Annotated in this window: 179 protein-coding genes, 1 other RNA gene, 2 pseudogenes and 3 riboswitches (1 of these 185 only partly in view); of the genes and pseudogenes, 136 read left to right on the top strand and 46 right to left on the bottom strand. The window is 31.3% G+C overall.

Annotated elements, in window-relative coordinates:
* The 19 genes and pseudogenes from KA926_RS10825 to KA926_RS10915 all read left to right on the top strand — a co-directional run.
* Positions 1-530: the 3' portion of a superoxide dismutase gene (locus KA926_RS10825; protein ID WP_019469356.1), read on the top strand. The gene continues 70 nt to the left of window position 1, outside the view; only the last 530 of its 600 coding nucleotides appear in the window; its start codon lies off the left edge, out of view; its stop codon occupies positions 528-530.
* Positions 531-650: 120 nt separating this feature from the next.
* Positions 651-2,702 (top strand): peptidoglycan D,D-transpeptidase FtsI family protein, encoded by a 2,052-nt coding sequence (locus KA926_RS10830; RefSeq protein WP_210144331.1) that lies wholly within the window; start codon positions 651-653, stop codon positions 2,700-2,702.
* A 130-nt stretch (positions 2,703-2,832) separates the two neighbouring features.
* Complete coding sequence (gene rpmG / locus KA926_RS10835) at positions 2,833-2,982, top strand: 50S ribosomal protein L33 (protein ID WP_019469354.1); 150 nt, start codon at positions 2,833-2,835, stop codon at positions 2,980-2,982.
* Between the two features lie 134 nt (positions 2,983-3,116).
* Complete coding sequence (locus tag KA926_RS10840; RefSeq protein WP_210144332.1) at positions 3,117-3,659, top strand: 5-formyltetrahydrofolate cyclo-ligase; 543 nt, start codon at positions 3,117-3,119, stop codon at positions 3,657-3,659.
* Positions 3,660-3,670: 11 nt separating this feature from the next.
* Complete coding sequence (locus KA926_RS10845; protein WP_107385045.1) at positions 3,671-5,122, top strand: rhomboid family intramembrane serine protease; 1,452 nt, start codon at positions 3,671-3,673, stop codon at positions 5,120-5,122.
* The gene (locus KA926_RS10850; RefSeq protein ID WP_107385046.1) at positions 5,106-5,312 is read left to right on the top strand and encodes a YqgQ family protein; all 207 of its coding nucleotides are present in this window, start codon (positions 5,106-5,108) and stop codon (positions 5,310-5,312) included. Before KA926_RS10845 ends, KA926_RS10850 begins: the two co-directional genes overlap by 17 nt.
* Positions 5,313-5,621: 309 nt before the next feature.
* Complete coding sequence (locus tag KA926_RS10855; protein ID WP_019469350.1) at positions 5,622-6,608, top strand: glucokinase; 987 nt, start codon at positions 5,622-5,624, stop codon at positions 6,606-6,608.
* Entirely contained in the window at positions 6,608-6,931 is a 324-nt protein-coding gene (locus tag KA926_RS10860) for an MTH1187 family thiamine-binding protein (RefSeq protein WP_019469349.1), read from the top strand. The genes KA926_RS10855 and KA926_RS10860 overlap by 1 nt, the downstream gene beginning before the upstream one ends.
* A gap of 2 nt (positions 6,932-6,933) precedes the next feature.
* Positions 6,934-7,557, top strand: a complete 624-nt coding sequence (locus tag KA926_RS10865) for an MBL fold metallo-hydrolase (protein ID WP_107385049.1) — start codon at positions 6,934-6,936, stop codon at positions 7,555-7,557.
* Positions 7,558-7,616: 59 nt separating this feature from the next.
* On the top strand, positions 7,617-8,591 hold the full coding sequence (comGA, locus tag KA926_RS10870) for a competence type IV pilus ATPase ComGA (RefSeq protein ID WP_181187591.1): 975 nt from the start codon (positions 7,617-7,619) through the stop codon (positions 8,589-8,591).
* Positions 8,563-9,630: a competence type IV pilus assembly protein ComGB gene (comGB, locus tag KA926_RS10875; RefSeq protein WP_348634179.1), complete on the top strand. Its 1,068-nt coding sequence runs from the start codon at positions 8,563-8,565 to the stop codon at positions 9,628-9,630. Before comGA ends, comGB begins: the two co-directional genes overlap by 29 nt.
* A gap of 19 nt (positions 9,631-9,649) precedes the next feature.
* Positions 9,650-9,967 (top strand): competence type IV pilus major pilin ComGC, encoded by a 318-nt coding sequence (gene comGC / locus KA926_RS10880; protein ID WP_210144333.1) that lies wholly within the window; start codon positions 9,650-9,652, stop codon positions 9,965-9,967.
* The gene (gene comGD, locus KA926_RS10885) at positions 9,957-10,397 is read left to right on the top strand and encodes a competence type IV pilus minor pilin ComGD (protein ID WP_210144334.1); all 441 of its coding nucleotides are present in this window, start codon (positions 9,957-9,959) and stop codon (positions 10,395-10,397) included. Before comGC ends, comGD begins: the two co-directional genes overlap by 11 nt.
* 251 nt (positions 10,398-10,648) lie before the next feature.
* Complete coding sequence (locus tag KA926_RS10890; protein ID WP_210144335.1) at positions 10,649-11,092, top strand: ComGF family competence protein; 444 nt, start codon at positions 10,649-10,651, stop codon at positions 11,090-11,092.
* 164 nt (positions 11,093-11,256) lie between these two features.
* Positions 11,257-11,781 (top strand): shikimate kinase, encoded by a 525-nt coding sequence (locus KA926_RS10895; RefSeq protein ID WP_107385157.1) that lies wholly within the window; start codon positions 11,257-11,259, stop codon positions 11,779-11,781.
* Positions 11,768-11,865, top strand: a riboswitch (glycine riboswitch). (Overlaps the previous gene by 14 nt.)
* Positions 11,866-11,938: 73 nt before the next feature.
* The gene (gcvT, locus tag KA926_RS10900; protein WP_210144336.1) at positions 11,939-13,030 is read left to right on the top strand and encodes a glycine cleavage system aminomethyltransferase GcvT; all 1,092 of its coding nucleotides are present in this window, start codon (positions 11,939-11,941) and stop codon (positions 13,028-13,030) included.
* Between the two features lie 17 nt (positions 13,031-13,047).
* The gene (gcvPA, locus tag KA926_RS10905; protein ID WP_210144337.1) at positions 13,048-14,400 is read left to right on the top strand and encodes an aminomethyl-transferring glycine dehydrogenase subunit GcvPA; all 1,353 of its coding nucleotides are present in this window, start codon (positions 13,048-13,050) and stop codon (positions 14,398-14,400) included.
* Positions 14,387-15,862 carry an aminomethyl-transferring glycine dehydrogenase subunit GcvPB gene (gcvPB, locus tag KA926_RS10910; RefSeq protein WP_210144338.1) on the top strand — a complete coding sequence of 492 codons (1,476 nt, stop codon included), beginning with the start codon at positions 14,387-14,389 and terminating at the stop codon, positions 15,860-15,862. The genes gcvPA and gcvPB overlap by 14 nt, the downstream gene beginning before the upstream one ends.
* A gap of 248 nt (positions 15,863-16,110) precedes the next feature.
* A pseudogene (locus KA926_RS10915) lies at positions 16,111-16,732 on the top strand (transposase); the annotation flags it as partial.
* 23 nt (positions 16,733-16,755) lie between these two features.
* On the opposite strand, the gene KA926_RS10920 reads toward KA926_RS10915, so the two are convergent.
* Positions 16,756-17,142, bottom strand: coding sequence for a rhodanese-like domain-containing protein (locus KA926_RS10920; protein WP_107385153.1), 387 nt, complete (start codon positions 17,140-17,142; stop codon positions 16,756-16,758).
* A gap of 173 nt (positions 17,143-17,315) precedes the next feature.
* Between KA926_RS10920 and KA926_RS10925 the strand changes: the two genes are divergently transcribed.
* Positions 17,316-18,146 (top strand): lipoate--protein ligase family protein, encoded by an 831-nt coding sequence (locus KA926_RS10925; protein WP_210144339.1) that lies wholly within the window; start codon positions 17,316-17,318, stop codon positions 18,144-18,146.
* A 102-nt stretch (positions 18,147-18,248) separates the two neighbouring features.
* On the opposite strand, the gene KA926_RS10930 is transcribed toward KA926_RS10925, so the two are convergent.
* Positions 18,249-18,467 carry an SA1362 family protein gene (locus KA926_RS10930; protein WP_107385151.1) on the bottom strand — a complete coding sequence of 73 codons (219 nt, stop codon included), beginning with the start codon at positions 18,465-18,467 and terminating at the stop codon, positions 18,249-18,251.
* 27 nt (positions 18,468-18,494) lie between these two features.
* Positions 18,495-19,076, bottom strand: a complete 582-nt coding sequence (locus tag KA926_RS10935; RefSeq protein ID WP_210144340.1) for a hypothetical protein — start codon at positions 19,074-19,076, stop codon at positions 18,495-18,497.
* Positions 19,077-19,179: 103 nt separating this feature from the next.
* Here KA926_RS10935 and KA926_RS10940 point away from each other — a divergent pair, with 103 nt between their 5' ends.
* From KA926_RS10940 to KA926_RS11025, 18 genes are all read left to right on the top strand, one after another.
* Positions 19,180-20,238, top strand: coding sequence for a M24 family metallopeptidase (locus tag KA926_RS10940; RefSeq protein WP_210144341.1), 1,059 nt, complete (start codon positions 19,180-19,182; stop codon positions 20,236-20,238).
* 27 nt (positions 20,239-20,265) lie between these two features.
* Positions 20,266-20,823 (top strand): elongation factor P, encoded by a 558-nt coding sequence (gene efp, locus KA926_RS10945; RefSeq protein ID WP_019468387.1) that lies wholly within the window; start codon positions 20,266-20,268, stop codon positions 20,821-20,823.
* Positions 20,824-21,075: 252 nt separating this feature from the next.
* A complete protein-coding gene (gene accB, locus KA926_RS10950; RefSeq protein WP_210144342.1) occupies positions 21,076-21,549 on the top strand; it encodes an acetyl-CoA carboxylase biotin carboxyl carrier protein in 474 nt (157 codons plus the stop codon).
* Positions 21,549-22,898, top strand: a complete 1,350-nt coding sequence (accC, locus tag KA926_RS10955; RefSeq protein ID WP_210144343.1) for an acetyl-CoA carboxylase biotin carboxylase subunit — start codon at positions 21,549-21,551, stop codon at positions 22,896-22,898. The genes accB and accC overlap by 1 nt, the downstream gene beginning before the upstream one ends.
* 21 nt (positions 22,899-22,919) lie before the next feature.
* Entirely contained in the window at positions 22,920-23,282 is a 363-nt protein-coding gene (locus KA926_RS10960) for an Asp23/Gls24 family envelope stress response protein (RefSeq protein ID WP_071560408.1), read from the top strand.
* Positions 23,283-23,395: 113 nt separating this feature from the next.
* Positions 23,396-23,782 carry a transcription antitermination factor NusB gene (gene nusB / locus KA926_RS10965; protein WP_019468383.1) on the top strand — a complete coding sequence of 129 codons (387 nt, stop codon included), beginning with the start codon at positions 23,396-23,398 and terminating at the stop codon, positions 23,780-23,782.
* 14 nt (positions 23,783-23,796) lie between these two features.
* Entirely contained in the window at positions 23,797-25,137 is a 1,341-nt protein-coding gene (gene xseA / locus KA926_RS10970) for an exodeoxyribonuclease VII large subunit (protein WP_210144344.1), read from the top strand.
* Positions 25,127-25,372, top strand: coding sequence for an exodeoxyribonuclease VII small subunit (locus KA926_RS10975; protein WP_107385149.1), 246 nt, complete (start codon positions 25,127-25,129; stop codon positions 25,370-25,372). The genes xseA and KA926_RS10975 overlap by 11 nt, the downstream gene beginning before the upstream one ends.
* Positions 25,359-26,246, top strand: a complete 888-nt coding sequence (locus KA926_RS10980) for a polyprenyl synthetase family protein (RefSeq protein ID WP_210144345.1) — start codon at positions 25,359-25,361, stop codon at positions 26,244-26,246. Before KA926_RS10975 ends, KA926_RS10980 begins: the two co-directional genes overlap by 14 nt.
* Positions 26,247-26,555: 309 nt before the next feature.
* Complete coding sequence (gene ahrC, locus KA926_RS10985) at positions 26,556-27,008, top strand: transcriptional regulator AhrC/ArgR (protein ID WP_019468379.1); 453 nt, start codon at positions 26,556-26,558, stop codon at positions 27,006-27,008.
* Positions 27,009-27,028: 20 nt separating this feature from the next.
* Positions 27,029-28,705, top strand: coding sequence for a DNA repair protein RecN (recN, locus tag KA926_RS10990; protein ID WP_210144346.1), 1,677 nt, complete (start codon positions 27,029-27,031; stop codon positions 28,703-28,705).
* Positions 28,706-28,781: 76 nt separating this feature from the next.
* Positions 28,782-29,690: a phosphate acyltransferase gene (locus KA926_RS10995; RefSeq protein ID WP_107385017.1), complete on the top strand. Its 909-nt coding sequence runs from the start codon at positions 28,782-28,784 to the stop codon at positions 29,688-29,690.
* A 458-nt stretch (positions 29,691-30,148) separates the two neighbouring features.
* Positions 30,149-31,570, top strand: coding sequence for a dihydrolipoyl dehydrogenase (gene lpdA, locus KA926_RS11000; RefSeq protein WP_210144347.1), 1,422 nt, complete (start codon positions 30,149-30,151; stop codon positions 31,568-31,570).
* A 16-nt stretch (positions 31,571-31,586) separates the two neighbouring features.
* Positions 31,587-32,585: a thiamine pyrophosphate-dependent dehydrogenase E1 component subunit alpha gene (locus KA926_RS11005; RefSeq protein ID WP_210144348.1), complete on the top strand. Its 999-nt coding sequence runs from the start codon at positions 31,587-31,589 to the stop codon at positions 32,583-32,585.
* Positions 32,578-33,561, top strand: a complete 984-nt coding sequence (locus tag KA926_RS11010) for an alpha-ketoacid dehydrogenase subunit beta (protein ID WP_210144349.1) — start codon at positions 32,578-32,580, stop codon at positions 33,559-33,561. The genes KA926_RS11005 and KA926_RS11010 overlap by 8 nt, the downstream gene beginning before the upstream one ends.
* A gap of 12 nt (positions 33,562-33,573) precedes the next feature.
* Positions 33,574-34,854, top strand: a complete 1,281-nt coding sequence (locus tag KA926_RS11015; protein WP_210144350.1) for a dihydrolipoamide acetyltransferase family protein — start codon at positions 33,574-33,576, stop codon at positions 34,852-34,854.
* Positions 34,855-35,069: 215 nt separating this feature from the next.
* Positions 35,070-35,507 carry a bacilliredoxin BrxB gene (gene brxB / locus KA926_RS11020; RefSeq protein WP_210144351.1) on the top strand — a complete coding sequence of 146 codons (438 nt, stop codon included), beginning with the start codon at positions 35,070-35,072 and terminating at the stop codon, positions 35,505-35,507.
* Between the two features lie 12 nt (positions 35,508-35,519).
* The gene (locus KA926_RS11025) at positions 35,520-36,515 is read left to right on the top strand and encodes an aromatic acid exporter family protein (protein ID WP_210144352.1); all 996 of its coding nucleotides are present in this window, start codon (positions 35,520-35,522) and stop codon (positions 36,513-36,515) included.
* A gap of 502 nt (positions 36,516-37,017) precedes the next feature.
* On the opposite strand, the pseudogene KA926_RS11030 reads toward KA926_RS11025, so the two are convergent.
* A pseudogene (locus KA926_RS11030) lies at positions 37,018-37,107 on the bottom strand (hypothetical protein); the annotation flags it as partial.
* Between the two features lie 210 nt (positions 37,108-37,317).
* Here KA926_RS11030 and KA926_RS11035 point away from each other — a divergent pair.
* The 3 genes from KA926_RS11035 (at position 37,318) to KA926_RS11045 (ending at position 42,303) form a co-directional block, all read left to right on the top strand.
* Complete coding sequence (locus tag KA926_RS11035; RefSeq protein ID WP_210144353.1) at positions 37,318-38,457, top strand: M20/M25/M40 family metallo-hydrolase; 1,140 nt, start codon at positions 37,318-37,320, stop codon at positions 38,455-38,457.
* 68 nt (positions 38,458-38,525) lie between these two features.
* A complete protein-coding gene (gene gndA / locus KA926_RS11040; RefSeq protein ID WP_107385326.1) occupies positions 38,526-39,935 on the top strand; it encodes an NADP-dependent phosphogluconate dehydrogenase in 1,410 nt (469 codons plus the stop codon).
* A gap of 718 nt (positions 39,936-40,653) precedes the next feature.
* The gene (locus KA926_RS11045; RefSeq protein WP_210144354.1) at positions 40,654-42,303 is read left to right on the top strand and encodes a glycoside hydrolase family 13 protein; all 1,650 of its coding nucleotides are present in this window, start codon (positions 40,654-40,656) and stop codon (positions 42,301-42,303) included.
* 118 nt (positions 42,304-42,421) lie between these two features.
* Here the strand turns inward: KA926_RS11045 and KA926_RS11050 are convergent, their stop codons facing one another.
* Positions 42,422-43,291, bottom strand: coding sequence for an AraC family transcriptional regulator (locus KA926_RS11050; RefSeq protein WP_210144355.1), 870 nt, complete (start codon positions 43,289-43,291; stop codon positions 42,422-42,424).
* A 281-nt stretch (positions 43,292-43,572) separates the two neighbouring features.
* Positions 43,573-45,057, bottom strand: a complete 1,485-nt coding sequence (gene zwf, locus KA926_RS11055; protein ID WP_107504956.1) for a glucose-6-phosphate dehydrogenase — start codon at positions 45,055-45,057, stop codon at positions 43,573-43,575.
* A gap of 148 nt (positions 45,058-45,205) precedes the next feature.
* Between zwf and rnz the strand changes: the two genes are divergently transcribed.
* Positions 45,206-46,126, top strand: coding sequence for a ribonuclease Z (gene rnz, locus KA926_RS11060; RefSeq protein ID WP_210144356.1), 921 nt, complete (start codon positions 45,206-45,208; stop codon positions 46,124-46,126).
* 94 nt (positions 46,127-46,220) lie between these two features.
* On the opposite strand, the gene proC is transcribed toward rnz, so the two are convergent.
* Positions 46,221-47,036, bottom strand: coding sequence for a pyrroline-5-carboxylate reductase (gene proC / locus KA926_RS11065; RefSeq protein ID WP_107385121.1), 816 nt, complete (start codon positions 47,034-47,036; stop codon positions 46,221-46,223).
* 145 nt (positions 47,037-47,181) lie between these two features.
* On the opposite strand from proC, the gene KA926_RS11070 reads away from it, so the two are divergent.
* A complete protein-coding gene (locus KA926_RS11070) occupies positions 47,182-47,940 on the top strand; it encodes an SDR family NAD(P)-dependent oxidoreductase (RefSeq protein ID WP_210144357.1) in 759 nt (252 codons plus the stop codon).
* Positions 47,941-48,144: 204 nt separating this feature from the next.
* Here KA926_RS11070 and KA926_RS11075 read toward each other — a convergent pair whose 3' ends face one another.
* Complete coding sequence (locus tag KA926_RS11075; protein ID WP_210144358.1) at positions 48,145-49,059, bottom strand: aldo/keto reductase; 915 nt, start codon at positions 49,057-49,059, stop codon at positions 48,145-48,147.
* A gap of 183 nt (positions 49,060-49,242) precedes the next feature.
* Between KA926_RS11075 and KA926_RS11080 the strand changes: the two genes are divergently transcribed.
* The 3 genes from KA926_RS11080 to xerD all read left to right on the top strand — a co-directional run bounded on the left by KA926_RS11080 (position 49,243) and on the right by xerD (position 51,260).
* Positions 49,243-49,785, top strand: a complete 543-nt coding sequence (locus KA926_RS11080; protein ID WP_107517937.1) for an NUDIX hydrolase — start codon at positions 49,243-49,245, stop codon at positions 49,783-49,785.
* Positions 49,786-49,889: 104 nt separating this feature from the next.
* On the top strand, positions 49,890-50,336 hold the full coding sequence (gene fur / locus KA926_RS11085) for a ferric iron uptake transcriptional regulator (RefSeq protein ID WP_210144359.1): 447 nt from the start codon (positions 49,890-49,892) through the stop codon (positions 50,334-50,336).
* 36 nt (positions 50,337-50,372) lie between these two features.
* Entirely contained in the window at positions 50,373-51,260 is an 888-nt protein-coding gene (gene xerD, locus KA926_RS11090; RefSeq protein WP_210144360.1) for a site-specific tyrosine recombinase XerD, read from the top strand.
* 90 nt (positions 51,261-51,350) lie between these two features.
* Here xerD and KA926_RS11095 read toward each other — a convergent pair whose 3' ends face one another.
* A complete protein-coding gene (locus KA926_RS11095; RefSeq protein ID WP_210144361.1) occupies positions 51,351-51,857 on the bottom strand; it encodes a DUF309 domain-containing protein in 507 nt (168 codons plus the stop codon).
* A 91-nt stretch (positions 51,858-51,948) separates the two neighbouring features.
* Between KA926_RS11095 and KA926_RS11100 the strand changes: the two genes are divergently transcribed.
* From KA926_RS11100 to KA926_RS11125, 6 genes are all read left to right on the top strand, one after another.
* Positions 51,949-52,683, top strand: a complete 735-nt coding sequence (locus tag KA926_RS11100; RefSeq protein ID WP_107385275.1) for a segregation and condensation protein A — start codon at positions 51,949-51,951, stop codon at positions 52,681-52,683.
* Positions 52,667-53,215: an SMC-Scp complex subunit ScpB gene (gene scpB / locus KA926_RS11105; protein WP_210144362.1), complete on the top strand. Its 549-nt coding sequence runs from the start codon at positions 52,667-52,669 to the stop codon at positions 53,213-53,215. Before KA926_RS11100 ends, scpB begins: the two co-directional genes overlap by 17 nt.
* Positions 53,208-53,945: a pseudouridine synthase gene (locus KA926_RS11110; protein WP_107385273.1), complete on the top strand. Its 738-nt coding sequence runs from the start codon at positions 53,208-53,210 to the stop codon at positions 53,943-53,945. Before scpB ends, KA926_RS11110 begins: the two co-directional genes overlap by 8 nt.
* 136 nt (positions 53,946-54,081) lie before the next feature.
* A complete protein-coding gene (locus KA926_RS11115; protein WP_107385272.1) occupies positions 54,082-54,807 on the top strand; it encodes a response regulator transcription factor in 726 nt (241 codons plus the stop codon).
* Entirely contained in the window at positions 54,791-56,563 is a 1,773-nt protein-coding gene (locus KA926_RS11120; protein ID WP_210144363.1) for an ATP-binding protein, read from the top strand. The genes KA926_RS11115 and KA926_RS11120 overlap by 17 nt, the downstream gene beginning before the upstream one ends.
* Positions 56,564-56,779: 216 nt before the next feature.
* A riboswitch (FMN riboswitch) is annotated at positions 56,780-56,916 on the top strand.
* Between the two features lie 64 nt (positions 56,917-56,980).
* A complete protein-coding gene (locus KA926_RS11125) occupies positions 56,981-57,526 on the top strand; it encodes an ECF transporter S component (RefSeq protein ID WP_210144364.1) in 546 nt (181 codons plus the stop codon).
* A 749-nt stretch (positions 57,527-58,275) separates the two neighbouring features.
* Here the strand turns inward: KA926_RS11125 and KA926_RS11130 are convergent.
* Positions 58,276-58,524, bottom strand: a complete 249-nt coding sequence (locus tag KA926_RS11130) for a ferredoxin (RefSeq protein WP_019468351.1) — start codon at positions 58,522-58,524, stop codon at positions 58,276-58,278.
* A 109-nt stretch (positions 58,525-58,633) separates the two neighbouring features.
* Between KA926_RS11130 and KA926_RS11135 the strand changes: the two genes are divergently transcribed.
* The 3 genes from KA926_RS11135 to KA926_RS11145 all read left to right on the top strand — a co-directional run bounded on the left by KA926_RS11135 (position 58,634) and on the right by KA926_RS11145 (position 62,594).
* Positions 58,634-59,599 carry a helix-turn-helix domain-containing protein gene (locus tag KA926_RS11135; RefSeq protein WP_210144365.1) on the top strand — a complete coding sequence of 322 codons (966 nt, stop codon included), beginning with the start codon at positions 58,634-58,636 and terminating at the stop codon, positions 59,597-59,599.
* Entirely contained in the window at positions 59,586-60,965 is a 1,380-nt protein-coding gene (locus KA926_RS11140; RefSeq protein WP_210144366.1) for a RecQ family ATP-dependent DNA helicase, read from the top strand. Before KA926_RS11135 ends, KA926_RS11140 begins: the two co-directional genes overlap by 14 nt.
* A 147-nt stretch (positions 60,966-61,112) precedes the next feature.
* Positions 61,113-62,594: a LysM peptidoglycan-binding domain-containing protein gene (locus tag KA926_RS11145; protein ID WP_210144367.1), complete on the top strand. Its 1,482-nt coding sequence runs from the start codon at positions 61,113-61,115 to the stop codon at positions 62,592-62,594.
* Positions 62,595-63,030: 436 nt separating this feature from the next.
* Here KA926_RS11145 and KA926_RS13995 read toward each other — a convergent pair whose 3' ends face one another.
* A complete protein-coding gene (locus tag KA926_RS13995) occupies positions 63,031-63,282 on the bottom strand; it encodes a transposase (protein ID WP_245335861.1) in 252 nt (83 codons plus the stop codon).
* Between the two features lie 308 nt (positions 63,283-63,590).
* Here KA926_RS13995 and ypdA point away from each other — a divergent pair, with 308 nt between their 5' ends.
* A complete protein-coding gene (gene ypdA / locus KA926_RS11155) occupies positions 63,591-64,577 on the top strand; it encodes a bacillithiol disulfide reductase YpdA (protein ID WP_210144368.1) in 987 nt (328 codons plus the stop codon).
* A 93-nt stretch (positions 64,578-64,670) separates the two neighbouring features.
* On the opposite strand, the gene KA926_RS11160 is transcribed toward ypdA, so the two are convergent.
* On the bottom strand, positions 64,671-65,645 hold the full coding sequence (locus KA926_RS11160; protein WP_107386676.1) for an asparaginase: 975 nt from the start codon (positions 65,643-65,645) through the stop codon (positions 64,671-64,673).
* A 78-nt stretch (positions 65,646-65,723) separates the two neighbouring features.
* Here KA926_RS11160 and cmk point away from each other — a divergent pair, with 78 nt between their 5' ends.
* The 25 genes from cmk to KA926_RS11285 all read left to right on the top strand — a co-directional run bounded on the left by cmk (position 65,724) and on the right by KA926_RS11285 (position 90,946).
* Positions 65,724-66,380, top strand: a complete 657-nt coding sequence (cmk, locus tag KA926_RS11165; protein ID WP_210144369.1) for a (d)CMP kinase — start codon at positions 65,724-65,726, stop codon at positions 66,378-66,380.
* A gap of 297 nt (positions 66,381-66,677) precedes the next feature.
* Complete coding sequence (gene rpsA, locus KA926_RS11170) at positions 66,678-67,856, top strand: 30S ribosomal protein S1 (protein WP_210144370.1); 1,179 nt, start codon at positions 66,678-66,680, stop codon at positions 67,854-67,856.
* 195 nt (positions 67,857-68,051) lie between these two features.
* Entirely contained in the window at positions 68,052-69,362 is a 1,311-nt protein-coding gene (gene der, locus KA926_RS11175; RefSeq protein ID WP_019468912.1) for a ribosome biogenesis GTPase Der, read from the top strand.
* Positions 69,363-69,378: 16 nt separating this feature from the next.
* Complete coding sequence (locus KA926_RS11180) at positions 69,379-70,377, top strand: NAD(P)H-dependent glycerol-3-phosphate dehydrogenase (protein ID WP_107384498.1); 999 nt, start codon at positions 69,379-69,381, stop codon at positions 70,375-70,377.
* Positions 70,378-70,546: 169 nt separating this feature from the next.
* The gene (locus KA926_RS11185; RefSeq protein ID WP_019468914.1) at positions 70,547-70,819 is read left to right on the top strand and encodes an HU family DNA-binding protein; all 273 of its coding nucleotides are present in this window, start codon (positions 70,547-70,549) and stop codon (positions 70,817-70,819) included.
* A gap of 296 nt (positions 70,820-71,115) precedes the next feature.
* A complete protein-coding gene (locus KA926_RS11190; RefSeq protein ID WP_107384497.1) occupies positions 71,116-71,673 on the top strand; it encodes a heptaprenyl pyrophosphate synthase subunit A in 558 nt (185 codons plus the stop codon).
* Between the two features lie 17 nt (positions 71,674-71,690).
* On the top strand, positions 71,691-72,392 hold the full coding sequence (locus KA926_RS11195) for a demethylmenaquinone methyltransferase (RefSeq protein WP_107384503.1): 702 nt from the start codon (positions 71,691-71,693) through the stop codon (positions 72,390-72,392).
* A gap of 25 nt (positions 72,393-72,417) precedes the next feature.
* On the top strand, positions 72,418-73,371 hold the full coding sequence (locus KA926_RS11200) for a polyprenyl synthetase family protein (protein WP_210144371.1): 954 nt from the start codon (positions 72,418-72,420) through the stop codon (positions 73,369-73,371).
* A gap of 124 nt (positions 73,372-73,495) precedes the next feature.
* The gene (gene ndk, locus KA926_RS11205; RefSeq protein WP_019468918.1) at positions 73,496-73,945 is read left to right on the top strand and encodes a nucleoside-diphosphate kinase; all 450 of its coding nucleotides are present in this window, start codon (positions 73,496-73,498) and stop codon (positions 73,943-73,945) included.
* 385 nt (positions 73,946-74,330) lie between these two features.
* Positions 74,331-75,497 (top strand): chorismate synthase, encoded by a 1,167-nt coding sequence (aroC, locus tag KA926_RS11210; protein ID WP_210144372.1) that lies wholly within the window; start codon positions 74,331-74,333, stop codon positions 75,495-75,497.
* A 37-nt stretch (positions 75,498-75,534) separates the two neighbouring features.
* Positions 75,535-76,602, top strand: coding sequence for a 3-dehydroquinate synthase (gene aroB / locus KA926_RS11215; RefSeq protein WP_210144373.1), 1,068 nt, complete (start codon positions 75,535-75,537; stop codon positions 76,600-76,602).
* A 9-nt stretch (positions 76,603-76,611) separates the two neighbouring features.
* Positions 76,612-77,910: a 3-phosphoshikimate 1-carboxyvinyltransferase gene (aroA, locus tag KA926_RS11220; protein ID WP_210144374.1), complete on the top strand. Its 1,299-nt coding sequence runs from the start codon at positions 76,612-76,614 to the stop codon at positions 77,908-77,910.
* 3 nt (positions 77,911-77,913) lie between these two features.
* Positions 77,914-79,161, top strand: a complete 1,248-nt coding sequence (locus KA926_RS11225) for a tetratricopeptide repeat protein (protein WP_210144375.1) — start codon at positions 77,914-77,916, stop codon at positions 79,159-79,161.
* A 21-nt stretch (positions 79,162-79,182) separates the two neighbouring features.
* Positions 79,183-79,743: a YpiB family protein gene (locus KA926_RS11230; protein ID WP_210144376.1), complete on the top strand. Its 561-nt coding sequence runs from the start codon at positions 79,183-79,185 to the stop codon at positions 79,741-79,743.
* A gap of 4 nt (positions 79,744-79,747) precedes the next feature.
* Positions 79,748-80,350 (top strand): DUF1405 domain-containing protein, encoded by a 603-nt coding sequence (locus KA926_RS11235; RefSeq protein WP_210144377.1) that lies wholly within the window; start codon positions 79,748-79,750, stop codon positions 80,348-80,350.
* 37 nt (positions 80,351-80,387) lie between these two features.
* Complete coding sequence (locus tag KA926_RS11240) at positions 80,388-81,083, top strand: zinc metallopeptidase (RefSeq protein WP_210144378.1); 696 nt, start codon at positions 80,388-80,390, stop codon at positions 81,081-81,083.
* 330 nt (positions 81,084-81,413) lie between these two features.
* Complete coding sequence (locus KA926_RS11245; RefSeq protein WP_210144379.1) at positions 81,414-81,731, top strand: nucleotide pyrophosphohydrolase; 318 nt, start codon at positions 81,414-81,416, stop codon at positions 81,729-81,731.
* Positions 81,732-81,763: 32 nt separating this feature from the next.
* A complete protein-coding gene (gene bshA, locus KA926_RS11250) occupies positions 81,764-82,912 on the top strand; it encodes an N-acetyl-alpha-D-glucosaminyl L-malate synthase BshA (protein ID WP_210144380.1) in 1,149 nt (382 codons plus the stop codon).
* Positions 82,905-84,113, top strand: coding sequence for a CCA tRNA nucleotidyltransferase (locus KA926_RS11255; RefSeq protein ID WP_210144381.1), 1,209 nt, complete (start codon positions 82,905-82,907; stop codon positions 84,111-84,113). The genes bshA and KA926_RS11255 overlap by 8 nt, the downstream gene beginning before the upstream one ends.
* Entirely contained in the window at positions 84,097-85,068 is a 972-nt protein-coding gene (locus KA926_RS11260; RefSeq protein ID WP_210144382.1) for a biotin--[acetyl-CoA-carboxylase] ligase, read from the top strand. Before KA926_RS11255 ends, KA926_RS11260 begins: the two co-directional genes overlap by 17 nt.
* A gap of 24 nt (positions 85,069-85,092) precedes the next feature.
* Positions 85,093-87,792 carry a helicase C-terminal domain-containing protein gene (locus KA926_RS11265; protein ID WP_210144383.1) on the top strand — a complete coding sequence of 900 codons (2,700 nt, stop codon included), beginning with the start codon at positions 85,093-85,095 and terminating at the stop codon, positions 87,790-87,792.
* Positions 87,793-87,886: 94 nt separating this feature from the next.
* A complete protein-coding gene (asnS, locus tag KA926_RS11270) occupies positions 87,887-89,179 on the top strand; it encodes an asparagine--tRNA ligase (protein WP_210144384.1) in 1,293 nt (430 codons plus the stop codon).
* A gap of 87 nt (positions 89,180-89,266) precedes the next feature.
* Positions 89,267-89,959 (top strand): DnaD domain-containing protein, encoded by a 693-nt coding sequence (locus KA926_RS11275; RefSeq protein ID WP_419109704.1) that lies wholly within the window; start codon positions 89,267-89,269, stop codon positions 89,957-89,959.
* Positions 89,949-90,608: an endonuclease III gene (nth, locus tag KA926_RS11280; protein ID WP_107385079.1), complete on the top strand. Its 660-nt coding sequence runs from the start codon at positions 89,949-89,951 to the stop codon at positions 90,606-90,608. The genes KA926_RS11275 and nth overlap by 11 nt, the downstream gene beginning before the upstream one ends.
* Before the next feature lie 5 nt (positions 90,609-90,613).
* On the top strand, positions 90,614-90,946 hold the full coding sequence (locus tag KA926_RS11285; RefSeq protein WP_107385083.1) for a YpoC family protein: 333 nt from the start codon (positions 90,614-90,616) through the stop codon (positions 90,944-90,946).
* 539 nt (positions 90,947-91,485) lie between these two features.
* Here the strand turns inward: KA926_RS11285 and KA926_RS11290 are convergent.
* Together KA926_RS11290 and recU are read right to left on the bottom strand one after the other, a co-directional pair.
* Positions 91,486-93,684: a transglycosylase domain-containing protein gene (locus tag KA926_RS11290; protein ID WP_210144386.1), complete on the bottom strand. Its 2,199-nt coding sequence runs from the start codon at positions 93,682-93,684 to the stop codon at positions 91,486-91,488.
* Positions 93,681-94,307: a Holliday junction resolvase RecU gene (recU, locus tag KA926_RS11295; protein WP_210144387.1), complete on the bottom strand. Its 627-nt coding sequence runs from the start codon at positions 94,305-94,307 to the stop codon at positions 93,681-93,683. The genes KA926_RS11290 and recU overlap by 4 nt, the downstream gene beginning before the upstream one ends.
* Positions 94,308-94,557: 250 nt before the next feature.
* On the opposite strand from recU, the gene KA926_RS11300 reads away from it, so the two are divergent.
* From KA926_RS11300 to KA926_RS11340, 9 genes are all read left to right on the top strand, one after another.
* Positions 94,558-94,896 carry a DUF1798 family protein gene (locus KA926_RS11300; protein ID WP_210144388.1) on the top strand — a complete coding sequence of 113 codons (339 nt, stop codon included), beginning with the start codon at positions 94,558-94,560 and terminating at the stop codon, positions 94,894-94,896.
* Complete coding sequence (locus KA926_RS11305) at positions 94,893-95,459, top strand: SLOG family protein (RefSeq protein ID WP_210144389.1); 567 nt, start codon at positions 94,893-94,895, stop codon at positions 95,457-95,459. The genes KA926_RS11300 and KA926_RS11305 overlap by 4 nt, the downstream gene beginning before the upstream one ends.
* Positions 95,460-95,470: 11 nt before the next feature.
* Positions 95,471-95,821: a cell division regulator GpsB gene (gene gpsB / locus KA926_RS11310; RefSeq protein ID WP_019468939.1), complete on the top strand. Its 351-nt coding sequence runs from the start codon at positions 95,471-95,473 to the stop codon at positions 95,819-95,821.
* Positions 95,822-95,959: 138 nt separating this feature from the next.
* Positions 95,960-96,335, top strand: an RNA gene (gene rnpB / locus KA926_RS11315) — RNase P RNA component class B.
* 163 nt (positions 96,336-96,498) lie between these two features.
* Positions 96,499-97,632, top strand: coding sequence for a THUMP domain-containing class I SAM-dependent RNA methyltransferase (locus KA926_RS11320; protein ID WP_210144390.1), 1,134 nt, complete (start codon positions 96,499-96,501; stop codon positions 97,630-97,632).
* A 33-nt stretch (positions 97,633-97,665) separates the two neighbouring features.
* On the top strand, positions 97,666-98,580 hold the full coding sequence (rarD, locus tag KA926_RS11325; protein WP_210144391.1) for an EamA family transporter RarD: 915 nt from the start codon (positions 97,666-97,668) through the stop codon (positions 98,578-98,580).
* 235 nt (positions 98,581-98,815) lie between these two features.
* On the top strand, positions 98,816-99,451 hold the full coding sequence (locus tag KA926_RS11330) for an SDR family oxidoreductase (protein ID WP_210144392.1): 636 nt from the start codon (positions 98,816-98,818) through the stop codon (positions 99,449-99,451).
* A gap of 226 nt (positions 99,452-99,677) precedes the next feature.
* A complete protein-coding gene (locus KA926_RS11335) occupies positions 99,678-103,124 on the top strand; it encodes a dynamin family protein (RefSeq protein WP_210144393.1) in 3,447 nt (1,148 codons plus the stop codon).
* A gap of 15 nt (positions 103,125-103,139) precedes the next feature.
* Positions 103,140-104,021: a 5'-3' exonuclease gene (locus KA926_RS11340; RefSeq protein ID WP_210144394.1), complete on the top strand. Its 882-nt coding sequence runs from the start codon at positions 103,140-103,142 to the stop codon at positions 104,019-104,021.
* Between the two features lie 676 nt (positions 104,022-104,697).
* Here KA926_RS11340 and KA926_RS11345 read toward each other — a convergent pair.
* Complete coding sequence (locus KA926_RS11345) at positions 104,698-105,108, bottom strand: ribonuclease HI family protein (protein WP_210144395.1); 411 nt, start codon at positions 105,106-105,108, stop codon at positions 104,698-104,700.
* Positions 105,109-105,278: 170 nt separating this feature from the next.
* Here KA926_RS11345 and KA926_RS11350 point away from each other — a divergent pair, with 170 nt between their 5' ends.
* Positions 105,279-105,824, top strand: a complete 546-nt coding sequence (locus KA926_RS11350; protein WP_245335870.1) for an RBBP9/YdeN family alpha/beta hydrolase — start codon at positions 105,279-105,281, stop codon at positions 105,822-105,824.
* Positions 105,825-105,924: 100 nt separating this feature from the next.
* On the opposite strand, the gene KA926_RS11355 is transcribed toward KA926_RS11350, so the two are convergent.
* Complete coding sequence (locus tag KA926_RS11355) at positions 105,925-106,629, bottom strand: queuosine precursor transporter (protein WP_107523727.1); 705 nt, start codon at positions 106,627-106,629, stop codon at positions 105,925-105,927.
* Positions 106,630-106,881: 252 nt separating this feature from the next.
* On the opposite strand from KA926_RS11355, the gene KA926_RS11360 reads away from it, so the two are divergent.
* The 20 genes from KA926_RS11360 to KA926_RS11455 all read left to right on the top strand — a co-directional run bounded on the left by KA926_RS11360 (position 106,882) and on the right by KA926_RS11455 (position 125,316).
* On the top strand, positions 106,882-107,076 hold the full coding sequence (locus KA926_RS11360; protein ID WP_210144397.1) for a zinc-finger domain-containing protein: 195 nt from the start codon (positions 106,882-106,884) through the stop codon (positions 107,074-107,076).
* A gap of 16 nt (positions 107,077-107,092) precedes the next feature.
* A complete protein-coding gene (locus KA926_RS11365) occupies positions 107,093-107,350 on the top strand; it encodes a NifU N-terminal domain-containing protein (RefSeq protein WP_019468950.1) in 258 nt (85 codons plus the stop codon).
* Positions 107,351-107,369: 19 nt separating this feature from the next.
* Positions 107,370-108,488, top strand: coding sequence for a conserved virulence factor C family protein (locus KA926_RS11370; protein WP_210144398.1), 1,119 nt, complete (start codon positions 107,370-107,372; stop codon positions 108,486-108,488).
* Between the two features lie 35 nt (positions 108,489-108,523).
* On the top strand, positions 108,524-108,961 hold the full coding sequence (brxA, locus tag KA926_RS11375) for a bacilliredoxin BrxA (protein ID WP_107505137.1): 438 nt from the start codon (positions 108,524-108,526) through the stop codon (positions 108,959-108,961).
* Between the two features lie 383 nt (positions 108,962-109,344).
* Positions 109,345-110,301: a thymidylate synthase gene (locus tag KA926_RS11380; protein ID WP_210144399.1), complete on the top strand. Its 957-nt coding sequence runs from the start codon at positions 109,345-109,347 to the stop codon at positions 110,299-110,301.
* 95 nt (positions 110,302-110,396) lie between these two features.
* Positions 110,397-110,882, top strand: a complete 486-nt coding sequence (locus KA926_RS11385; protein ID WP_210144400.1) for a dihydrofolate reductase — start codon at positions 110,397-110,399, stop codon at positions 110,880-110,882.
* 11 nt (positions 110,883-110,893) lie between these two features.
* Positions 110,894-111,730 (top strand): DegV family protein, encoded by an 837-nt coding sequence (locus KA926_RS11390; protein ID WP_210144401.1) that lies wholly within the window; start codon positions 110,894-110,896, stop codon positions 111,728-111,730.
* Positions 111,731-111,859: 129 nt separating this feature from the next.
* Complete coding sequence (msrA, locus tag KA926_RS11395) at positions 111,860-112,387, top strand: peptide-methionine (S)-S-oxide reductase MsrA (RefSeq protein ID WP_107385363.1); 528 nt, start codon at positions 111,860-111,862, stop codon at positions 112,385-112,387.
* Complete coding sequence (gene msrB / locus KA926_RS11400) at positions 112,380-112,808, top strand: peptide-methionine (R)-S-oxide reductase MsrB (protein ID WP_107523667.1); 429 nt, start codon at positions 112,380-112,382, stop codon at positions 112,806-112,808. The genes msrA and msrB overlap by 8 nt, the downstream gene beginning before the upstream one ends.
* A gap of 14 nt (positions 112,809-112,822) precedes the next feature.
* Positions 112,823-113,326, top strand: coding sequence for a PTS sugar transporter subunit IIA (locus tag KA926_RS11405; protein WP_071560120.1), 504 nt, complete (start codon positions 112,823-112,825; stop codon positions 113,324-113,326).
* Positions 113,326-113,547 carry a YozE family protein gene (locus KA926_RS11410; RefSeq protein WP_019468959.1) on the top strand — a complete coding sequence of 74 codons (222 nt, stop codon included), beginning with the start codon at positions 113,326-113,328 and terminating at the stop codon, positions 113,545-113,547. The genes KA926_RS11405 and KA926_RS11410 overlap by 1 nt, the downstream gene beginning before the upstream one ends.
* 158 nt (positions 113,548-113,705) lie before the next feature.
* Complete coding sequence (locus tag KA926_RS11415) at positions 113,706-115,187, top strand: S41 family peptidase (RefSeq protein WP_210144402.1); 1,482 nt, start codon at positions 113,706-113,708, stop codon at positions 115,185-115,187.
* A gap of 15 nt (positions 115,188-115,202) precedes the next feature.
* Positions 115,203-115,712, top strand: coding sequence for a GNAT family N-acetyltransferase (locus tag KA926_RS11420; RefSeq protein WP_210144403.1), 510 nt, complete (start codon positions 115,203-115,205; stop codon positions 115,710-115,712).
* A 10-nt stretch (positions 115,713-115,722) separates the two neighbouring features.
* Positions 115,723-116,796 (top strand): undecaprenyldiphospho-muramoylpentapeptide beta-N-acetylglucosaminyltransferase, encoded by a 1,074-nt coding sequence (locus tag KA926_RS11425; protein ID WP_210144404.1) that lies wholly within the window; start codon positions 115,723-115,725, stop codon positions 116,794-116,796.
* An 18-nt stretch (positions 116,797-116,814) separates the two neighbouring features.
* Positions 116,815-117,429 (top strand): phosphatase PAP2 family protein, encoded by a 615-nt coding sequence (locus tag KA926_RS11430; RefSeq protein ID WP_019468963.1) that lies wholly within the window; start codon positions 116,815-116,817, stop codon positions 117,427-117,429.
* A gap of 477 nt (positions 117,430-117,906) precedes the next feature.
* Positions 117,907-118,569 (top strand): response regulator transcription factor, encoded by a 663-nt coding sequence (locus tag KA926_RS11435; protein WP_107385350.1) that lies wholly within the window; start codon positions 117,907-117,909, stop codon positions 118,567-118,569.
* Positions 118,566-119,921 (top strand): HAMP domain-containing sensor histidine kinase, encoded by a 1,356-nt coding sequence (locus tag KA926_RS11440; protein WP_210144405.1) that lies wholly within the window; start codon positions 118,566-118,568, stop codon positions 119,919-119,921. Before KA926_RS11435 ends, KA926_RS11440 begins: the two co-directional genes overlap by 4 nt.
* A 184-nt stretch (positions 119,922-120,105) precedes the next feature.
* On the top strand, positions 120,106-122,910 hold the full coding sequence (locus tag KA926_RS11445; protein ID WP_210144406.1) for a 2-oxoglutarate dehydrogenase E1 component: 2,805 nt from the start codon (positions 120,106-120,108) through the stop codon (positions 122,908-122,910).
* Between the two features lie 13 nt (positions 122,911-122,923).
* Positions 122,924-124,207 carry a dihydrolipoyllysine-residue succinyltransferase gene (gene sucB, locus KA926_RS11450; RefSeq protein ID WP_210144407.1) on the top strand — a complete coding sequence of 428 codons (1,284 nt, stop codon included), beginning with the start codon at positions 122,924-122,926 and terminating at the stop codon, positions 124,205-124,207.
* Between the two features lie 590 nt (positions 124,208-124,797).
* The gene (locus KA926_RS11455) at positions 124,798-125,316 is read left to right on the top strand and encodes a hypothetical protein (RefSeq protein WP_245335862.1); all 519 of its coding nucleotides are present in this window, start codon (positions 124,798-124,800) and stop codon (positions 125,314-125,316) included.
* Between the two features lie 977 nt (positions 125,317-126,293).
* Here KA926_RS11455 and KA926_RS11460 read toward each other — a convergent pair.
* Complete coding sequence (locus tag KA926_RS11460) at positions 126,294-126,842, bottom strand: helix-turn-helix domain-containing protein (RefSeq protein ID WP_210144408.1); 549 nt, start codon at positions 126,840-126,842, stop codon at positions 126,294-126,296.
* A 112-nt stretch (positions 126,843-126,954) separates the two neighbouring features.
* Here KA926_RS11460 and KA926_RS11465 point away from each other — a divergent pair, with 112 nt between their 5' ends.
* Positions 126,955-127,542 carry a LysE family translocator gene (locus KA926_RS11465; protein ID WP_210144410.1) on the top strand — a complete coding sequence of 196 codons (588 nt, stop codon included), beginning with the start codon at positions 126,955-126,957 and terminating at the stop codon, positions 127,540-127,542.
* Between the two features lie 18 nt (positions 127,543-127,560).
* On the opposite strand, the gene KA926_RS11470 is transcribed toward KA926_RS11465, so the two are convergent.
* Complete coding sequence (locus tag KA926_RS11470; RefSeq protein ID WP_210144412.1) at positions 127,561-128,439, bottom strand: AraC family transcriptional regulator; 879 nt, start codon at positions 128,437-128,439, stop codon at positions 127,561-127,563.
* 124 nt (positions 128,440-128,563) lie between these two features.
* Here KA926_RS11470 and KA926_RS11475 point away from each other — a divergent pair, with 124 nt between their 5' ends.
* From KA926_RS11475 to KA926_RS11495, 5 genes are all read left to right on the top strand, one after another.
* The gene (locus tag KA926_RS11475; protein WP_210144414.1) at positions 128,564-129,430 is read left to right on the top strand and encodes a sugar phosphate isomerase/epimerase family protein; all 867 of its coding nucleotides are present in this window, start codon (positions 128,564-128,566) and stop codon (positions 129,428-129,430) included.
* Between the two features lie 82 nt (positions 129,431-129,512).
* Complete coding sequence (locus tag KA926_RS11480) at positions 129,513-130,406, top strand: sugar phosphate isomerase/epimerase family protein (protein WP_210144416.1); 894 nt, start codon at positions 129,513-129,515, stop codon at positions 130,404-130,406.
* On the top strand, positions 130,403-131,548 hold the full coding sequence (locus KA926_RS11485) for a Gfo/Idh/MocA family protein (RefSeq protein ID WP_210144418.1): 1,146 nt from the start codon (positions 130,403-130,405) through the stop codon (positions 131,546-131,548). The genes KA926_RS11480 and KA926_RS11485 overlap by 4 nt, the downstream gene beginning before the upstream one ends.
* A gap of 26 nt (positions 131,549-131,574) precedes the next feature.
* Complete coding sequence (locus tag KA926_RS11490; protein WP_210144420.1) at positions 131,575-132,582, top strand: Gfo/Idh/MocA family protein; 1,008 nt, start codon at positions 131,575-131,577, stop codon at positions 132,580-132,582.
* A 193-nt stretch (positions 132,583-132,775) separates the two neighbouring features.
* Positions 132,776-133,336 (top strand): dihydrofolate reductase family protein, encoded by a 561-nt coding sequence (locus KA926_RS11495; RefSeq protein ID WP_210144422.1) that lies wholly within the window; start codon positions 132,776-132,778, stop codon positions 133,334-133,336.
* A gap of 136 nt (positions 133,337-133,472) precedes the next feature.
* On the opposite strand, the gene KA926_RS11500 is transcribed toward KA926_RS11495, so the two are convergent.
* Complete coding sequence (locus tag KA926_RS11500; protein WP_019468795.1) at positions 133,473-133,673, bottom strand: hypothetical protein; 201 nt, start codon at positions 133,671-133,673, stop codon at positions 133,473-133,475.
* Between the two features lie 213 nt (positions 133,674-133,886).
* Between KA926_RS11500 and KA926_RS11505 the strand changes: the two genes are divergently transcribed.
* From KA926_RS11505 to brnQ3, 5 genes are all read left to right on the top strand, one after another.
* On the top strand, positions 133,887-134,696 hold the full coding sequence (locus KA926_RS11505; protein ID WP_210144424.1) for a VOC family protein: 810 nt from the start codon (positions 133,887-133,889) through the stop codon (positions 134,694-134,696).
* Positions 134,697-134,720: 24 nt separating this feature from the next.
* Positions 134,721-134,924: a DUF6501 family protein gene (locus tag KA926_RS11510; RefSeq protein ID WP_107383923.1), complete on the top strand. Its 204-nt coding sequence runs from the start codon at positions 134,721-134,723 to the stop codon at positions 134,922-134,924.
* Between the two features lie 159 nt (positions 134,925-135,083).
* Positions 135,084-135,875 carry an ATP-binding protein gene (locus KA926_RS11515; protein WP_210144426.1) on the top strand — a complete coding sequence of 264 codons (792 nt, stop codon included), beginning with the start codon at positions 135,084-135,086 and terminating at the stop codon, positions 135,873-135,875.
* A 12-nt stretch (positions 135,876-135,887) separates the two neighbouring features.
* Positions 135,888-137,777 (top strand): vWA domain-containing protein, encoded by a 1,890-nt coding sequence (locus KA926_RS11520; protein ID WP_210144428.1) that lies wholly within the window; start codon positions 135,888-135,890, stop codon positions 137,775-137,777.
* 121 nt (positions 137,778-137,898) lie between these two features.
* Positions 137,899-139,242 carry a branched-chain amino acid-like transporter carrier protein BrnQ3 gene (brnQ3, locus tag KA926_RS11525; protein ID WP_107383926.1) on the top strand — a complete coding sequence of 448 codons (1,344 nt, stop codon included), beginning with the start codon at positions 137,899-137,901 and terminating at the stop codon, positions 139,240-139,242.
* 276 nt (positions 139,243-139,518) lie between these two features.
* Here brnQ3 and KA926_RS11530 read toward each other — a convergent pair whose 3' ends face one another.
* Genes KA926_RS11530 through KA926_RS11540 form a run of 3 tightly spaced genes read right to left on the bottom strand, consistent with a single transcriptional unit; the run spans position 139,519 to position 141,584 of the window.
* The gene (locus KA926_RS11530; protein WP_210144430.1) at positions 139,519-140,652 is read right to left on the bottom strand and encodes a toxic anion resistance protein; all 1,134 of its coding nucleotides are present in this window, start codon (positions 140,650-140,652) and stop codon (positions 139,519-139,521) included.
* 28 nt (positions 140,653-140,680) lie between these two features.
* Positions 140,681-141,301 (bottom strand): 5-bromo-4-chloroindolyl phosphate hydrolysis family protein, encoded by a 621-nt coding sequence (locus KA926_RS11535; RefSeq protein WP_107383928.1) that lies wholly within the window; start codon positions 141,299-141,301, stop codon positions 140,681-140,683.
* Between the two features lie 13 nt (positions 141,302-141,314).
* The gene (locus tag KA926_RS11540; RefSeq protein WP_210144432.1) at positions 141,315-141,584 is read right to left on the bottom strand and encodes an acylphosphatase; all 270 of its coding nucleotides are present in this window, start codon (positions 141,582-141,584) and stop codon (positions 141,315-141,317) included.
* A gap of 332 nt (positions 141,585-141,916) precedes the next feature.
* Between KA926_RS11540 and msaA the strand changes: the two genes are divergently transcribed.
* Together msaA and cspA are read left to right on the top strand one after the other, a co-directional pair.
* Complete coding sequence (gene msaA / locus KA926_RS11545; protein WP_064208967.1) at positions 141,917-142,222, top strand: regulatory protein MsaA; 306 nt, start codon at positions 141,917-141,919, stop codon at positions 142,220-142,222.
* 184 nt (positions 142,223-142,406) lie between these two features.
* The gene (cspA, locus tag KA926_RS11550; protein ID WP_001831260.1) at positions 142,407-142,607 is read left to right on the top strand and encodes a cold shock protein CspA; all 201 of its coding nucleotides are present in this window, start codon (positions 142,407-142,409) and stop codon (positions 142,605-142,607) included.
* A 166-nt stretch (positions 142,608-142,773) separates the two neighbouring features.
* Here the strand turns inward: cspA and lysA are convergent, their stop codons facing one another.
* The 10 genes from lysA to KA926_RS11600 form a co-directional block, all read right to left on the bottom strand.
* On the bottom strand, positions 142,774-144,039 hold the full coding sequence (gene lysA, locus KA926_RS11555) for a diaminopimelate decarboxylase (RefSeq protein WP_210144434.1): 1,266 nt from the start codon (positions 144,037-144,039) through the stop codon (positions 142,774-142,776).
* Between the two features lie 3 nt (positions 144,040-144,042).
* Positions 144,043-145,116: an alanine racemase gene (locus KA926_RS11560; RefSeq protein ID WP_210144436.1), complete on the bottom strand. Its 1,074-nt coding sequence runs from the start codon at positions 145,114-145,116 to the stop codon at positions 144,043-144,045.
* On the bottom strand, positions 145,113-146,270 hold the full coding sequence (locus KA926_RS11565; protein WP_107383932.1) for an amidohydrolase: 1,158 nt from the start codon (positions 146,268-146,270) through the stop codon (positions 145,113-145,115). The genes KA926_RS11560 and KA926_RS11565 overlap by 4 nt, the downstream gene beginning before the upstream one ends.
* 201 nt (positions 146,271-146,471) lie before the next feature.
* The gene (gene dapD, locus KA926_RS11570) at positions 146,472-147,191 is read right to left on the bottom strand and encodes a 2,3,4,5-tetrahydropyridine-2,6-dicarboxylate N-acetyltransferase (protein WP_210144438.1); all 720 of its coding nucleotides are present in this window, start codon (positions 147,189-147,191) and stop codon (positions 146,472-146,474) included.
* 22 nt (positions 147,192-147,213) lie between these two features.
* Positions 147,214-147,936 carry a 4-hydroxy-tetrahydrodipicolinate reductase gene (dapB, locus tag KA926_RS11575; RefSeq protein ID WP_210144440.1) on the bottom strand — a complete coding sequence of 241 codons (723 nt, stop codon included), beginning with the start codon at positions 147,934-147,936 and terminating at the stop codon, positions 147,214-147,216.
* Positions 147,933-148,820 (bottom strand): 4-hydroxy-tetrahydrodipicolinate synthase, encoded by an 888-nt coding sequence (dapA, locus tag KA926_RS11580; protein WP_210144442.1) that lies wholly within the window; start codon positions 148,818-148,820, stop codon positions 147,933-147,935. The genes dapB and dapA overlap by 4 nt, the downstream gene beginning before the upstream one ends.
* A gap of 1 nt (position 148,821) precedes the next feature.
* Positions 148,822-149,811: an aspartate-semialdehyde dehydrogenase gene (locus tag KA926_RS11585; protein ID WP_210144444.1), complete on the bottom strand. Its 990-nt coding sequence runs from the start codon at positions 149,809-149,811 to the stop codon at positions 148,822-148,824.
* A gap of 60 nt (positions 149,812-149,871) precedes the next feature.
* On the bottom strand, positions 149,872-151,080 hold the full coding sequence (locus KA926_RS11590; protein WP_210144446.1) for an aspartate kinase: 1,209 nt from the start codon (positions 151,078-151,080) through the stop codon (positions 149,872-149,874).
* Between the two features lie 82 nt (positions 151,081-151,162).
* A riboswitch (Lysine riboswitch) is annotated at positions 151,163-151,341 on the bottom strand.
* A gap of 175 nt (positions 151,342-151,516) precedes the next feature.
* A complete protein-coding gene (locus KA926_RS11595; protein ID WP_210144448.1) occupies positions 151,517-152,347 on the bottom strand; it encodes an aldo/keto reductase in 831 nt (276 codons plus the stop codon).
* Between the two features lie 259 nt (positions 152,348-152,606).
* Positions 152,607-154,211 (bottom strand): ABC-F family ATP-binding cassette domain-containing protein, encoded by a 1,605-nt coding sequence (locus tag KA926_RS11600; protein WP_210144450.1) that lies wholly within the window; start codon positions 154,209-154,211, stop codon positions 152,607-152,609.
* A 143-nt stretch (positions 154,212-154,354) separates the two neighbouring features.
* Here KA926_RS11600 and KA926_RS11605 point away from each other — a divergent pair, with 143 nt between their 5' ends.
* The 6 genes from KA926_RS11605 to phoU all read left to right on the top strand — a co-directional run bounded on the left by KA926_RS11605 (position 154,355) and on the right by phoU (position 160,207).
* Positions 154,355-155,254 carry a CvfB family protein gene (locus tag KA926_RS11605; RefSeq protein WP_107383939.1) on the top strand — a complete coding sequence of 300 codons (900 nt, stop codon included), beginning with the start codon at positions 154,355-154,357 and terminating at the stop codon, positions 155,252-155,254.
* Between the two features lie 327 nt (positions 155,255-155,581).
* Positions 155,582-156,541 carry a PstS family phosphate ABC transporter substrate-binding protein gene (locus KA926_RS11610; protein WP_210144452.1) on the top strand — a complete coding sequence of 320 codons (960 nt, stop codon included), beginning with the start codon at positions 155,582-155,584 and terminating at the stop codon, positions 156,539-156,541.
* 200 nt (positions 156,542-156,741) lie between these two features.
* Positions 156,742-157,671, top strand: coding sequence for a phosphate ABC transporter permease subunit PstC (pstC, locus tag KA926_RS11615; RefSeq protein WP_210144454.1), 930 nt, complete (start codon positions 156,742-156,744; stop codon positions 157,669-157,671).
* A 1-nt stretch (position 157,672) separates the two neighbouring features.
* On the top strand, positions 157,673-158,584 hold the full coding sequence (gene pstA, locus KA926_RS11620) for a phosphate ABC transporter permease PstA (protein ID WP_210144456.1): 912 nt from the start codon (positions 157,673-157,675) through the stop codon (positions 158,582-158,584).
* A 93-nt stretch (positions 158,585-158,677) separates the two neighbouring features.
* Positions 158,678-159,559: a phosphate ABC transporter ATP-binding protein PstB gene (pstB, locus tag KA926_RS11625; RefSeq protein WP_210144459.1), complete on the top strand. Its 882-nt coding sequence runs from the start codon at positions 158,678-158,680 to the stop codon at positions 159,557-159,559.
* A gap of 3 nt (positions 159,560-159,562) precedes the next feature.
* On the top strand, positions 159,563-160,207 hold the full coding sequence (gene phoU, locus KA926_RS11630; protein ID WP_019468770.1) for a phosphate signaling complex protein PhoU: 645 nt from the start codon (positions 159,563-159,565) through the stop codon (positions 160,205-160,207).
* 105 nt (positions 160,208-160,312) lie between these two features.
* Here the strand turns inward: phoU and pepF are convergent, their stop codons facing one another.
* Positions 160,313-162,133, bottom strand: a complete 1,821-nt coding sequence (gene pepF, locus KA926_RS11635) for an oligoendopeptidase F (protein ID WP_210144461.1) — start codon at positions 162,131-162,133, stop codon at positions 160,313-160,315.
* A gap of 258 nt (positions 162,134-162,391) precedes the next feature.
* Between pepF and KA926_RS11640 the strand changes: the two genes are divergently transcribed.
* Positions 162,392-162,742, top strand: a complete 351-nt coding sequence (locus KA926_RS11640) for a hypothetical protein (protein WP_210144463.1) — start codon at positions 162,392-162,394, stop codon at positions 162,740-162,742.
* 191 nt (positions 162,743-162,933) lie between these two features.
* Positions 162,934-163,689 (top strand): MerR family transcriptional regulator, encoded by a 756-nt coding sequence (locus tag KA926_RS11645; protein ID WP_210144465.1) that lies wholly within the window; start codon positions 162,934-162,936, stop codon positions 163,687-163,689.
* Between the two features lie 991 nt (positions 163,690-164,680).
* Here the strand turns inward: KA926_RS11645 and KA926_RS11650 are convergent.
* Positions 164,681-165,877: a class I SAM-dependent methyltransferase gene (locus tag KA926_RS11650; RefSeq protein WP_348634180.1), complete on the bottom strand. Its 1,197-nt coding sequence runs from the start codon at positions 165,875-165,877 to the stop codon at positions 164,681-164,683.
* 192 nt (positions 165,878-166,069) lie between these two features.
* Here KA926_RS11650 and KA926_RS11655 point away from each other — a divergent pair, with 192 nt between their 5' ends.
* Positions 166,070-166,591: a DUF308 domain-containing protein gene (locus tag KA926_RS11655; protein ID WP_210144467.1), complete on the top strand. Its 522-nt coding sequence runs from the start codon at positions 166,070-166,072 to the stop codon at positions 166,589-166,591.
* 327 nt (positions 166,592-166,918) lie between these two features.
* On the opposite strand, the gene KA926_RS11660 is transcribed toward KA926_RS11655, so the two are convergent.
* The 10 genes from KA926_RS11660 to KA926_RS11705 form a co-directional block, all read right to left on the bottom strand.
* Positions 166,919-168,178, bottom strand: coding sequence for an aminoacyltransferase (locus tag KA926_RS11660; RefSeq protein ID WP_107385324.1), 1,260 nt, complete (start codon positions 168,176-168,178; stop codon positions 166,919-166,921).
* 35 nt (positions 168,179-168,213) lie between these two features.
* The gene (locus KA926_RS11665; RefSeq protein ID WP_210144469.1) at positions 168,214-169,473 is read right to left on the bottom strand and encodes an aminoacyltransferase; all 1,260 of its coding nucleotides are present in this window, start codon (positions 169,471-169,473) and stop codon (positions 168,214-168,216) included.
* A 290-nt stretch (positions 169,474-169,763) separates the two neighbouring features.
* Positions 169,764-170,423, bottom strand: a complete 660-nt coding sequence (locus KA926_RS11670) for a type 1 glutamine amidotransferase domain-containing protein (protein WP_210144471.1) — start codon at positions 170,421-170,423, stop codon at positions 169,764-169,766.
* 120 nt (positions 170,424-170,543) lie between these two features.
* Positions 170,544-171,287 (bottom strand): tryptophan synthase subunit alpha, encoded by a 744-nt coding sequence (gene trpA, locus KA926_RS11675; protein WP_210144473.1) that lies wholly within the window; start codon positions 171,285-171,287, stop codon positions 170,544-170,546.
* Positions 171,280-172,494: a tryptophan synthase subunit beta gene (gene trpB, locus KA926_RS11680; RefSeq protein WP_210144475.1), complete on the bottom strand. Its 1,215-nt coding sequence runs from the start codon at positions 172,492-172,494 to the stop codon at positions 171,280-171,282. The genes trpA and trpB overlap by 8 nt, the downstream gene beginning before the upstream one ends.
* Before the next feature lie 2 nt (positions 172,495-172,496).
* The gene (locus tag KA926_RS11685; RefSeq protein WP_210144477.1) at positions 172,497-173,126 is read right to left on the bottom strand and encodes a phosphoribosylanthranilate isomerase; all 630 of its coding nucleotides are present in this window, start codon (positions 173,124-173,126) and stop codon (positions 172,497-172,499) included.
* On the bottom strand, positions 173,123-173,905 hold the full coding sequence (trpC, locus tag KA926_RS11690; protein WP_210144479.1) for an indole-3-glycerol phosphate synthase TrpC: 783 nt from the start codon (positions 173,903-173,905) through the stop codon (positions 173,123-173,125). The genes KA926_RS11685 and trpC overlap by 4 nt, the downstream gene beginning before the upstream one ends.
* Positions 173,889-174,905 carry an anthranilate phosphoribosyltransferase gene (gene trpD, locus KA926_RS11695; RefSeq protein ID WP_210144481.1) on the bottom strand — a complete coding sequence of 339 codons (1,017 nt, stop codon included), beginning with the start codon at positions 174,903-174,905 and terminating at the stop codon, positions 173,889-173,891. Before trpD ends, trpC begins: the two co-directional genes overlap by 17 nt.
* Positions 174,874-175,470, bottom strand: a complete 597-nt coding sequence (locus KA926_RS11700; protein WP_210144483.1) for an anthranilate synthase component II — start codon at positions 175,468-175,470, stop codon at positions 174,874-174,876. The genes trpD and KA926_RS11700 overlap by 32 nt, the downstream gene beginning before the upstream one ends.
* Positions 175,467-176,876 carry an anthranilate synthase component I gene (locus tag KA926_RS11705; RefSeq protein WP_210144485.1) on the bottom strand — a complete coding sequence of 470 codons (1,410 nt, stop codon included), beginning with the start codon at positions 176,874-176,876 and terminating at the stop codon, positions 175,467-175,469. The genes KA926_RS11700 and KA926_RS11705 overlap by 4 nt, the downstream gene beginning before the upstream one ends.
* A gap of 718 nt (positions 176,877-177,594) precedes the next feature.
* On the opposite strand from KA926_RS11705, the gene KA926_RS11710 reads away from it, so the two are divergent.
* Entirely contained in the window at positions 177,595-178,686 is a 1,092-nt protein-coding gene (locus KA926_RS11710; protein WP_210144487.1) for a prephenate dehydrogenase, read from the top strand.
* A gap of 287 nt (positions 178,687-178,973) precedes the next feature.
* Here the strand turns inward: KA926_RS11710 and panD are convergent, their stop codons facing one another.
* Positions 178,974-179,357 carry an aspartate 1-decarboxylase gene (gene panD, locus KA926_RS11715; protein ID WP_107384584.1) on the bottom strand — a complete coding sequence of 128 codons (384 nt, stop codon included), beginning with the start codon at positions 179,355-179,357 and terminating at the stop codon, positions 178,974-178,976.
* Between the two features lie 124 nt (positions 179,358-179,481).
* Here panD and KA926_RS11720 point away from each other — a divergent pair, with 124 nt between their 5' ends.
* Complete coding sequence (locus KA926_RS11720; RefSeq protein ID WP_210144489.1) at positions 179,482-180,354, top strand: oxidoreductase; 873 nt, start codon at positions 179,482-179,484, stop codon at positions 180,352-180,354.
* Positions 180,355-180,642: 288 nt separating this feature from the next.
* Here the strand turns inward: KA926_RS11720 and KA926_RS11725 are convergent, their stop codons facing one another.
* Complete coding sequence (locus tag KA926_RS11725) at positions 180,643-181,914, bottom strand: Y-family DNA polymerase (RefSeq protein WP_210144491.1); 1,272 nt, start codon at positions 181,912-181,914, stop codon at positions 180,643-180,645.
* A gap of 147 nt (positions 181,915-182,061) precedes the next feature.
* Here KA926_RS11725 and KA926_RS11730 point away from each other — a divergent pair, with 147 nt between their 5' ends.
* The gene (locus KA926_RS11730) at positions 182,062-182,250 is read left to right on the top strand and encodes a 2-hydroxymuconate tautomerase (protein ID WP_107384581.1); all 189 of its coding nucleotides are present in this window, start codon (positions 182,062-182,064) and stop codon (positions 182,248-182,250) included.
* Positions 182,251-182,735 lie beyond the last annotated feature (485 nt).

The following is a 182,735-nucleotide window of genomic DNA, read 5'->3' on the forward strand; positions in this document are numbered from 1 at the left end:
TGGAAATCCATCACGACAAACATCATAACACTTATGTTACTAAATTAAATGCAGCAATTGAAGGTACTGATTTAGAGTCTAAATCAATTGAAGAAATTATTGCAAATTTAGACAGTGTACCAGAAGATATTCAAACAGCTGTTAGAAATAATGGTGGTGGACACTTAAACCATTCATTATTCTGGGAATTATTAACTCCAAACTCTGAAGAAAAAGGAACTGTAGTTGATAAAATTAAAGAACAATGGGGTTCTTTAGATGCATTTAAAGAAGAATTTGCAGATAAAGCTGCAGCTCGTTTTGGTTCAGGATGGGCTTGGCTAGTTGTGAATAATGGTAATTTAGAAATTGTTACAACTCCAAACCAAGATAACCCACTAACAGAAGGTAAAACACCAATCCTAGGCTTAGACGTTTGGGAACATGCTTATTATCTTAAATACCAAAACAAACGCCCAGAATATATTAGTGCTTTCTGGAACGTTGTAAATTGGGAAAAAGTTGATGAATTATATAACGCTGCTAAATAATTAAGCTTCTATTTTTGACGGCCTTACACAGGTCGTCATTTTTTTATTTAAAATAATAGAAATCTGTGTCAATTTCATATATCATTTAAAGTGATCACTTTTGAATAGAGGTATGTTGTTTTGCTAAAAAGATTAAAGGAAAAATCAAACGATGAGAAAATAAGAAATACGATGAACAAAAGAATAAGCTTTGTGTTTGGTCTAATTGTATTTATTTTTGCGGTTATTGTTTTACGATTAGGTTATTTGCAAATTGCGCAGGGCTCTCATTATAAGCAATTAATTAAAAACAGTGAAAATTTAACTGTTAATGAAGCTGTTCCAAGAGGGAGAATTCTCGATAGAAATGGTAAAGTCCTAGTAGATAATGCATCTAAAAAAGCCATTACTTTTTCTCGTGGAAGAAAAACGTCGCAACCAGAGGTTTTAAAAATAGCTAATGATTTATCAAAACTTATAAAAATGGATACTGATAAAATTACAGATCGAGATAAACAAGATTTTTGGATTTTAAAGCACCCTAATAAAGCTGATGAATTAATGAAAAAAGAACAATCATTATTAGATGATGGAAGTATTACTCAAGAACAATATGATGAAACATTACATAAAAAAATTGGAAAGAAACAATTTGATTCATTTTCTGATAAAGATTTACAAGTTTTAGCAATATTTAGAGAAATGATGTCTGGTTCTGCATTAGATCCTCAAATGATTAAAAATGAAGATGTTACAGATGAAGAATATGCTGCAGTGTCACAAAAACTTTCTGATTTACCAGGCGTTAATACCACGATGGATTGGGATCGAAAGTATCCATATGATGATACATTACGCGGTATTTTCGGTGATGTCTCTACTACACAAGAAGGTATTCCAAAAGAATTAACAGAACAATATTTATCAAAAGGATATTCAAGAAATGATCGTGTAGGAAAATCTTATTTAGAATATCAATACGATAATATTCTTAAAGGTAAAAAGAAAGAAATGAAATACACAACAGATAAATCAGGAGAAGTCATTGATTCACAAGTAATTCATGAAGGATCACGTGGAGACGATCTTGTTTTAAGTATTGATATAGACTTACAAAAGAAAACAGAAGCGTATTTGGAAAAACAAATAAGCAAATTACGTAGTGAAGGTGCTAAAGATATGGACAATGCTTTAGTGGTTGTCCAAAATCCTAATAATGGTGATATTTTAGCGATGGCTGGTAAACAAATTGATAAAAACGGTGATTTAACCGATTATGATATCGGAACGTTCACGTCACAATACGCTGTTGGATCGTCTGTTAAAGGTGGAACATTATTAGCAGGTTACCAAAATGATGCTATTAATGTTGGTGAGAAAATGGTTGATGAACCATTAAAATTTGCAGGTGGTCTCTCTAAACGTTCATACTTCAACCAAGATGGTAAAGTAACGATTGATGATAAAGAAGCTTTAATGCATTCATCAAACGTATACATGTTTAAAACAGCATTAAAAATTGCTGGTTCACCATACTCACCAAATATGACATTGCCTACTGATATTTCAGAAGCAGGTCAAAAATTACGAAAAGGGTTAAATCAAGTTGGTTTAGGTGTTAAAACAGGTATCGATTTACCAAATGAAACTGGCGGTCAGATAGAACCATTAACAGATAATCCAGGAAACTATTTAGATTTAGCAATTGGACAATATGATACTTATTCGCCATTGCAGTTATCACAATATGCATCTACAATTGCAAACGATGGTTATAGAATTCAACCACATATTGGCTTAGAAATTAGAAAAGCAACAAATAAAGATTCCTTAGGCCCAGTTAAACAGAAAGTAAAAGGCGACGTATTAAATAAAGTTAATAATACATCAGACCAAGTTAACCAAGTACAAGAAGGTTTTAAAATGGCATTTAATGAAAAAGAAGGTACAGGCTATCAAAGTTTCAATGATACGGTTGTTCCTTCAGCGGGTAAAACTGGTACAGCAGAAGTATTCCAAGATGGTGAACCAAAAGTAAATTCAACTTATGTTGGTTATGCACCAATAGATAATCCGAAATTAGCATTTTCAATTGTATATACTAATCAACCTGTTCCAGAACCTTGGCTTAATGGTGGTGACTTAGGTCGCGATATAATTAACTATTATTTTAAGGAAAAAGATAAAAAGTAAACCAAAAACAACCTATTTTTAAATTTAAAACCTATGGGTATGGTCTATATTGAAAAATAATACTTTTCAATTTTATAACTAAATGGTATGATAAATAAGTCGTATTTTGAAAAGGTAAGGAGGAATTAGCATGCGCGTAAACGTAACACTAGCTTGCACAGAATGTGGAGAAAGAAACTACATTACAACAAAAAATAAACGTACTAATCCTGAACGTATCGAAATGAAAAAACACTGTGCTCGTGATAACAAACATACTTTGCACCGTGAAACAAAATAATAAAAATTTTAACCAGATTTTAAAATATGAATCTGGTTATTTTTTTTCAAAAATATATTGGAATAGCAGTATGATGACATAATATATTTTTATCGTTATAATAAAAGAGGATATAAAATGGGAAGGTGTCATATATGAGTAAACGTTCATTAAGAAAAGAAATAATAAAAATAATGAAGCAATTTTCCGAACAAGATCAAAAATTATCTGCTGACCAATACTTAACACAACAATTATTGAGTTTATCTGAATATAAATCGGCAAAACGTATTGGCATTGTGCTCTCAATGGCACATGAAGTCGATACTTATCCAATCATTTCAAAAATGCTAAATGATGATAAAAATGTATATGTACCAGAAACTGATTATAAAACTAAAACAATGTCATTTAAAGGTTTAGATGATTTATCGAATCTTGCACCTGACGATAAAGGAATTATTTATGTTACAAGTAATACTGAAATAACTAATGATTTAGACTTGTTAATAGTACCAGGTGTAGTATTCAATAACAAAGGCTATAGAATCGGTTATGGTGGGGGCTATTTTGATAAATTTTTATCACAGTATCAACAGCCAACGATAAGTTTAATTTATGACTTCCAAATGAATGATTTTGAAATAGAAGCACATGATCAACCCGTGCAAAAATTAATTATAGCGACTACGAATTAATGGAGGAAAAAATGATAACTGAAAAGCACTTTTGGAAGTCAATTTATACTTGGGTAAAATATTTAAACTATCAAGTAGTACATCGTAATCAAGATGATTCTGAAATTTGGCTTGCAAATAAAAGAAAGCAATCTGTTGCAATATTTAAATTTGGTGCTAATTCTACACAAGAAGTTAGATTTGATAAAAGTAGAGTTCAAGACCATGAAGAAGATATTATTACATTTTTAGGTTTCAAACCCAAAAATTATAATTTATATATTTACACTGATAAAACATTTACAAATGAAAATTTAGACGAGCTAAAATCAGTTAAATTCAAAGTAAAAATTATTCGACAAGTTGAACATATGGATAAAATAATGCCCAATTTTTTAGTGAAATTTATGTTTAATCGCAGTACGAAGCATACAAAAGGCTATTATAAGCAAAGAGCATTAAATAATAATCCTATTGAAAAACATATGCTTAAATTTGCACCAGTTACATATTCATTAATTGTAATTAATATTATTATCTGGCTTTCGATGGTGCTATTTTTAAATCATTTTTCTGATTTAAAACTTTTAGATATTGGAGGTCTTGTACATTTTAACGTCGTTCATGGAGAATGGTACAGACTCATATCATCTATATTTTTACATTATAATTTTGAACATATATTAATGAATATGTTAAGTTTATTTATTTTTGGAAAAATAGTGGAAGCTATTGTTGGGCATTGGCGATTTTTAATTATTTATTTTGTTTCTGGCTTATTTGGTAATTTTGCTTCGTTATCTTTTAATACAGATACGGTTTCCGTTGGTGCAAGCGGTGCTATTTTTGGTTTAATTGGAGCCATTTTTGCTTTTATGCATATTGGTAAACAATTTAATCAAAAGTTAATTGGCCAATTATTAATTGTCCTAGTCATCTTAATTGGTGCTTCATTACTAATGCAAAATGTAAATATAATAGCACATGTGGGTGGTTTTATTGGTGGTTTACTAATAACGCTTATAGGATATTATTTTAAAATTAACCAAAATAAATTCTGGATTTTTCTAATTTTAATGATTGTTTTATTTATTGCAGCTCAAATTCGAATCTTTACGATTCAAGAGGATAATATTTATAATACAATCATTGAAAAGGAAATGAAGCATGGTAATTATAAAAGTGCTGAAGATATGGTGCAACACACGGTAAATAAAAGTTATGCCGATGATGAAACATACTACCTAAAAGGATTAATTAATGCGACAACGGATTCAAAATCAGAGGGCATGGCAACATGGGAAAGAGGTTTAAGAAATTTTCCAGATTCTGCATTATTAAATTACCAACTAGCGGTTGCAAATAGATCTATCGATAACAAAGATAAAGCAAAAAAACATATTAAAGCCGCTTTAAAAATAGATCCAACTAATCATGATTATATTAATTTAAATAAAGAATTGAGCGATGACGGTGATTCATGAGATTAATACATTTTATGATGTGCAACAACTTTTAAAAAAATTTGGTTTTATCATTTACTTCAAGGATAAGGAAGATATTTATGAAATGATGGAACAAGAGCTACATTCATTGTATGAATATAGTTTAATTACCAAAGATGATTATATTAAATCTAAATTAATTATTAATCAACGGAAAAATGAACGCTAATGCCTTGAATCATTATATGAGTAAGTAGTTTTTATAATATGGATACATACCATATTGGCAGTTTAAACAGTTAACAATCAATAGCCACATTTTTTGTTATTGATTATATAATATATCTTTATATTCGTTATCATTGCATTTGTGAAATGAAAAATATTAATATAGATATATATGTTTTATACAGAGAAAAAATATATTTTAAGGAAAAAGACAACTATTTTAACATGCAAAACGTTAAAATCGACTGTTGATGAAATCAAGATTTAGATTAGTATTCCTTAAAAAATAAGAGAAGGATGAATAAAATACATGAAAAAAATTATCTTAGCAGCAGATATTGGTGGTACAACTTGTAAGCTAGGTATATTCGACCAACAATTAGAACAAATTGAGAAATGGTCTATAAAGACTGATACGTCAGATGTTACAGGTTATGCACTTTTGAAAAATGTTTATGAATCTTTCGTTGAACATGTCGATAATTCTGACTTTGTTTTTTCAGATGTGTTAGGTGTTGGTATTGGTGTACCAGGACCAGTGAATTTTGAAACAGGTGAGGTTAATGGTGCAGTTAACTTATATTGGAAAGAAACTGTTAATGTCAGAGAAATTTTCAAACAATTTGTAGAATGTCCTGTTTATGTTGATAATGATGCTAATGTTGCAGCATTAGGTGAAAAGCACAAAGGCGCAGGACATGGTGCAGACGATGTAGTTGCAATCACATTAGGCACTGGTCTAGGCGGCGGTATTATTTCTAACGGAGAAATTGTGCACGGTCATAATGGCTCTGGTGCTGAAATTGGCCATTTTAGAGTTGACCATGATCAACGCTTTAAATGTAATTGTGGTAAATCAGGTTGTATTGAAACCGTTGCTTCCGCGACAGGTGTTGTTAATTTAGTGAATTTTTATTACCCTAAATTAACGTTTAAATCTTCGATACTTCAATTAATTAAAGATAATCAAGTTACCGCAAAAGCAGTATTTGATGCAGCGAAAGCTGGAGATCAATTCTGTATCTTTATTACGGAGCGTGTAGCTAATTATATTGCTTATTTGTGCAGTATTATCAGCGTGACAAGTAACCCTAAATATATTGTTTTAGGTGGAGGAATGTCTACAGCTGGTTTGATTTTAATTGAAAATATAAAAACAGAATATCATAATCTAACTTTTACACCAGCACAACAAGGAACAGAAATTGTTCAAGCTAAATTAGGTAATGATGCGGGCATTACTGGTGCTGCTGGTTTAATTTATACTTATATAATTGAAAAGGAAGGTGTGAAATAATGGCTATAGTAGATGTAGTAGTTATACCTGTGGGTACAGAAGGACCAAGTGTTAGCAAGTATATTGCTGAGATACAAACGAAATTAAAAGAATTTAAAGCACAAGGTAAAATTGACTATCAATTAACACCAATGAATACCTTAATTGAAGGAGATTTGAAAGATTTATTTGAAGTCGTTCAAGCCATTCATGAATTACCTTTTGATAAAGGTATTGATAGAGTTTGTACGAATATCAGAATTGACGATAGAAGAGATAAATCTCGAAAAATGAATGATAAACTAAAATCAGTTCAAAATCATTTAGATAATGGAGGTCGCTAACAATGCAAATTTCTAGTTTAGCATTGGGCTTAGTTAAGACGAATACTTATTTTATTGAAAATGATAAGCATGTCATTATAGTTGATCCAGCGGCTGATTATGAATTAATTATAAAAAAATTAAACCAAATTAATAAACCTGTCATTGCAGTATTGTTAACACACGCTCATTTCGACCATATTGGTGCTTTAGATCAAATTGTTGATAAATATAAGGTGCCCGTTTATATGCATTACAGTGAGTTTGATTTTTTAACTAATACTGATAAAAATGGTTCACAGAAATTTAAGCAATATGGATTAACACCTGTAACAAGTCGCGTATCACCACAAAAGATTGATGAAGGTTCTATGGAAATTGAAGGCTTTAAATTCAAAGTACTTCATACGCCTGGACATTCGCCTGGTAGTTTATCTTTTATATTTGACGATTTTGCTGTAGTTGGTGATACTTTATTTAAACAAGGTATAGGAAGAACTGATTTATATAAAGGTGATTATGAAACATTAGTTGACTCGATATTAGATAAATTATTCAAGTTAGATGATGATTTACCTTTATTCCCAGGACATGGGCCATATACAACGATAGAAGATGAACAACTTAATCCATATTTGCATGGTTAATTTAATTTTAGAAAGTAATATTAACACCTCCTACGTGTATTAATGTAGGAGGTGTTTTTTTGAAGTTACTCTTTAAAAATATTATTGATAAAGCTATTAATGAAAATGTATCAGATGTACACTTTATTCCTGACCAAAACAAAGTACACATTAAATTTAGGAAAAAAGAATATTTAAGCACTATAGAAACAGTAGAAGTTCATATTTATAGGAAATTGCTCACATATATGAAATATCAAGCTGGCTTAGACGTCTCAACACATAGCACTGCGCAAAGTGGAAGATATGCTTACAAACTCAAACAATTATACTATTTAAGAGTTTCTACTTTACCTTTATCTCTAGGATTTGAAAGTTGTGTAGTGAGAATTATACCTCAATACTTTCAAAATTCTGCAAAAGCACTTAGTATTAATCAATTATTTAAACTAGTTCATAAAAAACAAGGGTTAATACTGTTTAGTGGTCCGACGGGATCAGGAAAAAGTACATTAATGTATCAGCTCATAGTACACGCAAAGGAGCATTTAAATGTTAACATCATTACCGTAGAAGATCCTGTAGAGCGTTTAGTTGAGGGAATTACACAAGTGTCTATCAACGAAAAAGCAGGTATTAATTACGCTAATTCTTTTAAGGCTATTTTGAGGTGTGATCCTGATATAATACTCATTGGTGAAATCAGGGATGCAATGATTGCTAAACAAGTAATTCATGCAAGTTTAAGTGGACATTTAGTACTTTCAACGATACATTCAAATAATTGTAAAGGAGCATTGAGTAGATTATTAGAAATGGGCATTACTATTCAAGAACTGCGACAGACGGTATTAAGTATTATTAATCAGAGATTAGTAATCACATCAAAGAATGAACGTTCTCTTATTTATGAACAATTAAACCGTGAAGATATAGCCTTTTATTTTGAAAATCAACTTACACTCCCGAACACATTCAAAAATTTATCTTACAAGTTGCAAGAAATGGCAAAAGAAGGAGAAATTTGTGAAGAAACACTTAATAGATATCTTTAATACACCTCGCTTTATGCTTATCAGCGAAAAGAATCAAATTGACTTACTTCAAAGATTACATGATTTACTTCAACATGGTTTCACATTATCGGAATCATTTAAATTTTTATTACAACATATAAAAATTAAATCACCCAAATTAATTTCTTTGATTAATACACGTCTAGATCAAGGTGCACAATGTTATGAAATATTATTACTTCTAAAATATCCTAAAATTATTATCATGTTAATATATTTTTCTGAGTTATTTAGTGAACTCACATCAACACTACCACATGCAAAAGACTATTTGATTCGAAATAACAAAGCAAAGCAACAACTAATAAGAACGCTGCAATATCCCTTACTATTAATTACAATTTTTATAGGAATGTTAATAATTTTAAATCATACTATTATACCTGAATTTCAAGCACTTTATAATAGCTTTGATGTTGAAATATCAAAAACACAATTAATCTTATCCTCTATATTAATATATCTACCTAAAACACTACTTTTTATTACATTAAACTGCTTAATTTTTTCTTATTTATTTTATAAAATCACAAAAAAATTACCGATTAACTTGAAGTACAGAATTATGTTAAAGATCCCCATTTTACGAAATTTTTTTAAATTTTATAAAACTTACAGACTTTCTACAGAATTTGCATTGTTTTACAAGAACGGCGTGACCTTACAATCAATCGTTGATATATATTCTAAGCAAAAAAACGACACATATTTAATTTATCTTGCTAGAAAATTAGCAACAGGTACTCAAAGTGGTCATAAGTTAAGTGAGATTTTAAAAAAGATTTCTTGTTTTGAAGAAGGATTGATTAATTTTATTGAGGAGGGTGAAAAGACAGGGAAACTAGATATAGAATTAAAATTATATAGCGAAATCATATTTACAAAAATTGAAAGGTATTTACAACTATTAATTAAATTTATACAACCAACTATATTTATCATGCTAGGGATACTAATCATTTCCTTATATTTAGTGATAATGTTACCTATGTTCGATCTAATGCAAACGATTAAATAATAACATTCGGAGGTTTTTAATGAACAAAATAAAACGAACTTTTAATAAGCGTGCATTTACTTTAATTGAAATGCTCCTTGTATTATTAATTATAAGCTTATTATTGATTTTGATTATACCCAATATTGCAAAACAATCTTCACATATTCAAAGCACTGGTTGTGAAGCACAGATAAAAATGATTGAAAGTCAAGTTGAAGCATTTACTCTAAAACATAATAAAAAACCACAGTCTATAGATGAACTGATTGCGGATGGCTATATCAAAGAAAACCAAAAAAATTGTAAATCAGGATCAACCATTACAATTAACAACGGTGAAGTAATTGCAAACTAGCAAAGCATTTACATATATTGAAATGCTATTGGTTATGGGTATCATAAGTATCTTATTATTTATTCAAGTAAACCATATATCTATAAATGATAATAAAATTAATAAAAACAATAACTTTATGAATACATTAATCATTCAACTAAATTATTTGAAATCTAAAGCGATTAAAGATGATAAATCCATAACACTCATATTTAACGACTATTCAAATAAAATCATAGTTAGAGAACAGTCAACTGAAAATAAAGATATAAACTTTCCACAAAATACTTATATACATCCTAAAAGTAATATAAATTATTTAACATTCAACAATAAAGGTAATACAAATAAATTTGGGAGTATTTTTTTATCAGTAGATAATGAACTTTATAAATTAATATTTCATATTGAAAAGGGAAGATTAAGATATGAGAAACAAAAACATTAACGGTAGTATACTTATGGATGCATATATCGCTTTTGTTTGTATGCTTATAATGTGCAGTGTTTTTTTGCCTATGATTTTACAATTAAATCATACTTTCAGCGATAAAATTGACAGATTAAGTATGAAAAGAATTACATTATTAGCGTTAAAACATAATGATCGTAAAAGTTTACTAAAAGGCATTAATATTGAAGGATACAAAGTTAAATTAACCAATTCAAATTTATGTATAAGAATAAAGGACCAAGTTAATGAAAAATGTTTTTACAAATAAATATTCAAGTTTTACTTACATTGAAGTATTATTTGCACTATTTATCACTTTATTAATATTTACAATGTTACCTTTATTATATAAATCAATCACCCCTATAAAACATCAGTCTAATTTTGAATCATCCATTGATATAGAATTTTTTTCTAGAGACTTAACCGAAGCACTATTGCAAAGAAATTCAAAGGCACTAGAAATTGATAAAAACGGACGAATATTAAAATTCGACACAAGAGAAAATATTATAAGATATGAGTTCAAAAACAATAAGATTATTAAAACAATAAATAATACAGGAAACATCACATTATTAAACAATGTAACAAATGCACAATTCATATTATTAAAAAATAAACACATAAAATTAAAATTGAAAATGCATTATGCAGGAGGTACTTTTGAAAAAGCAATTCAATTCTAACATAAACGGGTACATATACCCTTTTGTGATGGTTATTTATATGCTATATTTATCAATAATAGCAATATATTCTTCTCAATTTAATATTCAGCTAAAAACGCTTGATAATATTGAGTCTTATTATGATAAACAAATTAAATTACAATTACAAAAGGAAGATATTTTTGAAAAATAAAATTAAAACACCGCTTATTTTAATAGGTTTTATGGGTACAGGTAAAACAACATTAGGGAAATATATTGCACAACACAATCAATTAACTTTTGTAGATTTAGATGAATTTATAGTACAACAAGAAGAGAAAACAATACCAGAAATTTTTGAACAATTAGGTGAAAAAGGTTTTCGTAACTTGGAGTTTAAATACTTAAAAAAATGTGTTAACCAATTTGATGTCATTGCTACAGGTGGGGGCATCATCGAAGGCAATGACGCTTTTAACTTATTAATAGAGCAAAAACATGTTGTATGGTTAGATTGTGATATAGAAATTCTATACGATAGAATTAAAAATGATAGCAACAGACCCAATGCAAATAATAAACCGCTTTTTAAACTAAAAAGCTTGTATTCAACTAGAGTTTCAAGATATAATGAAATCGCATTCATCAAAGTGAATAGTAATAAGTCGCTTCCAGTTACATATAAAAAAATATTGGAATCGATGAAAGCGAATGACCAGTATTAGAGAGAATGGTTAATAATTGATTTTAACCATCGCCGAAGGTGCAAGTTTAACGAAACTCTCAGGCAAAAGGATAATACTGAGACGCATTCCTGGATTTTTTGACAGGGTAGGCTTAGTCTACTCTGTCTTTTTTAATACAATAATAGGGGGTTTAGCAATGGTAAATGAATTAAAACACACGCCACTTTATCAAAACTTCGTGGATCTTGGTGCGAAAATTGTTGAATTTGGTGGTTGGGCTATGCCAGTTCAATTTTCAAGTATTAAAGATGAACACAATGCTGTAAGAACAAATATGGGCTTATTTGACGTAAGTCACATGGGAGAAATTTTAATCAAAGGTTCTGAAGCAGATCAATTAGTACAATACTTACTTTCAAATGATACTGATAATTTAGACACAAAGAAGGCACAATATACAGCATTGTGTAATGAGCAAGGCGGTATTATCGATGATTTAATCACCTATAAACTTAGTGAAAAAGAATATTTACTAGTCGTAAATGCTGGAAATACTGATAAAGACTTTGATTGGATGAAAAAACAAGCAGAAAATTTTGATGCTGAAGTTTTAAATGTTTCAACAGAATATGGGCAATTAGCTATACAAGGCCCAAAAGCACGTGATTTTGTTCAAGAACATGTGAATCAAGATGTATCAGAGATGACTCCATTTGAATTTCTACAAGATGTTGAATTCTTTGGTAAAAATGTAATATTATCACAATCTGGTTATACAGGTGAAGATGGCTTTGAAATTTATTGTAAATCAGATGATACGTCATATCTATGGGAATCAATATTAGAATATGATGTAGAACCATGTGGTCTTGGTGCTAGGGATACATTAAGATTAGAAGCTGGTTTACCACTTCATGGACAAGATTTAAGTGAATCAATCACACCATATGAAGGTGGAATTGCATTTGCTGCTAAACCATTAATCGACGCTGATTTTATAGGTAAGAGCGTGTTAAAAGATCAAAAAGAAAATGGTTCTAAGAGAAGAACAGTTGGAATTGAAATGATTGATAAAGGAATTCCAAGAACTGGTTATACTGTTTATGATATCGATGGAAATGAGATTGGTGAAGTTACTTCAGGTACACAATCTCCATTAAGTGGTAAGTCTATTGGTTTAGCTATAATTGATAGAGATGCTTTTGAAATGGGCAAGGAAGTTATAGTACAAATAAGAAAAAGACAAGCAAAAGCAAAAATTGTTAAGAAAAATCAAATTAATAAATAATTTAAAGGGGTGTTATTGTGAGTCATCGTTATATTCCATTAACAGATCAAGATAAAAATGAAATGCTTGAGACAATTGGCGCTGAATCGATCAGTGAATTATTTGGAGATGTTCCCAAAGACATTTTATTAAACAGAGAATTAGCTATTCCTGATGCTGAATCTGAAACCACATTAACTAAAAGACTTAATAAAATTGCTAGTAAAAATATCACTAAAGAAACACATACTACATTTTTAGGTGCAGGTGTTTATGATCACTATGCTCCTGCAGTTGTAGATGCAATGATCTCACGTTCTGAATTCTATACTGCTTATACACCTTATCAACCTGAAATTTCACAAGGTGAGTTACAAGCTATCTTCGAATTTCAAACATTAATCTGTGAATTAACAGATATGGATATTGCCAACTCATCAATGTACGATGGTATGACAAGTTTCGCAGAAGCTTGTATTCTAGCATTTAATCAAACGCGTAAAAATAAAATTGTCGTTTCAAAAGGTATGCATTATCAAGCACTACAAGTGTTACACACATATGTAAAAACACGCGAAGAATTTGAAGTTGTTGAAGTTGATTTAGATGGTACAATTACAGATTTAGAAAAACTTGAAAATGCAATTGATGATGATACTGCTGCAGTTGCAGTTCAATACCCAAATTTTTATGGTTCAATAGAGGATTTAGAAAAAATCCAATCATTTATCGAAGATAAAAAAGCATTATTCATTGTTTATACAAATCCAATCGCACTAGGCTTATTGACGCCTCCAGGTAGTTTTGGTGCAGATATTGTAGTGGGAGATACGCAACCATTTGGTATTCCAACCCAGTTTGGTGGTCCTCATTGTGGTTTCTTTGCTACTACTAAGAAACTCATGAGAAAAACGCCTGGTAGACTAGTCGGACAAACTGAAGACCAAGATGGAAACCGTGGTTTTGTGTTAACACTTCAAGCACGTGAACAACATATTAGACGTGATAAAGCAACATCAAATATATGTTCAAATCAAGCATTAAACGCATTGGCTTCATCAATTTGTATGTCTGCTTTAGGAAAACAAGGTATCTATGATATTGCGATTCAAAATTTTGAAAATGCAAACTATGCTAAAGAACAATTTAAACAACAAGGATTTGAAATTAGTAATGGTACATCCTTTAATGAATTTGTTGTTAAATTTGATAAACCTGTTAAAGATGTAAACGATGCTTTAATTCAAGAAGACATCATAGGCGGATTGGATTTAAGTGAAATCGTAGAAAACTTCGACAATCATATGTTAATTGCAGTAACAGAATTACGAACGAAAGATGAAATTGATACATTTGTTAAGAAAGCAGGTGAAATAAATGGTAGTAAGTAAATCTAGTCCATTAATTTTTGAACGTTCTAAAGAAGGTCGCTATGCATATTCTTTACCCCAAAAAGAAATTGATAATGGGGCAGTTAATAAGCTATTAGATGACAAATTTATCAGAAAAAATAAAGCTGAATTTCCTGAAGTAGCTGAACTAGATTTAGTGCGTCATTATACTGAGTTATCAAATAAAAACTTTGGTGTGGATTCAGGATTTTATCCGCTAGGGTCATGTACCATGAAATATAATCCAAAGGTAAATGAGAAAATAGCCAGAATACCTGGATTTGCTGAATCACATCCACTACAAGATGAATCGCAGGTACAAGGTTCATTAGAAATTATTCATAGCTTACAAGAAGAACTTAAAGAAATAACTGGTATGGACGAAGTTACATTACAACCAGCTGCTGGTGCTCATGGAGAATGGACAGCACTTATGATTTTCAAAGCTTTTCATGAAAAAAATGGAGAAGGACATCGTAACGAAGTCATCGTACCTGACTCTGCACATGGTACAAACCCAGCTTCAGCAGCATTCGCTGGATTTAAAGCTGTTACAGTGAAATCTAATGAACGTGGAGAAGTTGATATAGAAGATTTAAAACGACTCGTCAATGAAAACACTGCTGCAATTATGCTTACAAATCCAAATACATTAGGTATTTTCGAACAAAACATCATGGATATTCGAAACATTGTACATGAAGCTGGTGGGTTATTGTACTATGATGGTGCTAATTTAAATGCAATTATGGACAAAGTTAGACCTGGAGATATGGGTTTTGATGCTGTTCATTTAAATTTACACAAAACATTTACTGGGCCACATGGTGGTGGTGGACCTGGTTCAGGGCCAGTTGGTGTTAAAAAAGAACTTGCAAGTTTCTTACCAAAACCAATGGTCGTTAAAGAAAATGATGTGTATAAATATGATAATGATATCGAACATTCAATCGGTCGTGTTAAACCATTTTATGGTAACTTCGGTATTTATTTACGCGCTTACACATACATTAGAACAATGGGTAATAAAGGACTTGAAGAAGTTTCAGAGGCAGCAGTATTAAATGCAAACTATATTAAAGCAAGATTGAAAGAACATTTTGAAATCCCATACGAGCAATATTGTAAACATGAATTTGTATTAAGTGGTTCAAAACAAAAAGAATATGGTGTAAGAACATTAGATATGGCTAAACGTTTACTTGACTTTGGCGTTCACCCACCTACTATCTATTTTCCATTAAATGTAGATGAGGGTATGATGATTGAACCAACTGAAACAGAATCTAAAGAAACATTAGATTATTTCTGTGACACAATGATTGAAATAGCGAAAGAAGCAAAAGAAAACCCTGACAAAGTTTTAGAAGCACCTCATACAACGATTATTGATCGTTTAGATGAAACAAAAGCTGCTCGTCAACCAGTATTAAAATTTGAGGATTTAAGATCAGAAAAATAATTTTAATAGAACAAGGCAGATAACTTTTGACTTTAATAAACGAAAAAGAGTATGAGACAGTAAACTTAATCAAAAATAGAGGAGACTGGGACATAAATCCCCATCCTCAAAATAAGAGGGGCAAATCCTTAACAATGGATTTGCCCCTCTTTATATTTAAAATCTTTCGATTTTGACCGTGCATGCTTGCCTGGGTTATGGCTCGAGCCTGTAGTCTCTCACTCATACTCTTCCCCCGGCGTCAGCACGTTACAAAATCAGCACAATTTGTTTTATCATATGACGAGTTTCAAAATCCAACAGATACTTGAACGTTAATTCCATTTTTAACTATGATAAAAGGTACCTTATTGGCCATACGATAAAATCAATGATTAATTCTTTTGTCCAAATCATAAGTTCTTAGAATTCAAAAGGTATGCGTATCGCATTGATCGTTATGATTTTAAATGCGACTTCAAATTATACGAATGTAATGATTGTTTAAAATGTCCACTTAAAAATTTATGTATGAAAAACAATTTAAAAACTAATAAGAAGATAATGAAGCATTTTAATTGGGAGTATTTTAAATCTCAAATTAATCAGCAGCTTTCAGAATCAGAGACTAAAAAAATCTACAGTAAAAAGATTGATGTAGAACCAGTTTTTGGATTCATGAAGGCTATTTTGATTTTCACTCAAATGTCAGTTTGAGGGATAGACAAAGTCAAAAAAGAATTAGAATTTGTCCTAATGGCATTAAATGTAAGGAAAACGGTAACTCAACGAGATACACTATTTGATAAAAAAGAAAACGACAATTTCTACATTATTTCAATAGAAATTATCGTTTTCTGTTTAGTCAGAGACATTTATGTCCGAACTTAATCTTTAAATGTTTATTTAACCATTTACTTCTTTGATTTGATTTTACCAGTCCATTTTTTATATCCGCCTTTAAGCATGAATATATCTTTATATCCGTTCTTTTTTAATATTCTAGCGGCACGATAACTGGCAATACCATTCGCATCACAAAGATAGATTGGCTGATCCGTTCTCAATCCCTGATATCTTTGTTTAAACATTGTGATTGGAATGTTACGAGCACCATTAATATGACCATAATCATAGTCTACTTTTTCTCTCACATCAATCACTTGAGCTTTTCGCAAACCATTATGGAATTCATTTTGGTTTAATTCTGTTACCGCTTTTTTGTTCAAATATCTATTGAACAACATATAAGCGACGATTATTATTAAAATTGCTAAAGCTATAAACCAAAAATTACTCATCTTGCATCCTCCCTAATTAACCGATATTATATATTATAAGACTGTTAGCACAAATTATCAAAATATTTTTATCATGATAATTACATAATACTGACATTTTTGTACAATTATTGAAAACGATAACACACATTAGATGTTATCACAATTTAATTTTAATGAATGGAGTTTTGATTGTGACTGAAACATGGCATTTTATCAACACGGGGAGTAATGATCCATTTTACAATATGGCAATGGATGAAGCGTTATTAAATTTTGTTTCTAGAGGTGAGATTGACCCAGTAATAAGATTTTACACATGGGATCCAGCTACACTTTCAGTTGGCTACTTTCAAAGATTAACTAAAGAAATTGATATAGACAAGGTTGCAGATAAAGGTTACGGCCTTGTTAGAAGACAAACAGGTGGCAGAGGGGTCTTACATGACAAAGAATTAACTTATAGTGTTATTGTACCAGAATCGCATCCGAATATGCCCAAAACGGTTACAGAAGCTTATAGGGTCATTTCTGAGGGTTTACTTGAAGGATTCAAAACATTAGGTTTTAATGCCTCTTTTGCTATTCCACGATCCAAAGAAGAAAGATCTAAATTAAAACAACCAAGAAGTGCAGTTTGTTTCGATGCCTCGAGCTGGTATGAATTAGTTGTAGAAGGACGTAAAATTGCAGGAAGTGCTCAAATGAGACAAAAAGGTGTTATCCTGCAACATGGTTCATTGTTACAAGATATAGATATCGATGATTTGTTTGATATGTTTATATTTAAAAATGACCGTTTGAAAGAAAAAATGAAACAAGCTTTTGTTGATAAAGCAGTAGCAATTAATGATATATCTGACCGTTACATCACTATAGATGAAATGGAAAGCGCATTCGAAAGTGGATTCAAAAAAGGATTAAATATTAATTTAAAACCTTTAGAATTAACCACTCAACAAAATGAAGAAGTTGAAGCATTAATTGAAAAGTACCAATCATCAGAATGGACTTATCGAAAATAATTTTATTCTATATAAACAAGCATTTACCCACACAATTAATTTCAAATATTGTAAGGTAAATGCTTTGATTTTTCGATAATGTTAAACTTTAAAAGTTTAACATTATTTTTTTTTATTTCTTTTTCTATACTTTCTTTGGGCACGCTTATATTTTCTTTGATCTTCTGTTAAAAAGAAAAAATAGTAAATTAAATAAATAATACCTGCAAAAATAGCTAAACTGATGGCCATTTTTACAAAACTAAATATAAATGCATCTAAGTTAAGTATTAAACCAACTAATGCAATTGCAATTACGATATAGAATATTGCTTGTTTCAAAATAAACACTCCTATTTATATGTCACGTTACTCATTACTTATACTTACTTTTGATAAAGTAGTTTGACCTTTATTAAGTTTCTTCTTATCTTTTTCGTTATAACCCTCTCTTATATCACTCATAGCTGAATCTAATGATTTGTTTAATTTAGTAATACTTTTATGTTTCTTTTTATCTTCATCATTCATTTTATCTTTATTAATTTTATTTTTATATGTAGAAAAAGCAGCATCAATTTTATTAGTAATATCTGTTAATTTGTTTTGAGTTTTTTCACTTTGTTTATTTTTTGAAACCTCATCTTCAATATTATTATAATCATCAATTGCTTTTGCGACATCTTGATAATATTCAGAAGACGCCTTAATATGATTCAGCTTATTTTTATTACTTTTTGCATTCTTAATATTGTTTTTATCTTTTTCTAATGCAGTAATATTTGTTTTTTCTTTTTTTATTTCTAATTTTAAATCTTGAATATTACTTTTTAATTTATGATTTTCATCACGTAGTTTTGTTGTTTTCTCTTCTAATGGCCCTAAATTTTGGCTCCCACACCCAGCGAGTATACACGAAGCGCTTAAAATAGCGAATAATTTTTTCTTCATAACTCTCTCCTAATTCAAAAACTATAAATTTGTACATTAATTATGCTATCATTTTAATGTATATATTGGAAATGTACAAATTTATTGAATAGGGTGATTACTGTTGAATAGAATAGATAAATTAAAAGCTGCTCTAAAAACAAAACATTTAGAAGCAATTATCGTTTTATCTGATTATAATAGACGTTACTTATCTGGATTCACTGGAACCAGTGGCGCACTAATTATTACAAATGAAGAAAAACTATTACTTACTGATTTCAGATACATAGAACAAGCGACTACTCAGGCTGCTGATTTTAAAGTAATTAAGCAACAGGGGCAATTGATAGAATCTATTAAATCAACACTTGAAGAATTAAATGTGCAAAATGTTGGTTTTGAAGGTAATTTAGTGAGCTATGATACTTATTTACAGTTAAGTAAATCTTATATTAGTTTAATAAGTATTTCTGGATTAATTGAAAAAATCAGAGAAGTCAAAGATGAACAAGAAATAGCAAATATTCAAAAGGCTGCTCAAATTGTTGATGATGCTTATGAGTATATTTTAACAGTTGCTAAAGCAGGAATGACAGAACTTGAGCTGAAAGCAAAATTAGAAAGTAAAATGCTCGAATTAGGTTCAGAAGGTCCATCTTTTAATACAATTGTTGCCTCTGGAGTCAGAGGGGCGCTCCCACATGGCGTAGCAAGTGATAAAGTAATTAACCAAGGAGAATTAATCACCTTAGATTATGGTGCTTATTACAATGGATATGCCTCAGATATTACTCGTACTTTTGCTATAGGCGAACCGGATGCTCAGTTAAAAGAAATATATCAAATTGTATTACAAGCAAATTTAAAAGGAATTGAAGCAGCTAAAAAAGGGATGACCGGAAAAGAACTTGATGCAGTTGCAAGAGATTATATCACTGAAAAAGGATATGGTGAAGCGTTTGGTCATTCACTGGGCCATGGTATTGGATTAGATGTACACGAAGGTCCAAATTTATCTAAAAAATCTGAATCTCCATTAGAGTTAAATAATTGTGTTACAATTGAACCCGGTATATATTTAGATGGAATTGGTGGCGTGCGTATTGAAGATGATATATTAATTGCAGAAAATGGTTGCGAACGCTTTACTAAATCGTCTAAAGACCTTATTATTTTATAGAAGACCTTATATTAAGGAGGAAACTGAATGATTTCGGTTAATGATTTTAAAACAGGTTTAACAATTTCTGTAGATAATGGAATTTGGAAAGTTTTAGATTTCCAACACGTAAAACCAGGAAAAGGTGCTGCATTTGTACGTTCTAAATTACGTAATTTAAGAACAGGTGCTATTCAAGAGAAAACATTTAGAGGCGGAGAAAAAGTTGAAACTGCTATGATCGAAAATCGCCGTATGCAATATTTATACGCTGATGGTGATACACATGTTTTCATGGATAATCAAACATTTGATCAAATTGAATTATCTGCTGATTATTTAGAACATGAATTAAATTTCTTAAAAGCAAATATGGAAGTTCAAATTCAAAGTTATGAAAATGAAACTTTAGGTGTTGAATTACCTAAAAACGTTGAACTTACAGTCACAGAAACAGAACCAGGTATTAAAGGTGATACTGCTACCGGTGCTACAAAGTCTGCGACAGTTGAAACAGGTTATACATTAAATGTGCCACTATTTGTTAATGAAGGAGATACTTTAGTAATTAACACTAGCGATGGTAGTTACGTATCAAGAGCTTAATTCATCAACTTCACACATAATAAGACTACAGTATCTTGCAAATTACTTAAAAGCCTTTCCAATTATTTAAATGGAAGGGCTTTTGTTATTTAAGAATAAACTGAAAATAACCTTGACACAAATAATCGTTAACCATTGATTAAATATAGTAATTAAAGAGTTATAATAGAAAATATGTATATGCTTGAATTGAACATTTCACTAAAGTAAAATAAACTAGGTAATGAAAACAATCTGAAGGAGTCAGTATTTATGAATTTTAAAGAAATTAAAGAATTAATTGAAATTCTTGATCAATCCAGCTTGACTGAAATTAATATAGAAGATAAAGGGAATATAGTTAATTTAAAAAAAGAAAAAGAAACTGAGATTATTACGCCTCAAGTTTCACAACAACCGATGCAACAAATTGCACCACAACAATCGGCTGTATCAAATCAACTCGATGCTCAAAGTTCTGAAGAGACAAGTGCTTCTCAGGAAAATGATAACTTAAAAACAATAAATGCGCCGATGGTTGGCACGTTTTATAAATCACCTTCACCGGAAGAAAGCCCATATGTTCAAGTAGGAGATTCTGTTTCAAACGAATCTACTGTATGTATTTTGGAAGCTATGAAATTATTTAATGAAATACAAGCAGAAGTCACAGGGGAAATTACTGAAATACTAGTAGAAGACGGTCAAATGGTAGAGTATGGCCAACCGTTATTTAAGGTGAAATAATGAGTAAAATTTTAATAGCAAATAGAGGGGAAATTGCTGTAAGAATTATACGTGCATGTCACGATTTAGGATTACAAACTGTAGCAATATATTCTGAGGGAGACAAAGATGCATTACATACTCAAATTGCTGATGAAGCATATTGTGTCGGTCCCACTCAATCTAAAGATTCTTACCTAAATATCCCTAATATTTTATCCATTGCGACTTCTACAGGATGTGATGGTGTTCACCCAGGATATGGTTTTTTAGCAGAAAATGGCGATTTTGCTGAACTTTGTGAAGCTTGTCAACTTAAATTTATTGGTCCAAGTTATGAATCAATTCAAAAAATGGGTATTAAAGACGTAGCTAAAGAAGAAATGAAGCGTGCTGAAGTACCTGTAGTTCCTGGCAGTGAAGGATTAGTTAAAGACATTAAAGAAGCTAAGAAAATTGCAAAAGATATAGGTTATCCTGTTATTATCAAAGCTACTGCAGGCGGTGGTGGTAAAGGTATACGTGTCGCACGTGATGAAAAAGAATTGGAAACTGGCTTCAAAATGACGCAACAAGAAGCAGAAACTGCTTTTGGTAATAGTGGTTTGTATCTTGAAAAATTTATAGAAAACTTTAGACATATTGAAATACAAGTGATGGGAGATAGTTATGGTAACGTCATCCATTTAGGAGAGCGAGATTGTACAATACAAAGACGTATGCAAAAACTTGTGGAAGAAGCACCATCTCCAATCTTAACTGATGCTAAAAGACAAGAAATGGGTAATGCAGCAGTAAGAGCAGCAAAAGCTGTAAATTATGAAAATGCTGGTACCATTGAATTCATTTATGATTTAAACACTAATGAATTTTATTTCATGGAAATGAATACACGTATTCAGGTAGAGCATCCCGTTACAGAAATGGTAACTGGTATTGATTTAGTAAAACTGCAACTTAAAGTTGCAATGGGTGAAAAATTACCATTCACACAAAAAGACATTGAAATCAAGGGACACGCAATCGAATTCAGGATTAACGCCGAAAATCCGTATAAAAACTTTATGCCTTCACCAGGAAAGATTACACAATATCTAGCACCAGGTGGTTTTGGAGTAAGAATCGAATCCGCATGTTATACTAATTATACAATCCCTCCATATTATGATTCTATGGTAGCAAAATTAATTGTTCATGAACCATCAAGAGATGAAGCAATTATGACTGGATTGAGAGCGTTAGGTGAATATTTAGTATTAGGAATCGACACTACAATTCCGTTCCATATTCGACTTTTAAATAATGATATATTTAGAAGTGGTAAATTTAATACTAACTTCTTAGAAACATATAATATAATGGATGAATAATCTAAATAGGAGGTTTGTGAAATGGTCAAAGTAGCAGAATCATCACATTCCAATTTAGGAAAAATAGAAATAGCACCTGAGGTTTTGACTGTTATAGCTAGTATAGCAACCTCAGAAATAAAAGGCTTAGAAGGACACTTTAAAGAAATTAAAGACTTAAGTGTTGAAAAAGTTACAAAAAAACAATTAGCACGTGGCATTAAAGTAGATACAAAAGATGATGGTATTCATATAGATGTTTATTGTTCATTTTCATACGGCATTAATATCTCAGAAACTGCAAGAAAAATACAAAATGCCATTTATAACTCATTATCTACGATGACAACCATCATACCAAGTCAAATTAATGTTCACATTACACATATCGTATCTACAAATTAAAAATAGCACTATGACTTTAATGTAGTCATAAAACAAGAGTTCTATAATCAAGTGATTAACAAAATTCTATTTTATATTAGTCATAAAGCGTACAATGCTAAAAGGAGTTTATAATGAGTCGAAAAGAATCAAGAACACAAGCCTTTCAAACATTATTTCAATTAGAAATGAAAAATAGTGATTTAACGATTGATGAAGCAATTAGTTTTATTAAAGATGATAATCCAGATTTAGAATTTGATTTTATTAATTGGCTAGTTACTGGTGTAAAAGATCATGAATCTGTGTTAGATAACAAAATTGCGCCACATTTAAAAGATTGGACAATCGACAGGTTATTAAAATCTGACCGTATCATATTAAGAATGTCAACTTTTGAGTTGTTAAATAGCGAAACGCCACAAAAAGTAATCATCAATGAAGCAGTTGAATTAGCAAAACAATTTAGTGATGATGATCATTATAAGTTCATCAATGGTGTATTAAGTAATATTGAATAAAAGAGTGATATAATATGTCAGATTATTTAAGTGTGTCAGCTTTAACTAAATATATTAAATATAAATTTGATCAGGATCCACACCTACAAAATGTATTGCTCAAAGGTGAGCTTTCTAACTTTAAAAAACATAGTAGTGGTCATCTTTATTTTAATGTTAAAGATAAAAATAGTGTAATCAGTGCAATGATGTTTAAAGGGAATGCTTCAAAAATTGACTTCGAGCCTAAAGAAGGTGACGAAGTGCTTTTAGAAGCACGTGTTTCTGTATATGAAAGACGTGGCAATTATCAAGTTTATGTTAATAAAATGCATATAGATGGCATTGGTAATTTATATCAAAAATTAGAACAATTAAAAAAGAAATTAACTAAAGATGGGTATTTTGATCAAAATCACAAAAAAATGATTCCTAAGTTTCCTGAAAAAATTGCTGTGTTAACTGCAGGTACTGGGGCAGCAATAAGGGATATCCATACAACTATCAATAGTCGATATCCTTTAGTTGAACAAATTCAAATTAATACTTTAGTACAAGGTGAGCAGGCTAAGCATGATATCATTGAAAAAGTAAAACAGGCTGATGAGTTAAATGTAGATACTATTATAATTGGTCGTGGTGGTGGTTCTATAGAAGATTTATGGAACTTCAATGAAGAAGATGTTGTAAAAGCGATTTATACATGTCAAACACCAATTATATCAGCAGTAGGTCACGAAACGGACTTCACACTTAGTGATTTCGTAGCAGATGCACGTGCAGCAACACCTACACAAGCAGCAGTGATGGCTACACCTGATCAATATGAATTAAGACAATATATTCAGCAACAAAAATTTTCTCTAACTAGGTTTATGAAACAACAAATTCAACATCGAAAACAGTATCTACAACATGTAGCTTCATACTATAAATTTAAAACGCCAACTTTATTATATGATCAACAGATTCAAAAACGTGATGATTTAGAGAAACAACTTAATTTAGCAATAAACTTTAAAGTCAATCAACAGGTACAAAAACTGCAATTAATAAAACAGAATTTCAACTTAAAACATTTCAAACAAAGTATTCAGAGAGAACAAACAGCGATCAACCAACAACAAACGAATCTTGTAAAATTAATGAATCACCTCATTGTAAAACAAAGAAATAATTTAACTAATAAAATAGAGAATTTGAATAATCTTAGTCCAACCAATACAATGTTACGTGGTTATACGATTGTGAATAAAGAGGATAAGATAGTAACGAGCACGAGTGATTTAACTGAAAATGATAATATTGTATTAACAATGAAAGACGGTTCTGTTGATGCACAAGTTATGAAAGTAAGGTGTAAAGATGACAAATAAATCACAAAGTTTTGAAGAAATGATGAAAGAATTAGAAAATATAGTTCAAAAATTAGATAATGAAAATGTTTCTTTAGAAGAATCTTTAAACTTATATCAACGAGGCATGACATTATCAGCAAATTGTGATGAAACATTGAAAAATGCTGAAAAAAAAGTGAATGAACTTATGTCTGAAGAAAATGTTGAAGGCGATGAAGAAACTGAAAAGGAAGAAAATCATGATGAATCATAAAATTGACAATTTAACTGATGAAATAAATAAATTATTGCAAAATTCAATTCCGAATTCATCACTAAATACAGATTTAGAAAATAGTATGAGATATTCGTTAGAAGCAGGTGGTAAACGAATTAGGCCTGTTTTACTTTTATTAACATTGGACATGTTAGCAAAGGATTACAAACTTGGCTATTCTTCAGCACTTGGATTAGAAATGGTACATACGTATTCTCTTATTCATGATGATTTACCTGCAATGGATAATGATGACTATCGAAGAGGTAAATTGACAAATCATAAAGTGTATGGTGAATGGAAAGCAATACTTGCTGGTGACGCATTGCTCACAAAAGCTTTTGATATTATTATTAATGATGACAATCTGAAAGATGATGTTAAAGTAAAACTTATCAAGCGCTTGTCATCTGCAAGTGGACATTTAGGTATGGTGGGCGGTCAAACGCTAGATATGCAAAGCGAAGGTGAAGGATCTGCAGTAGACCTGAATACTTTAGAACATATACATCATGCTAAAACAGGGGCGTTATTAAAATTTGCTGTAATGGCTGCAGTAGATATTGCTGAACCCGAAACCAATGTCGCCAGCTTATTAGAATCATATAGTGAACATTTAGGATTAATGTTCCAAATAAAAGATGATTTATTAGATATTTACGGTGATGAAACAAAACTAGGAAAAGCTACAGGTAGTGATATCGAAAATGATAAAAGTACTTATGTTTCATTGTTAGGACAAAATGGTGCAGAAGAGAAGTTAAAGTCACATACTGAATCTGCATATGCTTGTTTAGCTCGTTTACCTGAGCAGTATGACACAAGTAATCTAAAATTTATAATTGAATTATTTAATAATAGAGAATCTTAAAAAACTTATTAACTGTTTTTGATACTTTTATATTATTTCAAACATTAAGTCATGCTACTGATCGTAGCATGATTTTTTTATTTATAAGAATTTATAATTTTATAAATAAATATTCATTTGCTACTAAAATTGTAACAGTATTAGCATTAAAAAATAGAAGTATGTGCAATATTAAAAAATCTAAGAAAATAGGCAAGTAGTATATATAACAGTGAATAAAAGTATTTCAATTAGATTAACTTTAGTAGTAGTATCATCATCCATGTGTTAAAATCATTGTATAAATATTCGTTTATAGAGGTGCTACACATGGCAAAAAAATCAGTAAGACATATTAAAATAAGAGAAATTATATCTAATGAAAAAATTGAAACACAAGATGAATTGGTAAAGCGTTTAAATGAATATGAGTTAAATGTAACTCAAGCAACTGTTTCTCGTGACATTAAAGAATTACAATTAATTAAGGTACCTACACCTTCTGGTCAATATGTTTATAGTTTACCTAATGACAGAAAATATCATCCATTAGAAAAACTCGGTCGTTATTTAATGGATTCATTTGTAAATATTGATGGTACAGGTAATCTTTTAGTACTTAAAACATTACCTGGTAACGCTCAATCAATTGGAGCAATCCTAGATCAAATAGACTGGGATGAAGTGCTAGGCACAATTTGTGGTGATGATACTTGTTTAATTATATGCAGAGATGAATCTGCAAGCGAAAAAATTAAAACGCGTATCTTTAATTTACTATAAGTATAAGGAAGTGATTATGAATGCTACAAACCTTATCGATTAAACAATTCGCAATTATAGATGAATTAGAAGTGAATTTTGGTGATGGCTTAACTGTTTTAAGTGGTGAAACTGGTGCTGGTAAATCAATTATTATAGACGCAATTGGGCAACTCATTGGCATGCGTGCATCATCAAACTATGTTAGACACGGTGAAAAAAAAGCAGTGATTGAAGGTATCTTTGATATTGATAATAGTAAAGAAGCCATTTCAATACTTCATGATTTATCAATCGATATAGATGAGGACTTTTTATTAGTAAAAAGAGAAATATTCAGCTCTGGTAAGAGTATTTGTAGAGTTAATAATCAAACAGTTACTTTACAAGATTTGCGAAAAATAATGCAAGAATTGTTAGATATACATGGTCAACATGAAACACAAACATTATTAAAACAAAAATATCATTTACATTTATTAGATAGTTATGCAGAAAATACATATCAAACGTTACTTGAATCGTATGTTGATACTTTTGATAAATATAAAGCTAAGAAAAAAGAATTAGCCGATTTAGAGTCAGCTGATCAAGCATTATTACAAAGGTTAGACTTGTTGAAATTTCAATATGATGAATTACAAGAAGCGAATCTTATTGAAAACGAAGTCCCACAACTTGAAACTGATATCAAACGTATTCAAAATTCCGAAAGTCTAAGTTTAGCGTTAAACAATGCACATATTACATTAACGGATGAGCATGCTATTACAGACCGTTTATACGAATTGAGTCATCAATTACAATCAATCAGTGAAATTTTACCAGAAAAATACGATGAACTAAAAGAAGATGTCGACCAGTTTTATTACACACTTGAGGACGCTAAACATCAATTATATGATGATTTAACGAATACAGAATTTGATGAACAATATTTAAATGAATTAGAATCTAGGATGAATTTATTAAATAGTTTAAAGCGTAAATATGGTAAAGATATCAATGAACTTATTATGTATCAAGATAAAATGACTGACGAAATTAATAAGATTGAAAATTATGAAGAAAGTACAGCTCAATTACGTCAAGAAATAGATGATTTATATAAAAATGTTATGGAATTAGGGGAAAAGTTATCACAAGAAAGAAGAATTGTCGCTCAATCTTTGCGTAATCATATTGTAGATGAAATCCAAAACCTTCAGATGAACGATGCTAATTTAGAAATTTCATTTAAACCATTAGACACACCTAATCGAGAAGGTATAGAATTTGTAGAATTTTTAATCAGTCCAAATAAAGGCGAACCTTTAAAAAGCTTAAATAAAATAGCTTCTGGAGGAGAATTGTCCAGAATTATGTTAGCGTTAAAAACTATCTTTGTAAAAACTAGAGGCCAAACAGCCATTTTATTTGATGAAGTAGATTCTGGTGTGTCTGGTAAGGCTGCTCAAAAGATGGCAGAAAAAATGAAAGGTTTGGCTGAACACATTCAAGTGATATGCATCTCACATCTACCACAAGTTGCATCAATGAGTGATCATCATTTATTTATTAGTAAAAATACAGATGATGAAAGAACAACAACACAAGTTAAAGAATTGACAGGAGAAGAACGTATCGATGAAGTAGCGAGAATGATTTCAGGCGCTACTGTGACAAAATTAACCAAACAAAATGCTAAGGAAATGATAGAACAGAATCACAATTTATAATAAAAATTTAAATTCATTATTGCTATTTTTAGTGCTAGCTGAATTTGATAAATAATCAGTGAAGGATGTTGATTTTATGCGATTCCAACAATTAGTTGAACCATGTGAAACAATGACTGGAAATGTAGCGGTTTTATATGCAAATGATGAAAAAATGATAGCAGTATTAGTTAAAGCATTAAAATTAACTAACATTGATATTTTTATTTATGATACCCAAGACACTACGGAAATCATACGTTCTTTTGATTTAGAACCCCAAATCTTAAATAGGATTCATGTGCTAACATTTTCAAGTGATTACCAATTACTAAAGCAATGCTCAGAAGATTTATCACAAGGAAAAGTTACTGTTTTAATGAAAGGAAAAATGAAAGCCACATCAATGATTTCTTTTGTTTTAAGCAATAAAAACTTTATAGATCAATATGGCTTTTTAAATCATGTTGCGTGCTTTAGTATTCCTAATTATCACAAAACGTTAATGATTAGTGACGTTGCATATAATGTAGCTCCGACAATTGAAGAAAAAAAACAAATCATTAAAAATTTAACTACTTTCAGCAAAGCACTAGGTTATGATGAATTTAACATAGGTTTATTATCTTCAGTAGAACAAGCATCTAAAAAGATTTTGTCATCTATAGATGCTGAAAAATTAAAAAATATTTTCAATCGAACATCTGATACAGATGCGAAAATAGACGGACCCATTCTTTTTGATCATGCAATCAGTAAAAAAAGAGCAATTGAAAAAAATAATACATCTAGTATTGCTGGTAATGTTGATGCACTTCTAGTTTCCAATATAGATGTCGGGAGTGCATTGTTAAAATCTTTAACTTATTTTGGAAATGCTTCTGTTTCTAGTTTGTTACTCGGAGCAAAATTCCCTATTGTCTTCACATCGAGGACAGAAAGTAAACAAAATAAATTAAACTCTTTATTACTTGCTTTGAAATCACAAAATAAATTTAACTTCTAATTATATTTGAATTTTTACACTATTATTTAGGTTATTAATTTTATAATATTGAATTTTGATGTAAGATAGTAAAGGATATAAATTAATAGAAAACTATTTCTTTTGCGCTTGTATTTAAATAAAGGATGAAGCATACGATTTTTCTATAAAAGACTTATTGTAATCATTGTAACCATCAATATTTCATTATCTAGACAATTCTTTTAAAGTATAGAATTAAAGCATTTGAAAAATAAAGGATTTTAGAAATTTTAAAAACACGCATTGAAATCACTTTTAAAACTCAAAGGTGATTTTATTCGTATGTTTAAAATAATTAATATCAAACAAATTCATAAAAAATTTAAATTTTCTATGAATTTGTTTTTTATTGTATATTGATTTCAAATACTTTGCTAAATTTTTTGTTTAAATATGATTATTGACATAATACTAAGATTACAGTTAGGAGTAAAAATATGGCAGACGAAAAATATGATTTAGTAATTTTAGGTGGAGGTACTGCTGGGTATGTGTCAGCAATTAGAGCATCTCAATTAGGGAAAAAAGTTGCACTTGTAGAAAAGTCACTTTTAGGCGGCACATGTTTACATAAAGGATGCATACCAACAAAAGCACTTTTGAAATCAGCTGATGTATTAAGAACAGTAGCAAATTCGAGTGAATTTGGTGTAGATGTAGATGCATTTAAATTAAATTTTTCACGAATTCAAGCACGTAAAAACGAAGTTGTCCAACAAATGTTTAAAGGTGTTGAACAACTTATGAATCATAATAAAATTGACGTATTTAATGGGGTTGGACGAATATTAGGTCCATCTATTTTCTCACCTCAAAGCGGTACTATTTCAGTAGAATACGAAAATGGTGAATCAGAATTAATTCCAAATAATAATGTATTAATCTGTACCGGTTCATCTCCAATGACTTTACCCTTTTTACCATTTAATGGAAACACTGTGCTATCCAGTGACGATATATTAAAACTAGATAAATTACCCCAATCACTTGCGATCATTGGTGGAGGTGTCATAGGTTTAGAATTCGCATCTTTAATGACAGATTTTGGGGTTGAAGTAGCTGTCATAGAAGCAGGTAAACGAATCTTACCGACTGAAAGTAAATCCATCGCAAATACATTAAAAAATGGTTTAATACAGCGTGGTGTGAAATTTTATGAAAATACACAACTATCAAAAGAACAAGTTTCAATTGAAGACTCTGCTATCAATATTTTATTGAATGATGAAACGGCTCATTTTGAAAAATGCTTAGTCGCAATTGGTAGAAAACCCAATACAGATGATATTGGCTTAAATAATACAAAAATACAATTATCAGATGCCAATCATATAATGGTAAATGAATATCAACAAACTGAAGACAAACATATATATGCTGCAGGTGATTGTATCGGTAAATTACAACTCGCACATGTAGGTTCCAAAGAAGGCATAACAGCAATTGACCATATGTTTGATGCTTCACCAATATCAGTTGACTATGATAAAATGCCAAAATGTGTTTATACGCAACCTGAAGTTGCAAGTATTGGGCAAAATTTAGAACAAGCAAAATCTAAAAAGCTTAATGCAAAAGCCTTTAAAGTTCCGTTTAAAGCAATCGGCAAAGCTGTTATAGAAAATGTTACAAATCATGATGGCTTTTGCGAAATCATAATCGATCAGGATAATGATACTGTACTCGGACTTAATATGATTGGTCCACATGTAACAGAATTAATTAATGAAGTATCATTAATGCAATTTATGAATGGCTCCACGCTAGAACTTGGATTAACTACTCATGCTCATCCATCGCTGTCTGAAGTGTTAATGGAGTTAGGCTTAAAAGTTGAAAACAGATCGATTCATGTTTAAATAAGGAGGAAATAAGATGTTTGATTATAAATCAGTTGGACTTGAAGCGTCTGACTTACAAACCATGTATAAATGGATGGACTTAGGTCGTAAAATAGATGAGCGTATGTGGCTTTTAAACCGTGCTGGGAAAATCCCATTTGTCATAAGCTGTCAGGGGCAAGAGGCGACACAAATAGGTATGGCATATGCTATGCATGAGGGAGACATATCTTCTCCTTATTATAGAGATTTAGCGTTTGTAACTTATATGGGCATGACAGCATTAGACTCAATGTTAGCTGCATTCGGTAAACGTGATGATATAAATTCCGGTGGGAAACAAATGCCTTCTCATTTTGGAAAAAGAGAAAAAGGTATATTATCACAAAGTTCTCCAGTTGGCACACAAATATTACACGCTGTAGGTGCTGCTTTAGCATTAAAGATGGATAATAAGCCTAATATTGCTATGGCAACTGTGGGAGAAGGTAGTTCAAACCAAGGTGATTTTCATGAAGGTCTCAATTTTGCTGGTGTTCACAATCTTCCATTTATTTGCGTGATTGAAAACAACAAATATGCAATTTCAGTACCTGACACGCTACAATATGGTGCAGAAAAATTATCTGATCGCGCTATTGGTTATGGTATGCATGGTGAGCATGTCGATGGTAATGATCCAATAGCAATGTATAAAGTAATGAAAGAAGCACGAGAACGCGCATTGAATGGTGAAGGATCGACATTAATCGAAGCAATGTGTACAAGAATGACTGCACACTCATCAGATGATGATGACAAGTATCGTACACAAGAAGAACGTGATGGGTTAAAATCATTAGACTGCAACCTAAAATTCAAATCTTTTTTATTAGAAGAAGGTATCATTGATGAACAATGGTTGGATGAAATAGAAAAAGAACATAAAGAGATTGTAAATCAAGCAACAAAAGAAGCTGAAAAAGCTCCTTATCCATCACCAGAAGAAACTTACACATATGTCTACGAAGAAGGGGGCTTAAATAATGGCTAAATTATCTTATTTAGAAGCAATTCATCAAGGCCTAGACCAAGCAATGGAAAAAGACAATGACGTTTTTGTATTAGGTGAGGATGTTGGTAAAAAAGGTGGCGTGTTTGGTGTCACATTAGGTTTACAGAAAAAATATGGAGAAGCAAGAGTGTTAGATACACCACTTGCAGAATCGAATATTGTGGGTACTAGTATTGGTGCTGCTATGTTAGGTAAACGACCAGTTGCAGAAATTCAATTTGCTGAATATATTTTACCTGCAACGAATCAAATTATGAGTGAAGCAGCAAAAATGAGATACCGTTCTAATAATGATTGGCATTGTCCTATTACTATTCGATCTCCATTTGGTGGAGGCATACATGGTGCACTTTATCATTCACAAAGTGTTGAATCCATTTTTGCTTCTACACCGGGGCTCACAATTGTTATTCCGTCCACACCATATGATGCGAAAGGCTTATTATTAGCTTCAATCGAATCAAATGACCCAGTATTATATTTCGAACATAAAAAAGCTTATCGCTTACTTAAAGAAGAAGTGCCAGAATCGTATTATACAGTGCCGATTGGTAAAGCTGATGTTAAGCGTGAAGGCGACGATATTACTGTATTTACTTATGGACTATGTGTCAATTACTGTATTCAAGCAGCAGATATGCTTGCTGAAGATGATATAAATGTTGAAGTAGTTGATTTACGCACAGTCTATCCTTTAGATAAAGAAACGATTATTGAGAGAGCTAAATTAACAGGTAAGGTTTTATTGGTCACTGAAGATAACTTAGAAGGTAGTATCATATCTGAAGTCGCTGCAATTATTGCTGAAAATTGTCTGTTTGATTTAGATGCACCGATAATGAGACTTGCTGGACCAGATGTTCCTTCAATGCCATTTGCACCAACACTCGAAGATGAGTTTATGATTAATCCAGATAAGATAAAAATTAAAATGCGTGAACTCGCAGAATTTTAAGGAGGCACAATGATGGAAATAAAAATGCCTAAACTCGGAGAAAGTGTGCATGAGGGCACAATAGAACAATGGCTCGTTTCAGTAGGCGATACAGTAGAAGAGTATGACCCACTTTGTGAGGTTATTACGGATAAAGTAACTGCAGAAGTGCCTTCATCATACGCTGGTACAATCCGCGAAATTATCGTGGAGGAAGGTACAACAGTAGAAGTAGGTGAAGTAATTTGTTATTTGGATACTGAGGAAGAATTATCAAATGAAAATACCGATAATAATACTACAAATGAACAAAATGAATATACATCAAAAGCAACACAAACTATGGTTGATTCCTCAGATGTAAATGAAAGCACGACTGATGCGTCAGATAATCTTCCGAAAAATAACGGACGCTTTTCACCGGTAGTATTTAAACTTGCGTCTGAACATCAAATCGACCTTTCACAAGTAAAAGGGACTGGCTTTGAAGGTAGAGTAACCAAAAAAGATATAGAGAAAGTAATCAAAGAAGGTACTAATAAACTAGGCTCAGAAATCATCGCACCTAAAGACTCTCCTAAAGTCAATAAGCAAGTTCAATATAACGACCCAACTCCTGGCTCTGCGATTCCAGTAAATGGTGTCCGCAAACAAATAGCTGAAAATATGGTGAACAGTGTTAATGAAATCCCACATGCTTGGATGATGGTTGAGGCAGATGCTACAAACTTAGTTAAAACAAGAAATTATCATAAGAATAGTTTCAAAGAAAATGAAGGTTATAACCTCACTTATTTTGCGTTCTTTGTAAAGGCGGTTGCAGAAGGATTAAAAGCATATCCTTTACTCAATAGTAGTTGGCAAAATTCCGAAATAGTAATGCATAAAGATGTCAATATTTCAATTGCAGTAGCTGATGAAGAAAAATTATATGTTCCTGTAATCAAAAATGCAGATGAAAAATCCTTAAAAGGCATTGCTAGAGAAATAAATGATTTAGCTCAAAAAGCACGTAATAAAAAATTAAGGTCTGAAGATATGCAAGGTGGTACATTTACGGTCAATAATACTGGTACATTTGGCTCAGTATCATCTATGGGTATTATCAATCACCCAGAAGCCGCTATACTGCAAATTGAATCCATCATCAAAAAGCCCGTTGTTATTGATGATATGATAGCTATTAGACACATGGTTAATCTATGTATTTCTATTGATCATCGTATATTAGATGGTTTGCAAGCAGGTAGATTTATGAATTTCGTTAAGACAAGAATTGAGCAATACTCTATAGAAAACACAAGTATTTACTAGTTTTTATTGTATAAATAAATGCTAATTTATATGAAAATGGTAAGTTAGAAATCAAATTTGATTATTTTGATTTCTAACTTATTTTTTTAAAATAATTATTGTTCAAGCATTCCACGAAAAGTGAACTTACTTTCTCATTAAACACACATGTTGAACTATTGTCTATATATTAGTAAAATGAAATTAATAAATTGATAATGAAAGGTGATTTGAATATGGATTTAAATTTTGATTTATATATGAATGATGTAGTAAGCCAAGCAAGAAATGAAATTGAGGAAGCGGGTTATGAACAATTAACAACAGCAGATGAAGTTGATAAAGTGTTAAGTCAAGAAGGTACATCACTTGTTATGGTTAATTCAGTTTGTGGTTGTGCTGGTAGGATTGCTAGACCAGCAGCTACACATGCCTTACATTATGATAAATTACCAGACAGACTAGTGACAGTGTTTGCCGGACAAGACAAAGAAGCTACACAACAAGCAAGAGATTATTTTAAAGGATACGCACCATCAAGCCCATCATTTGCATTAATAAAAAATGGTGAAATCACACAAATGATAGAACGTCATCAAATCGAAGGCCATGATGTGATGGACGTTATTAATCAATTACAAAATTTATTTGATACTTATTGTGATGAAAGATAGAGGTTGACACCGATGATGCGATTAAATCCATATCGAATCGGATTTAGAACAATTAAAACTGCTGTAGGTATGGCACTAGGAATTATCATTGCTAAATTAATGGGATTAGATAATTTTGCTTCTAGTGCCATTTTAGTAGTGCTTTGTATTAAACATACCAAAGTGCATTCACTTCAAGCGATTATATCTAGATTTGTATCTTGTATATTAATCCTTATAATAGGGTCAATAGCTTTTAGTTACTTCGGTCAAAATGCTATTATTTTAGGTCTAATCGTATTATTTTTTATACCGCTCACTGTTGTATTCAAAGTACAGGAAGGCGTAGTTACAAGTTGTGTCATTTTGTTGCATGTATTTAATGCTGAAGTGATTGACATGCACTTGTTTATCAATGAAATTTTATTATTAATTGTAGGCCTTGGTATTGCATTCATAATGAATTTAATCATGCCTAGCCTAGACTTTAAACTTAAACAATATAAAGAAGAAATAGAAAATCAATTTACAACAATTTTTGAAACATTTAGTAATAATTGTAAAGAACCCAATGATTCATTAGATATTTCTTTCAACCAGTTACAACTTACGATTCAAAAGGCAAAATCAATTGCATTTAGAGATGTTAAAAATCATTTCGTACGTAATGAAAATTCTTACTATCATTATTTTGATATGAGAGAAGAGCAGTTAGAACTACTTGAAAGAATGTCTAAATTGATACAAAACATTGAAACGAAAGATACGCTGTTAACTAAAATCAGCAGTTTATTTTTGGAAGTGGCTCATAACGTAAATAGTAATGACTATACAGTGTTACGATTGCATTCTCTCTATGAAATTAAAATAGCGTTAGAGCAATTAGAGTTACCAAAAACACATGCTTCATTTAGAACTAGAGCAAGTATTAAACAACTACTCAATGAATTAGAAGAATATTTAGAAGTTAAATCACAATTTGGATCCTTAAAATTACATAAAGATACAAAATCAACAATTTTTTCATAGAAAGCATAAATAATAATCACCTTGGCCTAGGTAAGAGAATGACATCTATTTTCTTTATACCTAGGCCATTTTAATTTAAATTGTACAGAAAAAGAGCTTGTGATATAAAGTTCTTGGACTAGTGAAAAAAGACAATTTCTATTGAAATAACATAGAAATTGCCTTTTTCATTATTGTTTTGATTACGGTTGATGATATGATGTATTACCACGATGATGTTTGAATACATCGAATACATTTGCAGGGATAGTTTCAACGATTTCATTAACATGTCGTGTCAAACACATATAAATGCGACGTATTTTGGCGAGACGCTTGAGGGAACAGGACAAGCTGAAGACTACAGGCTGAAGCTGTCGCCTAAGAAAGTGATCCTACAATACGAAGTATGGATTAAAAAAGAAGCACTCAGATGAAATGAATTAAATCACCTAAATGCTATTTTTAACGGATTTATGTCTCAATCCGATAGACAAAAATTTTAAAAAGTTAAGTTTTGATTTTAATTCGTTAAAGGAACTATACTTGTTAAGATTAATGCAAGTACTACTGCTACCAACATAACCACAATTATAAATCTAAGCACTTTATTGTTATTCAATCTTTATTCCTCCATAATATATCCAATGCGTTTTATTAATCATTATTGTACTTTGAAGCATCCACAATAATTTTAAGTATCTTTATTTTATCAATGTATATTATAACATAACAAGTCTAACACGTATAAACATATTTGTTTTACTAAACTTTAAACTTATGTAAACTAAAATAAATTGTGATTATAGAAAAGGGGATAAATATGATAAATGAAAAACGTCTATTAGAGACATTTTTAACTCTCGTTCAAATTGATTCAGAAAGTGGAAATGAACAAACTATACAAAACCATTTAAAAAAATTGATGGAGCAACAAAATATAGATATCAGCGAAGACAAAGCGAGTATTCAAAATGAAGCATTAGGTGCTAATAATTTAATATGCACATTAAAGGCTACTCCAAATTTTGAGCATCTTGAGAAAATATATTTTACAAGTCACATGGATACAGTTGTACCAGGTCAAAAAATTGTACCAACTGTAAAAAAAGATGGATACATATACTCAGATGGAACTACAATTTTAGGCGCAGATGATAAAGCAGGTTTAGCAGCTATTATAGAATTTATCCGTGTCATTAACGAACAAAATTTGCCTCATGGTCAAATACAATTTATTTTAACTGTGGGAGAAGAAATAGGTTTAGAGGGTGCGAAAGCTATAGATAAAACTTTAGTAGATGCAAATTATGGCTTTGCGATTGATGCAAGTGTTCCAGTCGGTACAACAGTAGTAGGTGCGCCAACACAAATGAAACTGAATGCCACAATATTTGGAAAAACAGCACACGCCAGTACGCCTAACCATGGGATTAGCGCAATTAATGTAGCAGCAAAAGCAATTAGTGAGATGAACTTAGGTCGAATAGATGAATATACTACAGCTAATATCGGTCGCTTTGAAGGTGGATCAGCTACCAATATTGTGGCTGAAAAAGTAATATTAAATGCAGAAGCACGTTCGCATTCAGATGAAAGTATTATCAAACAAGTGAATCATATGAAATCTGTATTTGAAACAACTGCAAAAAAGTATCATTGTCATGCAGAAGTAGAAATCATCAAAAGTTATCCAGGGTTTAAAATTTCTGAAGATGCAACGGTTACTTCTATAGCAAAATCTAGCGCTTTATCTTTAGGTTTAGAAGCAAATACCGTCATTGCTGGTGGCGGATCAGATGGTAATATAATCAATCAACTTGGTATACCTACAGTCATTTTAGGTGTCGGTTATGAAAACATTCACACTACAGAAGAAAGAATATCAATTAAATCTTTAAATCAGTTAGCTAATCAACTTTTAAGTATCAACGATGTGGTTATTAAACAATCTATAAACTGATTAAGTGAATCTAAAGATACCTTTGTGATACAATGTACTAGAAAACTTTAATAAGAGAGGTTAGTTAAATGACACAACAAATAGGTGTAGTAGGTTTAGCCGTAATGGGTAAAAACCTTGCTTGGAATATTGAATCACGCGGATACAGCGTATCAGTTTTTAACCGTTCTTCAGAAAAAACAGATGAAATGGTAAAAGAATCTGAAGGAAAAAACATACATCCAACATATTCAATGGAAGAATTTGTAAATTCCTTAGAAAAACCCCGTAAAATTTTATTAATGGTAAAAGCAGGTACAGCGACAGACGCAACAATTGATACGCTATTACCATTATTAGATGATGATGATATTTTAATTGATGGCGGTAATACAAATTATCAAGATACAATCAGACGAAACAAAGCTTTAGCTGAAAGTGGTGTTAACTTTATTGGTATGGGTGTATCTGGTGGTGAAGTTGGTGCATTGACTGGACCTTCACTTATGCCTGGCGGACAAGAAGCAGCTTTTAATAAAGTGAGTCATATATTAGAAGCTATATCAGCAAAAGCAAAAGATGGTGCACCATGTGTAGCTTATATTGGTCCAAATGGTGCAGGTCATTACGTTAAAATGGTGCATAATGGTATAGAATATGCTGACATGCAATTAATTGCAGAAAGTTATGCAATGATGAAAGACTTGTTAGGTATGTCGCATAAAGATATTGCTCAAACATTTAAAGATTGGAATGCTGGTGAATTATCAAGTTATTTAATAGAAATTACTGGTGATATTTTCAATAAATTAGATGATGAAACGAATGGTCCATTAGTTGAACAAATATTAGATACAGCTGGCCAAAAAGGTACTGGCAAATGGACATCTATTAATGCTTTAGAATTAGGAATACCTTTAACAATTATCACTGAGTCAGTATTTGCTCGTTTTATTTCTTCAATTAAAGAAGAACGTGTAAATGCTTCAAAACAATTAAATGGACCAAATGCAAAATTTGAAGGTGATAAGGAAGCATTCCTTGAAAAAATCCGTAAAGCACTTTACATGAGTAAAATTTGTTCTTACGCACAAGGTTTTGCTCAAATGAGAAAAGCTAGTGAAGACAATGCATGGAACCTTCAACTTGGTGAACTTGCTATGATATGGCGTGAAGGTTGCATTATCCGTGCTCAATTTTTACAAAAAATTAAAGAAGCATATGATAATGATAGCGATCTACAAAACTTACTATTAGATCCTTATTTCAAAGATATCGTTACGAATTATCAAGAAGCTTTACGTGATGTTGTTGCAACAGGCGTACAAAATGGCGTTCCGACACCAGGTTTTTCTGCAAGTATTAACTACTATGATAGTTATCGTTCAGAAAATCTACCAGCAAACTTAATCCAAGCTCAACGTGATTACTTTGGTGCACATACTTATGAACGTAAAGATCGTTCTGGTATTTTCCATACACAATGGATTGAAGAATAATTTAGATATTTTATAATAGTCAGTTTTGAATAACTATCTTAGAAGACTTAAAAATTGTCAGATATATACACAATTCAGGCTTTAAAATATCTAATTTCATTAGAATAATTATATAATAACTTCAAATAATGGAGTGAAATTAAAACACTTTCGTTGAATTCATAATAAAAAATGAATTTATACGGAAGTGTTTTTCTCATATTATAAATACATAATAATTTCTACGTTTTGTAACCTACTGACGCGTAGTGGTGTGTTAAGAGATAGATACTACAGACTCGGATTATGTAAATCATATTCCTAGGCAAGCATGCATAGTCAAAATAGTAAGTATTTCCATAAAGTTATCTTAATATCTTAAACATGAGATTGCAGTTTCTCCCATTTCACTTGCTTTCGGATAATAATTATTAATATAAGTTACTCATTTTTTAACATTATATTGCTTTATCAATTATCTATATGCTTTTCAAAAATATTAAATACATTTATTTGTAAGCGATTGCGCTAAAATTTTGACTTTTATACGTACATTAATTAATCTATTAATATATGTGATTAAGTCTATTATATTTAATATTGTATTAACCTATGACAGTTTAAACATTGATACTATTTTTCATGCTATATTTATATGACATGATTGTTCATAGTTAAAATTTTAGATATAAATATTGATAGGATTTAACAAATTCAATACCTTTAGAGGGGGATGTATATGAAAAGGGAATGGTGGAAAGAAGCAATCGCTTATCAAGTTTATCCAAGAAGCTTTAATGATACTAATAGCGACGGTATCGGAGATTTAAAAGGTGTGATAGAAAAGTTAGATTACCTAGAGGATTTAGGAATTGATATTATCTGGCTTAGCCCAATGTATAAATCGCCAAATGATGATAATGGCTATGATATAAGTGACTATAAAGATATCATGGATGAGTTTGGAACAATGGACGATTTTGATCAATTATTAGATGAGGTACACCAAAGAGATATGAAGTTAATATTAGATTTAGTCGTTAATCATACATCAGACGAACATCAATGGTTTATAGAATCTAAATCAAGTAAAGATAACCCTAAACGTGACTGGTATATATGGAGAGATCCGAAACCAGATGGATCGGAGCCAAATAATTGGGAAAGTATATTTAATGGATCTACATGGGAATTTGATGAACAAACAGGTCAATATTATTTTCATTTATTCAGTAAAAAGCAACCAGATTTAAACTGGGAAAACCAAGAAGTCAGAAATGCTATTTTTGAAATGATGAATTGGTGGTTTAATAAAGGTATAGATGGTTTTAGAGTAGATGCTATAACACATATTAAAAAAACATTTGAAGCTGGTGATTTAAAACTACCAGAAGGAAAAGATTATGCGCCGGCTTTTGAAGTAGATATGAATCAGCCTGGTATACAAACTTGGTTACAAGAAATGAAAGATAAATCTTTAAGTCATTATGATATTATGACCGTAGGAGAAGCAAATGGTGTTAGTCCAGAAAACGCTGAACCTTGGGTAGGTGAGACAACGGGCAAATTCAATATGATTTTTCAGTTTGAACATTTAAGCTTGTGGAATTCAGGCGATGTTAAATTTGACGTCAATGCATATAAAAATGTACTCAATGAATGGCAAAAGAAACTTGAAAATGTTGGATGGAATGCATTGTTTATTGAAAATCATGATCAGCCAAGACGTGTGTCAACTTGGGGTGATGATACTCATTATTGGTTTGAATCTGCTACAAGTCATGCAGTCGTATATTTTTTACAGCAAGGCACACCATTTATCTATCAAGGTCAAGAAATTGGTATGACCAATTATCCATTTGATGATATTGAAACCTTTAATGATGTTGCAGTGGTCAATGAATACGAAATTGTCAAACAACAAGGTGGCGATGTCTCAAAACTATTAGATAAACATAAAAAAGAAAATAGAGATAATTCTAGAACGCCTATGCAGTGGAATAATTCTAACTTTGCAGGATTTTCAGATGTAACGCCTTGGTTTCCTGTAAATCCAAACTACAAAAACATTAATGTTGCACATCAACAAAAAGATCCAGATTCAATATTAAATTTCTATAAAGCTTTAATAAAGTTAAAAAAATCTCATGATGTTTTTACATATGGTGAATTTAATTTGGTTGATTCAAAAAATAACCAAATATTTGCATATACACGAGAATTAAATGATCAATATGTACTAATTGTTGGTAATTTAACAAATAAAAAAGCTGCATTATCCTTTGATGCAAGCTTCCTAGAAGAAAACATATTACTACATAACTACAAAAATAGCACGATTGATTTTGAAAATATTCAACCATACGAAGCATTTGTAATTAAACTTTAGAAACAATTATCTAGCAATTAAGATAATGATTAACAAACAAAAATATAGCGAGTAAGCAACTTATATAAAAATATGTTTGCTTGCTCGCTATATATTGTTTAAGCGTATTTTTATGGTTTTATTCTAATATGTCATATTGTTCTTGATCAACAGGCATCCATAATTGAACTTTAGTGAATGGATCATCGAATGAAATGTCAAATGGATAAACTTCAACGTACAAACTATTATGCTCATAGGGTAAAGTCATTTGAAGGCTAGTCTCTATATAATACCACGCTTCATTGACTACATAATCCATCTCACCTTGTAAATTAAATTTAGCATATTGTCTTTTAGGTAAGAAACGACTTTCAAGGTGCGCAGGATATCTTTCACTCGGTACGCCAACAAAAATTTCCATTCCATTATCAAGCGGACAATTAACCACAAAGAGTTCATGTGGACTCGTATCATTATATCGTTGTAATTCTTTAATTTTATCGTCAATTAATAAATCCTCTAAAAAATCAGGCACTTTAAAAGGGTTATCAATTTCTTCTGAATTTAAGAACTTAGCATAACCTACTAAAGATAAACCTTGTGTATCTTCCAAACGGTACGCATAAGGGGCACGTTCTGTAGTAGTAAGTTTAATATAAAGCCTTGATTGCAATTTTAATTCGTCTCGTTTTGTATTGACTTGAATAGGAGAAACACCATGAAAATCACTAAAATCATTAGCAAAATCATTAGCGTCTTTATAACTATACTTTTTTGCAACATCTACCAAGCGAGCTGAACCACTTAAAATGTCTTGTGCTGCTAAAGTCAACCTTCTTGACCTTGCATATTCTGTTGGTGATTGACCTACAATCATTTTAAATGATTGATCAATATGAAATGGTGAAAGACCAACGTAATCACTAAGTGCTTGCAAATGTAGAGGCTCTAGCAAATGATCTTCAATATATACAATTGCCTGTTGGATTTGCTTGATAACGTCCAAAACTTTCACTCCTAAATTATAACGAAATACAAATAATTATGTACCTCGTTACTTTTCTATACATAATGTTATGAATCATTGTTGATTAATTCTATTTTACATCATTTTCATGTGACTTACATCTCAAAAATATTAAATAGGGTAAAATGTAAACATCTTAAAATTGTATATGAATGATTTAATCAATAGTCTAAATCATAACACAAATAAGGTATAATAAAAAAGCAACAACACAAGCTCAAATTGAAACTTGTATCATTGCCTTATTTTTAAAAAGTTGATTAATGGATATCGTCCCACCAGTGGAAGCCATCTCTACTCAATAGTAAATCACTCGCTAATGGACCATTTGTTCCAGCTGTATAATTAGGGAATTCTGGTTCATTTTGGTTCCACTCTTCTTGTATTGCATCAACAAATTTCCAAGTTGATTTTAATTCTTCCCAATGCGTAAAGTTAGTTGCATCTCCATTTAAACAGTCAAATAATAAATTTTCATAAGCATCCACTGTGTTCATTTTATCTTGTGCACTCATTGCGTATGATAGTTGAACTGGCTCAGTTTCAATGCCTTGTACATTCTTTTTAGCATTTAAGTGTAAAGAAACACCTTCATTTGGTTGAATATTAATAACTAATAGGTTGGAATCTAGTTTTTTATCTGTTTTATAGTATAAATTCATTGGAACTTCTTTGAATTCGACGACTACTTGTATCGTTTTACTCTTCATTCGTTTACCAGTTCTTATGTAGAACGGTACGCCAGCCCATCTAAAATTATCAATGGTTAGTTTACCAGAAACAAAAGTTGGCGTTGTAGAATCTTCTGCAACACGATCTTCATCTCTATATCTTTTAACTTGCTGTCCTTCTATGATACCTTCATCATATTGACCACGAACAAAGTTTTGACGAACTTCTTCAGGTTCTAGTTTGCGTAATGATTTTAAAGCCTTAACTTTTTCTGCTCTGATATCTTCACTATTTAAACTTATAGGTGCTTCCATTGCTAGCAAAGCAACCATTTGCAGCATATGGTTTTGGACCATATCTTTTAATGCACCACTAGATTCGTAGTAGCCACCTCTGTCTTCAACTCCAAGCACTTCCGAAGAAGTAACTTGAATGTTTGAAATATATTTGTTATTCCATAATGGTTCAAACATTGCATTAGCAAAACGAAGTACTTCAATATTTTGCACCATATCTTTACCAAGATAGTGGTCAATACGGTAAATTTCTTCTTCCTTAAATGAACGACGTAGTTGTTCATTTAATTTTTCAGCAGATTCTAAATCTGAACCAAATGGTTTTTCAATAACTAAACGTTTGAAACCAGTTGTATCTGTTAATCCAGAAGATTTTAAATAATCAGATATAACACCAAAGAAATTTGGAGCCATAGCTAAATAAAAGAGTCTATTACCTTGTAATTGGAAATCGTGATCTAATTTATTACTGAATTCTAATAGTGATTGATAACTTGCTTCGTCACTTACATCGTGTTTGTGATAAAATACGTGTTCCATAAATTTATCTAGGTGTTTAGTATCTTTAACATGTTCTTGAATTGACGACTTCACTTGACTACGGAAATCATCGTTTGTTAAGTCTCTTCTACCAATTCCAACGATTGCAATGTGCTCATTCAAATTTTCTTGTTGGTATAAATGGAATAATGATGGAAATAATTTTCTGTGACTAAGATCACCAGTTGCTCCAAAAATTGTAATTAAGCATGGGATATCTTTATTTCTAGTATTCAAGATCAAAACCTCAATTCTTTATTAAATCTGTATTTATTATAGACCAATACACCAGTATCTTCCCACAATTTTGCTTGTAATATCATATTTTATTATATTTTTAATACTTTTATATGATAAAATATGAACAAGAAGAGGAGGCATATGCATGGAAATTACGTTTTTTGGGACAAGTGCTGGTCTGCCAACTAAAGAAAGAAATACCCAAGCGATTGCATTAAATTTGGAACCATACTCCAATAGCATTTGGCTTTTTGATGTTGGTGAAGGCACACAGCATCAAATATTACACCATTCAATCAAATTAGGAAAAGTAGATCACATTTTTATTACGCATATGCATGGTGATCATATATTTGGTTTACCTGGGTTACTCACAAGTCGATCTTTTCAAGGGGGCGAAGATAAGCCTCTTACTATTATTGGTCCAAAAGGTATTAAATCATATATAGAAACTACTTTAACTTTATCAGAATCAAAATTAAATTATCCAATCACTTATATTGAAATAGAGGAACAACTTTCTTATCAACACAATGGATTTAATGTTGAAGCACATATGTTAAATCATGGTATTCCTTCTTTTGGATATAGGGTAGAAGCGCCATATAAATCTGGTAAAATCAATGTTGAAGCGCTCAGAAACATTGGTTTAGAACCAGGACCTAAATATCAAGATGTAAAAAACAATGAAACATTTGAATACAAAGGTGAGATTTATAACTCTAAAGATTTTAAAGATGAAGCAATTAAAGGCCCAGTCGTAGCAATTTTTGGAGATACTATGCCTTGTAAAAATGAAATGATAATTGCACGTGATGCAAATATCATGGTACATGAAAGTACATATATTGAAGGAGATAAATCATTAGCTAATAGCTATCACCATAGCCATATTGATGACGTTTTTGAATTGATGAGAGAAGCAAATGTTGACTATAGTTTAATAACACATATCAGCAATCGTTATACTAAAGAAGAGGTGTGCGATATTAGTAAATCGCTTAAAGCTTTGAGTAATACGCCACCATTTAGTTTTGTCAGTGATTTTGATTCTTGGCAATTTTAATAAATGAAAAGTGGGGCAGTTTTCTAAAAATTGTAGTATTTTACAATTTAGATTACTGTCCCACTTTTTTATAATAATTTAAGCTTTTTAAATTTTAATCATTGTCTTGGTTAGATAATTCAATACTTCTATTTACTGCAGAACGTAAACAATCTTCGAAAATAGCTTCTATATCATGATCTGCAAGCGCATTAAGGCCTGCTTGTGTTGTACCACCTTTAGAAGTAATATTTTTTCTTAACTGTTCCATACTCAATTCTGAGCGTTCTATCATTTTGCTCGTCCCTATGATTAAATTACGAATTGATTCTTCTACCTGTGATTTTTCCAAACCCAAACGTGTACCCGCTGTGACATATTGCTCAAAGACATGGTATAAAAAAGCTGGACCGCTTCCAGTAATTGCTGTAACTTGATGCAAATTATCTTCTGAAACTTCTATCGCAGATCCAAATGCGTTTATTAAATTATCAACTTCTTCTTTTGACTTAGCGCCAAAATTATTGGAAAAGCTAATACCAGTAACTGAATGTCCAACATGGGCATTTGTGTTTGGCATGATACGTGCAATTGGGTTGTTAGAAGCCAATTTTTCACGAATATAGTTTATCGGTAAACCAGCCATAATAGAAATGAATTTATTTTTTTCTGCAATATATGGCTTAATACGCTCTGCTAAATCATCAAAATCATATGGTTTCGTTCCTAAGAATACATAATCTGCATCTTTTAACAATGCTGCATCATCATAGCTATAATTAACACCTAACTCGTCAGCATATTCTTTTAATGCAACTTCATTTGAACGATTCGTTAAATAAATATTATTAGAATCAATCACTTTAGAACTAACAATACCTGTAAAAATTGCATGCGCCATATTTCCGGCACCATAAAATACTAGTTTCATGTGAAGACTTCACTTCCTCTTTGCTTTTTATGTTTCCATACTAACATAGATTTAAATTATGGCTAAGAATTTTTAAAGACCTGTGGCAAAATATCGTTTACTCTCATATACTTAAACTATGAATTTAAAGCAAGGAGAATTTACTATGATAGGTAAACATTTTGTGTTAACTGGTGGTACAAGTGGATTAGGTAAAGCTATATTAAAAGCATTATTATCTAAAAGAGCATATGTTACTGTACTTGCCCGAAATCCAGATAAACTAAAACAATTCGCAACGCAATATGATACGGAACATCTAAATATCATTAAATGCGATTTACAATCACAACAAGAAATCATTGATTTAAAGGAATACTTTCAATACCAAACCATTGATGGACTTATATACAGTTCTGGCCTTGGGTATTTTAAATCTATTGAAGACCATACATTTGTAGAAATGCTTGAAACATATAAATTAAATGTGCTCCATTTCAATATATTAATGAAAGTTCTACAACCGGCATTCTCAAAAAATCCAATAATAGTAGGTATCGGTAGCCAAGCTGCCTTTATAAGTCAAGGTTATGCTGCACATTATGGTGCAAGTAAAGCAGCTTTTAACCAATTATTAAATGCACTGCGTATCGAGAAACCAAATTATCATATTATGACTGTTAATACTGGGCCAATAGCGACACCATTTCATGAAAAAGCAGATCCATCTATGAAATTTGCCAAAAAATACAGGGACATGATGCTTGACCCTGAAAAATTAGCAAACCAAATTATCAATGGTATAATTGAGAAAAAATTAGAAATCAATCAACCTAGATGGATGCACCATTTATTAAAAATTTATCAATTGATGCCACGGTTTATAGAAAAAAACTTCGCTTCATTATTTAAGAACAAAGGTTAGCACTTATTCAAAGTTTGGAAATATTCATTTTGACTACAGCATTAAAATAGAAGACAACAATGTCATGGATTATGAAGCTTTTTAAACATAAAAACGTCAATTTCTATAAAATCATAAGAGAAATTGACGTTTTTGCTTTGATAGAAGTTATTTATATTTTTATCTTTGCTCAGACATAGATGTTTTAGGACAACGAAAAGAGATTTATTTTAAATGTTGGGTATATTCTAAATTTTTCACTCGATCTTGCGCTGCTTTTAATGCTTCTAAACTTATATCTTTTGAACGTTGATAATTTTTTACATTTTCATCTAGTTGATCTGTACTACTTGCACCTACAATGATAGAACCTAATGCATCATGAGAAGTTAAATAATTAAAAGTAAGTGCAGATAAATTACTTTCAATTTCTTTAATTGATGCAATTGTTTCTCCAAGTTCTTGATAAGTATAATCAAAAATACCATCACTAAATTTTGAATCTAACACAGTGTTACTTTTAGCAGTTAATAACCCTTTAAATACTGGACCACGTGCTAGTACTTTAACTTTTTTAGCATGTACATCATCTAAAAGTTGCTCTGGTCTGTTATCAATTAAGTTAAATTGAGACATTAGCGTTTCGATATCGCTATGTTCTAAATAGTAATCAATCACGTTCGGTCTGATTGAAGAAATACCATAAGCACGGATAATACCTTCTTTCTTTAATTCATCGAAAGCACTAATTGTTTCATCAATTGGATCCTCGATTGTACCACCGTGTAACTGATATAAATCTAAATGATCTAATCCGAGTCTTTTCAAGGATCCTTTCACTGCTTCTTTGATATAAGATTTAGAAGGATCCCAAGTTGTAGAACCATCTTCTGTTAAACGATTTCCTACTTTTGTACCAATAATGATATCATCTCTATTTTGATATTTTTTTAAAGTCTCACCAACAATTGTTTCGTTTACACCTTTGTCATACATATCAGCTGTATCAAAATACGTGATACCATGTTCAATTGCACGTTCAATGATAGGCTCTGCTTGTTTCTTACTTGTTCCAAGACTCATACAACCTAAACCTAATTCTGAAATTTCTATACCGCTTTTCAAAACATTTTTTTGCATGTTTTATCTCCTTTCGATACACTTGAATAATAGGGCGTAGACGTAATAAAGTAAGATGGATTTTCAATATTAAATCTATACATAACAAAATGAAACAAGTATATGTTCATTCGCTATTCCCATAATAACTAATGAGTACATCTTAACAATATCTTAAATCAATTAAAAGGACTGTGATTTTTTATGAACCTATTTGAAAAGACTTTACATAGCACTTCTATTTATAAAGGGACAATCATTGATTTAGAAGTCCACGATGTTGAACTACCCGATGGACAAACTTCTAAACGTGAATTGATATACCACAATGGTGCTGTCGCAGTTTGTCCAATTACACCTGAAAACAAAGTGATATTAGTGAAACAATTTCGTAAAGCTTGTGAAAAACCACTTTTAGAAATTCCTGCAGGCAAATTGGAACAAGGCGAAGAACGAATTTCAGCTGCCAAACGTGAACTTGAAGAAGAAACAGGTTATATTGCTGATGAATTAGAACATATAACTGAAATGTATGGTTCTCCAGGTTTCTCAAATGAGAAATTATCAATTTATATAGCTGAAAATTTAACAAAAGGTAAAATGCAATTAGATGAAGATGAATTTTTAGAATTAGCATATTATGATATGAACGAAATTAAAACGTTGTTAGACAATAAAGAAATAGAAGACGCAAAAACAATAATTGCTTTGCAACATTTATTACTTAATTATAATCATTATAAATAAGATGCGAGAATACTTGCGAATTTTATCAATTATTGGTATTTTATATATATATATCATAACTAAATTAAAATGATTATAATTATTAGTAGGGGAGTGAGGCTTCCGTGGAAGAACGATTAAATCGCGTGAAGCAACAATTACAGCAATCATCTTATAAATTGACGCCACAACGTGAAGCAACTTTAAGAGTTTTAATTGAAAATGAAAAAGATCATTTAAGTGCTGAAGATGTATATTTGAAAGTTAAAGACAAAGCACCTGAAATTGGGCTTGCAACTGTATATCGTACTTTAGAATTGCTAGCAGAATTAAAAGTGGTAGATAAAATAAATTTCGGCGATGGTGTTGCTCGATTCGATTTGAGAAAAGAAGGAGCAAAACATTTTCATCACCATCTTGTTTGTATGGAATGTGGTAAAGTAGAAGAAATCGAAGAAGACTTATTACCTCGTGTAGAGGAAAGAGTTGAAAATGAATTTGACTTTAAAATATTAGACCATCGTTTAACATTCCATGGTATTTGTGCGTCATGTCAAGCAAAAGGGAAATAAATTTAAAAATACTATTTCAGAAATAGAGGTAGTACAGTGAAAAATATTATAGATGAATATTTGAAATTTATACAATTAGAAAAAGGGTTAAGTGTAAATACAATTGGTGCATATCGAAGAGATTTAAAGAAATATGATGAATTTTTAACATTACACAAAATTAGTCATATTGATTTTGTGGATAGACAACTCATTCAAGAATGTTTGGGTCACTTACATGATGAAGGTGCATCTTCAAAATCATTAGCTCGCTTCATTTCTACTATTCGTAGTTTTCATCAGTTTGCATTAAGAGAAAAATATGCAGCAAAAGACCCAACGGTATTAATAGAAACACCTAAATATGATCGTAAATTACCAGATGTTTTAGAAATAGATGAAGTACTGAGACTATTAGAAACACCTGATTTATCTAAAAACAACGGTTATAGAGATCGCACAATGTTAGAATTACTTTATGCTACCGGCATGCGTGTATCAGAACTGATTCAGATTGAATTAGAAGACGTTAATTTAATTATGGGCTTTATACGTGTTTTTGGTAAAGGTAATAAAGAAAGAATTGTACCATTAGGCGATACAGTGATTGAATACTTAAACACTTATTTAGAAACGGTAAGACCACAATTATTAAAAAATACGGTCACTGATACACTATTTTTAAACATGCACGGCAAACCTTTATCGAGACAAGCGATATGGAAAATGATTAAACAAAATGGTATCAAAGCAAATATAATAAAAACTTTAACACCACATACATTAAGACATTCATTTGCTACCCATTTACTTGAAAACGGAGCAGATTTACGTGCAGTACAAGAAATGCTCGGTCATTCTGATATATCAACAACACAATTGTATACACACGTTTCGAAATCACAAATTCGTAAGATGTATAACGAATTTCATCCAAGAGCATAAACACAGACTGGTTTATTCGATTGAATAACTGGACTGTGTTTTTTTATTGATGCCATAGCATGTAAAAAATCATCTACGTAAGTAAAGTGTTTATACTGATCTATTTCGCGCTTGTAATGCACGTTTTCTTGCCGCTTCAACTTCAGTTCTATCCCTTTTTAAATGGTGATCTATGATATAATCATCTTCAATTTTATAATATGTCAGCACATAATTGGGGTATTTTTCTAATATAATTTGTTCCATTTTATCTGTTAAAGGTAGATGAATTGGCTCAAAAGATTTCTCTTTTTTTGCAGCTTTAATTAATCCAACTAGCAGCCTTTTATACGGTTGTATGTCTAGTCCAATATTAATCGCTGAATCATAGTTTTCAATAACTTTTAATGCCTTATTAAAAGATTTGTGGGCGCCTACATAATTATGTCTACGGTAATGATAAGATCCAGTTGCAATCAATATAAGACTCACAACAGCATCATTCTTATTGTAATTTGGGTTGGTTTTCCAAGCTTCTTCTAAAATATCGTGACAAAGAAAATAATGTTGCTTTGTATGAAATTGAAAATAAAAATCTTTTATTGCATTTTTCAACATGAATATCGCTCCGATTTTAAATGTTTATAATAAACATGCTATAATAATTTAGTGAATTACGCACTTAACTTGCTAATATGAGGTAGATAAAATGTATGAAGTAAAACTGGATGCCTTTAATGGTCCTTTAGATTTATTATTGCATCTTATTCAAAAATTTGAAATTGATATTTATGATATACCAATGAAATCTTTAACGGAACAGTATATGCAATATATACATGCGATGAGTCAATTAGAAATTAATGTGGCAAGTGAATATTTAGTTATGGCTTCAGAATTACTTATGATAAAAAGCAAAATGCTATTGCCTCATTCAGAAGAAGTTGACGATTTAGATGATGACCCACGCGAAAATTTAGTTGAGAGATTAATTGAATATCAAAACTATAAAGAATACACAGTGCTCTTAAACGAAAAAAGGGCGGAAAGAGAAAAGTATTATTCAAAACATCCAACGGATTTAACGCACTTAGAATCAAATGAAACTTGGGACCCTAATAATACGATTGATTTAACAGAGTTGATCATAGCTTACCAAAAAGTGAAAAATCGTGTTGAATACCAAACACCTAAATCCGTTGATATTCGAAAAGAAACGTTTACAATTCAACAAGCTACTTCACAAGTAACTCAACGTTTACAAAAACATGAATCATTCAACTTTTTTAGTTTATTTAATTTTACTGAACCATTGGAAATGGTTGTTACTCATTTCCTTGCGATACTAGAAATGTCTAAATCTGGAATAGTAAATATTGAACAACAAAAAAGCTTTGACGATATTAATATTTTAAGAGGAGTTAATTATGGTATTGAACGATAAAGGAATCCTGGAAGCATTACTTTATACTGCAGGTGATGAAGGACTTGAAGAAAAACAAATTCTAGAAATTTTAGACATTGAGCAAGATCGTTTTCATACATTAATAAAAGAATATGACGCTTGTGGCTTAGAAATCCAACATTATGGGGAACATTATGTCTTAACAACAAAAAAAGACGCGTCAGAATACATTGAGAAGTTAATAGAACAAAAATCTAAAATGAAATTATCGCAAGCAGCAATGGAAGCTTTATCGATAATAGCATATAATCAGCCATTATCTAGAAGTGATATCGAAATGATTAGAGGCATTAATTCTGACGGTGCCGTCAAAACTCTAATAGCACGTGGTTTAATTGAAGCTAAAGATGAGGAAGATTCCAGAAGCCAACAATTATATACAACAGCGTTATTTTTAAATGTATTTGGTATTGAACATTTAGATGATTTACCAACTACTGATGAAGAAGACGAAGAAATAGAAGCTTTCTTTAGTAATTTAGTAAATCAAAAAGGAGATAATAATGAATAAAGAAACAGAAAGATTACAAAAACGTATCGCAAATAGTGGTTATACATCAAGACGTAAAGCTGAAACATTAATTACAGAAGGTAAAGTAAAAGTAAATGGTGAAATTGAAACAGAATTAGGTACTAAAGTTAAACCAACAGATACGGTGGAAGTTGAAGGAATTAAATTAGAACAAGAAGATAAACTATATATTCTTTTCTATAAACCTTCGCAAGTTATCACTAGCGTATCAGATGACAAAGGTAGAAAGGTCGTTACTGATTATTTTAAACAAATTAAGACAAGGATTTATCCAGTCGGACGTTTAGATTATGATACATCAGGGTTACTTTTACTTACCAACGATGGTGAGTTTACTAACTTAATGACACACCCTCGTTATAAAATCAAAAAGAAATATGTAGTTAAATTAAAAGGTTATCTAATGCGTGAAGAAGTTAAAGCATTAGAACAAGGTATTAATTTAGAAGATGGAAAAACACAACCTGCAACAGTTAAAGTCAAAAACCAAGATAAAGATAAAAACACTACACTTGTTGAAATTACAATAACTGAAGGTCGCAATAGACAAGTCAGACGCATGTTTGAACACTTTGGTCATCAAGTATCAAAATTACAGCGCATAGAATTTGGTCCTTTAAATCTAAAAGGACTCAATGCAGGTGAAGGTCGCGTACTTACACCTCACGAAGTAAAAACGATACGTCAAATTGCAGAACATGGACATTAATTACGACTTTACTTTAACAAATACTTGATATTGATAATTTTTTCACAAACTTTTCATTCATAAACACTTTTATAGCTCAACCTATGATATAATATGGTTGAAATTGAAAGTTAGCAGTGTGGGAGGGTACGAACCTATGTCAAACGAAATACTTATCGTCGATGATGAAGATAGAATCAGACGATTATTAAAATTGTACTTAGAAAGAGAATCTTTTGAAACTCATGAAGCTAGAGACGGACAAGAAGCATACAAAATGGCAATGGAACATGATTATGCATGTATCTTATTAGATTTAATGTTGCCAGAAATGGATGGCATTACTGTGGCATCTAGATTAAGAGAGCAAAAGGAAACACCAATTATTATGTTAACTGCTAAAGGAGAAGAAACAAACCGCGTAGAAGGTTTTGAATCCGGTGCAGATGATTATATTGTAAAACCATTTTCACCGCGTGAAGTGGTTTTACGTGTCAAAGCTTTATTAAGAAGAACTCAAGTTGCGCATACAGAACAAAGCGAACCACATGCACGAGATTTAATAGAGTTTGAACATCTTGTGATTGATAATGACGCACACCGTGTGCTAGCAGATGGCAACCAAGTAAACTTAACTCCAAAAGAATATGAACTTTTAATCTTTTTAGCAAAAACGCCAAATAAAGTCTTTGATCGTGAACAACTTTTAAAAGAAGTATGGCACTATGAATTTTACGGAGATTTGCGTACTGTTGATACACATGTAAAACGTTTAAGAGAGAAATTAAATCGCGTTTCTGATGAAGCTGCCCAAATGATTCAAACTGTTTGGGGCGTTGGTTATAAATTCGAGGTTAAATCTGAAAATGAACCGACTCAATAACGTAGTAGTAAAACTGTGGTTAACTATAATCTTTATAGTAACGACAGTTTTAATTTTATTAAGTGCAGCACTTATAACGTTTATACAATCTTACTTTACGCAAGAAACAGAAGATTCATTACTTGAAGATGCTAAAAGAATAAGTCATTTAGTTGAGAATTCTGATGATAAAACAACTGCCATAAAACATAGTAAATCCCTTATCGAGGGACCAGTAGGGCTCATCATCATGAACCATAAACATATGGATAGTATTAATAATGATGAGACAAAAGAAAAGATGTTCAAAGAAATTAAAGGTAATAAAAACTATGAAAAAGTGTTCGATCGAGGAAAACAGATATCAGAGCACGTGACAATTGATATGAATAAACAGCAAAAAACTTATGTTTTAATAGGCTATCCATCAAAAAATCTAGAGTCTAGTCCTCATAATAGTAAATATAGTGGTGTTTTTATCTATCAAGATTTGAAAACGATAGAGGATACTAATAATGTTATTACAGTCATTATATTAATTATTGCAATAATCTTTTTATCTATTACAACTGTGTTTGCCTTTTTCTTATCATCACGAATTACAAAACCGCTTAGAAATTTAAGAACACAAGCATTAAAAGTTTCTAAAGGGGACTATGCTCAAGTAGTTCCTGTTAATTCTCGAGATGAAATTGGAGAATTATCACGTGCTTTTAACACGATGAGTTCCGAAATACAACAACATATAGACGCATTATCCTCATCTAAAAATATCAGAGATAGTTTAATAAATTCTATGGTTGAAGGTGTACTTGGCTTTAATGATAAACAAGAAATAATCATATCAAACAAGATGGCACAAAATATTTTAAAGATATTAGATACTCACGATTTAGACAAGCTTGATCGTCAAAACGAATTAACATTTAAAACTCAACAAACACAATTCGAAGAATATGAAATTAGTACACGTTATTTTGTCATTATTACAAGTTATATTGAACAAATTCAACCTGATGGTAGAAGTGGTATTGTGGCTATTATTCGTGATATGACAAATGAGCATAATATTGATCAAATGAAAAAAGATTTTATTGCTAATGTATCACATGAATTACGTACACCTATTTCATTATTACAAGGGTATACAGAGTCGATTGTTGATGGTATTGTAACAGAGCCAGACGAAATACATGAATCATTGTCAATTGTCCTTGATGAAACAAAACGTTTAAATCGATTAGTAAATGAATTGCTCAATGTTGCACGAATGGATGCTGAAGGACTAACTGTAGAAAAAGTTAAACAACCCATTGATCCGCTGCTAAGTAGAATGCAACAAAAATACCAAAAACAAGCAAATGATTTAAAGTTAACAATGAATTTAAATCCAAATACACACAACCAATTATGGTATTTCGACACTGATAGAATTGAACAAGTGTTGACCAATCTCATTGATAATGCTACCAGATATACAGAACCTGGTGATTTAATATCAATTAGTTATGGAGAAACAGAAAGTGAAAATATCTTATACATTTCAGACACAGGATCTGGTATTGCTCCAGAACATTTACAACAAGTATTTGATCGTTTCTATAAAGTTGATACTGCTCGAAAACGGGGCAAACAGGGGACTGGTTTAGGATTGTTTATCTGTCGTATGATTATTGATGAACACGGAGGAACGATTGACGTTAAAAGTGAGCTTGGCAAAGGCACTACTTTTATAATTAATCTACCAAAACCAACAGATGAATATGAAAACACTTGATTATCAATTAATTAGTATAAAGTAAAATTTGATTTAGTTTATAAATATAAATATTTATAAAGCATGAGTGTTCTGAAAAGGCGAGATAAGAAATCACTATTTTAATATTGATTTCCAATCTCGTCTTTTTTAAAATAATATCATTTAATTAGAATAGAGCACGTCTATTGTTTTTATCTGAGTAATAGGCTATGATATATTTATAAAATTTAAGAAATTCATCTTCGGGGTAGGGTGTAATTCCCAACCGGCAGTAATTTAAGCCTGCGACCCGTTTATCTATTAATGAGATAAATGGCTGATCTAGTGTAAATCTAGAGCCGACAGTATAGTCTGGATGGGAGAAGATGGAGGGTTTTTGTTGTGCAATTAAATCCTCCTTTTCTGTGTAAGATGAATGGAAGGAGATAATTGAATATGCAACAACAAACCAAACGACTTATTACAATAAGTATGTTAAGTGCGGTGTCATTTATTTTGATGTTTATAAAATTTCCAATTCCGTTTTTACCGCCGTATTTGACATTAGACTTTAGTGATATCCCAGCTTTATTAGCAACTTTTAGTTTAGGACCAGTAGCCGGTATTATTATATTATTTATAAAAAATTTACTTAATTTCTTATTTAATATAGGCGATCCAGTGGGTCCCATTGCTAATTTCTTGGCTGGTGCTAGCTTTATTTTAAGTGCTTTTTATATTATTAAAAATAAACATACTGTCAAAACACAAATTATTGGATTTGCTATAGCGACGATTCTGATGACTATTGTCTTAAGTATTTTAAACTATTTTGTTTTATTACCACTATATGGCATGATCATGAATTTAACTAATGTAGTAGAAAATATTAAAATTGTTATAGTTTCAGGTGTTATACCTTTTAACATAATAAAAGGTATCATAATTTCTTTAATATTTATGCTACTATTCAAACGTTTGGAAAAAATTTTACTTAACTAATAATTAATTACACGTTTAAGTCTAAAAATATGAAACAAATAAGAATAAAAGACTAGAGATTGGCTGAGATAAATTTAATATCTCAGCTTCTTTCGTTATTAAAAAGTTTTGATAAATTTGAAACTTGAAGGAAGTTATTACCATTTATAATGTCTCTTTATTTGTTGTGCTTAACGCCTCATTTATAACGATTTTGTATGTGCTGACGCCCAGGGAAAAGATATGAGTGAGAGACTACTGGCTCGAACCATATCCCCGGGCAAGCATGCACGATCAAAATCGTAAGTTTTTTATATAAAATGGACTCATCCATCATGTGTATTCAAATTAAGTTATATCTTTTGGTTAATTAAAAATATGACTTTCTATTAGTTGTACAAGTTAAATAATACGAGGCTTTTTTATTGTATTAAAACACATCACTTATAGAGATTTTGCATCGTGCTGACGCCCGGGGGAATGATATGAGCGAGAGACTACAGGCTCGAGCCATATCCCCAGGCAAGCATGCACGATCAAAATCGTAAAATATTAAAAAAAATAACCAATCCTTTTGTATACGGATTGGTCATTTATTTTGTAAATAATATTTATGTACAAAGCTTTACTCGTTCATTTCCAAATAATCATCTGCATAACGTTTACATTTTCCTAATATAAAAGCTCAGCGTTTTCATTAATACAATGAATACACTGAGCTTATATAAATTAAATTCATTCAAAAATGAACATCTATTTGATTAATTTTATTATTCAAATTTTAAAGGGTCGCCGTCAAAAGATTCCTCCTCAATTTTAATAGAATCTGTAGGACAACCTTCTAATGCATCTTCCATGTCTTCATATAATTCTTCTGGTACTTCCGCAGTACCTTGGTTATCATCTAGTATAACGTATGCGATACCTTCATCGTCGTAATCATATATATCAGGGGCAGCAGCACCGCAAGCACCACATGCAATGCATGTATCCATATCAACAATTGTATATTTAGCCAAACTCTTCGCCTCCTTTAACAAACATGCTACACTAATAACACAATTAGTATTGTAGTTACTGTTTTAAATTTTTTCAAATGTTTTTGTTTTATAAAATGAGGGAGCACACATGTATAATTTAATTCACTTTACACGAACGCAAGCACATAATTACAAAACAGAAAAAAGCATATATAATATTATCACAGGCAAAAAGTCCCATCAAACCTTTTTTGACGCCTGTAGTCAACAGCTATTATCATTGTATCATAGCTTACCAAACTTAAAATATCCATCATTTGTTGGATATGCTCAAAATGAAACACAAGATGTTGATGATACGCAATTAATTCGTACTCATCCAAGGTATACATACGATAGTTTATTAAATACTTTTAAGGCAATTCAATTATTAACCCAAACAATTTCGAATATCGCACATGATTCATTTCAATTTGTACCTGTAACGCACAACAATACAATTCAATATAGAGTAAAAAAAGTATATAACAACTTTAAAAATAAGGACATATCATTCAAATTAAATAACGAATTAAATATTTTATTTTCTTCAATTACGGAAAAGAATAATAAAACATACTTACATTACTATTTACAAGGATATAAAGAAAGCATGTATACAAGACAACAAGTTAGCTTAATAGAAGACATTTCTCAACAACATTTGTTTGTACTAGAAATGAATGATTTAGTAATAATGATGTTTGAATTAGAAAATGTAACTAAATATCCTATTTTAAGTCAATTGATTATTTTACCTACTTTACTTTTTAAAACAGAAGAAACATACAATGGTATAAAAAAAGGGCACAGTTTTAAACAATTAGCCAAGATGCAAAATGTAAAACCAAACACAATCGAAGATCATATATTAGAATTATTTATCAAAGGATATTTATCACACTACGATACATTTATCAACGAGAAGTCGTATACACATTTTTTAAGTTATTATGTAGAAAATCGTAGCGAAAGACTAAGAAACTACAAAGAAAAATTTCCAAAATTAAATTACTTTGAAATAAAACTATTAATCATCGGTTATGAAAGAGGTGATTTAAATGTTGCATCATGAATTAAAAAAATGGTTTGGTTTTGATACATTTAAACCTGGACAACAAGAAATTATAGAACATGTATTAAATGATGAAAATACTTTGGGTATATTGCCTACTGGTAGCGGGAAAAGTCTATGTTATCAATTACCAACCTATATTAAGCAAAAACCAACGCTCATCATCTCACCATTAATATCTTTAATGGATGATCAGGTCATGCAATTAAAACTTCAAGGCGAGCATTACGTTTCATGTATCCATTCAGGATTAGATGAAAATGAAAAAAAACAAAATATACAATCTTTGCTACATAGTCGCTTTATATTTTTAAGTCCTGAATTTTTGTTGCAACCACATAATTTTAAACTTATACAAAGTTTGGATTTAGGGTTAATAGTTTTAGATGAAGCACACTGCTTATCTGAATGGGGTTATGATTTCAGACCACATTATGCCCTTGTAGGGAAAATTATCAATCATTTTCCTAAAGCAAACATACTTGCTTTGACTGCTACAGCACCACCATATTTAACATACGACTTAAATCACATGTTAAATAAAACATTTACTGTTGTGAAAACAACAACGAATAGAGAAAATATTACATTATCTCACAAAAATTTCGAAGATGATCACGGAAAGTTAAAATGGCTACTTCCAATGCTAGAACAATCAGGACCAACAATTATTTATGTTTCATCTAAAAAAATGTGCCTGACTTTAGCCAAAGCAATTTACCAATATGGCTTTTTAACAGGAATATACCATGGTGATTTAACCTATCAAGAACGACATACAGTACAACATCAATTTATAAATAATGAAATACCTATTATTGTAGCAACGAGCGCTTTTGGTATGGGGATTAATAAAAAAGATATTCGAACAATCATACATTTTCATTTAGCTACGAGCCCATCAAGTTATATGCAAGAAATTGGACGTGCAGGACGTGATGGTAAGTCAAGCCAAGCAATCAGTCTTTATCAACCAGATGACAGCTATTTATTAGAAACGTTACTCTTTGCCAATATCATTACAGAAGAAGATGTGAGTTCATTTGAATTAGGTATGTTTTTACCACCTGAAAAAAATGAAATATTAGACGTTCTTAGTAGTTATTATAAAATTGAACAATTGCGTGCTATTTTCAAAGCAGCTTTTGAACGAAAACAACGAGGTTATTATCGAATGTTAGGTTATAAAAACTTAGATCAATGTCGCAGAGCATATATGATAGAATTTTTCGGTGAAAATCTAACATCTAAACCAACACAGTGTTGTGATAATGACTCAGAATTAAAACCAATTCATATAATTAATAGTAAAAAAGTGAAAAGAAAAATGGATTATAAAGAAAAATTACAAAATATATTCAAATAAAAGATAAATGCTTTACTTCACTTTTTCAATCAAGCTATAATACGAGATATACACTAAAGTTTTATTTGTTTTTCATATAAAATTTATACATATATACTACCTTTTAGGGTAAAACAGTATATACTAAAATTAAATGACGGAAGGATGATGAATTTGTCTAATAATAATTTCAAAGATGATTTTGAGAAAAATCGTCAATCTATTGATCCAAAAGAACATCAAGATGATGTACAGGATTCTGTTAACGATTCCGTTGACAACGTAAAAGAGGAAGTTTCTGATAAAAAAGACGAACAATTCCCTCCTAGAAATGCTCAAAGAAGACAACGTAGAAGAGATACGGCAACACATCAAAATGAAGGAAACCAATCACCTGTTGATGAAAATAATGATAAATCAAATCAAATAGATGATGAACAACAACAAGACACACATTCATCATCTCATACAGATGAAATCAATAAGAATCAAGACCCTTCAGAAAGCAATAATATTAATCAAAATCGAAATAAAAAAGATAGTGATAACGAAACACATCATGACAACCAATCTGAAGATACAAACGATAAGAAAAAAGGTGCTGCCATGGCTGGTGGAGCGGCAGCAGCTGGTGCTGGTACTTATGCTGCTAAAAAACATCATGACAAAAAAGATGAATCTGTTGATTCAAAAGATGATAACACATCAACAAAAAATAAAGAAAAAAGTGGTGCTAGCACAGACGTAGATGCATCAAATAATAAAGATCAACACACTGATGAAACTAATACTAAATCTGAAAATGATAAAGAGCAAAAAGACAACAAGAAAAAAGGTGCTGCTGTAGCCGGTGGAGCAGCTGCGGCTGGTGCAGGAGCTGCAGGAGCAAAAGCTGCACATTCAAATGGCAACGGCTCTGGTGGAAATAATGGCAACGGTGACAGTAACAACGATAATAATAATGATGATGATAACAATAACAACAAGAAAAAAGGTGGCTTGTTCGGAAAAATATTACCTATTATAGCAGCAATTTTAATTTTAGCAGCAATCGGAATTTTTGGTGGTATGGCACTAACTGGCAATAATGATGATAGTGGCAGCAACGACGATAAAAAAGTAGCTGATAACAAAGATAAAAATGCTGACTCAGACAAGGACAACAAGAAAGATTCAGACAAAGACAAAGATGCTGATAGTGATAAAGCAAATAAAAACAGTGACGATAGCGCTGAATCAGATAATGATGATAGTTCAAATCAAACTGATTCTAATTCTGATGATGCTGCTACTAGCGACCAAAATCAAACTACTGAATCAGACCAAAGCAATCAAAGTAATCAAAGTGATCAAAATGCACAAAGTGGTCAAAACGATCAGTCTCAACAAGATAACCAAGCTACGAATCAAGGTAATGATTCAGCAAATCAAGACCAAGCAACTAACACCCAAAACAATCAACAAAACAATCAATCTTCAAACAACAATTCAGGACAACAAACACATACTGTAAATGGTCAAAACCTATACAGAATAGCTATCCAATATTATGGAAGTGGTTCTCCTGAAAATGTAGAAAAAATCAGAAAAGCCAATGGTTTACAAAGTAATGATATTCATAATGGACAACAATTAGTTATCCCTCAATAATATCATTCACACTGTATAAATATAATGGGCTTGAATATCAAGCCCATTTCCATAAAAGGATTAATCCCTATCAAATGGATTAGTTACTGAACGTAAACAAACCCTTCGCATTAATTTGCGAAGGGTTTGTTTATTTTCTACTTATATAGTTTTTTCAAAATAGTAGTAGTCTTTCAGACCATTACTGGTACTTTTACTAGTCGCAATGCGATTTATTAAATTCATGGCACCACAAATTAGCGTAGTATCCGGCTTCTGGATCAGTTGTGCTTAACTTTTTTGTTTTATTTTCCTCCTTGTTTTTACTTTTTAATGGCTTTTTTCTTAGTGCTCGTCTTTGTTTATTTATTTCATTGTCCAATCCTTCCTGCAAGTGGAGCGTATCTTTTTTCACAATTCTTTTGGTGTATTTATTGATTATTTTTGATAGCTATTTTTAGTGTTTTCTCAAATATTTGTTTAAATAAATCTGTATCTTGAAAACGACTTGTATAATTATTACTAAAATTACTGGATTTATTGATGGTTTACCATTATCAAGACAATATTTTCCTTCAACAAGTTCATATACAAAATTTAAATCTAATATCGCATCGACTTTACGTAATAAATGATTATTAGGGACAAATTCAGAAAAAGAAATCATTTTATATTGCTCTCTTTTATCGATTGATTTATTCAACAGCATAAATATCATCACTGTTTAATTTTATTATAATATTGGCAGTAATATATGCCACCTCCTGCGGGAATTGCACTAGCCGAAGACTACAGGCTAAGGCAGTGCCCGCGGAAAGCGTACATAAAATACTGCCAACAAAGCCGGAGACTTTATCGACAGCTTGGGACTAATCCTTATCAAATGGATTAGTCCTTTTTGCATTGTGCTAATTTTAGTGAATTAATTTTTATTGTAAACAAATTTTCAAATTCTATCACTTGGTTTTTTAAAATCTACTGGTATAATAAATGGGTGGTAAAAGGAGGACAAATACTATGCAAACAGTAGAAAGTATAATTATTGGCGGTGGACCATGTGGTTTAAGTGCCGCTATCGAACAAAAGAAAAAAGGGATTGATACATTAGTAATTGAAAAAGGAAATATCGTGGATGCTATTTATAACTATCCAACACATCAAACATTCTTTTCTTCAAGTGATAAATTAAGTATCGGCGACATTCCGTTTATTGTAGAAGAAAGCAAACCACGTCGAAATCAAGCATTAGTGTATTATAGAGAAGTTGTTAAACATCATCAACTACGTATCAATGCTTTCGAAGAAGTCCTTACTGTTAAAAAAATTAATAATCGTTTTACACTTACTACTACGAAAGATGTTTATCAGTGTCGATTTCTAACTGTAGCTACTGGTTATTATGGTCAACATAATACATTAGAAGTAGAAGGTGCAGAACTACCAAAAGTAAAACATTACTTTAAAGAAGCACATCCTTATTTCGATCAAAATGTTGTTATCATCGGTGGCAAAAACTCAGCAGTAGATGCAGCATTGGAATTAGAAAAAGCTGGTGCACATGTCACAGTTATCTATCGTGGTTCTGACTATCCAAAAGCAGTTAAACCATGGATTTTACCTAACTTTGAATCATTAGTGAAACATGAAAAAATAAACATGGCTTTTAACGCTGATGTCACAAAAATAACTGAAGACAGTGTTATTTATGAGCAAGATGGGGAAGTAATTGAGATTCCTAACGATTATATTTTTGCAATGATTGGTTATCACCCTGACTATAATTTCTTAAAATCAATTGGAATTGAAATCAATGAAAATGAATATGGTACAGCACCGGTTCATAACAAAGAAACTTATGAAACAAATGTTGAAAATTGTTATATTGCTGGTGTAATTGCAGCAGGGAATGATGCTAATACGATTTTCATTGAAAACGGCAAATATCATGGTGGCATCATCACTCAAAATATTTTATCTAAAAAACAAACACCTTTAGAGTCATAATATAAAAACAAAGAGCTGGATAAGTGATTAGGATTTTAGAATTCCTTCGATATTCTAAAATCCTATATTGCTTATCTCAACTCTTTTTTTATTTTATAACTGAGCTTCAAAATACTTTTTCAATTGTTCAAACGTTAAATGATTACTTAAACCGATTAATAATTTCAGTCTCGCTTTTTGTCCATTTAATCCGTTAGAGAAAATAACGCCTTTTTCCTCTAATGTTGCTCCGCCACCTTCATAGGCATAAATTGGGCCAACAATGCCATTAAAAGATCTAGATACAAGTATGACTGGTATATGATTACTTAAACATTGATTCAATCCTTCTAAACATGTCGGAGGTAAATTACCTTGTCCGAGTGCTTCAATTATAATGCCATCCACTTGTTTTTCACTGTAGAAAGATAATACATCACTATTCATCCCCATATATGCTTTAACAAGTGGGATATTTAAAGTTTGATTTATTTCAGTCAGTACTAAATGATCAAATGGTCTGTGATGAAATTGTACACTTTGTTTTGTAATCACACCTAAAGGACCATGATTCGGGCTTTGAAAAGTATTCGTATTAGAAGTATGTGTTTTCGTAACATTTCTAGCTGTATGAATCTCATCATTAAATACCACCATCACACCCATATTTAATGATTCATCACTAATTGCAACTCTAATTGCTGATAAAAAGTTATATAATCCATCTGCACCAATTTCATTAGAGGAACGCATCGCACCTGTGATTACAATTGGTTTCGAGGTATCCACTGTTAAATCTAATAAATATGCCGTTTCTTCTAGCGTGTCAGTGCCATGTGTAATCACATAACCATCATAGTCATCTTGTTTTTCAGATTGGTTAATAATTTGCTTTAATGTTTCTACATACTCAATATTCATATGTGGGGATGGTACATTAAAAGGTGTTATTTCAGTTACATCAGCATATTTATTAATAATATTTTGATGATTCGAAATTGGATTATCCGTATTTGTAACAACTTTGTTTGATTCATCTTGTGACATGCTAATCGTACCACCAGTATGTATGACAAGAAGTTTTTTCATGTGTGCATTCCTCCTATTTATAAAATACATATTTATGATAAAATAATATCTATAAAACAACAAGGAAGGGTTACTAAAATGAAACCAATAAATATCGCACTTGATGGACCTGCAGCCGCAGGTAAGAGTACAATAGCAAAACTTGTGGCAGCCAAATTGTCTATGGTTTATGTAGATACTGGTGCAATGTATCGTGCTATTACTTATAAATATTTACAATTAAATAAAACTGAAAATTTTTCTGAACTTGTTCAGTCAACGGAACTATCATTAACTTATGATGAAGAAAAAGGACAAAGAATTATTTTAGACAACCAAGATGTTACAGATTATTTAAGAGAAAATGATGTAACGAATCATGTTTCCTATGTTTCTTCAAAAGAATTAGTGCGTTCATTTGCAGTTGAAAAACAACAAGAATTAGCAGAGCAAAAAGGAATCGTAATGGACGGAAGAGATATCGGTACTGTTGTCTTACCTGATGCTGATTTAAAAATATATATGATTGCTTCTGTGGAAGAACGTGCTGTACGTCGTCAAAAGGACAATGAAATCAGAGGGATTCAATCAACAGTAGAACAATTAAAAAAAGAAATTTCTGAGCGTGATCACTATGATATGAACAGAGAAATATCTCCATTGAAAAAAGCTGATGATGCAATAACAATTGACACTACTGGTATGAGTATCGAAGAAGTTACTGATAAAATTTTAACATTAGTAGAAAAAATTTAAATATTTAAGCATGCATGGTCAATTTGTTATTCTTTTTGTCTTTTTGTTAAAATAATGTAAAAAAGTTATAAAATATCAAAATTAGGGTATATTATTGTAGTAGATTTTTAAAATTTGTACTACATATAAGTCAATGTAAATTGCTATTGATATTAAAACTATTATCTACATGATAAGTATCAATTAATATTTTTAAATGTATAGAATTAGAGTGTTCACTATAAAGTGGAATTTCTTGACAATTCTGTCAAATTATAAGATGTTATAAATATGTAGTGTAATAAGGAGGCAGACAAGATGACTGAAGAATTCAATGAATCAATGATTAACGAAATTAAAGAAGGGGATAGAGTTACTGGTGAAATTCAAGAGATTGAAGAAAAACAAGTAATTGTACATGTTAACGGTGGTAAATTTAACGGTATTATCCCTATAAGTCAACTTTCAACACATCATATTGATAATCCGAGTGATGCTGTTAAAGTTGGTGACGAAATCGGTGCATATGTTACAAAAGTGGAATATGACGAAGAAAATGAGACAGGCACTTATATCTTATCTAAACGTCAATTAGAAACTGAAAAGTCATATGAATTTTTACAAGAAAAATTAGATAATGATGAAATTATCGAAGCTAAAGTCAATGAAGTTGTAAAAGGTGGTTTAGTAGTAGATGTTGGTCAAAGAGGGTTTGTACCAGCTTCATTAATTTCAACCGATTTCATCGAAGATTTCTCTCATTTTGAAGGTCAAGTTCTAAAATTAAAAGTTGAAGAACTAGATCCAGCAAATAATCGCGTCATTCTTAGTCGTAAAGCTGTAGAAGCATTAGAAAATGCGGAGAAAAAAGATGACTTACTAAATAATCTTAATGAAGGCGATGTAATAGAAGGTAAAGTTGCACGCTTAACAAACTTCGGAGCGTTTATCGATATTGGTGGCGTAGATGGACTTGTACATGTTTCTGAATTATCACATGAACATGTTAAATCACCAGAAGATGTTGTCTCAATTGGTGATCAAGTTAAAGTGAAGGTAAAATCTGTTGATAAAGATTCTGAACGTATTTCATTATCAATTAAAGATACGTTACCAAGCCCATTCGAATCATTAAGAGGAGAAGTCAATGAAGGCGATGTAATAGAAGGTAAAGTTGTCAGACTTACAAATTTTGGTGCTTTTGTTGAAATCAAACCTGGCGTTCAAGGTTTAGTTCATATTTCAGAAATCAGTCATTCACACATAGGTACACCTGGTGAAGTGTTAGAACCAGGACAAGTTGTCAGTGTTAAAATACTCAGTGTCGATATTGATAATGAACGTATTTCACTTTCTATTAAAGCAACATTACCTGACGAAAACATTGCTGAAAGTGATAATGAAACAACGAAATCGTATTTAGATAATAATGAAGATGAAGACAATCCAACACTTGGTGATGTTTTCGGAGATAAACTTAAAGATATTAAGTTTTAATAATTATCATAAGACCAAATCTAAATCTTGTCCTATATCATGTTAGGGCAAGATTTATTTTTTTAGTGTCCATATCAATCAATTAAGTAATTGTATTTAATGGAAATCATTTAAATGGTTTTATTAATAATTTCTTTTGAAATACTTACCCCGTATGATAGAATTATAGAGATTAAAAAAGAGAGGAAGTTAGTTATGACTAAACCTATAGTTGCTATTGTAGGAAGACCGAATGTTGGAAAGTCTACAATTTTTAACAGAGTCGTAGGTGAACGTGTCTCTATTGTTGAAGATACACCAGGTGTGACTCGTGACAGAATTTATTCATCAGGCGAATGGTTAACTCATGATTTCAATATCATTGATACTGGAGGTATTGAAATTGGTGAAGCGCCATTCCAAACACAGATAAGAGCACAAGCAGAAATTGCCATAGATGAAGCTGATGTCATTATTTTTATGGTAAATGTTAGAGAAGGCTTAACACAAAGTGATGAAATGGTAGCTCAAATGCTATACAAATCTAAAAAACCCGTTGTATTAGCTGTGAATAAAGTTGATAATCCTGAAATGCGTAATGAAATTTATGATTTTTATTCACTAGGTTTCGGAGATCCTTATCCTATTTCAGGTTCACATGGTTTGGGATTAGGTGATTTATTAGATGAAGTAGTTAAAAACTTCAAAGAAGAAGAACCAGACCCATATGACGAAGATACAATTCGTTTATCAATCATTGGTCGCCCTAATGTTGGGAAGTCAAGTTTAGTTAATGCCATATTAGGTGAAAATCGTGTCATCGTATCAAATGTTGCTGGGACAACTAGAGATGCTATTGATACTGAATATAGCTATGATGATCAAGATTACGTCCTTATTGATACTGCTGGTATGCGAAAAAAAGGTAAAGTATATGAAAATACAGAAAAGTACTCAGTTTTACGAGCACTTAAAGCGATAGAACGATCAAACGTTGTTTTAGTAGTAATTGATGCAGAACAAGGCATTATAGAACAAGATAAGCGTGTCGCTGGGTATGCACATGAAGAAGGAAAAGCGATTGTTATAGTTGTCAATAAATGGGATGCTGTAGATAAAGAAACAAACACAATGAAGAAATTTAAAGACGAAGTGCGAAAAGAATTTCAATTCTTAGATTATGCACAAATCGCATTTGTTTCAGCTAAAGAACAGAAAAGATTATCTACGCTATTCCCATACATTCTAGAAGCTAGTGAAAATCATAAAAAACGTGTTCAAAGTTCAACATTAAATGAAGTTATCACAGATGCGATTTCTATGAATCCTACACCAACAGATAAAGGGCGTCGATTAAACGTATTTTATGCTACACAAGTTGCAATAGAGCCTCCTACATTTGTTGTATTTGTAAATGACGTAGAATTAATGCATTTTTCTTATAAACGTTATCTTGAAAATCAAATAAGAGCTGCCTTTGGATTTGAAGGTACACCTGTACACATCATATCTAGAAGAAGAAATTAATAAATGGAGGGGTTACATGTCTAATATAACTGTCTTTGGTACGGGGAGTTTTGGTACGGCATTAGCAAATGTCTTAGCTGAAAATGGACACCAAGTATTAATGTGGGGAAAAAATGAAACGACTGTTAAAGAAATAAATGAATTACATTCAAATACAAAATATCTTAAAAATGCACAACTTGAGTTATCAATTAACGCAACTACTGATATAAATAAAGCAATAACACATTCAGATGTATATCTCATGGCTTTACCTACTAAAGCGATGAGAGAAGTTGCAAGTGAAATAGATTCACATTTATCATCGAAAAAAACCTTTATCCATGTTGCTAAAGGAATAGAAAACGACACTTATAAACGTGTTTCTGAAATGTTAGAAGACTCAATCAGCCCTGAACATAATGCAGGTATCGGTGTATTATCAGGGCCAAGTCATGCTGAAGAAGTTGTCATCAAACAACCAACTACAGTGGCTGCTTCTTCTAAATCAACAGAGGTGAGCAAGCTAGCCCAAGATTTATTTATGAACGATTATTTAAGAGTTTATACTAATGACGACCTAGTTGGTGTAGAATTGGGTGGTGCTTTAAAAAATATTATAGCTGTTGCAAGTGGTGTGATTTCAGGAATGGGTTTCGGAGACAATGCTAAAGCGGCATTAATGACTAGAGGTTTAGCTGAAATAAGTAGACTTGGCGAAAAATTAGGTGCAGATCCACTCACATTTTTAGGCTTGGGTGGTATTGGCGATTTAATTGTAACTTGTACCTCTACACATTCTAGAAATTATACACTTGGTTATAAATTAGGTGAGGGTAAATCCTTAGACAAAGCATTAGAAGAAATGAATATGGTTGTTGAAGGTGTATACACGACAAAATCAGTTTATAATTTAGCAAAAGAACACAATATTGATATGCCAATTACAACTGCATTATACAAAGTTTTATTTGAAAACCAACCTGTCGATGAAAGCGTAAAAGATTTAATGGAACGTGGCAAAAAAGCGGAATAAGATAGAAGTATTACACTTTTTAGCAAATATATAACAATTTGATATTAAAATCCTATTAATTCAACGTTTTTTACACATAAATCATTGCAGTTGCAGTATTCGTTGTGTTAAAGTCATACCATAATGATATTAAGTTATCATTATAAACCCTAGGGGAGGTGAATTCATAATGAACAAAACAGATTTAATCAATGCTGTTGCTGAACAAGCTGACTTAACTAAAAAAGAAGCTGGTTTAGCTGTAGATGCAGTATTCGAATCAATTCAAACATCACTTTCTAAAGGTGAAAAAGTACAATTAATTGGATTCGGTAATTTCGAAGTACGTGAACGTGCTGCTCGTAAAGGACGTAATCCACAAACTGGTAAAGAAATTGATATCCCTGCAAGCAAAGTACCGGCGTTCAAAGCTGGTAAAGCTTTAAAAGATGCAGTTAAATAATTCTTTACTTACAAGTGAAGCCCTTGTTACAGGGGCTTTTTTCTTTTGGTAAAAATTTTTAAACGCAAATAAAAATAGATTGTAAACTATGTCTCTTAATATGGTATCATTCGATATGATGATATGATATTAAGAGCTTTTTAAAATAATTAACAAAACATAATTCATTTCTTTGAATAATTTTTATTATTCACAAAATACATAAAACGTATATATTTATCAGTTTGAAAACCGTTGATTTTAATTTTCCTTATATAATGTTAATATGTATATTGATAATAACGTGAGGTGTGAACATGGAAACGACATTAAGTATTTTTGAAAAACAAATTACCCAACGCTTGAAAGGTATACATCATTATGACGCTATTTATATAAATGAAGTATTAGCAAAAATCCTTGATTCTTATGATATACCTGAAGATGCTAAATTAGCTTGCCTCACTATAGATACTGCGATGCGTCATTTAGATGAGGTTTCCAAAAATTTATCCTCTAAGAAAGCCATATTAATTGGTGATTTACTAAGCGCTCACTTTTATACATTATTAGCGAAGTTACATGATCCAATTTTTCAAAAGCAAATTAGTTCAGCGATTGTTGAAATTAACGAAATGAAATCTTCAATCCATAATGGAGTGATTCCAAGAGAAAAAATTGGACATTATATTTTAATGATAGAAAATAAATTTCCACTTATAACAATCAATCGATACGTACCAAATATAGAAACAGTAAATATAAACCAAAAATTATTAGCAAACATATTAGAAAATCATCCTTCGTATTTAAAGAAATATTCAAAAGATGAATTAACTACATTTTTAGATGAAATTAAATCAGAAATTTATTAAAAAAGAGGTAATCAATGATGACAGATAATAAAGCAAAAAAAGAACAAGTCCATAACGTTTTTCAAAACATTTCTGGAAAGTATGATCGCTTAAATAACATCATTAGCTTTGAACAACATAAAACATGGAGAAAACGTGTAATGAAAGAAATGAATGTCAAAGACGGTAGCAAAGCATTAGATGTTTGTTGTGGCACGGCCGATTGGACCATTTCTTTAAGCAAGGCAGTCGGTCCTTCTGGTGAAGTGATAGGTGTAGATTTTAGTGAGAACATGCTTGAAGAAGGGAAAAAGAAGACAACGGATATGCAAAACATCCAACTTATTCATGGTGATGCAATGAATTTACCGTTTGAAGATAATGAATTTGATTATGTCACAATCGGCTTTGGTTTGCGTAATGTACCTGATTATCTAGCAACACTTAAGGAACTTAATAGAGTGTTAAAGCCTGGTGGTATGGTTGTTTGTTTAGAAACAAGCCAGCCAACTGCACCAATATTCAAACAGTGTTATAAATTATATTTTAAATTTATTATGCCTATATTCGGTAAAATATTTGCGAAATCAAAAGATGAATATGAATGGTTACAACAATCCACTTTTGATTTTCCAGATAAAGAAAAATTGAAACGTTTATTTTCACAAGCAGGATTTAGTAATATAAAGGTACGTAGCTTCACTGGTGGCGTTGCAGCGATGCACCTAGGCTATAAATAAAATGAAACAACCAAAGGTGATGACTGTGTCAAAGTTAAATATGAATAATGAAATTAAAATAATTGAAAAACGATTAGAAGAAGCATTAATAAGTAAAGATCAAATCTTAGAAGATGCTTCTTATCATTTGTTTTCATCAGGTGGTAAACGTGTAAGACCCGCCTTTGTAATCTTAAGTAGTCAATTTGGTGAAGAAATGAATGAAGATGTATATCGTGTAGCTGTTGCACTTGAATTAATACATATGGCGACTTTAGTACATGATGATGTCATTGATAAAAGTGATAAACGTCGCGGCAGCTTAACTATTGCTAAAAAATGGGATCAGGATACTGCGATTCTTACAGGGAATTTTCTATTAGCAGTCGGTTTAGAATATATTTCAAATATAGAAGATAATCGAGTACATAAAGTGATATCTAGTGCTATTGTTGAAGTATGTATGGGTGAATTGTATCAATTTCAAGATCAATTTAATGCAAATCAAACAATTACAAATTATTTAAGAAGAATCAATCGCAAAACAGCATTGCTCATACAATTATCAACAGAAGTTGGCGCAATTGCTTCACACGCCGATACCAAAACAGTTCGTAATTTAAAAATGATTGGACATTATATTGGGATGAGTTTTCAAATCGTAGATGATATTCTAGATTTTACTAGTTCTGAAAAAAAATTAGGAAAACCTGTAGGCAGTGATTTAATGAACGGTCACTTAACTTTACCAGTATTGTTAGAAATGCGTAAAAATCCTGAGTTCAAATCAAAAATCGAACAACTTCGCCCTAACAGTGATCAATCATTATTTGATGAATGTATTCAAACAATTAAACATTCTGATGTCATAAACCAATCGCAAGCAATCAGTGATAGATATTTAGATAAAGCCCTACATCTTATTGATCAGCTAGAAAGAGATGAAGCAAAACCTTTATTTAAAAAAATTATTAAAAAAGTAGGAAAAAGAAACGGATAATTGTGTGAAAAGCATTGAAAGCGCTTAAATTAACTGTTAATATTATAATGTGCTTTAAGACATTATAATATTTTGTTTTATATTTTTATAAAACTTACATCATTAACAGGGGGATAAACACACAATGGAAAGAACATTTTTAATGATTAAACCGGACGCGGTTCAACGTAACTTGATAGGTGAAATCGTTTCACGTATTGAACGTAAAGGACTAAAACTTGTAGGTGCTAAACTAATGACGGTACCAAAATCGCTTGCAGAAGAACATTACGCTGAACATACAGATAAACCATTCTATGGTAATTTAATAGATTTTATTACTTCTGCACCGGTATTTGCAATGGTTGTAGAAGGTGAAGATGCTGTACATATTGCACGTCACATTATTGGAGCAACAAACCCATCAGAAGCTACACCTGGTACAATTAGAGGAGACTTTGGTTTGACTGTAGGCAGAAACATTATTCATGGTTCAGATTCAGTAGAATCTGCTAATAAAGAAATCAAGCTTTGGTTTAACGCAGAAGAATTAAGTGATTTCACAGAATCACGTGAAGCTTGGTTATATGAATAATTGTCTTTGAATTGACAAACCTATGTAAATAAGATGACATTCATTATTAACTTTTAATACTTTCAACAATATAGATAAAAAGCTGATAGTTAAAACACGATTCTTGGTCGTGTGATTAAAATCAAAACACTTTCGTTGAATTCATAATAATATGAATTGATACGAAAGTGTTTTTTCTATGGTTAAAAGTTGCAATTGCATTCTATAGTGAAGTCGTTTAATATCTTAAGTTATTACTAAAATTTAGCCAGATGTTATAGTTGAATGTAGGTAAATCTTATAAAGTTTAGTTATTTGAAATTTTTCTGTTAATTTGAACAAATGAATATGATAAGATAAGGAACATATAATCATTTAAAGTACTAAAGAACGGAGTGGGTAAATAATGAGATATTTAACTTCAGGAGAATCACATGGTCCACAGCTAACAGTAATTATTGAAGGTGTGCCAGCAAATTTAGAAATTAATGTTGCCGATATAAATGAAGAAATGTTTAAGCGTCAAGGTGGATATGGTAGAGGTCGACGCATGCAAATTGAAAAAGATAGTGTTGAAATTGTGTCTGGTGTGCGAAACGGGTATACACTTGGTAGTCCAATCACGCTTATTGTCACAAATGATGATTTTAAACATTGGAGAAAAATAATGGGTGCTGACCCTATTAGCGATGAAGATCAAGAAAACATGAAACGTGTGATTACAAAACCACGTCCTGGACATGCAGACTTAATCGGTGGTATGAAATATAATCATAGAGACTTAAGAAATGTATTAGAACGTTCTTCAGCTAGAGAAACTGCTGCGCGAGTAGCTGTTGGCGCTGTATCTAAAATATTACTTAAACAACTCGATATTCATTTTTATAGTAGAGTTATGGAAATTGGTGGTATTAAAGATGATTTAGAGTATGATCTTGAAACGATTAAATCTAATATTGATAAAAATGATGTTCGTGTTATTAATGATGATATCGCTCAACAAATGAGAGATAAAATTGATGACGCTAAAAAGGCAGGAGATACTATTGGTGGTGTTGTCCAAACTGTTATTGAAGGTATGCCAATTGGTATTGGTAGTTATGTCCATTATGACCGTAAATTAGATGGTAGAATTGCTCAAGGTGTCGTAAGTATCAATGCCTTTAAAGGTGTGAGTTTTGGAGAAGGATTTAAAGCAGCTGAAAAACCTGGTAGTGAAATACAGGACGAAATACTATATGATACAACCAATGGTTATTACAGAGGGTCAAATCATTTAGGTGGATTTGAAGGTGGTATGTCTAATGGTATGCCTATTGTCGTCAATGGAGTTATGAAACCAATTCCAACACTATATAAACCTTTAAACTCAGTAGACATTAACACTAAAGAATCATTTAAAGCTTCTGTTGAACGTTCTGATAGTTGTGCTGTTCCAGCTGCAAGTGTTGTAGTAGAAAATGTTGTTGCATTTGAACTTGCAAAAGCACTATTAGAAGAATTCCAATGTAATCATATCGATCAATTAAAATCACAAATTGAAGAACGTCGCTTGTTGAATATAGAATACTAAGTTTTATTAAAATTTTAAGATTAGCCAGGTGATATCTATGAAATTACAAACTACGTATGAGACAAATAATTATCCCATCATCATAGAACATAACGCATTAAAGGATTTACGTCATTATATTGAAAATTATAAAGATATTGTACTTGTCGTTGATACCGAAATCGCAAACAAATGGGATGACACATTAGAATTTATTACATCTGAATACGATGCACACAAGCTGATGGTTCCATCAGGTGAAACCACAAAATCTCTAGCTTATTATGCCGAAAGTATAGAAACATTATTGAGTAAAAATTTGACCAGAAATACGTGTATCATTGCAGTAGGAGGGGGAGCCACAGGTGATTTCGCTGGATTTTTAGCTTCTACCTTATTAAGAGGCGTTGATTTTATACAGGTACCTACGACGATATTAGCGCACGATTCTAGTGTTGGTGGTAAAGTGGGTATCAATTCGAAGCACGGTAAGAATTTGATTGGTGCATTTTATAGACCAAATGCTGTGATCTATGATTTGAATTTTCTTTCAACACTCCCTTATACAGAAGTATTGAGTGGTTATGCTGAAGTATATAAACACGCTTTATTAAATAGTGCGAACGCAGTACGAGATATTGAAGCGCATTTTTATGACAAAGCTACGTTAACCTCCTTAAATGAAATTGAGTATTATCTTTTTAAGGGCATAGAGACTAAGTTAAATATCATTGTAAAAGATGAAAAAGAATCTAACGTTCGTAAATTTTTAAACTTAGGACATACTTTTGGTCACGCCGTTGAATACACATTTAAAATACCACATGGTCATGCAGTAATGATTGGCATCCTATTCCAATTTATTGTGGCAAATCATATTTTAAATCAAAATTTTAATATTTCACATTACATCAATTATTTAAATTCTCTAGATTATCCATTAAATATTATCAATACCTTCGATTTTGATCCACTTTATGAATTGATGTTAAGAGATAAGAAGAATGATCAGCAAGGGGTTCAGATGGTTTTATTAGAAGGATTGGGTAACCCTGTGGTTAAACATGTTGATAAATCCATATTATTAGAGAGCTTTAATGCATTACAAACATATATTAAAAAGTAGGTGACATATTTGGTTATTAGTAAAACAATTGATATAAAAGGTCCTCTGATTGGAGATATAGAAGTTCCTGGAGATAAATCAATGACGCATAGAGCTATTATTCTGAGCTCATTAGCATATGGCAAATCAACGATATATAAACCATTACTTGGTGAAGATTGTATTCGTACAGTTGAAATTTTCCGTCTGCTTGGTGTGGAAATAGATATATTAGAAGATAAAATAGAAATTAATTCACCTGGATACAAATTTTTCCAAACACCACATCAAGTACTCTATACTGGTAATTCTGGAACAACTACACGCTTAGTTGCTGGATTATTGTGTGGTCTTGGTATTGAAACAGTGCTATCTGGTGATGCTTCAATTGGAAAAAGACCTATGGATCGTATTATGAAACCATTAACCTTAATGAATGCAGATATTTCAGGTGTAAATAATAATTATACACCTTTAATAATCAAACCTGCTCAAATTAAAGGCATAACATACCAAATGGAAGTCGCAAGTGCTCAAGTTAAAAGTGCAATATTATTTGCAAGCTTATTTGCAAACGAAAAAACGACTATTTCTGAAATCGGTATTACGCGTAATCATACAGAAACGATGTTTGAACATTATCAAATTCCAATCACTACCAATGATAAAACGATTGAATTACCTGAAAATAGTATCAAACATATTACTGCCACTGATTTTCATGTACCTGGCGACATTTCTTCTGCTGCATATTTCATTGTTGCTGGCTTGATAACACCAGGCAGTGATATTACAATTCACAATGTTGGCATAAATCCAACACGTTCAGGTATTATTGATATCGTGACACAAATGGGTGGAAATATAACTTTATTCAATCAAACGAATGGTTCAGAACCTACCGCTTCAATACGTGTACAGTATACGCCAAACATGAAACCTATTCATATCGAAGGTGAGTTAGTACCTAGAGCAATTGATGAGTTACCAGTTATTGCCTTACTTTGTACTCAAGCAAATGGCACAAGTATTATAAAAGAAGCGGAAGAATTAAAGGTCAAAGAAACAAATCGTATTGATACTACAGCAAACATGTTGAATTTATTAGGCTTTACATTGCAACCAACAAGTGATGGTATGATTATACATCCATCAAGATTGGAACAAACTGCCACAGTGGATAGTTTTACTGATCACCGTATTGGAATGATGCTTGCTGTAACTTCTTTATTAACTGATGATACATTAACGATTGATCAATTTGATGCAGTCAATGTTTCCTTCCCAGGTTTCTTAGCTAAATTTAAACAATTAGAAAAAGAGGGATAAAGTATGGAAGATATCTATAAACTTATAGATGATATCAACTTACAAAAACTAGACAACTTAGATACACGTGTAAATGACGCGTTAAGTTCTCCAAAAGATGATGCACTCTTTATACTTGGTGAAACACTATATAATTATGGATTAATGCCACAAGGTCTTGAGGTATTTCGTACACTTTATCATAAATATCCAGATGAAAGTGAACTGTTAATTTATTTTATTGAAGGGCTGATCGCGGAAGACCAAACGGATGAAGCATTAGAATATTTAAGTACTGTTGAACTTTCTACGGAACGTTTGATGTTGGAAGCAGATTTGTACCAACAATTAAATATGCTAGAAGTAGCTATTGATAAATTAGTAGAAGCAATTGATATTGAACCCAATGACCCAATCATCCATTTCGCATTGGCAGAATTACTTTATTTTGATGGACAATATTTACGTGCTTCATCGGAATATGAAACGGTACTAGAAACGGGAGAATATCAGGTCAATAATGTTAATTTATTCTCCCGTTTAGCTGATTGTAGCTTGCAAAGTGGAAATTATAGCGATGCAATCACGATGTTCGATGAAATCAGTGAAGATGAAATGGATTCAGAAAGTTACTTCAAAAAAGCGATTGCTTATGAAAAAAATGATTTAACACAAGAAGCTATCAAATTAGTACAAACACTATTATCAAAAGATCCAGATTTCCTACAAGGCTACTTTTATCTACAACAATTGTATGAAAACGAGCATAATCACGCAGATGCCATTGAAATTGGTAAAGAAGGATTGAGATTGAGTCAATTTTATAAAGAATTAATGGTATCAACAGGAAGTATTCAAATCGAACACGGAGATGCTAATGAAGGTGTTCAATTACTACTACAAGCTTTAGATGTAGACAATGCTTATCAGGAACCACTTTTAATCTTAAGTGATTTCTATAGACAAGAAGAAGATTACGAGTCAATTATTGGCTTACTTCAATATGCAGATGAAGAAGATTTGGATCCAGTATTTATGTGGCACTTAGCACATGCATTAGGTAAAGAAGAGCGAGATAAAGAAGCTCAACATTTCTTTGAATTAGCTTATCCAACTATGAGAACACAATCAGCATTTTTAAGTGATTATTATTTCTATTTAGTTGAAATTGGTTATATAGAACAAGCTCAACAAATCTTAAAACAATTACTGGAAATAGATCCATCTAATGAAACATGGCATGATGAAGCTGAGAGATTGCAATCATTCTAAAAAGTAAGGAAGGTGAGTACATTGACTGATACCTTACAACAAGTAAAAGCAAGTTTTATAGAATACGTATTATTCCATTATCGTTTTAAATCTCGAATTAGTGTATGGGTATTAAATTTGATAAAATCCTCACCTGAATTATTACAAAAAATATACTTTGTAGATGAGCAAATTCCTAGTCATAATACTTTAGAAATTGCTGCAGTGAATACAGACAATATCGCCATAAAACTTAAAGTGCAGAATCAACAATATATTAACAATGAAAAAATATTTGACTATATCGCAAATCAAAACATCTTTTTTGATATCAAATTATATTTAAATAATGAAGGTTCAAGAGATACAAGATTAGATGAATTATTGTTAACACAATTACTTCACTCTCCTTATTATGCTATATATATTCAAGATATTTATGTCTTGCCATTATCAAAACAAAGTGAATTATCTATTATCAAATATTTACAAGACAATATTGACTTAAGTTTACAATTACAAGATAAAGCTTTATTTTATCAATTATCTCAAATCCTTAATACATTTAAGTTGAGGAATCTTAATACATTATCGAAGGATTGACTATATGAACATTTATTCGCTTTGGCAACTTATCATTTATAATAAAGGGATGCTCTATTTCTTATTAATATGTAATTTATTAGGAACGATTTATGGGTATATTTGGTATGGTTCACAAATGAGTATTACACCATGGTATTTTATACCTTTTGTACCTGATAGTCCGACTGCATCATTATTTTTATGTATTGCTATACTAGGGTTAATTGTTAACCAGAACATACCAATCATTGAAGCACTTGCTTTTGTCACATTAATCAAATATGGTGTATGGGCTGTAATTATGAATATTATTTTATTTATCCAATACGACATGATTACAATTATAGGTTGTATGCTGATACTTTCCCACGGTATTATGGCCATTGAAGCTTTTATATTTTATCCAAGGTTTAAAGTGACTATGCTTTCGTTTTTCGTAGCAATGATATGGGTGTTCCACAATGACATTATCGATTATGTATTCATGCAATATCCTTTTTATGATTTTATTGAAAATCACATTGGGGCAATTGCATACTTAGCATTTTGGTTAAGTGTCATACCTTTAGTTTTATATTTAAGTTTAACTCTATTTAAAAAAGATAAAATATTTGACCATTATTAACGTCCACAGTAAAATGTTTATAAAGGAGTGAGGATTTTTGTCTTTTATTTATATGATTATATACTTTGTTATCTTAATGGTTCTGCCTCTATGGGCACAACACAAGGTTAAATCTAACTATGAAAAGTATTCCCAAGTAAGATCAACTAGTGGAAAAACAGGGCGTGAAGTAGCGCTTGAAATACTCCATTCAAATGGAATTTATGATGTAGACGTTGTCGAAGGTAAAGGATTTCTAACAGATCACTACGATCCTAGTAAAAAAGTACTTGTCTTATCTCCAGCGAACTTCAATAGACCTTCAGTAGCTGGAACAGCAATAGCTGCCCATGAAGTAGGTCATGCTATCCAGCATGCTCAGGGTTACTTCTTCTTAAGGTTTAGAACATCATTAGTACCTTTAGCAAATATTGGTAGTTCTTTAGGTTACATGGCAGTGTTTGTTGGTATTGTTTTAACTAGTTTACAGAGTACATTGGGTTCAACTGCACTTTGGATTGGCATTGCATTAATGTCATTTGCAGTACTTTTCTCAATTGTTACCTTACCAGTCGAATTTGATGCCAGCAGTAGAGCAATGAAACAAATCAAAAGTTTAGATATTGTTAATGAAAAAGAATATCGACATGCGAAAAAAGTATTATCTGCTGCTGCAATGACTTACGTTGCATCAACTGCTGTAGCATTAGCAGAACTTGCACGTTTCATTTTAATCGCTAGATCAAGTGAATAATTTGGCCATACACATCTGACAGAAGTCTAATTGGTTTCAAATGATTTCTTCGTCTTAAAATGACAAGAATGACAATATTAGCATTAGAGGTTGAGACAATAAATTTGTCCAGCCTCTTTTTTATGCTTGCAATAATTATCCTTCAATATAAACATTTATCACGCTCATTTTTCGTTAGATGCATTATTGTGTACTTTATGTGTATCATATTATCATTATATTCAATGCTGGATTAACATTGAATAGCGTATAAAGGTTGCAGGAATAATGCATGAATCATAGAATTAGTCTATACTATAAAAGAAACTGTAAGAATGAGAGGCGTTTATCATGAAATCAATGAAAGATATGCAAATCGAAGTAGATGACTATATAAATCAATTTAAAACAGGCTACTTTTCACCTCTAGCAAATCTCGCAAGATTATCAGAAGAAGTGGGAGAATTATCAAGAGAAATTAACCACTTTTATGGTGAAAAAAAGAAAAAAGATAGTGAAGCAGCAAACACAGTAAAAGCAGAACTTGGAGATAATTTATTTGTGTTACTATGTATTGCTAATTCTTTAGATATAGACATGACGGAAAGCTTTAACGAAACGATGAATAAATTTAATACACGTGATAAAAATCGTTTTGAAAGAAAATAGATTGACATTGTTTAAGAAAGGATGTGCCACCTATGAAAATAGGAATTACATGTTACCCGTCTATGGGTGGTTCTGGTATTATCGCTACTGAATTGGGTATCAAGTTAGCAGAAAGAGGACATGATATCCATTTTATAACATCAAATATACCCTTTAGGATTAGAAAACCATTACCAAATATTACGTTTCATCAAGTTGAAGTGAATCAATATGCTGTATTCCAATATGCACCTTATGATATCACCTTAAGTACAAAGATTGCTGAAGTAATCAATGAGTATGACTTAGATCTATTACATATGCATTATGCGGTACCACATGCTGTTTGTGGCATCCTAGCGAAACACATGTCAGGTAAAGATATTAAAATAATGACCACTTTACATGGCACTGATATTACTGTATTGGGATATGACCATTCATTAAAAAATGCGATTAAATTTGGTATAGAAGGTAGTGATATAGTAACAAGCGTTAGTAAATCACTAGCCGAACAAACAACTGATATTATTGAAACTGATAAAGCTATTATTCCAATATATAATTTCGTTAGAGAAAATGAATTTCCTACAAAACATTCAACGCCGACTGAATCCGATATCAAATTAAAGGCTTGTTACGGGATAAAACCTGAGGAAAAAGTGGTTATTCACGTTTCTAATTTTAGAGCCGTTAAACGTATTGATACAGTCATTGAAACTTTCGCAAAGATACACCAACAATTGTCATCAAAACTTATTTTATTAGGTGATGGTCCTCAATTAATGGATATGAAAACAAAAGCACGTGAATTAAATATTGAAGATTCCGTACTATTTTTAGGTAAGCAAAATTGGGTAAGTGAATTTTATCAAATATCAGATATAGTATTATTATTAAGTGAAAAGGAAAGCTTTGGTCTCACATTACTAGAAGCAATGAAATCAGGTGTACTTCCAGTTGGCTCAACTGCTGGAGGTATCAAGGAAGTAATTAAACATAATGAAACAGGTTTTCTTGTAGATGTTGGAGATAGTGAGAAAGCTAGTACGTATGCCTTACAATTGTTGACAGATGATCAGCTTTATAAAAAAATGCAGCAGCAAATGTTGAATGATGTTGCTGAACGTTTTTCTTCAGATTTAATTGCTGATCAATATGAATATTATTATAAAAAAATGTTAGAGGGTAATCATGACTAAAACATTATTCGAACAAGCAAAACCTATATTAAAAACTTTACAATCTAACCAGCACCAAGCATATTTTGTTGGGGGATCTGTCAGAGATTATCTAATGCATAAAACAATACACGATATCGATATTACTACGAGTGCGACACCTGATGAAGTAGAAGCTATTTTTGAAAAGACAATTCCTATAGGTAGAGAACATGGTACAATTAATGTTGTTTATAACGGGGAACATTATGAAGTAACGACTTTTCGTGCAGAAGGGGATTATGATGATCATCGTAGACCTAACGAAGTATTTTTTGTGCGCGAATTATATGAGGATGTTAAAAGACGTGATTTTACAATGAATGCAATAGCCATGGACGCCGATTTTCATATTCATGACTATTTTAATGGGCAACAAGATATAAAAAATCGCATAATCAGAACTGTAGGAAATGCACAAGAACGTTTTAATGAGGATGCATTAAGAATCATCCGAGGGTTACGTTTTCAATCACAATTAGGGTTCTCACTAGAAAATGAAACTTTTTACGGTATGCAATCACACATCAATGATATTGAACATTTATCAATTGAACGTATAGTGGTTGAGTTAAAGAAACTCACTTCTGGTAAATATGTAGCCAATAGCTTTGAAAACTTACAGCGTTTGAATGCATTTAATTACATTCCTTTTTTTAAACATTATAATCTAAATAATTTTATTTTGGATGAAGCCATTCCGTTCACTTTATTAGTAGCATTAATGAAAGTACAGCAACCTTCAATAAATGGCAATCTTAATGATTTGAAAATCAGTAATAATGACAAAAAATATATAAGCAAGTTAGAAAAGCTACTCAATCAATTACCCAATATTAAATCAAAATCAGACTTTAAAATACTTATTTATGATTATGGTGAGCAAGATATACAATCCATATTAAATTATATGGATTTACATATAAAAAACCATTTACCATCTTTTTCACCACTCATTATAAATACACAGTCTGTAAAAGAAGTATCCAAACAACTACCAATTCAATCGAGAAAAGATATTGATATTAATGGTAAAGATATCCTTGAAGTAGTCAATAAACAAAGCGGTCCTTGGCTAAAAACAATATTGAGAGATATTGAGATTGCGATTATCGATGGAGATGTTCAAAATATTAAATCAGAACTCATTAGGTGGGTGAATTCACATGTCGAAATACAGTAAAGATGTTATACAAATCTTATATACAAATCAAGATGAATATATTTCTGGTCAATTTATCGCTGAACATCTTGCAATTTCTCGAACAGCAGTCAAAAAAGTCATAGATCAACTAAAGCAAGAAGGATGCGAAATTGAATCAATTAACCATAAAGGACATCGCTTAATTGAACTACCTGATAAATGGTATAGTGGGATTGTAGAACCTTTAATCGATGAGCAAAAAATGTTTGATCATGTTGAGGTAATAGCACAAATAGATTCCACACAGTTACTCGCTAAGCAGAAATTAGTTGGCAATACAGATACTTTTTTAATTTTAAGTGATGAACAAACGAAAGGAAAAGGCCGTTTCAATAGACCTTGGGATTCTTCACGTGGCAAAGGGTTGTGGATGTCTATTGTGCTACGACCAAAAGTTCCATTTGAAATGATAACGAAATTTAATTTGTTTATGGCATTGGGTATCAGAGATACAATGCAACAATTTAGTAATGAAAGCGTAACTATAAAATGGCCAAATGATATTTATATTGATGGAAAAAAAGCTTGCGGCTTTTTGACTGAAATGGTAGCTAATAGTGATGGTATAGAAGCGGTTATATGTGGTATTGGCATAAACATGAATCACTTAGCCGAAGACTTTCAAGGTGAGTTACAATTAAAAGCTACGAGCTTGAGAATACATGCTAACCAAAAAATACATCGTTATCATTTTTTAGAGCAATTGATAAGTCAAATTGAAAGACGTTATCACCAATTTTTAAACCAACCATTTTCTACTATACGAAACGAATATATTGAAGCTTCAAATATTTGGAATAGAACTCTAAAATTCACTGAAAATGCGCAACAATTTCAAGGTGAAGCTGTAGATATTGATGAGGATGGCTATTTAATCGTCATTGATGACCAACAGATACAACACAAACTTATGAGTGCAGATATAGAACTTTAAATTATTAGAAAAGGAGGAATGAAAATGACACAACCTTGTTACGCTGTTGTTGATTTAGAAACGACGGGTAATCAATTAGATTATGATGAAATTATTCAAATTGGTATTACTTTCGTTCATGATAATAAAATAATTGGCACCTATCACTCTATGGTGAAAACAGATTTAGAAATTCCTCCTTTTATTCAAGCATTAACCTCAATTGAAGAAGAAATGCTAAATCAATCACCATATTTTCATGAAATTGCTGACGATATCTATAAGCAACTAGAAGGTTGCATCTTTGTAGCACATAACGTGACCTTTGACTTAAATTTTATAAAAAAATCGTTTAAAAATTGCAATATCAAATATAAACCTAAAAAGGTATTAGATACATTAGAGTTGTTTAAAGTAGCTTTCCCAACAGATAAAAGTTACCAATTAAGTGAATTAGCAGAATCTCATGGAATCATATTAAATAATGCTCACCGTGCTGATGAAGATGCTGCAACGACGGCACAACTTATGATACTTGCTTTTAATAAATTTGAAGCGCTCCATTTAGACACTTTAAAGCAACTTTATTATTTAAGTAAAAATTTAAAGTATGATTTACATGATGTTCTTTTTGAAATGGCTCGAAACCATAATCATGAACCTTTAAATGAAGATTTCGATCAGTTTGAACAGATTATTTATAAAAAACAAAAAGATTTTAAAGCGCCTACTGCCAATTTTGATGGAACCTTAAAAGATCTATATACAGATATTACTGAAAAATTAAATTTAACGTATAGACCACAACAATTATATTTAGCTGAAATTATATTAGAACAATTGATGCATAGTGAAAAAGCCATGATTGAGGCACCATTAGGAAGTGGCAAATCATTTTCTTATTTATTAGCATCATTAATGTATAATATTCAAACTGGGAAACATGTAATGATTTCTACAAATACAAAATTATTACAAAGCCAATTGTTGGAGAAAGATATACCTGCTCTAAAATCAGCTTTAAATTTTAAAATAAATGCTTCATTAATCAAAAGTAAAAGAGACTATATTTCTTTAGGATTAATCAGTCAAATTTTGAAAGATGAATCTAATAATTACGAAGTAAGCATTTTAAAAATGCAATTATTAATTTGGATTACAGAAACGCATACTGGAGATATTCAAGAGTTAGATTTAAAAGGCGGACAGAAAATGTATTACGAACAAAAGTTAGAAACTTATGTTCCAGTGCGTAATGACATTAATTATTTTAACTTTATTAAACGCAACGCAAAAAATATTCAAATCGGTATTACTAATCATGCACATTTAATTCATGCTTCACATGATAATACAATCTATCAATTATTTGATGATTGTATTATTGACGAAGCACATAGATTACCTGACTATGCTTTAAATCAAGTTACGAATGAGTTAAGTTATTCTGATGTTAAGTATCAATTAGGACTGATTGGTAAAACTGAAAACGAAAAATTGCTTGCAGCAATCGACTATTTAGAACAACAACGTATACTTGAAAAGTTAGATATACCACCAATCGATGTTTTTGGCCTTAAAACAAATATCAATGAAATACATGATTTAAACGAACAATTGTTTAGTACTATGTTTAATAGCATCCAACAATCAGAAATACATGATGATGAAGTGCATAAAGTTCATTTTGTATATCATTTCGATGTAACGCCGATTTTGAATGATTTGCATGCCGTTATTCATAAATTAAACATGACTTTAGAATTCTTTAATGGCATGAGCCATAAAGCGATTAAAACAGTAAGAAAACAATTACTTTATATCAATGATAAATTTAGGGCAATTGAAACTAGTTTAAAAAATAATCATATTAGTTATTTGTCTATTAAAAATATTAATCAAAAATCCACAATAAAATTAAATGTCAAAGATTATGATGTGAAAGAAATACTAACAAAACAAGTGTTAGATAAATTTAATGCGCTAACATTCATTTCAGGTACTTTAACCTTTAATCATTCATTTGAAAATTTCAAGCAGTGGTTTAATAAGGACATCGTTTTTAATACTTATGAACTTGATACTACTGCAGTATCTTCAAATCAGACAACAGTATTTATACCAAATGATATTGCTTCATATAATTATAAAAATATTGATGATTATGTGAGCTCTATTGTCAATTATGTTATAGAATATACAACAGTCGTTGAATCAAAATGTTTAATTCTTTTCACTAGTTATAAGATGATGCATATGGTACAAGAACTCTTGAATGAATTACCTGAATTTGAAGATTATGTAATACTCACGCAACAACAAAACCAAAACTATAAAATTGTTCAACAATTCAACAGTTTTTCTAAAGCCATATTATTAGGGACTGGAACATTTTTTGAAGGGTTTGATTTTCAATCAAATGGTATCAAATGCGTTATGATCACAAAACTACCGTTCATGAATCATAATAATACTAAATATTGGCTAATGGAATCTGAATTCACTTCCACATTCAAAGATTTTGTATTACCAGATGCTGTTACGCGTTTCAGACAGGGGTTAGGTAGACTTATTCGAAATGAACAAGATAAAGGCATAATTGTATCCTTTGATGATCGTTTAATTAAAAGTAATTACAAACAATTCTTTGAACAATCACTAGAAAGTTATCGCCAAAAAAAAGGTGATATAAAACAATTTTCAAGCTTACTTAAAAAAATAAAAAAAGAGACAACACATTATTAAAAGTTAACACGCGCAACTAGAAGTTGTATCTTGATTTTGTTAAAATGTATAAGGATTAATAAAAGAAGACTACAAAAATATTAGGAGTTTGGTTATGAAAACAACGATAAAAGAAGCAAAACATTACATTAACCAAGAAGTAACGATAGGTGCTTGGTTAACGAATAAACGTTCAAGTGGTAAAATTGCATTCTTGCAGTTAAGAGATGGTACTGGCTTTATGCAAGGTGTCGTAGTAAAAGCTGATGTAGACGAAGATACTTTTCAATTAGCTAAAGATATTACGCAAGAAACTTCATTATATATTACTGGCGTTATCTCAGAAGATAATCGTTCTGACTTAGGTTATGAAATGCAAGTAAAATCTATTGAAATCATCGCAGAAGCACATGATTACCCAATCACACCGAAAAACCATGGTACAGAATTCTTAATGGATCATCGTCACCTTTGGTTACGTTCAAAAAAACAACATGCAGTTATGAAAATAAGAAACGAAATTATTCGTGCAACTTATGAATTCTTTAATAATACTGGGTTTACTAAAATAGATCCACCTATTTTAACAGCTAGTGCACCAGAAGGCACAAGTGAACTATTCCATACTAAATATTTTGATCAAGATGCTTTTTTATCTCAAAGTGGTCAACTCTATTTAGAAGCAGCTGCAATGGCTCACGGTAAAGTATTTTCATTTGGACCGACATTCCGTGCAGAAAAATCTAAAACACGTCGTCATTTAATTGAATTTTGGATGATAGAAGCTGAAAAAGCATTTTGCGATCATATCGAAAGCTTAGAAATTCAAGAGCAATATGTAACTCATGTTGTTAAATCAGTACTAGAAAATTGTAAATTAGAATTAAATATTTTAGAACGTGATACTGAAAAGCTTGAAAAAGTTGCAACTCCTTTCCCACGTATCACATATGATGATGCAGTTGAATTCTTGAAAGAACAAGGTTTTGATGACATTGAATGGGGTGAAGACTTCGGTGCCCCCCATGAAACTGCAATTGCAAATCATTATGATTTACCTGTATTTATTACAAATTATCCAACAAAAATCAAACCATTCTATATGCAACCAAATCCTGATAATGAGGATACTGTGTTGTGTGCAGATTTAATTGCACCTGAAGGATATGGTGAAATAATTGGTGGTTCTGAACGTATTAATGACCTTGCATTATTAGAACAACGTATCAATGAATTTGAATTAGATGCTGAAAGTTATAGTTACTATTTAGATTTACGCCGTTATGGCAGTGTACCTCATAGTGGGTTCGGATTAGGACTTGAAAGAACAGTTGCATGGTTATCAGGTGTAGAACATGTTCGTGAAACTGCACCATTCCCTCGTTTATTAAATCGTCTATATCCATAACCTTATCAATACAAGTAACTACCGAAGCTACGTCCAGTCTATTTTATGGCTGGACTTTTTTATAATATTTATACAAGATAAGGAGGGATGTATTTGAATATAGATATGCTAAAGACTAGACCTGTTGTAATTCACAAAGAATTACTAGAACACTATAATGAATTAGGTATCAATGAACGTGAATTAGTTATTTTGATAAAATTGATTCATGCATCGGAAATGACCAATAAACAACCATCTATTGAATCTTTACAGAAAGGAACTTCACTAGATTCCAGGGAAATTACTGCCATTATACAAAATCTTATTCAACGTGATTTATTAGAATTAAACGTTAATAAAGATGAAGAAGGCAAATTTACTGAATATATGAATCTCGATCCATTTTATTATAAACTAAATGATATTATGCAACACGTTAATGATAATAATAATCAAAAACAAACTGAACTTGAATTCAACAAGCTTTTTCAACAAATTGAACAAGCTTTTGGTAGACCGTTATCACCATATGAAATTGAGACATTAAACCAATGGTTAGATGTAGATAAACACGACTTAAGTGTGATTCAAGCAGCTTTAGATGAGGCAGAAAGCCAAAACAAAATGAGTTTTAAATATATTGATAGAATTCTGTTAAATTGGAAAAAAAATAATGTGAAAACCATTGAAGATTCCAAAAAAATAAGCCGACAGTTTAACCAACCTAAAATGAAACACACAGTAAAAAAAGTGCCTAAATTTGATTGGCTAAATGAGGAGAATCAAGATGATAAGTAATAAAAAATCTTTAGAAATGATTGACGTCATTGCTAATATGTTCCCAAACGCTGAATGCGAACTTGTACATGATAATCCATTTGAACTAACAATTGCAGTGTTATTATCAGCACAAACTACAGATATTTCTGTTAATAAACTAACTAAAAATCTTTTTAAAAAATATAAAACACCTGAAGATTATCTAAATGTAGATATCTCAGAATTAGAAAATGATCTTCGTACTATTGGCTTATATAGAAATAAAGCTAAAAATATCCAAAAATTATGTGCATCATTACTAAATAAATTTGATGGCGTCATTCCTCAAACACATGCAGAGCTTGAAAGTCTAGCTGGAGTGGGGCGTAAAACAGCAAATGTAGTGATGAGTGTTGCTTTTAATGAACCTTCGCTTGCAGTAGATACTCATGTAGAACGTGTAGCTAAACGTTTAGGTATTTGTAGGTGGAAAGATAATGTTAGACAAGTTGAAGATAAATTATGCAAAGTAGTACCTAGAGAACGTTGGAATAAAACGCATCATCAACTTATTTTCTTCGGACGCTATCACTGTTTAGCACGTAGCCCTAAATGTGATATTTGCCCCTTATTTAATGAATGTAGAGAAGGGCAAAAAAGATATAAAGCCAGTTTGAAAGAAGTGTGACACAATTGATTTCAAAAGAAGATTTTATAAGATTAGAAGAACAAATAGATTTATTCTCGAAACAAAAAAAATTAAATTCTGAAGAAGCTAAGGTATTAATTGATGAATATTTTGATATGATTGAAACTTTTTTTAAACAAATCAATCACATTCATACGATTGACTTTGAGCGATTAACCGATTATCCAGTTGTACCAATGAATTTTAAAGAACGTTATCATTATATGATTGCGCGTAAATATCATTTTATGGGTTATAGTCAAATGAAGACACTTAAATCGGAATTAATTAAAATGAATGCATCATACCAAATACGAAACAAAAATAAAGGCCATTAACACAAATATTTAGCGTTGAAATTGAGTTACAAATCAATTTTGTGATGTCATTACAATCATATAGCAATATTTTAAACAAAATGCGTCTTGAAACATCATTGATCCGTCCAGACTTATTCATATGGTCAATAGATAGTAGAGCTGAAATTAATAAGTCCCACTTCTCAAATTATTGAGTTAGTGGGACTTATGCATGAGCTACAGTTCAGATAATCCTCTTATATTTTTTCAATTATGATCATCCTTGCCGAAGTGACAACGAAACCATTTTAATATAATTAGATTTCTGTCTCATTTCTTTTTATTTAATTTCCAAAGGTTTTGGTGCTCTATGCTTATCAAATTTACACTTGATACTTAGTTTCTTATTCATACAATTCCATAAAATGTCAACAAGTAACAAAATCTCTATAAAATAAAGAAAACGCCAATTTCTATATAATTTCAATAGAAATTGGCGTTTATGTGTTCATAAACAATGATGATAACTAAGCACATTTTGGGCTTTGTAATAGATACTCAAAAACTTCAATTAATAATTATTGCGCTCTTGATAAGCCATTAGAATTATTTGTATTACTACTGTTTGAGCTAGTTGATGAAGCTGATGAAGAACTATTGCTATTATTATCACTGTCATTGCTATTACTATTACTGTTGCCACCTTGTCCTCGAGGTTTATTACTTGTTGTATTGTCATCAGGATGTCCTGCAACAGATAGGCTATCTTTACTATCACCATTTACTGAATCAGGTTTATTAAAGTCTTTGCCATCTCTTGGTGAGATATTGCTCATTACATCCTCGAATAGATATTGAGGATACTCTTGTTCGTCATGTCCAACAAATGAATTTACGCCGCCTTGTTTAACTTCTTTGAAGCCCATCCATACTGACATGCTGTATTTTGGTGTGAAGCCATTCATCCATACATCTTTTGCAGCATCATCAGGTAAGCCATATTGTTGGTAAGTTTGGTCACCATAAGTACCTGTACCAGTTTTTGCTGCAACATTTACCCCGGATATACCATGGCCATATGCTGAACCATATGCTTCAAATGTACCTTTAAGTACTTCTGCTAACATATAAGAAGTGGAATCTTTCATTGCTTTCTTACTTGTATGATCGTAATTAATTGTTTCTCCATCTTCTTTTTCTACTTTTTTAATAGAATGTGCATTATTATATTCGCCACCATTTGCAATAGATGCAAATGCAGATGCTAGTTGTGTAGGTGAGAATTCTGATGATGAACCACCTAATACTTCAGAAGGTCCTATATCTCCTTCATATTCTAAACCAACTTTATTAGCGAAATTTTTTGGTGCGTCATTTCCAGCGTTCTCTTTTGAAGATTGCCAAGCTTTTAATGCTGGTATATTGAAACTTTGACGTAAAGCGTCATACAATTTAACTTCACCATGACCTTTAGTATCATAGTTTCTAAATGTGACACCATCAACTTGATATGCTTCTTCATCCTGAATTGCGTGATTCGTAGCCCAATTCATATTTTCAATGGCAGGGCCATACGCTAAGAATGGTTTTAATGATGAACCAGTAGGGTGAGCATCTGTAGCTAAGTTTCTGTCAACGATATCTTTATAATTTCTACCGCCAGATATAGCAACTAAACCACCAGATTCACTGTCTACAATAGAAGCACCAACTTGTTGGTCTTCATTTTTATAGTAACCACCATTATCTACACGATCTTGCAGTGTTTTTTGGACATCTTTGTCCATATTTGTGTAGATTTTGACACCACTATTAAGCACTTCACCTAAATCTTTGCCCTTGAAAGCTTTATTATTCATTAATTCAGATTTTACGAAGTTAACGTAAGAATCATATTCAGGATTTGAACTTTTATCACTCACTTGGCGATCTTCTGAATCACGTTTTACTAAGTTATCTTCTAATGATGTATTTTGTGCTTCTTCTTTTTGTTTCTTAGTAATACGATTATGATATTCCATTAGGTATAAAACAGTATCTTTACGTGATTCTGCTTCTTTTGGATGATCATAAATATTATAAGTATTTGGAACTTGCGGTAAACCAGCAAGATATGCCGATTCAGCTAAATTTAAATCTTTCAAATCTTTATCAAAGTAATATTTAGCTGCAGCTTTCACACCATAAACACTGTCAGAATAGTAAATTTTATTTAAATACATCTCAAAAATTTCATCTTTACTATATTCTTGTTCGAGTCTATATGATAAATAAGCTTCTTGTGCTTTACGTGCTATTGATTTTTGATCCGTTAAGAACGAACGCTTAACTACTTGTTGAGTTAATGTTGATGCACCTTGCGAACCAAATCCACCCGTAAAGTTTTTAGCTACTGCACCAAACAAACGTTTATAGTCGAGTGCACCATGATCATAGAAACGATTATCTTCTGTTGCCAAGACAGCTGATTTCATGTTTTTAGGCACTTCATCTAAATCAACATGCTCACGTCTTTGTCCATTATCAATCGTTTTAATCAAATCGCCATCTTTATCATATATTTTAGCAGGAATTGGATCTTGTAATTTTGATTCTGTAAATGCAGGTGCTTTCCAAGCATAATATGCAAATAACAAAATACCAATTAATGCTAGAACAATGAAGGCTATGATGAGAAACCCGATTATCTTAATAATCGTTCTTTTTATATTCCTATTCTTTTTTTCTCCGGACTTATCATTCTTATTTGAATCGGAAGTCCTTTTTTTCTCCGTCATACGCGGTCCTCACTTTCATCTAATATCAACTTATCAACTGCTTTGAGGTAATTCAATCTTGGTTGATACTGATAAGGAATATAGTAACCATTTTTTCTAATTTCTTCAACCGTAATCGACTTTTTAATTTCTTTTTTGTACCGATGCCAATAATATTTAAACTTGCGAAAAGGCAATAAATAAACTTCATCTAATAATTTAAAGCGAATTAATAAAAAAACAATTCCTCCCTGATCATAGCAAGCATCCATATGCACCACTTGGTGTTCATGCATGTTATTCAATGGAAAAGAAGTTTTATTTTTAGTTTCTTTCGCTTCAAAATCTAAATAGTGCCCTTTGTAAATACCATTGTAATCAGTAGTCGAAGGCGTTCGGAAATAAGCCTCATTAATTACCGCCTTACTTCTCATAGGATAATGAACATTAACTATTTGAACGGGGGTGGGCTTTTTATGTATAACAGCTTGCCCAAGTTTCAAATAGTGCGTATTAGATAATTCAATATCACTCTCAAGTGACATGCCTCTGCCACCATAGTTTATTTTACTCTTTTCATCCTTATAAGTTCGTCCGACTTGAGACTTATTTCCGTAAAATGGTTTCCCATTTGGATAATTCATTGTTTTTCACCACTTTAATTTGGTTTCAAAAACTTTTTTCATTATACATGAAAATAATCTTTTTTTCCAAACTATGAAATATAATGCAATGTATCTGTACATACATCAATATTTATTTTAACGTGCTTTTCTCAATTAAACAATATTTCCCTATAAATATGCCTGGAATATGACATAAATGTTAGATGATGGTTTCAAAAATGACTATCAAATTTATTTGTGGTAAATTTAATGTGTAGGAGGAAACTTCATGCAACAATTAATTATCCAACTATTAAATGATGTGCAAATGATGCAAGATAGATATGAATCAGTCAAATCGAAAGGTATAGACTATGATTTTTACAAAGATGTTGTTCCATTTACGAGTTACATAGATAACCTGTTAGAAACACTTAGCACATTTGAGCCTAAAATACTACAACTATCCTATATGAATAAGAAAAAATTTGATTTACTTATTTCAAATATTGAATCACTGTCAGTTGAATGTCATTTTAAAAGGACTAGCCGTAAATTATTCACAGAAAAAGTTAAGGCAGTACAATACGATTTAAGTTATATACAAAGAAGTGATGTTACATTATGATAAGGACAATTTATGTGACTGGTTATAAGTCATTTGAACTTAATATCTTTAAAGATGATGCACCTGAAGTTTCTTATTTGAAAAAATTTATAGCACATAAATTAAAATCATTGATTGAAGAAGGGCTTGAATGGGTATTAATACAAGGACAGATGGGTATAGAATTATGGACAGCTGAAGTAGTAATTGATTTAAAAGAGACATATCCTAATCTTAAACTCGGTGTGGTCACACCATTTTATGGTCATACTGATAGATGGAATGAACAAAATCAAGCAAAATATAATCACATTGTGCAACATGCTGATTTTGTAGATAGCGTATTTCATACATCATATGTAGGGCCACATCAATTTAAACAGACAGATCAATTTATGCTCGACCATACTGATCAATCATTACTGATATATGACGAAGAACAAGAAGCTAGTCCAAAATACTTTAAACAAATGTTAGTTGATTTTATGGAAAAAACAAATTATACTTGTGACATTGTTTCGTTCGATGAATTAACGGAATTTATCAACGATTTGCAGTGGTCTCAAGAACAAAGTTTCGAATGAGGTGGAAAAATATGTCAGATGTTTCATTAAAACTATCAGCTAAAGATATTTATGAAAAAGATTTTGAAAAAACTATGACACGTGGTTATAGAAGGGAAGAAGTAGATGCTTTCTTAGACGACATCATAGCAGATTATCAAAAGATGGCAGATTTAGATAATGAAGTTGTTAAACTTTCCGAAGAAAATAACAAATTAAAAAAAGAACTAGAAGAATTGAGATTACGAGTGGCTACTTCAAGACCACAAGAGAATAAAAACTTTTCAACAAACGGTAATGCTACAAGCAATACTACTAATAATAACAACGTCGATATTCTAAAAAGAATTTCAAACCTAGAAAAAGCAGTGTTCGGTAAATAATATAACTAACTGTCACAACAAATGATTATGTATACGTAGTAGTTATTGCGTACATAAAGATAAGTTTTGATTTTCCCCAAAACTTATCTTATTTTTATTTGTTCTAGTCTTTGAAAAGTGATATACTCTTAAAGATGGTGTTTTGGGTAATCGCTATAGCGATATAGAGGAAAGTCCATGCTCACACAATCTGAGATGATTGTAGTGTTCGTGCTTGATGAAACAATAAGTCAAGGCATTAAATTGACGGCAACGAAATAACCTAAGTCTTTAGATAAGGTTAAAATAGTTTGAAAGTGCCACAGTGACGTAGCTTTTATAGAAATATAAAAGGTGGAACGCGGTAAACCCCTCGAGTGAGCAATCCAAATTAGGTAGGAGCACTTATTTAATGGAATTCAACGTATAAATAAGGTATACTTTTAAAGTGTATATAGACAGATGGTTACCACCAGCGTACGAGTGTAACTAGTACACGTTGGCAGTACAAAGGTACAAAACATGGCTTATAGAAACATCATTACTAGACCCCAAGCTCTCCCACTTAGGAGAGCTTTTTTAATGTTTAAAATTCACATAAAATTTTAATATGAACCTAAACAGAAGTTAAGTCATATCTATTTAAAATAACTTTTGATAAAATTAAATTAAATCAATTTAAAAAAAGGAGCAAAACAATGTATCAATTATTAGCTGTATGCCCAATGGGGTTAGAAGCAGTTGTTTCTAAGGAAATCCAAGATCTTGGTTATGCAACAACAGTAGAAAACGGCAAAATCTTTTTCGAAGGCGATGAAACAGCAATAGTTAAATGCAATTTATGGCTAAGAACTGCCGATAGAATAAAAATTGTTGTTGGTCAATTTAATGCAAAAACATTTGATGAATTATTTGAAAAAACAAAAGAACTCCCATGGGAATCGATTATTGAAAAAGAAGGAAACTTTCCTGTACAAGGTCGAAGTGTAAAATCTACTTTATTTAGTGTGCCAGATTGCCAAGCAATTGTTAAAAAAGCAATTGTTGAACGATTAAAAACTGCTTATCAAGAAAAAGGGTGGCTAGATGAATCAGGTGCTAAATACCCAGTTGAAGTAGCTCTATTAAAGGATAAAGCACTATTGACAATAGATACCTCTGGATCAGGGCTAAACAAACGTGGCTATAGGCTTGCCCAAGGTGAAGCGCCTATAAAAGAAACACTTGCTGCTAGTTTGATTAAATTAGCAAATTGGACAGGTGATACACCATTGATAGATCCATTTTGTGGTTCTGGCACGATTGCGATTGAAGCATGTTTAATAGCTCAAAATATTGCACCTGGTTTTAATCGAGATTTCGTTTCAGAAACATGGGATATTATGCCTGATGGACTATACGATGAATTGAGAGATGAAGCTGATCAACAAGCTCATTACGATAGACCTTTAGAGATCTACGCATCAGATATTGACCCAGAAATGATAGAAATAGCGCGTAGAAATGCTGAAGAAGTCGGCTTATCAGACATTATTAACTTTAAAGTTCAAGATGTTAACACCTTATCAATAGAGTCAGAAGCACCAATTGCTTTAATTGGCAATCCACCATATGGTGAACGTATTGGTGATAGAGCAGAAGTTGAAGAAATGTATCGTTATATTGGTCAATTAATGCAGAAACACCCTTATTTATCAACTTATATTTTAACAAGTAATAATGAATTTGAATTTTTAGTTAATAAAAAAGCTACAAAAAGAAGAAAGCTATTTAATGGTTATATCGAGTGTACTTATTATCAATATTGGGGGAATAAAAAACCTAAAAATTAGACTGCATGAATCAATCAGAAAGAGGTGCGACAAATGAATAACGAGTTTAAAAAAGGCATATTTTTTGCTTTTGGTGCATATATTTTATGGGGGATTTTACCTATATATTGGGATCTAATAGAAGATATTGGTGCATTTGAAATATTAGCTTTCAGAATTATACTTTCAATGATATTTATGCTGATAGTAGTAGTAATCACTAACAATACAGCACCATTCAAACGCGATTTACAACAGCTCATTGCAAATCCTATACAACTCATTGCTATCATAGCTGCTGGCTATGTAATAACAATTAATTGGGGTACTTTCATATGGGCAGTTACGAACGGTCACGTATTACAATCAAGTTTAGGCTATTATATTAATCCACTCGTAAGCATTCTATTAGCGTTAATTTTCCTCAAAGAACGGTTTAATAAATTAGAATGGATTGCTATTGGATTTGCAGTCATCGGAGTTTTGTATATGACTATAAGAGTCGGTGTATTCCCAAGTATTTCATTACTATTAGCATGTTCATTTGGTATTTATGGTTTAATTAAAAAAATCGTGCCAATAGATGCAATTAGTAGTATTACAATAGAATGTATTGTTACTGCACCAGCAGGCATTATATATCTATGGTACATTTGGCAACAAGGTAGTTTAACATTTGGTTATAACACCTCATCTTTTTGGTTGATTTTCTCAGGGGCTGTAACTGCAATTCCACTGATACTTTTCTCAGCTGGTGCACGTAGAATTCCATTGTCGCTTACTGGATTCATACAGTACATTGGTCCTACAATTATGTTTATATTAGGTATTTTCTTATTCAAAGAACCATTTAGTGTCGACCAATTTATCACGTTCATCTTTATTTGGGTTGGCATTGTAATATATAGTATTTCACAGTATGTAAAAATTAAAAAAATAAAAATCCTGCTATCCACTAAATTGTATTGATTACTTCCCTAAGGTAACTTCATAAAAGTTGTTTTAGGGATTTTATTTTTTCTTGACATTAATCAAAACAAGTTTACATATCATACAACTCATTTTATTATATTCAATATCGTAAATATATCATTAGTATAAATCATGCATTTGTAGTATTGTAAAATTAGATATAAAGAAAAGCATTCAAAAAATTATTATATATACTAATATTTATAACCATATATTATAATGGAGTGATTATATGACTAGAGTGTTAATACTAGGGGCAAACGGAGCAATTTCTAAAGCAGCTATTAATTCTTTTTTAGAAAATACCTCATATACACTGAGATTGTTTTTAAGAGACGCGAATAGATTACCTGATTATGCATCAGATCGCATTCGTGTTCGTGAAGGAGACGCTACAAACTTTGAAGATGTGAATAGTGCGATGGAAGATGTAGACATTGTATTTGCTAGTCTTTCAGGTGAATTAGATAAAGAAGCAAGTACTATTGTTAAAGCTATGGAACAGAATCAAGTTGATCGTTTAATATTTGTAGCTGCGCTTGGCATTTATAATGAGGTACCAGGTGAATTTGGCGAATGGGTAAATGAGCAAATCCGTAATTACTTACCAATTTATAAAAAAGCAGCTGACACCATTGAAAGCTCAAAGCTCAATTATACAATTTTAAGACCTGCTTGGTTATCAGATATTAACGAAATTGATTATGAAATTACTCATAAAGATGAACCATTTAAAGGGACAGAAGTTTCCAGAAAAAGTGTTGCTGCTGTTGCAGTACAAATTGCCAAAAATCCTGAACTTTATTTAAAAGATAACATTGGTATTAGCAAACCTAATACTGATTTTAGTAAACCAAGCTGGAAATAAAATTTTAAAAACAACAACATTTTTGTAATGATTGCAAATGCCACCAATTAAGGTGGTATTTTTAATTTTAAATAAAGTCGCTACCAATAACTTTGTAAAACTTCTTTGCTTTTACTAATAAATAAGTACTAAATACAACTTAATTTTGCTAACTTACTTTAGACCCACAAAAATTTGTTATACAATAGAACATAATTACATATAAGTAATAAAGGGGATACATAACATGTCTAAAACGAAGCAACTCGATATTCTATATAAACTAAAAAAAGAAGTTGAAAAATCAGATAATCATAGGCTTGTACATATTATAAATCAAGTCATTAAAAAAATATTTTTAGAACAATATACTGCTACATTTGTTGGTCATTTTTCAGCAGGAAAATCAACGCTCATCAATATGCTACTGGAAGAAAATATTTTACCAAGTTCTCCAGTACCTACAACTAGTAACACAGCAATCGTTTCTGTATCAGATGAACCAGGTATTATAGCAAATTTGAGCAACCAAAAATATACTTTATTAACAAACTATGATGAAGTTAAACAAATGAATCGCGAAAATATTGATGTTGAATCTGTAGAAATTAAATTCCCTTCTGATAAATTTAATAAAGGGTTCACACTTCAAGATACACCAGGTGTTGATTCTAATGTATCGACACATCAATCTAGTACTGAAGAATTTATGTATACAAGTAATGTTCTATTTTACACTGTAGACTATAATCATGTTCAATCTGCAATGAATTTTCAATTTATGAAACAGCTTAATCATGCTGGTGTACCAGTAGTTTTTGTTATCAATCAAATAGATAAACATCATGAATCAGAGATTCCATTCGCCACATTTAAACAACGCGTTGAAAAATCGATTGATGAATGGGAAATCAAATTAGATCAAATATTTTATGTTTCTAAATTTGAACATGAACACAACCAAATTCAAGCATTATCAGACTATCTCATTGATAAAGATCAACGTAGAGAATCAATGTCGGATTATGTGGAACGTACTGTCAATTTTATTACAGACGAACAACTATCATTTATACAACATGAAATTCAAACAATTTTAACAGAGTTGGATATATTTGAAGCAGACTTTGACCAAGCATATTTAAACTTCCAACAACATCAACAAGTAAGTGAAGAAGCAAAATTACTAAATAACCCTGATCAGTTGTATGATTTCTTAAAACAAAAACGTAAAGCCATTCTTGACAATGCATATGTAATGACACACGATACTAGGGAAAAAATAAGAACTTATTTGGAAAGCCGAACTAAAGATTTTAAAGTGGGTGGCTTATTCAATAAAAAGAAAAAAACATTAGAAACACAACAAATTAGACTTAAAGAACTACTTGAGCAATTACAAGAAAAGGTAAACCAAGAAATACGTCAACCTTTGAGAGAAGACATGTCCTTTTTGACACGATTTATTAATTCTTCCGAAGTAAATGATGCTATTTTAAATCAACATTATCAAATCCCTTCAAAACTCGTGGATGATTTGTATCAAATGCAAATATCTATTAGCAATCAATATGTCTTAACATTTTCAGATGATTTAATGAAATCCATCAAACAACATATTGTTAAAGAAACTGAACCAATATTTGAAAAAGCAATAAACCATTCTCAAGCAAACGACATTGGCACTGAAGAAGTAGATGATTATAATGATTATGTTAAATTTATGGAGCTACGTAATTTGAGAGAATCACTTGAAACACAAAATTACAGACACTACTATATTCATATTGATGATTCATTAGATAAATTAATAGATAGAGAAGAAATCACTTATCAAGCTAAACAGGAACATTCAGTGAATAAAAAACAAAATCAACCTAGTACCACTAAAGCAAAATCAACAAATACTTCAATTCAAGATATAAAACGTTCATTAGATTTAATAAAAAATATTCCATTATTTGAACAAACTAAGCAAGATATCAATGATGCATTAAATCGCCTTGATAATAAAATTATTAAAATAGGGGTTTTCGGAACATTCAGTGCCGGAAAAAGTAGTTTAATCAATGCGCTACTTGGTGATGCGTATCTTGTAAGCTCGCCAAATCCTACAACAGCTGCAATGACAGAATTGACTTATGGTGAGGAAAGTCAAATCACACTTAAATCATCAGAACAAATATTAGAAGAATTAAACCAATTATTTGAAGTGGAAAATAAATCTTTTGATTCAATTGAAGCATTTTTAAATCAAAACACACATAAGTTAACAGCATCTTTAGAAAAAAACAAGTTAGCATTTATCAATGCAATTGACAAACATTATACGATGTATCAAGAAATGCTAGAACAAGGCTTAACCCATTCCATTGAACAGGACGAAATTAGAAAATGGAGTGCAGAAGATGAATATGCAACCTTTGTAAATACAGTTCACTTAAGATTACCCATTGATTGGTTAAAAAATAAAGTTATCGTAGATTCACTTGGATTACATTCCAATAATCAGCGTCATACAAATGAAACAGAAAAGATTTTAACTTCTTCAGATTTAATACTTTATGTAAGTTATTTTAATCATTCCTTCACAGATAATGATAAGCGCTTTATTGAGCATATGAAAGAAATGAACCAATTAAGTGAAAACCAAGCATTTAAAATGATCATAAATGCCACTGATTTAGCTGAAACTGAAGAAGATCTGAATGCAGTCATAAACTATGTAAGTGATGCACTTAATCATGTAAATATGAATTCTGATATTTTTGCAGTTTCAAGTCGAAAAGCATTGAATACAGGTGACTCAGGAATTGATAAATTAAAAAATAGTATAGACTACTTTACTCAAGTTGAGTCGAAAGATATATTGCAACAACAAATGACTAAGCAATTAGCAAATATTTCAGAAGCATTTGATCAAATGATAGAAGATGCACAGTATAATCAATCAAAAATGAAGCAACGTAAAAATAAACTCGAACAGTACCAACAACAAATAATACTGAATAATAATATATTACAAATTGCAGTACAACGTGCTTCAAATGAAGTTGAAGATCAAATTTATCACTTAAATGAGCGTTTAAAAATTCAGTTGCTAGATGAGGTAAAATCAATTTATAACGGTCAAATGACACAAAGCAATAACTTCAATGAAGAAAAACGTCTTTCCACTAAACAATACTTAGATCAAATTCATCAAAGATTATATTTAGAACAATCCTTACTTGTAGAACGAATTAAAAAGTATTTCATTCAACAAATACATGAAGAAATCGCACCTTTAAAACAAAAATTGGAACAATTACACATTTTTATCGAACCAGAATTTAATAAAAGTAATATGGAACTAGACGATCCATATTTAAAAATTGAATTAAGCAAAATGATCTCTGCTTTGCCTAAATCACTAACTAAAAAGAACATTTTGCAACCAAAAATGCAAAATGAAATTCAAACTACAATAACTCAAAACACACTTGTGCAACTTAAACCTTGTATTGCTGATTTAAGGAAGGCATTAATTGAAATTGTAAATAAACTGAATAATGATGCAGAAATGAAATTCAATCAGTATGAAAAAGAGATACACACACAAATTAAACAACTTTTAGCTTTTAATATAGATGATTCATTAGTAAAACAACTTCAAGAAACAAATAGCGAACTAAAAGCTCAGTTGTTAACTTAGAAAGAGGTACGCACAATGTCCAAAAAAATATTATTAATAGATGGAATGGCTTTATTATTTCGTCATTTTTATGCAACAAGTTTACACAAACAATTCATGAGAAATTCATCAGGAATGCCTACAAACGGTGTTCAAGGATTTGTACGTCATGTATTTACTGCAATAAACGAAATACAACCCTCACATGTGGCTGTGTGTTGGGATATGGGAAAATCTACATTTCGAAATGAAATGTTTGATGGATACAAGCAAAATCGTCCCGCACCACCAGAAGAATTGATACCACAGTTTGATTATGTAAAAGAGATAGCAAACCAATTTGGTTTTGTAAATATTGGTGTACAAAATTATGAAGCTGATGATGTTATAGGAACTTTAGCACATGAGTATTCACAACAAAATCAAATTTATGTAATCACCGGTGATAAAGATATTTTACAATGTATTAATCCAAATGTTGAGATTTGGCTAACTAAAAAAGGATTCAATATATACAATCGCTATACTTTAACCAGATTTCAAAATGAATATGGACTAAATCCACTACAACTCATAGATGTTAAAGCATTTATGGGAGATAGCGCTGATGGCTATCCTGGCGTTAAAGGCATTGGAGAAAAAACAGCTATAAAACTCATTCAAAATCATGGTTCAGTTGAAGCAGTGATTGACGCTTTATACGAATTAACACCTGGTCAACGTAATAAAATAGAAGATAACTTATATAATTTAAAACTTTCTAAATCGTTAGCTAAAATTCATACAGAAGTACCAATAAATACATCCGATTTATTAAGTGATATGAAATTCGGAACTGATTTAGCTGAAATACTAAATATTTGTAAAGAGCATGAGCTCTATGTATCTGGAAAGTATTTAGCAACACATTTTAGTTAAATAAAATAAATAACAATAAAGTACACGCTCATGGTTAAGAAGCCTGGAACATAAAGTTCTTGGACAAGTGAAAAAAGGCAATTTCTATTGGAATAATATAGAAATTGCCTTTTTCGCTATTATTTTAATTATAGTTAGCTCATTGAGCTACTATTTTTCTTATATTAAGTGTCATTAATACAACGCTAAGTTCGCTTTTGTCGTGTTTGTTTTCCTAACCTATACTACATTTTTCGTATTCAATAATATTACGTATTTTGGCGAGTCTTTTGAGGAAACAGGAGAAGCTGTCCCCAAAGTAAGCGAGCCAACAATACGAAGCATTGAATAAAAAAGAAGCACTCAGATGAATTGAATTAAATCATCTGAGTGCTATTTTTCTGAGATTTATATCCAATCTCCCTAATAATTAATATCGAATGCTTTTGACCGTGCATACTTGTCTGAGATATGATTTATATAATAGGAATTCGTGGTCTATTGTTCATACAATTGTTTCAGACGAATTTGCATTAAAAATGTGTTATAAATGCAAAGGAATAACCATTACCACCAACAACTAAAAAGTTTTGCACCAAAAAAGTTAATGTCTTAAGATTTTAAATAGAAATTAACTTTCTTATATCTTACTGGGTATCTATCGTCGATAAACTATTTTTGACAATAATTTAATGTTTTAACGCTTTTTTTCTGTCGTTTTAATGATTTTATATAAAGCATTTTTGGCATGGTGATTTGCTTCTTTATTTTGGTTTCTTGGAACCCATTTAACAAACAATAAATCAAAAGATGATTCTAATATTTTTATTTTATGGTAGTAATTTATGAACTGTTTATTTTTGACTTGTCCTTTGTTCATACTATCTTCTATTAATTTTGAATCAGTGTATACGAGTGCTATAGTAATCCCATGATGTTTTGCGCATTCCAGTGCAAATACAAAAGCTGCCCATTCTGCACTATGATTATCTAAAATTCCCAAATCAAAGTCATAATGCAATCGTTCTTGCTCAGTAATAATAACTATAGAACATGCGCTTTGACCTGGATTACCTGCTGTAGCTGCATCAAAATATATTTTTGCCATAAATTCACCTTCAAATTTAATAAGTTAATTTTATATTAACAAAAGAGCATAAATAAGCATAATCATGTAGATATATTTTCTTGGAAAATATATCAAAATAACGTAAGCTATTACAGTTAATAAAAATGCACAAAATTAATAAATACAAAGGATGATCTTAATTGAAAAACATGTTTATTATACATGGCTATCAAGCCAGTACAAAAAGTCATTGGTTTCAATGGTTAGCATCACAGATGAAACCATATGGTTATAATGTTGAAATTGTATATTTACCAAATTCCGATCATCCTGAACTTGATTCATGGTGTCAGGCTATTGATAATATCGTACAAAATAAATTGAATTCAGAAACAATTATCGTTGCGCATAGTTTAGGTGTCATTTCAATATTACATTATTTAACTTCTTTTAAGGCTAATTCAAAAATAAAAGGGCTTTTTCTAATTTCTGGTTTTAACGAAAAATTGTCTAACATACCTGAACTAAATCAATATATCGATAACACCTGTATTGACATTAATAAATTAAACGCGCGTCACATTGTTACAATTGGTGCTTCAAATGATCCAGTAGTAAATATAGATGCAACTGATAGATTATCAAATCAATTAAATGTCAAAACACATTACATTAATCATGATGGTCACTTTTTAGAAACTGAGGGATATCACACCTTCAGTTACTTAAAAGATAAGATAATGGAAATTTTATAATTATATTCAATTACTAGATATATAAAAAGCCCGTAAATGACTTTCCGAAAATTCATTTACGGGTTTTTTTATCAGTTATATTGAAACACTTAATTAAAAATTAATAACCTTCATCTAACTTCTGAATCTTTCCTTTTCGGTACATTGATTTAGCCCAATAACCAAAAGGAACATTAAATATAGTAGAAATTATTTTTAATAAATACGTTGTAATAAAGATTTCAAGTACCGCTTCATTTGGCATTGCGCCTAAAAAGGCAATAATAACAAATAGTGCAGTATCCACGATATTACTTAAAATCGTACTACCATAAGCTCTTATAATAAATGTTTTATCAGAGCTGAACACTTTTTTGATTAATGAGAAAAGTAAAACATCTAAATGTTGTCCGATGATGTATGCTATAACAGAACCTAAAGCAATCCTTGGAACAATATTAAAAATAGATTCTAATGCTTTTTGTGTATTATCTACTGGGGAAGGTGTGAAATGAAGTGAAAATTGCATCACTATAATCATTACCAACGTTGAACAAAAACCTAGCCAAACTGCACGTTTAGCTATTTTGCGACCGTAGATATCATTTAAAATATCGGTTGCTAAATAGATTGATGCAAACATAACATTTCCCAGTGTTGCTGAAATAGTAAAAATATCGATTGTTTTAATAACTTGAATATTAGCTATAATTGTGCCAATAGCAATCCATGCAATCAAACCATGTTTACCAAACAAACGATACATAGTAACCAATAATATAAAAGTTACTAAAAAAGTAATAACACCAAATATTTCATTAAACAATTTTATTCCTCCTAAATTTTGATAATGCGGGTGTTTAGAAACCGCAAAATAAACAACTACATTATTTTACTAGAAAATTATAAAAAAGCAAGCTCAAATTGTAACTTATCAACAAATATTTTCACCAATGCCATATTTCAATTTAATGATTAAACAATCGTTGTTACAAATGATATAATGTCATCAAGTCTCAAATCTTATAATAAATTAGTTAATTGGGTACTTATAATTCATTTTTAGAAATACAGGAGCGTGAAGCGTATTCTAACCTATTCTGAAAAAGAGGCAATTGACGCCATAGACCAATTGATGAACACATATTGTAAAGCGTGTTTATTAAAACGTCATATTAAAAATACAAAAGGCAAAACACATGCACATCATTTTTGTATAAATGAATGTTCAGTCGGAAAACAAATTAAACAAATCGGTAATGAACTACAATAAAAAGGAGCATACAATTATGGAAATATTAAATGTAGCAACGACACCAAATCCAAATACGATGAAAATTGATTTAAAATTAGATAGTGGTGATAACAAACCTAATACGTATACAAAAGTTAAAGAAGACCAACCAGACTTCATCAACGCAGTATTAGAAGTTGATGGTGTCAAATCTATATTTCAAGCAATGAATTTTATATCAGTTGATAAAAATTCAGATGCAGATTGGGATACACTTTTACCAAATATAACAAAAGCTTTAGAAGAAATATAAAAATAAGGAGGGTGCCTTTATGGAAATTGTACGTGTTGAGCCTACACCAAGTCCCAATACAATGAAAATTGTATTGAGTGAAAAAAGAGAGGATAACCAATCTAATACTTATTCATCAATTGCAGAAGGGCAGCCTGATTTTATCAATGATGTTTTAGAAATTGATGGTGTTAAATCTATATTTCATGTGATGGACTTTTTAGCTGTAGATAAAAAACCAAAGTTTGATTGGGAAGATGTTTTACCTAAAGTAACAGCAACTTTAAATGACGAACACGAAGTAACTTCCGAAGCGCTACCAAATGAACATTTCGGTGAAATAAAAGCAGAAGTTTTAACTTTCAAAGGTATTCCTTATCAAATTAAACTAACGACAAGTACAGAAGAACAACGTAAACAATTACCTGAAATATATGTCGACAGTATGTTAGCTGCTCAGAAAGATGATGACAATGTTGTGTTTCAACGTAAGTGGGAAGATTTAGGCATACGTTATGGTGAGCTCTCAGAGGTAATGGAGGATGTCGTTGAAGAGATTACAGCTATCTATCCCAAAGATCAATTGCAAAAACGCGTGGAAGAAGCCTTAGCATCTGATATTACAATTCCTGAAACCAAATACAAACATGTAACCTTGGAAACATATCAGTCAACTGAAAGTTGGAAAGAACGTTTAAGAATGCTAAAATCATTCCCAACACCTACAATCGAAGATTTACCGTTGCTCGGCGAAGTCGTGAGTGATGAACAGAAAACACCATTAAGACGTGAAGCTATCATACTTCTTGGAATGATTGAAGATGAAATAGTACTTCCTTATCTCTATAAAGGGTTAAACGATAAAAGTCCTGCAGTAAGAAGAACTGCTGGTGATTGTTTAAGTGATTTAGGTTTCAAACAAGCATTACCAGAAATGGAAAAAGCATTAGATGATCCTCACAAAATAGTCAGATGGAGAGCTGCTATGTTTATTTTTGATGAAGGTGGGCCAGAACAATTAAAATCACTACGTGAACATGCTGATGATTCAGCATATGAAGTGAAACTTCAAATAGAGATGGCTATAACAAGAATTGAAAATGGTGATGAAGCATTAGGCTCCGTTTGGAAGCAAATTGCTAATCGAAATAATGTCTAAAGAAACTATCATTTAATAAAATAGGAGTGTTATAAATGAATGCTTATGAAGCATATATGAATGAACTAGCAACACAAATGAGAAGCGAACTAACGAATCATGAATTTAATAGTTTAGAAACTGCAGATGATGTCGATGACTTTATGAATAATGTATCTGAAGATGATACAACATTTGTCGTGATTAATTCAACTTGTGGTTGTGCTGCAGGATTGGCAAGACCTGCTGCAGTTACTGTTGCAGAACAAAATGAAAAAAAACCAACTCATAAAGTTACTGTATTTGCTGGTCAAGATAAAGAAGCAACTGAAGCAATGCGCGCTTTCATTCAACAAGCACCTTCCAGTCCTTCGTATGCCTTGTTTAAAGGAAAAGAATTAAAACATTTCATGCCAAGAGAGCATATAGAAGGCAGAGATATTCAAGACATTTGTATGGATATTAAAGACATATTTGATGATTATTGTGATTAATCAATTAAGACCAAGGCTGAGATATAAATAAATGTCTCAGCCTTAAATTGCTTTAATGCTAAACACATCATTTCTGACTATATCATGCATTTCATTAATGAACATATTTTGTTGTTTTGACTGATATAGTTGACCATTCCATTAGTATAAGATTAACTATTTAAAAAGTTGATTTTACTTTTGATTGTTTATCACAATATTTAGAATAACAGACTTATGTTACTAAGCCTTTCAAAACACAAGTCATTAATTGAATACATAAATATACTGCTCAAATTCCAATTTTATTTTTTATTTTACTAGTGGTTATCTCTTTAAATTATTGGTATTTTAAAATATGATTAAATAAAAATAACTAAGCTGTTGAAAGGAGTGTGTTCGACATGTTAAATAAATTTGATCAATCCTATCATGATCTTTGTAACGAAATATTAGACATAGGAAAACAAAAAGAAGACCGCACAAATACAGGTACGATTTCAAAGTTTGGCCATCAATTAAGATTTGATTTGTCAGAAGGTTTTCCATTGCTAACAACCAAAAAAGTATCTTTTAAATTGATTGCAACTGAATTACTATGGTTTATCAAAGGCGATACAAATATTAAATATTTACTCCAATATAATAATAATATATGGAATGAATGGGCGTTTGAAAATTATATTAAATCAGTTGATTATAAAGGACCAGATATGACAAATTTTGGTCATAGAGCACAAACGGATGAGGCATTTAATAAAAAATATAAAGAAGAAATGCGTAAATTTAAAGAGCAAATTTTAAACGATGAAGCTTTTGCAAACAAGTATGGTGATCTAGGTAATGTTTATGGCAAACAATGGCGCGATTGGGAAGATAAAAATGGCAATCACTTTGATCAGTTGAAAACTGTTATCGAACAAATTAAAAACAACCCAAATTCAAGACGTCATATTGTTTCGGCATGGAATCCAACTGAAATTGATACTATGGCATTACCACCTTGTCACACAATGTTTCAGTTTTATGTCCAAGATGGTAAATTAAGTTGCCAATTATACCAAAGAAGTGCAGATATCTTCTTGGGTGTACCATTTAACATAGCTAGTTACAGTTTACTGACACATTTAATCGCAAAAGAATGTGATTTAAAAGTAGGAGAATTTATACACACATTTGGTGATGCTCATATTTATACGAATCATATAAACGCCATAGAAACACAGTTGTCTCGTACTAGCTATGCGCCACCACAACTTAAAATAAATTCAAATGATTCTATCTTCGACATTAATTATGAAGATTTAGAAATTGTTAATTATGAATCACACCCAGCAATTAAGGCACCAATAGCAGTATAAATAATAGAACATTTAATTTTAATGATTATTTAATATATACTTTTTGCTGAGAACGTTTTACTTACTGAAGTCTTACTACTATTAGGAGGAAAATTATGACACTTTCTATACTGGTTGCTCACGATCAGCAACGTGTTATTGGAGTTAATAATCAACTACCATGGCATTTACCAAATGATTTAAAGCATGTTAAAAAACTCTCAACTGGCAATACGCTTGTTATGGGACGTGCAACATTTGATTCTATTGGAAAACCTCTTCCTAATAGAAAAAATGTAGTACTAACAAGAAATAAATCATTTGCGCATGATGGTGTGGAAGTTATCCACTCAATTGACGAAATATTTAATTTATCCGGTCATGTTTTCATTTTTGGTGGTCAAACATTATTTGAAGAAATGATTGATAAAGTCGATGATATGTATATTACTGTTATTGAAGATAAATATAATGGAGATACATTCTTTCCACCTTATACATTTGAAGACTGGGAAGTGGAATCTTCTATTCCGGGAAAATTAGATGAAAAAAATACGATTCCCCATACATTTCTACATTTAGTACGTAAAAAAACAACATAGGAGGAAATAATATGAAAATGAAAATTGTAACTGATTCAACATCAGATTTATCTCATACTTATTTACAAGATAATGATATACATGTCATCCCGCTTAATTTAACTATTGATGGCAAGTCATATGTAGATCAAGTAGACATTTCCTCTAAAGAATATATTGAAAAGTTGGAAGAAAATGCTGATGTAAAAACAAGTCAACCAGCGATTGGTAATTTTATTGAATTATATGATGAATTAGGCAAAGATGGTTCTGAAATCATTAGTATTCACATGACATCAGGACTTAGTGGTACGTATCAGACTGCGCTACAAGCAAGCCAAATGACAGATAGCAAAGTAACTGTTATAGATTCAAAATCTATTTCATTTGGATTAGGGTATCAAGTTCAACATGTCGTTGATTGGAATAATCAAGGGTTTTCATCAGAAGAAATTGTTTCAAAAATCACAGATTTACAAAGTAATATAAAATTATACGTCGTGATTGGTCAATTAAATCAATTAATCAAAGGCGGTAGAATCAGTAAAACTAAAGGATTAATAGGTAATATGATGAAAATCAAGCCGATTGGAACACTTGATGATGGTAAAATTGAATTAATTCATAATTCCCGTACTCAAAATGGTAGTATTCAATTCCTAAAAAAAGAAATCAGCACTTTTTTGGGTGATAAAAAAATTAAATCAATAGGCATCGCGCATGCAAATATTTTAGAATTTGTAGATAAAATAAAAAAACATTTCACCGAAGAATTTAATGTCACTGATTATGATACAAATGTTACAACTCCTATAATATCTACACATACTGGAGAAGGTGCAATAGGTCTAGTTGTTTTAAAATCATAAGCTAATTTATAATAAATTGAGGTTCGTTTTAATTATTCTTTCATTTGTTAAAATTTCAAAACAATTTAATAGCTTATCTCTGGAATTAATGATAACTTAATGACAAGATAATAAAAAAGGAGGTATACCATGGCATATGCGACATTAGCTGGAGGTTGTTTCTGGTGTTTGGTAAAACCATTCACATCTTATCCAGGCATTGAAAATGTTGTTTCTGGCTATAGTGGTGGACATGTTGAAAATCCTTCTTATGAAGATGTTAGCCGTGGACAAACCGGTCATGTAGAAGCAGTACAAATCACATATAACTCTGAAATCACTACCTTCGAAAACATTTTGGATGTTTATTTTAAAACATTTGATCCTACTGATAACGGTGGTCAATTTTTTGATAGAGGCGAACATTATCAACCAGCTATTTTTTATCATAATGAAGCGCAAAAAAAAGCTGCAGAAGCAAAAATTCAAGAATTAAATGAGCAGGCAATATTCAACAACCCTGTAATTACACCCATAAAACCATACAAAAACTTTTACCCTGCTGAATCATATCATCAAGATTATTATAAAAAGAATCCACTACATTATGAGCAATATCAGCGTGGTTCTGGCCGTAAAAGTTTTATAGAAAAACATTGGGGGAAACAATATGATTAAAAAAAATAAAAATGATTTAACTGAAATAGAATATTTAGTAACACAAGAAGATGGAACTGAACCTCCTTTTCAAAATGAGTATTGGAATCATTTTGAAAAAGGGATTTATGTTGATAAAATTTCTGGTAAACCTTTATTTACCTCAGAAGAAAAATTTGAATCAGACTGTGGTTGGCCTAGTTTCTCAAAAGCTTTAGATGATGAAGAAATCATAGAGCTTGTTGACAAAACTTTTGGTATGGTACGGACTGAAGTACGCTCTGAAGATGCAAACAGTCATTTAGGACATGTTTTCAATGATGGTCCAACTGATAGCGGTGGTTTAAGATATTGTATTAACTCAGCTGCTGTTCAATTCATACCATATGATAAACTAGAAGAATTAGGCTATGAAGATTTAATACCACATTTTGAAAAATAAGGAGCGAACAAGACATGTTTAAAAAATTATTTGGTAAAGGTAAAGAAGTCGACAAAGAAACAAGTGTATATGCACCTATTACAGGAGAATATGTAAAAATAGAAGATATTCCAGATCCAGTGTTTGCACAAAAAATGATGGGAGAAGGATTCGGAGTGAATCCAACTGACGGTGAAGTTGTTTCTCCAATCAATGGTAAAGTAGATAACATCTTCCCAACAAAACACGCTATTGGTCTACAAGCTGATAATGAACTTGAACTACTTGTTCATATTGGTTTAGATACAGTACAACTTGATGGGGAAGGTTTCGAAGTATTAGTTGAAAGTGGCGATACTGTTAATGTTGGGGACCCATTATTACGTTTTGATTTAGACTATATTAAAGAAAATGCTAAATCAGTTATTTCTCCGATTATTGTTACAAACTCAGATAACACATCATCAATTGCAATTGCCGACGATGTAACTTCAGTAACTAAAGGTGAAACTAAAATTATAGATGTGACAATGAACTAATGAAAGATCATTCATTTTATCAATTTGCATTAACAGCACGTGGTCGAAAAGACGAAAAAGGCGAATTAGCAGAAGAAATTTTTGATGATTTGTCTTTTCCACGACAGGAAAAAGATTTTCATGCACTATCCGATTACATTGAAATGCAAGGAAGTTACACCGTTTCAATGTCTGTTTTTGATAGTTTATATGAAGAATATACTGAATGGTTAAAATTTTAGTCTTAGTTTATATTTGAGCGAATATAGTAAAGTATATTAAAATAATAGAGTATCATAGAGAGCTGGGATTAATCTTTAATGATTCAATCCCAGCTACTTTTATTTTCAAATCAATAAAATTTTGATTTGAAACATACATATATTTAGGAAGTGATAAAATGTCGGAAAGATCAGGCATGGAAAATGAACACAACAAAGAAACTAAAACTGACGATGCAAATAACAAACAGCACACTAAAAAATTAAGCTTTAAACGTAAAAATTTTATTTTAACAATCATAAGTATTGTGCTCATAACAGCAATTTTAACGGTCTTTGCAACCATAGCAGTCATGCACTGGACAAGTGGATTGGATGGAAAGCAAAAAGCTGAAATGAAAAAAGTTGAAGATGTCTATCGTATTTTAAATAAAGAATATTATAAAAATACTGATTCAGAAAAAATATCTGAATCTGCAATTAAAGGGATGGTTAAAGATTTAGATGATCCATATTCAGAGTATATGACAAAAAAGGAGTCTAAATCATTTAACGAAGATGTCTCAGGTGATTTTGTAGGTATCGGTGCAGAAATGCAAAAAAAAGGAGATAAAATCCAAATTACAAGCCCGATGAAAAACTCCCCTGCGGAAAAAGCTGGCATTCAACCTAAAGATGTAGTGACTAAGGTAAATGGTAAGTCTATTAAAGGACAACCACTTGAAGCTATTGTCAAAAAAGTGCGTGGAAAACAAGGAACAAAAGTCACACTAACAATTGAAAGAGCGAATCAAGCACACGAAATCACTATTAAAAGAGATAAAATACACGTTAAGAGTGTAGAATATGAAAAACATGGAAATACTGGTGTGTTTACAATTAATAAATTCCAAAGTAGTACATCAGGTGAGTTAAAATCTTTAATTATTAAAGCGCATAAAGATGGAATTAGAAAAATTGTTCTCGATTTACGTAATAATCCCGGTGGATTACTTGATGAAGCTGTAAAAATGGTGAATATTTTCATAGATAAAGGTAAAACTGCAGTTCAACTTGAAAAAGGCGATCAAAAAGAACAAATAAAAACATCAAACGACGCTACCAAAGAAGCTAAAGATATGGATGTTTCAATTTTAGTAAACAAAGGTTCAGCCAGTGCATCTGAAGTATTCACAGGTGCAATGATGGATTATAATAAAGCCAAAGTTTACGGTTCAAAAACTTTTGGTAAAGGTATTGTACAAACAACGCATGAATTTGATGACGGTTCGTTATTAAAATTTACGAATATGAAATGGCTAACACCAAAATCTCATTATATTCACGGAAAAGGTATTACGCCTGATACAAAAATTAAAGAACCTGAATATCAATCATTAAATGTCATACCTAATACACAAACTTATCAATTGGGTGACGAAGACAAACATATAAAAACAATAAAAATAGGTCTATCTGCATTAAACTATGAGACTAATAATAAATCTAAAATCTTTGATAACGATTTAGAAGATGCTGTTAAATCATTCCAAAAAGATAATAATTTAACAGTTAATGGAAAGTTTGATAAACAAACCAATGATAAATTCACTCAAGCTTTAGTTAATAAAGCTAATAAAGAAGATACTGTATTAAAAACTTTATTAAATAAATTAAATTAAAGAGGTGAAATCCCCATGATAAGATTAGGTACTATAAAAGATTTACCAACTATTTTAACGATTGTAGAAGAAGCAAAATCAATAATGAAACAAGAAAATAACACACAATGGGATGAACAATATCCATTGAAATCACATTTTAAAGAAGATATTAGTAAAGACTCACTTTTTGTACTAGAAGAAAATGAGATAATTTATGCCTTTATAGTTGTCGACCAACAACAATCTGAATGGTATGATGAACTGGCATGGCCAATTGATAGAAAAAATGCATACGTTATTCATAGATTAGCAGCCTCATCAGAATATAAGGGTGCAGCAACAAAGTTATTTGATTTTGCTGTTAACCTTGCTTTAAAAGATAATGTACATGTAGTGTTAACTGACACTTTTGCATTGAATAAACGTGCTCAAGGATTATTCCAAAAATTTGGCTTTATCAAATTAGGTGAAGTAAATATTGATTATCCTCCTTTCGACAAAGGGGAACCATTCTATGCCTATTATAAAAAATTAGAAGAATAGAGGTAATAATATGACAAAAATCGCATTTACTGGTGGCGGTACTGTTGGACATGTATCTGTAAATCTTAGTTTAATTCCAACAGCTATAGAGGAAGGACATGAAGCTTTTTATATTGGATCAAAAAATGGTATGGAACGAGAAATGATTGAATCTCAATTACCAGAGATTCCATACCATAAAATTTCAAGTGGCAAATTAAGACGATACATCTCTTTTGAAAATATCAAAGATATTTTTAAAGTTTTAAAAGGTATATTCGATTCAAGACGAATATTAAAAAAAGAACGTCCTGATCTATTATTTTCAAAAGGCGGTTTTGTATCTGTGCCAGTCGTTATTGCTGCTAAATCTTTGAAAATTCCAACAATCATACATGAGTCTGATTTAACACCAGGTTTAGCAAATAAAATTGCTTTAAAATTCTCTAAAAAGATTTATACGACTTTTGAAGATACATTACAATATCTTCCTAGTGAAAAAGCAGATTTTGTGGGTGCTACAGTACGTGAAGATTTAAAAAGCGGTGATAAAAATAGAGGCTATCAATTAACAGAATTTAAAGATGATAAAAAAGTTTTACTAATCATGGGTGGAAGCCTTGGCAGTAAAAAGTTAAATGATATAATTAGAGATAATTTAGATGCATTATTAAAAAATTATCAAATCATTCACTTAACTGGCAAAGGATTGCTAGATCAATCCTTAACGCATAAAGAAGGTTATGTTCAATTTGAATTTGTTAAAGACGATTTAACTGACTTATTAGCGATAACAGATACAGTTATTAGCCGTGCTGGTTCAAACGCTATATATGAGTTCTTAGCATTAAGAATTCCAATGCTCTTAATTCCTTTAGGTCTCGACCAATCAAGAGGAGATCAAATTGACAATGCGAAAAATTTTGAATCAAAAGGTTTTGGAAGAACGATTCCGGAAGACACTTTAACTGAACATAAACTTATCGATCAATTAAAAGATATTGAAACACAACGTGAATCAATCATCACTCAAATGCAAACATACAAAGAAAGTTTTACACGCCAAGATTTATTTCATAAAATTGTTAATGATGCAAATAACTAATAGTAGGGAGGATACGCAATGAGTCGTTGGAAAAGAATAAGTCTACTCATTATTTTTACATTAATTTTTGGCATTATTGCATCCTTCCATGAATCTAGATTAGGAAAATGGATAGACAATGAAGTTTACGAATTTATATATTCTTCTGAAAGCTTCATAACTACCACATTTTTCTTAGGAGTAACTAAAATCGGTGAAGTATGGGCAATGGTTTGTTTATCATTATTACTCATCGCCTATTTAATGCTAAAAAAGTTAAATATAGAAGCACTTTTCTTTGCTATAGCTATGAGTTTATCAAGTACTTTAAATCCATTATTAAAAAATATATTTGATAGAGAACGACCTACATTATTACGACTTATAGATATCTCTGGTTTTAGTTTTCCAAGTGGACACGCAATGGGCTCAGCTGCTTTCTTTGGCAGTACCATTTACATTGCTAATCGTGTCTTAAAAGGTAAAACAAAAGGGATAATGATAGGTCTTTCAGCACTATTTATTATTTTAATTTCATCATCAAGAGTATATCTAGGAGTGCATTATCCTACAGATATCATTGCTGGTATTATTGGTGGTGCTTTTTGCGTCGTTTTATCAACATTGATATTAAGACACAAGTTAAAAATATAAATGATAATTACATCTTGAGAAGTTAAATCACAATAAAATAGAGAAAAAGGCAATTTCTATACAAAAATAGAAATTGCCTTTTTTAAATTCGTCTGAAATGATTTTATCTCAAACTTAATTTAATTGTGTCAAAAATTATTATAAAAACCGATTTCACACTGCAAAACCGGTTTTTATATATACGTTGTTTTACAACGTTAGTCTTTTACGGGCATATAAAAGGGGATATTTACGAAAATGATCATTTCTACTAAAACAAATATGTGTGGGGGGGAATGTCTATGTAGTATTGATAATCATTTTCAATTACATTATACAATACTGAGAATAATTGTCAATTAGATTCCGAAAATTTTTCTAATCTTTTATTTCAACATGGTTACACTTAATTATCTTCACTATCTTATTGTATTTTTAATACCCTGTTACTTTCTATAAACTGTTATTTCATATATTATATATTTTGAGGTGTAAGCAATGACAAAAATTTTAATTGTTGAAGATGAACAAAATCTTGCTCGTTTCATCGAACTAGAATTAGAACACGAAAATTATGTAGTAGATATTGAATATGATGGCAAACCTGGGTTAGAAAAAGCTTTAACCAATGATTACGATTTAATTTTGTTAGACTTGATGTTACCTAATATTAATGGTTTAGAAATTTGTAGACAAGTAAGACAAAATAAAACCACTCCTATAATTATTATCACAGCTAAAAGTGACACTTACGATAAAGTAGCAGGATTAGATTATGGGGCAGATGACTATATAGTAAAACCATTTGATATTGAAGAATTATTAGCAAGAATTAGGGCAATGTTGCGTAGACAGCCACAAAAAAACATCATAGACATGCAGGGCATTATTATAGATAGAGATGGCTTTAAAGTTACTGTAGATGGTAATACTTTAGATTTGACGAAAACTGAATATGATTTATTGACTTTATTAGCTGAAAATCGTAATCATGTATTACAGAGAGAGCAAATTATCGCAGATGTGTGGGGATATGATTCAGAAGTTGAAACAAATGTTGTTGATGTATATATACGCTATTTAAGAAATAAGCTTAAACCATATGGCAAAGATAAAATTATCGAAACTGTACGTGGTGTGGGATATGTGGTTAGAAAATGAAACAGCGTAAATTAAAAACGAAGTGGATGATTATCACAACAACCATTACATTTTCAACAATTTTTATTTTCAGTTTAATTATTATATTCTTTCTAAGTAATGCATTACGTCACAATGAACTTAGCGAAGCAGAAAGAAGTTCATCTGATATCATTCAACTATTTGAAACTAAACAATTGAATGATATTACGCCATTAGATTTAAATGCATCGTTAGGTAATTTTCAAAAAGTGCTTCTTTTTGATAAAAAGGGTAAAAAACAAATAGAAACTTCAAATGATAACGATATCGTTTATTCACCCAATTTTAAGCCTAAAGAAATCAATACTGCTTTGATAAAAAATTATCATAACAACGATTATTTAATTATTACAAATCGAATTAATACGCAACACTTCAAAGGATATAGTGTAATCATTCATTCTTTAGAAAATTATAATGCACTTGTTAATTCACTATATTTTATTGCACTCATATTTGGGATTATTGCTACTTTTATCACTGCAATGGTAAGTTACTTCTTCTCTGCACAAATTACAAAACCATTAATCTTAATGTCTAATAAAATGCAGCAAATTCGTCGTGATGGGTTCCAAGAAAAAGTTGATCTAGTTACAAATTATGAAGAAACAGATAATTTAATCGTTACCTTTAATGAAATGATGTTTCAATTAGAAGAGTCGTTTAATCAACAGCGACAATTTGTCGAAGATGCCTCTCATGAGCTACGGACACCATTACAAATTATTCAAGGACACTTAAATTTGATACAGCGTTGGGGCAAAAAGGATGCAGCAATTCTTGAAGAATCTCTCGATATATCCTTAGAAGAGATGACTAGAATTACAAAATTAGTTGAAGAATTATTATTATTAACAAAAGATAATAACAACAGTAAAGAAAATGAAACAGAAAGCGTAGAAATTAACCAAGAGATAACTTCTAGAATTAAATCTTTAAAACAGCTACATCAAGATTATATTTTTGAATTTGAACCGTATCATAAACCACTTAATATAAAAATAGATCGTTATCAATTTGAACAAGTATTAGTTATCTTTATTGATAACGCTATGAAATATGATCAAGTTAATAAATATATTCAAATTCAGACAAACCTGCGAAACAAACAAATATCAATAGAAATCACTGACCATGGCGTTGGTATTCCAAAAGAAGATATAGATTTTATTTTCGATAGATTCTATAGAGTAGATAAATCTCGTTCCAGAAAATTAGGAGGAAACGGTTTAGGTTTATCGATAGCTAAAAAAATCATTGAATTAAATCATGGTACGATTCATGTAGAAAGTGAAGTAGGAAAATACACGACATTTAAAATCACATTTTGATTTTTAACCGGTTACTATTTCGACAGAAAATATGTTACGCTATAAAATGAAAATACAATTAGCAGAGCCAAATAAAATCAGGTTCTGCTTTTTTCATATAACTAGTTATTGATACTTTAATTTGGTTATATTTAATGCTATTATTGATTTGTAAGCGTTTTAACTATTTTGTGGAGGGTGTAATATGAGCAACGAAAGTCAGGTTACCCAGGCACCTGTAAATTTCGGGGCAAATCTTGGATACATTTTAGATTTATATGATTTGTATTTGAATGATCCGGCTTCAGTCCCTGAAGATTTACAAGTCCTATTTAGTACAATCAAAAACGGTGAAGCAAACATCGCAACAAATACAGCTGAAGGTCAACAAAATGCGACTAAAGCTGATAGCACGATTAAACGTGTTATGCGTCTCATAGATAACATACGTCAATATGGGCATTTATTGGCAGATATTTATCCAGTTAACAAACCTGTAAGAGAAAATCTTCCCAAATTAAATATTGAAGATTTTAATTTGGATAGAGAAACATTAGAATCAATTTCAGCAGGTATCGTATCTGAACACTTTAAAGATATTTACGATAATGCCTATGAAGCTATTGTTCGTATGGAAAAACGTTATAAAGGTCCTATTGCATTTGAATATACACATATCAATAACAATAGGGAACGTGTATGGTTAAAACGTAGAATAGAAACACCATACAAAGCGACATTAAACGATAATCAAAAGATTGAATTATTTAAAAACTTAGCACATGTAGAAGGCTTCGAAAAATATTTACACAAAAATTTTGTGGGCGCTAAACGTTTCTCCATAGAAGGTGTAGACACACTAGTTCCAATGTTACAACAGACATTACGACTTGCTAGTGATGAAGGCATTCAAAACATACAAATCGGTATGGCCCACCGTGGTAGATTAAATGTACTCACACATGTGTTAGAAAAACCATATCAAATGATGATTTCAGAATTCATGCATACTGATCCAATGAAGTTCTTACCGAAAGATGGCAGTTTAGAATTAACTTCTGGTTGGTCAGGAGATGTGAAATACCATCTCGGTGGTGTCAAAACTACAAATTCATATGGCAGTGAGCAACGTATTTCTCTTGCGAATAACCCAAGTCACCTTGAAATAGTTGCACCAGTTGTTTTAGGTAAAACACGTGCAAATCAAGATGATACTGATAAATCTGGAGCTGTTCACACTGATTTCCATAAATCTATGCCGATATTAATTCATGGTGATGCTGCATACCCAGGTCAAGGTATTAACTTCGAAGCTATGAATTTGGAAAATTTGGATGGCTATTCAACAGGCGGTACACTTCATATCATCACTAATAATAGAATTGGCTTTACAACAGAACCAGAAGATGGACGTTCCACAACGTATTCATCTGATGTTGCAAAGGGTTATGATGTACCTATCATGCACGTTAATGCAGATAATGTTGAAGCAACTATTGAAGCAATTGAAATCGCTATGGCATTTAGGAAAGAATTCCATAAAGATGTTGTCATTGATTTGGTTGGATATCGTCGATATGGACACAATGAGATGGATGAACCATCCATTACCAATCCGTTACCATACCACAATATTCGAAAACATGACCCTGTTGATGTACTTTATGGTCATCAATTAGTTCAAGATAATATTATTTCTGAAGATCAAATGAATCAAATCTTTGATGAAGTTCAAAAAGAACTCCGTGCCGCTCATGATGAAATAGATAAAAACGATAAGATGGATAATCCTGATATGCAAAAACCAGATAGTCTTGCAGAACCACTCCAAAGTGTCGATGTGGATGTAAGTTATGAACAACTTAAAGAAATTAATGATGCAATGCTATCGTATCCATCTAACTTTAATGTTCTTAAAAAATTAAATAAAGTCTTAGAGAAAAGAAGAGAACCTTTTGAGAGCGAAGAAGGATTAGTTGATTGGGCTCAAGCAGAACAATTAGCCTTCGCAACAATCACTCAAAAAGGTACACCTATTCGCTTAACTGGACAAGATAGTGAACGTGGTACATTCAGTCACCGTCACGCCGTACTTCACGACCCTGATTCAGGTGAAGAATATATCCCACTACACAATGTCCCAGGACAAAAAGCAACTTTTGAAGTGCGTAACTCGCCACTATCAGAAGCAGCGGTTGTTGGTTTTGAATATGGTTACAATGTGCAAAATAAAGATTGTATGACAATTTGGGAAGCACAATATGGAGATTTTTCTAATATGGCTCAAATGATATTCGACAACTTCTTATTTAGTGCTAGAGCCAAGTGGGGCGAACGTTCAGGTTTAACACTATTCTTACCTCATTCATTTGAAGGTCAAGGCCCTGAACATTCATCGGCACGTCTAGAAAGATTTTTACAATTAGCTGGAGAAAATAACGCTACAGTAGTAAACTTATCAAGCTCAAGCAACTACTTCCATTTACTGAGAGCTCAAGCTGCTAGCTTAGGTACACAATCAATGAGACCACTAGTGGTAATGTCTCCTAAGAGTCTCTTACGTAATAAAACGGTTGCTGATCCAATCGATAAATTTACATCTGGAAAATTCGAACCAATTTTACCAGAAGAACATGAGAAGGATGCTGTTAAAAAAGTTATTCTAGCTTCAGGTAAAATGTTTATTGATTTAAAAGAATATTTAGCAAAAAATCCAAACAATTCAATTTTATTAGTTGCCGTGGAAAGATTGTATCCATTCCCAGCTGAAGAAATTGAAACGTTACTAAATGAATTACCTAATTTAGAAAATGTAGCTTGGGTACAAGAAGAACCTAAGAACCAAGGCGCTTGGTCATTTGTTTATCCATATCTAAAAGAATTAACAACTGATAAATACGATTTAAGTTATCATGGCCGTATTCAACGTTCAGCTCCTGCTGAAGGTGATGGAGAAATACACAAACTTGTTCAAAATATGATAATCGAACAAAGCACAAAATTTAACTAGGGGGAAGTTAAGCATGACAGAGGTAAAAGTTCCAGAATTAGCAGAATCCATTACAGAAGGTACCATTGCAGAATGGTTAAAACAAGTCGGTGATAGTGTAGATAAAGGTGAAGCTATCCTTGAATTAGAAACAGATAAAGTAAACGTCGAAGTTGTTTCTGAAGAAGCTGGCGTATTGCAAGAATTACTTGCAAATGAAGGTGATACTGTAGAAGTTGGTCAATCTATCGCTGTTGTAGGCGAAGGAAGTGGCAATAATAATTCAGAAGCACCAAAACAAGACAATTCTGAATCACAAGCTTCTGCTAGTAAGGAAGAATCAGAGCAACCACAAACAGAATCAGAATCTCAAAAGGATAATGATAGCACTACTGACGATTCACAAGATAAAGGACAACGTGTTAATGCGACACCATCTGCACGTAAATATGCTCGTGAAAAAGGCATTGACTTATCAGAAGTAACAACACAATCAAATGACGTTGTTAGAAAAGAACATGTCGATCAAACACAAAATAATAAAAATGAACAAGCTGCACAATCATCAACAAAAGAAGAACCTAAAAAACAAGCAGCTCAACAAAACCCAACAAAACCAGTTATCAGAGAAAAGATGTCTCGCCGTAAGAAAACAGCTTCTAAAAAATTATTAGAAGTATCTAATAATACAGCAATGCTAACGACATTTAATGAAGTAGACATGACAAATGTGATGAACTTACGTAAACGTAAAAAAGAACAGTTCATTAAAGATCATGATGGCACAAAACTTGGATTTATGTCATTCTTTACAAAAGCATCAGTAGCAGCTTTGAAAAAATACCCTGAAGTAAACGCTGAAATTGATGGTGAAGACATGATTACTAAACAATTCTATGATATCGGTGTTGCAGTATCTACAGATGATGGTTTACTAGTACCATTTGTAAGAGATTGTGATAAGAAAAACTTTGCCGAAATTGAAGATGAAATTGCTAATTTAGCTATCAAAGCACGTGATAAAAAATTAGGTTTAGATGACATGGTAAATGGTTCGTTTACTATTACAAATGGCGGCATCTTTGGTTCAATGATGTCTACACCAATTATTAATGGTAGCCAAGCTGCGATTCTAGGTATGCATTCTATTATTACACGTCCAATTGCTATCGATGCAGATACAATTGAAAACCGTCCGATGATGTATATTGCATTAAGTTATGATCACAGAATCATCGATGGTAAAGAAGCAGTAGGTTTCTTAAAAACTATTAAAGAATTAATTGAAAATCCTGAAGATTTACTATTAGAATCTTAATCCACAACACAAAATAGTTTAATAACCCTAATACAACGACGTTTAGCGTCGTTGTATTTTTATGTGTTTATTTCATTTTTTGATAACAATCAAATGCGCCCTCTAGTATTATTTTACTGTTGAAAGTCATTGTAATATTTGAATATAAAACAAAAGCACCCAAATAATTTAGGTGCTTTCAGACTGTCGGCAAAGTCTCCAACTTTGTTGGCAGTTTCTTTTATGCACGCTTCCGCGGACACTGCCTTAGCCTATAGTCTTCGTCATATGCCCCTAATTCATTAATCAAGTTTCGACCCATGTTACCAGTTACATGTGTGTATATCTTTAATGCATATTGCTATCAGAATGACCCACACGCTCTTGAATAGCTTTTAAGGGAATTGGCATGCTGTGCTAAGATAGATATCTTTAAACTGTAACGCTAATACTTTATCAATACGCATACAAGTTTTATTTTGTTACAAAAAATAAGTAGAATACAACAGTTATGAAATAAAAGTAAACGATTAAAGAATGATAAACCGTTTACAATATAAAATGATATACTATATTTGAAATAAATAATTTAGTAGAAGAGATGGAATGATTTGAAAAAAATATTATTCGCAACTTTGGCTACGGGCGCTTTAATACTTGGATATGCAACTGTTCCATATGCAGACGCAAAAGAAGCAGAAAATCAGTCACAAGGCGGTCAGTCTACAAATTCTAAGGTTCAATATTTTTCAAACCAAGATTTGTTTGACCAATTAGAAAAAGATGGTTATGATATTAACGACATATATACAAAAGAAGAAATTAAACAGTATAAAGCTGAAGACCAATTACGCGCTGGAAAAACGACTTTTGTTGACCATGGCAACGGTAAAGCTACACTATACTTATCATCAGCATATACTAAAGCTATAGCGTGGTCAGGTGCAGCTGCAACCGGTGCAATATCAGGATTAATAGGTGGTCCTTTAGGTGGTTCTATTGGTAGTTTCCTTGGAGCTATGGCTGGTTCAGCTTTAGATACAAGTAAAGGAGTTTATATAAATATGGAAACTGTAAAAGATGCTGCCGGTAATTATGTGTTTAAAGGTACTAATTGGGGATATCAATAAAAAGAGGTGGTTTTATGACACTTAAAAATTCATTGAGATTCGGTATCATAATGGCATTAGTTATGTGTACAATGTTTTATATTTTTCCAATGCCTGAAACAATAGTGTGGAAAATACTATTTTGCCTAATAATAGTTGGTGTTGGTTTATTACTATCGTATTTTATTTTAGGAAAAGAGAATATGAAAAAAAGTAGCACATTGATTGTGTTGAAATTTACCACGTTATTAATTAAAATAACGTGGTTTTATTATTAATAAATGTATTGTATGGATGTAGACAAGTACAAAAGTGTTCACATCTAAACGCAGATTTTCGTTATGACTAAATCCAGACATTATTTCTTTGCCCCAAATTTGTCTCATAGAATTCACTAATCATGGATATTCATAACAACATTTCACTATATATAATATTATAATATATATTCTATCTAAATCCTGAAGATTTACTATTAGAATCTTAATCCACAACACAAAATAGTTTAATAACCCTAATACAACGAAGTTTAGCGTCGTTGTATTTTTATGTGTTTATTTCATTTTTTGATAACAATCAAATGCGCGCTCTAGTATTATTTTACTGTTGAAAGTCATTGTAATATTTGAATATAAAACAAAAGCACCCAAATAATTTAGGTGCTTTCAGACTGTCGGCAAAGTCTCCGACTTTGTTGGCAGTTTCTTTTATGCACGCTTCCGCGGACACTGCCTTAGCCTATAGTCTTCGGCTAGTGCTATTCCCGCAGGAGTCGTCATAAATCACTGACAATATTATAATATATGTAAATTAAACAGTGATGGTATTTATGATGTTGAATAAATCAATCGATAAAAGAGAGCAATATAAAATGATTTCTTTCTCTGAATCAGTCCTTAATATTGCCTCATTTAATGTATCAAATTAAGCATACCCATATCATCAAACAGGAAAAAACTGTAAAAACAGTCATTTCAATCAATTTATGTTATTACTTATTAATAATGAATACTCATATGTAATCGTACAGCTACGTTGTGCTGATTTAAGTATTGATGGAACATATTTCCATTAAATTTAATAGCTTCATTTTTATGAATAACAAAAGTTTCCCCATCTAATATAAGTGTTAAGGTACCTTCATAAACTGTGATATATTCCATTGTATTTGATCCATGGGGTGATCCATTCATTTCACCTTCACCTTCAATAATAACCATATAGCTTTCAAATTTCTTTTCAATATCAAACTTAAATAAAGTAAATACTTTGTATTTATTATCTTCTGAGATTAAAGGTTGTATTTCATTTAAACTTATTTTCTGTATAACATTACCATTTTCTTGTGTTAATTCTGTAAAAGATATTTTTAAACCATTTGCTATCTTCCATAAGGTAGTGATAGATGGAATAGATATCTTACGTTCTATTTGTCCCAACATTGTTTTACTTACACCAGTGGCTTCTGATAATTGTTCTAACGAATATCCATTTTGTTTTCTATATAATTTTAAATTTTCAGCAATAATATCATTTATTTCTCTCATCAATTTTAACACCTCTATTTACAATATAACGTACAAAGCATATACTTTAAAGACCAAGCACTATAACGTAAATTGAGACGTTATAGTGTTTTTGTGAATAGGGGGAGTTATAATGTTAACAATATCTATGCTTATATATGCTGTTGTAGCAAGCTTTACACCTGGACCGAATAATATTATGGCATTATTTTTTTCGCAAAATTTTAATTTCAAAAGTAGTTTTCGATTTTCAATTGGTGTAGGATTAGGTTTTCTATTTTTATTATTACTATCTAATATATTTAACACAACAATGCATACTGTTTTTCCTAAAATTGAATTATTGATGAAAATATTTGCATTTATATATTTACTTTATTTAGCTTTTAAAATTTCTATGAGTTCTATTTATGGGACGAAACAAACTTTTAATCACAAGCTAAGTGATTTGAAATCTGGTGTAATGCTGCAATTCATTAATCCTAAAGGAATCATTTATGCTTTAACAGTGATTTCCACTTTTATTACACCGTTTTATACGCATTGGCTAGAACAATTACCATTTATTATTTTATTGGCTATTATTGGATTTTTTGGCACTTTGAGTTGGGGTATTTTAGGCACTTTATTTAAATCTTTTATAGCAGCACATGAGCGCTTATTTAATTTTGTCATGGCTGGTTTATTAGTTTATGTTGCTCTAAATATTTTAATGCATTAGTTATGAATTGATTTTACGTTAATGATTATCATATTGCTGTAAAAATTCGCGCGGACTACAACCATATGATGTTTTAAATCTTCTGTAAAAATTCGAATAATCAGTAAAACCACAATTGGTTGCTACTTGTTGTGGATTTTCTCCTTTTTTTAATAATCTTTGAGCATTTCGTAAACGTAAATTTAGTAAATAACGATAAGGTGGATAACCAACCAGTTTTGTGAATTGTTGTGTTATTTTGTGTCGACTTACAAAGAACTTATTTTCAAGTTGCTCTAATGAAATGTCTTCACTGTAATGCAATTCCATATAATCTAATACCTGTCTAACTAAATGATTAGATGGGTCATCACTATAATCAACAATATCTTCATTTTCAATTGCGGTCCTATTAAGTATGATTAAAAACTGAGTCAGTAAAGACTTAGCTGCTAGCGCTTTACCAAAAGCTTGATTATCTTGCTCATTAATTAAACCTTGTAACAAATAATATAATTCTCTTTTTTGAGATTCCGATAATTGCAGTAGATATTTAAACTTTGGTGAATATTTATCAAAACACATGCTCAAATCACAATTTTCTACAGAAAGTTCATTTAATATTTCAGCATCAAATCTCAAACCAATACGCTCTGCATGACCATCCATTTGTTCATCCAAACGGTGAAATTCATACGGTGGGATAATAAGCATTGAACCAACCTCTAAATTAAAAGATTGTCCTTCTATGGTATAACGCAAATTTCCAGATAATGAAAAAAATATTTCATAATGATCATGATAGTGTAATTCATTTCCAAAATGTCCATCACTTATTCTATGCCATGCGGCGTATTTACCTTCAAAAGGTAATGAAATTGTATCAAATTGATGGACAAATTCTTCTCTATTTTTCATGAACGTATCCCTCCTGCTCAAAAAACATACTTTTTTCCATGATTTACAATGTTGTTAATTTTCCCTCAAATTATAATTATATTATAACACTAAAATATAAATATTTTTGAAAGGAAGAATGAATATGACATCTACACAAATTGGCGTTCAAATGATGATGCTCAAACAAAAAGTACAAGAAGAAGGATTGTATAACGTGCTGAAGAAAGTCAGTGATTTAGGTTATAATGCGGTCGAGATTTCTCAAATCGACATGAATTCACAAAACATTGAAGAAATGCAACAAGCTATTAATGATTTCGGTATGAATATTGCAGCAATGTCCTGCGGTGTAGAGGATATATCTGCTAAACAAAAATATCCTGGAGATACTTTACAAAATGACTTCGATAAAATTGTAGCAGACTGTAAAGCTGTAAACTGTTCTATATTGAGAATAGGGATGTTACCCATTAACTATATGGGGTCTAAGGAAAGCACCTTACAATTTGCTGAAATCTGTGAAACTTATGCTAAAAGGCTTAAAGATGAAGGAATTGATTTATACTATCATGCGCATAATTTAGAATTTGTTCAATACAATGGACAGTTTATGCTTGATTTAATGAGAGACAATACTCATTATCTAGGTTTCGAGTTAGATGTACATTGGATTTGGCGGGCTGGATTAAACCCCATTGAGGTCATACCAAAATATGCGAATCGTATTCGTGCTATACATCTTAAAGATTATCGTGTAGGCGAAATAGATATGTCGCAATATCCTGGTGAAGGTCATGAAAAAATATATTATATGTTGCATATGATTACTCAATTTGCTGAATTAGGAAAAGGTACTTTACCGCTTAAAGATATTATTGAAATTGGACATGAGAGTGGAAGCGAATATTTCTTTGTTGAACAAGACGAACTATACGGCGAAGATCCATATGATTGTTTAACAATTAGCCGTAACTATTTATATGATTTAGGTTATAAATCTTGGTTTTAACATATGCTTTTAAATAAGAAATATGTGCTTATTTATCACCGGATAAGTAAGCGCTACCAAAAATGAAAAGGATGTTGATACGATGCTTAAAAATATTGAGATCTCTGGATTTTCTGATGAAATCGCTTCAGATTTTCAGACACAGTTAAAAACGGTAAATGAGCTAGGCATGAGCTATATTTCCTTACGTGGTATTAATGATAAAAATATTGGTGATTACTCAGTAGAAATGATTAAGAAAGATGTACTTCCTCGCTTAAAGCAATGGGATATTGGCGTTTCTTCCATAGGTTCACCAATCGGTAAAATTTATATAAACGATGAAGATGCATTTCAAAAACAATTGGCAACGCTCAAAACATTATGTGAAATAAGTCAATTGCTCAATTGTCAGTATATTAGAATATTTAGTTTCTACATTCCTAAAGAGGACAATTTTGATGCTTATAAAGACATTGTGGTTTCAAAATTAAAAGCATTTGCAAGAATCGCTGAGCAATACAATATTATACTGTTACATGAAAATGAAAAAGATATTTTCGGTGATATTGCTCGTCGATGTAAACTTATTCTTGATGAAGTAAACTCTCCAAATTTCAAGACGATATTTGACTTTGCGAACTTTGTCCAATGTGGGGAAAATACACAAGAGTGTTATGACTTACTTTCAGATGACATAGCGTATATCCACATTAAAGATGCAGTATATAAAGATAATTTTAATGTGCTTTGTGGTACAGGTGATGGTCAGATTGAAAGTATCTTAGTACAATTTTTTGAATCAGGTTATCAAGGTTTTTTAACACTTGAACCTCACCTTGTGGTTTTTGATGCTATTAAAGACTTAGAATTAGAACATTCAACTGAAACAATTCAAAATTCTGCTGCAAAAGATGGCGCAGAAGGATACAAAATGCAATATGAAGCACTTTTGAAAATATTATCTAATATAAATAAAAAGGAGAATACACAATGAAAAAAATCCGTTTAGGCATTATTGGTTTGGGCGCTCAAGGTAGTACGTATGCTGAATTTATTAAAGCTGGTAAAATACCACAAATTGAAATTGGTGCGATTTGTGACATCAATACTGAAAAGAAAAGTGAAGTAGAAAAACAGTATCCTAATGTACCATTTTATAATGATTATATCGCTATGCTAGAAAGTGGGGATGTTGATGCAATTGTTACAACCGTTCCTCATTATCTGCATACTGATATAGGTAAAGAAGCATTAAAACGAGATATTCACGCTTTACTTGAAAAGCCGGCTGATATTTATGCTGAAAAAGTGAAAGAAATAAGTGAATTAGCAGCATCCAAACCACACTTAACATTTGCTATATTCTTTAATCAACGCACAAATCCACTTTATCAAAAAGTAAAATCACTCATTGACGCCGGTGAAATAGGAAATATTCGTCGCACGAATTGGATTATTACTACTTGGTGGCGTCCTCAAGCTTACTATGATCAAAGTTCATGGAGAGCAACTTGGTCAGAAGAAGGTGGAGGCGTTTTAGTAAACCAAGCACCACACCAAATTGATTTATTACAGTGGCTATGTGGTATGCCAAAATCTGTATTTTCAAATATTAAATATGGCTATCAGCGTGATTTAGCAGTTGATGATGATGTTACAACCATACTAGATTATGGAAATGGTGCGACAGGTGTGTTCATTACATGTACCCATGACATCATTGGCACTGACCGTTTAGAAATCACAGGTGATAAAGGGAAATTATTAGTTGAAGATAGCAAAACAATAACTTTGACACGTTTGAAAGAATCCGAGACACAAATGAATCGAAATATGACTTGGAAAGAAGCAGCTGAAATTTTTAAAGGCAATGGTTTAGAAAATATTTATGAACAAGAAACACTTGAATTTGAAAGTGTATGGGGTGAACAGCATATGAATGTATTAGAAAATTTCGCTGCTAATATCATTGATGATACGCCTCTAATTGCACCTGGAAAAGATGGTATAAACGGCGTGAATCTAGTAAACGCGATTTATTTATCTAGTTGGACAGGTAAAGAAGTAACAGTTCCAGTAAATCCCACAGAATTTAAGAATGCATTAAATAAACAAATTCAAAATGAAGCACATTAAAAAAGTTTAAAATCGGAGCTGGTAATATGTTAAAAATTGGAATGATAGGGCTAGGTGATATTTCAGCAATACATCTAAACGCGATAGAGACAAATTCCAATGTAGAATTAGTTGCTGCATGTGATATAGATAAAGCTTTGCAAGCTAAAGTACCCAACGCTCTTTTTTTTACAGATTTTGAAGTTATGTTAGAGGAAGTGGCGCTAGATTGTGTACATATTTGCTTGCCGCATCATTTGCATGTATCTGCGACGGCTGCCTGTGTAGAAAAAGGTATACATGTATTGCAAGAAAAACCTTTATCAATCAACGCTAAAGAAGGATTAAAATTAATACAATTAGAACAAAAAAATCCAGATACTAAAATATGTGTTTGTTTTCAAAATAGATTCAATGATACATTTCAAACTTTACAACAAATAGTAAAAAGCAACAAATTTGGTGACATTATTGGTATAAAAGGAATCGTTACTTGGTTCAGACCCGAATCATATTATACTGATAAACCATGGCGCGGTAAATTAGATACTGCTGGAGGAGGCGTATTAATTAACCAAGCCATTCACACGTTGGATTTAATGCAATTACTTTGCGGTCCCGTTGATACAATTAAAGGCAATGTATCACAGTTGTTAGATTATCATATCGAGGTCGAAGATACTGCTTCTGCTCACATAAAATTTAAAAATGGAGCAAATGGTATGTTTTTTGCAACTAATGCTAATTTTGGCAATTCAAGTATTGAGCTTCAAGTCATTTTTAAAAATGAAAAATTTACAATTAAAGATAATATACTTACACGTGTCAATAAAGAAGGTTACAAAATCCATGTTATTGAGGATAAAAAGCTACCAGGTACAAAATCGTATTATGGACCAAGCCATGAGACACTCATAAATCAATTCTACGAATCAATTTATGAAAATACCCAAAATTATATACACGTCAATGACGCATTACCATCAATTGCAATCATTGATGCGATACAAAAATCTTCACAAACAAATGAGACAATTCATTTTACTAGTGTTTAACATACAAATGAAATTTTGATATATTGTGGAACATGACCACTAGCGATTAAAAGCATACTTATTCAATTTAATTAATGAACCGGATAGAAATCTTTTTATATTGATTTCTGTCCCGTTTTATTATCATTTGATTTATTGTAAATAGTAATTTTATAAACTATAATAAACATTACCAAAATAAGGAGTAATCACGATGCCTACAAATAAAATTATCTTAGATTTAGCGATTACATTGGATGGATATATAGAAGGACCGAATGGAGAAGTTGATTGGTGCATCATGGATGAAGAAATGAACTTCAGTCATTTTTTAGATCAAATTGATACCATTATATATGGTAGGAAAAGTTATGATTTATGGGGCGAATTTATCCCAAATTTAAAGGACGATCAATTTGGGGATAAAACGATGTGGGACCAAATTCATAGCAAGCATAAGTTCGTGTTTACTAACCAACATTATAACGATAAAGATCAAACAAAATTTATTAATAGTGACGATATCAGTGGGATGGTTTTTAAAATTAAAGAGCATAGCAATAAAGATATTTGGCTCTATGGTGGCTCAAATATTATCACAACTTTTATAAATCTTAACCTTATTGACGAGTATAGGCTTTCAATCCACCCAGTCATTTTAGGTTCTGGCAAACCACTTTTTGAACATATTCAAAATCGTGTAAACATAACTTTGTGTGACACACATGTTTACAAAAGTGGGGTAGTGCAAATGATTTATCAAAAACTAGAGTAAAAATAAAGGTAGAGATATTAATCTCATGTTCAAAATAAAGGACGCATCCGTAGTTAATGGATGCGTCCTTTATTTAAAATTTACGATTTCAACCGTTATTGTCATTTATATTCTTGACTATTTTAAAACGTTTTATTTAAGCAATAAATACAAATAGTTCAATAATTGCTAGAATTAAAAACACTAAAAAAACAATGCCGTAAATATTATTTTTCTTTATACTTTCTTTGCTTGCTTTTTGCTGTTTTGCTTTATTATTTATATTGGAAAAGAAAGTAATACCTGAATAAACTGCAATAAGTACTGTGACACCAAATAAAATCCATGTACCAATCATATATACAACCTCCTCTAGTAACTTAAATAAATATTTGAACATATAAAATAATTATTCCTATTATATACCTATATTAATACATTTCTGCTAATCCTCCAATGTTTAAAAATTACAATTTTGTAAATACAAGCACAATCAGATACTTCATCATACAAATAACATGAAAAATAAGTTATAATGTATTGAAAAGATATGAATAGAGGGGTTAATATAATGAATGGTCTTAGAAGTGTTACTACAGGGACAAATGATTTAAGTAAAACCAAAGAGTTATTCTCAAACATACTTGGATTAAATGTGGCAGATAAAGGACAAGCTTTACGTTTTGGTGATGCTGAATTAAATTCAGGTACACGTATACATTTTGTAGAAGTACCAAACTATATTAACAATAACAACCATATTGAAAATATCGGATTGAGGGTTCCAAGTGATGAAGGAATTGAAGAATATCAATCTATTTTAGAACAACATCAAATTTCTTTCAGTTCACCTACAGATTTAAATGGCCATAAATACTTCAATTTCCAAGATCAAAATGGTCAAACATTCAATATTTATTCCAATGAACATAATTCTGGCACACCATTAGGTATACCAACGTTCGAAAGTAATGTAAACCCATTACATCAGATTCAAGGGCTAGGACCTGTAATCTTAAAAGTTAATGATATTGTACTCACACAATCTATTTTAACTAGAGTATTTGGCCTAGAACATTTTGCAGAATATACTCCTAGTGATCATGCTGATTTTAAAATACAAGTTTTTCGTATAGGTGATGGTGGTTTAGGCGGTGAGCTACATATTCATGCATCAAACGAGGAAATTTTAATGCCTGAACATGGTATTTTAGAACAAATCGAATTCGGAATAGAATCTAAATCACAATTTCAAAAGACTATTGAAGAACTTGAATCCATAGGAATACCTTATCAAACTTTAGATCAAGAAGGCGAAAGATCATTAAGAATCACTGAAAAAAGTGGTATTACATTCATTTTAACCTTAGAAACTTCATAAATAAAAAAGAGAGGATTTTTAGAAATGTTACACGAAACTTGGAAAGATCATACACCCATTAAAAAAGTAGAAGTTACACATACAGATGCGCAAAAATTCACAGTCTCTGACATGTTAACTGTGGGACAACAATATGATGTAATAAATGAAACTGAAGAATATTATCAAATCATCGACAACTCTGGACTTGTTGGTGGCTACTTTAAAACCTACTTTAAAGAGATATAATTTACAGTATGACACATGTACTATTGAAAATGTGCATTTTAAATATTGCTTAAATTAATAAGACTAGGGCTATAATATCAAACATTATTCAAGCCCCGGTCTATTTTTAATGAAATGGATTTTTTATAACTTATTTTAAATTTAAAGGAGTAAGAAATAATGACGAACTCACAATATATTAATAAAGATGAAACAGTATTTGATGATGCAAAATCATTGATGGCATTGAATAAAAATATTCTATTAAAAGGACCAACGGGCTCAGGAAAAACAAAGCTAGCTGAGACTTTAAGCGAAACAATACAGCGACCAATGCATCAAGTCAATTGTTCAGTCGATTTAGATGCTGAAAGTTTATTAGGTTTTAAAACTATACAGACAAATGAAAACGGTACTCAAGAGATTGTATTTATTGATGGACCAGTAATCAAAGCAATGAAAGAAGGCCATATTCTTTATATCGACGAGATCAACATGGCAAAACCAGAAACATTACCAATTTTAAACGGTGTATTAGATTACCGTAGAAAATTAACAAATCCATTCACTGGCGAAGTGATTAATGCTGCTCCAGGGTTCAATGTAATCGCTGCAATAAATGAGGGATATATTGGCACATTACCGATGAACGAAGCACTAAAAAACCGTTTTATAGTCATTCAAGTCGATTATATTGATGGGGATATATTAAATGATGTAATTAAAGATCAAAGCCAATTAGCAAATGATACGACAATACAAAAAATCATTAATTTTAATGAAGATTTACGAACAATGACTAAACAAGGTCAAATATCTGAAGAAGCAGCGAGCATACGTGCTTTAATTGATTTAAGTGATTTGGCTACCGTGATGCCTATAGAACGTGCCATCAAACGTACGATTATTGATAAACTAGAAGACGAACGTGAACAACAAGCGATATTAAATGCGGTAGAATTAAATTTTTAGTGAGGGATATTTATGAGCGACCGTTTTATATTATTTAATGATGAACAGCTAGATGCAAAGCAAGTGATGATGCTACAAGATTTAGCTCGATTATTACTTAAAAATGAACAAACACAAGTTAAAATTCAAAAATTCCCATATTACGATCCAATCAATAATATGTTAATAACGAGTTCTTTTTGGTCACATAGAAAAAAAGACATTGAAACAACAGGGCTTAAAACAGATGTTATGCTCGCAGCTTATGGCTACCAATTAATGGATGAAACAGTAGTCAACGAAGTTATTCACAATGATACGTTTAAACATCCAAAATTTTTTCAACAACTGTTTAAATTACTAGAAGATAAAAGAATATTGAATGAAATTGTTAAGCAACGACCATCTACTAAAGATGCAATTCACATGCGCAATGAAGTTAGATTAAGCTATACACGTACTCAAATTAATGTATATAAAACAAAAAAGACATTTACAGATTTGCTCTTTTTATATTTGGAATCTTCATTTTTAACTGAAAACTTTTACGACGTACCTCAAATTGGTCCACAAATTGATGATATTCTGTTAAATATGTATCAATATCTACCTAATTTTTTCTATAACGATTCTTCTGAGGATAATTTGTACTTAGCTGAACGAATCATGTTTCAAATTGATGATATCTTAAATGAAGATATGCTAAACGAATATTATCATTTACCTAAAAAAGTATATGAGGCAATTCATGAACTTAATTTTGAAGATTTAAAACGAACAGATGCAAGTAATACTGATAATGCTTCAAATAATGATCATGATGAAGAGAGTGTCAGTGAAGATATAGAATCCAATCATCAAGATAGTGCTTCACAAGGTGGGGCATATTTAGAAATGGAACTTCATGAAGGTGAAAATAGTGATGTTGTTGGTGATAATGACACTGCCAGAGAAGGTGATAGTGGTGATGATATGACAGATATGCAAACAAAAAAAGGTAAAGGTTCCACTAACCAAGTTGAAAGTGATGAAGGTGGATCAATCGGCAATAATTCTGTTTTTGCATTAAAAGGCATAAATGCAAACGTAGACGTTAAATGGAACGTACCTGAAATACGACCTGAATTTCAAAATGAATATCACGATGTTGAAAACGAAGTACAATTTGAAACAAAAGATTTGATACAAATTATCAAAAAAACAATAGATAGAGAATACCAAGATGAGCGTCGAAATCTAACCAAAGGACGATTACAAAAAAATTTATTAAATTGGTTTATTGATGATCAATATAAATTATTTTATAAAAAGCAAGATTTAAGCCAAACTTTTGATGCAACATTCACATTGTTAGTGGATGCTTCGGCAAGTATGCAGGATAAAATGTCTGAAACAATCAAAGGTGTCGTTTTATTTCATGAAACGTTAAAATCATTAAATGTAAAACACGAAATTTTAGCATTTAATGAAGATGCATTTGACGCTGACGATACAAAACAACCTAATATCATTGATGAGATTATAGCTTATGATCAATCAACTATAAAACGAGAAGGACCTAGAATAATGGCCCTAGAACCTCAAGATGATAATAGAGACGGTGTGGCAATTAGAATTGGAAGTGAACGTTTAATGCGCAGAGCGCATAATCAGCGTTTTCTAATCGTATTCTCTGATGGTGAGCCATCAGCTTATAATTATAGTCAAGATGGTATTCTTGATACTTATGAAGCAGTGGAAACAGCTCGTAAATTAGGTATTGAAGTTTTCAATGTATTTTTAAGTCAAGACCCAATTACAGAAGATGTTGAAGAAACAATTCATAATATTTATGGTAACTATGCAATTTTCGTAGAAGGTGTAGAAAATCTACCAAGCCATCTTGCACCATTACTTAAAAAATTATTATTAAAATCTTTTTAGTACGTAATTTATTTATAAAATCACACATAAATTGAAATATTCAGAAATTTATATAGACGCATTCTTATAAATCGTGATAGAATAGTAAATATTATTTTATAGGCAAGAAGGAGAACGATTTATGAATAAAAATACATGGATTATAGGGTTTACACTGTTCGCTATGTTTTTCGGAGCAGGGAATCTTATATTTCCACCAAATTTAGGTTTAGATAGCGGTCAATTCTTTTGGCCTTCCATATTAGCATTTGCTTTAACAGGTATAGGACTACCATTATTAGGGGTAGTCGTTGGTGCTTTAGATAAACAAGGTTATATTGGTTCTTTGAATAAAATTTCGCCAAAATTCTCTGTTGTATTCTTAATTATCATATATTTAACAATAGGACCACTTTTTGCAATACCACGTACTGCATCAACGTCATTTGAAATGACAATTACACCAATTGCCCATACTAATAGCAGCTTAGCATTGTTTATATTTACAATTATTTACTTTTTAGTAGTTTTATATTTATGTATCAATCCAAATAAAATGGTAGATCGCATCGGTTCATTGTTAACACCTTTATTATTGATTACTATTTTAGCGATGATTATCAAAGGGTTTGTTGATTATGGTAGCAATACACATAGTCAAGCAGCTGAAGCTTTCACTTCTAATTTTGCAGGATTTTCTCAAGGATTTACTAATGGTTATTTAACGATGGATGCTATTGCTGCCATTGCTTTTTCAATGATTGTAGTTAATGCGGTTAAAGCGACTGGTGTCACGCATGCTAATAAAATTTTCAGACAAACACTATTAGCTGGTATTATTGCTGCAGTTGCACTTATGTTCATTTATATTTCTTTAGGATTTATAGGTAACCACATGGCTGTACCGCAAGAGAAAGTTGCAAGTTTAATTGCTAATGATCAAAATATTGGTACATATTTACTAACAACAATGGCAAGCACTGGATTTGGTGCTTTTGGGAAGTACTTGCTAGGTATTATCGTAGCACTTGCTTGTTTAACAACTGCTTGTGGATTGATTGTATCTGTTTCAGAGTATTTTAATAGAATATTCCCGAGAATTTCATACAAAACTTACGTTATCATCTTCACATTAGTGAGTTTTATTTTAGCAAACCAAGGATTAAATTCAGTGATTACGATGTCAGTTCCAGTTTTAAGTATTGTATATCCAGTAGCTATCACTTCAGTACTACTAATATTAATTGCACGTTTTGTTCCAACAAAACCAATTGCACAGCAAATTCCTGTAGCGGTAGTTTCCATTGTTTCGATCCTTAGTGTGGTGCATACTCAAGGGTGGATTAAATTAGGCCTTATTGATAACTTACCATTGAAAGATTATTCATTAGAGTGGTTCCCAATTGCAGTTATTACTACAATTATTGGTTATATTGTAGCGCCATTGTTTAAAAAACAAGAAACTATCGTTTACGAAAAAGAATAATATAATCAAACAGCTAGGGTATAGTTATCCTCCATTAATAAATAAACGTCAATTTCTATATTATTTTAATAGAAATTGACGTTTGCTGTATATTGGGATAGATTCATCATACGAAACTTGGCATATTACTGATGAGAAAAATGATTTCTTGATTACAATTTAAGACAATGGTATAACATACAAAACAAAATCTTCTATTCAAGAAAAAAGCCTGTGAATGAATGCATTCCATGATTCATTCACAGGCTTTTTTATAAACTTATATTTTAAATTTTTTTATTTTTCCTGTTTCATACTTAATAATTGATTCTTCATTTCTGTTTCTAATTGGTTTAATTCAGTTTCTGCTTGTCTACGTTTATTTCGACCTTGTTCTTGAATTTGGAGCGTTTGTTCAATCGTATCAATAATATCTTGTTGTGTTGTTTTTAAGGTCTCAATATCAACGACACCACGTTCATTTTCAGTAGCTGTAGCAACTGCATTTTGTTTTAATAGTTCTGAATTCTTGAGTAACAAATTATTTGTTGTATCTGTTACTGCTTTCTGTGCAGAAACTGCATTGCGTTGTCTCATTAACGTCAAAGCAATTGACATTTGATTTTTCCATAAAGGAATGCTCGTTAAAATGGAACTTTGAATCTTTTCTGCTAAGGCATGGTTTACATTTTGAATCATTCGAATTTGAGGTGCTGTTTGTATAGCAATTTGTCTGGATAGTTGTAAGTCATAAATACGTTTATCTAATCTATCTATAAACTGTTCCATATCTGATACAGCTTGAACATCCATTTGATTACCTGTAGATTCAGCTTGTGCGTTTAATTTAGGCACATCTTCCTGTTGGAGTACTTGTTGCTTTCTTTTAGCAGCTTCAATATACAGTGTTAATTCATCAAAATACGCTTTGTTTAAATTATACAATTCATCTAGCATTCCTATATCTTTATTTAAATTATTTTTATGTTTGTCTAATTCAATAGAAATACGATCAATTTGAGAACCGACAGATTGCATTTTTGAAAAAATTTCATTTACTGATGCTTTTGTTCTTCTGAAAATACGTTTTAATTTCGATTGATTTTCTGGGTTTAACTCATCTGGGTTTACTGATTTAAGTTTGCTCATCAATCCATTTAAGGATTCCCCAACAGGGCCAACATCTGTAGTTTTTACCTCATTAAGAATACGGTGTGAGAATTGAGACATATCAGATTGTGCAGTAGTACCATAATTTAATAAGCTATCATTATCCATTGGTTTTATTTGTTTACTCAATTCATTAATTTTCTGTTGATCTTCTTGAGTAAATTGTTTTGTGCTGTTGATAATTTCCGATTCATTTGCTGATTGTTCATCAATATATTTATCCAATGGATGCGAATTTAAAAAGTCTTGTTCTCTTACCATTTAATTTCACTCCATTTCTTCATGTAATTTACTTATGCCTTTTTTGTTCAATTTTATTTAATTCCATTTCTATATCCAATTGACTATAGTCTTCTTCATTAATTCTCTTTAAGTCCGCTACTAAAGTTCGTTTAACTTCATCTAATGTGATACGAGTTTGTGCTAACTTTTGCTTTTCTTCTTCAGATTTTTTTGGAGATTTTGCTAATCTCGTATAAGATTCAATGAGATTCAATGCATTATCAATATGAGAGTAGAAAAAACTTTCTACTTTAAAAAACATTCTGGGTTGTTGTTTAACAGCAAAGTAAATAGCTCGAGATAATCTATATATTTCATTTACTTGTCTAAAATCTTTGATTGATCTCACATTAACAAAAGATTTTAAAATTCTTCTTATCTTGTCTTGAGCATTATTTAATTGACTATTTACAAAATGATAATCTCTTCGTGTTAAGCCAATTTCATTTAAATATTTTCTAGAAGTTAAACGCTGAGTAGGGAAGTAGAATGCTATAAACGCTACTGCAGAAATAAGAAAATCAAAAATAAAATTTAATTCTAATGCAAATATACTAGAAATCCACGCGATAACTGCTATTGGAAAAGCAATAATGGTCCCATAAATTCGCGAAATATTATATCTCAAACTTCATCTTCCTTTATAATGTACTAAAATTTTTCCATGATGGGTTCGTTTCTATTTCTTCAATTTCATAATCTTCAACTTGAGAAGCAGGTGAAGCACCCTCAATGATAGCGTTAATAAATGAAGTTAGTGATGCCTCATCACTTTGGGCATAAATCTCTACATAATCAGATATATTTTGAACAGTACCCACAACATTATATTTTCTTGCTATCTTCTCAGTATAATAGCGAAAACCAACGCCTTGCACTATACCGAATACTTTAATATGTTTGCATTGCATATAATCACCTCTTATTATCATTATACGAAATTTTGTCATACAAAACTAATATTTTTGTCTGAACAACAATTGTCTATCCGTCAAAAGTATGAAACAGATAACTTGATTTTGTGTATGATACAGTTAAAATATTACACATAGCTATTTAGCAATATCATTTGAGTATCGATGAATAAATGTATTCTTTTAATACATTACATACATATAGCTAATATTTGCAAATAAATCAAAATGAACGTAATAAATCAAACTTAATATAATGTTAATAATGAACGAAAAATGTATTTGACGAAGTTAAAATATGAAGTTGAAAGTGAAAGGGTGTAATTTACATGTGGACAGTTGCAAAAATTCGAGCTGATTATGAAGGCTGGTGGTTATTTAGTGACTGGACTGATCATATCGTAGAACAATATCATTTTGAAAACTATGAGAAAATGCTAAATTACTATCAATCAATCATTGAAAATAGTAAAAGACATTATGATAATTTCCTAGTTGGTAAATATAATATTCATGCATTTTATAATAATTGTGAATTAGGATTTTGTGAAGATTGTGATGAAGATTTACAGATTTTTTATAGTTATATTGTTTTAAATAATAATGAAGTTTATTATAAATTACCGATTGTTTAATAAATTGTTTTTTCATAATTGCATTGCATTTTCAGCTATTATGGCTTATAATATGAGTCAAGCAATTGTTTTATTCCATATTGCAAAGAATATTGTAAGACAGATTTACACTGTGAAATTGTATTTTTTGTAATATGCGAATAATGCATATTGAATGAATATTAGTCTTGGAGGTTTCACATTTATGAAACAAGGTACAGTAAAATGGTTTAACGCTGAAAAAGGATTTGGTTTTATCGAAGTAGAAGGAGAAAACGATGTATTCGTACACTTCTCAGCGATTAACCAAGAAGGTTACAAATCATTAGAAGAAGGTCAATCAGTTGAATTTGAAGTAGTTGAAGGCGACCGCGGTCCTCAAGCTGCGAACGTTGTAAAACTATAATATAGATTGCAATATTGACTATAAAAAGAACCTTGTTAAAGGTTCTTTTTTAATATACAAATTAATAAATTGTAACTTAAAAAGCTCTTTTTAAAGTGAATACTCGTAAATCGAGTACTTTAAAAAGAGCTTTTAAATATGTTTGGTTCTTTAAAATACTAACAAGTTATTTTGTATCATTTATGATTAATTGTCGCAATGATTGTCGTTTTATAACTTCTCTCGCTTTACTATCTTTTAAAAAGAATACTGATGGTTTTTGCATTTGGTTATAATTAGAAGCCATGGAATAATGATAGGCACCAGTTGATAATACTGCTAGATAGTCACCACGCTTAACTGTACTAGGTAACTTAGCATCTTTAATTATAATATCTCCAGACTCACAAAGTTTACCAGCAATTGTTACAGTTTCATCTTTAGGCTCATTTCTATTAACTAACAATGCTTCATACTGTGCGTCATATAACGCAGTACGGATATGATCACTCATACCACCATCTACCGATACATATTTGTTAACATTGGGAATCTCTTTGATTGTGCCAACTTCATATAATGTTATACCAGCTTCTCCAACAATGGATCTCCCAGGCTCTATTCCAATTTCAGGAAGAGGATAGTCAAATTCAGTTGAAAATTGTTTAATTGCATCAGTGATTTCAGTAATACCTGTTTCGATAGGGAAACTAACATCACCTTCAACATATTTAATACTGAAGCCACCACCCAAGTTAATCAGATCAACATTTATAGCATTTTCTTTTAACCATTGAATTATTATTTTTGCAGTTTCAATCATTGCTTCTGTGCCTTCAATTTGTGATCCTACATGGAAGTGAACGCCTTTTAATTTTAAATGTTTAGTGTTTTTTACTTTTTCAACCGCTTGTATTGCCAACCCATGTTTAATTGACAGACCAAATTTACTATCTTCCTGACCAGTTTGAATAAATTCATGAGTATGTGCTTCTACACCAGGGTTTAAACGTAATACGACATTAACCGTTTCACTCGCATACTTATCGATGAGTTCTATTTCTTCTAAAGCATCAATAACGATGTAACCAACTTTACTTTCTAATGCATACTGTATCTCATGTTTTGTCTTGTTGTTACCATGAAAATGTATATGCTGTGGATCAAAACCTGCCTCCAATGCTGTATACAGTTCTCCTTCAGATACTACATCAAGTTCAAGACCTTCTTCTTGTACTAATTTCACCATTTGTAGACAGGTAAATGCTTTAGAAGCATATGAAATGTTATAGTTCAATCCACTTTTCTGAAAAGCAGAGTGAAATCGTTGCATTTGTGTTCTGATTTGATCTTCGTCATAAACAATCGTAGGGGTACCGAAACTTTGTGCTATTGTTTTAAGACTTGTACCTCCCATTGTTAACTCGCCACGATCATTATATTCTACTACCATAATTTATCTATACTCCTTTATTAGTGAGTCATGATTCATTGCACTTAATTGTTCAGAATTCGCGCCAACACCTTTAAATGTAAACTCATCAACACGAATATCATTATTATATAATATTACTTCGTCTTGTGCATGCACCTTATGATCAACTTCAACAAACATATGACTCATCATCAACGCACGAATAGGGTAACGCTTGCCATTGATAAGTGCCTCATGTTTTGCTCTTGACTTAAGAATACCATCTCCATAGCCAATATCAACTACTGCTAATTTTGTATGATCATGTTTAACTTCAAATGCAAAACTATAGCCACAATAATCTCCTTCATTTACTTCACGAATTTGGATGACATTACCTTTTACAGTCAATGATTGTTCAATCGCATTTACATCAATTGTTTGATAAGGTCTAGAGCCATAAAGCGCAATACCGACTCGCGCATGTGTATGGTTTTCAAGCACACCGTTTTCTCTATAATAGCTTGCACTGTTTTGTGCATGTATCATATCAAAGTGATAACCTTCGTCTATTAATGTACTAACAATATCTAACCAAGCCTTACGCTCTACGTTATATTCAGATACATCAAATTCATCAGCATATCCAAAGTGGGTCCATAAACCAGCGATATGCATTTTATTTTTATTTGCATTTTTCATATGATGATGTATCAATTCTCTTATTTCATCAATGCTTTTCAAACCTGAACGATGAAGTAAATTTTCAAATTCTAAATGCACTTGAATACCTTGTAAATCATCAACATGTTCATAATAGAAGTTTAATGAGGACAGGGTCATTTGAATCTGATAATCTCGCACTTTATCAAATTCATATACCGCATTCATTAAGAAAATTGTTGCATTAGGGGCTAATTGTCTAATGCGAACTGCTTCTCTTAAGGATGTCGTACTAAAGGTATTAATACCTGCTTTTAAAAATTGCTGTACAGCAAATTCCAATCCATAATGATAAGCATTATTTTTAACTACTGCCATAATTTGATTATTTTGGATTACTTTAAGCGCATTATTATAAAATCGTTGAGCATCCACAGACCATATTGCTGTCATTGTGTTTCCACCTCACTATAAGATTTTAAAATCGCTTCATAATAATCTACAATTTTAATTAACATATGTTCATTAAAATTTAAATGGGCAGTATGCAAACCTGTTACAAAACCATTTGACTCATCTCGTACACCGACAAAAATAAAATAACTAGGTGCAAGTTGACTATAAAAGCTAAAATCTTCGCCAAATAAATACGGTGTAGGCTTGTCTACTATTGTTAAGTTGGCAATGTTCAGACCATTTTCAACATGTTTACGTAATTCAGGTGAATTATATGTTGGTGGATAGCCTTCTTCAAACTTCACTTCACAATCAACATCAAACAATAATTTTACACTTTCAGCAATTTTGTTCATTTGCTGTTTAACAGTTTCCAAATCATAGACATCATAAGTTCTAATTGTTCCTTCTAAATAACCATTGCTAGGAACTGTATTTATGGCTTCTCCAGCTTCAAAATGACCCATATGTACAATATTTCTCTTTAACCCATTTAAATGGAATTGTTGTATCTGACCAACTTGACTTAAAACATGTTGTAGCGCTTCTCCAGCAGAATGTCCTTGCTCTTTGTCCGCAACATGACTTGATAGACCAGTTAAATAAAAACGATATTCTGTGGCACTTGCTGTAATTTCCTCGTCACGAATCACAACTCGACCTTCATCTTCAAAAGGCATTACGTGAATACCAAATATAGCTTCGATAGGGTATTTATCAAAAGCCCCTGCACGGATTAAACGATTTGCGCCACCTCCAGTTTCTTCAGCTGGCTGAAAGATAAATACAATATTTTGAGGTAGTGTACCTTGATCTGCCATAGATTTACATCGTTTAACAAATAGCATTAATGCAGTTGTATGTCCATCATGCCCACATGCGTGCATAACATTATCAGTTTTACTACGATACGGGATGTCATTCTCTTCATAAATAGGTAAGGCATCTATGTCCGCGCGGTAAGCAATCGTATGATTACCATTACCAGGAAGATAGGCAATCAAACCTGTTTCCAGTGGCCGGTGATATTCGATATTAAGATCATCTAAAAATGCTGCAATATATTTAGTGGTTTCAAATTCATGGAGGCTTAATTCTGGATGTTGATGTAAGTGACGTCTATGGGTTGTAACAAATTCTAACTCATTCATTAAAATCAAATCCTTTTAGTTATTGTAATATGTATAGGTATAAATTAATGCTCAATTAAGAAAATTTATGTATAAAAAGGAGGTTAGACGATTTGCATAGTTGCATATTAATATATACATTAAAATAAATGTATTTATCAATGATTGCATGTTATGTCGTCTAAAACCTCCTATAAATATTAAAATTTCAGTTTTTATTAATTAATCATTTAATTTTCTTAGTGCTGAAACGATTTCTCTTTTTGAATCTTCAACTTCACTTGTTTGCTTAATTACTTTTGCTGGTGTTCCAGCAACTACAGATCCAGCAGGGACATCTTGCGTAACGATTGCACCAGCTGCAACAATAGAACCTTCACCAACACGAATACCTTCAAGAATCACTGCATTTGCACCAATGAGTACATCATCTTCAATGACTACTGGTGATGCGCTAGGCGGTTCAATCACACCAGCTAATACTGCACCAGCTCCAACATGGACGTTTTTACCCGTAGTAGCACGACCGCCAAGTGTTGCGTTCATGTCTACCATTGTTCCTTCACCAACTACAGCACCGATATTGATAGTAGCACCCATCATAATCACTGCGCCATCTTCAATCGTAGCTTGTTCACGAATAAATGCACCAGGTTCTATACGTGCATTCGTATTGGTTAAGTCTTTTAATGGAATTGCTGAATTACGACGGTCCATCTCAACTTCTAATTCATCAATCACTGATTGATTATTTTCATAAAATTGCTTCCAATCATCCGCTTCACAAAAGATTACTTTAGAATCAGAACCACCAAACACTTTAAAGCTGTCAGGGAACGTTACATCGTCAAACTGTCCATTCACATAAACTTTAAGTGGTGTAGATTTCTTTGCATCACTTATATATTGAATAATTTCTTCTGCCGTTAAATGTTGTACCATAATTTAATTCGCTCCTTAAAAGTTATAAATTATCAAATGTATAAAATGCATTTGATTTATTAATTAATTTTTCTGCTGCACCAATCGCTCCATTAGCAAAAATATCTTTTGATTGAGCGCGATGGGTGATTTCTATTGTTTCATCAGTACCTGCAAATAAAACATCATGTTCTCCAACTATCGTACCACCACGTATTGAGTGAATACCAATTTCATCTTGGGAACGCTTTTCATTTATTTCATGTCTGTCGTAAACTGGTGTTGTCTTTTCACGTAAAGACTCAATTACATCATAAAGTTTTACTAATGTACCACTAGGTGCGTCCACTTTTTTATTATGATGTGCTTCTGTAAGTTCAATGTCAAAATCTTGAAGTAGGGGAACAGCAGCTTCCAAAATTTTAGTTAATGCGTGAACCCCATAACTCATATTTGCACTGAAAAATACTGGCATTTCATTACTTAATTCTTTTAATTTTGCAATAATTTTTTCTTTTTCTCCAGTTGTTGCGATAACTAATGGCAAATTAAATTCATCGTCTAACAAAGGCAACAATAACTCTGGATTTGAAAAATCAATTGCGACATCAGCATCTTTAACGTCTGAAATACGTTGGTACGTTGGATAAGGGTATGATTTTGAGGAATTAGGTACAATCACACCTTCAATTTGATGTCCTTTTTCTTCAGCTAATCTTGCTACCCGTTGATTCATGGCTCCATAGCCTATTAAAACAATCTTCATGTATTGTCACCTGCTTTAAATTGTTCGTATGCTTGCTCTAATGTTTGACGTTCTGCATCTTGAAGCGTCACCAGTGGAAGGCGTACTTCATAATTACCGAACCCTTCAACCGCTGTTAATGCTTTGATTGGAATAGGATTGACATCAACAGCTAATGCATCTAATAGTGTTTGAATTGGTTGAAATTGTGAATTGATATCTTTTCCACTTTGTTTTGCTTCGAATAAAGACTGGAACGCATTAGGAATTACATTTGCTGCAACAGAAATGACACCGTGGCCACCTTTTTCAAAATAATCAACCACATTATCATCATTACCGCTGTACAAAGCAAAGTTATTTAAATCTAAACGTTTTTTTAATTCGTCCATATATTCAAAATCATTAGTAGCATCTTTTATCGCTACAATATATTCATTATCACTTAATGTTTCAACTGTTTCTGGATTAATAGTCATGTTCGTACGTGAAGGTACATTATACAAAATGACAGGTAATTTTACTGCGTTAGCTATAGTTGTAAAATGTTCAATCAATCCACGTTGATTTGTTTTATTATAGTAGGGCGTAATTAACATAATACCATCTGCGCCAATTTCTCTCGCACGTACTGAAGCTTGGATAGATTTTTGAGTATTATTTGTACCCGTTCCAGCAATAACTGGTACTTTACCATCTACATAATTAACAACTGTCTCCAACACTTGATCTTTTTCTTCATCTGTTAAAGTAGGATTTTCGGCTGTTGTACCATTAACCACAATACATTTCGCATTATTTTCTAATAAATATTTTACATGTCTTCTAAGCGCATTTAAATCAACTTCATTGTGTGTAAATGGTGTTGTTAGAGCAACACCTACACCTTCAAAAATATGTCCCATTTTATTTTACTCCTTTCAAACTCATTACTTGCTCTAGAACTTGTACTGCATTTAAAGCCGCACCTTTTAGTAAATTGTCTGAAGTACACCAAACATGGAAAGTATTATCTAATGAATCATCTCGACGAATTCTACCAACAAAAATTTCATCTTTGCCAGTAGCGTTAACCGCCAATGGATATTCATTTTGTTCTGGATTATCAATCAGTACAACGCGTTGATCATTGTCAAAGAGTTGCTGAATTTCTTGGACTGAACTTTCACTTTCAAGCGTAACGCTCATATGCACACTGTGACTATCTTGAACAGGCACACGTACACAAGTTGCTGTTACTTTTAAATCATCATCTTTTAAAATTTTTCTAGTCTCATCAATCATTTTTTGCTCTTCTTTTGTATACCCATTTTCTAAAAAACTATCAATATGTGGCAACACGTTATTATAGATAGGGTGAGGGTATGCTTCCGGGTCTTTACCATTCGCACCTTCAGATAAGTCTTGTCTACCTTTTACACCAGAACCTGAAACTGCTTGATATGTTGTATAAGCTACACGCTCTAAGCCAAATGCTTCTTGTAATACTTTTAAAGGTACAACCGATTGAATAGTAGAGCAATTTGGATTAGCGATAATTTTTCTGTTTAAAACAGGTTCATTAACTTCAGGTACAATTAAATCAATGTCATCTGCCATTCTCCATTGACTAGAATTATCAATAACAATGGCACCAGCTTGTTCAAAAATAGGGGAGAAGTGGGCACTTGTACTTCCACCGGCACTCATTAAAACATAATCATAATGTTCACTTGCAGCCTCTTCAGTTAATTCTTTAACAGTATACGTTTTGCCTTGGAATTCAATTTCTTCTCCTGCTGAACGCGCTGAAGAAAACAATACTAATTCATCAAACGGTACATTTTTACGATCTAATGTTTCTAACATTTTTCTTCCTACTAAACCAGTTGCGCCTGCTATTGCTAATTTTGTCATAGAATATACACTCCATTTTCATTTTTATAAGTTTTTAAAAATTAATTATATTTAGAAAATTCAGATATCAAAAGTTTGATATAAGGCATGAACTGCACGTTCACCATTTTCGGAATCTATTACACATGAAATACTAATTTCTGATGTGGTGGTTTGATAAAAAGCAATATCATTTTCAATCAATGTAATAAATGCTTTTGAAGCAACACCAGACATATCTCGCATACCAGAACCAATTAATGAAAGTTTAACGTATCCTTCATTAATCTTGAAGTCTAATGCATTAAACCTTTCTTTTAACACATCTAAGATGTTTGTTATTTGAACAGCATCTGTATCTTTTATCGTAAAAGACATTTGTAAACCTTCCAAATTAATGATTTGAGAAATCATATCCACATTGACTGATCCATCTTCTAAATGATTGAATAAATCCGTCAATAATCTATTGTCCGGTAGGGGATAACTAATTGTAACGTGTAACATGTGTGTATCTAATGCTACACCAGTAACTGCTTTTTTTTCTAATAATTCTGCTTGTGACATAATCCATGTTCCTTTCACATTTGATAAAGTTCTTCCTAAATACAGTGGGATGTTATAATTATTTGCTAACTCCACACTTCTAGTTTCAAGTACACCTGCACCTAAAGCACTCATCTCCATCATTTCCTCATAAGATACATATGCTAATCGTTTCGCATCTTTGTAAACTCTTGGATCTGTCGCATATACACCATCTACATCAGTATATATCTCACAAGTCGTTTGATTACTTGCAGCTAAAGCTACAGCAGTCGTGTCTGAGCCTCCACGACCTAAGGTAGTTATTTCTAATTCATCATTAATACCTTGAAACCCTGCTATCACTAGTACATCATTGTTTTCAAAAGCTTGTTCAAATGTACTAGGATTGATTTCAGCAATTTTACTTTTCAAATGATGCCCAACCGTTTTAATTCCTGCTTGATATCCAGTCATCGCTTTTGCGTTTACACCGATATCATTTAATACCATCGACAAATAGGAAACGGTCTGTTGTTCACCGGTTGTTAATAGCAAGGCCAATTCTTGATCTTTAGGTGTCGTAGTAAGCGTTGAAACATTAGCCATAAGCTCATCTGTTGTTTTTCCCATTGCACTAACGACAACGATAAGTTGTTCGCCTTGATCAACTCTTGTTTTTAACATGCCTGCTATATTTTTAATTTTAGTAAAATCACTTACGGAAGAACCTCCAAATTTCAAAACACTTCTTTCCAATTCCATATCCTCCTCATTTGATAGGGGAGAATCACAGTGATATAAAAAAAGAACAAGTCCGGAATGCGAACCTGTTCTATAATTTATATACAAGTGATGCACTCCATTATTTTAAAATAATGACAGACTCTTAGCTCTTAACCATAAAGTCCAACTTGTTATAAGCTGCTATTATAACTGTTTCGGCATCTCACCCTTTCAAAATTAGCTGCTAGCAGACAGGTTCTTCTAAAATTTACTAATGATTGATGCGCCTCATCAAAACTTATTTAATTTTGTTTATGAATCATATTATACATATGCTTATATGTACTGTAAACCGCTTTTACAAAGTTTTTTAAATTTACTGAAAAATTAAACTGTTTTATTAACGTTTTGCTAAATAAGTGTAATTATATATATTAAAATTTAAATATCCAAATGTATGAACTATTAATTTAATTTAAAATTCTTCATAAGTGGCCGGATCTTGGTCTTTACGTCTGCCATCTGTACGTGTTAATGCATTGATTTTCTCAATATCATTACTATCAAGATAAAAGTCAAAAACATCCATATTTTGCAGTTGTCTTGATACAGTTGTAGATTTCGGAATAGGCACAACACCATTTTGAATATGCCATTTTAATATAACTTGAGGAATGGTTTTATTATGTTTTGTAGCAATTTCGACAAGATTTTCATCATCAATAACACTAGAAGCACGACCTAATGGGCTCCATGCTTGAGTAACAATTCCTTTGGATGAGTTGTACTGAACTAATGCTTCTTGATTGAAATAAGGATGTAATTCAATTTGGTTTACTGCTGGCAGAACACCAGTTTTTTGTTGTAGCGTTTCGATATGTTCTGGTAAAAAATTACACACACCAATCGATTTTATTAAGCCCGCTTTTTGTGCTGCAATCATCGCTTGCCAAGCTTCAACATATTTACCTTGTTTAGGATTAGGCCAGTGAATTAAATATAAATCAAGATACTCAACACCTAAACGATAAATTGATTCCTGAATTGCAGTCAGTGCATCGTCGTAAGATTGATAACGTCCAGGCAATTTTGAAGTAATCATAATTTGTTCTCGTGAAACACTACTCATCTCGATTGCTTTACCAACTGTTCCTTCATTCTCATAATTATAAGCTGTATCTAACAAACGATAACCTTGTTCTAATGCATTCACAATTGCATGTGCACCATGCGCACCATTTAACTTATATGTACCAAACCCAATTTGAGGAATCACTTGTCCATCTAACATATTTAACTGTTCCATTTACATACCTCCATAACGATATATGTCTTTGATTATATAATGCATAACCATTTATGCCTAATATTTAGTCTTCATAGGGGAGAAGACTATAAACAAAAAAGCTGAGATATTAATATCTCAGCTTTAACATATGATTTCATCCATTGATGGTATTTTTCATATATGATTAATAACGCTATTTGCTATCTAATTTACCATTGAAATATGCAATACTTTTAATCTTTGTGTTGACTAATATACTTCTATATTTTTAATGGTCTTATTTATTTAATACGCCAGTTTCCTGTAAATAAGCTTCATAAGATATTTCTTTTGATAAACCACCAGTAGGATTTAAGTCAATTACTCGGTTCGCGATTGTGTTGATAAATTCAAAGTCATACGACGTGAAAATCATTGAACCTTTGAAATTTTTCAAACCATCGTTTACTGCAGTAATACTTTCTAAATCTAAGTGGTTTGTTGGTTCATCTAGTAATAGAACATTCGCACTAGATAACATCATTTTACTTAACATACAACGCACTTTTTCTCCACCAGATAAAACACTCGCTTTTTTCTTAACTTCTTCACCACTAAATAACATACGGCCTAAGAAGCCTCTTAAGAATGTTTCAGTTTGTTCATCTTCAGGCGCATATTGACGTAACCAATCAACAAGGTTCATATTTACACCTTCGAAGTATTCAGAGTTATCTTTAGGGAAGTAACTGCGTGAAGTCGTAACACCCCATTTTACAGTTCCTTCGTCTGGCGTCATTTCACCAGCTAATATTTTGAGTAATGTCGTTTTCGCAATTTCACTATCTCCAATTAAAACTGCTTTATCATTAGGGTTCATTGTAAATGAAATATTATCTAACACTTTATTACCATCTATCGTTTTTGATACATTTTCAACAAATAGTAAATCATTACCAATTTCACGTTCTGGCGTGAATTTCACATATGGGTAACGACGTGAAGAAGGTTGAATATCGTCTAGTTCAATTTTTTCTAGTTGTTTTTTACGGCTTGTTGCTTGTTTAGATTTAGATGCATTTGCAGAGAAACGAGCAACGAAATCTTGCAATTCTTTAATCTTTTCTTCTTTTTTCTTGTTTTGTTCTTGTGCCATTTTCATTGCTAATTGACTTGATTGATACCAAAAATCATAGTTACCTACGTATACTTTTATTTTTCCATAATCTAAGTCTGCAATATGTGTACATACATTATTTAAAAAGTGTCTATCATGTGATACCACAATCACTGTATTTTCAAAATTGATTAAGAAATCTTCTAACCAATTTATCGCAGGGATATCTAAACCATTGGTCGGTTCATCAAGTAGAAGTACATCAGGTTTACCAAACAAACTTTGGGCTAATAATACTTTTACTTTTTGGTTATTTTCTAATTCAGCCATTTTTTTATCTTGTAAATCTGCTGATATACCTAATCCAGATAATAAAGAACCTGCATCTGCTTCGGCATTCCAGCCGTCCATTTCAGCAAATTCACCTTCTAATTCTGCAGCTCTGATACCGTCTTCATCACTGAAATCCGGTTTCATATAAATTTCATCTTTTTCTTTCATTACTTCATATAGACGTTCATGTCCTTTAATGACAACATCAATCACACGTTCTTCTTCATATGCAAAGTGATCCTGTTTTAAGATTGCTAAACGTTCGTCTTTTCCCATAGATACATGACCTGATTGTGCATCCAACTCACCAGATAAAATCTTTAAAAATGTCGATTTCCCAGCACCATTAGCTCCAATCAAACCATAACAATTTCCTTCTGTAAATTTAATATTTACATCTTCGAATAATTTACGATCACCAAATCGTAAACTCACATCAGTAACTTGTAACATGCATTTGCTCCTTTACGTTAATCTACCGGACAAATTATAACACACTTAAGAGGGAGTTTCGACCATTCACAATGAGTTGATGCTTGTTTCTTTATGGCATGTTATAATAGATAAGAATAAATTTAAGTACGAAGGAGAACAGTATGGCCCAAGAAGAGAAAAATATTGTAGGTTCCATTGAATTTCTTGAAGTTGTTGGATTAGAAGGATCTACTTACAAGTTACAAGGACCAAACGGCGAAGAAGTTAAACTCAATCAATCAGAAGTTAATGAAGAAGATAATTTAATCATAGGCGAGGAATATAGCTTTTTCATTTATCCTAATAGATCTGGCGCATTGTTTGCTACACAAAATATGCCAGACATTACAACTAGCAAATATGATTTTGTGAAAGTTTTAAAAACCGATCGAGATGGTGCACACGTTGATGTAGGTCTTCCAAGGGAAGTTTTAATCCCGTGGATTGATTTACCAAAAGTAAAAGATGTATGGCCAATACAAGGTGATGAATTATTAGTTACTTTACGTATTGATAGCGAAAACAACATGTTTGCACGTCTAGCAACTGAAACAATTGTTGATTCAATGTACACACCAGTAAACGATGATACATTACAGAATAAAGTTATCGAAGCAAGACCATACAGAGTTTTAAGAATCGGAAGCTTCATGCTATCCAAAGATGGTCATAAAATATTCGTCCATGAGTCTGAACGTAAATCGGAACCTCGCTTAGGTGAAAAGCTAGAAGTTCGAATTATCGGGCATAATGAAAAAGGGGAACTCAACGGTTCGTTTTTACCATTTGCACATGAAAGACTTGACGAAGATGGTCAACATATATTTAATTTACTTGTAGAATATGATGGCGAATTGCCGTTTTGGGATAAATCAAACCCTGAAGCTATTAAAGAAGTATTTAATATGAGTAAAGGCGCATTTAAACGTGCGATTGGTCATTTATATAAAAACAAAATTATAACAATTGAAACTGGCAAAATCGCGTTAACTAATAAAGGGTGGAGCAGAGTTGAAGACTAGTTCTTTCTATATAAAATAGTATTTAAATATTTATAATTTTATCCTGTACTACATAAACCAACATGTAGCACAGGATTTTTTTGTTTTTATATTACAAATCATGCGCTTTTTGTAATATTCATTTTTTTACAAATGTTATCATATCAAGGTTTATTTAGAAATATAAACCATAGATCCTACCATTGTGAATTTTGTAAACAAGGTCAATAAATACTTAACAAAACATTTACATTAACTATATTTGTATTTAATAAAAGGTGTGTAGTATAGAGACTGTAAGAAATACATATAACTTTTGGGTTATTCACTTATTAGGAGGATGTTTCAATGAAAAAATGGCAATTATTTGGTACTACTGTAATCGGTGCTTCACTTTTATTAGGAGCTTGTGGCGGCGGAAATAGCGATTCTGGTAAAGGAAGTGGAGAAGTTAAAGGTGACGGTTCATCTACTGTAGGTCCAATCATTGAAAAATTAAATGAAAAATTTGCTAAAGATAATTCCGATGTAACTGTATCAAATGGTACAGCAGGAACTGGTGGTGGATTTGAAAAATTCATTTCAGGCAGCACTGATTTCTCAAATGCATCTAGACCTATAAAAGATGAAGAAAAGAAAAAACTAGATGATAAAGGCATTAAATATGATGAATTTAAAGTTGCACAAGATGGTGTAACAATTACAGTAAATAAAGAAAATGACTTTGTAGATGAACTTACGAAAGAACAATTAAGAGAAATCTACTCAGGCAAAGCAAAAACATGGAAAGACGTTAATTCAAAATGGCCTGATAAAGAAATTAAAGCATTCTCTCCTGACCAATCACACGGTACTTACGATTTCTTCTCTGAAGAAATTATGGACAAAAAAGATATCAAAGCAGAGAAAAATGCTGACACAAATACAATTGTCCAATCAGTAGAGAAAAACAAAGAAAGTGTCGGTTACTTTGGTTATAACTTCTATAAACAAAATAAAGACAAATTAAAAGAAGTTAAAATCAAGGATGAAAATGGTCAATTGACAGAACCAACTAAGAAAACAATCCAAGATGGCTCTTACGCATTAAGTAGACCACTTTATATTTACACTAACGAGAAAAAATTAAAAGATAATGAAGGATTCCAAGACTTCATGAAATTTGTTATGAAGGATAAAGGAAAATCAGCTGAAGAAGCAGGATTTGTTGCCTTACCTGAAAAAGATTACACAGAACAACAAAGTAAATTAAAAGATATCATTGGTAAAGATAGCGACAAAAAAGACAGCAAAAAAGAAGATAAATAAACATAATAGCAATTTTTAAAGTTGGGATTCAGGAAGTAGATAGACAAAACGTATTATTAAATTTATCTATCTACTTCCAAGTTCAATTCATCTAGCGTTTAACAATATAGTGAAAATCGCTATGTTGCTAAACGCTAGATGAAGAACAGTCCCAACTTTATTTTAAATATTGGGAGTCTATACGAAAGAAGGGTATTTACATGGCTAATCAGAATATTTCTGTTAGTGAAATGATTGCTAAAAATAACGGTAAGAAAAAAGGTATTAGCGATAAAATTGTACCGATCATTCTGGGAATTATTGCAATTTGCTCAATTCTAGCAACAATAGGGATTATCGTTACATTATTAACAGAAACCATTACATTTTTTACACGCGTTCCAATAACTGAATTTTTATTTTCTAAAGATTGGAATCCATTCTCATCAACACCACAATATGGCATTTGGGCATTAATTTTAGGTACGCTTAAAATTACAGTTATTGCAACAATCGTTGCTGTTCCTCTTGGTTTAGGAGCTGCTTTATATTTAAGTGAATATGCTTCTACAAAAGTGAGAAAAATAATAAAACCTATATTAGAAATCTTATCTGGAATTCCAACAATTGTTTTTGGCTTTTTCGCATTAACATTTGTTACCCCTGTCCTCCGCTCAATATTTCCTGAGTTAGGTAGTTTTAACTCAATTAGTCCTGGAATTGTCGTAGGCGTTATGATTATTCCGTTGATTTCAAGTATGAGTGAAGATGCTATGTCATCAGTACCTAACAAAATACGTGAAGGTGCACTTGGTTTAGGCGCAACAAAATTTGAAGTTGCAACAAAAGTGATATTACCAGCTGCTACTTCAGGTATTATGGCATCTATCGTATTAGCTGTCTCACGTGCAATCGGAGAAACGATGATTGTATCACTTGCTGCAGGTAGTACACCTAGTTCCTCATTAAATTTAACTGGGTCAATCCAAACTATGACAGGATATATTGTACAAGTGGCAACAGGAGATGCGACATTTGGCTCTGATATTTATTATAGTATCTATGCCGTTGGTTTTACATTATTCTTATTCACACTTGTGATGAATTTAATTTCACAATGGATTACGAAACGCTTTAGAGAGGAGTATTAATATGGCAGAAACAAATACTAAAGCACTTGTTAATCAACAAAAAGTTGAAAAAAAACTTTCCAGTAGGTTAACAACAAATAAATTTAATAAGTGGGCATTCTTTACATGTACTTTAGTAGCCTTACTTTTTCTAGCAGCTTTAATTATAGACACTCTCATTAAAGGCGCGGGCCATTTAACACCGTCATTCTTCAGTAATTTTTCATCTTCAACGCCTTCAATGGCAGGTGTGAAAGGTGGTTTAATTGGTACAATTTGGTTGATGATTACAATCATACCCATTTCAATTGTATTAGGTGTAGGTACAGCAATTTATTTAGAGGAATATGCCAAAGATAATGCATTTACAAGCTTTATTAAGGTTAGTATTTCAAACTTAGCGGGCGTGCCTTCAGTGGTTTTTGGTTTACTTGGACTCACTATTTTTGTAAGAGGTATGGGGATAGAAGCACTTGCTTTAAGTAACTCAGTACTTGCAGCAGCTTTAACCATGTCGTTACTAATCTTACCAGTCATTATAGTCGCAAGCCAGGAAGCTATTAGGTCTGTGCCAAGTTCGGTTAGAGAGGCTTCATATGGCTTAGGTGGAAACAAATGGCAAACAATACGTCGAGTTGTCTTACCAGCAGCAATTCCAGGTATACTCACAGGTTTCATTCTAGCATTATCACGTGCATTAGGCGAAACTGCACCACTCATACTAATCGGTATACCGACCGTATTATTAAGTTTACCTTCAAGTGTATTCGACCAATTCCAAGCATTACCGATGTCGATTTACAATTGGGCAAAACTTCCACAAGATGAATTCCAAAATGTTGCGTCTGCCGGTATCATTGTCTTGCTAATCATTTTACTGCTAATGAACGCAATTGCGATATTCTTGAGAAACAAATACAGTAAAAAATATTAATGTTATTTCAAAATCAAATTTAATTAATCGGTTATTTTTGGGGAAAAATTATAATTTTATAGTTTAAAAATAACCGTAAAAGGAGTTTTAATTATGGCTAAAGATACAATTAAAGAAGAAAAAACAAAAATAGCGGAACATACAAATCAAAATTCAGTACCAATTGCATCGATTGATAGAGACACAGATAACAAAGCACATAAAATTCCTGATAGTGAGAAAAAAATTGTCTATTCTACAAAAAATTTAGATTTATGGTACGGCGATAATCATGCTTTAAAAAACATAAATCTTGATATTTTAGAAAATAATGTTACTGCTATTATAGGGCCATCAGGTTGTGGTAAATCTACTTATATTAAAACATTAAATAGAATGGTAGAACTTGTACCATCTGTTAAAACAGCAGGTAAAATCATTTACCGTGATCAAAATATTTTCGATGAAAAATATTCAGTTGAAAAATTAAGAACAAATGTCGGAATGGTGTTCCAACAACCAAATCCATTTCCAAAATCAATATATGATAATATCACATACGGACCTAAAATACACGGTATCAAAAACAAAAAAATTCTTGATGAAATTGTAGAAAAATCTTTACGTGGCGCTGCAATATGGGATGAATTAAAAGACCGCTTAGATACAAACGCATATAGCTTATCAGGTGGCCAACAACAGCGTGTTTGTATTGCACGTACATTAGCAATTGAACCAGATGTTATTTTAATGGATGAACCAACATCTGCGTTAGATCCAATTTCAACGTTAAAAGTTGAAGAGCTCGTACAAGAACTAAAAGAAAAATATTCGATTATTATCGTTACACATAATATGCAACAAGCTGCGCGTGTATCTGATAAAACAGCATTTTTCCTTAACGGTTATGTAAATGAATACGACGACACTGATAAAATCTTCTCTAACCCATCTGATAAACAAACAGAAGATTATATCTCTGGTCGTTTCGGTTAATATATGGTTATTAGAGAGAAATATGAAGGCCAATTAGACGCATTAATGAAAGATTTACGTCGACTTGGCCTTCACGTATATTATAATATTGAATATGGATTAAAATCGTTAAGTGAAGAGGATAGAAATTATGCGCGGGAAACAATTGCGAATGATAAAGACATCAATGCCTTAGAAACAGAAATAAATGAAAAAGTAATTATGTTAATTACTAAACAACAGCCCATCGCTACTGATTTAAGGTTGATGATGGCTGCATTAAAAATTGCTTCTGATTTTGAAAGAATTGGTGATAATGCTGCAAATATTGCAGAAATTAGATTACGCGCTAAAATCACCGATGAATACGTGCTTACAAGATTGAACACAATGGGTAAACTTGCATTATTAATGTTAAAAGATTTAGATGATGCAGTAAAAAGAGACGATGTTACCTTGATTAAGGAAATTATTGAACGTGACGAAGATATTGATGATTTATATAAAAATATTGTTAATACAACTTATTTAATAGATAATGATCCTTTTGTTGCAGGACAAGCACATCTAGCAGCCAGACATTTGGAACGCATCGGTGACCACATCAGCAATGTTGCAGAAAGTATTTTTTACTTTGTCACAGGTGAACGTTACGAATCATATGACTAAAATATAAAAGCACGGTGTCGAGATAAGCTACATCCAGTTGTAAAACAGGGCTTGCTTATTTTATCGACATCGTGCTTTTTTAAGATATGTCTTTATTTATATTTATTAGTGTTGATGATTGTCTGCTTCAATTTCATCTGTAAGCTGCTCCAACTCATCTACCAATTTACCTATATATGTAATTGTAGATTTTAATGGCTGATCAGTGCGAATATCAATACCAGCCAATTGAGCTAATTCAGTAGGTGATTGACTGCCACCTGCTTGCAATGTTTTTAACCAATCACTCACAGCAGGTTGTCCTTCTTGCTGAATACGTTGTGACATAACTGTACCTATTGTTAAGCCAGCAGAATATGTATACGAATATAATCCCATATAATAATGTGGTTGTCTCATCCATGTAAGCTCTGAACCTTTAGTAAATTTAACACTTTCTCCAAAAAATTGAGTGTAAACATCCAACATAATTCGATTTAATAATGGCGCAGTCAGCGATTCGCCATTATCAACTTTTTTATAAACTTCGCGTTGGTACGCTGCTTCTAGTAAATGCGTTACCATATTGTGATAATATGTCCTAGAAACGATAGAACCTATAACCCAACGCTTAAATTGAGCATCGTTACTATTTTCGAATAAATAATTCGCCATTAACATCTCATTCATTGTCGATGGTGCCTCTACAAAATACATGGATGGTTCTGATTCCAAATAATTTTGATGACTTTGTGCTAACGTAAAATGGCCAGCGTGTCCTAACTCATGTGCTAATACAAATGTCTCAGTCATATTACCAGTCCAAGAAATAAATATATACGAATGTGTAGCATATGGACTTGCACAATACGCACCAGTATCTTTACCTTTGTTCTGAGCAAAATCTATCCATCTATCTTGATAAGCTGTTTCAACCATATTCAAATAATTTTCACCTAATACATTTAATGCGCCATAAATATATTTTTTAGAATCTTCAATAGAGATATCTGGTTCGTAATTAGGATCTATAGATATCTTTAAATCTTCAAAATGCATGACTTCTAAGCCATGAACACGTTTAATCAATTTCGCATATTTTTGCATAATAGGCGCTAAATTGCTCATAATAACATCAATTTGACGGTCAAACATATCTCGAGTAATTTCTTGATCTTGTAATAGGTAATCAATTACAGAATCATAACCACGTAAATCTGCTTCAATTTTTTCTTGTTGTACTTGCATATTATATGTAGCAGCAGTTGTATGTTGATACTTATTTAATGCATCGCTAAAATTTTTGAAACTAATCCTTCTAAATGCTTCTTCTGGATGATCTTCATATTCATTTTCAAAGGTAGCATAATCTAAAGGATATGTTTTACCGTTATATTCAAACGAATCAAAATCTATATCTAACATCTTCGTTATACCATATAGTTCAAAAGGACGTTCAAACACTGATGATAAACTTGCTAATGTTTTTTCAACTTCAGGACTAAGTTGATACGGTTTACTTTCTTTTAATTTTTTTAAATAATGTGGGTATTTAGATGTTGAAATAAAATGATTGAATACCTCATCAGAAAGTTCCAATATTTCTGATTCAACAAATGATAGTTCACTCGCAATTTTTCCATAAGTATTTGAAAATTTAGCACTTAATGTTTGTGCTTGTTCATTCGCCGTATCAACACTTAATCTCAATTCTGCATAATTTGCCATTTTATCTAATTGGACCAAGATATCAGAATATACAGCTAATGCCTTTTCAATAATAGTAGGATTATCCAATTGATGAACATAATTTTCATTAAATGTTTTTGCAGCTGCTGTGGTGTTATCTAAAGTTTGATAAAATGCTTCATCTGATGAAAATAGAGCTGAAATATCCCAAGTTGTTTCAGCTGAAACTTCATTTCTAAGTGGTAAAGTATCTGCCATTTAATCACTCCTAATCATGTATAATAATTTCATGTTTAATTATACATGAAATTACCTGGTAAGATACAATTGTGCGTTTATAGACCAAACCAGCGTAAGAAAACAAGTTATCTAATTGTATAAAGAATGTTAATTTGACGTGATTAATGCAATATTTTAATATGTTATTATACTACTCAAGATGGATATGATATATAATTTCATTTAGTATAATTGTTATAATGACAAATTTGTCGATTTTTATAAGGAGCGCTATAAATGACTATTTTTGATTTACCTAATTTTTTATGGATTACAGTAGTGGCTGTTATAGTAGTTACATTATTTTGTACACTTGTTTTAAATAAATGGTTTGCAGCTGCAATTTTAACATTTGTTATATTAGCTATTGCTGCATTCTTAATACCTAATTTTGAAAATATTACTTACGAGCCTTTATTAGGTTTTGCTGCATTTATGGCGGTATTAAGCTTAATCATGAGCTTTTTAATTTGGTACTCTACGCGTGACTTCAGACGTAAACGTCGAGAAAAAAAGGCATTAAAAGTAATGAAAAAACGTGGTATCTCGCCTGAAGAGGAAGCACATGAATTTAAAAGAAGAAAATAATTGTTAAAAAAAGTAGCATCGGAATAAAAATACAAAGCTCATTGTTTCATCTACCAATATTGAAAGTCCCCAGACACATTTTGTCTCAGGGACTTTTTATTTTTATTATACTGCTAAAAATAATACAAAATTTATTATTGACCCTAACGTTCCGTTAAGCATTATAGTCATTTTATGAGGAGGTAAGAAAAATGCAAATGACGGTTAAACAAATAGCCAATTTAGTAGGTATTAGTGTGCGTACGTTACATTACTATGATGAAATTAATTTATTAAATCCAACGAAACTGTCCAAATCAGGATATCGGCTATATTCAGAAACAGACCTAGATAAGTTACAGCAAATTTTATTTTTTAGAGAACTCGACTTTTCTCTTAAAAAAATAAAATCAATCATTGATAGCCCGTCTTTCGATAGACAAGAAGCTTTAAAAATACACAAGCAATTACTTATTGAAAGACAAAATCGTACTGATCAAATGATTCAAACAATCAATCAAACATTACGTCATATGAGAGGAGAAATAGCAATGACCAATGAAGAAAAATTCGAAGGCTTTAATTTTGATAATTTATCTAAAAGCTATGATGGAGAAGCACGTAAAAAGTGGGGCGATAGCACTATAATAAAAGCTAACCAACATATTAACTCATGGTCAGACAAAGAAAAAATTCTAAAAACAAATGAAATGAATGATATCTTTTCAACTTTCGCCAATTTAAAAAGTCGGCCACCAGAATCTGTTGAGGTCCAGTCAAACGTACAAAAATGGTATGATTATTTAAATTCAAACTTAAATTTTAATTACACATTAGATATTTTTGAGTGTTTAGGTGAAATGTATGTCGAAGACGAACGATTCAAAGTAAATATTGATAAATTTGGAACAGGCACTGCTCAATTCATTAAAGACTCAATAGATGTTTATGTAAAAAACAAAGAATAATGATATGCCTTTATTAAATCAAAAAAATTACGATTTGATAAAGGTATATATTTTATGTAAATTTATCAGATATATTTTCAGCATCAATGATTAAAGCTGTAGAGTTCATATAATGATTAATAGATTATAGTAAATACTTAATAGATTAATACGTATCGTTACATACTTAATAGATTAATACGTATCGTTACATACTTAAGATACAATGCAAATAATTATATATAAAGAATACATAGTGACTTAATAATTACAGTTATTAAAGTAGTTAAAGAATAATCTAATTTAAACTGCAAGTAAAATAGGAAATTGGTTATTCAAAAAAGCAAACGAAAATAAAATTGAACAGACGTAAATAACATAAAGATTATATGATAGGTCCCTTATATCAAAATATACATAACTTCCTATAATATATATTATGTAAACTAAAATGTTGATTTATATATGTATGCTGATTTATCTATTAATTTATAAAAGTTTAAAATTCATCGTATGATAAATCCTTAATTAATTTAACCAAAACTTAAGCTACACATACAAAATTAACTTAAGACTGACAATCACATCTTATTGCATTCATGTGACCATCACTATATGGATTCTACTTTTTCTTAACCATACTCAACGTGTATTTACAGTAATCTAGCTGACAATCACATTATCATAAATTGATTTTCTTCTCATTTGCAATCATGTTTACATAGATACACAAAAGCAAAGTTCAACGTTCAGAAATCACTTTCTCAGCGTTTCAAATGAGATAGTTCCTTTAAAAAGTAATTATAGTTTCTATTAATTATAAGAGTGTTGCTATCAGATAATATTTATAACAATCCTTACTTAACTTATGGTTTAAAAATAATCATATATAAACAAAGGTTTACATAACATAAATAACGTTAACTAAACATTTATGTTACTATATCATAAAAAAATCAATAGTGTGGAGATAAAAAGTAAAATCTCAACACTATTGATCAAAAAATTTATTTTAATTATCTTTGTATAAATAATCTCTTGTCATTGGCAGTTCGTTATTGACGCCTTTTGTGATTAAAAACTGGTGCAAATCGGAAACACCACATGTGAAGTTTGCTGCACATGCATTTAAATACAAACGCCACATTCTTATAAACCTCTCATCAAATTGTTCTCGTACTTTACCTATATTTGCTTCAAAATTTTCTGCCCAGTTGCGTAAAGTTAAAGTGTAATGCCTTCTTAAACTTTCTACATCTACAATTTTTAAGTTATTTTGTGACATATTGTCAACTAACGCTCTTATAGAAGGAATTGCACCTCCGGGAAAAATATATTTAGTGAGAAAGTCGTTACCTTCTACTTCTACAAGTCCAGTAATACAATGCAATAAGGCCACACCGCCATCTTTCAATAACTTATGGGTATTTTCCATGAATATAGGAATATGATCATGTCCAACATGTTCTAACATACCTACGCTTACAATGCGATCAAAAGTTCTCTTTTCATTAATGAGTTCTCTATAATCCATTAACTTAACATCCACTTGACCGATCAAACCTTCAGCTTTAATGCGCTCTTTTGTTTTAATATATTGTTCTTCACTTAATGTAATACCTAACGTTTGGACATTATATTGTTTTGCAGCTTCAATAATAAGATGTCCCCACCCAGATCCAATATCTAATAAGCTTTGTCCAGACTGTAAATTTAGCTTTTTTAATATATGGTTAATCTTGTTAACTTGAGCTGTATATAACGAATCTTCTTTCGTTTTAAAATATGCACAAGAATAATTCATCGTTTTATCTAACCATAAGCGATAAAAATCGTTGCCTAAATCATAATGAAATGAAGCATTTTCTTTAGCAATTTTTTTATTGTTTTTATGTTTTTTACGAGATTGTACATATTTTTTCTTAGGTTTATTAATAAAACTTTTTTGTTGTGAAAAGATGGACGCCATAATAAATTCTAAATCACCACTGACTTCAATATTCTTATCCATATAGCCTTCTGCTAATGCAATCATCGGATTTGCTTTTAACAGTTTTTTATTTAACGGTCTATTGAAAGTTAAATGAAATTTAGCAATTCCGTCATTATAATGTACGGTTGAACCATCCCAAAATGTTACACTAAACGGCTCAGTTGCTAAATTTTTTAATAGTTTTTTATAAATTGATTTTTGAATCGAAATTCCCACTGATCATACACTCCTAAAACGAATACTTAATTTTCAAACCCTACATATTATAGATTGGACCTAAATATTTATTAAATCAAACAAAACAGGTTACTTTGTTATTTATTTTTGTTAACATAATAATATTATTATTTACTAAAGTGTTGAATACTTTCATTTTGGGTATATATTATTGAGATTGGAGTGAAAAACATGCAACAAAAATCAGGTATTAAATGGTCCAGTTTATTAATAGGTGTTTTCTTCTTGATTATAGGCGTTTTTATCATTAGTTTTCCTGAAGAAAATTTATTTGCCATTACTTGGTTAATAGGTATTTTATTTATAATTAATGGCTTCATTGAAATTTTTGTAAGGCGTATTATGAAACAAGCCACGCAAAATGGTTCGAATTCACTTATTATCTTAGGTATTATCAACATCATTATTGGTATACTGATATTATTTAATGTAGTAACAAGTACAACATTTATTGTTTATTTATTTGCCATATGGTTTATTATTAATGCACTTTTGAATATGTTTACGATTACGGCAGCAGAAGGTGCAAACAAACGATTTCATATGGTATCTATTATATTAAACATTATAGAAATTATATTTGGTGTCATTTTATTGTTTAATCCATTGATAGCTGCTGTTGTTATCGCTGTATTTATGAGTGCAGTTTTCTTTATTATTGGAATAACTTATCTCATAGACGCTTTACGTTAACTGTTTTCAAAAAAGTATTCTTAATATATTAGAAATATTTCTTAAACCTAACATTTTTGAATAATATTATTTATTAATTTACTATCTTGTTTATATAATAAAATGATATTGCACTTCTGATTAGTGAGATATATACTAAAAATGTGGAAAACAACCAGAAGTGACATCGCATGATAATCCACGCAAATGGAGTAAGACGAAATCTAATTTTATTAAATAGATTTCGTCTTACGTAAAATGAGGTTGGGAGAATCCATTATATCTCAGCCTCTTTTGAACATAAGAAAGCATACTGGCTTAGGGCTTATATACCAGTATGCTTTCTTTTTATTTTTTAATTTTTTTTCTAATATTGTTAAGCGTATTGAATAACTTATACTTCGTTTTTTTGATTGGTTTATAAAAATCACCAATTAATTCTTCGATTTGTACGCCGAAACCTCGTTTAAATCGATAAACACCATAGTCTTCACTATTTTCAGTGAAGTCACCAGATAAGCCATAGAAATTATAACGACCATATCCATGATCAAAACAATAATTAATCATAAACCAATGCATCATATAAGGTCCCATGTATTGATTGTATTTTTCAGATGACCCACCTGAGAAATAATTCACTTCATACGCATTAGCAAAATATACGCCTGCTGCAAGATTCAAGATAGAGCCATCTGTTTGTCTTAATTCACTCGCATGTAATAATTCTTTTTTATCATGTTCAATTTGTTTATCGATTTCAGCAATTTTTTTCAATTGCTTATCAGATTTATTTTCATTTTGCATCATTTGATCTCTACGCGCTTCTTTTTCATTAATACTTTCTTGCGTATTCGTAATATATTCATCTAAATCAATATAAGCTAGAGGAATTAAAGCTTTATCCCCATAATTATCTATGAAATTATAGAAATATTCATCAGTTTTTGATACAAAACCAGCTCGTTTTTCAGTTTCACGATAGAGTGATAAAAAGATGTCAAATTCATCTCTTTCTAAAAACCTTACTTTCACGCCAAAATTAATCGCTTTATTAATATTTCGTTTTCTTTGGCTATCAAATTGTTTTTTTAATGATGCTGGTGATTTACCATCTAAATTAAGTACACCCATCCATCTAACTTGACTTGATGTATCATATTCTGTTGTAAAACCATGATGCGTATATCCATGTGATTTAAATAAATTAACAAGCGCATCATTTTCTTGATAATCAGGCATTGGATTAATATCTTTATCATAAATTTGGTATATCCAATAAGGATCCATTTTCACATATAAACAATTTTGTTTTTGAAGGTAAGTATCTAATTCACGTAAATAGAAATCAACTAAACCTAAATCATTATAATCCATGACTGGACCACGGTTTGAATAATATACATAGCTACCCATAGTTGGGATTTTAGAGAAAAGACTAGCTGCGATAACTTGATTATCATCATCTTTTAAGCCTAATAAAACAACTTGAAAACCATCTTCTTCTCTAGTAGCTATATTTTCCTTTACTTGAAAGTAATGACTCTCTAAAGCTGGATTTTGTACAAAATTGTCATATTCTTTGACAGTTAACTCTGTAAATTTCATTATAGCTAGTTCCTTTCTAAATATAATACGTATTACTACTTTTTATCTTTTAATCCCTTTAACATTGTATAAATTTTGTACATTGGTTTATTTATTGGTTTTATAAAATCACCAACATATTCAACTACATCAGCGTTAAAGCCTTTTTTAAATTTAACAACACCTGCATCTTCTGCATCTTCTGAAAAATCACCACTAATGCCATAGAAATTATATCTATCAATATTATTATCAATTGCATAATTTATCATTTTCCATTGTATTGCATAGCTTCCTGCAAAATGTCTAAATTCGTTAGATGTTCCTCCAGCGTAATACACTACTTCGTACGGATTAACAATAAAGAATGCTGCTGAAATTGGTAATTCATTACCGTGTTGTTCTTGTAATGACTTAGCTTCATCAATTTTTTGCTGATTTGCAATAAGTTGTTTTTCTAAATTTTCTTTTTTGTTATATGCTTTTTTATTTTCAGGACGTTTTTCTATATCTTTAAGCGCTTTGTTGATATCTTTACTTAACACTTCACGCTCTGACTTGAGTTCATCGATATATGCTTCAAAATCCATATAAGCTAATGGCACCAATACACGATTCTTATAATACTTTAACCTATTGTAATAAAAACTATCTTCTCTATCATCGAAATCTTTAGATTCTGAAGTATCTTCCATAAACGAACGGAAAATAGGTAATTCATCTTCGTCTAAGAATCTGACCTTCACGCCATTTTTTTGAACTTTTTTCGTATTACGTTTACGTAAACTATCCATATCATTTAATACATCTTTTGCTGTCTTATCTTTTAAGTCTAATACAGAATGGAATCTTATTTGAATAATTGGATCAAAACCAGTTAAAAACCCTTGATGTTTATAACCAAGTTGTTTCATTTTATCGAAAATCCAATCATGACCTGCATTTTCTAATACTTCTCCATCGTGATTTCGATATTGATATGCTAAGTATGGATCTACTCTTAAATATAATGCATTATGTTTTTTTACATATTTAGCTAATTCATTGAAAAAATAATGGACGAGTTCTTTATTTTCGAAATCAATCACTGGACCACGATTTGTATAAAAATATTTAAATATTTTCATAACTGGTACAGCCGTTAATAAACATGCTGCTATAACTTCATTTTCATTATTTTTAACGCCTACTAAATGTGTTTCTGTGCCTTCTGCAATTTTTAACTCATAATTCCCTACCATCTGTGTGAAATGACTGTTGGGCATGTGATCAACAAATGCACCAAACTCTTTTGCAGTTAAATTCGTAAATTTCATTTTATATACTCCTATTTGTCTATAGTACTTTATTTCGAGTTTAAACTTTAATCTTAATTATTATACAATATTCAATTATAAAACTAAATCGATACCCTAGTTAGAATTACTAAATGCTACAACTCACTTATAATTTATGTATTGTTTTATTATAGCATTACTTTTATTCTAACAAAGAATAACTATTTAAACACAAATCTTAATTTATTTTGTAAATATAAAAACTACTAACAAGTATTTTCCTTGTTAGTAGTTCATGTTACCCAATATAACTTATTTTAAAAATCTCACTATTTTAAGGCATCTTTTAATGCTTCACCGATTGCTACACTTGATTGAGGATTTTGACCAGTGATGAATTGACTATCTGTTTCAACATGTTCCGTAAAATTATCTTTGGTAACGAATTTAGCGCCCTGTTGCTCTAATTCTGTTTGTGTTAAGAATGGTACTTTATTCTCTAGTCCCATCGTACGTTCTTCATCATCTGTAAATGATGTTAAAGTAACACCTTCTACAAGATATTTACCATTTTTATCTTTTGCACCGACAAATGCACTTGGCCCATGACATACAGAACTTATAAATTTGCCTTCTTGTTTAAAATCAGACAAGATATTAGCTAATTTTTGATTATGGGCAAAATCAAATACTGTACCATGACCACCTGGTAGGTAAACTGCATCATAATTTGAAACATTAATGTTATCTATACTAGGCACATCACTAATTTTTTCTACAAATTGTGCATATTTCGTTAATTCGTCATTTTGAGTTGAATTTGGATCTAAAGGAATTTCTCCACCTTCTATTGAAACAATATCTACGTCGATACCTGATTCTGTTAAAATATGATAAGGTTCACTTGCCTCTTCCAACCATAATCCAGTTGGTGTACCATCTTCATATTGTGCTCTACTTGTTATAACGAATAAAACTTTTTTATTCACGATTGTCACCTCTTCATTTATTTAGGTTATTATCTACTTGAAATCACATCGAATTCATTTCGATGTTTCAATTTTGACTATCTATTTCAAATAATACCCATCTAAAATAAACATTACACATCATTTATTAATTTGTACATCATCTAGTGTTGTTCTAATTGAATTTAGATACGCGATTGTCGGTTCTTTTTGGTCTTGTTCAAACCGTTTCACAATTTCACTACCGATGACTACACCATCAGCTACTTCGCTAATGTCATTAACATGCGTTTTAGTACGAATACCAAAACCGGCTACTACAGGTACATTTGCTTTGTTTTTAATTTTTTCAATTTTTCGTTTTAGTTCTGGATGAAACTTTCCATTTTCTCCAGTTGTTGCATTCATTGTAACTGTATAGATAAACCCTTCCGCATTTTCTGAAATTTGATTGATGCGTTCATCAGATGTTGTCATAGCAATTAATGAAATAATATTAACTTTGCGATGAGGATGTCTATCTTTTAATTGTTGGACAAGTTCATGTGGCAAATCAGGTATAATTAATCCATATACACCAGCTTTCTCACATGCATCAAAAAATGCATCTTCTCCATAATGATTAATGATATTGATATACGTCATGAGTACATATTGACTGTTTATAGAATCACGATGTGCAGTCAGTTCATCAAAAATATATGCAATATTCACGCCTTGTTGTATGGCTTTATTTCCAGCTTCCATAATCACTGGCCCATCAGCTACTGGATCTGAAAATGGAACGCCTACTTCAATAATATCCGCGCCTGATTCACTTAATATTTTCATATTTTCAATAAAATTTTTGTTCCCCATGATATAGGGAATAAATAATTTATGCATTACTTTCGCCACCTTGTCTCATGTAGTTTCTAATCGTTTCCATATCTTTATCACCACGCCCTGACACAGTTACGACAATGATTTGATCTTTATCCATAGATGGTGCTAGCTCTTCAACAAAACTTAATGCATGCGCACTTTCTATCGCAGGTATAATACCTTCTGCCTGGGTAAATTTCACCAATGCATCCATAGCTTGTCTATCACTAGCAGTTGCATATTTAACTCTACCAATATCATGATAATATGAATGCTCAGGTCCTACACCTGGATAATCTAACCCAGCTGAGATTGAATGTGCTAATTCTATCTGTCCATTTTCATCTTGTATTAAATACATTTTTGTACCATGTAAAATACCTTCATGACCTTTATTTATTGCGAGTGCATGTTTGTCACTATCAATGCCCTCTCCTGCTGCTTCAACACCGTAAAGTGCAACATCATCTTGAATAAATGGATAAAATGTACCAATAGCATTTGATCCTCCGCCTACACATGCAATTATCACATCTGGTAAACACCCTTCCTTCTCTTTGATTTGTTCTTTGATTTCATTACCTATAACTTTTTGGAAATCTCTCACTATAGTCGGGAATGGATCTGGTCCTAATGCAGACCCTAATAAATAATGTGTATCGTCTACATGACTTACCCAATATTGTAACGCCTTATTAACTGCATCAGATAACGTTCCTTGTCCTTCAGTCACGGGTTCAACTTTTGCACCAAGTAATTCCATTCTAAATACATTTAATTCTTGTCGTTTGATATCTTCTTCACCCATAAACACCACGAGTTCCATATCAAATAAGGCTGCTGCTGTCGCGCTAGCAACTCCATGTTGTCCTGCACCAGTTTCTGCAACTAATTTATTTTTGCCCATTCTTTTAGCTAAAAGTGCTTGGCCTAGGGCATTATTAATTTTGTGGGCACCAGTATGATTCAAATCTTCTCTTTTTAAATATATTTTTGCCCCGCCTAGCGCTTCTGTATATGATGCCGCATATGTTAATGGGGTCTCTCTTCCTACATAATCTTTTAAATAGTTATTCAGTTCATTTTGAAACTCAGGATCTATTTTAGCTTTTTCATAAGCTTGTTTAAGTTCTTGAATTGCTGGCATTAATGTTTCTGGGACATATTGCCCACCAAAATTGCCAAAAAATCCAAATTCATCTGCTTCTGTCTGTATGTTTTTAACCATATTTAATTAACTCCTTTTACAAGTTCTATGATTGCTTGCATTTTTTCGCTATCTTTTACACCATTTGTTTCGATACCACTTGCAATATCATAACCATTGTGATTTAAATTAAGTTTACTTACACTTTGAATATTTTTATAATTCATACCGCCAGCTATTAAAAAATCCACATCTTTTATATCTTTTAAGATTCCCCAATCATAGGATTGGCCAGTACCACCGTAAGAAATTGATGGTGTATCAATAATAAATTGATCTACAAAACCTTTATAATATTGAATATGCTTCGCTAATGTATTTGCGTTTTTTGCAGGCAATGCTTTAATAATCTTTATATTGTCTTTTTTTTGACGTATAAAATGAATGGTTTCTAAATTTTCCAACCCGTGTAATTGGATGGTAGTTATATTTGTATTATCTATGAGGTTACTAATCGTTTGATAATCTGGATTTACTACAATTACTACTTTGTCTTTATCTTCTGGTATTATGTTAGCAAATGTTTCTATCTTATCGATATCCACATAACGTTTACTTTTGGGGTAATGAATAAAACCAATTGCATCAATATCTAAATCTTTTGCTTTATATACATCTTCAATTGTTTTAAAACCACAAAATTTCAATTTCATACCTTCACCTTATCTAACTTTAGACTTGGTAAAAACTGACTTAAATCATCACATTTCATTAATGATTCGCCGATAAGTAAACCATCAATACCTGCGTTTATAATACTCGCAACGTCTTGTTTGTTGCGAATACCACTTTCAGAAATATAATAATAACCTGCTTTTTTATTTTCTAATATTTCATTTGTATGCAAAACATCTGTTACAAATCGTTTTAAATCTCTATTGTTTACACCAATAATTTTGGGATCTAACTTGTAAGCACGTTCCAATTCTTCTTTATCATGAACTTCTACTAATACTTCTAAATTTTTTGATATCGCATAATCATATAAGGCTTTCAACTGTTGATCAGTCAATACATTTACAATAAGTAAAATTATAGATGCACCTGCCTTTTTAGCAACATCAATTTGAATAGGATCAACTACAAAATCTTTACACAATACTGGTAAATCAGTTACTTGTGTCAAAGTTTGTAATCGTTCGTAACTCCCTCCAAAATAATGTTCATCTGTTAAGATTGAAACTGCGTTAGCACCATATGCTTCATACGCCTTAACCTGTTGTTTCAAATCTCTCCCTGGAAGTTCAGATAATGTCGGACTTTTCGATTTAATCTCAGCAATAACCGATAATTGATCAGCTTGTGCTAACTGTGACTCAAACGTTTTTTTATGCGTAATGTCTACCTCATCAAGGTCTGATAATTTTTTTGTATAATAGCCATCCTTCAACAATTCCTTTTTATATGATACTATTTCATCCAATATAGTCATACGTTTTTCCTCCCATTTTGTTATATTGTTTAAGTGCATCTCCATTTTCAATTAATATTTTTGCTTTATGAACACCTTCTTGAATAGTGGCTGTTTTTTCAGCAACATATAAGGCAATGCCTGCATTCAATAGCACAACATCTCTTTTAGCGCTTTGATCTTTACCATTTAATATTTGTTTTGTAATTTCTAAATTTTCCTGAGGTGTGCCACCTTTTAAATCCGTATTTGGTGCATAATCTAACCCTAAATCTGTTGCATTTATAGAATAAGATTTAATATGTTTGTCTTCTGTCACTTCATATAGTGTGTTATTTCCAGACAATGTAGCTTCGTCCATACCATTTGCACCATGTAAGACGATTGCTCTTTTTCTACCTAAATCTGCTAATGTTTGCGCAATTTTATTTAATTGAGACGGTTCGTAAACACCCATAACTTGATAATCTAGTTTGAATGGATTAATTAATGGTCCAGTAACATTAAAAATAGTTGGATTACTAATGGCTTTTCTTAACGGTTGTATATGCTTCATAATTGGATACGTTTCAGTCGCATTTAAAAAAACAAGCCCTTGTGTTTTTAAATGTGTTGATGTTTCCTCAACACTTCGTGTCGGAATACGCATTGCATTTAATAAATCGGTACTCCCTGATGCTGATGTAACGCTTCTATTACCATGTTTAATAACTGGTACACCTGCACTTGCCAATACAAAAGAAACTGTTGTTGAAATATTAAAACTATTAGATTTATCTCCGCCAGTACCACAAACACACATACTATTAGGAAAAGTTGGTTGTGTAGGATACATAGACCCTATTAAGCTTTTTGAAATATATGTTAATTCTGCTTGACTAGTCTCTCTTTCCGAAAAGGCTTCTAGCAGTTCTCGTTTTGTATCATCTTCTAGTTGATCTGTGATTAATAATTCTATAAATTCGTTCATTTGTGTTTGATTAAGTGGCTTATACTGTTTTATATGATTTTGTAGACTCAATATAATTGACCTCCTCTACTATATTTAAAAAGTTACTTATGATTGCTTCACCGTATTCCGTAGCAAAAGATTCTGGGTGATATTGTATGCCAAAATGTAAGTCATTAATATGCTCAAATGATTGAATACTATCTTTTGTTTGAGCAGTTACTTTTAATGTATCGGGTAACGTTTTTGGGTCACTAATTAATGAATGATAGCGCATTATTTCAGAATATTCTGTAATATTTCGGTATAGTTTGGATTCACTTACAATCTGCATCGTATCTTTTTTTCCGTGACATATTTTTTCACCTTGGATAACATCACCACCGTGGTAACATGTCAATGCTTGTGAGCCCAGACATACACCTAATATAGGTTTATGTTTATAATGTTCAATAATATTGACTAAATAGCTAGTATCTAATGGATGTCCAGGTCCTGGCGATATAATCAAACCATCTATTTTTAAATCAAATATTTCAGGATCATCTGGATATTTAATAATTACATCAGAAGTCTTTCCTACAATATTGACTAAGTTATACGTAAAAGAATCGTAATTATCCACTACTAAAATCATGGTGATACCTCCAATAAACTTTTGGCTTTTAATTTTGTTTCTTCTAATTCTTTTTCAGGTATTGAATCATAAACGACACCACATCCTGCTTCTACATTGATGTATGTATCATCAATCATCATTGTACGAATCGCTAAAGCAAAATCTAGGTCATGATTACAGTTGATATATCCTATTCCTCCACTGTATACACCTCGTTTTTGAGGTTGGGCTTCATAAATTCTTTGTATTGCTCTTAATTTAGGTGCTCCTGACACGGTACCTGTAGGTAATAAACTTGCAATTACAGTCATTGGCGAATAATTTGATTTCAGTTTTCCTGTTACCTCACTAACGATATGCATAACATGTTCATAGCGTTCAATTGACATTAACTTTTCAATTTTAGAACTAGCAATTTCACTCACTCTATGAATATCATTTCTACCTAAATCAACAAGCATGCTATGTTCGCTTATCTCTTTTTCATCGTTGATTAGTTGTTTTTCATTTTCAAGGTCTTCTTTGTCAGTCGTGCCTCGTTTAATTGTTCCAGCTATAGGATTTGTGACTACAGTTTGCCCTTTCACTTTGACAAAACTTTCAGGCGAACTACCTACAATAATCGGTTCATCAAAATTCAAATAGTACATGTAAGGACTTGGGTTTTGTCTCTTTAAATTCTGATAAAGCTGATACGATAATTGTTGTAAATTCATTCCAAAATTATGTTTATACTTATATATAATTGAGGGTACAACTTGAAACATATCCCCTTGTTGTATCAATGATTTCATTTCATTAACAGTTTTTTTAAATTGATCTGGTGTAATGTTCGATTCAATTGCTTTGTCTTTTATGTCATTTTTTATAGGCGAAGGATATATATTTATATTTTGCAACTCATCAACATGACGTTTGACACGTAATGCTAATTGTTCTTCATTTTCATTGGAAAACAAGTTTGTGGATATAACGTATAGATGCTCTTTGTAATGGTCAAATACGTATACATCTTCTACCATGTGAAATTTAGCATCGTGTTGTTTATGGTCAGCTAAATCGATTTGCTTTAATACAGGAAATTCATGTCTTACCAAATCAAAACTGCATGATCCGACAAATCCTGAGATAAATGGTAATTGTGCTAAATCTTCGTCTTCTATTTCTACCTTATATTGATCTATAAAAGCTTTCAGTTTTTCATATGGTGCTTCGTTTTCTATCTCTGTTTGCTTGTCATTGTATTGAATGGCCATATTTTCATTATCTAAAGTCACTGAGCCGTATACATCAAATATTACAATTGAATAACGCCCTTTCACTTTAGATTGTTCTGTACTTTCCAACACTATTTTTTGTTTTTTTAATCTTGCCAATGCTTCTGGTGTTACTTCAGCATTTATCTTTTGATATTGCACCTTCATTTTTACTCCTCCTTATAAAAAAATCAGCATCCTTAAATATTAATTAAGGACGCTGATGCGCGGTACCACCTAAATTAGTAGATAATATCATTCTCACCTACTCACTCATTTAATTATGCAATTTTAATCCAACAAAACCCAATTTCAGTATGTGTAGGTGTTAGTTTTCATCTACCACTAACTTTCTGCTTGCTACCATTCACAACTTACTACATTTTGTTTTTTTATATAAAAAACACCACACTAACGCATGCTGTAAGGACGCGTTACCGTGGTGCCACCTTAGTTAACAATTTCATTGTTCACTTTAAAAATTATTATATTATGCTTACGTTTAAAAGCCCAATTCACAATATATGTTGTGCTAATTTCCATCTACCATTAGCTTTCTACTTGCTACAAATCATATACGTTACTTTACCTTTCAAACGGCAACTGTCGTTGCAAAATGAATTAACTAGAATAATACAAGCATCATTCATTTTTGTCAACTCTTATTTTTAAATTCTTCTACTTATTTAAAGTAATCTGGTGACTTAGTGTTTTAATTATATTGAAATTGTGTAAGCATAATCGTTTAGAATCAAAAACTGTTAAAACAGTGGTCTTATAAATGAGTTCTACTTATGAAATAGAAAATAAAACATGTATTGCGAATTAACTACTCCTACTATACAATGTTACTATTCTGAAAATTTTGATAGAGGTGGTCAGCAAAATGAAACAAATACTTTTCGTAGGTTTAGGCTTAATTGGTGGTAGTCTGGCAAGTAATTTAAAATATTATCATAATGACATTGAAATCACTGCATATGATGCAGATTGCTCCCAATTAGAAAAAGCTTTATCTATTGGAATTATTGATTATCAATCTACTGATTATAAAACCTGTGTGGAAAATGCAGATATCATTATTTATGCCACACCTGTGCAACAAACAATCAAATACTTACAAGAACTACCAAACTATCAAACAAAGTCTGACGTCATTGTTACCGATACTGGCAGTACTAAATTGACGATTTTGCAATATGAACAATACCTTTTAAATCACAATATTCACCTAATTGGTGGTCACCCGATGGCGGGTAGTCATAAATCTGGCGTACTCAATGCAAAGAAACATTTATTTGAAAATGCTTTTTATGTTTTGGTTCACGACGAACCTGCAAATGATAAAGCTTTTGATGAAATCCGCTCATTACTCAGTACAACAAATGCAAAATTTATTGCTACTAATCCAAAAGAACATGATTTTGTGACAGGAATCGTTAGTCATGTCCCTCATATCATTGCGTCGAGTCTCGTTCATTTAAATGCAAACCACGCATCTCACTCTTCATTAGTTAAAACACTTGCTGCTGGAGGGTTTAGAGACATTACAAGAATTGCAAGTGGCAGTCCAATTATGTGGCGTGATATTACTATTGAAAATAAAAATACTATTGTTGATATATTAAAAGAATGGAAATCACAAATGGAGGATGTCATTACGCTTGTTGAAGAAAACAAACCGGACGCGTTATATAATTTTTATAATGATGCAAAAGTATATAGAGATGAACTCCCCCTTAAATCACAAGGTGCACTATCTATAGAGTATGATCTTTATGTAGATATTCCGGACAAACCGGGTATGATTAGCCAAGTAACACACATCCTTAGTTTACATAATATTTCTATAAGCAACTTAAGAATATTAGAAGTCCGTGAAGATATTTATGGTGCGTTACGTATTAGCTTCAAAAATCCAGAAGACCGTAAAAAAGGCGCTGAAGCATTAAGTGATTTTGATACTTATATTGAATAGATTTTATCCTTTTAAAAAGTTTAATTACTTAATTGTTATTGTTTTTTTGTTTTTTTCATAAATCGTAAAGAACATATTTAAGCCAACCACTCATTTCTGTGGTAATGATCGCTGTTTTTTTACAACGCTAAATATAAAAGCATTTTCAATTTATTATCAAATATAAATATGAGCCTAGCGCAGTTTTCTTTTGTTAGAAAGCTACGGCTAGGCTCATATCGTTTTATTATCTTATCTCGATATAATTTGGATGGGACTGTTTATATTTCAAATGTTGTTTTACATAACTAATTTAGTAATTTTCCTTCTTCTTCTTGTATCATCTCTATAATTTCATTTTTTTCATTCATAAGCGCGACTTTTGGATTGTGATTTAATGCTTCTTCTGCAGTAACTTGTACATAAGACATAATAATAATAATATCATTTACTTGAACAAGTCTAGCAGCTGCACCATTTAGGCATATCTTTCCACTATTACGTTCTCCTTCAATCACATAGGTTTCTAATCTTTCTCCATTGTTATTATTAACAATTGCAACTTTCTCATTGGGTAATATATCTACTGCATCTAAAATATTACGATCTATCGTGATACTACCAACATAATTAAGGTTAGCTTCTGTTACACGTGCACGATGTATTTTTCCATTCATCATAGTTTTTATCATTTGATTTATGCTCCTGTTCAAAAATAATTTTACATTTTTAGTTGATTAACACTTCGTTATTGATTACTATCATAAACATATCTATTATAATTTTATTTTCTAAATAAACGGAGGTCAACTATAAATGAAAAAGATAGGTGTTATTGGTCCTGGTGCTGTTGGTAGCTGTATTACAGTTCAACTTTTAACAACAGAACATAAAGTCTATTTAATTGGTCGACGTAATGAGCACATTACCTATCAAGATGCTTCGAATAATGTAAATATAATACTTAATGTTGTTAAAGCATCAGATATTACTGAACCATTAGATATTATATTCATCGCTGTTAAAATTCCACACTTAGAGGGGTTATATGAACAAATCAAGCATTTATCACAAGCTACTACTATTGTTATACTAGCTCAAAATGGATATGGACAACACTTAAAACTTCCTCTACCAAATATATATCAAGCTGTAACTTATATTAGTGGTCAAAAGACCGCTCAACATGTGATTCACTTTAGAGATGAAATACTGCATTTACAACAAGATGACAACACAGTGTCATTGAAAAAAATATTAGCTCCAAGTGGTCTTTCGCTTGTGTTACATAAAAATATTGAAGTGGAAATCTGGTATAAACTATTAGTTAATTTAGCAATCAATACAGTTACAGCGCTTGGAATACAGCCTGCATCTATTCTCAAGCAACCTCATATTAAATCATTATGCATATCGTTATTAAATGAAGGTTATATGATAGCTAAACATTCTGGTATCAATCTTTCTGATAACGTTATTGAAGAAATAATGACAATTTATCAAGGTTATCCAGACGATATGGGAACAAGCATGTATTATGATGTACTTTTAAATACACCATTAGAAATCGATGGCATACAAGGTTTTCTATATCGACAAGCTCGAAAGTACAAATTAACAACACCTCATCTAGATACAATTTATGCTTTATTACTATCAAGACATCATACTTTTTTAAATAACTCATAGTAGTAATGTAAAGTCTATTATATCCTCCTTATCATACCAATATGATATTTATACGTTTAATAGATGTACGTTAGATTTTTTACTTACCTAGCATAGACAAATCATCTATTATGTTTATAGGTACGTTATTTAAATTGTATTTGTTAAAAAGCTAACTAAGTTTGATTCAACAGCTACTTTAGAGACGGGCTGCACCGTATAAACTTACTTAAAATCATCTCCGTTCCATATATTGCTAATGAAATTGATTTATGACTATATTAAACATTCAGCTTATTATTTTAATTTTTACATTTTATGCCCTGCCATAAGTCCTAAACGCCCATGTTTTGTGCCTGCATCTGTATAGGAGATTGCTTTAGATACGATACCTTTACCAAATTTTTGATGCAGCGCATCAATCGTTTTGGCCAATTTTTCATTCCTTTTTCTTTCGTATTCATCTATAAATAAATTCAATTGTGTATTTCGCTCATCTATAAACTGCGTGAGTGAAATGCTCACCGTTCTGTACAACATTGTTGGATCACATAATTTATCTGCTAAATATTCAACCACCTTAAAAATAGTACCATCTAAATTTGTTGGGTCTTCTAATGTGTATTGTTTCTGAACCCCTCCTTGATCACTATAACCAAATGAAAAGTGTATCGTCTTAGCTAATTTATTTCTTGCTCTAACACGACTCGCTACATCCTCAATTAATTCCTGCATCACTATTTTAGCTTCATCATAATGGTAATCACGCATCAATATTTGACTCTTACAAATTGAAGGATTAACTACACTATACTTGTCTCTTATTCTACTTTGATCAATACCATTTGCATGCAAATGTAAATCCACACCTACAGTACCAAAATCTCTTTTTAAATATTGATATGGATAATGAGCTAAATCACCTATAGTAAAGATACCTCTTTTATTCATTTTTGCTTCTGTTTTTCTACTAATTCCCCAAAATTTACTCAATGGTGAAATAGGCCAAAGTTTGTGCGACACATCTTGATATCTCCATTCAGCAATGAGATCATCAGTATGTTTTGCTTCTACATCCATTGCAACTTTACTTAATAACATATTTGATCCAATCCCTATTGAACAATGTATACCTGTTTCTTCTAGAATTTCATATTGTAATTTTATACAAAAAGATTGAATTGTACTACTAAATCTGTGATAACTATTTGTTACATCCATAAAAAATTCATCAATACTATATTGGTGTAAATCTTCTGGAGCAACATAGCGTAAAGCGATTTTAGAAATTGCTACTGAAACTTCCAAATATTTTCTCATGCTTGGATTGATAATATATATATCATTTCTATGAGGGATTTCAAATAATCTTGACCCTGTTTTAATACCTATAGCTTTTAGTGGACCCGTAGCAGCCAATACAACCGATCCCTGTCTCTTAGTATCCGCAACAACTGCTAACTTTTCTTTCATTGGATCTAATCCTTTTTGTATGCAAGAAACACTTGCAAAAAAACTTTTTTGGTCGATACACAATATATCTCTTTCCTCTAACAGATTGTAATCATAAAATTCATACATATAACATTCCTCCCTTAATCACTTACATTATAAAAGAACATACGTTCTATTTCAATATAAATGAGAACAAATGTTCTTATTTATATTTTTATAATTTTGTGAATTTTTATGCTATAATATATAAAAATAGCTTTAGGAGGAATTTAAATGCCAATAGTAAATGTAAAACTATTAGAAGGTCGTTCTGATGAACAACTAAAAAATTTAGTCACAGAAGTTACTAATGCAGTAGAGAAAACCACAGGTGCTAACAAAGACGCTATACAGGTTGTAATAGAAGAAATGAAAGCCTCTCATTATGGTGTTGCTGGAATTAGAAAATCAGATCAACAATAAATTACATATCAAAAAGCTAGAACATAAGCATCAATTTCTATTCTAAACATATTAGAGATTGATGTTTTTTACTTTTCAAAAATTCATTCACTTATCAATGATATGACCAAAGAAACGAATGATACATATAGGTACATAAAATTATTTTCAACAACATCACTTATAGTGTGCGGACGCCCGGGGAAATGATATGAGTGAGAGACTACAAGATCGAGCCATATCTCAGTCAAGTATGCACGATCAAAATCGTAATATTTTATATAAAATGGACTCATCCATCATGTGTTTTCATATTAAGTTATATCTTTTGCTTAAGTAAAAATATGACTTTCTATTAGTTGTATAAGTTAAATAATACGAAGCTTTTTTCTATTGTATTAAAACACATCACTTATAGCGATTTTGCATCGTGCGGACGCCCGGGGAAATGATATGAGCGAGAGACTACAGGCTAGAACCATACCCCAGGCAAGCATGCACGATCA

Origin of the sequence: Staphylococcus sp. GDY8P94P (genome assembly GCF_017892255.1) — a bacterium.
GTDB classification, from domain to species: domain Bacteria; phylum Bacillota; class Bacilli; order Staphylococcales; family Staphylococcaceae; genus Staphylococcus; species Staphylococcus cohnii.

Coding starts and splice junctions, on each gene's coding strand:
- rpmG (WP_019469354.1), top strand. CDS start 2,833: ATGCGCGTAAACGTAACACTAGCTTGCACAGAATGTGGAGAAAGAAAC.
- KA926_RS10840 (WP_210144332.1), top strand. CDS start 3,117: ATGAGTAAACGTTCATTAAGAAAAGAAATAATAAAAATAATGAAGCAA.
- KA926_RS10845 (WP_107385045.1), top strand. CDS start 3,671: ATGATAACTGAAAAGCACTTTTGGAAGTCAATTTATACTTGGGTAAAA.
- KA926_RS10850 (WP_107385046.1), top strand. CDS start 5,106: ATGACGGTGATTCATGAGATTAATACATTTTATGATGTGCAACAACTT.
- KA926_RS10855 (WP_019469350.1), top strand. CDS start 5,622: ATGAAAAAAATTATCTTAGCAGCAGATATTGGTGGTACAACTTGTAAG.
- KA926_RS10860 (WP_019469349.1), top strand. CDS start 6,608: ATGGCTATAGTAGATGTAGTAGTTATACCTGTGGGTACAGAAGGACCA.
- KA926_RS10865 (WP_107385049.1), top strand. CDS start 6,934: ATGCAAATTTCTAGTTTAGCATTGGGCTTAGTTAAGACGAATACTTAT.
- comGC (WP_210144333.1), top strand. CDS start 9,650: ATGAACAAAATAAAACGAACTTTTAATAAGCGTGCATTTACTTTAATT.
- KA926_RS10890 (WP_210144335.1), top strand. CDS start 10,649: ATGAAAAATGTTTTTACAAATAAATATTCAAGTTTTACTTACATTGAA.
- gcvT (WP_210144336.1), top strand. CDS start 11,939: ATGGTAAATGAATTAAAACACACGCCACTTTATCAAAACTTCGTGGAT.
- gcvPB (WP_210144338.1), top strand. CDS start 14,387: ATGGTAGTAAGTAAATCTAGTCCATTAATTTTTGAACGTTCTAAAGAA.
- KA926_RS10920 (WP_107385153.1), bottom strand. CDS start 17,142: ATGAGTAATTTTTGGTTTATAGCTTTAGCAATTTTAATAATAATCGTC.
- KA926_RS10935 (WP_210144340.1), bottom strand. CDS start 19,076: ATGAAGAAAAAATTATTCGCTATTTTAAGCGCTTCGTGTATACTCGCT.
- efp (WP_019468387.1), top strand. CDS start 20,266: ATGATTTCGGTTAATGATTTTAAAACAGGTTTAACAATTTCTGTAGAT.
- accB (WP_210144342.1), top strand. CDS start 21,076: ATGAATTTTAAAGAAATTAAAGAATTAATTGAAATTCTTGATCAATCC.
- accC (WP_210144343.1), top strand. CDS start 21,549: ATGAGTAAAATTTTAATAGCAAATAGAGGGGAAATTGCTGTAAGAATT.
- KA926_RS10960 (WP_071560408.1), top strand. CDS start 22,920: ATGGTCAAAGTAGCAGAATCATCACATTCCAATTTAGGAAAAATAGAA.
- nusB (WP_019468383.1), top strand. CDS start 23,396: ATGAGTCGAAAAGAATCAAGAACACAAGCCTTTCAAACATTATTTCAA.
- xseA (WP_210144344.1), top strand. CDS start 23,797: ATGTCAGATTATTTAAGTGTGTCAGCTTTAACTAAATATATTAAATAT.
- KA926_RS10975 (WP_107385149.1), top strand. CDS start 25,127: ATGACAAATAAATCACAAAGTTTTGAAGAAATGATGAAAGAATTAGAA.
- KA926_RS10980 (WP_210144345.1), top strand. CDS start 25,359: ATGATGAATCATAAAATTGACAATTTAACTGATGAAATAAATAAATTA.
- ahrC (WP_019468379.1), top strand. CDS start 26,556: ATGGCAAAAAAATCAGTAAGACATATTAAAATAAGAGAAATTATATCT.
- recN (WP_210144346.1), top strand. CDS start 27,029: ATGCTACAAACCTTATCGATTAAACAATTCGCAATTATAGATGAATTA.
- KA926_RS10995 (WP_107385017.1), top strand. CDS start 28,782: ATGCGATTCCAACAATTAGTTGAACCATGTGAAACAATGACTGGAAAT.
- lpdA (WP_210144347.1), top strand. CDS start 30,149: ATGGCAGACGAAAAATATGATTTAGTAATTTTAGGTGGAGGTACTGCT.
- KA926_RS11005 (WP_210144348.1), top strand. CDS start 31,587: ATGTTTGATTATAAATCAGTTGGACTTGAAGCGTCTGACTTACAAACC.
- KA926_RS11010 (WP_210144349.1), top strand. CDS start 32,578: ATGGCTAAATTATCTTATTTAGAAGCAATTCATCAAGGCCTAGACCAA.
- KA926_RS11015 (WP_210144350.1), top strand. CDS start 33,574: ATGGAAATAAAAATGCCTAAACTCGGAGAAAGTGTGCATGAGGGCACA.
- brxB (WP_210144351.1), top strand. CDS start 35,070: ATGGATTTAAATTTTGATTTATATATGAATGATGTAGTAAGCCAAGCA.
- KA926_RS11025 (WP_210144352.1), top strand. CDS start 35,520: ATGATGCGATTAAATCCATATCGAATCGGATTTAGAACAATTAAAACT.
- KA926_RS11035 (WP_210144353.1), top strand. CDS start 37,318: ATGATAAATGAAAAACGTCTATTAGAGACATTTTTAACTCTCGTTCAA.
- gndA (WP_107385326.1), top strand. CDS start 38,526: ATGACACAACAAATAGGTGTAGTAGGTTTAGCCGTAATGGGTAAAAAC.
- KA926_RS11045 (WP_210144354.1), top strand. CDS start 40,654: ATGAAAAGGGAATGGTGGAAAGAAGCAATCGCTTATCAAGTTTATCCA.
- rnz (WP_210144356.1), top strand. CDS start 45,206: ATGGAAATTACGTTTTTTGGGACAAGTGCTGGTCTGCCAACTAAAGAA.
- proC (WP_107385121.1), bottom strand. CDS start 47,036: ATGAAACTAGTATTTTATGGTGCCGGAAATATGGCGCATGCAATTTTT.
- KA926_RS11070 (WP_210144357.1), top strand. CDS start 47,182: ATGATAGGTAAACATTTTGTGTTAACTGGTGGTACAAGTGGATTAGGT.
- KA926_RS11075 (WP_210144358.1), bottom strand. CDS start 49,059: ATGCAAAAAAATGTTTTGAAAAGCGGTATAGAAATTTCAGAATTAGGT.
- KA926_RS11080 (WP_107517937.1), top strand. CDS start 49,243: ATGAACCTATTTGAAAAGACTTTACATAGCACTTCTATTTATAAAGGG.
- KA926_RS11095 (WP_210144361.1), bottom strand. CDS start 51,857: ATGTTGAAAAATGCAATAAAAGATTTTTATTTTCAATTTCATACAAAG.
- KA926_RS11100 (WP_107385275.1), top strand. CDS start 51,949: ATGTATGAAGTAAAACTGGATGCCTTTAATGGTCCTTTAGATTTATTA.
- scpB (WP_210144362.1), top strand. CDS start 52,667: ATGGTATTGAACGATAAAGGAATCCTGGAAGCATTACTTTATACTGCA.
- KA926_RS11110 (WP_107385273.1), top strand. CDS start 53,208: ATGAATAAAGAAACAGAAAGATTACAAAAACGTATCGCAAATAGTGGT.
- KA926_RS11115 (WP_107385272.1), top strand. CDS start 54,082: ATGTCAAACGAAATACTTATCGTCGATGATGAAGATAGAATCAGACGA.
- KA926_RS11120 (WP_210144363.1), top strand. CDS start 54,791: ATGAACCGACTCAATAACGTAGTAGTAAAACTGTGGTTAACTATAATC.
- KA926_RS11125 (WP_210144364.1), top strand. CDS start 56,981: ATGCAACAACAAACCAAACGACTTATTACAATAAGTATGTTAAGTGCG.
- KA926_RS11135 (WP_210144365.1), top strand. CDS start 58,634: ATGTATAATTTAATTCACTTTACACGAACGCAAGCACATAATTACAAA.
- KA926_RS11140 (WP_210144366.1), top strand. CDS start 59,586: ATGTTGCATCATGAATTAAAAAAATGGTTTGGTTTTGATACATTTAAA.
- KA926_RS11145 (WP_210144367.1), top strand. CDS start 61,113: ATGAATTTGTCTAATAATAATTTCAAAGATGATTTTGAGAAAAATCGT.
- KA926_RS13995 (WP_245335861.1), bottom strand. CDS start 63,282: ATGCTGTTGAATAAATCAATCGATAAAAGAGAGCAATATAAAATGATT.
- ypdA (WP_210144368.1), top strand. CDS start 63,591: ATGCAAACAGTAGAAAGTATAATTATTGGCGGTGGACCATGTGGTTTA.
- KA926_RS11160 (WP_107386676.1), bottom strand. CDS start 65,645: ATGAAAAAACTTCTTGTCATACATACTGGTGGTACGATTAGCATGTCA.
- cmk (WP_210144369.1), top strand. CDS start 65,724: ATGAAACCAATAAATATCGCACTTGATGGACCTGCAGCCGCAGGTAAG.
- rpsA (WP_210144370.1), top strand. CDS start 66,678: ATGACTGAAGAATTCAATGAATCAATGATTAACGAAATTAAAGAAGGG.
- der (WP_019468912.1), top strand. CDS start 68,052: ATGACTAAACCTATAGTTGCTATTGTAGGAAGACCGAATGTTGGAAAG.
- KA926_RS11180 (WP_107384498.1), top strand. CDS start 69,379: ATGTCTAATATAACTGTCTTTGGTACGGGGAGTTTTGGTACGGCATTA.
- KA926_RS11185 (WP_019468914.1), top strand. CDS start 70,547: ATGAACAAAACAGATTTAATCAATGCTGTTGCTGAACAAGCTGACTTA.
- KA926_RS11190 (WP_107384497.1), top strand. CDS start 71,116: ATGGAAACGACATTAAGTATTTTTGAAAAACAAATTACCCAACGCTTG.
- KA926_RS11195 (WP_107384503.1), top strand. CDS start 71,691: ATGACAGATAATAAAGCAAAAAAAGAACAAGTCCATAACGTTTTTCAA.
- ndk (WP_019468918.1), top strand. CDS start 73,496: ATGGAAAGAACATTTTTAATGATTAAACCGGACGCGGTTCAACGTAAC.
- aroC (WP_210144372.1), top strand. CDS start 74,331: ATGAGATATTTAACTTCAGGAGAATCACATGGTCCACAGCTAACAGTA.
- aroB (WP_210144373.1), top strand. CDS start 75,535: ATGAAATTACAAACTACGTATGAGACAAATAATTATCCCATCATCATA.
- KA926_RS11225 (WP_210144375.1), top strand. CDS start 77,914: ATGGAAGATATCTATAAACTTATAGATGATATCAACTTACAAAAACTA.
- KA926_RS11235 (WP_210144377.1), top strand. CDS start 79,748: ATGAACATTTATTCGCTTTGGCAACTTATCATTTATAATAAAGGGATG.
- KA926_RS11245 (WP_210144379.1), top strand. CDS start 81,414: ATGAAATCAATGAAAGATATGCAAATCGAAGTAGATGACTATATAAAT.
- bshA (WP_210144380.1), top strand. CDS start 81,764: ATGAAAATAGGAATTACATGTTACCCGTCTATGGGTGGTTCTGGTATT.
- KA926_RS11255 (WP_210144381.1), top strand. CDS start 82,905: ATGACTAAAACATTATTCGAACAAGCAAAACCTATATTAAAAACTTTA.
- KA926_RS11260 (WP_210144382.1), top strand. CDS start 84,097: ATGTCGAAATACAGTAAAGATGTTATACAAATCTTATATACAAATCAA.
- KA926_RS11265 (WP_210144383.1), top strand. CDS start 85,093: ATGACACAACCTTGTTACGCTGTTGTTGATTTAGAAACGACGGGTAAT.
- asnS (WP_210144384.1), top strand. CDS start 87,887: ATGAAAACAACGATAAAAGAAGCAAAACATTACATTAACCAAGAAGTA.
- KA926_RS11275 (WP_419109704.1), top strand. CDS start 89,267: ATGTATTTGAATATAGATATGCTAAAGACTAGACCTGTTGTAATTCAC.
- nth (WP_107385079.1), top strand. CDS start 89,949: ATGATAAGTAATAAAAAATCTTTAGAAATGATTGACGTCATTGCTAAT.
- KA926_RS11290 (WP_210144386.1), bottom strand. CDS start 93,684: ATGACGGAGAAAAAAAGGACTTCCGATTCAAATAAGAATGATAAGTCC.
- recU (WP_210144387.1), bottom strand. CDS start 94,307: ATGAATTATCCAAATGGGAAACCATTTTACGGAAATAAGTCTCAAGTC.
- KA926_RS11300 (WP_210144388.1), top strand. CDS start 94,558: ATGCAACAATTAATTATCCAACTATTAAATGATGTGCAAATGATGCAA.
- KA926_RS11305 (WP_210144389.1), top strand. CDS start 94,893: ATGATAAGGACAATTTATGTGACTGGTTATAAGTCATTTGAACTTAAT.
- gpsB (WP_019468939.1), top strand. CDS start 95,471: ATGTCAGATGTTTCATTAAAACTATCAGCTAAAGATATTTATGAAAAA.
- KA926_RS11320 (WP_210144390.1), top strand. CDS start 96,499: ATGTATCAATTATTAGCTGTATGCCCAATGGGGTTAGAAGCAGTTGTT.
- rarD (WP_210144391.1), top strand. CDS start 97,666: ATGAATAACGAGTTTAAAAAAGGCATATTTTTTGCTTTTGGTGCATAT.
- KA926_RS11330 (WP_210144392.1), top strand. CDS start 98,816: ATGACTAGAGTGTTAATACTAGGGGCAAACGGAGCAATTTCTAAAGCA.
- KA926_RS11335 (WP_210144393.1), top strand. CDS start 99,678: ATGTCTAAAACGAAGCAACTCGATATTCTATATAAACTAAAAAAAGAA.
- KA926_RS11340 (WP_210144394.1), top strand. CDS start 103,140: ATGTCCAAAAAAATATTATTAATAGATGGAATGGCTTTATTATTTCGT.
- KA926_RS11345 (WP_210144395.1), bottom strand. CDS start 105,108: ATGGCAAAAATATATTTTGATGCAGCTACAGCAGGTAATCCAGGTCAA.
- KA926_RS11350 (WP_245335870.1), top strand. CDS start 105,279: ATGTTTATTATACATGGCTATCAAGCCAGTACAAAAAGTCATTGGTTT.
- KA926_RS11365 (WP_019468950.1), top strand. CDS start 107,093: ATGGAAATATTAAATGTAGCAACGACACCAAATCCAAATACGATGAAA.
- KA926_RS11370 (WP_210144398.1), top strand. CDS start 107,370: ATGGAAATTGTACGTGTTGAGCCTACACCAAGTCCCAATACAATGAAA.
- brxA (WP_107505137.1), top strand. CDS start 108,524: ATGAATGCTTATGAAGCATATATGAATGAACTAGCAACACAAATGAGA.
- KA926_RS11380 (WP_210144399.1), top strand. CDS start 109,345: ATGTTAAATAAATTTGATCAATCCTATCATGATCTTTGTAACGAAATA.
- KA926_RS11385 (WP_210144400.1), top strand. CDS start 110,397: ATGACACTTTCTATACTGGTTGCTCACGATCAGCAACGTGTTATTGGA.
- KA926_RS11390 (WP_210144401.1), top strand. CDS start 110,894: ATGAAAATGAAAATTGTAACTGATTCAACATCAGATTTATCTCATACT.
- msrA (WP_107385363.1), top strand. CDS start 111,860: ATGGCATATGCGACATTAGCTGGAGGTTGTTTCTGGTGTTTGGTAAAA.
- msrB (WP_107523667.1), top strand. CDS start 112,380: ATGATTAAAAAAAATAAAAATGATTTAACTGAAATAGAATATTTAGTA.
- KA926_RS11405 (WP_071560120.1), top strand. CDS start 112,823: ATGTTTAAAAAATTATTTGGTAAAGGTAAAGAAGTCGACAAAGAAACA.
- KA926_RS11410 (WP_019468959.1), top strand. CDS start 113,326: ATGAAAGATCATTCATTTTATCAATTTGCATTAACAGCACGTGGTCGA.
- KA926_RS11415 (WP_210144402.1), top strand. CDS start 113,706: ATGTCGGAAAGATCAGGCATGGAAAATGAACACAACAAAGAAACTAAA.
- KA926_RS11420 (WP_210144403.1), top strand. CDS start 115,203: ATGATAAGATTAGGTACTATAAAAGATTTACCAACTATTTTAACGATT.
- KA926_RS11425 (WP_210144404.1), top strand. CDS start 115,723: ATGACAAAAATCGCATTTACTGGTGGCGGTACTGTTGGACATGTATCT.
- KA926_RS11430 (WP_019468963.1), top strand. CDS start 116,815: ATGAGTCGTTGGAAAAGAATAAGTCTACTCATTATTTTTACATTAATT.
- KA926_RS11435 (WP_107385350.1), top strand. CDS start 117,907: ATGACAAAAATTTTAATTGTTGAAGATGAACAAAATCTTGCTCGTTTC.
- KA926_RS11440 (WP_210144405.1), top strand. CDS start 118,566: ATGAAACAGCGTAAATTAAAAACGAAGTGGATGATTATCACAACAACC.
- KA926_RS11445 (WP_210144406.1), top strand. CDS start 120,106: ATGAGCAACGAAAGTCAGGTTACCCAGGCACCTGTAAATTTCGGGGCA.
- sucB (WP_210144407.1), top strand. CDS start 122,924: ATGACAGAGGTAAAAGTTCCAGAATTAGCAGAATCCATTACAGAAGGT.
- KA926_RS11460 (WP_210144408.1), bottom strand. CDS start 126,842: ATGAGAGAAATAAATGATATTATTGCTGAAAATTTAAAATTATATAGA.
- KA926_RS11465 (WP_210144410.1), top strand. CDS start 126,955: ATGTTAACAATATCTATGCTTATATATGCTGTTGTAGCAAGCTTTACA.
- KA926_RS11470 (WP_210144412.1), bottom strand. CDS start 128,439: ATGAAAAATAGAGAAGAATTTGTCCATCAATTTGATACAATTTCATTA.
- KA926_RS11475 (WP_210144414.1), top strand. CDS start 128,564: ATGACATCTACACAAATTGGCGTTCAAATGATGATGCTCAAACAAAAA.
- KA926_RS11480 (WP_210144416.1), top strand. CDS start 129,513: ATGCTTAAAAATATTGAGATCTCTGGATTTTCTGATGAAATCGCTTCA.
- KA926_RS11485 (WP_210144418.1), top strand. CDS start 130,403: ATGAAAAAAATCCGTTTAGGCATTATTGGTTTGGGCGCTCAAGGTAGT.
- KA926_RS11490 (WP_210144420.1), top strand. CDS start 131,575: ATGTTAAAAATTGGAATGATAGGGCTAGGTGATATTTCAGCAATACAT.
- KA926_RS11495 (WP_210144422.1), top strand. CDS start 132,776: ATGCCTACAAATAAAATTATCTTAGATTTAGCGATTACATTGGATGGA.
- KA926_RS11500 (WP_019468795.1), bottom strand. CDS start 133,673: ATGATTGGTACATGGATTTTATTTGGTGTCACAGTACTTATTGCAGTT.
- KA926_RS11505 (WP_210144424.1), top strand. CDS start 133,887: ATGAATGGTCTTAGAAGTGTTACTACAGGGACAAATGATTTAAGTAAA.
- KA926_RS11510 (WP_107383923.1), top strand. CDS start 134,721: ATGTTACACGAAACTTGGAAAGATCATACACCCATTAAAAAAGTAGAA.
- KA926_RS11515 (WP_210144426.1), top strand. CDS start 135,084: ATGACGAACTCACAATATATTAATAAAGATGAAACAGTATTTGATGAT.
- KA926_RS11520 (WP_210144428.1), top strand. CDS start 135,888: ATGAGCGACCGTTTTATATTATTTAATGATGAACAGCTAGATGCAAAG.
- brnQ3 (WP_107383926.1), top strand. CDS start 137,899: ATGAATAAAAATACATGGATTATAGGGTTTACACTGTTCGCTATGTTT.
- KA926_RS11530 (WP_210144430.1), bottom strand. CDS start 140,652: ATGGTAAGAGAACAAGACTTTTTAAATTCGCATCCATTGGATAAATAT.
- KA926_RS11540 (WP_210144432.1), bottom strand. CDS start 141,584: ATGCAATGCAAACATATTAAAGTATTCGGTATAGTGCAAGGCGTTGGT.
- msaA (WP_064208967.1), top strand. CDS start 141,917: ATGTGGACAGTTGCAAAAATTCGAGCTGATTATGAAGGCTGGTGGTTA.
- cspA (WP_001831260.1), top strand. CDS start 142,407: ATGAAACAAGGTACAGTAAAATGGTTTAACGCTGAAAAAGGATTTGGT.
- lysA (WP_210144434.1), bottom strand. CDS start 144,039: ATGGTAGTAGAATATAATGATCGTGGCGAGTTAACAATGGGAGGTACA.
- KA926_RS11560 (WP_210144436.1), bottom strand. CDS start 145,116: ATGACAGCAATATGGTCTGTGGATGCTCAACGATTTTATAATAATGCG.
- KA926_RS11565 (WP_107383932.1), bottom strand. CDS start 146,270: ATGAATGAGTTAGAATTTGTTACAACCCATAGACGTCACTTACATCAA.
- dapD (WP_210144438.1), bottom strand. CDS start 147,191: ATGGTACAACATTTAACGGCAGAAGAAATTATTCAATATATAAGTGAT.
- dapB (WP_210144440.1), bottom strand. CDS start 147,936: ATGAAGATTGTTTTAATAGGCTATGGAGCCATGAATCAACGGGTAGCA.
- dapA (WP_210144442.1), bottom strand. CDS start 148,820: ATGGGACATATTTTTGAAGGTGTAGGTGTTGCTCTAACAACACCATTT.
- KA926_RS11585 (WP_210144444.1), bottom strand. CDS start 149,811: ATGACAAAATTAGCAATAGCAGGCGCAACTGGTTTAGTAGGAAGAAAA.
- KA926_RS11590 (WP_210144446.1), bottom strand. CDS start 151,080: ATGGAATTGGAAAGAAGTGTTTTGAAATTTGGAGGTTCTTCCGTAAGT.
- KA926_RS11595 (WP_210144448.1), bottom strand. CDS start 152,347: ATGGAACAGTTAAATATGTTAGATGGACAAGTGATTCCTCAAATTGGG.
- KA926_RS11600 (WP_210144450.1), bottom strand. CDS start 154,211: ATGTTACAAGTTACTGATGTGAGTTTACGATTTGGTGATCGTAAATTA.
- KA926_RS11605 (WP_107383939.1), top strand. CDS start 154,355: ATGGCCCAAGAAGAGAAAAATATTGTAGGTTCCATTGAATTTCTTGAA.
- KA926_RS11610 (WP_210144452.1), top strand. CDS start 155,582: ATGAAAAAATGGCAATTATTTGGTACTACTGTAATCGGTGCTTCACTT.
- pstC (WP_210144454.1), top strand. CDS start 156,742: ATGGCTAATCAGAATATTTCTGTTAGTGAAATGATTGCTAAAAATAAC.
- pstA (WP_210144456.1), top strand. CDS start 157,673: ATGGCAGAAACAAATACTAAAGCACTTGTTAATCAACAAAAAGTTGAA.
- pstB (WP_210144459.1), top strand. CDS start 158,678: ATGGCTAAAGATACAATTAAAGAAGAAAAAACAAAAATAGCGGAACAT.
- phoU (WP_019468770.1), top strand. CDS start 159,563: ATGGTTATTAGAGAGAAATATGAAGGCCAATTAGACGCATTAATGAAA.
- pepF (WP_210144461.1), bottom strand. CDS start 162,133: ATGGCAGATACTTTACCACTTAGAAATGAAGTTTCAGCTGAAACAACT.
- KA926_RS11640 (WP_210144463.1), top strand. CDS start 162,392: ATGACTATTTTTGATTTACCTAATTTTTTATGGATTACAGTAGTGGCT.
- KA926_RS11645 (WP_210144465.1), top strand. CDS start 162,934: ATGCAAATGACGGTTAAACAAATAGCCAATTTAGTAGGTATTAGTGTG.
- KA926_RS11655 (WP_210144467.1), top strand. CDS start 166,070: ATGCAACAAAAATCAGGTATTAAATGGTCCAGTTTATTAATAGGTGTT.
- KA926_RS11660 (WP_107385324.1), bottom strand. CDS start 168,178: ATGAAATTTACAGAGTTAACTGTCAAAGAATATGACAATTTTGTACAA.
- KA926_RS11665 (WP_210144469.1), bottom strand. CDS start 169,473: ATGAAATTTACGAATTTAACTGCAAAAGAGTTTGGTGCATTTGTTGAT.
- trpA (WP_210144473.1), bottom strand. CDS start 171,287: ATGCATAAATTATTTATTCCCTATATCATGGGGAACAAAAATTTTATT.
- trpB (WP_210144475.1), bottom strand. CDS start 172,494: ATGGTTAAAAACATACAGACAGAAGCAGATGAATTTGGATTTTTTGGC.
- KA926_RS11685 (WP_210144477.1), bottom strand. CDS start 173,126: ATGAAATTGAAATTTTGTGGTTTTAAAACAATTGAAGATGTATATAAA.
- trpC (WP_210144479.1), bottom strand. CDS start 173,905: ATGACTATATTGGATGAAATAGTATCATATAAAAAGGAATTGTTGAAG.
- KA926_RS11700 (WP_210144483.1), bottom strand. CDS start 175,470: ATGATTTTAGTAGTGGATAATTACGATTCTTTTACGTATAACTTAGTC.
- KA926_RS11705 (WP_210144485.1), bottom strand. CDS start 176,876: ATGAAGGTGCAATATCAAAAGATAAATGCTGAAGTAACACCAGAAGCA.
- KA926_RS11710 (WP_210144487.1), top strand. CDS start 177,595: ATGAAACAAATACTTTTCGTAGGTTTAGGCTTAATTGGTGGTAGTCTG.
- panD (WP_107384584.1), bottom strand. CDS start 179,357: ATGATAAAAACTATGATGAATGGAAAAATACATCGTGCACGTGTAACA.
- KA926_RS11720 (WP_210144489.1), top strand. CDS start 179,482: ATGAAAAAGATAGGTGTTATTGGTCCTGGTGCTGTTGGTAGCTGTATT.
- KA926_RS11725 (WP_210144491.1), bottom strand. CDS start 181,914: ATGTATGAATTTTATGATTACAATCTGTTAGAGGAAAGAGATATATTG.
- KA926_RS11730 (WP_107384581.1), top strand. CDS start 182,062: ATGCCAATAGTAAATGTAAAACTATTAGAAGGTCGTTCTGATGAACAA.